Origin of the sequence: Mycolicibacterium baixiangningiae, from assembly GCF_016313185.1 — a bacterium.
Classification (GTDB): Bacteria; Actinomycetota; Actinomycetes; order Mycobacteriales; family Mycobacteriaceae; genus Mycobacterium; species Mycobacterium baixiangningiae.
On sequence record NZ_CP066218.1, the window covers coordinates 2,583,504 to 2,814,189 of the forward strand.

At 68.4% G+C, this 230,686-nt stretch carries 196 protein-coding genes, 3 tRNA genes, 3 rRNA genes and 2 pseudogenes (2 of these 204 only partly in view); 144 read left to right on the forward strand and 60 right to left on the reverse strand.

All coding sequences use genetic code 11. The features are described from left to right. Positions 1-290 carry the 5' portion of an MTB12 family secreted protein gene (locus I7X18_RS12110; protein ID WP_193047439.1) on the reverse strand. 199 nt of this gene lie to the left of the window's left edge, so 290 of the gene's 489 nt are visible here — the first part of the coding sequence; its start codon is at positions 288-290; the stop codon falls past the left edge of the window. A 146-nt stretch (positions 291-436) separates the two neighbouring features. Here I7X18_RS12110 and arc point away from each other — a divergent pair, with 146 nt between their 5' ends. Further along, on the forward strand, positions 437-2,284 hold the full coding sequence (gene arc, locus I7X18_RS12115; protein ID WP_193047440.1) for a proteasome ATPase: 1,848 nt from the start codon (positions 437-439) through the stop codon (positions 2,282-2,284). A 125-nt stretch (positions 2,285-2,409) separates the two neighbouring features. On the opposite strand, the gene I7X18_RS12120 is transcribed toward arc, so the two are convergent. Continuing rightward, positions 2,410-3,633 carry a threonine/serine exporter family protein gene (locus I7X18_RS12120; RefSeq protein ID WP_193047441.1) on the reverse strand — a complete coding sequence of 408 codons (1,224 nt, stop codon included), beginning with the start codon at positions 3,631-3,633 and terminating at the stop codon, positions 2,410-2,412. Between the two features lie 81 nt (positions 3,634-3,714). Here I7X18_RS12120 and dop point away from each other — a divergent pair, with 81 nt between their 5' ends. From dop to prcA, 4 genes are all read left to right on the forward strand, one after another. Further along, on the forward strand, positions 3,715-5,214 hold the full coding sequence (gene dop, locus I7X18_RS12125) for a depupylase/deamidase Dop (protein WP_193047442.1): 1,500 nt from the start codon (positions 3,715-3,717) through the stop codon (positions 5,212-5,214). A 110-nt stretch (positions 5,215-5,324) separates the two neighbouring features. After that, the gene (locus tag I7X18_RS12130; protein WP_193047443.1) at positions 5,325-5,519 is read left to right on the forward strand and encodes a ubiquitin-like protein Pup; all 195 of its coding nucleotides are present in this window, start codon (positions 5,325-5,327) and stop codon (positions 5,517-5,519) included. Then, complete coding sequence (gene prcB / locus I7X18_RS12135) at positions 5,516-6,433, forward strand: proteasome subunit beta (RefSeq protein ID WP_193047444.1); 918 nt, start codon at positions 5,516-5,518, stop codon at positions 6,431-6,433. Before I7X18_RS12130 ends, prcB begins: the two co-directional genes overlap by 4 nt. Then, on the forward strand, positions 6,430-7,182 hold the full coding sequence (gene prcA / locus I7X18_RS12140; RefSeq protein ID WP_193047445.1) for a proteasome subunit alpha: 753 nt from the start codon (positions 6,430-6,432) through the stop codon (positions 7,180-7,182). Before prcB ends, prcA begins: the two co-directional genes overlap by 4 nt. 3 nt (positions 7,183-7,185) lie before the next feature. On the opposite strand, the gene I7X18_RS12145 is transcribed toward prcA, so the two are convergent. Then, on the reverse strand, positions 7,186-8,043 hold the full coding sequence (locus I7X18_RS12145) for an Rv1486c family protein (RefSeq protein WP_193047446.1): 858 nt from the start codon (positions 8,041-8,043) through the stop codon (positions 7,186-7,188). A 59-nt stretch (positions 8,044-8,102) separates the two neighbouring features. Between I7X18_RS12145 and I7X18_RS12150 the strand changes: the two genes are divergently transcribed. From I7X18_RS12150 to I7X18_RS12160, 3 genes are read left to right on the forward strand one after another with little or no spacing between them, the layout of a single operon-like run. After that, entirely contained in the window at positions 8,103-8,537 is a 435-nt protein-coding gene (locus I7X18_RS12150) for an NfeD family protein (RefSeq protein ID WP_193047447.1), read from the forward strand. An 18-nt stretch (positions 8,538-8,555) separates the two neighbouring features. Further along, positions 8,556-9,734, forward strand: coding sequence for an SPFH domain-containing protein (locus I7X18_RS12155; protein ID WP_193047448.1), 1,179 nt, complete (start codon positions 8,556-8,558; stop codon positions 9,732-9,734). Further along, entirely contained in the window at positions 9,731-10,132 is a 402-nt protein-coding gene (locus tag I7X18_RS12160; protein WP_193047449.1) for a DoxX family protein, read from the forward strand. Before I7X18_RS12155 ends, I7X18_RS12160 begins: the two co-directional genes overlap by 4 nt. Here I7X18_RS12160 and I7X18_RS12165 read toward each other — a convergent pair. Continuing rightward, on the reverse strand, positions 10,096-10,809 hold the full coding sequence (locus I7X18_RS12165) for a TVP38/TMEM64 family protein (protein ID WP_232375462.1): 714 nt from the start codon (positions 10,807-10,809) through the stop codon (positions 10,096-10,098). The two genes, I7X18_RS12160 and I7X18_RS12165, sit on opposite strands and share 37 nt — an antisense overlap. A 131-nt stretch (positions 10,810-10,940) precedes the next feature. Here I7X18_RS12165 and mutA point away from each other — a divergent pair, with 131 nt between their 5' ends. From mutA to I7X18_RS12205, 8 genes are all read left to right on the forward strand, one after another. After that, positions 10,941-12,803, forward strand: coding sequence for a methylmalonyl-CoA mutase small subunit (gene mutA, locus I7X18_RS12170; RefSeq protein WP_193047451.1), 1,863 nt, complete (start codon positions 10,941-10,943; stop codon positions 12,801-12,803). Position 12,804: 1 nt separating this feature from the next. After that, positions 12,805-15,066, forward strand: a complete 2,262-nt coding sequence (gene scpA / locus I7X18_RS12175) for a methylmalonyl-CoA mutase (protein WP_193047452.1) — start codon at positions 12,805-12,807, stop codon at positions 15,064-15,066. A 6-nt stretch (positions 15,067-15,072) separates the two neighbouring features. Next, positions 15,073-16,050: a methylmalonyl Co-A mutase-associated GTPase MeaB gene (gene meaB / locus I7X18_RS12180; protein ID WP_193047453.1), complete on the forward strand. Its 978-nt coding sequence runs from the start codon at positions 15,073-15,075 to the stop codon at positions 16,048-16,050. Positions 16,051-16,126: 76 nt separating this feature from the next. Beyond that, positions 16,127-17,392 (forward strand): esterase/beta-lactamase LipL, encoded by a 1,266-nt coding sequence (gene lipL / locus I7X18_RS12185; protein ID WP_193047454.1) that lies wholly within the window; start codon positions 16,127-16,129, stop codon positions 17,390-17,392. A gap of 788 nt (positions 17,393-18,180) precedes the next feature. Next, positions 18,181-24,453 carry a sulfolipid-1 biosynthesis phthioceranic/hydroxyphthioceranic acid synthase gene (gene pks2, locus I7X18_RS12190; RefSeq protein ID WP_193047455.1) on the forward strand — a complete coding sequence of 2,091 codons (6,273 nt, stop codon included), beginning with the start codon at positions 18,181-18,183 and terminating at the stop codon, positions 24,451-24,453. A 61-nt stretch (positions 24,454-24,514) separates the two neighbouring features. Next, positions 24,515-25,981 (forward strand): condensation domain-containing protein, encoded by a 1,467-nt coding sequence (locus I7X18_RS12195; RefSeq protein ID WP_193047456.1) that lies wholly within the window; start codon positions 24,515-24,517, stop codon positions 25,979-25,981. Beyond that, complete coding sequence (locus tag I7X18_RS12200) at positions 25,981-27,387, forward strand: hypothetical protein (RefSeq protein WP_193047457.1); 1,407 nt, start codon at positions 25,981-25,983, stop codon at positions 27,385-27,387. Before I7X18_RS12195 ends, I7X18_RS12200 begins: the two co-directional genes overlap by 1 nt. Before the next feature lie 7 nt (positions 27,388-27,394). Next, positions 27,395-28,783 carry a hypothetical protein gene (locus I7X18_RS12205; protein WP_193047458.1) on the forward strand — a complete coding sequence of 463 codons (1,389 nt, stop codon included), beginning with the start codon at positions 27,395-27,397 and terminating at the stop codon, positions 28,781-28,783. On the opposite strand, the gene I7X18_RS12210 is transcribed toward I7X18_RS12205, so the two are convergent. Next, positions 28,780-30,030 (reverse strand): glycosyltransferase, encoded by a 1,251-nt coding sequence (locus I7X18_RS12210; RefSeq protein WP_193047459.1) that lies wholly within the window; start codon positions 30,028-30,030, stop codon positions 28,780-28,782. The genes I7X18_RS12205 and I7X18_RS12210 overlap by 4 nt on opposite strands. 161 nt (positions 30,031-30,191) lie before the next feature. Here I7X18_RS12210 and I7X18_RS12215 point away from each other — a divergent pair, with 161 nt between their 5' ends. From I7X18_RS12215 to I7X18_RS12235, 5 genes are all read left to right on the forward strand, one after another. Then, on the forward strand, positions 30,192-33,368 hold the full coding sequence (locus I7X18_RS12215; protein ID WP_193047460.1) for an MMPL/RND family transporter: 3,177 nt from the start codon (positions 30,192-30,194) through the stop codon (positions 33,366-33,368). Positions 33,369-33,503: 135 nt separating this feature from the next. Further along, on the forward strand, positions 33,504-34,508 hold the full coding sequence (locus tag I7X18_RS12220) for a nitroreductase family protein (RefSeq protein WP_193047461.1): 1,005 nt from the start codon (positions 33,504-33,506) through the stop codon (positions 34,506-34,508). Beyond that, the gene (locus I7X18_RS12225) at positions 34,505-35,635 is read left to right on the forward strand and encodes a polysaccharide pyruvyl transferase family protein (RefSeq protein WP_193047462.1); all 1,131 of its coding nucleotides are present in this window, start codon (positions 34,505-34,507) and stop codon (positions 35,633-35,635) included. The genes I7X18_RS12220 and I7X18_RS12225 overlap by 4 nt, the downstream gene beginning before the upstream one ends. Beyond that, the gene (locus I7X18_RS12230; RefSeq protein ID WP_193047463.1) at positions 35,632-36,978 is read left to right on the forward strand and encodes a UDP-glucose dehydrogenase family protein; all 1,347 of its coding nucleotides are present in this window, start codon (positions 35,632-35,634) and stop codon (positions 36,976-36,978) included. Before I7X18_RS12225 ends, I7X18_RS12230 begins: the two co-directional genes overlap by 4 nt. 10 nt (positions 36,979-36,988) lie before the next feature. Then, complete coding sequence (locus I7X18_RS12235; RefSeq protein WP_193047464.1) at positions 36,989-37,888, forward strand: glycosyltransferase family 2 protein; 900 nt, start codon at positions 36,989-36,991, stop codon at positions 37,886-37,888. A 19-nt stretch (positions 37,889-37,907) separates the two neighbouring features. Here I7X18_RS12235 and I7X18_RS12240 read toward each other — a convergent pair whose 3' ends face one another. From I7X18_RS12240 to I7X18_RS12250, 3 genes are read right to left on the reverse strand one after another with little or no spacing between them, the layout of a single operon-like run. Further along, positions 37,908-38,684 carry an ABC transporter permease gene (locus I7X18_RS12240; protein WP_193047465.1) on the reverse strand — a complete coding sequence of 259 codons (777 nt, stop codon included), beginning with the start codon at positions 38,682-38,684 and terminating at the stop codon, positions 37,908-37,910. Then, positions 38,681-39,424 carry an ABC transporter permease gene (locus tag I7X18_RS12245; RefSeq protein WP_193047466.1) on the reverse strand — a complete coding sequence of 248 codons (744 nt, stop codon included), beginning with the start codon at positions 39,422-39,424 and terminating at the stop codon, positions 38,681-38,683. The genes I7X18_RS12240 and I7X18_RS12245 overlap by 4 nt, the downstream gene beginning before the upstream one ends. Continuing rightward, the gene (locus tag I7X18_RS12250) at positions 39,421-40,353 is read right to left on the reverse strand and encodes an efflux ABC transporter ATPase subunit, DrrA-related (RefSeq protein ID WP_193047467.1); all 933 of its coding nucleotides are present in this window, start codon (positions 40,351-40,353) and stop codon (positions 39,421-39,423) included. The genes I7X18_RS12245 and I7X18_RS12250 overlap by 4 nt, the downstream gene beginning before the upstream one ends. Positions 40,354-40,651: 298 nt before the next feature. Here I7X18_RS12250 and I7X18_RS12255 point away from each other — a divergent pair, with 298 nt between their 5' ends. Further along, on the forward strand, positions 40,652-41,488 hold the full coding sequence (locus I7X18_RS12255; protein ID WP_232375463.1) for a glycosyltransferase family 2 protein: 837 nt from the start codon (positions 40,652-40,654) through the stop codon (positions 41,486-41,488). A gap of 19 nt (positions 41,489-41,507) precedes the next feature. Here I7X18_RS12255 and I7X18_RS12260 read toward each other — a convergent pair whose 3' ends face one another. The 3 genes from I7X18_RS12260 to I7X18_RS12270 form a co-directional block, all read right to left on the reverse strand. After that, a complete protein-coding gene (locus I7X18_RS12260; RefSeq protein ID WP_193047468.1) occupies positions 41,508-43,247 on the reverse strand; it encodes an AMP-binding protein in 1,740 nt (579 codons plus the stop codon). A 177-nt stretch (positions 43,248-43,424) separates the two neighbouring features. Further along, entirely contained in the window at positions 43,425-44,159 is a 735-nt protein-coding gene (locus tag I7X18_RS12265; protein ID WP_193047469.1) for a hypothetical protein, read from the reverse strand. Positions 44,160-44,204: 45 nt separating this feature from the next. Then, a complete protein-coding gene (locus I7X18_RS12270) occupies positions 44,205-44,564 on the reverse strand; it encodes a helix-turn-helix domain-containing protein (protein WP_193047470.1) in 360 nt (119 codons plus the stop codon). 136 nt (positions 44,565-44,700) lie between these two features. On the opposite strand from I7X18_RS12270, the gene I7X18_RS12275 reads away from it, so the two are divergent. Together I7X18_RS12275 and ileS are read left to right on the forward strand one after the other, a co-directional pair. Beyond that, positions 44,701-45,351: a hypothetical protein gene (locus tag I7X18_RS12275; protein ID WP_193047471.1), complete on the forward strand. Its 651-nt coding sequence runs from the start codon at positions 44,701-44,703 to the stop codon at positions 45,349-45,351. A gap of 228 nt (positions 45,352-45,579) precedes the next feature. Next, entirely contained in the window at positions 45,580-48,726 is a 3,147-nt protein-coding gene (ileS, locus tag I7X18_RS12280) for an isoleucine--tRNA ligase (protein WP_193047472.1), read from the forward strand. A 7-nt stretch (positions 48,727-48,733) separates the two neighbouring features. Here the strand turns inward: ileS and I7X18_RS12285 are convergent, their stop codons facing one another. After that, positions 48,734-48,952 (reverse strand): RNA-binding S4 domain-containing protein, encoded by a 219-nt coding sequence (locus I7X18_RS12285; protein ID WP_193047473.1) that lies wholly within the window; start codon positions 48,950-48,952, stop codon positions 48,734-48,736. 62 nt (positions 48,953-49,014) lie between these two features. On the opposite strand from I7X18_RS12285, the gene I7X18_RS12290 reads away from it, so the two are divergent. Next, the gene (locus I7X18_RS12290; RefSeq protein ID WP_408632905.1) at positions 49,015-50,346 is read left to right on the forward strand and encodes a DNA polymerase IV; all 1,332 of its coding nucleotides are present in this window, start codon (positions 49,015-49,017) and stop codon (positions 50,344-50,346) included. A gap of 3 nt (positions 50,347-50,349) precedes the next feature. Here I7X18_RS12290 and I7X18_RS12295 read toward each other — a convergent pair whose 3' ends face one another. Further along, a complete protein-coding gene (locus tag I7X18_RS12295) occupies positions 50,350-51,282 on the reverse strand; it encodes an asparaginase (protein ID WP_193047475.1) in 933 nt (310 codons plus the stop codon). Between the two features lie 42 nt (positions 51,283-51,324). Here I7X18_RS12295 and lspA point away from each other — a divergent pair, with 42 nt between their 5' ends. From lspA to I7X18_RS12325, 6 genes are all read left to right on the forward strand, one after another. Then, positions 51,325-51,945: a signal peptidase II gene (gene lspA / locus I7X18_RS12300; protein WP_404822838.1), complete on the forward strand. Its 621-nt coding sequence runs from the start codon at positions 51,325-51,327 to the stop codon at positions 51,943-51,945. A 14-nt stretch (positions 51,946-51,959) separates the two neighbouring features. Further along, complete coding sequence (locus I7X18_RS12305; RefSeq protein WP_193047477.1) at positions 51,960-52,874, forward strand: RluA family pseudouridine synthase; 915 nt, start codon at positions 51,960-51,962, stop codon at positions 52,872-52,874. Next, the gene (gene rarD, locus I7X18_RS12310) at positions 52,871-53,830 is read left to right on the forward strand and encodes an EamA family transporter RarD (RefSeq protein ID WP_193047478.1); all 960 of its coding nucleotides are present in this window, start codon (positions 52,871-52,873) and stop codon (positions 53,828-53,830) included. Before I7X18_RS12305 ends, rarD begins: the two co-directional genes overlap by 4 nt. 132 nt (positions 53,831-53,962) lie before the next feature. Next, the gene (locus I7X18_RS12315) at positions 53,963-54,688 is read left to right on the forward strand and encodes a TetR/AcrR family transcriptional regulator (protein ID WP_193047479.1); all 726 of its coding nucleotides are present in this window, start codon (positions 53,963-53,965) and stop codon (positions 54,686-54,688) included. A gap of 12 nt (positions 54,689-54,700) precedes the next feature. After that, complete coding sequence (dnaE, locus tag I7X18_RS12320) at positions 54,701-58,252, forward strand: DNA polymerase III subunit alpha (RefSeq protein WP_193047480.1); 3,552 nt, start codon at positions 54,701-54,703, stop codon at positions 58,250-58,252. A gap of 10 nt (positions 58,253-58,262) precedes the next feature. Next, on the forward strand, positions 58,263-58,673 hold the full coding sequence (locus tag I7X18_RS12325) for an SRPBCC family protein (RefSeq protein ID WP_193047481.1): 411 nt from the start codon (positions 58,263-58,265) through the stop codon (positions 58,671-58,673). On the opposite strand, the gene I7X18_RS12330 is transcribed toward I7X18_RS12325, so the two are convergent. Beyond that, complete coding sequence (locus tag I7X18_RS12330) at positions 58,670-58,900, reverse strand: hypothetical protein (RefSeq protein ID WP_193047482.1); 231 nt, start codon at positions 58,898-58,900, stop codon at positions 58,670-58,672. The genes I7X18_RS12325 and I7X18_RS12330 overlap by 4 nt on opposite strands. An 87-nt stretch (positions 58,901-58,987) precedes the next feature. On the opposite strand from I7X18_RS12330, the gene I7X18_RS12335 reads away from it, so the two are divergent. Beyond that, positions 58,988-59,425, forward strand: a complete 438-nt coding sequence (locus tag I7X18_RS12335) for a nitroreductase family deazaflavin-dependent oxidoreductase (RefSeq protein WP_193047483.1) — start codon at positions 58,988-58,990, stop codon at positions 59,423-59,425. A gap of 43 nt (positions 59,426-59,468) precedes the next feature. Beyond that, positions 59,469-60,749 (forward strand): threonine ammonia-lyase IlvA, encoded by a 1,281-nt coding sequence (gene ilvA / locus I7X18_RS12340; RefSeq protein ID WP_193047484.1) that lies wholly within the window; start codon positions 59,469-59,471, stop codon positions 60,747-60,749. Positions 60,750-60,837: 88 nt separating this feature from the next. Here the strand turns inward: ilvA and treZ are convergent, their stop codons facing one another. The 4 genes from treZ to I7X18_RS12360 are packed head-to-tail and all read right to left on the reverse strand — an operon-like array spanning position 60,838 to position 69,128. Continuing rightward, positions 60,838-62,562, reverse strand: coding sequence for a malto-oligosyltrehalose trehalohydrolase (treZ, locus tag I7X18_RS12345; protein WP_193047609.1), 1,725 nt, complete (start codon positions 62,560-62,562; stop codon positions 60,838-60,840). Next, positions 62,555-64,846, reverse strand: coding sequence for a malto-oligosyltrehalose synthase (gene treY / locus I7X18_RS12350; RefSeq protein ID WP_193047485.1), 2,292 nt, complete (start codon positions 64,844-64,846; stop codon positions 62,555-62,557). Before treY ends, treZ begins: the two co-directional genes overlap by 8 nt. Next, positions 64,846-66,978: a glycogen debranching protein GlgX gene (gene glgX, locus I7X18_RS12355; RefSeq protein ID WP_232375465.1), complete on the reverse strand. Its 2,133-nt coding sequence runs from the start codon at positions 66,976-66,978 to the stop codon at positions 64,846-64,848. The genes treY and glgX overlap by 1 nt, the downstream gene beginning before the upstream one ends. A gap of 2 nt (positions 66,979-66,980) precedes the next feature. Continuing rightward, entirely contained in the window at positions 66,981-69,128 is a 2,148-nt protein-coding gene (locus I7X18_RS12360; protein ID WP_193047487.1) for an acetyltransferase SucT, read from the reverse strand. 92 nt (positions 69,129-69,220) lie between these two features. Between I7X18_RS12360 and I7X18_RS12365 the strand changes: the two genes are divergently transcribed. From I7X18_RS12365 to I7X18_RS12380, 4 genes are read left to right on the forward strand one after another with little or no spacing between them, the layout of a single operon-like run. After that, positions 69,221-70,528, forward strand: coding sequence for an adenosylmethionine--8-amino-7-oxononanoate transaminase (locus tag I7X18_RS12365; protein WP_193047488.1), 1,308 nt, complete (start codon positions 69,221-69,223; stop codon positions 70,526-70,528). A 55-nt stretch (positions 70,529-70,583) separates the two neighbouring features. Further along, the gene (locus I7X18_RS12370; protein WP_193047489.1) at positions 70,584-71,732 is read left to right on the forward strand and encodes an 8-amino-7-oxononanoate synthase; all 1,149 of its coding nucleotides are present in this window, start codon (positions 70,584-70,586) and stop codon (positions 71,730-71,732) included. Beyond that, the gene (gene bioD, locus I7X18_RS12375) at positions 71,729-72,418 is read left to right on the forward strand and encodes a dethiobiotin synthase (RefSeq protein ID WP_193047490.1); all 690 of its coding nucleotides are present in this window, start codon (positions 71,729-71,731) and stop codon (positions 72,416-72,418) included. The genes I7X18_RS12370 and bioD overlap by 4 nt, the downstream gene beginning before the upstream one ends. Next, on the forward strand, positions 72,419-72,940 hold the full coding sequence (locus I7X18_RS12380; RefSeq protein WP_193047491.1) for a 2'-5' RNA ligase family protein: 522 nt from the start codon (positions 72,419-72,421) through the stop codon (positions 72,938-72,940). Here I7X18_RS12380 and I7X18_RS12385 read toward each other — a convergent pair. Continuing rightward, a complete protein-coding gene (locus I7X18_RS12385) occupies positions 72,933-73,511 on the reverse strand; it encodes a TetR family transcriptional regulator (protein WP_193047492.1) in 579 nt (192 codons plus the stop codon). The two genes, I7X18_RS12380 and I7X18_RS12385, sit on opposite strands and share 8 nt — an antisense overlap. A 72-nt stretch (positions 73,512-73,583) precedes the next feature. On the opposite strand from I7X18_RS12385, the gene bioB reads away from it, so the two are divergent. Genes bioB through I7X18_RS12400 form a run of 3 tightly spaced genes read left to right on the forward strand, consistent with a single transcriptional unit; the run spans position 73,584 to position 75,456 of the window. After that, positions 73,584-74,579 (forward strand): biotin synthase BioB, encoded by a 996-nt coding sequence (gene bioB / locus I7X18_RS12390; RefSeq protein WP_193047493.1) that lies wholly within the window; start codon positions 73,584-73,586, stop codon positions 74,577-74,579. A 2-nt stretch (positions 74,580-74,581) separates the two neighbouring features. Further along, positions 74,582-74,809, forward strand: coding sequence for a biotin synthase auxiliary protein BsaP (bsaP, locus tag I7X18_RS12395; protein ID WP_193047494.1), 228 nt, complete (start codon positions 74,582-74,584; stop codon positions 74,807-74,809). After that, complete coding sequence (locus I7X18_RS12400) at positions 74,806-75,456, forward strand: DUF2567 domain-containing protein (RefSeq protein ID WP_193047495.1); 651 nt, start codon at positions 74,806-74,808, stop codon at positions 75,454-75,456. The genes bsaP and I7X18_RS12400 overlap by 4 nt, the downstream gene beginning before the upstream one ends. Here the strand turns inward: I7X18_RS12400 and I7X18_RS12405 are convergent. Together I7X18_RS12405 and I7X18_RS12410 are read right to left on the reverse strand one after the other, a co-directional pair. After that, complete coding sequence (locus I7X18_RS12405; RefSeq protein WP_193047496.1) at positions 75,392-76,744, reverse strand: lipase family protein; 1,353 nt, start codon at positions 76,742-76,744, stop codon at positions 75,392-75,394. The genes I7X18_RS12400 and I7X18_RS12405 overlap by 65 nt on opposite strands. 42 nt (positions 76,745-76,786) lie before the next feature. Then, the gene (locus tag I7X18_RS12410; protein WP_226864085.1) at positions 76,787-77,488 is read right to left on the reverse strand and encodes an NUDIX hydrolase; all 702 of its coding nucleotides are present in this window, start codon (positions 77,486-77,488) and stop codon (positions 76,787-76,789) included. 47 nt (positions 77,489-77,535) lie between these two features. Here I7X18_RS12410 and nadA point away from each other — a divergent pair, with 47 nt between their 5' ends. From nadA to nadC, 3 genes are read left to right on the forward strand one after another with little or no spacing between them, the layout of a single operon-like run. After that, positions 77,536-78,570 carry a quinolinate synthase NadA gene (nadA, locus tag I7X18_RS12415; RefSeq protein WP_193047497.1) on the forward strand — a complete coding sequence of 345 codons (1,035 nt, stop codon included), beginning with the start codon at positions 77,536-77,538 and terminating at the stop codon, positions 78,568-78,570. Next, complete coding sequence (locus tag I7X18_RS12420; protein WP_193047498.1) at positions 78,567-80,201, forward strand: L-aspartate oxidase; 1,635 nt, start codon at positions 78,567-78,569, stop codon at positions 80,199-80,201. Before nadA ends, I7X18_RS12420 begins: the two co-directional genes overlap by 4 nt. Then, the gene (gene nadC / locus I7X18_RS12425) at positions 80,192-81,058 is read left to right on the forward strand and encodes a carboxylating nicotinate-nucleotide diphosphorylase (RefSeq protein ID WP_193047499.1); all 867 of its coding nucleotides are present in this window, start codon (positions 80,192-80,194) and stop codon (positions 81,056-81,058) included. Before I7X18_RS12420 ends, nadC begins: the two co-directional genes overlap by 10 nt. On the opposite strand, the gene I7X18_RS12430 is transcribed toward nadC, so the two are convergent. Continuing rightward, positions 81,055-81,693 carry a LysE family transporter gene (locus tag I7X18_RS12430; RefSeq protein WP_193047500.1) on the reverse strand — a complete coding sequence of 213 codons (639 nt, stop codon included), beginning with the start codon at positions 81,691-81,693 and terminating at the stop codon, positions 81,055-81,057. The genes nadC and I7X18_RS12430 overlap by 4 nt on opposite strands. Before the next feature lie 13 nt (positions 81,694-81,706). Next, on the reverse strand, positions 81,707-82,090 hold the full coding sequence (locus I7X18_RS12435; protein ID WP_193047501.1) for a nitroreductase family deazaflavin-dependent oxidoreductase: 384 nt from the start codon (positions 82,088-82,090) through the stop codon (positions 81,707-81,709). A gap of 35 nt (positions 82,091-82,125) precedes the next feature. Here I7X18_RS12435 and hisD point away from each other — a divergent pair, with 35 nt between their 5' ends. From hisD to hisI, 8 genes are read left to right on the forward strand one after another with little or no spacing between them, the layout of a single operon-like run. Next, a complete protein-coding gene (gene hisD / locus I7X18_RS12440) occupies positions 82,126-83,499 on the forward strand; it encodes a histidinol dehydrogenase (protein ID WP_193047502.1) in 1,374 nt (457 codons plus the stop codon). Further along, positions 83,496-84,638 carry a histidinol-phosphate transaminase gene (locus I7X18_RS12445; protein ID WP_193047503.1) on the forward strand — a complete coding sequence of 381 codons (1,143 nt, stop codon included), beginning with the start codon at positions 83,496-83,498 and terminating at the stop codon, positions 84,636-84,638. Before hisD ends, I7X18_RS12445 begins: the two co-directional genes overlap by 4 nt. Then, entirely contained in the window at positions 84,635-85,261 is a 627-nt protein-coding gene (hisB, locus tag I7X18_RS12450) for an imidazoleglycerol-phosphate dehydratase HisB (protein ID WP_193047504.1), read from the forward strand. Before I7X18_RS12445 ends, hisB begins: the two co-directional genes overlap by 4 nt. After that, positions 85,258-85,875, forward strand: a complete 618-nt coding sequence (gene hisH, locus I7X18_RS12455) for an imidazole glycerol phosphate synthase subunit HisH (protein ID WP_193047505.1) — start codon at positions 85,258-85,260, stop codon at positions 85,873-85,875. The genes hisB and hisH overlap by 4 nt, the downstream gene beginning before the upstream one ends. Positions 85,876-85,921: 46 nt before the next feature. Then, on the forward strand, positions 85,922-86,668 hold the full coding sequence (gene priA / locus I7X18_RS12460; protein ID WP_193047611.1) for a bifunctional 1-(5-phosphoribosyl)-5-((5-phosphoribosylamino)methylideneamino)imidazole-4-carboxamide isomerase/phosphoribosylanthranilate isomerase PriA: 747 nt from the start codon (positions 85,922-85,924) through the stop codon (positions 86,666-86,668). Between the two features lie 6 nt (positions 86,669-86,674). After that, complete coding sequence (locus I7X18_RS12465; protein WP_193047506.1) at positions 86,675-87,490, forward strand: inositol monophosphatase family protein; 816 nt, start codon at positions 86,675-86,677, stop codon at positions 87,488-87,490. Then, positions 87,491-88,276 (forward strand): imidazole glycerol phosphate synthase subunit HisF, encoded by a 786-nt coding sequence (hisF, locus tag I7X18_RS12470; RefSeq protein WP_193047507.1) that lies wholly within the window; start codon positions 87,491-87,493, stop codon positions 88,274-88,276. It begins immediately after the preceding gene. Between the two features lie 60 nt (positions 88,277-88,336). Beyond that, positions 88,337-88,684 (forward strand): phosphoribosyl-AMP cyclohydrolase, encoded by a 348-nt coding sequence (gene hisI / locus I7X18_RS12475; protein WP_193047508.1) that lies wholly within the window; start codon positions 88,337-88,339, stop codon positions 88,682-88,684. Here the strand turns inward: hisI and I7X18_RS12480 are convergent. After that, the gene (locus I7X18_RS12480; protein ID WP_193047509.1) at positions 88,681-89,145 is read right to left on the reverse strand and encodes a peroxiredoxin; all 465 of its coding nucleotides are present in this window, start codon (positions 89,143-89,145) and stop codon (positions 88,681-88,683) included. The two genes, hisI and I7X18_RS12480, sit on opposite strands and share 4 nt — an antisense overlap. A 62-nt stretch (positions 89,146-89,207) precedes the next feature. Between I7X18_RS12480 and I7X18_RS12485 the strand changes: the two genes are divergently transcribed. The 12 genes from I7X18_RS12485 to I7X18_RS12540 all read left to right on the forward strand — a co-directional run bounded on the left by I7X18_RS12485 (position 89,208) and on the right by I7X18_RS12540 (position 106,467). After that, on the forward strand, positions 89,208-90,767 hold the full coding sequence (locus I7X18_RS12485) for an anthranilate synthase component I (RefSeq protein ID WP_193047510.1): 1,560 nt from the start codon (positions 89,208-89,210) through the stop codon (positions 90,765-90,767). Then, entirely contained in the window at positions 90,764-91,360 is a 597-nt protein-coding gene (locus I7X18_RS12490; protein WP_193047511.1) for a TIGR02234 family membrane protein, read from the forward strand. Before I7X18_RS12485 ends, I7X18_RS12490 begins: the two co-directional genes overlap by 4 nt. A gap of 73 nt (positions 91,361-91,433) precedes the next feature. Beyond that, positions 91,434-92,252, forward strand: a complete 819-nt coding sequence (gene trpC, locus I7X18_RS12495; protein WP_193047512.1) for an indole-3-glycerol phosphate synthase TrpC — start codon at positions 91,434-91,436, stop codon at positions 92,250-92,252. Between the two features lies 1 nt (position 92,253). After that, complete coding sequence (trpB, locus tag I7X18_RS12500; RefSeq protein WP_193047513.1) at positions 92,254-93,516, forward strand: tryptophan synthase subunit beta; 1,263 nt, start codon at positions 92,254-92,256, stop codon at positions 93,514-93,516. Beyond that, positions 93,513-94,301, forward strand: coding sequence for a tryptophan synthase subunit alpha (gene trpA / locus I7X18_RS12505; protein ID WP_193047514.1), 789 nt, complete (start codon positions 93,513-93,515; stop codon positions 94,299-94,301). Before trpB ends, trpA begins: the two co-directional genes overlap by 4 nt. Continuing rightward, a complete protein-coding gene (gene lgt / locus I7X18_RS12510; RefSeq protein WP_198730544.1) occupies positions 94,298-97,123 on the forward strand; it encodes a prolipoprotein diacylglyceryl transferase in 2,826 nt (941 codons plus the stop codon). The genes trpA and lgt overlap by 4 nt, the downstream gene beginning before the upstream one ends. A 73-nt stretch (positions 97,124-97,196) precedes the next feature. After that, complete coding sequence (locus I7X18_RS12515; RefSeq protein WP_193047516.1) at positions 97,197-97,592, forward strand: NINE protein; 396 nt, start codon at positions 97,197-97,199, stop codon at positions 97,590-97,592. After that, positions 97,582-97,995 (forward strand): DUF2752 domain-containing protein, encoded by a 414-nt coding sequence (locus I7X18_RS12520; protein WP_193047517.1) that lies wholly within the window; start codon positions 97,582-97,584, stop codon positions 97,993-97,995. Before I7X18_RS12515 ends, I7X18_RS12520 begins: the two co-directional genes overlap by 11 nt. Positions 97,996-98,078: 83 nt before the next feature. Beyond that, positions 98,079-102,638, forward strand: coding sequence for a glutamate synthase large subunit (gene gltB / locus I7X18_RS12525; RefSeq protein ID WP_193047518.1), 4,560 nt, complete (start codon positions 98,079-98,081; stop codon positions 102,636-102,638). Continuing rightward, positions 102,631-104,139 carry a glutamate synthase subunit beta gene (locus I7X18_RS12530; RefSeq protein WP_193047519.1) on the forward strand — a complete coding sequence of 503 codons (1,509 nt, stop codon included), beginning with the start codon at positions 102,631-102,633 and terminating at the stop codon, positions 104,137-104,139. The genes gltB and I7X18_RS12530 overlap by 8 nt, the downstream gene beginning before the upstream one ends. Positions 104,140-104,166: 27 nt before the next feature. After that, on the forward strand, positions 104,167-105,585 hold the full coding sequence (gene pyk, locus I7X18_RS12535) for a pyruvate kinase (protein WP_193047520.1): 1,419 nt from the start codon (positions 104,167-104,169) through the stop codon (positions 105,583-105,585). Between the two features lie 18 nt (positions 105,586-105,603). Beyond that, positions 105,604-106,467 (forward strand): acyl-CoA thioesterase II, encoded by an 864-nt coding sequence (locus I7X18_RS12540; protein ID WP_193047521.1) that lies wholly within the window; start codon positions 105,604-105,606, stop codon positions 106,465-106,467. Here I7X18_RS12540 and I7X18_RS12545 read toward each other — a convergent pair. The 6 genes from I7X18_RS12545 to I7X18_RS12570 all read right to left on the reverse strand — a co-directional run bounded on the left by I7X18_RS12545 (position 106,464) and on the right by I7X18_RS12570 (position 113,332). Next, a complete protein-coding gene (locus I7X18_RS12545; protein ID WP_193047522.1) occupies positions 106,464-107,024 on the reverse strand; it encodes a DUF4190 domain-containing protein in 561 nt (186 codons plus the stop codon). The two genes, I7X18_RS12540 and I7X18_RS12545, sit on opposite strands and share 4 nt — an antisense overlap. A 10-nt stretch (positions 107,025-107,034) precedes the next feature. Continuing rightward, on the reverse strand, positions 107,035-108,555 hold the full coding sequence (locus I7X18_RS12550) for an ATP-binding cassette domain-containing protein (RefSeq protein WP_193047523.1): 1,521 nt from the start codon (positions 108,553-108,555) through the stop codon (positions 107,035-107,037). Then, complete coding sequence (cydD, locus tag I7X18_RS12555; RefSeq protein WP_193047613.1) at positions 108,542-110,104, reverse strand: thiol reductant ABC exporter subunit CydD; 1,563 nt, start codon at positions 110,102-110,104, stop codon at positions 108,542-108,544. Before cydD ends, I7X18_RS12550 begins: the two co-directional genes overlap by 14 nt. A gap of 23 nt (positions 110,105-110,127) precedes the next feature. Continuing rightward, entirely contained in the window at positions 110,128-111,171 is a 1,044-nt protein-coding gene (gene cydB, locus I7X18_RS12560) for a cytochrome d ubiquinol oxidase subunit II (RefSeq protein WP_193047612.1), read from the reverse strand. A gap of 15 nt (positions 111,172-111,186) precedes the next feature. Next, positions 111,187-112,650, reverse strand: coding sequence for a cytochrome ubiquinol oxidase subunit I (locus I7X18_RS12565; RefSeq protein WP_193047524.1), 1,464 nt, complete (start codon positions 112,648-112,650; stop codon positions 111,187-111,189). Between the two features lie 97 nt (positions 112,651-112,747). Next, entirely contained in the window at positions 112,748-113,332 is a 585-nt protein-coding gene (locus tag I7X18_RS12570; RefSeq protein WP_193047525.1) for an HdeD family acid-resistance protein, read from the reverse strand. A gap of 187 nt (positions 113,333-113,519) precedes the next feature. On the opposite strand from I7X18_RS12570, the gene I7X18_RS12575 reads away from it, so the two are divergent. The 9 genes from I7X18_RS12575 to I7X18_RS12615 are packed head-to-tail and all read left to right on the forward strand — an operon-like array spanning position 113,520 to position 122,342. Continuing rightward, positions 113,520-114,401 (forward strand): ABC transporter substrate-binding protein, encoded by an 882-nt coding sequence (locus I7X18_RS12575; RefSeq protein ID WP_193047526.1) that lies wholly within the window; start codon positions 113,520-113,522, stop codon positions 114,399-114,401. A gap of 4 nt (positions 114,402-114,405) precedes the next feature. Then, positions 114,406-115,338, forward strand: a complete 933-nt coding sequence (locus tag I7X18_RS12580) for an amino acid ABC transporter permease (protein ID WP_193047527.1) — start codon at positions 114,406-114,408, stop codon at positions 115,336-115,338. A gap of 5 nt (positions 115,339-115,343) precedes the next feature. Next, complete coding sequence (locus tag I7X18_RS12585; RefSeq protein WP_193047614.1) at positions 115,344-116,096, forward strand: amino acid ABC transporter ATP-binding protein; 753 nt, start codon at positions 115,344-115,346, stop codon at positions 116,094-116,096. Next, complete coding sequence (macS, locus tag I7X18_RS12590; protein WP_193047528.1) at positions 116,097-117,245, forward strand: MacS family sensor histidine kinase; 1,149 nt, start codon at positions 116,097-116,099, stop codon at positions 117,243-117,245. After that, positions 117,229-117,894, forward strand: a complete 666-nt coding sequence (locus tag I7X18_RS12595) for a response regulator (protein WP_193047529.1) — start codon at positions 117,229-117,231, stop codon at positions 117,892-117,894. Before macS ends, I7X18_RS12595 begins: the two co-directional genes overlap by 17 nt. A gap of 57 nt (positions 117,895-117,951) precedes the next feature. Then, the gene (locus tag I7X18_RS12600; protein WP_193047530.1) at positions 117,952-119,754 is read left to right on the forward strand and encodes a DUF2339 domain-containing protein; all 1,803 of its coding nucleotides are present in this window, start codon (positions 117,952-117,954) and stop codon (positions 119,752-119,754) included. Between the two features lie 38 nt (positions 119,755-119,792). Next, entirely contained in the window at positions 119,793-120,281 is a 489-nt protein-coding gene (locus I7X18_RS12605; protein ID WP_193047531.1) for a Dps family protein, read from the forward strand. A gap of 29 nt (positions 120,282-120,310) precedes the next feature. Beyond that, a complete protein-coding gene (locus tag I7X18_RS12610) occupies positions 120,311-120,763 on the forward strand; it encodes an SRPBCC family protein (protein WP_193047532.1) in 453 nt (150 codons plus the stop codon). Between the two features lie 55 nt (positions 120,764-120,818). After that, on the forward strand, positions 120,819-122,342 hold the full coding sequence (locus tag I7X18_RS12615; RefSeq protein WP_232375497.1) for a phytoene desaturase family protein: 1,524 nt from the start codon (positions 120,819-120,821) through the stop codon (positions 122,340-122,342). On the opposite strand, the gene I7X18_RS12620 is transcribed toward I7X18_RS12615, so the two are convergent. After that, entirely contained in the window at positions 122,308-123,627 is a 1,320-nt protein-coding gene (locus I7X18_RS12620; RefSeq protein WP_269751313.1) for an adenylate/guanylate cyclase domain-containing protein, read from the reverse strand. The genes I7X18_RS12615 and I7X18_RS12620 overlap by 35 nt on opposite strands. Positions 123,628-123,653: 26 nt before the next feature. After that, entirely contained in the window at positions 123,654-125,162 is a 1,509-nt protein-coding gene (locus I7X18_RS12625) for a helix-turn-helix domain-containing protein (protein WP_193047533.1), read from the reverse strand. Positions 125,163-125,244: 82 nt separating this feature from the next. Here I7X18_RS12625 and speB point away from each other — a divergent pair, with 82 nt between their 5' ends. From speB to I7X18_RS12640, 3 genes are read left to right on the forward strand one after another with little or no spacing between them, the layout of a single operon-like run. Further along, positions 125,245-126,186, forward strand: coding sequence for an agmatinase (gene speB / locus I7X18_RS12630; RefSeq protein ID WP_193047534.1), 942 nt, complete (start codon positions 125,245-125,247; stop codon positions 126,184-126,186). Then, positions 126,183-127,757 (forward strand): thiamine pyrophosphate-dependent enzyme, encoded by a 1,575-nt coding sequence (locus I7X18_RS12635; RefSeq protein ID WP_198730545.1) that lies wholly within the window; start codon positions 126,183-126,185, stop codon positions 127,755-127,757. Before speB ends, I7X18_RS12635 begins: the two co-directional genes overlap by 4 nt. Before the next feature lie 9 nt (positions 127,758-127,766). After that, the gene (locus I7X18_RS12640; RefSeq protein WP_193047535.1) at positions 127,767-129,209 is read left to right on the forward strand and encodes a sodium:solute symporter family protein; all 1,443 of its coding nucleotides are present in this window, start codon (positions 127,767-127,769) and stop codon (positions 129,207-129,209) included. 31 nt (positions 129,210-129,240) lie between these two features. Here the strand turns inward: I7X18_RS12640 and I7X18_RS12645 are convergent, their stop codons facing one another. After that, positions 129,241-130,527, reverse strand: coding sequence for an HNH endonuclease (locus I7X18_RS12645; RefSeq protein WP_193047536.1), 1,287 nt, complete (start codon positions 130,525-130,527; stop codon positions 129,241-129,243). A gap of 182 nt (positions 130,528-130,709) precedes the next feature. Here I7X18_RS12645 and I7X18_RS12650 point away from each other — a divergent pair, with 182 nt between their 5' ends. Then, the gene (locus I7X18_RS12650) at positions 130,710-132,056 is read left to right on the forward strand and encodes a lipase family protein (protein WP_193047618.1); all 1,347 of its coding nucleotides are present in this window, start codon (positions 130,710-130,712) and stop codon (positions 132,054-132,056) included. A gap of 13 nt (positions 132,057-132,069) precedes the next feature. Here I7X18_RS12650 and I7X18_RS12655 read toward each other — a convergent pair. After that, positions 132,070-132,143 (reverse strand) — tRNA-Leu (locus I7X18_RS12655). 80 nt (positions 132,144-132,223) lie between these two features. On the opposite strand from I7X18_RS12655, the gene I7X18_RS12660 reads away from it, so the two are divergent. From I7X18_RS12660 to I7X18_RS12690, 7 genes are all read left to right on the forward strand, one after another. Further along, a complete protein-coding gene (locus I7X18_RS12660) occupies positions 132,224-132,847 on the forward strand; it encodes a two-component system response regulator PdtaR (protein WP_193047537.1) in 624 nt (207 codons plus the stop codon). 190 nt (positions 132,848-133,037) lie between these two features. Next, positions 133,038-134,249, forward strand: a complete 1,212-nt coding sequence (locus I7X18_RS12665; protein WP_193047538.1) for a branched-chain amino acid ABC transporter substrate-binding protein — start codon at positions 133,038-133,040, stop codon at positions 134,247-134,249. An 81-nt stretch (positions 134,250-134,330) separates the two neighbouring features. Next, positions 134,331-135,368, forward strand: a complete 1,038-nt coding sequence (locus I7X18_RS12670; RefSeq protein WP_193047539.1) for a branched-chain amino acid ABC transporter permease — start codon at positions 134,331-134,333, stop codon at positions 135,366-135,368. After that, positions 135,365-136,570 (forward strand): branched-chain amino acid ABC transporter permease, encoded by a 1,206-nt coding sequence (locus I7X18_RS12675; RefSeq protein WP_193047540.1) that lies wholly within the window; start codon positions 135,365-135,367, stop codon positions 136,568-136,570. Before I7X18_RS12670 ends, I7X18_RS12675 begins: the two co-directional genes overlap by 4 nt. Next, the gene (locus tag I7X18_RS12680; protein WP_193047541.1) at positions 136,567-137,394 is read left to right on the forward strand and encodes an ABC transporter ATP-binding protein; all 828 of its coding nucleotides are present in this window, start codon (positions 136,567-136,569) and stop codon (positions 137,392-137,394) included. Before I7X18_RS12675 ends, I7X18_RS12680 begins: the two co-directional genes overlap by 4 nt. Beyond that, complete coding sequence (locus I7X18_RS12685; RefSeq protein WP_193047542.1) at positions 137,378-138,121, forward strand: ABC transporter ATP-binding protein; 744 nt, start codon at positions 137,378-137,380, stop codon at positions 138,119-138,121. Before I7X18_RS12680 ends, I7X18_RS12685 begins: the two co-directional genes overlap by 17 nt. 72 nt (positions 138,122-138,193) lie before the next feature. Continuing rightward, entirely contained in the window at positions 138,194-138,724 is a 531-nt protein-coding gene (locus tag I7X18_RS12690) for a hypothetical protein (protein ID WP_193047543.1), read from the forward strand. A gap of 11 nt (positions 138,725-138,735) precedes the next feature. On the opposite strand, the gene I7X18_RS12695 is transcribed toward I7X18_RS12690, so the two are convergent. The 5 genes from I7X18_RS12695 to I7X18_RS12715 all read right to left on the reverse strand — a co-directional run bounded on the left by I7X18_RS12695 (position 138,736) and on the right by I7X18_RS12715 (position 142,626). Continuing rightward, complete coding sequence (locus I7X18_RS12695; protein ID WP_232375466.1) at positions 138,736-139,275, reverse strand: sigma-70 family RNA polymerase sigma factor; 540 nt, start codon at positions 139,273-139,275, stop codon at positions 138,736-138,738. 350 nt (positions 139,276-139,625) lie between these two features. Next, positions 139,626-140,054, reverse strand: a complete 429-nt coding sequence (locus I7X18_RS12700) for an acyl-CoA dehydrogenase family protein (protein ID WP_193047545.1) — start codon at positions 140,052-140,054, stop codon at positions 139,626-139,628. A 182-nt stretch (positions 140,055-140,236) separates the two neighbouring features. Next, positions 140,237-141,469 carry a lipid-transfer protein gene (locus I7X18_RS12705; RefSeq protein WP_193047546.1) on the reverse strand — a complete coding sequence of 411 codons (1,233 nt, stop codon included), beginning with the start codon at positions 141,467-141,469 and terminating at the stop codon, positions 140,237-140,239. Next, positions 141,462-141,905, reverse strand: a complete 444-nt coding sequence (locus I7X18_RS12710; RefSeq protein ID WP_193047547.1) for a Zn-ribbon domain-containing OB-fold protein — start codon at positions 141,903-141,905, stop codon at positions 141,462-141,464. The genes I7X18_RS12705 and I7X18_RS12710 overlap by 8 nt, the downstream gene beginning before the upstream one ends. 46 nt (positions 141,906-141,951) lie before the next feature. Next, the gene (locus I7X18_RS12715; protein WP_193047548.1) at positions 141,952-142,626 is read right to left on the reverse strand and encodes an alpha/beta fold hydrolase; all 675 of its coding nucleotides are present in this window, start codon (positions 142,624-142,626) and stop codon (positions 141,952-141,954) included. 71 nt (positions 142,627-142,697) lie between these two features. Between I7X18_RS12715 and I7X18_RS12720 the strand changes: the two genes are divergently transcribed. The 3 genes from I7X18_RS12720 to I7X18_RS12730 are packed head-to-tail and all read left to right on the forward strand — an operon-like array spanning position 142,698 to position 147,169. Next, the gene (locus I7X18_RS12720; protein WP_193047549.1) at positions 142,698-143,588 is read left to right on the forward strand and encodes a LysR family transcriptional regulator; all 891 of its coding nucleotides are present in this window, start codon (positions 142,698-142,700) and stop codon (positions 143,586-143,588) included. A 10-nt stretch (positions 143,589-143,598) separates the two neighbouring features. After that, on the forward strand, positions 143,599-146,358 hold the full coding sequence (gene polA, locus I7X18_RS12725; protein WP_404822840.1) for a DNA polymerase I: 2,760 nt from the start codon (positions 143,599-143,601) through the stop codon (positions 146,356-146,358). Position 146,359: 1 nt separating this feature from the next. Further along, positions 146,360-147,169 (forward strand): acyl-CoA thioesterase, encoded by an 810-nt coding sequence (locus tag I7X18_RS12730; RefSeq protein ID WP_193047551.1) that lies wholly within the window; start codon positions 146,360-146,362, stop codon positions 147,167-147,169. Here I7X18_RS12730 and I7X18_RS12735 read toward each other — a convergent pair. After that, a complete protein-coding gene (locus I7X18_RS12735) occupies positions 147,159-148,340 on the reverse strand; it encodes a PrsW family intramembrane metalloprotease (RefSeq protein ID WP_193047552.1) in 1,182 nt (393 codons plus the stop codon). The two genes, I7X18_RS12730 and I7X18_RS12735, sit on opposite strands and share 11 nt — an antisense overlap. An 89-nt stretch (positions 148,341-148,429) precedes the next feature. On the opposite strand from I7X18_RS12735, the gene I7X18_RS12740 reads away from it, so the two are divergent. The 5 genes from I7X18_RS12740 (at position 148,430) to coaE (ending at position 153,117) form a co-directional block, all read left to right on the forward strand. Further along, on the forward strand, positions 148,430-148,894 hold the full coding sequence (locus tag I7X18_RS12740; protein ID WP_193047553.1) for a nuclear transport factor 2 family protein: 465 nt from the start codon (positions 148,430-148,432) through the stop codon (positions 148,892-148,894). Then, positions 148,891-149,733, forward strand: a complete 843-nt coding sequence (locus tag I7X18_RS12745; RefSeq protein ID WP_193047554.1) for an NmrA family NAD(P)-binding protein — start codon at positions 148,891-148,893, stop codon at positions 149,731-149,733. The genes I7X18_RS12740 and I7X18_RS12745 overlap by 4 nt, the downstream gene beginning before the upstream one ends. After that, on the forward strand, positions 149,730-150,350 hold the full coding sequence (locus tag I7X18_RS12750; RefSeq protein WP_193047555.1) for a TetR/AcrR family transcriptional regulator: 621 nt from the start codon (positions 149,730-149,732) through the stop codon (positions 150,348-150,350). The genes I7X18_RS12745 and I7X18_RS12750 overlap by 4 nt, the downstream gene beginning before the upstream one ends. Positions 150,351-150,436: 86 nt before the next feature. Next, entirely contained in the window at positions 150,437-151,879 is a 1,443-nt protein-coding gene (rpsA, locus tag I7X18_RS12755) for a 30S ribosomal protein S1 (protein ID WP_193047556.1), read from the forward strand. Positions 151,880-151,956: 77 nt separating this feature from the next. Continuing rightward, positions 151,957-153,117, forward strand: a complete 1,161-nt coding sequence (gene coaE / locus I7X18_RS12760; RefSeq protein ID WP_193047557.1) for a dephospho-CoA kinase — start codon at positions 151,957-151,959, stop codon at positions 153,115-153,117. A gap of 4 nt (positions 153,118-153,121) precedes the next feature. On the opposite strand, the gene I7X18_RS12765 is transcribed toward coaE, so the two are convergent. Both I7X18_RS12765 and I7X18_RS12770 read right to left on the reverse strand, forming a co-directional pair. Beyond that, a complete protein-coding gene (locus I7X18_RS12765) occupies positions 153,122-153,652 on the reverse strand; it encodes a hypothetical protein (RefSeq protein ID WP_193047558.1) in 531 nt (176 codons plus the stop codon). A 10-nt stretch (positions 153,653-153,662) separates the two neighbouring features. Then, positions 153,663-154,169 carry a ribonuclease FAU-1 family protein gene (locus I7X18_RS12770; RefSeq protein WP_193047619.1) on the reverse strand — a complete coding sequence of 169 codons (507 nt, stop codon included), beginning with the start codon at positions 154,167-154,169 and terminating at the stop codon, positions 153,663-153,665. Between the two features lie 70 nt (positions 154,170-154,239). On the opposite strand from I7X18_RS12770, the gene uvrB reads away from it, so the two are divergent. Then, positions 154,240-156,399: an excinuclease ABC subunit UvrB gene (gene uvrB / locus I7X18_RS12775; protein ID WP_193047559.1), complete on the forward strand. Its 2,160-nt coding sequence runs from the start codon at positions 154,240-154,242 to the stop codon at positions 156,397-156,399. Between the two features lie 44 nt (positions 156,400-156,443). Continuing rightward, the gene (locus I7X18_RS12780; RefSeq protein ID WP_193047560.1) at positions 156,444-157,844 is read left to right on the forward strand and encodes an MFS transporter; all 1,401 of its coding nucleotides are present in this window, start codon (positions 156,444-156,446) and stop codon (positions 157,842-157,844) included. Positions 157,845-157,862: 18 nt separating this feature from the next. Here I7X18_RS12780 and I7X18_RS12785 read toward each other — a convergent pair whose 3' ends face one another. After that, positions 157,863-158,600 carry an MgtC/SapB family protein gene (locus I7X18_RS12785; RefSeq protein WP_193047561.1) on the reverse strand — a complete coding sequence of 246 codons (738 nt, stop codon included), beginning with the start codon at positions 158,598-158,600 and terminating at the stop codon, positions 157,863-157,865. Positions 158,601-158,717: 117 nt separating this feature from the next. On the opposite strand from I7X18_RS12785, the gene I7X18_RS12790 reads away from it, so the two are divergent. Further along, a tRNA-Cys gene (locus tag I7X18_RS12790) sits at positions 158,718-158,791 on the forward strand. Between the two features lie 698 nt (positions 158,792-159,489). Here the strand turns inward: I7X18_RS12790 and I7X18_RS29590 are convergent. Beyond that, complete coding sequence (locus I7X18_RS29590) at positions 159,490-159,744, reverse strand: hypothetical protein (protein WP_226864087.1); 255 nt, start codon at positions 159,742-159,744, stop codon at positions 159,490-159,492. Positions 159,745-159,953: 209 nt separating this feature from the next. On the opposite strand from I7X18_RS29590, the gene I7X18_RS29595 reads away from it, so the two are divergent. The 3 genes from I7X18_RS29595 (at position 159,954) to I7X18_RS29605 (ending at position 162,163) form a co-directional block, all read left to right on the forward strand. Then, positions 159,954-160,328, forward strand: a complete 375-nt coding sequence (locus I7X18_RS29595; RefSeq protein ID WP_226864089.1) for a hypothetical protein — start codon at positions 159,954-159,956, stop codon at positions 160,326-160,328. A 663-nt stretch (positions 160,329-160,991) separates the two neighbouring features. Beyond that, positions 160,992-161,468, forward strand: coding sequence for a hypothetical protein (locus I7X18_RS29600; protein ID WP_232375467.1), 477 nt, complete (start codon positions 160,992-160,994; stop codon positions 161,466-161,468). A 281-nt stretch (positions 161,469-161,749) separates the two neighbouring features. Then, positions 161,750-162,163, forward strand: coding sequence for a hypothetical protein (locus I7X18_RS29605; protein ID WP_226864093.1), 414 nt, complete (start codon positions 161,750-161,752; stop codon positions 162,161-162,163). A 59-nt stretch (positions 162,164-162,222) separates the two neighbouring features. Here the strand turns inward: I7X18_RS29605 and I7X18_RS12800 are convergent, their stop codons facing one another. After that, the gene (locus I7X18_RS12800) at positions 162,223-163,554 is read right to left on the reverse strand and encodes a sensor histidine kinase (RefSeq protein ID WP_193047562.1); all 1,332 of its coding nucleotides are present in this window, start codon (positions 163,552-163,554) and stop codon (positions 162,223-162,225) included. Positions 163,555-163,699: 145 nt separating this feature from the next. Between I7X18_RS12800 and I7X18_RS12805 the strand changes: the two genes are divergently transcribed. Beyond that, the gene (locus I7X18_RS12805) at positions 163,700-164,557 is read left to right on the forward strand and encodes an acyl-CoA thioesterase (protein WP_232375468.1); all 858 of its coding nucleotides are present in this window, start codon (positions 163,700-163,702) and stop codon (positions 164,555-164,557) included. A gap of 127 nt (positions 164,558-164,684) precedes the next feature. On the opposite strand, the pseudogene I7X18_RS29960 reads toward I7X18_RS12805, so the two are convergent. Further along, positions 164,685-164,789: pseudogene (locus I7X18_RS29960) on the reverse strand (uracil-DNA glycosylase family protein); the annotation flags it as partial. 378 nt (positions 164,790-165,167) lie between these two features. Between I7X18_RS29960 and I7X18_RS12810 the strand changes: the two are divergent. Next, on the forward strand, positions 165,168-165,614 hold the full coding sequence (locus I7X18_RS12810; protein WP_193047563.1) for a universal stress protein: 447 nt from the start codon (positions 165,168-165,170) through the stop codon (positions 165,612-165,614). A gap of 80 nt (positions 165,615-165,694) precedes the next feature. Continuing rightward, positions 165,695-166,996 carry a cytochrome P450 gene (locus I7X18_RS12815; protein ID WP_193047564.1) on the forward strand — a complete coding sequence of 434 codons (1,302 nt, stop codon included), beginning with the start codon at positions 165,695-165,697 and terminating at the stop codon, positions 166,994-166,996. Positions 166,997-166,999: 3 nt separating this feature from the next. On the opposite strand, the gene I7X18_RS12820 is transcribed toward I7X18_RS12815, so the two are convergent. Next, positions 167,000-167,677, reverse strand: a complete 678-nt coding sequence (locus tag I7X18_RS12820) for an MBL fold metallo-hydrolase (RefSeq protein WP_193047565.1) — start codon at positions 167,675-167,677, stop codon at positions 167,000-167,002. An 86-nt stretch (positions 167,678-167,763) separates the two neighbouring features. On the opposite strand from I7X18_RS12820, the gene uvrA reads away from it, so the two are divergent. Then, a complete protein-coding gene (gene uvrA, locus I7X18_RS12825) occupies positions 167,764-170,658 on the forward strand; it encodes an excinuclease ABC subunit UvrA (protein WP_193047566.1) in 2,895 nt (964 codons plus the stop codon). Here uvrA and I7X18_RS12830 read toward each other — a convergent pair. The 6 genes from I7X18_RS12830 to I7X18_RS12855 are packed head-to-tail and all read right to left on the reverse strand — an operon-like array spanning position 170,648 to position 178,769. After that, positions 170,648-172,120: a flavin-containing monooxygenase gene (locus I7X18_RS12830; RefSeq protein WP_193047567.1), complete on the reverse strand. Its 1,473-nt coding sequence runs from the start codon at positions 172,118-172,120 to the stop codon at positions 170,648-170,650. The genes uvrA and I7X18_RS12830 overlap by 11 nt on opposite strands. Positions 172,121-172,171: 51 nt before the next feature. Further along, the gene (locus tag I7X18_RS12835; protein WP_193047622.1) at positions 172,172-173,338 is read right to left on the reverse strand and encodes a winged helix DNA-binding domain-containing protein; all 1,167 of its coding nucleotides are present in this window, start codon (positions 173,336-173,338) and stop codon (positions 172,172-172,174) included. Positions 173,339-173,341: 3 nt separating this feature from the next. Further along, positions 173,342-173,629, reverse strand: a complete 288-nt coding sequence (locus I7X18_RS12840) for a hypothetical protein (RefSeq protein WP_193047568.1) — start codon at positions 173,627-173,629, stop codon at positions 173,342-173,344. Between the two features lie 31 nt (positions 173,630-173,660). Next, a complete protein-coding gene (locus tag I7X18_RS12845; protein ID WP_193047569.1) occupies positions 173,661-175,022 on the reverse strand; it encodes an alpha/beta hydrolase in 1,362 nt (453 codons plus the stop codon). 39 nt (positions 175,023-175,061) lie between these two features. Continuing rightward, complete coding sequence (gene lysX / locus I7X18_RS12850) at positions 175,062-178,364, reverse strand: bifunctional lysylphosphatidylglycerol synthetase/lysine--tRNA ligase LysX (protein ID WP_193047570.1); 3,303 nt, start codon at positions 178,362-178,364, stop codon at positions 175,062-175,064. A gap of 45 nt (positions 178,365-178,409) precedes the next feature. Continuing rightward, positions 178,410-178,769: a DUF1844 domain-containing protein gene (locus I7X18_RS12855; protein ID WP_193047571.1), complete on the reverse strand. Its 360-nt coding sequence runs from the start codon at positions 178,767-178,769 to the stop codon at positions 178,410-178,412. Positions 178,770-179,021: 252 nt separating this feature from the next. Between I7X18_RS12855 and infC the strand changes: the two genes are divergently transcribed. The 4 genes from infC to I7X18_RS12875 all read left to right on the forward strand — a co-directional run bounded on the left by infC (position 179,022) and on the right by I7X18_RS12875 (position 181,081). Next, complete coding sequence (infC, locus tag I7X18_RS12860; RefSeq protein ID WP_232375498.1) at positions 179,022-179,606, forward strand: translation initiation factor IF-3; 585 nt, start codon at positions 179,022-179,024, stop codon at positions 179,604-179,606. A gap of 35 nt (positions 179,607-179,641) precedes the next feature. Continuing rightward, positions 179,642-179,836 carry a 50S ribosomal protein L35 gene (gene rpmI, locus I7X18_RS12865; protein ID WP_193047572.1) on the forward strand — a complete coding sequence of 65 codons (195 nt, stop codon included), beginning with the start codon at positions 179,642-179,644 and terminating at the stop codon, positions 179,834-179,836. Between the two features lie 46 nt (positions 179,837-179,882). Next, positions 179,883-180,272, forward strand: coding sequence for a 50S ribosomal protein L20 (gene rplT, locus I7X18_RS12870; protein WP_193047573.1), 390 nt, complete (start codon positions 179,883-179,885; stop codon positions 180,270-180,272). Positions 180,273-180,334: 62 nt separating this feature from the next. After that, a complete protein-coding gene (locus tag I7X18_RS12875) occupies positions 180,335-181,081 on the forward strand; it encodes a TrmH family RNA methyltransferase (RefSeq protein ID WP_193047624.1) in 747 nt (248 codons plus the stop codon). Positions 181,082-181,167: 86 nt separating this feature from the next. On the opposite strand, the gene I7X18_RS12880 is transcribed toward I7X18_RS12875, so the two are convergent. Both I7X18_RS12880 and I7X18_RS12885 read right to left on the reverse strand, forming a co-directional pair. Beyond that, a complete protein-coding gene (locus I7X18_RS12880) occupies positions 181,168-182,409 on the reverse strand; it encodes an acyl-CoA dehydrogenase family protein (protein ID WP_193047574.1) in 1,242 nt (413 codons plus the stop codon). A gap of 4 nt (positions 182,410-182,413) precedes the next feature. After that, positions 182,414-183,466 carry an oxygenase MpaB family protein gene (locus I7X18_RS12885; RefSeq protein WP_193047575.1) on the reverse strand — a complete coding sequence of 351 codons (1,053 nt, stop codon included), beginning with the start codon at positions 183,464-183,466 and terminating at the stop codon, positions 182,414-182,416. A 199-nt stretch (positions 183,467-183,665) separates the two neighbouring features. Here I7X18_RS12885 and I7X18_RS12890 point away from each other — a divergent pair, with 199 nt between their 5' ends. The 3 genes from I7X18_RS12890 (at position 183,666) to pheT (ending at position 188,140) form a co-directional block, all read left to right on the forward strand. After that, complete coding sequence (locus tag I7X18_RS12890) at positions 183,666-184,553, forward strand: adenylate/guanylate cyclase domain-containing protein (RefSeq protein ID WP_193047576.1); 888 nt, start codon at positions 183,666-183,668, stop codon at positions 184,551-184,553. A 66-nt stretch (positions 184,554-184,619) separates the two neighbouring features. Beyond that, entirely contained in the window at positions 184,620-185,654 is a 1,035-nt protein-coding gene (gene pheS / locus I7X18_RS12895) for a phenylalanine--tRNA ligase subunit alpha (protein WP_372443073.1), read from the forward strand. After that, complete coding sequence (gene pheT, locus I7X18_RS12900) at positions 185,654-188,140, forward strand: phenylalanine--tRNA ligase subunit beta (RefSeq protein WP_193047578.1); 2,487 nt, start codon at positions 185,654-185,656, stop codon at positions 188,138-188,140. Before pheS ends, pheT begins: the two co-directional genes overlap by 1 nt. On the opposite strand, the gene I7X18_RS12905 is transcribed toward pheT, so the two are convergent. Continuing rightward, the gene (locus tag I7X18_RS12905; RefSeq protein ID WP_198730546.1) at positions 188,128-188,745 is read right to left on the reverse strand and encodes a DUF6512 family protein; all 618 of its coding nucleotides are present in this window, start codon (positions 188,743-188,745) and stop codon (positions 188,128-188,130) included. The genes pheT and I7X18_RS12905 overlap by 13 nt on opposite strands. Between I7X18_RS12905 and argC the strand changes: the two genes are divergently transcribed. Genes argC through argH form a run of 8 tightly spaced genes read left to right on the forward strand, consistent with a single transcriptional unit; the run spans position 188,744 to position 197,141 of the window. Then, the gene (gene argC / locus I7X18_RS12910; RefSeq protein ID WP_404822841.1) at positions 188,744-189,793 is read left to right on the forward strand and encodes an N-acetyl-gamma-glutamyl-phosphate reductase; all 1,050 of its coding nucleotides are present in this window, start codon (positions 188,744-188,746) and stop codon (positions 189,791-189,793) included. The genes I7X18_RS12905 and argC overlap by 2 nt on opposite strands. After that, entirely contained in the window at positions 189,790-190,989 is a 1,200-nt protein-coding gene (gene argJ, locus I7X18_RS12915) for a bifunctional glutamate N-acetyltransferase/amino-acid acetyltransferase ArgJ (RefSeq protein ID WP_193047581.1), read from the forward strand. The genes argC and argJ overlap by 4 nt, the downstream gene beginning before the upstream one ends. Further along, positions 190,986-191,858 carry an acetylglutamate kinase gene (gene argB, locus I7X18_RS12920; protein WP_193047582.1) on the forward strand — a complete coding sequence of 291 codons (873 nt, stop codon included), beginning with the start codon at positions 190,986-190,988 and terminating at the stop codon, positions 191,856-191,858. The genes argJ and argB overlap by 4 nt, the downstream gene beginning before the upstream one ends. Further along, entirely contained in the window at positions 191,855-193,075 is a 1,221-nt protein-coding gene (locus tag I7X18_RS12925) for an acetylornithine transaminase (protein WP_193047583.1), read from the forward strand. Before argB ends, I7X18_RS12925 begins: the two co-directional genes overlap by 4 nt. Next, positions 193,072-193,995 carry an ornithine carbamoyltransferase gene (gene argF / locus I7X18_RS12930; protein WP_193047584.1) on the forward strand — a complete coding sequence of 308 codons (924 nt, stop codon included), beginning with the start codon at positions 193,072-193,074 and terminating at the stop codon, positions 193,993-193,995. The genes I7X18_RS12925 and argF overlap by 4 nt, the downstream gene beginning before the upstream one ends. 7 nt (positions 193,996-194,002) lie before the next feature. Further along, a complete protein-coding gene (locus tag I7X18_RS12935; RefSeq protein WP_193047585.1) occupies positions 194,003-194,482 on the forward strand; it encodes an arginine repressor in 480 nt (159 codons plus the stop codon). A gap of 13 nt (positions 194,483-194,495) precedes the next feature. Continuing rightward, positions 194,496-195,698, forward strand: coding sequence for an argininosuccinate synthase (locus I7X18_RS12940; RefSeq protein ID WP_193047586.1), 1,203 nt, complete (start codon positions 194,496-194,498; stop codon positions 195,696-195,698). Positions 195,699-195,728: 30 nt separating this feature from the next. Then, positions 195,729-197,141: an argininosuccinate lyase gene (gene argH, locus I7X18_RS12945; protein ID WP_193047587.1), complete on the forward strand. Its 1,413-nt coding sequence runs from the start codon at positions 195,729-195,731 to the stop codon at positions 197,139-197,141. A gap of 10 nt (positions 197,142-197,151) precedes the next feature. On the opposite strand, the gene I7X18_RS12950 is transcribed toward argH, so the two are convergent. Together I7X18_RS12950 and I7X18_RS12955 are read right to left on the reverse strand one after the other, a co-directional pair. After that, positions 197,152-197,619 (reverse strand): hypothetical protein, encoded by a 468-nt coding sequence (locus I7X18_RS12950; RefSeq protein ID WP_193047588.1) that lies wholly within the window; start codon positions 197,617-197,619, stop codon positions 197,152-197,154. 22 nt (positions 197,620-197,641) lie between these two features. Then, entirely contained in the window at positions 197,642-199,399 is a 1,758-nt protein-coding gene (locus tag I7X18_RS12955; protein ID WP_193047589.1) for an ABC-F family ATP-binding cassette domain-containing protein, read from the reverse strand. Between the two features lie 103 nt (positions 199,400-199,502). On the opposite strand from I7X18_RS12955, the gene I7X18_RS12960 reads away from it, so the two are divergent. The 27 genes from I7X18_RS12960 (at position 199,503) to I7X18_RS13090 (ending at position 229,670) form a co-directional block, all read left to right on the forward strand. Next, on the forward strand, positions 199,503-202,520 hold the full coding sequence (locus tag I7X18_RS12960; protein ID WP_193047625.1) for an acyl-CoA synthetase: 3,018 nt from the start codon (positions 199,503-199,505) through the stop codon (positions 202,518-202,520). A 63-nt stretch (positions 202,521-202,583) separates the two neighbouring features. After that, positions 202,584-203,030, forward strand: coding sequence for a hypothetical protein (locus tag I7X18_RS12965; RefSeq protein WP_193047590.1), 447 nt, complete (start codon positions 202,584-202,586; stop codon positions 203,028-203,030). 10 nt (positions 203,031-203,040) lie between these two features. Then, positions 203,041-203,247, forward strand: coding sequence for a Trm112 family protein (locus I7X18_RS12970; RefSeq protein ID WP_193047591.1), 207 nt, complete (start codon positions 203,041-203,043; stop codon positions 203,245-203,247). Positions 203,248-203,274: 27 nt separating this feature from the next. Further along, entirely contained in the window at positions 203,275-203,886 is a 612-nt protein-coding gene (locus I7X18_RS12975; protein WP_193047592.1) for a DNA-3-methyladenine glycosylase, read from the forward strand. 27 nt (positions 203,887-203,913) lie between these two features. Beyond that, the gene (gene tyrS, locus I7X18_RS12980; protein ID WP_193047593.1) at positions 203,914-205,185 is read left to right on the forward strand and encodes a tyrosine--tRNA ligase; all 1,272 of its coding nucleotides are present in this window, start codon (positions 203,914-203,916) and stop codon (positions 205,183-205,185) included. Positions 205,186-205,576: 391 nt separating this feature from the next. Continuing rightward, positions 205,577-207,097 (forward strand): 16S ribosomal RNA (locus I7X18_RS12985). A gap of 466 nt (positions 207,098-207,563) precedes the next feature. Continuing rightward, positions 207,564-210,687: ribosomal RNA gene (locus I7X18_RS12990) — 23S ribosomal RNA — on the forward strand. Positions 210,688-210,818: 131 nt separating this feature from the next. After that, positions 210,819-210,933 (forward strand): 5S ribosomal RNA (gene rrf, locus I7X18_RS12995). The 16S, 23S and 5S rRNA genes sit together here, the layout of an rRNA operon. 101 nt (positions 210,934-211,034) lie before the next feature. Then, positions 211,035-211,889: a tetratricopeptide repeat protein gene (locus I7X18_RS13000; protein WP_404822852.1), complete on the forward strand. Its 855-nt coding sequence runs from the start codon at positions 211,035-211,037 to the stop codon at positions 211,887-211,889. A 1-nt stretch (position 211,890) separates the two neighbouring features. After that, complete coding sequence (locus I7X18_RS13005) at positions 211,891-212,907, forward strand: HAD-IIA family hydrolase (RefSeq protein ID WP_193048527.1); 1,017 nt, start codon at positions 211,891-211,893, stop codon at positions 212,905-212,907. 13 nt (positions 212,908-212,920) lie between these two features. Then, on the forward strand, positions 212,921-213,094 hold the full coding sequence (locus tag I7X18_RS13010) for a hypothetical protein (protein ID WP_193048528.1): 174 nt from the start codon (positions 212,921-212,923) through the stop codon (positions 213,092-213,094). 6 nt (positions 213,095-213,100) lie between these two features. Continuing rightward, the gene (locus I7X18_RS13015; protein ID WP_193048529.1) at positions 213,101-213,910 is read left to right on the forward strand and encodes a TlyA family RNA methyltransferase; all 810 of its coding nucleotides are present in this window, start codon (positions 213,101-213,103) and stop codon (positions 213,908-213,910) included. Continuing rightward, on the forward strand, positions 213,907-214,830 hold the full coding sequence (locus I7X18_RS13020) for an NAD kinase (RefSeq protein ID WP_193048530.1): 924 nt from the start codon (positions 213,907-213,909) through the stop codon (positions 214,828-214,830). Before I7X18_RS13015 ends, I7X18_RS13020 begins: the two co-directional genes overlap by 4 nt. A gap of 6 nt (positions 214,831-214,836) precedes the next feature. After that, positions 214,837-216,600, forward strand: a complete 1,764-nt coding sequence (gene recN, locus I7X18_RS13025) for a DNA repair protein RecN (RefSeq protein ID WP_193048531.1) — start codon at positions 214,837-214,839, stop codon at positions 216,598-216,600. 92 nt (positions 216,601-216,692) lie between these two features. Then, a complete protein-coding gene (steA, locus tag I7X18_RS13030) occupies positions 216,693-217,877 on the forward strand; it encodes a putative cytokinetic ring protein SteA (RefSeq protein WP_193048532.1) in 1,185 nt (394 codons plus the stop codon). A gap of 9 nt (positions 217,878-217,886) precedes the next feature. Continuing rightward, positions 217,887-218,828, forward strand: a complete 942-nt coding sequence (locus tag I7X18_RS13035) for a copper transporter (RefSeq protein ID WP_193048533.1) — start codon at positions 217,887-217,889, stop codon at positions 218,826-218,828. A 125-nt stretch (positions 218,829-218,953) separates the two neighbouring features. Beyond that, the gene (locus I7X18_RS13040; RefSeq protein ID WP_193048534.1) at positions 218,954-220,723 is read left to right on the forward strand and encodes a CTP synthase; all 1,770 of its coding nucleotides are present in this window, start codon (positions 218,954-218,956) and stop codon (positions 220,721-220,723) included. Continuing rightward, positions 220,716-221,336 carry an NUDIX domain-containing protein gene (locus tag I7X18_RS13045; RefSeq protein WP_193048535.1) on the forward strand — a complete coding sequence of 207 codons (621 nt, stop codon included), beginning with the start codon at positions 220,716-220,718 and terminating at the stop codon, positions 221,334-221,336. Before I7X18_RS13040 ends, I7X18_RS13045 begins: the two co-directional genes overlap by 8 nt. Further along, the gene (xerD, locus tag I7X18_RS13050; protein ID WP_193048536.1) at positions 221,336-222,292 is read left to right on the forward strand and encodes a site-specific tyrosine recombinase XerD; all 957 of its coding nucleotides are present in this window, start codon (positions 221,336-221,338) and stop codon (positions 222,290-222,292) included. The genes I7X18_RS13045 and xerD overlap by 1 nt, the downstream gene beginning before the upstream one ends. A gap of 173 nt (positions 222,293-222,465) precedes the next feature. Then, the gene (locus I7X18_RS13055; protein WP_193048537.1) at positions 222,466-223,338 is read left to right on the forward strand and encodes a ParA family protein; all 873 of its coding nucleotides are present in this window, start codon (positions 222,466-222,468) and stop codon (positions 223,336-223,338) included. After that, complete coding sequence (locus I7X18_RS13060; protein WP_193048538.1) at positions 223,335-224,162, forward strand: segregation/condensation protein A; 828 nt, start codon at positions 223,335-223,337, stop codon at positions 224,160-224,162. The genes I7X18_RS13055 and I7X18_RS13060 overlap by 4 nt, the downstream gene beginning before the upstream one ends. Further along, positions 224,159-224,854, forward strand: a complete 696-nt coding sequence (gene scpB, locus I7X18_RS13065; protein ID WP_193048539.1) for an SMC-Scp complex subunit ScpB — start codon at positions 224,159-224,161, stop codon at positions 224,852-224,854. The genes I7X18_RS13060 and scpB overlap by 4 nt, the downstream gene beginning before the upstream one ends. Further along, entirely contained in the window at positions 224,851-225,594 is a 744-nt protein-coding gene (locus tag I7X18_RS13070; protein ID WP_193048540.1) for a pseudouridine synthase, read from the forward strand. Before scpB ends, I7X18_RS13070 begins: the two co-directional genes overlap by 4 nt. Beyond that, positions 225,591-226,277: a (d)CMP kinase gene (gene cmk / locus I7X18_RS13075; protein WP_193048541.1), complete on the forward strand. Its 687-nt coding sequence runs from the start codon at positions 225,591-225,593 to the stop codon at positions 226,275-226,277. Before I7X18_RS13070 ends, cmk begins: the two co-directional genes overlap by 4 nt. Further along, on the forward strand, positions 226,274-227,707 hold the full coding sequence (gene der, locus I7X18_RS13080) for a ribosome biogenesis GTPase Der (RefSeq protein WP_193048542.1): 1,434 nt from the start codon (positions 226,274-226,276) through the stop codon (positions 227,705-227,707). Before cmk ends, der begins: the two co-directional genes overlap by 4 nt. A gap of 207 nt (positions 227,708-227,914) precedes the next feature. Beyond that, the gene (locus I7X18_RS13085) at positions 227,915-228,853 is read left to right on the forward strand and encodes a sulfite exporter TauE/SafE family protein (RefSeq protein ID WP_193048543.1); all 939 of its coding nucleotides are present in this window, start codon (positions 227,915-227,917) and stop codon (positions 228,851-228,853) included. A gap of 49 nt (positions 228,854-228,902) precedes the next feature. Further along, a complete protein-coding gene (locus tag I7X18_RS13090) occupies positions 228,903-229,670 on the forward strand; it encodes a sulfite exporter TauE/SafE family protein (RefSeq protein WP_193048594.1) in 768 nt (255 codons plus the stop codon). Here I7X18_RS13090 and I7X18_RS13095 read toward each other — a convergent pair. After that, positions 229,667-230,002 (reverse strand): annotated as a pseudogene (locus I7X18_RS13095) (cryptochrome/photolyase family protein); the annotation flags it as partial. The gene I7X18_RS13090 and the pseudogene I7X18_RS13095 overlap by 4 nt on opposite strands. 343 nt (positions 230,003-230,345) lie before the next feature. Here I7X18_RS13095 and I7X18_RS13100 point away from each other — a divergent pair. Further along, positions 230,346-230,419 (forward strand) — tRNA-Pro (locus tag I7X18_RS13100). 84 nt (positions 230,420-230,503) lie between these two features. Here I7X18_RS13100 and I7X18_RS13105 read toward each other — a convergent pair. Beyond that, a protein-coding gene (locus I7X18_RS13105; protein ID WP_193048544.1) for a site-specific integrase crosses the window boundary here: on the reverse strand, positions 230,504-230,686 show its 3' portion. Its footprint extends 111 nt past the window's final position; 183 of the gene's 294 nt are visible here — the last part of the coding sequence; its start codon lies off the right edge, out of view — the gene reads right to left on this strand; it ends in the stop codon at positions 230,504-230,506.

The following is a 230,686-nucleotide window of genomic DNA, read 5'->3' on the forward strand; positions in this document are numbered from 1 at the left end:
GCCGCATTCTGGTACGCCCGATCGGCGCCGACCGCTTCGATTCTGCCGATGCCGCCCTGGATGAAGGGCGACTTGCCGCGGAACGACCCGGGGCCGGCGAGGGCCTGCAGAGTCTGGGTCAGCGGACCCGCCAGATCAGGTGCGGGGACCTGCGGCATCGGTACGCCGAACACGACCGGCGACACGGCGGGCGCTGCCACCGAATTCGATGCAATGTTGGTCACACCTGCCGCGCCACCTGCTACTACAGCGGCTGCTGCAACGCCGGTTACGAGGGTTTTCAGGGTCACGGCTGTCCTTTCGATCTTTCTGGCTCGGGTTCGAGGTTAACAGTGCTGCGGGTGTGTCGAATCCCTACGCCGCACACAAAGTCTGAATCGCCGGTAGCGTTGAAGTTGTTACTGCACCACTATTCGGTGCAGGAGAGGGGCGCAACATGAGTGAGTCACAGCGTCACGAAGCCAGAGAAGACGGTTTCACGACACCCCATGAGATCGGCCTGTCCGGTGAGGACGCCGCGGAGCTCGAGGAGTTGCGCCGCGAGGCGGCGGCCCTGCGAGAGCAGCTGGAGAACGCCGTAGGACCGCAGAGCGGTCTGCGCAGCGCCCGTGACGTCCACCAACTGGAAGCTCGGATCGACTCGCTCGCCGCGCGCAACGCCAAGCTGATGGACACCCTCAAGGAGGCGCGCCAGCAACTGCTCGCGCTGCGCGAAGAGGTCGACCGGCTGGGGCAGCCCCCGAGCGGCTACGGCGTCCTGCTCGCCGCCCACGAGGACGACACCGTCGACGTCTTCACCTCCGGGCGCAAGATGCGGCTGACCTGCTCGCCCAACATCGATGTCAAGTCACTCAAGCAGGGTCAGACCGTCCGCCTCAACGAGGCGCTGACCGTCGTCGAGGCCGGCCACTTCGAGGCCGTCGGCGAAATCAGCACCCTGCGCGAGATCCTCTCCGACGGGCACCGCGCGCTGGTGGTCGGCCACGCCGACGAGGAGCGCATCGTCTGGCTGGCCGAGCCGCTGGTGTCGGTGGAGCACCTGCCCGACGCCGACGTCGCCGGGCCCGAACTCGACGACGACCGCCCGCGCAGGCTTCGGCCGGGCGATTCGCTGCTCGTCGACACCAAGGCCGGGTACGCCTTCGAGCGCATCCCCAAGGCCGAGGTCGAGGACCTGGTCCTCGAAGAGGTGCCCGACGTCAGCTACAGCGACATCGGCGGCCTCGGCCGTCAGATCGAGCAGATCCGCGACGCCGTCGAGCTGCCCTTCCTGCACAAGGAGCTCTACCGGGAGTACTCGCTGCGGCCGCCCAAGGGTGTGCTGCTCTACGGTCCGCCCGGCTGCGGAAAGACGCTGATCGCCAAGGCGGTTGCGAACTCGCTGGCCAAGAAGATGGCGGAGGTGCGCGGCGACGACGCCCGCGAGGCGAAGTCCTACTTCCTCAACATCAAGGGCCCCGAGCTGCTCAACAAGTTCGTCGGCGAGACCGAGCGTCACATCCGGCTGATCTTCCAGCGCGCCAGGGAGAAGGCCTCCGAGGGCACCCCGGTGATCGTGTTCTTCGACGAGATGGACTCGATCTTCCGCACCCGCGGCACCGGCGTGAGCTCGGACGTGGAGACGACGGTCGTACCCCAGTTGCTCTCGGAGATCGACGGTGTCGAGGGCCTGGAGAACGTCATCGTGATCGGCGCCTCCAACCGTGAGGACATGATCGACCCGGCGATCCTGCGGCCCGGCCGCCTGGACGTCAAGATCAAGATCGAGCGGCCGGATGCCGAAGCGGCACAAGACATCTTCAGCAAGTACCTCACCGAGGACCTGCCGGTCAACGACGACGACCTCAGCGAGTTCTCCGGGGACCGGTCCCTGACCATCAAGGCGATGATCGAGAAGGTCGTCGACCGGATGTACGCCGAGATCGACGACAACCGCTTCCTCGAGGTCACCTACGCCAACGGCGACAAAGAGGTCATGTACTTCAAGGACTTCAACTCCGGAGCGATGATCCAGAACGTCGTCGACCGCGCGAAGAAGTACGCGATCAAGTCGGTGCTCGAGAGCGGACAGAGGGGTCTGCGCATCCAGCACCTGCTCGACTCGATCGTCGACGAATTCGCCGAGAACGAGGACCTGCCCAACACCACGAATCCCGATGACTGGGCACGGATCTCGGGTAAGAAGGGCGAGCGGATCGTCTACATCCGCACGCTGGTCACCGGCAAGAGCAGCAGCGCGAACCGGGCGATCGACACCGAGTCGAATCTCGGCCAGTACCTGTAGGTTCCCGGCTCCCTAGATCTGCGCGCCTGCGGCACCGCAGTGACTGGAAGGCGCTCGAGGCCGACCGCGGCGGGCACGCCCGTGCGGTGGAACCTGATCGCGGTTCCGGCTCGAGGTGATCGGGCTCAACTGTCGGGGGCGGTGGAGCCGACCTGTTCCACCAGGCGCCACACCAACAAGCCGGACTGCACGCCGAGTGCGATCGAGATCATCGAGATCAGCGTCGCGGTGAACAACGCCGTGCTGTCGCTTTCCATCATCTCGGTGACGCCCATCAGGCCCAGCGAGCCCGGGACCAACAGCCAGAATCCCGGAAGGATCAGCGACACCGCCGCCGGCGTACCGGGCCGCTTGGAGATGGCGAACGCGGCCAGCGTCAACGCCAGCCCGCCGACGAAGCCACTCGCGTAACCGCCCAGCACCGCGTTGCCGACGAGTTGGCCGGCGTAGGCGGTGACCAGCATCAGCAGCATCCACGGCAGGAACCGCGACGGCGGTCCGAAGAACAGCAGCGCGCCGAGCGCGTACACCAGCAGTCCGACCCAGGGCGCCCATGGTCCGATGCGATTGACCGAGGTCGTGATCAGGTGGTCGTCGGACAGGCCGGCCACCTGGGCGGCGATCAGGACGCCGAACGCCAGCTGGGCTATTCGCATGAACCCCGCGACGAGGCGGCTCGCGCCCGACACCATCTGGCGGGTGGACAGTTCGATCACCGCCAGGGTGATCGCGGCACCGGGCAGGAACGCCGCCAGCGGCGGCGCGAGCGCTCGCAGGCTCGCGTCCCCGAGGTGCAGATGCTCGACGGCGGTGAACGCCGCCAGCGAGACGACGAACGCGCAGACCGTCGGAAGCAGTTGGGACAGCGCATCGCTGTGGCGGGCGACTTCGCACAGCACACCGACCACTGCACCGAAGATCACCGCGAGGAGCAACGTCAGCGGAGCCGGCTGCAGAACCAGCGAGAGGCCGGCGGACTGCAGCGCATACCCGATGACCCCGATCCACGCCGGGTAGCGCATCGGGGTGCGCCAGATCCGCTCGAGTTCGGCGATGCCCTCTCGTGGTGTGATCTCGGCACGCTGCGCTGCGGTGATCAAGGTGGCCAGCGCGAAGGTCTGGTCGAAGCGCAGGTCGCGGTCGGGGTGGGCGATGGAGAGTTGACCGCTCTCGGAGTTGCCGACCTGGACGTAATTGGGCAGGGCCAGGAACTGGTTGTCCAGTCCGTAGGCGCGCGACGCGGTGATCATCGTCTGGCGCACCAGCGTCACCGGATAGTTGGCCGACGCCATCGCCGCGCCGAGACCGGCGACGAACTGCAGGGCAGCGGAGTCACGGGCGTCGGCCATCGCCGAACAGTTCATCAACAGCTGTCCGCCGCCGCAAGCGTCGGCCGCCGCCGTCGGGACCGCGTCACCTACTCTGAGGTCATGCAGCGGATCATCGGAACCGAGGTCGAATACGGAATCTCCTCACCGTCCGATCCGACCGCCAACCCGATCTTGACATCCACGCAGGCGGTGCTGGCCTACGCCGCGGCGGCCGGCATCCAGCGGGCCAAGCGCACCCGGTGGGACTACGAGGTGGAGTCGCCCCTTCGCGACGCCCGCGGCTTCGACCTGAGCCGCGCTTCGGGGCCGCCGCCGGTCGTCGACGCCGACGAGGTCGGTGCGGCCAACATGATCCTCACCAACGGCGCACGGCTCTACGTCGACCACGCCCACCCCGAGTACTCCGCCCCCGAGTGCACCGACCCCCTCGACGCGGTGATCTGGGACAAGGCCGGCGAACGGGTGATGGAGGCCGCCGCGCGGCACGTAGCGAGCGTGCCGGGCGCCGCCAGACTGCAGCTGTACAAGAACAACGTCGACGGCAAGGGCGCGTCCTACGGGTCGCACGAGAACTACCTGATGAGCCGGCAGACGCCGTTCTCCGCGGTGATCGCCGGACTCACCCCGCACCTGGTGTCCCGCCAGGTGGTCACCGGATCCGGCCGGGTGGGCATCGGCCCCTCGGGTGACGAACCCGGCTTTCAGTTGTCCCAGCGCTCCGACTACATCGAGGTCGAGGTCGGGCTGGAGACCACGCTCAAGCGCGGCATCATCAACACCCGCGACGAACCCCACGCCGACGCCGACAAATACCGGCGGCTGCACGTCATCATCGGCGACGCCAACCTGGCCGAGACGTCGACCTACCTCAAAGTGGGTGCCACCTCCCTGGTCCTCGACCTGATCGAGGAGGGGATGGACCTGTCGGACCTGGCGCTGGCCCGGCCGGTGCACGCCGTGCACGTCGTCAGCCGCGATCCGTCCCTGCGGGCGACGGTCGCACTCGCCGACGGCCGCGAACTGACCGCGCTGGCGTTGCAGCGCATCTACCTCGACCGGGTGGCCAAGCTGGTGGACTCGCGGGACCCCGATCCGCGGGCCTCCCACGTCGTCGAGACCTGGGCCAATGTGCTGGACCTGCTCGAGCGCGATCCGATGGAATGCGCCGAGATCCTCGACTGGCCGGCCAAACTGCGGCTGCTCGAGGGTTTCCGGCACCGGGAGAACCTCGGGTGGTCGGCGCCGCGGCTGCACCTGGTGGACCTGCAGTACTCCGACGTCCGGCTGGACAAGGGTCTGTACAACCGGCTGGTGGCCCGCGGGTCGATGAAGCGGCTGGTCACCGAGCAGCAGGTGCTCGACGCCGTCGACAGCCCGCCCACCGATACCCGCGCCTACTTCCGGGGCGAGTGCCTGCGCCGGTTCGGCGCCGATATCGCGGCGGCCAGCTGGGACTCGGTGATCTTCGACCTCGGCGGCGATTCGCTGGTGCGCATCCCGACGCTCGAACCGCTGCGCGGCAGCAAGGCGCATGTCGGGGCGCTGCTCGACTCGGTGGACAGCGCGGTCCAACTCGTCGAACAGCTCACCGCCACCTAGCCACCTGTCCCAAAGCCCCGGCTATCCCCGGCAATCCGGGCGTCGACCGGTAGTGTGGAGGAACCGGTGGGTGGCTGTGGGCCCGCCGATGACAAGTGCAGGAGGCGGCGATGGCGCAGGAGCAGACCAAGCGTGGTGGTGGCGGCGGCGAGGACGACGACCTCTCCGGTGGCGCCGGCGCCGGGCAGGAGCGTCGCGAGAAGCTCACCGAGGAGACCGACGACCTGCTCGACGAGATCGACGACGTCCTCGAGGAGAACGCCGAGGACTTCGTGCGCGCATACGTCCAAAAGGGCGGACAGTGACCTGGCCGCATCTCCAGCAGCTGGCCCTTCCTGATCTTTCCCGCGTCGACCCGTCCCGCCCTACGACCCGAGGGGTCCCTTCCGTCTCCATGGATTTGTCGTCCTTCTCCGACATGCTGCGCCGCCAGGCGCCCCACCTGTTGCCGTTCGCCGGTGACGTGGCGGTGACACCCACCGACGCGGTGCCGCACGGCACCACCATCGTCGCGCTGAAGTTCCCCGGCGGCGTGGTGATGGCCGGTGACCGCCGCGCCACCCAGGGCAACATGATCGCCAGCCGCGACGTGCAGAAGGTGTACATCACCGACGATTACACTGCGACCGGCATCGCCGGCACCGCCGCCATCGCGGTGGAGTTCGCCCGCCTCTACGCCGTCGAGCTCGAACACTACGAGAAGCTCGAAGGTGTGGCGCTGACGTTCGCAGGCAAGGTCAACCGGCTCGCCACCATGGTGCGCGGCAATCTCGGTGCGGCACTGCAGGGTTTCGTGGCGTTGCCACTGCTGGCCGGGTTCGATCTCGACGATCCCGACCCGCAGGCCGCGGGCCGCATCGTGTCGTTCGACGCCGCCGGTGGGCACAACCTCGAAGAAGAGGGCTACCAGTCGGTGGGGTCGGGCTCGATCTTCGCCAAGTCCTCGATGAAGAAGCTCTACCACCAGGTGACCGACGCCGATTCGGCGCTGCGCGTGGCGGTCGAGTCGCTCTACGACGCGGCCGACGACGACTCCGCCACCGGCGGGCCCGATCTGGTGCGCGGCATCTTCCCGACCGCCGTGCTGATCACCGCCGACGGCGCCGAAGAGGTCAGCCAGGAGCGGATCGCCGGGCTGGCCCGCGAAGTCATCCAGAACCGTTCCCGCGCCGATACTTTCGGCCCTGACGCGCATGCGCCGCGAGGTACAGATTCGTGAGCTTTCCGTATTTCATCTCGCCGGAGCAGGCGATGCGCGAGCGTTCGGAGCTCGCACGCAAGGGCATCAGCCGCGGCCGCAGCGTGGTGGCCCTGGCATACGCCGACGGTGTGTTGTTCGTCGCGGAGAACCCGTCGCGCTCGCTGCAGAAGGTCAGCGAACTCTACGACCGCGTCGGCTTCGCCGCCGTCGGGCGCTTCAACGAGTTCAACAACCTGCGCAGCGGCGGCATCCGGTTCGCCGACACGCAGGGCTACGCCTACTCGCGCCGCGACGTGACCGGCAGACAGCTGGCCAACGTCTACGCGCAGACCCTCGGCACCATCTTCACCGAACAGGCCAAGCCCTACGAAGTGGAATTGTGCGTGGCCGAGGTGGCCCACTTCGGTGAGTCGAAAGCGCCGGAGCTGTACCGGATCACCTACGACGGATCCATCGCCGACGAACCGCATTTCGTGGTGATGGGCGGGACCACCGAGCCGATCATCGCCAAGCTCAACGACTCCTACACCGAGAACGCCGAACTCGCCGACGCGGTCCGCATCGCCGTCGACGCGCTCGAGTCCAGCGGTAACGGGTCCGAGCCGCGCACGCTCGGCCCATCGACCCTCGAAGTGGCGATCCTCGACGTGAACCGGCCCCGCCGGGCGTTCCGTCGCATCACCGGGCCCGCGCTGGAATCGCTTCTGCCGCAGCGTGCTTCCGAGGAGTCCGCGGATGCGGATGCTACGGAGAAGCCCGCCGAATAGGGCTCAGCGCTGCCAGGCGCTGTACAGAATGGCGGTGAGTGCGGCGATCCGCGCCGCCCGCACCACACCCACCAGTGGGCGCAGCGCATCGCTGGCGATCTGCACCTCCGACGAACTCTGCAGGCCGATCGGCATGAGCCCGGAGCTCACCGTGATGATCGCGTCGACGTGCGCGGCGTTCTCGAGGACCCGGGCCGCCCGGTTCGGTGCATGGTCGGGCAGTCGGTGCCCACGCCCCGATTCCAGCACCTGTTCGACCAGACCCCGCGGATCGTCGACGTCGGCGCCGGCCATACCGGCGCGCAGTGCGCCGAGGGCTTCCGCGGCCGCGCGCACCGCCGAACGCAGTTCGTACTCCGCCTCACCGAGATCGATGTGCGGACCGGGCGGCGTGGTGGGTGCCGAGTAGACCGTCCACGACAGCGCCGACACTTCCGGGTCGAACTCGGGATCCTCGCTGCTGTCGTCGAACTCGAAGTCGGGGACCAGGCCGACGGCTGTGGACGGGACGTGCGGGTCGGTGACGATGAGGGCCTCACCGACAGCGATCGCGTCGCGCTGGAACTGTGTGCCCGGAGGCAGCCCGCGCACGTCACCGGGTACCGGGAGCACGACGGAGACCATGGGACCAGACGGTGCGGGGCCGGCAGCGGTGCGCAGCGTCTGCAGCAGCGACACCGCGCCGGTGCCGTTGAGATCGGGCCACGGCAGACCGGTCCGGCTCGCCGCCGCGGAGTCATATGCGGTCACCAAATGCCTTGGCGCCCAAGCGGAGAGCGAGTCGAGCACGTCATCGGGCGCGGCGGCTCCCGCGAGCCAGGAATTGGCCCACACCGCCAGCGTTGCACTGGGACACCACATGATGCCCGCAGTGTAGTTGTTCGCCGCTGCACAGGCCGGTTACCCGTTAGGCTGGCCTCATGCCTGTTTGGCTGATCTGGCTGATCCTCGCGATTGTGCTGGCCGGGGCAGAGGCGCTCACCGGCGACATGTTCCTGCTGATGCTCAGCGGCGGTGCGCTGGCCGCCACCGGCACCAGTTGGCTGTTCGACTGGCCGATCTGGGCCGACGGCGCGGTGTTCCTGCTGGTGTCGGTGCTGCTGCTGGGGGTGGTCCGGCCGGTGCTGCGGAAGCGCTTCTACTCCGGTGCCGGACTGCCCGAACCGGCCAAGGCGCTGGAGGGCAAGAAGGCGCTGGTGCTCGACCGTGTGGCGCAGCACACGGGGCAGGTCAAGCTCGAGGGCGAGGTCTGGACGGCCCGGCCGCTGGACGACAACGATGTGTACGAACCGGGCGACCAGGTGACCGTCATGCGGATCGACGGCGCCACGGCGGTGGTCTGGAAGAACCCCTGACCCGAAGGGAAGTCCGTCATGGATGGAGCCGTCGCCGGCCTGGTCCTGCTGGCCGTGCTGGTCGTATTCGCTGTCATCGTGGTGGCCAAGTCGGTCGCGCTGATCCCGCAGGCCGAAGCCGCGGTGATCGAACGGCTCGGTCGGTACAGCCGCACCGTCAGTGGTCAGCTCACGCTGCTGATCCCGTTCATCGACAAGATCCGGGCCCGGGTCGATCTGCGTGAGCGGGTGGTGTCCTTCCCGCCTCAGCCGGTGATCACCGAGGACAACCTGACGGTGGCGATCGACACCGTGGTCTACTTCCAGGTCACCGAGCCCCAGGCCGCGGTCTACCAGATCAACAACTACATCGTCGGCGTCGAACAGCTCACCACCACCACGCTGCGCAACCTGGTCGGCGGGATGACGCTGGAGCAGACGCTGACCTCGCGCGACCAGATCAACACCGCGCTGCGCGGCGTGCTCGACGAAGCCACCAACCGGTGGGGCCTGCGGGTCGCCCGCGTTGAACTGCGCGCGATCGACCCGCCGCCGTCCATCCAGGACTCGATGGAAAAGCAGATGCGCGCCGACCGTGAGAAGCGCGCGATGATCCTGACCGCGGAGGGCAGCCGGGAGGCGGCCATCAAACAAGCCGAAGGCCAGAAGCAAGCGCAGATCCTGTCCGCCGAGGGCGCCAAGCAGGCCGCGATCCTGGCCGCCGAGGCGGAACGACAGTCGCGCATGCTCCGCGCTCAGGGCGAGCGCGCCGCCGCCTATCTGCAGGCCCAGGGGCAGGCCAAGGCGATCGAGAAGACCTTCGCCGCCATCAAGGCGGCCCGGCCGACCCCCGAACTGCTGGCCTACCAGTACCTGCAGACGTTGCCGGAGATGGCCAGGGGCGAGGCCAACAAGGTCTGGGTGGTGCCCAGCGATTTCGCCGGCGCGCTGGGCGGTTTCACCAAGCTGCTGGGTGCCCCCGGTGAGGACGGCGTCATCCGGTACACCCCGTCGCCCGACGATGACCGCCCGCCGGCCGAGGACGACTCCGCCGAGGTCGCCGACTGGTTCTCCACCGAGACCGACCCGGAGATCGCCCGGGCGGTCGCCGCGGCCGAGGCCGAGGCGCGCACCTCGGTGCAGGGGCCCGGCCTGCTGTCGTCCACCGAGCCGCCCAACCAGCTGAGTGCACCCCGCCACGGAGACCCTGACCAATGAGCGCGCTGAGCTCGAAGCGGACCTACGCGGTCCTCGCCGCGGTACAGGCCGCCGATGCGGCGGCGTGCGTCAAACCGATCGCGCCGATCAAGAAGGCGCTCGACGATGTCGGACTCGCCGAGGAACTGCGGCCGCTCATCCCGTTCGTCAAGGCGGCCAGCGCCGTCGGGCTCCTGTCGGTGTTCCGCTGGCCCGCGCTCGCCCGGTTGACCACGGTGATGCTGACGGTCTACTTCCTGCTCGCCGCCGGTTCGCACGTCAGGGCCAGGGACTGGAGCCCGGGGCTGGTCGCGTCGTCGTCGCTGCTCGCGTTGTTCGGCGCGATGGCGGTCAAGGGGCCCCCCGGTCAGGACGCCCCCGGTCAGGACGCCGTGACCGGCGTCTTGGCGCGCCGCTGAACGCGGTTGTCGTACAGCAGCACCAGGACGCCGATGCTCGCGGTAGCAGCGGAGATCAGCACCAGCAGCGGGTTGACGTGGCCGGTGAGCGCGTCGCCGAGGATCACCACCGCCGCGGTGCCCGGCAGCAGACCGACGACCGTCGCCAGCGAGTAGGGGAGCAGGCGGACCGCCGAGGCGCCTGCGGCGTAGTTCAGGACGGCGAACGGCACCGCCGGGATCAGGCGAAGCGCGATCACCGACGGCCAGCCGCGGCGGCGCAACCGCGCATCGATCCGGTCGACGGCGGGGTGGCTGACCAGATTGTTCAGCTGCCAGCCCAGCGCGCGGATCAACAGCACCGCCAGCAGCGCGCTGACCGTGCTGGCCACCACCGCGATCGTGACGCCGAGCAGCGGGCCGAACAGCAGGCCGGCGGCGAGGGTGAACGCCGTGCGGGGGAACGGGAACGTCGTCACCACGATGTGAGCGGCCAGGAATACCAGCGGGAACCAGGCGCCGACCGACGTGGCCCAGTCCCGCAGCTCGAGCGCATTGGGCAGGGGCACCCACCAGGCGAGTGCGACGAGAGTCACAATCGCGACGGCGAGCGCCACCAGGCGCCGACGGGGAACCTGCAGGGCCACCGCGGCCACTGTGGCACGCGCGACCCGCAGGGCCCTGACGACGGCATTCACGTCTGCCAAGCCTACGGGCCTCAGCCGATCCGCGGTGTCCGGCACGTCGGCTGCCCGGCGGTCACCAGGGTGACCGCCATCATTTAGCCTGATGGACGGATACGTCAGTCACACGCTGCGACAACAGGAGAATGCCGGTGTCTGTGCAGGGGGCCAGTGCTGTCGAGTCCGGTCTGGAGCAGTGGCGCTCCGCGGTGGCCGGGGTGTTGGCGAAAAGCACCCGCACGGACCCCGCCGAGTTGCCTGCCGAACCAGACCGGCTGCTCGATTCGCCGACATACGAGGGTTTTTCGATCCGCCCCCTCTACACCAGTCTCGACGAGTTGCCCGAGCCGCCGCTGCCCGGGCAGTGGCCGTACGTGCGCGGCGGCGACGCCCTGCGTGACGTCAAGTCGGGGTGGAAGGTCGCCGAGGCGTTCCCGGCGGCGGCCAGCACCCCCGCCGAGGCCAACGGTGCGGTACTGCTGGGCCTGACCGAAGGCGTCAGCGCGCTGGTGCTGCGCATCGGCGCCGACGGCGTGGCCGCCTCAGACCTCGACCGGCTGCTCGACTCCGTCTTCCTCGACCTCGTTCCCGTGCAGCTCGACGCCGGCACCGAATACGCGGCCGCCGCCGATGCGGTGCTGGCCCTGCTGACCGACCTGGACACCGAACAGCGCGAACGACTCTCGGTGGACCTGGGCGCCGACCCGCTGACCGCCCCGTTCAGCGACCGCGCGGCACCCGATGTGGCGGAGATCGTGTCGGCCGCGGCCAAGGTCACCGGATACGGCGGCAAGGTGCGGGCGATCACCGTCGACGGACCCGCGCTGCACAACCGCGGCGCCAGCGCCTCGTGGGAGCTGGCGGGCGCCGTCGCTGCCGGTGTGTCGTATCTGCGCCTGCTCGAGCAGGGCGGTCTCACGGTCGCCGACGCGGTACGCCAGATCAGCTTCCGGCTCGCCGCCGACGACGACCAGTTCATGACCATCGCGAAACTGCGTGCCGCCCGGCTGCTCTGGGCCCGGGTGTGCGAGGTGGTCGGCGCCGCCGACGCGGGTGCGGCCACCATCCACGCGGCGTCGTCGCTGCCGATGATGACCCAGCGCGACCCGTGGGTGAACATGCTGCGCACCACGCTCGCGGCGTTCGCCGCCGGGGTCGGTGGAGCGGACACCGTGCTGGTGCACCCGTTCGACGTGGCGATCCCCGACGGGTTCCCCGGCACCTCGCGCACGTTCGCCCGGCGCATCGCCCGCAACACCCAGCTGCTGCTGCTCGAGGAGTCCCACATCGGCCGGGTGCTCGACCCGGCGGGCGGTTCCTGGTTCGTCGAGGACCTGACCGCGCAGCTGGCCGAGCAGGCGTGGAAACACTTCCAGGACATCGAATCCCGCGGTGGATTCGTGGCGGCACACGACCACCTGGCCGTGCAGATCGCCGAGGTCGCCACCCGGCGCACCGACGACATCGCGCACCGGCGCACCGCGCTGACCGGTGTCAACGAGTACCCGAACCTGGACGAGCCTGTGCAGCCCTCGGGCGAGGCGTTCACCGCCGTCGCCCGCTACGCGGCCGGGTTCGAAGCGCTGCGCGACCGGTCCGACGCGTTCCTCGCGCAGACCGGGGCCCGACCGCGGGTGCTGCTGCTGCCGCTGGGACCGCTGGCCGAACACAACATCCGCGCGACGTTCGCCACCAACCTGCTCGCGTCCGGCGGGATCGAAACCGTCAACCCGGGCACCGTGGCCGCCGCCGAAGTGGGGCAGGCGGTGTCGGCGGCCGGCAACCCCTCGGTCACCGTGATCTGCGGCACCGACAGCCGCTACGCCACGGATGCCGCCGCAGTGGTGGCGTCCGCCCGCGAGGCCGGTGTCACCCGGGTCTACCTCGCCGGCCCGGAAAAGGCCCTCGGTGAGCAGGCCGAGGCGGACCCGAAACCCGACGACTACCTGACCGCGAAGATCGACGCGGTCGCGGCCCTGTCGAACCTCCTCACCCGATTGGGGGCCTGACATGACTACTTCGACCGGCATCGGCAGCTTCGCCGACGTACCGCTGCACAGTGACCGCGGCGAGCAACCGTCGACCGAGGCGGCGGTGGCCGAGCACATCGCCGCAGCGGCCGCCGCCCACGGCTACACCCCCGAGCAACTCGACTGGGTGACCCCGGAGGGCATCGACGTCAAGCCGGTCTACGTCGCCGCCGACCGCGCCGCCGCCGCGGCGGCCGGCTACCCCCTGGATTCGTTCCCGGGTGCGCCGCCCTACCTGCGCGGGCCGTACCCGACGATGTACGTCAACCAGCCGTGGACAATCCGGCAGTACGCCGGCTTCTCCACCGCCGCCGAATCCAACGCGTTCTACCGGCGCAACCTGGCCGCGGGCCAGAAGGGGCTCTCGGTGGCGTTCGACCTGGCCACCCACCGCGGGTACGACTCCGACCATCCGCGCGTGCAGGGTGACGTCGGCATGGCCGGCGTCGCGATCGACTCCATCCTCGACATGCGGCAACTGTTCGACGGCATCGACCTGTCGACGGTGTCGGTGTCGATGACGATGAACGGTGCGGTGCTGCCGATCCTGGCGCTCTACGTCGTGGCGGCCGAGGAGCAGGGTGTGCCGCCGGAGAAGCTGGCCGGGACCATCCAGAACGACATCCTCAAAGAGTTCATGGTCCGCAACACCTACATCTATCCGCCCACGTCCTCGATGCGGATCATCTCCGACATCTTCGGCTACACCAGCACGAAGATGCCGAAGTTCAACTCGATCTCGATCTCGGGTTACCACATCCAGGAGGCGGGGGCGACGGCCGATCTCGAGCTGGCCTACACGCTGGCCGACGGGGTCGAGTACATCAAGGCCGGACTGGCCGCGGGCCTGTCGATCGACAAGTTCGCACCGCGGTTGAGCTTCTTCTGGGGCATCGGCATGAACTTCTTCATGGAGGTGGCCAAGCTCCGCGCGGGCCGGCTGCTGTGGAGTGAGCTGGTCGCCGAATTCGCCCCGCAGAACGAGAAGTCGCTGTCGCTGCGCACGCACTCGCAGACCTCCGGCTGGTCGCTGACCGCACAGGACGCGTTCAACAACGTCGCCCGCACCTGTATCGAGGCGATGGCCGCGACGCAGGGCCACACCCAGTCGCTGCACACCAACGCACTCGACGAGGCGCTGGCACTGCCCACCGACTTCTCGGCCCGCATCGCCCGTAACACCCAGCTGCTGCTGCAGCAGGAGTCCGGCACCACCCGCCCGATCGACCCGTGGGCGGGGTCGTACTACGTCGAGTGGCTGACCCACCAGCTGGCCACCGCCGCGCGGATGCACATCGGCGAGGTCGTGGCCCACGGCGGGATGGCGCAGGCGATCAGCGAGGGCATCCCGAAACTGCGCATCGAGGAGGCTGCGGCGCGCACCCAGGCGCGCATCGACTCCGGTGCGCAGACCGTGATCGGCGTCAACAAATACCAGGTTCCCGAGGACCACGAGATCGAGGTGCTCAAGGTCGAGAACAGCCGGGTGCGCACCGAACAGCTCGCGAAGCTGGAGCAGCTGCGTGCCGAGCGTGACGAGGACGCCACCCGCGCTGCGCTCGACGAACTGACTCGGGCGGCCGGGGCGCAGGGGCTCGCGGGGGAGGACGGGTTAGGCAACAACCTATTGGCGCTGGCGATCAACGCCGCACGCGCCAAGGCGACCGTGGGGGAAATCTCCGACGCGCTGGAGAAAGTCTACGGCCGCCACGTCGCCGAGATCCGCACGATCTCCGGCGTCTACCGCGACGAAGCCGGGACTGGTGACAACATCTCGCGAATGAGCACCGCCACCGAACTCGTGGAGAAGTTCGCCGAGGCCGACGGCCGCCGGCCCCGCATCCTGGTCGCCAAGATGGGCCAGGACGGCCACGACCGCGGTCAGAAGGTCATTGCGACGGCGTTCGCCGACATCGGTTTCGACGTCGACGTGGGTTCGTTGTTCTCGACGCCCGACGAGGTCGCTCAGCAGGCCGCCGACAACGACGTGCACGTCGTCGGTGTCTCGTCGCTGGCAGCCGGCCACCTGACGCTGGTGCCCGCACTGCGCGACGCGCTGGCCGCGGTGGGCAGGCCCGACATCATGGTGGTGGTCGGCGGGGTCATTCCGCCCGGCGACTTCGACGAGCTCTACGCCGCAGGCGCCGCCGCCATCTTCCCGCCGGGCACCGTCATCGCCGACGCCGCGACCGGCCTGCTGAACACGCTCGCCGAGCGGCTCGGCTACGACCTGAGCCAGTGACCTGACGTGCCCGTTCCGACCGTCGCCGAGCTCTCGGCCGCCATTCGCAGCGGGGACCGGTCGGCGCTCGCGAAGGCCATCACCCTGGTCGAGTCCACCCGGGCCGACCATCGGGACCGGGCGCAGGAGTTGCTGCTCGAGCTGATGCCCACGGCCGGTTCGGCCATGCACGTCGGGATCACCGGCGTCCCCGGCGTCGGGAAGTCCACGACGATCGAGGCGCTCGGCATGCACCTGATCGAGCAGGGTCACCGGGTGGCGGTGCTGGCGGTCGATCCGTCGTCGACCCGCACGGGCGGATCGATTCTCGGCGACAAGACCCGGATGGCCAGGCTCGCCGTGCACCCCGACGCCTACATCCGCCCGTCGCCCACCTCGGGCACGCTCGGCGGTGTCGCCAGGGCCACCCGCGAGACGATTGTCCTGCTCGAGGCCGCCGGCTACGACGTGATCCTGGTCGAGACCGTCGGGGTGGGGCAGTCCGAGGTCACGGTCGCCAACATGGTCGACACCTTCGTGTTCCTCACCCTGGCCCGCACGGGCGACCAGCTGCAGGGCATCAAGAAGGGGGTGCTCGAACTCGCCGACATCGTGGTGGTCAACAAGGCCGACGGCGAGCACGCCATCGAAGCGAAGTCGGCGGCGCGGGAGCTGTCGGCCGCCCTGCGTCTGATCTATCCGCGCGAAACACTGTGGCGCCCACCGGTTCTGACGATGAGTGCGCTGCAGGGCGACGGCCTGCGCGAGTTGTGGGACACGGTGCTCGAACACCGCGACGTGCTGCGCGAGGCCGGGCAGTTCGAGACCCGCCGGCGTGCGCAGCAGGTCGAGTGGACATGGGCGATGGTGCGTGATGCGGTCCTCGACCGGGTGCTGTCGCATCCCGAGGTGCGCCGGATTCGGGCCGATGTGGAACGGCAGGTTCGCGACGGTGAGCTCACTCCTGCGCTCGCCGCCCGCCAGATTCTCGACGCCGCGCGCTGATGCGGCGCTGACCTGGTATTTAACGAGTCGATAACGCTCTGTCTAACAGCCCGCTCGAACGGCTAGATTGTTAGCTGTGACCAATCTCTCAACGCGGAGCCGCGGCGCAGCGCTCCCGCACGGTGTCCAGGGCGCGGCGGATGCCAACTTCGCGTGCACCGTCCAGGGCTTCTCACAGCTGTTTCCCGGGCGCCGGTTCGGAGGCGGGGCGCTGTGCATCTACCTGCACGGGGAGCCCGTGGTCGACGTCTGGACCGGGTACTCGGACCGCCGCGGCACGCAGTACTGGACCGCCGACACCGGTGCGATGGTCTTCTCGGCGACCAAGGGGATGGCCTCGACGGTCATCCATCGGCTTGTCGACCGTGGTCTGTTGGAGTACGACGCGCCCGTCGCGCAGTACTGGCCCGAATTCGCCGCCAACGGCAAGGCGACCATCACCGTCCGGGACCTGATGCACCACCGCGCCGGGCTGTCGCAGCTCAACGGTGTCCGCAAGGAGGATCTGCTCGACCACGTGGGGATGGAGCAGCGGCTCGCGGCCGCACCGGTCAACCGGCTGCTCCACGGCCATCCGGCGTATCACGCGCTGACCTACGGGTGGCTGGTGTCGGGCCTGGCACGTGCGGTGACCGGGCAGGGGATGGGCGATCTCATCCGCACCGAGCTGGCCGGACCGCTCAACACCGACGGGCTGCACCTGGGCCGTCCGCCGGCGCAGGCCCCCACCCGGTGCGCACAGATCCTCGTTCCGCAGGGCACGTTGGCCAACCCCGTGTTCAACTTCGTCGCCCCGAAGGTCGCCGCGCTGAAGTTCTCCGGCATGTTCGGCTCCCTGTACTTCCCGGGTATGAAGTCGGTCGTTCAGGGCGACGCCCCGTTCCTGGACGCCGAGATCCCGTCCGCCAACGGGGTGGCCACCGCCCGTGGGTTGGCCCGCATGTACGGCGCAATCGCCAACGGCGGCTCCATCGGCGGCGAGCGGTTCCTGTCCGCCCAGGTTGCCGCGGGTCTGACCGGTAAGCCGAATCTGCGGCCCGACCGCAACCTGGGCATTCCACTGGCGTTCCACCTCGGTTATCACAGCCTGCCGTTCGGGCTGATGCGCGGCTTCGGCCACGTCGGACTGGGCGGCTCCGTCGGCTGGGCCGACCCGTCGACGGGTCTGGCGATCGGGTTCGTCCACAACCGGTTGTTGACCCCGCTGGTGCTGGACATGGGTTCGTTCGCCGGTCTCAACGTGCTGATCCGGCGGGATGTGGCCCGTGCCCGCAGGCGCGGATACCAGGTGATGCCCGATCACGGCGCTCCCCGCCCGGTGTCCAAGCCGGTTGCCGGGTAGCGTTCCCGACCCCTTCCCAGACCCCCTCTGAGGTCCCTTTCGGCGCTTTTTCACCACCTTTCCTGACAACAGTCGTTGTCCCTGTAAATAGTTGTCCAGCAGGTACTTTCGCCTTTGCCAGGATCGTCGGACTCTGCCTGTGACACTGCTGTGCCACCCTCTGGAGCCTTTGCTGATCGGCGGGGAGGCGACAACATCGTTATCGGTGTTTCTGTTGCCACGCCTCAGGGGTCCCGACTTTCGCACATAACAGCACACTGCAATCGCGGATCGGACACACGTCTGACCGGAGTGATGTTGAGCACGCAAAAACGCTGTGCGCTGCCGAAACAAGATCACAGGGTCGTAGCAGGCCGTCCCCAATGGTGTGCAAACGATGCCTGAAATCCATTTACAGCAACGGTCAATAGCCACTCATAAAGTTTGCTAGATAGTTGCGCAGCGAAAAACCTGAGAGGAACCCAAGAAAGCGCCAAGATTGACATTAGAGTCAAAAAACGAAATAACTGCAGGTCAAAGGCCTGCAAGTGTATGAAACTGCGATCTTGTCCTTGCTCGTGTAACGTTTCGGCCGCGGACGTTGATCTAGAAACAGCCGAGCGTGATTTGCTCGGTACTTGCACCAGAGTCGGTGTGAGCGATTACGCTCCGACTCGGCGCAGACAAAGGCCGATGAGATACAGAGGGGAGCGGACGGGGCACGCGGACGCGTGCTGAATTTCCGAAACCATCGAATTTCCATCCGTCCCGAAAATTTCCGTATCGCGTTTCAGAAGAGGTTTGCACACGTGGTCGATGCACCGGTCACTCCCATCGCCGTCATCGGAATGGCCTGTCGGCTGCCCGGGGGCATCGACTCTCCCGAGCGGCTCTGGGAGGCACTCCTACGCGGCGACGATTTCGTCACCGAGGTGCCGCTGGAGCGCTGGGATGCCGAAGAATACTACGACCCCGAACCCGGCGTTCCGGGGCGGTCGGTGTCGAAGTGGGGCGCCTTCCTCGACGATGTCGCCGGCTTCGACGCTGAGTTCTTCGGTATCAGCGAGCGTGAAGCCACGGCCATCGACCCTCAGCACCGGCTGCTGCTCGAGACCGCCTGGGAGGCCGTCGAGCACGCCGGCGTCGACCCCGGCGCCCTGCACGATTCGCTCACCGGTGTCTTCATCGGCATGACGCACGGTGACTACCAGTTGCTCGCCGCCGACGCCCACGCCATCGAAGGGCCCTACGGGTTCACCGGCAACAACTACAGCCTCGCGTCCGGGCGCATCGCGTACGCGATGGGCCTGCACGGCCCCGCGTACACGGTCGACTCGGCCTGCTCGTCGAGCCTGCTGGCGGTCCACATGGCCTGCCGCAGCCTGCACGACGGCGAGAGCGACATGGCGCTCGCCGGCGGCGTGTCGATCATGCTCGAACCGCGCAAGATGTCCTCGGGCTCCGCACAGGGCATGCTGTCGCCCACCGGCCACTGCCACGCGTTCGATGTCGAGGCGGACGGGTTCGTCTCCGGCGAGGCGTCGGTGGTCCTGATGTTCAAGCGCCTCACGGACGCCCAGCGCGACGGCGACCGCATCCTGGCCCTGGTCAAGGGCACGGCCGCCAACCAGGACGGCCACACCGTCAACATCGCCACCCCGTCCCGTGACGCCCAGGTCTCGGTCTACCGGTCGGCGCTCGCCGCCGCCGGGATGGACCCCGCGACCGTCGGCATGGTCGAGGCGCACGGCACCGGTACACCGGTCGGCGACCCGATCGAGTACGCGGGCCTGGCCCAGGTGTACGGCACCGATGCGCCCTGCGCGCTCGGAGCGGTCAAGACCAACTTCGGCCACGGCCAGTCCGCCTCCGGTGCCCTCGGCATGATGAAGGCGATCCTGTCCCTGCAGCACGCGACGGTGCCGCAGAACCTGCACTACACGCGCATGCCCGACGAGATGGCGCGGATCAGCACCAATCTGTTCGTACCGCAGGAGATCACCCCCTGGCCGCTGGGCGACCAGGAGCCACGGCGCGCCGCGGTGTCCTCCTACGGACTGTCCGGCACCAACGTCCACGCAGTTCTCGAGCAGGCCCCCGACGCTGCTGTGCGGGTGGCCGAGCCCACCTCGGGTGCGATGATCTTCCCGCTGTCGTCCACCTCGGCCGAGGAGTTGCGGCGCACCGCCGCCCGCCTGGCCGACTGGGCGGACGACCACTCCGACGGCGATCTGCGCGACCTGGCCTACACGCTGGCACGCCGGCGCGGACACCGGCCGGTGCGTACCAGCGTCTGCGCCAGCACCCGCGAAGAGCTGATCAAAGCGCTCCGCGAGATCGCCGACGGCGAGACGCCGTACGAGCCCGCGGTCGCCAAGGGCGAGCACGGTCCGGTCTGGGTGTTCTCCGGTCAGGGTTCGCAGTGGGCCGGCATGGGCAAGGGTCTGCTCGCCACCGAACCGGTGTTCGCCGCCGCGGTGGCCGAACTCGAACCATTGATCGCCCGCGAATCGGGTTTCTCGGTCACCGAGGCGATGTCCGCACCGGAGAAGGTCACCGGAATCGACCGCGTGCAACCCACGGTGTTCGCCGTGCAGGTCGCGCTCGCGGCCGCGATGAAGTCCTACGGGGTCACCCCCGGTGCGGTGATCGGCCACTCGATGGGCGAGTCGGCGGCCGCAGTCGTCGCCGGCGGCCTGTCGCTGGAAGACGGCGCGAAGGTCATCTGCCGCCGGTCCAAGCTGATGGCACGGATCGCCGGTTCCGGCGCGATGGCCTCGGTCGAACTGCCTGCCCAGCAGGTGCTCTCCGAGCTGGCCGCCCGCGGTATCAGCGACGTGGTGCTCTCGGTCGTCGCCTCGCCGCAGTCGACGGTGGTCGGCGGCGCCAAGGAGGCCGTCCGCGAACTGGTCGCCGAATGGGAGGGCCGCGGCGTGATGGCCCGCGAGGTCGCCGTCGACGTGGCGTCCCACTCGCCGCAGGTCGACCCGATCCTCGACGAGCTCACCGAGGTGCTCGACGACATCGAACCGATGGAGCCCCACCTCCCGTACTACTCCGCCACGCTCTACGACCCGCGTGATCCGGCCGAGTTCGACGCCTACTACTGGGTGGACAACCTGCGGCACGCCGTGCGGTTCTCCGCGGCCGTGCAGGCCGCGCTCGAGGACGGGTTCCGCGTGTTCGGCGAACTCGCCCCGCACCCGCTGCTCACCCACCCCGTCGACCAAACCGGCCGCAGCCTCGACATGAGCCTGTCCGCCCTTGCCGCGATGCGTCGTGAGCAGGAGCTGCCCGACGGGCTGCTCGGCTTCGTCGCCGATGTCCACAATGCCGGTGGCAGCGTGGACTTCTCGGTGATCTACCCCGACGGGCGTCTCGTCGACGCGCCGTTGCCCACCTGGAGCCACACCCACCTGCTGCTGACCCGCGACGGTCAGGAGCAGGCGCAGGGTGGGTCGACGGTGGCCGTGCATCCGCTGCTCGGCGCGCATGTGCGCCTGCCCGAGGAGCCGGAGCGCCACGTGTGGCAGGTCGACGTGGGCACCGCAACCCAGCCATGGCTGGGCGACCACCAGGTGCACAATGTCGCGGCGCTGCCCGGTGCGGCGTACTGCGAGATGGCGCTGGCCGCCTCACGCGCCGTCTTCGGGGAGCTGGCCGAGGTCCGCGACATCACCTTCGAACAGATGCTGCTGCTGGAGGACCAGACACCGGTCTCCTCGGTCGCCACCGTGAAACGGCCCGGCGTGGCCGACTTCGTCGTCGAGACCTACGACGAGGGCACCGAGGTGCGGCGCGCTGCCGCGGTGCTGCACGGCGAATCCTCCACCGAGGCCCCCGGCGCCTACGACGTCGAAGAACTGCTCACCGCCCATCCGGAGCGCCGCGAAGGCGACGACCTGCACAGCTGGTTCGCCGAGCGCGGCATCTCCTACGGGCAGGCGTTCTCCGGTCTTGTCGCCGCCCACACCCGCGACGACGGCGGCAACACCGTCCTCGCCGAGGTGGCGTTACCCGGTTCGATCCGCTCCCAGCAGGGCGCCTACGGCATCCACCCCGCGTTGCTCGACGCCTGCTTCCAGGCGGTCGGCGCCCATTCCGCGCTGCAGGCGGACGTGACCGGAACACTGATGCTGCCGCTCGGTGTGCGCAGGCTCAGCGCACACGCCTCCATGCGCAACGCGCACTACTGCTACGTCACGGTCACCAGTGTGAGCGCGGCCGCCATCGAGGCCGACATCGAGGTGCTCGACGAGGACGGCGCGGTGTTGCTCACCGTGGAGGGTCTGCGTCTGGGCAGCGGCGCGACCGCGGGCGGGCAGCGCGAGAGGCTGCTCAACGAGCGCCTGCTGACCATCGACTGGCGCAAGCATGACCGTCCCGAGGCCGACCATGTCGACGCGGGACGTTGGCTGCTGATCGCGACGTCGGACGATGCACAGTCCGAGGCCGCCCGACTGGCCGGGGAACTCACCCGCGCCGACGCCAAGGTGTCCACGACGGTGTGGACCGCCGACGGCGAGCATGCCGTTGTCGCCGAACAGATTCGGGGTCAGTTGACCGCCGACCACCACAGCGGTGTGGTTGTGCTCAACGCTGCCGGTGGATCCAGTGACGATGCACCGGTGCGGGGCGCCGAATACGTCCGGCATCTGGTCCGCATCGCGCGGGAACTGCCCGAGGTCCCCGGCGAGCCGCCGCGGCTGTTCGTGCTGACGCGCAACGCGCAGACGGTGCTGGCCGACGATGTCGCCAACCTCGAGCAGGCGGGTCTTCGCGGTCTGATGCGGGTGCTCGTCATGGAACATCCGGCGCTGCGCCCCACCCAGATCGACCTCGACGACGCCGCGGAGCCCGGGCACGTCGCCGCGCAGCTGCTGTCCGGGTCCGAGGAAGACGAAACCGCTTGGCGCGGAGGTGAATTCCACGTCGCGCGGCTGTCCGTCAGCCCGCTGCGTCCCGAAGAGCGCCGCACCACCGTCGTCGATCACGAGACCGGCGGCATGCGGCTGCAGATCCACACCCCCGGGGACCTGGAGTCCCTCGAGTTGGCCGCGTTCGACCGGGTCCCTCCGGGACCGGGGGAGATCGAGGTCTCGGTGACGGCATCGAACCTCAACTTCGCCGACGTGCTCGTCGCCTACGGTCGTTACCCGAGCTTCGAGGGTCGGCTGCCCAAGCTGGGCGCCGACTTCGCCGGCGTGGTCACCGGTGTCGGTCCGGGTGTCACCGAACATCAGGTGGGGGACCGGGTCGCGGGGATCTCGGCCAACGGCGCATGGGCGACTTTCGTCACCTGCGACGCCAACCTCGCGGTCACACTCCCGGCGGGCGTGCCCGAGGACCGGGCGGCCGCGGTGCCCAGCGCCCATGCCACCGCCTGGTACTCACTGCACGACCTGGCCCGGATCGGTGCGCGTGACAAGGTGCTGATCCACTCCGCGACAGGCGGTGTCGGACAGGCCGCGGTAGCGATCGCCAAGGCCGCGGGTGCGGAGATCTTCGCCACCGCGGGCAGCCCCGAGCGGCGACAGATCCTGCGGGACATGGGGATTGCGCACGTCTACGATTCCCGCAGCACCGCCTTCGCCGACGAGATCCGCCGCGACACCGACGGCTACGGCGTCGACATCGTGCTGAACTCGCTGCCGGGCGCCGCGCAGCGCGCCGGTCTGGAACTGCTGTCGTTCGGCGGCCGCTTCGTCGAGATCGGCAAGCGCGACATCTACGGCGACAGCAAGATGGGCCTCTTCCCGTTCCGGCGCAACCTGGCGTTCTACGCCGTGGATCTCGCGCTGCTGACGCTGACCAATCCGGACGTCATGCGTCGCCTACTGGAGACGGTCTACCAGCAGATCGCCGACGGGGTGCTGCCGCTTCCGGAGACCACGCACTACCCGCTGGCCGACGGCGCCACCGCGATCCGGGTGATGGGCGCGGCCGGCCACACCGGCAAGCTCGTACTCGACGTTCCGCACACCGGGCAGAGCACCGCCGTGGTGCCACCGGAGAACGCCGAGGTCTTCCGAGGCGACGGCGCCTACGTGGTCACCGGCGGGATGGGCGGGCTCGGCCTGTTCCTCGCCGAGAAGATGGCTGCGGCCGGCTGTGGCCGGATCGTTCTCAACGGCCGCTCCGCGCCGACCGCCGAGGCGGCCAAGGTGATCGACCGCATCCGGTCGTCGGGCACCGAGGTCGAGGTGGCGTTGGGTGACATCGCCGACCCCGCGACCGCGGAACGCGCGATCGCCGCGGCGACCTCGACCGGGTTGCCGGTCCGCGGTGTGCTGCACGCCGCGGCCGTCGTCGAGGACGCCACACTGCCCAACATCACCGACGAGCTCATCGACCGCGACTGGGCGCCCAAGGTCTACGGCGCATGGAACCTGCACGCCGCCCTTGAGGATTCGGGGCAGGGTGGCGATCTGGACTGGTTCTGCTCCTTCTCGTCGGCCGCCGCCATGGTCGGCTCGCCGGGGCAGGGCGCGTACGCGGCAGCCAACAGCTGGCTCGACGCGTTCACCCGGTGGCGGCGGGCCCAAGGGCTGCCTGCCGGTGCGATCGCCTGGGGTGCGTGGGCGGAGATCGGCAAGGGCCAGGGAATGGCCGAGGACACCGCGATGGCAATCCTGCCCGACGACGGTGCCGATGCTTTCGACGCGCTGCTGCGCCACGACCGCGGCTACAGCGGCTATGCGCCGGTCGCCGGTGCGCCGTGGCTGACCGCGTTCGCGCAGACTAGTAAGTTCGCCGAGGCCTTCCAGTCGATCGGCCAGAACAACGCGGGCACAAGCGCATTCCTCACGGAGCTGTTCGAGCTGCCCCGCGAGGAATGGCCGGGCCGGTTGCGCAAGCTGGTGGCCGACCAGATCGGCCTGATCCTGCGCCGTTCGGTGGATTCCGACCGGCCGCTGTCCGAGTACGGCCTGGATTCGCTCGGCACGCTCGAGGTGCGCACCCGGATCGAGAACGAGACGGGTATCCGCATCGGCTCCACCGACATCACCACGGTGCGGGCGCTGGCACAGCGCCTGGCCGACACCCTCGCCGGTGATGCGGCCACAACGGGTCCGTCGTGAGGACGGGCGACAAGGCGTCGACGAAGTCGCCCGGGAACAACCACGAAGCACGGGAGGTCTGATGGTTGCCATCAAAGCGATCCATGACTGGATCGGCGCCCCGGGTACGCTCGTCTCCTGGGATCCGGCGGCGACGTCGTTGGCCAAGATGGCCGAGGCGCCGGTCAGTTCGGTGCCGGTGAGTTACCAGCAGGAGCAGCACATCCGGGGCTACCGGAAGCACGTGTCGCAGGATACCGACATGGCCCGGCTGAACATCCCGGCCTGGGATATGCCCGGCCAGTGCGACATCCGGGCGATGACCCACGTCATCAACGCCTACATCCGCAGGCACGACACGTACCACAGCCGGTTCGAGATCACCGAGTCCGATGAGGTCATCCGGCGCACGGTCCGCAATCCGCGCGACATCAAGTTCGTGCCGCACCAGCACGGCGAGGTGACCGCGGACCAGTGGCGCCGGCATGTGCTGGACACCCCGGATCCGTTGCAGTGGAACTGCTTCAACTTCGGCATCATCCAGCGCGACGACCACTTCACGTTCTACATCAGCGTCGACCACGTGCACACCGACGCCATGTTCATGGGTCTGGTGCTCATCGAGATCCACATGATGTACGCGACCCTGGTCGGTGGCGGGGCGCCGCTGAAGCTCCCGGACGCGGGCAGCTACGACGACTACTGCATCCGTCAGCGGGAGTACACCGACGCGCTGACACTGGACTCGCCCGAGGTGCAGGACTGGGTGCGATTCGCCCAGAACAACGACGGCACCCTGCCGCACTTTCCGCTGCCGCTGGGGGATCCGTCGGAGCCCTGCGGCGGAGAACTGCTCACCGTGCGCCTGCTCGACAGGCAGCAGGGCGAACGGTTCGAAGCGGCCTGCAATGCCGCCGACGCGCGATTCATCGGTGGTGTCTTCGCCTGCGCGGCGCTGACCGACAATGAATTCACCGGTGCCAGTGACTATTACGTCATCACGCCCACCACGACCCGGCGCACTCCGGCCGAGTTCATGACCACGGGCTGGTTCACCGGGCTGGTGCCGGTCACCGTGTCGGTGGACCGGGCCAGCTTCGGGGACACCGCCCGATCGGCACAGAAGTCCTTCGACTCCGGGCTCGATCTCGCCCACGTTCCGTTCGAGAGAGTGCTGGAACTCGCCGGATCGGTGGGTGTGCGCCCGTCGGACCCCGGTGTGCCGATGGTGTCCTACCTCGATGCCGGACTTCCTCCGCTGTCACCGAGTGTGATCGCACAGTGGGAGGGGATGAACGGCAAGGTCTACAGTGACGCCCGCGCAGCCTTCCAGGTCGGCATGTGGGTCAACCGCACCGAGCGCGAAACCACTGTGACCATGGCGTTTCCGGACAATCCCACTGCCAGGGAGTCGGTCGACCGGTACCTGCAGGTGATGATGTCGTGGTACCTGCGCGTGGCGGACGGCGGCGCGGCGGGTCTGCCGGCCGGCCGGCACCGTGCGTCGGTGCGGCGTCGCGACGAATTGGTTCCCGTAGTCGGAGGTTGATGTTGTCGACGCAGATCAGGCCGGAACGATCTCGAACACTGCGGCCTTTGCGCGGGTTCGTGACCACACTCGAGGAGCAACCCGACGAGCGGCTCTCGTATCTGGATCAGGCGCTGTTCCTCGGCCTGCGCGCGACGGGACAAGCCGCCGTCATGCAGTGCGTGTGGGTCTACGAGCACGCCATGGACTTCGACGGTCTGCGGCGGTTCCACCGCAACTTCGGGTACGGACTGGCGGGCCGGCGGATCGAACCGTCGCCGCTGCCGTTCGGCCGCCACCGCTGGGTCTCCTCGCTGGGGCCGCCGTCGAGCATCGACGTCGCGCAGACCCCGCGTCCCCGTGCGGAATTGAGCGACTGGATCGACGAACGCGCCCAGCTGCCGGTCGATCCCGAGTGGGGGCCGGCCTGGCACATGGGTGTGCTGCCCATGACCGACGGCTCCACTGCCGTCAGCCTGGTGGGTTCACACTGCATCGGTGACGGAGGCGGGGCACTGCTGACCGTCTTCAACGCCGTCACCGGGAACACCCCCGACTTCGGGTATCCGATGCCGGGTGTGCGCACCCGGATGCGTGGCATCGCCGCTGACGCCCGCCAGACGCTGCGTGATGCTCCGGAGATCGGGCGCACGCTGGTCGCCGCGGCCAAGGTCGCCTACCGGCGGCGCAAGGACTTCGCCCGCTCCGACAAGACGCAGACCCCGGCCGGCGACGATCACGTGGTGGTGCCCTCGGTGACGTTGTTCGTCGACGGGGACGAGTGGGATGCGCGGGCAGCGGCGCTGGGCGGCAACAGCTACTCGCTGCTGGCCGGTTTCGCCGCCGTGCTCTCCGAACGGATCGGGCGCCATCAGCCCGGCGACGGTCTGGTGCCGTTCATCATTCCCATCAACGACCGCACCCTGGAGGACACCCGCGCGAACGCGGTGATGCTCGCCAACGCCAGGATCGACCCGCGCGGTGTGACCACCGATCTCACCGCCGCCAGGGCCGCGATCAAACAGGCGCTCAAGACGATGCGCGAGGAGCCCGACGAAACCCTCGCGCTCCTCCCGCTGACGCCGTTCATTCCGAAGCGGGCTGTGAAGTCCACCGCCGACGTGGCTTTCGGTTTCTCCGACCTCCCGGTGTCGTGCTCGAACCTCGGTGACCTCCCGTCTGAGATCGGCCGCATCGACGGCACGGACGCCGAGTACGTGATGTTGCGCGGGGTGGACCGCTACATCCCGCGCTCGGTCCTCGAACAGCGACGCGGCCTGCTCACGGTGATCGGCGCCAGGGTCGGCGACAAGATGTCGATCGCGGTCATCGGATATCAGCCCGGCGCAACGAATTCCAAACCCCGGCTGCGGGAGTTGACCACGGCGGCACTGGCCGACTTCGGTCTGACGGCCGCGGTCATCTGAGTAACCGATGGCAATCCAGATGCGCCCCAGGCTGACCGCCGGCGGACTTCGCGCACCGGGCGAATCCGCGGGGTTCGACGACCGGCTCGCCCATATCGACCAGGCGGCGTTGCTGCAGCAGCGGGCAACCGGTATCGCCAAGCTGGCGCAGGCGGTCTGGGTGTACGAGCACCCCGTCGACCTCGATGCGCTGCGGCGGTTCCACGCCAACCTCGACCACAGCCTGCTCGGGCGGCGTATCGAACCGTCGGTGCTGCCGTTCGGGCGGCACCGGTGGGTGTCCGCGCAGGCCGAAGCGATGGAGGTGGCCCAACCGCGGCCGCGGGCCGGGCTCAGCGATTGGATCGACGAACGTTCGGCCGTGCCCATCGATCCGGAGTTCGGGCCGAGTTGGCATCTGGCGATGCTGCCCATGGGCGACGGATCGACCGCGCTCAGCCTGGCCGCCTCACACTGTGTCACCGACGGGATCGGGCTGTTGCGCTCGGTGGCAGATGCGGCCGACGGCCGTACCCGCCTGCTCGGATACGCCCCTGCCCGTGCACGATCCGGTCGTGCGGCAGTCCGTGCCGACGCCCGCCAGACGGTGCGCGATCTGCCGGAATTCGGCCGGACGCTGGCGGCCGCGGCCAAGTTGGCTTACCGGCGACGCAATGAGTTCACGCAGGCGGGTGCGACCCGTCCCCAGGCGACGATCGTCGATGGCGATGCGCCGGTGATCATGCCGGCGATCAACGCGTTCATCGACGCCTCGCACTGGGACGCGTGCGCGGAAAAGCTCAACGGCACGACGTATTCGCTGCTCGCCGGTTTCGCGGCGCGGCTGGCCGAACGTACCGGGCGGCACCGCGAGGACGACGGTGCGGTCTCGCTGCTGATCGCGATCAGCGAACGCACTCCCGACGACACCCGGGCGAACGCGGTGTCGGTGACCACCGTGAGCGTCGACCCGGCACGGGCCACCTCCGACCTGACCGACAGCCGGACGGCAATCCGCCAAGCGCTCAGAACGATTCGGGAGGTGCCCGACGAGACGTTCGCGCTGCTGCCGTTGACGCCGTTCGTGCCCAAGCGGGCTGTCAGACGTGCCACCGGCGTCATGTTTGGTGACCTTCCGGTGTCGTGTTCGAATCTCGGTGAGATCGACCCCGCTGTGGGCCGTCCCGACGGTTCAGACGCCGAGTACTTCATGCTGCGCGGTGTCGACCAGAGCATCACCCGCGAGCAGATCGAGACGGCCGGCGGTCAATTGGTCGTGGTCAGTGTGCGGCTGGGAGACATGATCTCCCTCGGCGTCGTGTCCTACCAACCGGGTACGGCCAACACCAAACAGCAGCTGCGTGACCTGACCGCACTGACGCTGGCCGAATTCGACCTCTTCGGCGAGATCGTCTAACTGTGCCGGCGCCCCGCACGCGCCGCATCTTCGAGAAGGTCGGCCGCAGTTCCCACACTCGTCGCCGGTTTCGTCATCGCCGCCGCGATCTCGCGGGCGCGGTCGACATAGCGCGGGTCGAGTACCTTGCGCAGGGCCTGCCGCAGCGATTTACGCGTCGTGGCCGAGAACCGTTGGTAATCGCCGACGCCGAGGTGTTTGACCCGCGAACCCCAGATCGGCTGTTCGGCACCGACCCACAGCACCAACGTCGGAACCCCGGCACGGACGCCGGCGGCCGTCGTCCCGGCACCCCCGTGATGAACCACGGCGCGGCACAACGGGAAAACCGCCGCGTGGTTCACGCTGCGCACCATCTTCACGTGCGGCGCCTGCGGCAACTCGTCGAGGTCCCACACACCCGAGCAGATCAGCGCCCGCTCGCCCAGATCGGCGCACGCCGCCTCGATCATCGCCACGGCGTCGGCGGGCGACTTCACCGGCATACTGCCGAAGCCGAAGTAGATCGGCGGTGTTCCGGCGGCGATCCACGACACCACGTCGTCGTCGGCGGCGGTGTTCTTCTCGAGGGTGATTCCGCCCACCAGGGGACGCCGCGGACCCCACTCCTGCGCCAGGCCGGGAAAGAAGATCTCGTCGTAGGCCTGGATCTCCAGTGCGCCGTCGTCGAGCATGCGGCGCACCGCGCGAGTATTCGCCTGCGGCAGGCCCAGTTCCCGACGTTGATCGTCCTCGGCGCCCTTGAGCACCCGCCAGTGCGCCCACTCGCCGAACGCCCACACCGGGCCGACGACCGCCGACGGCAGCGGCACCGGCAGCACCCTGGTGCTCGGACGCACCGGGAAGTAGTGCAGCGCCGCCAACGGAATGTCATGCGCCTTGGCGACATTCGCGGCGAGCTCCTGATACGTCGTCCCTGTCAGGATCAGGTCGGTGCCGTCGGCCAACGCGCTCAGCGAGCGGCTCATCTCCGCCCAGCCTTCGACGACGTACTCGCGCGCTTCCCGCAGCACCGTCATCGGGTTCCGCAGTTTGTACCACTCGCGGAAGATGTCCGCGTCGAGCTGCTGCTGCGAATCCACCCCGTAGGAGACCGGGACCCCGAGCCCGCACTCCTCGACGAACGAAATGAGGTTGGGCGGCACCGCAGTCCGCACCTCGTGTCCGCGCCGGGCGAGTTCGAGCCCGACGGCGGCGCACGGCTCGATATCGCCACGGGTGCCGTGGACGGCGACGACGAATCTCACCGGCGAACTCCGATGGCAGGGACGGCTTGTAACGGCAACGACAGCACACCCGATTACAACATGAATCGGTTTGTCGGGTGCTCGGCGATGGGTCCGGTGCTGTGCTCTGACCTCAACTGCGTCAGGGGTTTTGATCTTGTGAGCCGTGTAGCGTGAAAATCATGTTCAACCGCACCAAACTCCGTGGTGCGTTTGTCGACGGGGGGCTCCCGCTCCTCGGCCGGTTCATCGTCCGCCATCCCGTGTGGATCATCGTCGCCTGGGTCGCGGCCGCCGCTGTGCTGTTCCTGTTGATCCCGCCGCTTGCCGTGGTGTCGCAGAAGAACCCGCCGGAGTTCCTGCCCAAGGACGCGCCGGTCATGGTCGACAGCAAGAAGATGAGCGACGCGTTCAAGGGGGCGGAGGAGACCAACGCCGGCAACCTCAACGTCGTCATCCTCAGCAACGACAACGGGCTGTCGCCCGACGACGAGCAGACGTACAAGACGCTCGTCGAACGCTTGAAGGCCGACGAAGAGCACGTCATCTCCACCCAGGACTTCGTGACGACTCCCCAGCTCCGGGAGGTGATGACCAGCAAGGACGGCAAGGCCTGGAACCTTCCGGTGAGCCTCGTCAGCAACATGGGAACCCCGAAGGGACAGGCGGCGTACCGCGCAGCGAGCAAGATCGTCAAGGAGACGACCGCCGACACCTCGTTGCAGGCCAACGTGGTCGGCGCGGCGGCGACCCTCGAGGACATCAACGCGATCGGTGCGAAGGATCAGCGCCTGATCGAGATCGCCACGGTCGGAACTATCTTGACCATCCTGCTGATCGTCTATCGAAGCATCATCGGGATGCTCATCCCGCTGCTCACCATCGGTCTGGCGCTCGGGGTGGCCAACCAGACGGTGGCCGGACTCGGCGAACTCGGACTCGGTCTCGGCCCGCAGACCATCGTGCTGATGACCGGCATGCTGATGGGAGCGGGTACCGACTTCTCGATCTTCTTCTTCAGCCGATACCACGAACTCGTACGCGAGGGTATGGAGTCAGACGACGCCATGGTGGGCGCACTGGTGACGATCGGCAAGGTGGTCGCCGGGTCCGCGGCGACCACGGCCATCGCCTTCCTCGGTCTGGCCTTCACCACCCTCGGCGTCTTCGCCACCGTGGGGCCCGCCCTGTCGGTGACCATCGCGATCGGTTTCTTCGCCTCGATCACGCTGCTGCCGTCGCTCATCGTGCTCGCGGGGCGGAGGGGCTGGGTCAAGCCTCGGAAGGACCTGACCGGGCGGTTCTGGCGCCGCTCCGGGATCCAGATCGTGCGGAAACCGGTCGCCCACCTGGCCGGCAGCCTCGCCGTGCTGATCGTCTTGGCGGCCTGTGCGAGCTTTATCAAGTTCAACTACGACGATCGCAAGGCGCTGCCCGCCGATTCCGAGAGCAACCGCGCCTACCAGGCGATGGACGACCACTTCCCGATCAGCACGACGATGCAGCAGTTCGTGGTGATCCACGCGCCCGATCAGGATCTGCGTTCTCCGCGGTCGCTGGCCGACATGGAGCAGATGGCGCAGCGGATCGCCGCGCTCCCCGACATCGACATGGTCCGCGGCATCACCCGGCCGACGGGGGAGATGCTCGAACAGGCCAAGGCGACATACCAGGCCGGCGAGGTCGGCGGCAAGCTCGACGATGCGTCGACCCTCATCCAGGACAACGACACCAACCTCAGCCGGCTCAGTGGCGGCGCGCACCAGCTGGCCGACGCCCTCGATGAGGTGCGTGACGGGGTCGTCGGTGCGGTGGGGAGCGTGCGCGGCCTGGCCGGCGCTCTCGACGACATGTCGAACAAATACGGCGGCGCGAAGACGCTCGACGAGATCGACCGGACCGCCACGCTGGTCACCAACATGCGCGATCTCGGTAACGCGATCGGTGTCGACGTCAACCGCATGACCGACGTCTACGCCTGGGCGCAGCCGGTGCTGCGGTCCCTGGACAACAGCCCGAGCTGCGACGCCGACCCCGAGTGCGTCACCTCGCGCGAGGACATGCGCCGCATCGTCAACACCCGGGAAAGCCCCTATCTCAACGCCATCTCCGACCTCGGCAGTCAGCTGCAGGACACCGAGGGGTACCAGACCCTCGACGAGACCATCCAGGGACTCAGCAAGAGCCTCAAGACCGCCACGTCCGCGGCGCGTGAACTCGGCCTCGACGAACGCAACGGTGTGCAGAAAAGGATCCGCGAGGTCACCCTGGGCGCCAACACGCTGGCTGATTCGAGTCGCCAGCTCGCCGAGGGCGTCCAGCTTCTCGTCGATCAGACCCGCAACATCGGGGGCGGTCTGGACCAGGCGTCGGATTTCCTGTTGGCGATGAAACGCGATGCCTCCGAACCCTCCCAGGCCGGTTTCTACATCCCGCCGCAGATTCTCACCCAGACGGAATTCAAGAAGGCGGCCAACCTGTTCGTCTCCAAGGACGGGCACACCGCGCGCTACCTCGTGCAGACCGCGCTCGATCCGTTCGGCACCGACGCGATGGACCAGGTCGACGACATCATCGACGCCGCCGAGGGCGCCCGGCCCAACACCACGCTGGCCGAGGCCGACGTCTCGATGGTGGGCTTCTCGCCGGTGCAGAGCGACCTACGGGAGTACTACAACGGCGACATCCGGTTCATCATCATCTTCACACTTCTGGTCGTGTTCCTGATCCTCGTCGTTCTCCTGCGCGCGGTCGTCGCGCCGATCTACCTGGTCGCCTCCGTCGTGCTGTCCTACGTGTCCGCCATCGGGATCGGCGTGGTGTTCTTCCAATTCATCCTCGGACAGGAATTGGCCTGGACGGTGCCGGGTATGGCGTTTCTGGTGCTGGTGGCGGTCGGCGCCGACTACAACCTGTTGCTGATCGCGCGAATACGCGAGGAGTCCCGTGACGGGATCCGCACCGGCATCATCCGGACCGTGGGCGCCACCGGCGGCGTGATCACCTCTGCCGGTTTGATTTTCGCGGCGTCAATGCTGTCGTTGACGGTCAGCAGCATCGGCACGGTCATCCAGCTCGGCTTCGTGATCGGCGTGGGCCTGCTGCTCGACACGTTCATCGTCCGCACGATCACGGTGCCTGCCGCCGCGGTGCTGATCGGTGACGCGAACTGGTGGCCGTCCAAACCGAAATACGACGAGCGGGTGGCGCGCAGCGAAGTCGCCGGCGATGACGTGGACACCGGGCCGCTGAAGGCCCCGCTGCGCGGTCGAGCCCGCGTGCGGCAGCGCCTGATCGAGGCCACCGCCTCGCACCGCAGTTCCGGGGGTAGCAGTCGACTGCTGCGTGGCGGAGAATAGGGCCCGGCATAGCCATGGGGGAGGGGGAAGCCTGTGACCATCAGTGACGACTCGGTGCGAAACGACGTTCTGCCAAGAGGCGGCGACGATCTCGGGGACGGGCCCGAGGGAACGGCCCCGGCGGCGGAGAGCACCATGACTGCCGCTGAGCTCAAGAGGTTGGCGGCAGCGGAGATCCGGCGCTGGTGGCACAAACTCTCCGGCACCGCGCTGGGGCGCGAGCGCCGCTATGTGCAGCGGGGAATCCGCGAATACAAGCGGAGCACGGATGCCGGGACCGCGCTACACCTGCTCAGGCGCAACGTGCACCGGGTCGAGAAGGGACTGACGATGCGTCCGGCGCGCAGCCAGTTCGCCACCGATTACATCGGCGAAACGGTTTCGGCTTTCCGGGCAGGCCTCGATTCGGGCGCGTTGCAGCCCCACGTTCCGGAGTTCACCTGGATGTACTCGGTGCTGGCACGCTACTTCGACGTCACGGCCACCTCAACGCACCGGTCGATCACGCGGGCACGCACGGTGTTTCACGACGCGATTGCGAGGATCGATCCCGTCACTCCGTCGAATGGTCCGCATCTGGCGATTCCGTTGGTACCGACGGTGAAGATCGACGATCTGGAGGCGCTGGCCGCAGGCCGCCGGTCCGTGCGGTGGTTCACCCCTCAACCGGTGTCACGGGATCTGGTCGACCGTGCCGTCGCGATCGCGGCCGAGTCACCCACGGCGTGTAACCGGCAGCCGTATCGGTTCGAGATCTTCGATGACCCGATCAGCACCGCGAAGGTCGCCGCCATTCCGATGGGCACCGACGGCTACGAGCATCAGATCCCCGGTCTGATCGTGATCGTCGGCAACCTCGGCGCGTTCTTCGATCAGCGTGACCGTCACCTCATCTACATCGACGGCTGCCTGGCGGCGATGGGATTGATCTACGGACTCGAAGCCCAGGGCGTCAACAGCTGCTGCATCAATTGGCCCGACATTCCGGAGCGCGAAGCGCAGATCCGCAAACTCCTCGACCTCGCACCGTACGAGCGCGTCGTGATGCTGATCGCCTACGGATACGCCGATCCTGATGCGCTGGTGCCGTATTCGGCGAAGCGTCCGGTCGGCGACGTCCGGAGGTACCGCAGCCTATGATCGTCGAGATCCGGGGGACGAACACCGTCAACAAGGGTGCTCAGCTGATGTTGCAGGCGATCTGCGCCCGTCTCGGTGGGCGCTATCCGCTCAGCGTGCCACCGCTGATGACCGACTACACGGTGCGCTCTCACCTCGGACTGCGCCAGACGCTGGCCGACCCCATGGTGCCGCGCATGACGGCGGTCCTCGGCAATGCCGTACCGAGGCCGGTCAAGAAGGGGCTCGGGCTGACGAGCGACCGTGAGATCGGCGGGGTCCTCGACGCCTCCGGTTTCCACTACTCCGACCAGTTTCCGGTGGCCTTCCCGCGCAGGAGCGCCATGGCCGGACGAGCGTGGGCTCGGCGCGGTATCCCGAAAGTGATTCTGCCGCAGGCTTTCGGACCGTTCGAGAAGTCTGCGACGCGGCGCTGGACCCGTGAGGCGCTCGGACAGGCGGCGCTGATCTTCGTCCGCGACGGCGTCAGCCAGAACCATGTCCGCGGACTCGGGCTGGGGGTGAGGACCCTGCGCAGCCCCGACTTCACCATCGGTCTGCGGCCCGCGGACGTGGCGCCGATATCTGAGCAGCCGTTCCTCGCGATCGTCCCCAACACCAAGATGTTCACCAGCGGCAGCCTCGACCGCGCCGGGTACGTCGACGCGCTCGCCGGGTTCCACAGCGCCGCGTCGGCCAACGGACTGGCGTCCGTGATCGTCGTACATGAGGCCACCGACCACGACGTCGCCGGCGAGCTGGCGCGCAGGACCGGTGCGCAGCTCTTCACCAGTGGCGATCCGTTGGTGTTGAAAGCCGTTCTGGGACAAGCATCCGCCGCTGTCGCCAGCCGTTTCCACGCGGTGGTCGGCTGCGTGTCGCAGTCGGTACCGACCCTGGCTTTCGGTTGGTCGCACAAGTACCGCGAACTCCTCGACGATTTCGAGGTGTCCGACCGACTGGTGACGCCGGACAGCGACCCCTTCGCGGCGATCAACCGATTACTGGCCGATGCCTCCGGCGATTCCAGGCAGAAGGATCGTCTCCCGGCGCTCGTCGAGCAGGTCGAGCAGATGTGGGACCAGACGATCGAGGTGCTCGACGCCGGGGCGGCACCGCCGCCGGCAACGGAAAGGACCGCGTCGTGAGAATCAGTGTCTTCGGGACCGGCTATCTGGGCGCGGTTCACGCCGCCTGCATGGCGCGGTTGGGCCACGACGTCGTCGCGTTCGATACCGACGCGGCCAAAATCGCCGTGCTGGCACGCGGTGAGTCTCCGTTCTACGAACCAGGACTGGACGACCTCCTGACCGAGGTGCTCGCCACCGGCCGACTCCGGTTCACCGACTCGGCCGCCGAGGCGGCCTCCGAGGCGGCCGTGCACTTCGTCTGTGTGGGCACCCCACAGCTCCCGGACTCGGACGCCGCGGATATTCGGTACGTCGACAGCGCCGTCAAGATGATCGCGACGCACGCCGACTGTGACGGAGTGATCGTCGGCAAGTCCACGGTGCCGGTGGGTACCGCCCACCGCCTGAGCGCAGAAGTCGCCGCGCTCTCGACGCCGCACCGTTTGGAGGTCGCGTGGAACCCGGAGTTCCTTCGCGAGGGTAAGGCGATCGAAGACACACTCCGCCCGGACCGCCTGGTCTTCGGCGTCACCTCGGAGTACGCGGAGAAGACGTTGCGGGAGGTCTACGGCGCCCTGCTCAGCGAGGGCACGCCGCACCTCACCATGGATCTCGCGACCGCAGAGATGGTCAAGGTTGCTGCCAATTCCTTTCTGGCGACCAAGATTTCGTTCATCAATGCGATGGCCGAGATCTGTGAGGCGGTCAACGCCGACGTGGTCGCGCTCAGCGACGCGCTCGGTTACGACGACCGCATCGGCCGGCGATTCCTGAACGCGGGCCTGGGGTTCGGCGGTGGATGTCTGCCGAAGGACATCAGGGCGTTCAGCGCCAGGGCGGGTGAACTCGGGGCGTCGGCGGCGCTCACCTTCCTCCACGAGGTGGACAAGATCAACTTCCGCCGCCGCGACAAGGCCGTCTCCGTGGCAGGCGCCCTCGTGGGCGGCGAATTCCTCGGCCGCAACATCGCCGTTCTGGGTGCGGCGTTCAAACCCGACAGCGACGACGTCCGCGACTCACCCGCGCTCAACGTGGCAGCCGCGATGCACCTCAAGGGCGCCAACGTGCGGGTTCACGACCCCAAGGCGATCGCCAACGCCCGGGCCCGATTCCCCACGCTGACGTACTGCGAGGACCTCGAGGACGCCTGCCGCAACGTCGATCTCATCGTGTTGGCCACCGAGTGGGACGAGTATCGTGCCATCGATCCGGTGGCATTCCGATCGCTGGTGCGGTCCCCTCGTCTGCTCGACACCCGCAACGCCATGGACTACGACTACTGGTCTGAGGCGGGCTGGCAGGTCTACGCGCTGGGACGCGGTGGGCTCAACATCGATGAGCGCTCGCGCGGCATTCGTTAGGAGATTGATCATGGCGGGGAACTCGATCGAGATCATCATCCCGGTCCGCAACATGGCGTCGCATCTGACGAAGCTGCTGCCTCCATTGATGGAGCAAGTGACCGGCGACGACGTCGTCACGGTGATCAACGATGCGTCGACCGACGACACCGAGAAACTGGCGCGGTCGCACGGGGCCGACGTGGTGACCCTCACCGGGAGCCGCGGTCCGTACTACGCCCGCCAGATCGTCGCGTCGCGATCCACCGCCGACATCCTGCTGTTCGTCGACGGACGCTGCCGCCCACTGCCCGGCCTCCTCGATGCCCACCGGCGACTGCAGGCGCAGCCCGGTGTGGCGTTGTCGTGCACCGACGTCCTGACACTGTCGGGCCCGACGCTTGCGGCACGAATCGCGGCGCTGGTACAGCCTTTTCGCGTCCCCACCCGCGGTGCGGTGCCCGGGAAACCGCCGTACTACCCGACCGCGAACCTCGGCGTCGACAAGGCCGCCTTCGATGCGGTCGGCGGCTTCCGCGCGATGCGCAGCGGCGGTGACTCCGACATCTGCTGGCGCATCCAAGAAGAAGGCCTCGGCACGATGGCGGTGGACTCGCGGGTGCTGATGCACTGGGAGCCGCGACAATCCTTGAGCGAGTTGGCGAGCCAGTGGAAGCGGTACGGTCGCGGCACCGCCTATCTGAGGTGGGCCTACCGCATGGAGGACGGGCCCGCCCCGTCGCTGCGGCAACGTGCGGTCTCGTCGGTCACGCCCGATCTCGCGGATCTGCGGGCTCAGCTTCGCAAGTCGCCGGCGCAGATCATCGCCGGCGCCGCGGTCAACGTGATGTTCCAGTACGGGTATCACGCCGAGAAGCGCAAGACCCCGGAGTTCGCCATGCCGGTCACCTACGACCTGACCGCGGGATGACGACGTTCGGCGTCTGCCGTCAGGTCTCGCTGCCTGCCGCGCGCCGGTAGCCGCGCACCGCGAGCGGTCCGAACACACCCGCGAAGACAACGAACCAGGCCAGGGCCAGCAGAAGCGACGAGGTCGCGGGTTCGCCCATGGCCAGCGCCCTCATCGATTCGATGGTGGGTGTCAACGGCTGGTATTCGATGACCGGCCGAACGAACGGGGGGACAACCTCGGCCGGGGCGACACCCGCGAACACCAGCCCGATCGAACCGGTACTGAGCCAGGTCAGCATGGCGCGACTCTCCGCCCGCACGGCGATGGTGATGACGATCAGCGCGTAGACCATCACCACCAGCACGGGGATGAGGACGAAGACCGCGAGCTGGAGCCAACCGCCGGCGAATTCGAATCCGAGTGCGAAACCCACCGCGACGATCAGGGCGGTGCCCGCCAGTGTCCGCAGCGCCTCGGCGAGAAGCGTTCCGCTCAGCGGGCTGACGCGATGCACCGGCATCACATAGAAGCGACTGAGCAATCCGTTGTCGCGTTCGTACGGAACCGTGAACGCAGATCCGAGCGCGCCCGACATGGCCCCCGCCACCGCACACAGGGCGACCAGCGCATCCATGCTGTCTGTGCCGGTCACCCGGGTCATCGACTTGCTGACCAACAGGCTGTAGATGATCAGCAGCACGGTCGGGAACAGCAACGCCTGGATCGGCACGATCGGATATCGCCGCCAGTGCGTGAACAGGCGGCCGGCGAATACGAAACTCTCCGCGCCGAACGAGGCGGGCCGGGCGTTCATCGCGTCCGCCTCTGCATCCGCACCGCGATCGCCCCGAACACGACCAGCAGTCCCAGACACCATGCCAGCGTGGCCGCGAGGTTGGCCCCGTCGACCTGCCCGCTGGTGAAGTCGCGCATCGTCTCGGTCACCTGCGAGATCGGCTGGTAGCGCACGAACGGCTGCAACCACCCCGGGAACGACTCCACCGGTGCCATCCCGGTGGACAGCAGGACCAGGAGAAGTTGCGGCACCAGCAGCAACTGGCTGGCCACCTCGGTGCGTTTGGCGTGCGTCCCGGTGGCGTCGGCGCCAAGGGACAACGCCAGGGTCAGCACCAGGGCGATGACGACGAAGCCGACGCCGTAGAGGAATCCGCCGGTCATCCTGAAGCCGAGGACGTAGGCCGTCGCCACCGCCGCGGCCACCGCACATGCGCCGCGGAGGAGGCAGTAGATCATGCGCGCGGTCAGCGGCGCGAGGGCCGAAATGGGCAGGGTGCGCAATCTGGCGCCCAGCCCGGTGCTCTGCTCAACGGCGGCTCGGTCGGTGGTGGTCAGGGCCCCGAAGAGCATCGCCTGCACCACCACGGCGGGCAGGACGTACTGCGTGTAAGTCATCCCGCCGGTGTCGATCACGTTCTGCAGCGCCAACGTGAATCCGATGAGGGTGGCGATCGGCGCGACGATGGCGAAGAGCAGGTCGAGATCTCGGGTGGCGCGGAAGACGACGCGCTCCGTCAGGGCGACGAGTGCGGTCATGTCTTGACGGTCGGGACGGTCAGATGCATGAAGACCTCGTCGAGCGACGGTTTGCGCAGCGATATGTCCGTCAGCTCGATGCCGAGTTGGTCGACGCGGCGGAAGACCTCGGCGAATGTGGTGACGTGCTCGGGAGCGGGAACCGACACCGTGTTGGTGTCGGGGTCGACCTCGACGCCGTCCATATCGGCCAGTGCGGCGGCCGTTCGATTCAGATCGGCGGGGTTCTCCGGAGTGACCTGGCAGTAGCTGAACCCGATACGCCGCTTGAGGTCCTCGGCGGTCCCGCTGGCGACCACCCGGCCGGCGTTGAGGATGACGACCGAATCGCTCAACACGTCGGCTTCCTCGAGGTACTGGGTGGTGAGCAGGACAGTGACGTCCTGAGAAGCCAAGGAGGACACCAGGTTCCACACATCGCGGCGGCTGCGCGGGTCCAATCCGGTGGTCGGCTCGTCGAGGAAGAGCACCTTCGGTGCGACGACGAGTGCGACGGCGATGTCGATGCGGCGCCGCATGCCTCCCGAGTAGGTCTGCACCCGCCGGTCGCCGGCGTGCTGCATCTCGAACTGCTCGATCAGCTCGTCGGCCCGGCGGCGCGCTTCGCGGCGGCGCAGTCCTCGCAGCCGGCCGAACAGAACCAGGTTCTCCCATCCGGTGAGTCGCTGATCGAGAGCGGCGTCCTGGCCGGTGACCCCGATGCTCGCGCGGACTTTCGCCGCGTCGCGGACGACGTCGAACCCCCCGACGATCGCCTGGCCACTGCTCGGCTGGATCAGCGTCGAAAGGATGTTGACCGTTGTCGTCTTTCCGGCGCCATTGTGGCCGAGTAGAGCGCAGATCGAACCGGTGGGAACGGAGAAGCTCACATCCTGCAATGCGGGAACCTGACCCGCGAACGTTTTCGCAAGATTGTTTACTTCGATCACGAATTAGCACGATACCGTGGCGAACTGCGATCCATGACCCCGCGGGCCGCCACCGCTGCGCGGGAAATCGGGTCGTGATCCGGTGCGTCCCAACCGAACCGGACCGTCGCGCGTTGCTGTGTCAGGCCTTCTGCGCTATCGGTGCAGTTGGTCACGAGCAATGTCGGCCGTTCGGAGTCGCTGGGATTCGCCGATACCTCCCGCGAATTCGATCACAACCCGACCGGAGCCCGCCGCGCCGTTCGGCACAGCTGCACCAATATAGGCTGATCGCTACGACCGATCGATCGAGGATTGCGTGACCAACATTCGAGAACGACTGCCGATTGTCGCGGCGATCCCCAACTACAACATGGGTGGTCACCTGCGCCGTCTGTTGCCGCAGGTGCTGGCGCAGGGCTATGACCGCGTATTCGTGCTCGACGATGCCTCGACCGATGACAGCGTCGAGGTGGTGGGCGGATTCGGCGACGCGGTCACCATGGTGCGAAGCGCCACCAATCAGGGCGCCGGGGCGAACCGCAACCAGATCATCGGCCAGGTCGACGACGCCACCGTCATCCATTTCATCGACGCGGATATGGACATCGCCACACCGCAGTCCGCCACGGTGGCCCGGGAACTGTTCGCCCGCTACGCCGGCGACGGCGTCGGTGCGATCGGCGGCCTGGTGCGCCGGGCCGACGGCAGCCAGGAACCGTTCAACTACGGTCCGGTGTTCTCGCTGCGGACGAACGTCACCTCGTTCCCCTGGATGGTCGACCGGATCCGGCACCGCCCACGCCTGGTCGAGGTCTTCCGGCGCACCGGTATGCCCGGCACCGGGCAGTGGCCCAACATCCTGGACTCCCCGCAGCCGGTCGAGACCTACTGGCTGCACGAAGGGAACATGCTCATCCACGCCGGCGCGTTCCGCGCGGTCGGCGGTTACGACCCGAAGTTCCGGTCCCACGAAGCCCAGGACCTGGCCATCCGGTTGGACAGAATCGGGGTAAAGCGCCGCTTCGATCCCAGCATCGAGGTCGTGCACCACTACATCGACGTCCGGGGCAAGAACCGCAGCCGGTACGAACGGGAGGCCGTCCGGTACATGATCCGCAAGCACGGGTTGGTGCGGTTCCTCACCGACCACTGATCGGCTGGCGGCCTCCGGCTCAGGCGTCGAGGCGGGTGAACGCCCCTTCGCGGTAGAGCTCCGCGCAGGAGGCGCGGCGCACCTTGCCGCTGGTGGTGATCGGCAGCGAGCCGCGGGGCACAAGCACCAGATCGGCCGCGCTGATGCCGTGTGCCGTCGAGATCGCGCTGGTCACCCGGTTCTTCAGGTCCGCGAAGTAGGCGGCGACGTCCTCGTCGGTGTCGCCGCGCTTCCTGACCTCCACGATGGCGACGAGCTGTTCGGTCCGGTCCTGTTCGACAGAGATGGCCGCCACCCGCCCACCGGAGATCTCCTGGATGGTGCCCTCGATGTCGTCCGGGTAGTGGTTGCGGCCGCGCACGATCAGTAGATCCTTGAGGCGGCCCATGATGAACAGGTCGCCGTCGGAGATGAAGCCCAGATCACCGGTGCGCAGCCACGGGCCCGCGTCGGTACCCGTCGACGGCGAGTCGAGGTAGGCGTTGAAGACGTCCTCGGTCTGTTCGAGCTTGCGCCAGTACCCCAGACACACGTTCTCACCGCGCACCCAGATCTCGCCGATCGCGCCGGCGGACAGTTCGGTCCTGGTCTGCGGGTCGACGATCCGCACCGCGGGAGAATCCGGGCTGCCGTAGCTCACCAGCGCGGTACCCGCTGCGCTCGCGCAGCGCTTGGCGTGACCGGCCGAGAGCTTCTCCGGTTCGAAATCGACGATCGTCGGTGGCTTGCCGGGGGAGTCCGTCGCGACGTAGAGCGTCGCCTCGGCCAGCCCGTACGCGGGGCGCAGCACCTCTTCGGGCAGGTTGAACTTGCGGAACCGCTGCGCGAAACGCTTGAGGGTGGCGTCGTGGACGCGCTCGCTGCCGCTGATGATGATGCAGACGTTGCCGAGGTCGTAGCCGGCCATGTCCTCGTCGGAGGTCTTGCCGGCGGCAAGTTCGAACGCGAAGTTCGGGCCTGCGGTGATGGCGTGCGGGCTGCTCGCCACCATCTGCATCCACCGCGCCGGTCGGGCGAGGAAGGACAGCGGGGTGGTGAACACCGTCTCCCAGCCGCCGAGGATGGGGGCGAACACCCCGAGTAGCAGCCCCATGTCGTGGTAGAAGGGCAGCCACGTCACCGCGGTGGTGCCGGGCGGCGCGATACCGCCGTAGTGCGCCAGGAACGAGGCCATGATCTGTTCGAAATTGGCCGACACGTTGCGGTAGGACACCATCACACCCGCCGGGGTGCGCGTCGATCCCGACGTGTACTGCAGGTAGGCGGTCTCGGGACGCTCGATGCGACGGGACGCCGACTTGCGCCGGCTCTCCAGGTCGAGGAGGTCGACCTCGATCAGCGTCGCCGCCGTCTCAGCGTCCTCCGGTGCCGCGTACTCGGCGACCATGGCGCCGATCGACGACGTCGTGAGCACCACCGTGGGGGCGGCGTCGCGCATCACCGCGCTGACCCGTTCGTCGTGCACACCCGGCGTCGGCGTGGACAGCGGCACCGCGATGAGCCCGGCCTGCAGCGAGCCCAGGAACGCGACCAGGTAGTCCAGCCCCTGCGGGGCGACGATGACGGCCCGGTCACCCGGCTGGGCGAACTCGCTCAGCTCGTGGGCGAGGTTGACGGTGCGGCGATACAGCTGGGCCCACGTGAGCGTCTCGCGGACGCCGTCGGTGTCCTTCTCGTAGTCGATGAACGTGAACGCCGTGTCGTTGGGCTGCAGACTGGCGCGTTCCCGCAGCACGGTGGGAAGTGTTGACGCAGTCATCGCGAGCCCTTCGTCCTTGCCATAGCGAACAATGGTTTCGAGCATAAGGCACCCTGTGCAGAAACGGCGCATTCGCCCGCGAGGGTGAAAAGCGGTGCGGGCGTGGTGGATGTACTGCCCGGGCTTGGCCCGCCTACCTTTCGAAATGCCCGTATTCGATTGCTGTCGTCACGTCTGTCAGGGACGTGCGCCGGTGAACCACTTCGTCTTGATCCGCCACGAGTGTGCGGACGCAAGAGCAAAGCCGGCCCCGCAGAAACACGCGAACACCCAGACCAGCGTCCCGCCCTCGATGTCCTGCAGCCACGGCACGAACGCGGTGGCGATGCGGATCGCGCAGGCGATGATGCCACTCGCCGATGCGGCGAGGTAGATGTTCGCGATCCGGCGGGACCGCGGGTCCTTGCGCAGGACCAGCAGCGCCCGGGCGCCATACCCCAGCAGGTAGATCAGCATTCCGCAGAGCATCAGCCAGTAGGCGCTGAGCCAGAAGTCGGTGGGCGTCTTGAAGAAGTCCGCCCGGTAGATGCTGACACCGTGGCCGGCGGAGAACGCGGCCAGCAGCAGGGGGATGCACAACGTCGCGGGGAGTTCGACATACCGCTTGAACGAGGTGTGCATGGCGTGGTCGTCCTGCAGGCGGCCCAGCGTGTTGTAGACGACCGCGGAGGCGGCCACGATGTAGAGGTCGTGGGCGATGTAGTCCTCGAGATTCCACTTGCCGGTGAGGCTGTGGAGCAGGTGTCCGAGGGTTTCGGAGGCGAAGGGGGACATCAACACCACGGCGCCCAGCTGCAGGGCGATGTTGAGGGTCGCGGCTACCTCCCAGCGACAACTCCACGTCACCCTGCGGATCCACAGACTCCACGCCATGCAGCCGATCGTGATGGCAATGAGTACCGCGAGTGTCATCCGGAGTCGCTCTCGTGCTGAAAGGCTTTCAGCAAATTGTACGACCTACAGCGGCGGAGCGTCGGGCCGCGGCGCCAATTCCGATAGTTTCGGCCTGCGACGGGTGACCGGCGGGGCCTGGGCAACCGTGGCAACGGTGAACGGCGCCGACTCGACGTAGTGCCACACTTCCTGCCGGCTCATGAGACCGAACCGGATCTGCAGGTCCGGATAGCTCAGTTCGAACCGGTCCGCGACACGTCGCAGCTCTTCAGCGTCGGGATAGTTGTGCTCTTTGATGCGGCGGTAATACGTGCTGCTGGAGATTCCGAGCGCGTCGTAGATCGCCTTGGCCTCCACATCGCCGTCGAGCAGGTAGTCGAGCAACGCTTTGAGCTGTCTGCCGTTCTCGTCAGTCCGTGGCATCAGTCCACGATAGACGCTGTTCCCATCAATGGGCAGTGGCAACCACTTTTCGGATATTCCTGCCGTTATTGACATGGCCGTCACAGTTTTGGCACTGGTCTCCCATTTCTGGGACACACCGCGTAGCGTGACCGTCATGGTCGCTCCCCACCTGGCTACACCGCACGACTTCGCGGCGGACGTCGCCGGATCCCCTCTGCGCCTGCGTGTCACCGACCGCGACGCCCCGCGGGGCGCCCTGCGCGACAGCCCGGTCCGGCTCTCGGCGCCGCTCGACACGGTGCTCACCCTCGAACTCGACGGCGCCGCGTTCGCGCTCGGACTGGCCGCCGACGAGCTGCTGCTCGCGGCGTTGGGGCGCACCGTCGCCCGCACGATGGGTGAGGGCGTCGTCGCCGTCGACGTCGTCCGGGACGGCCGTTCGGCGCCGGCAGTGGTCGACCTGAGCTGCGTCGGAGAGCGCCACCTCGACGCCACCGGGATGGTGCTCATGGCGCACCTCGCGCTGACCGAACCGTCCACCCACCGCCTCGGCAGCTTCTTCGGCGACAGCGCGGCGGGCGCGGAGGTCTTCTTCAACTACGCCGGCACCACGCCGGCGCGCTCGGTCACCCCGCCCCTGCTCGGGCACGCCCTTGAGATTCGCGCCTACCGGGACCGCGGGGTCATGCAGGTGGACTGGTGGTTCGACGGCCAGCGGTTCGACCTCGCCACCGTGCAGGAGCTCGCCGAGCAGTTCCCGTTCGCCCTGATCGAGCTGACCTCGGAAGCGATGCCGTCGACGTAGCGGTTAGAATTCCTGTCCAGCGGCACTGATCCGGCCATCACCGGGGAGCCTCCGGAAGAACGGTCGCGCGATTCTCGCGCGGCCCAGTAGAACCGGACGGGTGGGCCCGTCACAGCCTCAAACAAGCGGCGCACCTGCTGGTGCGCAAGCGGGGTGGTACCGCGGCGCTCGCGCATCGGCGTGACGTCGTCCCCGTGCCGGATCGTTCAGGCACAGGAGACAACCAGAGTGACCGCCTACCCCAAACCGGCCAGTGGAGCGCCGAACTTCCCTGAGCTGGAAGCCGACGTCCTGGGTTACTGGGACAGCGACGACACCTTCCGTGCCAGCATCGCCCGTCGCGACAGCGCCCCCGAGTACGTGTTCTACGACGGGCCGCCGTTCGCCAACGGGCTCCCGCACTACGGGCATTTGCTGACCGGATACGTCAAGGACATCGTTCCCCGCTACCGCACCATGCGCGGCTACAAGGTGGACCGCCGGTTCGGCTGGGACACCCACGGACTGCCCGCCGAACTCGAAGTGCAGCGCCAGCTCGGCATCACCGACAAGGCGCAGATCGAGAGCATGGGCATCGAGAAGTTCAACGACGCCTGCCGCGACTCGGTGCTGCGGTACACCGACGAGTGGCGTAGCTATGTCACCCGCCAGGCGCGCTGGGTCGACTTCGACAACGACTACAAGACCCTCGACCTCGGGTTCATGGAGTCGGTGATCTGGGCGTTCAAACAGCTGTGGGACAAGGGCCTCGCCTATCAGGGCGTGCGGGTGCTGCCGTACTGCTGGAACGACGAGACGCCGCTGTCCAGCCACGAACTGCGGATGGACGACGACGTCTACCAGAGCAGGCAGGACCCCGCGATCACCGTCGGGTTCCCGGTGGTCGACGGCCCGCTGGCCGGTTCGCATCTGCTGGTGTGGACGACGACGCCGTGGACACTGCCGTCGAACCAGGCGGTGGCGGTCCACCCCGACGTCGCCTACGTGCAGGTCGCCGTCCCGGGTGAGGTGGACGGCGCGCGCTACGTGCTGGCCGAAGCCCGGCTGGCCGCCTACGCCCGCGAACTCGGCGAGGAGCCCGAGGTGCTGGCCACGGTGACCGGAAGCGAACTGCTCGGCACCCGGTACCTGCCCCCTTTCCCGTACTTCACCGACCGCGACGAGGCGCGCAACGCGTTCCAGGTGCTGCGCGGCGACTTCGTGACCACCGACGACGGCACCGGCATCGTGCACATGGCGCCTGCCTACGGCGAGGACGACAAGGCGACCACCGACACGGTCGGCATCACCCCGGTCACCCCGGTCGACTCGAAGGGCCGGTTCGACGCGACCGTGCCGGATTACCAGGGCCAGCACGTCTTCGACGCCAACCCGCAGATCATCCGCGACCTCAAGAACGGCACCGGTTCGGCGGGTGTCAACGGCGCGGTCCTCGTGCGCCACGAGACCTACGAACACTCCTATCCGCACTGCTGGCGGTGCCGCAACCCGCTGATCTACCGTGCGGTGTCCTCGTGGTTCATCAAGGTCACCGAGTTCCGCGACCGCATGGTCGAGCTCAACCAGGAGATCACCTGGTATCCCGAGCACGTCAAGGACGGCCAGTTCGGCAAGTGGCTGCAGGGTGCCCGCGACTGGTCGATCTCGCGAAATCGCTACTGGGGCACCCCGATTCCGGTGTGGATGTCCGACGATCCGCAGTATCCGCGGATCGACGTCTACGGCAGCCTCGACGAACTCGAGCGGGACTTCGGTGTGCGGCCGACCAATCTGCACCGGCCTTACATCGACGAGCTGACCCGGCCCAACCCCGACGACCCGACCGGCCGCTCGACGATGCGGCGCATCGAGGACGTACTCGACGTGTGGTTCGACTCCGGGTCGATGCCCTACGCACAGGTGCACTATCCGTTCGAGAACCACGACTGGTTCGCGGGTGGGGGCAACGAGGACGCGCACTTCCCCGGCGATTTCATCGTCGAGTACATCGGCCAGACCCGCGGCTGGTTCTACACGCTGCACGTGCTGGCCACCGCGCTCTTCGACCGGCCCGCGTTCAAAACCTGTGTGGCGCACGGCATCGTGTTGGGCAACGACGGTGCGAAGATGAGCAAGTCGCTGCGCAACTACCCCGATGTCACCGAGGTGTTCGACCGCGACGGTTCCGATGCGATGCGCTGGTTTCTGATGGCCTCGCCGATCCTGCGCGGCGGCAACCTGGTCGTCACCGAACAGGGCATCCGCGAGGGTGTGCGCCAGGTGCTGCTGCCACTGTGGAACGCCTACACGTTCCTGGCGCTCTACGCGCCGAAGAAGGGCACCTGGCGGACCGACTCCGCCCACGTCCTCGACCGGTACATCCTCGCCAAACTCGCGCAACTACGGGACGACCTGACCGAGTCGCTCGACGTCTGTGACATCTCCGGGGCGTGTGACGAACTGCGGCAGTTCACCGAGGCGCTCACGAACTGGTATGTGCGACGGTCACGTTCGCGGTTCTGGGAGGAGGACCCCGACGCGATCGACACCCTGCACACCGTGCTGGAGGTGACCGGCCGGTTGGCGGCGCCGCTGTTGCCGTTGATGACCGAGGTGATCTGGCGCGGGGTGACGGGGGAGCGCTCGGTGCACCTGACCGACTGGCCGTCGGCCGACGAATTGCCGAAGGATCCGGCGCTGGTGGCCGCGATGGACCAGGTCCGCTCGGTGTGTTCGACCGCATCGTCGCTGCGCAAGGCCAAGAAGCTACGGGTGCGGCTGCCCCTGCCGAAAATCACTGTCGCCGTTGAGGATTCTGCTCAGCTCGAACCGTTCGCCGACCTCATCGCCGACGAGTTGAACGTCAAGGCGGTCGAGCTGACCGACGACATCGACACCTACGGCAGGTTCGAGCTGACGGTGAACGCCCGCGTCGCAGGCCCCCGCCTGGGTAAGGACGTGCAGGCGGCCATCAAGGCGGTCAAGGCCGGGCAGGGCGTCGTCAACCCGGACGGCACGCTGACGGCCGGGCCCGCGGTGCTGCTGCCCGCCGAGTACACGTCCCGGTTGGTGGCGGCCGATGAAGAGTTCACCGCCGCGCTGCCCGACGGCGCGGGTCTGGTGGTGCTCGACGGCACGGTGACACCGGAACTCGAGGCCGAGGGCTGGGCCAAGGACCGTATCCGCGAACTGCAGGAGTTGCGCAAGTCCAGCGGTCTGGACGTCTCCGACCGGATCACCGTGGTGATGTCGGTGCCGCAGGCGCACCAAGAGTGGGCGCACACCCACCGCGACCTGATCGCCGGCGAGATCCTGGCCACCGCGTTCGAATTCGGTGAGCTCACCGGTGGCGCGGAGATCGGCGACGGGGTGCGGGTGGCGATCGCGAAGGCGTGAGGCCCGGTCAGCCCCGGGTCACGCGCGCGGACGCGTCGCCGAAGGTCACGGTGTCGCCCGGCCGCAGTTGGCGGCCGCGGCGCACCTCCACCTCACCGTTGACGGTGACCAGCCCGTCGGCGATCGCCGACTTGGCGTCCGATCCGGTGTCGAGCAGGGAGGCCAGCTTGAGGAACTGGCCGAGGCGGATCGTGTCGTCGCCTATCGGAACGTCGTGCGCCGCCATGACCGTCAGGCTAACGCCCTAGCATCGGCAGGGTGGACGTGCGCTGGGTCCTGCACCTGGACATGGACGCGTTCTTCGCGTCGGTCGAGCAGTTGACCCGGCCCACCCTGCGGGGACGGCCGGTGCTCGTCGGCGGTCTGGGCGGGCGCGGTGTGGTGGCCGGCGCCAGCTATGAGGCCAGGGTGCACGGTGCGCGCTCGGCGATGCCGATGCACCAGGCGCGCAGGCTGGTCGGGGCGCCGGCGGTGGTGCTGCCGCCGCGCGGGGTGGTCTACGGCCTGGCGAGCCGCCGCGTGTTCGACACGGTGCGGACCCTGGTTCCGGTGCTCGAACAGCTGTCGTTCGACGAGGCGTTCGGTGAACCGCAGGAGTTGGCCGGCGCATCGGAGGCCGAGGTCGAGGCGTTCTGCGAGCGGTTGCGGGCGCGGGTGCGGGAGGAGACGGGGCTCGTCGCATCGGTGGGGGCCGGATCGGGTAAGCAGGTGGCCAAGATCGCCTCGGGGCTGGCCAAGCCGGACGGCATCCGGGTGGTGCGGCGCGACGACGAACGCAACCTTCTCGACGGGCTGCCGGTGCGCAAGCTGTGGGGGATCGGGCCGGTCGCCGAGGAGAGGCTGCATCGGCTCGGCATCGGAACCATCGGTCAGCTCGCGGCGCTCTCGGAGGCCGAGGTCGCCGATGTGCTCGGCGTGGCAGTGGGTCTGGCGCTGCACCGGCTCGCCAAGGGCGTCGACGACCGGCCGGTCGCCGAACGGGCCGAAGCCAAACAGATCAGCGCCGAATCCACCTTCGCGGCCGACCTCATCACACTCGACCAGGTGCGCGAGGCGATCGGGCCGATCGCCGAACATGCGCACCGGCGGCTGGCGAAGGACGGGCGCGGTGCGCGCACCGTCACGGTGAAGCTGAAGAAGTCCGATATGAGCACGCTGACGAGGTCTGCCACGCTGCCGTCGGCCACCACCGACGCGGCGACGCTGAGCGCCACCGCCCGCCGGCTCCTGATCGATCCTGTCGAGATCGGGCCGATCCGCCTTGTGGGCGTTGGCTTTTCGGGCCTATCGGTGGTGCGCCAGGAGTCGCTGTTCCCCGACCTGGAGCTGATGGAGGAGGATCCGGCCGACCGTCCGGTGCTCCCACCCTCGGTCAGTGAGGCGGCCGCCGTGGCGCCGGCGTGGCGGGTCGGTGACGACGTGGCGCATCCTGAGCTGGGGCACGGCTGGATCCAGGGCGCCGGCCACGGCGTCATGACCATCCGGTTCGAGACGCGCAGCACCGGGCCGGGCCCGACGCGCACGTTCCCGCACGACCTGCCCGATATCGTCCGGGCCAACCCGGTCGACAGCCTCGACTGGCCGGAGTATGTGAACGCGCTGGCCGACGAGGCGCCGTAGCCGTCAGCCCCAGCGGGCGAGCACCTCGGCGGGCGCCGCGCCGGCGGCCAGTGCGGCCATCAACAGGACCCGCGCCTGCGCGGGACGCAGCGTCGGGACGACGAGCGCGCCCGCCTCGACGAGGTCATGGCCGGGCCCGTAGGCGGGGCGGACCCGCCCACCCGGCACCCGGGTCGACACCGCGACCGTCACCCCGTCCGCGCACAACCGGCGGACACCGTCGATCACCGGTTGGGCGGCGTTACCCGCGCCGAGCGCCTCGAGTACGACCGCCCGGGCGCCTGCGGCCGCGCAGGCGTGCAATGCCACGGCGTCACCGCCCGGGTAGGTGGCGACGATGTCGACACGTGGCGCGTGGGCGGCCGACAGGTCGCCGAGATACGGGCGTTGCTTGGTCCCGGTGACGGTGAACCCGCCGTCGGCGACCCGGCCCACCACGGGGCCGTCGAACCCGTCGAGGCGGTCGGTCGCGACCTTGCGCACGCCCAGCGGCTGGCGGACCGTACCGGCGAAACTGACGAGCACCCCCAGCTCGCGGGCCTCGCGGGAGGCCGCGACCGTCAGCGCGTCACGCAGGTTGGCCGGGCCGTCGGCGTCGGGGGCGTCGGCCCCGCGCTGGGCGCCGGTCAGCACGACGGGGACGGGGCGAGCGTAGGTGAGCTCGAGCCACAGCGCGGTCTCCTCCATGGAGTCGGTGCCGTGGGTGATCACCACGCCGGTGGCCTCGGCCTCGCGCACTGCGTCGGCGATGCGGTCCCAGTCCGCCGGTGTCAGGCGTGAGCTGTCCTTGCTGAGCAGGTCGACCACTTCGACGTCGCGGCCGGCGGTGCCGAGGCCCGCGGTCAGTTCGGCGCCGCCGCGGCTTGGTCGTAGGACGCCGTCGGTGTCGGTGCTGGTGGCGATCGTGCCGCCGGTGGTGATCACGGTGAGGCTCACGTGCGGAATTGTTCCGTATCGGCGGTTTGGGATGATGGGGTGGTGACTGACGAAACATCGGGCAAGGCCGAGTCCGCGACAGGCGCCGCGGAGCCCGCGGACGGCGGCGCCACCTCGGCACCTCCGCGGCGGCGACGCCTGGGCCTGCTGTTGTCGGTCGCGGCGGTGATCTTGGTGCTCGACATCGCGACGAAGGTGCTCGCGGTGCGGCTGCTGACGCCCGGCCAACCGGTGTCGATCATCGGTGACACGGTCACCTGGACCCTGGTGCGCAACTCCGGTGCGGCGTTCTCGATGGCCACCGGCTACACGTGGGTGCTCACGCTCGTCGCGACCGGTGTGGTGATCGGCATCATCTGGATGGGCCGCCGGCTGGTGTCGCCGTGGTGGGCGATCGGCCTCGGCCTGATCCTCGGCGGCGCGATGGGCAACCTGATCGACCGCTTCTTCCGGTCGCCGGGACCGCTGCGCGGCCATGTCGTCGACTTCCTGTCCATCGGGTGGTGGCCGGTGTTCAACGTCGCCGACCCGTCGGTGGTCGGTGGGGCGATCCTGCTGGTGGTGTTGTCGCTGTTCGGCTTCGACTTCGACACGACGGGACGGCGCAGGCCCGACGACGACGACACCCAGCCGGCCGCCCGCCCGGCAGCAGACCCGTCGTAGTGTCCACGCGGTCGATGCCTGTGCCCGAGGGGCTGGGCGGGATGCGGGTCGACGCCGGGCTGGCGCGACTGCTCGGGCTGTCGCGCACCGCGGCGGCGGCGCTCGCCGAAGACGGCGGGGTGGACCTCGACGGCACCCCGGCCGGCAAGTCCGACCGGCTCACCGCCGGCGCCTGGCTCGAGGTGCGGCTGCCGGAGGCGCCGGCCCCGGTGGAGAACATCCCGGTCGACATCGAGGGGATGACGATCCTGTACTCCGACGACGACATCGTCGCCGTCGACAAACCTCCGGGGGTGGCCGCCCACGCGACCGTCGGATGGCACGGTCCCACGGTGCTCGGCGGTCTGGCGGCCGCCGGGTTCCGGATCAGCACCTCGGGTATCCACGAACGCCAGGGCATCGTGCACCGCCTCGACGTCGGCACCTCGGGGGTCATGGTGGTCGCGCTGTCGGAGCGGGCCTACACGGTGCTCAAACGGGCCTTCAAAGAGCGCACCGTCGAGAAGCAGTACCACGCGCTGGTGCAGGGCCACCCCGATCCGAGCAGCGGCACCATCGACGCGCCGATCGGACGGCACCGGAGCAACGACTGGAAGTTCGCGGTCACCGAGAACGGTCGGCACAGCGTCACCCACTACGACACGCTCGAGGCGTTCCAGGCGGCCAGCCTGCTCGACGTCGAACTCGAGACCGGCCGGACACACCAGATCCGGGTGCATTTCGCCGCGCTGCACCATCCGTGCTGCGGTGACCTCACCTACGGCGCCGACCCGACGCTGGCCCGCCGGCTCGGGTTGGAACGACAATGGCTGCACGCCCGTTCGCTGGCCTTCGCCCACCCGGCCGACGGTCGCCGCGTCGAGATCACCAGCCCCTACCCGGCCGACCTGCAACACGCGCTCGACGTGCTGCGCCGTCACGCCCGGTGACGGACTCGCGCCGCGACGGCCTGCTCTTCGGCACCGGAGCCTACGTCTGGTGGGGGCTGTGTCCGGGCTTCTTCCTGCTGTTGCTTCCGGCCGGGTCGCTGGAGATCCTCGCGCACCGCATCGTGTGGAGCGCGGCGTTCCTGCTGCTGGTGGTCGCCGTCGCCCGGCGTCTCGGCGATCTGCGCCGGTTGCCTTGGCGCACATGGCTGCAACTTCTGGCGGCCTCAGCGCTGGTGTCGACGAACTGGGGTGTCTACATCTACGCGGCCACCCACGGCCACGTGGTCGACGCCGCACTCGGGTACTTCATCAATCCGCTGCTCAGTGTCGCCCTCGGGGTGCTGGTGTTCCGCGAACGCATCAACCGCTGGCAGCAGGCGGCGCTGGCACTGGCCGTCGCCGCGGTCGTGCTGCTCACCGTGGAGTTGGGTGCACCGCCCTACATCGCGTTCTCGCTGGCGCTGTCGTTCGCGCTCTACGGCGTCGTCAAGAAAGTGGTGAAAGCCGACCCGCGGGTCAGCGTTGCGGTGGAAACGCTGATCGCGTTGCCGATCGCGGGCGGGTACCTGCTGGTGCTGGAACTCACCCACCGTGGGCACTTCCTCACCGAAGGCGCGGGGCACGCGGGTCTGCTGCTGCTCGCGGGTCCCGTCACCGCCGTCCCGTTGCTGTTCTTCGCCGCGGCCGCCCAGCGGCTTCCGCTGGTGACGCTCGGCCTGCTGTTCTACATCAATCCGGGCCTGCAGATGGCCTGGGGTGTGCTGATCGGCCACGAACCCATGCCGGTTGCGAGATGGATCGGCTTCGCGCTGATCTGGCTGGCGCTCGCGCTGCTCGCCGCGGATGCGGTGCGCCGCAGGGGCCCACGGGAAAAACCGGTCGATCGCAGCGTTCCCGGGCCGCCCACCCGCGCGGCAGACGCGAGGTCGCCCGCACCGGAGGCAAACTCCGGCTGAAGGTCCGCACTGATCTTCACCAGCAACCCTGGAGTTGACATCGAGGTGTGGCAACGTCAATTACGAGTCCACTGGTCTTGTTTGCGGGACAGCCGGTTGCCTGGCGTTGAGCGATGTCCTAGCGTTTGCTACGTGCAGCGCAAGGGCCGGGAGAAAACGGCACCGCGCGCCCGAGGGCGCCCGGTCGGAGCTGATTCAGCCCTGACCCGCCGGCAGATCGTCCGGGCCGGCCGCATGGTCGTCATCGAGCGCGGCTATTCCGGAATGACGTTCCAGGCCATTGCCGAACGGACCGGGCTGAGCCGCCCGACGCTGCACTACTACTTCGCCACCCGCGAAGAGGTCTACGAAGGCGTCCTCATGGAGGTGCGCGAAGTCGTCATCGACTGCGTGACGCAGTCGATGAAGTACGAAGGGTTGCTCGACAGGTTGTCGGGTTTCGTGGCCGCTGTGCGCAGAGTGGACGGCCGGGACCCCTCGATCGTGCCGTTCCTGATCAGCGCCCGCCTCGAACCGCAGCGCAGCCCCGAACTGTGGGCGTTGAGCGATTCGCCGATCCGCGCGTTTCTGCTGCGACTGGTGAGCGATGCGATCCGCCGCGGTGAACTGGTCGAGGACACCGACGTCGAAGGCGTCGCCGACATGCTGCACGTCATCCTCTACGGGATGGCCTTCTACTCCGGATTCACCGACGGCCCTGCCGACCTGGGGTCGATCGCCAAGCAGCTGATCGAACTGTTCGCGCACGGCCTGGTGCCCGCCCCGCCGGGGCTCGATCCCGCCGGCGGGGGCACGCAGGACGGCACGACGAAAGACACGCATCGCGACACGCCGAAGGGTGTCGGAGGGCAGTCCTAGACTGGCGACCCTATGAGCGGTTCAGACGGGCGGTCCTCGGGGTCCTTTGTTCACCTGCATAACCACACCGAGTATTCGATGCTGGACGGTGCGGCGAAGGTCAAGCCGATGCTCGCCGAGGCGCAGCGCCTCGAGATGCCCGCGATCGGCATGACCGACCACGGAAACATGTTCGGGGCCAGCGAGTTCTACAACGCGGCCACCGACGTCGGCATCACGCCGATCATCGGTATCGAGGCCTACATCGCCCCGGCGTCGCGCTTCGACACCAAACGCGTCCTGTGGGGCGATCCGAGCCAGAAATCGGACGACGTCTCCGGCAGCGGGTCCTACACCCACATGACGATGGTCGCCGAGAACGCGACCGGTTTGCGCAACCTGTTCAGGCTGTCCTCACTGGCCTCGTTCGAGGGCCAACTCGGCAAGTGGTCGCGGATGGACGCCGAGATCATCGCCGAACACGCCGAGGGCATCATCGCCACCACCGGGTGCCCGTCCGGCGAGGTGCAGACGCGGCTGCGGCTGGGTCACCGGCGTGAGGCGTTGGAAGCGGCCGCCAAGTGGCGCGAGATCTTCGGGCCGCAGAACTTCTTCCTCGAGATCATGGACCACGGCCTCGACATCGAACGCCGGGTGCGGGAAGGCCTGCTCGAGCTCGGCCAGAAGCTCGGCATCCCGCCGCTGGCGACCAACGACTGCCACTACGTCACCCGCGAGGCGGCCCAGAACCACGAAGCGCTGCTGTGCATCCAGACCGGTAAGACGCTGTCGGATCCCACCCGCTTCAAATTCGACGGCGACGGTTACTACCTGAAGTCGGCGGCCGAGATGCGCGCGCTGTGGGACAAGGAGGTGCCCGGCGCGTGTGATTCGACGCTGCTGATCGCCGAGCGCGTACAGCCCTACACCGAGGTGTGGCAACCGCGCGACCGGATGCCGGTGTTCCCGGTGCCCGAGGGACACGATCAGGGTTCGTGGCTGCATCACGAGGTGATGGCAGGGCTGCAGCGCCGTTTTCCGGGGGCGGTCGGCCAGAATTACCTCGAGCGCGCCGAATTCGAGATCAAGGTCATCTGCGACAAGGGCTTCCCGGCCTACTTCCTGATCGTCGCCGACCTCATCAACTACGCGAAGTCGGTCGACATCCGGGTCGGTCCGGGCCGCGGCTCGGCGGCCGGGTCGCTGGTGGCCTACGCGCTGGGTATCACCAACATCGACCCGATCCCGCACGGCCTGCTGTTCGAGCGATTCCTCAACCCGGAGCGCCCGTCGGCGCCCGATATCGACATCGACTTCGACGACCGGCGCCGCGGCGAGATGCTGCGGTATGCGGCCAACAAGTGGGGTAGCGACCGCGTCGCGCAGGTCATCACCTTCGGCACCATCAAAACCAAGGCCGCACTGAAGGATTCGGCCCGCGTGCACTACGGACAGCCGGGCTTCGCGATCGCCGACCGGATCACCAAGGCGCTGCCGCCGCCGATCATGGCCAAGGACATCCCGGTGTCGGGCATCACCGACCCCACCCACGAGCGGTACAAGGAAGCCGCCGAGGTCCGCGCGCTGATCGACACCGACCCCGACGTGCGGACCATCTACGAGACCGCCCGTGGCCTCGAAGGGCTGGTGCGCAACGCGGGGGTGCACGCCTGCGCGGTGATCATGAGCTCCGAGCCGCTGATCGACGCCATCCCGCTGTGGCGCCGCCCGCAGGACGGCGCGGTGATCAGCGGCTGGGACTATCCCTCGTGTGAGGCCATCGGCCTGCTGAAGATGGATTTCCTCGGGCTGCGGAACCTTACGATCATCGGCGACTGCATCGAGAACATCAAGGCCAACCGCGGCGTCGAGGTGGATCTCGAGTCGCTGGCGCTCGACGACCCCAAGGCCTACGAACTGCTCGGCCGCGGTGACACGCTCGGCGTGTTCCAGCTCGACGGCGGGCCGATGCGCGATCTGCTGCGGCGCATGCAGCCCACCGAGTTCAACGACATCGTCGCGGTGCTGGCGCTGTACCGGCCCGGACCCATGGGCATGAACGCCCACAACGACTACGCCGACCGCAAGAACGGCCGCCAGGCCATCAAGCCGATTCACCCCGAACTCGAGGAACCGCTCAAGGAGATCCTCTCCGAGACCCACGGCCTGATCGTCTACCAAGAGCAGATCATGTTCATCGCCCAGAAGGTCGCCTCGTACACGATGGGCAAGGCCGACGCGCTGCGAAAAGCCATGGGCAAGAAGAAGCTCGAGGTGCTCGAGGCCGAGTACAAGGGCTTCCAGGAGGGGATGACAGCCAACGGGTTCTCGCCGGCGGCGGTGAAGGCGTTGTGGGACACCATCCTCCCGTTCGCCGGGTACGCGTTCAACAAGTCGCACGCCGCCGGCTACGGCCTGGTGTCGTACTGGACGGCGTATCTGAAGGCCAACTACCCGGCCGAGTACATGGCGGGCCTGCTCACCTCGGTCGGCGACGACAAGGACAAGGCCGCGGTGTACCTGGCCGACTGCCGCCGGCTGGGGATCACGGTGCTTCCGCCCGACGTCAACGAGTCGGTGCAGAACTTCGCCTCGGTGGGTAACGACATCCGGTTCGGTCTAGGTGCCGTGCGCAACGTCGGCGCCAACGTCGTTGCCTCGCTGGTCAATACGCGCACCGAAAAAGGCAAGTACACCGACTTCTCGGACTACCTGAACAAGATCGACATCGCCGCCTGCAACAAGAAGGTGACGGAGTCGCTGATCAAGGCGGGCGCGTTCGATTCGCTCGGCCATCCCCGCAAAGGCCTGTTCCTGGTCCACACCGACGCCGTCGATTCGGTGCTGGGCACCAAGAAGGCCGAGGCGATGGGGCAGTTCGACCTGTTCGGGGGCGCCGACACCGCCTCCGATTCCGTGTTCACCATCAAGGTGCCCGAGGATGAGTGGGAAGACAAGCACAAGCTGGCCCTCGAGCGGGAGATGCTCGGGCTCTACGTGTCCGGTCACCCGCTCAACGGTGTGGCGCACCTGCTCGCCAACCAGGTCGATACCCAGATTCCGGCGATCCTCGACGGCGACGTGGCCAACGAGGCGCAGGTGCTCGTCGGGGGAATCCTGGCCTCGGTCAACCGCCGGGTGAACAAGAACGGATTGCCCTGGGCCTCGGCGCAATTGGAGGATCTCACCGGCGGTATCGAGGTGCTGTTCTTCCCGCAGACCTACTCGGTGTTCGGCGCGGAGATCGCCGATGACGTGGTGGTGCTGGTCAAGGCGAAGGTGGCCGCCCGCGACGATCGCATCGCGCTCATCGCCCATGAACTCGTGGTCCCGGACTTCTCGAGTGCCCAGGCCGATCGGCCGCTGGCGGTCAGCCTGCCGACCCGCCAGTGCACGGTCGACAAGGTCACCGCGCTCAAACAGGTGCTGGCCCGCCACCCCGGCACGTCGCAGGTTCACCTGCGGTTGATCAGCGGAGAGCGGATCACCACCCTGGAGCTGGATCAGTCGCTGCGGGTGACGCCGTCGTCGGCGTTGATGGGGGATCTCAAGGCGCTGCTGGGTCCGGGATGCCTGGGCGGATGAGGCCGACGGGATGACCCACCCGGAATCGCGGCAGATCACCGTCTGGATCGCTGCCCCGCCGGACGTCGTGTACGACCTCGCTGCCGACCCGCAGACCTGGCCCAGATGGGCGGCCGGGCTGGCGCAGGGCGGGCTGCGGCAGTCCGAGCGGGGGTGGGTCGCCGACTCGCCGATGGGCGAGGTGGTCGTCGAGTTCTCACCGGCCAACGCGTTCGGCGTGCTCGACCACGTGGTGCGGATGCCGTCGGGCGAAGCCGTCTACAACCCGCTGCGGGTGGTGCCCGCCGGGCCGGGGGAGTCGCGGTGCGAGGTGGTGTTCAGCCTGCGCAGGCGTGCCGAGATGACCGACGAGGAGTTCGAACAGGACGCGGCCGCGGTGGCCGCCGATCTCGAGACGCTCCGGGGACTCGTCGAGGACTAGCGGCGGCTGGAGCAGAAGACGCTGAAGCCCAGCCAGCTGACGGTGGCAGCGCCGGCCGCAGACAGCACGGCGGGGGCGGCGCTCATCGTCAACGCGCCCACGACCATGAAGGCGGCAATGCCGACGATCAGGGCGATCACCTTGTAGGCCGGCCACGGAACACCGGCGACACTCACGTCGCACGCCGCGCGAGCGACGGTCGAGCGAAAGTTTCCGGCCGTGGTCATGACGTCAACGATACCTCTCAACAAAGGTTTCGGCCAACCGAAACTCCAGATCAGGACGACTCTCTGGTACCCGCCTAAGCTGGTTTCATGCCACTCACCGGAGAATATGAACCCAGCACCTCGGATTGGGCCCGCGAACAGGCCGAGAAGTTCGTGGAATCGGGCGGAACCGAGGCCACCGAACTCAACGGTATGCCGATCATCCTGCTGACCACCGTCGGCGCCAAGAGCGGCAAGGTGCGCAAGACCCCGCTGATGCGCGTCGAGCACCAGGGCGAATACGCCGTCGTCGCATCGCTCGGCGGCGCCCCCAAGCACCCGGTCTGGTATTTCAACATCAAGAAGAACCCGCGGGTCGAACTGCAGGACCAGACCGTCACCAAGGAGTACGACGCGCGCGAGGTGTTCGGCGAGGAAAAGGCCGAATGGTGGGAGCGGGCGGTCGAGGCCTACCCCGATTACGCCGACTACCAGAAGAAGACCGAGCGGGAGATACCGGTCTTCGTGCTCACTCCGGTCGAGTGAAACCCGCTGTACCGGCGAAACGCGCCAGTGGCACCATTGAGCGGTGTCCGCTGAACTGAGCCAGCCCGCCCGTACGTCGCCGATCACCGCGGCCGACATCGACGAGGCGGCTCAGCGCATTGTGGACGTCGTCGTCCGCACCCCGCTGCAGTACTCCGAGCGGTTGTCGGAGGTCACCGGCGCGCAGGTCTACCTCAAACGCGAAGACCTGCAGGCCGTGCGCTCCTACAAGCTCCGGGGCGCGTTCAACCTGCTCTCGCAGCTCACCGAGGCGGAGATTGCCGCAGGGGTGGTCTGCTCGTCGGCCGGCAACCACGGTCAGGGCTTCGCGATGGCGTGCCGGACGATGGGCATCAAAGGACGGGTCTACGTCCCGGCGAAGACGCCGAAGCAGAAGCGGGATCGCATCCGCTATCACGGCCGCGAGTTCATCGAGTTGATCGCCGTCGGGGCGACTTACGATCTGGCCGCCGCGGCGGCGATCGACGACGTCGCGCGCACCGGTGCCACGCTGGTCCCGCCGTATGACGACGTGCGGACCATGGCGGGGCAGGGCACGATCGCCCCCGAGATCCTCGACGAACTCGACGCCGAACCGGATCTGGTGGTCGTCCCGGTGGGTGGCGGCGGCTGCATCGCCGGCATCACCACCTATCTGGCCGAGCGCACGTCGAACACCGCGGTGCTGGGCGTGGAGCCGGCGGGCGCGGCGTCGATGATCGCGGCGCTGACCGCCGGTGAGCCGGTGACCCTCGATCACGCCGACCAGTTCGTCGACGGGGCAGCGGTCAACCGGGCGGGGCGCCTCCCGTTCGCGGCGTTGCGCGCCGCGGGGGACATGGTGTCGATGACCGCCGTCGACGAGGGCGCGGTCTGCACCGCGATGCTCGACCTCTACCAGAACGAGGGCATCATCGCCGAGCCCGCCGGCGCGCTGTCGGTCGCTGGGCTGCTCGAGTCGACGGTCGAACCGGGCTCCACGGTCGTCTGCCTGATCTCCGGTGGCAACAACGACGTGTCGCGCTACGGCGAGATCCTGGAGCGCTCGCTGGTGCACCTCGGGCTCAAGCACTACTTCCTGGTCGACTTTCCGCAGGAGCCCGGCGCGCTGCGGCGGTTCCTCGACGACGTGCTCGGGCCGAACGACGACATCACCCTGTTCGAGTACGTCAAGCGCAACAACCGGGAGACGGGGGAGGCGCTGGTCGGCATCGAGCTGGGATCCGCCGCCGACTTCGACGGTCTGCTGGCGCGCATGCGTGCCTCCGACATGCACGTCGAAGCGCTGGAGCCGGGTTCGCCGGCCTACCGCTACCTTCTCTAGCGACTTTCCTGCGCGAGCAGACACAGAATCGCCCTCTCCCGCGCGGGAAGGGGCGATTCTGTGTCTGCTCGCGGTGGGCGGGAGTGCCTCAGCCGGTCCGCACGATCGCGAACGAGTGCCCGTCGATGCGGGTGCCGTCGCCGTCGGCCGCCGGTTCACCCCACGCCAGCACCACGTCACCGGCCACGGGCACCGTCACCGCTTCGGTGCCGAGGTTGCAGGCGATCGACAGGCCGCCGCGGTGCAACACGATCCAGCGCTGGGCCTCGTCGAAGTCGACCTGCATGTGGTCCAGCCACGGGTCGGCCAGGTCGGGTTCGTTGTGCCGCAACGCGATCAGGTCCCGGTAGAGCCCACGCAACCGGCCGTGGTCGCCCTCGTCGATCTCGTCCCACTTGAGCTTCGACCGCAGGAAGGTCTGCGGATCCTGCGGGTCCGGAATCTCGTCGGCGTCCCACCCGTGTTCGGCGAACTCCTTCTTGCGCCCCTCCGCGGTCGCCCGGGCCAGCTCCGGCTCCGGATGGCTGCTGAAGAATTGGAACGGTGACGACGAGCCCCACTCCTCACCCATGAAGAGCATTGCCGTATAGGGCGATCCGAGTGCGAGGGCGGCCTTCACCGCGAGCTGGCCGGTGTCGAGGTTCTGCGACGGCCGGTCGCCGATGGCCCGGTTGCCCACCTGATCGTGAGTGAGCGTGTAGGCGAGCAGGCGCGTGGCCGGGATGGTGGCGGTGTCCAGCGGGCGGCCGTGGCGACGGTGCCGGAACGTCGAGTACGTCCCGGCGTGGAAGTAGCCGTTGCGCAGGGTCTGCGCCAGCGCCTCGACGCTGCCCCAGTCGCCGTAGTAGCCCTGGGTCTCGCCCGATACCGCGGCGTGGATCGCGTGGTGGATGTCGTCGTCCCACTGTGCGGTCATACCGAGGCCGCCCTGATCACGCGGGGTGATCAGTCGCGGGTCGTTCATGTCGCTCTCCGCGACCAGCGACAGGGGACGGCCGAGTTCGCTTGCCAGCGCATCGGTTTCGGCGGACAGCTCCTCGAGGATGTGGATCGCGGTGGTGTCGACCAGGGCGTGCACCGCGTCAAGGCGCAGCCCGTCGGCGTGGAAGTCACGCATCCACCGCAGCGCGCAGTCGAGGATGTAGCGGCGGACCTCGTCGGCGCCGGCGTCGGTGATGTTGATCGACTCACCCCACGGGTTGCTGCCCGACGACAGGTACGGCCCGAACTTCGGCAGATAGTTGCCCGACGGCCCGAGGTGGTTGAACACCGCATCGATGAGCACGCCGAGCCCGCGGCTGTGGCAGGCGTCGATCAGCCGGATCAGTGCGTCGGGGCCGCCGTACGGTTCGTGCACGGCATACCAGAGCACGCCGTCGTACCCCCAGCCGTGCGTACCGCCGAACGCGTTCACCGGCATGAGTTCGACGAAGTCGACGCCGAGGTCCACGAGGTAGTCGAGCTTGTCGATCGCGGCGTCGAACGTGCCCTCGGGTGTGAAAGTGCCGGTGTGCAGTTCGTAAATGACTGCGCCCTCGATCGAGCGTCCCGCCCACGCATCGTCGGTCCACGCGTCGGGCGCAGGCCGCCACAGCTGTGAGCGTTCGTGCACGCCGTCGGGTTGGCGCGCCGAGCGGGGATCGGGCAGCACCTTCGGATCGTCGTCGAGCACGAAGCCGTACCGGGTGTCCGGTGCGGCGTCCACCTCGGCGCGCCACCACCCGTCATCGCCGCGCATCATCGGGTGCAGTGTCCCGTCGACGTCGAGCTGGACGCGCTCGGGAAGCGGCGCCCACACCGCGAATTCAGGCATGGTCACGCTCCAATAGCACGGTGGGGAGTTCGGCGAACAGATCGGCCGCGGTCACGGTGCCGGTGTACCGCCTGCCGGTGATGCGGTCGGTCCAGCTGCCGTCGGGAAGGGTCAGTTCGGTGTCACCCCAACCTCTTTCGTGCAGCTGCACCGTGTGGCGGCTGACGGCGGTGAGCACGTCGTCACCGCGCAGGAAGGCCACCACGTGGTCGGCGGCCGCACCGCGGGCGAGCACCGGGGTGTAACCGCCCTCGAGGAAGCTCGCCGGCCGGTCGCGGCGCACGCGCAGCGCGGCGTGCACCACCCGCATCTTCGGATGCCGCAAACCCGAAAGTTCGGCCCGGCGTGCCGCGTAGTCGACCGGTCGGCGGTTGTCCGGGTCCACCAGGCTGTCCTCCCACAGTTCGGTGCCCTGGTAGACGTCGGGCACCCCGGGTCCGGTCAGCGCCAGCAGCTTCTGTCCGAGGCTGTCGTTGCGGGCGTGCGGGTCGAGTTGCTCGACCAGGCCGGTGAGTTCGACCGCGACCGGACCGTCGATGACGCTGTCCAGCCACGCGTGCACACCGGATTCGAATTCGGTGTCCGGGTCATTCCAGGTGGTGTGGGTGGCCGCTTCGCGAATCGCTTTCTCGGCGTAGGCGTGCAACCGCATCCGCAGCTCATCGGTCACCACCCCGTCGACCGGCCAGACGCCGAACACGTTCTGCAGCAGGAACAGTCCGGTCGCGGAGTCGGGCGGCGGGGTGCGCTGTGCCCATGCCTCGACGTACTGCGCCCACAGCGACGGCACCTGGGACAGCACGCCGATGCGGGCCCGCACGTCCTCACCGCGTTTGGTGTCGTGGGTCGACAGCGTGGTCATCGCATGCGGCCACATCGCGGCCCTGGTGGCGGCGCGCTGGTGGAACTCCGCCGCGGAGACGCCGAACCACTCGGGTTCGCCGCCGACCTCGTTGAGCGACACCAGGCGGGCGTCCCGGTAGAACAGGCAGTCCTCCATGGCCTTCGCGGTGGCCGCACCGCACAGCTGCTGGAACCGCGCCGCGGTCTCCCGGCTGGCCGACAGCGCCGACGAGACGATCTGCAGTGCCGGGGCGAAATGCGGCTGCTCCGATAGTGTTTCGGCGATCGCTACCGGTAGCACCGTGGACAGCGCCGGATAGTCGGACCGGTACACCCCCAGATGGCTGATCACCGCGGCGACCGCGGCGGGCAGCTCGGGATGGTCCTGGCCGGTGGCGGCGACGATCGTGCGACACAGCCGGGCCAGCTCGCTGCCCAGCGTGGTGGTCACCGCCTCGACTTTCAGCGCCCGCGCGGTCCGCGGCGTCGCGGCGTAGTCGACGCCGGTGGACTCGTAGAGCGTGCTGAGCGCTTGCGCGCCGGCGGGATCGATGAGCACACCGCCGACCTCGCGCAGCGCGTCGTAACCGGTGGTGCCGGCGACCGGAAGCGTGGGGTCCAACGGTTCGTCGACGGCGAGGATCTTCTCGATGACGATCCACGCCTGCGGGCCGACGAGTTCGCGCAGCCAGACCAGATAGCCGGCCGGATCGGACAATCCGTCCGGATGGTCGATGCGGATGCCGTCGACGAGGTCGTCGGTGAACCACCGCTTGACCTCGGTGTGCGTCGCCTCGAACACCGCGGGGTCCTCCTGGCGCAGCCCGGCCAGGGAGGTGATCGAGAAGAACCGGCGGTATCCGCAGATGCCGCGCTTCCACCCGATCAGCCGGTAGTGCTGGCGGTCGTGCACCTCCGCACCTGTTCCGTCACCGGTGCCCGGGGCGATCGGGAACACCAGATCGCCCAACCGCAGCGTGTCGCCCTCCACGGTGAGATCCGCCACGTCCCCGTCGGATCCGAGCACGGGCAACACGATTCGGCCGTCCGGGTCGAGGGTCCAATCGACGTCGAAATAGTCGGCGTTTGCGGAGCCGCGGCCATGGGTGAGCAGATCCCACCACCACCGATTCTGGGTCGGCACGTCCACACCGACGTGGTTGGGCACGATGTCCACGACCAGCCCCAGCCCGCGGGCCTTGGCCGCCGCCGACAGCGACGCGAGCGCCTCGGCGCCACCGAGCGCCGCCGACACGGTCGTGGGATCGGTGACGTCGTAACCGTGGGTGGAACCCTCGACCGCGGTCAGGATCGGCGAGAGATACAGGTGCGAGACGCCCAGGTCGTCGAGATAGTCCACCAGCGCTTCGGCGTCGGCGAGGGTGAACGCGTCACCGCGCATCTGCAGTCGGTAAGTCGACAGCACGGGTCGGGCGGCCATCAGGCGGTTTTCCTCAGCACGAGTAGGGATCTGGGCTGCAACGAGATCTTCTCTCCGGCCGGGACGACGATGTCGGTGTGCCCGGTGGGGTCGGCGGTGTCCAGATCGGCGGTCCACATCCCGGCGTAGTCGCCGTCGGGAGTGACGAAGTCTTGGACGTGGTCGTGGGCGTTGAAGCACAGCAGGAAGGAGTCGTCGACCACCCGTTCACCGCGGGCGTTCGGGGTGGGGATGGCCTCCCCGTTGAGGAACACCGCGACGCACGTGCCCAGTCCCGTACCCCAGTCCGCGGGCGTCATCTCCGTGCCGGCGGGTGTCAGCCACGCGATGTCACGGACCTGACCGGCGCTGCGGATCGGCTTGCCCTCGAAGAACCGTCGGCGCCGGAACACCGGATGGCTCTTACGGAATGCGACGACCTTGCGGGTGAACGCCAGCAGATCGGCGTTGGTCTCGCACAGTGACCAGTCCATCCAGGACAGTTCGGAGTCCTGGCAGTAGACGTTGTTGTTGCCCCGCTGGGTGCGGCCGATCTCGTCACCGTGGGCGATCATCGGCGTGCCCTGGCTGCACATCAGCGTGGCCATCATGTTGCGGATCTGTTTGCCGCGCAGCCCCAGGATCTCCGGGTCATCGGTGGGGCCTTCCACGCCGCAGTTCCAGGACCGGTTGTGGCTCTCGCCGTCTCGGTTGTCCTCGCCGTTGGCTTCGTTGTGTTTCTCGTTGTAGGACACCAGATCATGCATCGTGAAGCCGTCGTGGCAGGTCACGAAGTTGATCGAGGCGCTGGGGCGCCGTCCGGTGGCCTCGTAGAGGTCTGATGATCCCGTTAGTCGGGAGGCGAATTCGCCGAGGGTTGCGGGTTCTCCCCGCCAATAGTCACGCACAGTGTCGCGATATTGCCCGTTCCACTCGGTCCACAAACCTGGGAAATTCCCGACCTGGTAACCGCCTTCGCCGACGTCCCACGGTTCGGCGATCAGCTTCACCTGGCTGACCACCGGATCCTGCTGGACGAGGTCGAAGAACGCCGAGAGCCGGTCCACATCGTAGAACTCGCGCGCCAGCGTGGAGGCCAGGTCGAAGCGGAACCCGTCGACGTGCATCTCCAGCACCCAGTACCGCAGCGAGTCCATGATCAACTGCAGCGTGTGCGGATGGCGGGCGTTGAGGCTGTTGCCGGTCCCGGTGAAGTCCTTGTAGAGCCGCAGGTCGCCGTCGAGGAGCCGGTAGTACGCGGCGTTGTCGATACCGCGGAAGTTGACCGTGGGGCCGAGGTGGTTGCCCTCTGCGGTGTGGTTGTAGACGACGTCGAGGATGACCTCGATACCCGCGGCGTGGAACGACCGCACCATCGCCTTGAATTCGGCGACCGCACCGCCGGCGTGCTGGTTGGCGGCGTACTCGTAGTGCGGCGCGAAGAAGCCGAAGGTGTTGTAGCCCCAGTAGTTTCGGAGCCCGAGGTCGATCAGTCGATGGTCGTGCATGAACTGGTGCACCGGCATGAGTTCGATGGCGGTGACGTTCAGCGACTTGAGGTGCTCGATGATCGCGGGGTGGCACAGCCCGGCGTAGGTGCCGCGCAGTTCGGCGGGGATCGCCGGATGCCGCTGGGTCATGCCCTTGACGTGTGCCTCGTAGATGACGGTGTCGTGGTACGGCGTGCGCGGTGCCCGGTCGGAGCCCCACTGGAAGAACGGGTTGATGACGACGCTGGTCATCGTGTGCCCCAGTGAGTCGACCCGCGGGGGTGTGCCGCCCGACGCGAGGTCGTCGGCATCGAGGTCGTAGGAGTACAGCGCCTGGGTGAACTCGAAGTCGCCGTAGAACGACTTGCCGTACGGATCGAGCAGCAGCTTGCTCGGGTCGCACCGATGCCCCGCCGCCGGATCCCACGGCCCGTGCACCCGGAACCCGTACCGCTGGCCCGGGGTCACTGTCGGCAGATACGCGTGCCAGACGTAACCGTCGACCTCGTCGAGGTTGATCCGCTCCTCGCTGCCGTCCTTGGCGATCAGGCACAGTTCGACGCGGTCGGCGACTTCGGAGAACAGCGAGAAGTTGGTGCCTGCGCCGTCGTAGGTGGCGCCCAGCGGGTAGGCCTCACCGGGCCAGACGGTGTGCGATGTCACCGTCACCACCAGCCGGTGGCGGCGGCGATCTGACGTCCCAGTTCGGCGGTCATGGTGCGCATGTAGGTCGTGGAGATGTGGTGCGCGTCGTGATACAGCAACACATTTCCCTCCACCACGCGGCAGTAGTCCTCGCGACACACCGCATTGCTCATGTCCAGTGGCTTGAGCATCGGGAACCGAGCGACGTAGGCCAGTGTCGGATTGTCGTCGGAGAGTACCTTGGAGCGCTCGACGCCGCACGAGATGGCGTCGCCGCCGTCGGCCAGGCAGTCCGCTGGGATGTAGGGCTCGCCGTCGCGCACCAGCCACGGGGTGTCGCGCATGGCGAGTATCGGAATCCGGTTGCGGGACAAGGTGTCCCAGATACCGAGGTAGGTCTTCGGCATCACGTCGCCGTCCTTGATGTTCCACGGCCGCGTCGAGGTGGTGAACACGTAGTCCGGCTTGTCGGCGAGCAGTTTGGGCATCACCCGGGAGTTCCACTGGTGGCACTTCGGGTACGGCCGGTTGTCGCCCATCACCAGCGGCATCTCCTCCGTGGTCAGCGGGCAGCCCATCTTCAGATAGGTGACGACCTTGAAGTGGTGCGTCCTGCCGAGCAGGTCGAGCGCGGTGATCCAGTGTTCGGCGTGCGACCCGCCGGCCAGCGCGATCGTGCGCGGCGCCGTCTTGTCGCCGTAGGTGCAGTTGATCACCCCGACGTTGTCGAAATCGCTGATGCACCCGTCGATGGTGCTGGCGGGCAGATCCTTCTTCGCCTCGAGCACCGAGGGACGCATCGGCAGCTTGGGCACCTTCGCCTTGTTGATCAGCGCGGTGGCGCCCGGATAGTCCTGCAGCGGCAGCCCCGCCAGTTCCGCGCCGCTGGCCCGCTGCACGGTCACGTGCTCACGCCAGGTGAACGACGTCGCGGTGAGCGCGACGCCCAGTATCGCCACCACGGACCCCAACACCATCGTGGGCCTGCGCAGGCGGGTGCGCAGCGGGGTGGTCACCGCGGCCGCCGCCGGACCGCGGTAGCGCAGCGGTTCCTCGATGTAGCGCATCGTCAGCCACGCCAACACCCCTGAGAGCGCGAGCACCGCGGCGCCCTGCCAGAAGTCGACCCGCGAATGGCCGCTGTAGGAGAGCCAGAAGATCAGCAGCGGCCAGTGCCACAGGTACAGCGAGTACGCCATCGACCCGAGCGTCACGAACGGTTTCGTGGCGAGCAGTCGGTTGGGGCCGGGCAGTCGACTGCCGCCGCGGTTGGCTGCCGACAGGATGAGGGCGATGGTGGCGCCGACCGGGACCAGGGCCCACGGGCCGGGGAACTCCTTGACACCGTCGATGAACCACCCGCACGCCAGGATTGCCGCCAGCGCGACGGTGGCGACGATGCTGCGCACCCACATCGGCCACCGGATGTATCCGACCAGCGCACCGGCCAGCGCGCCCAGCAGCAGCTCCCAGGCCCGGGCGAAGCTGTTGTAGTACGCGGTGGCCTGGTCGTCGTTGTGGGCGATGATCGCGTAGACGAACGAGGCGATGGTCAGCGCTGTCAGCAGCACCACCAGGGCGGCTCGCAGGTGGCGCCGCAGCACCCGCCGGACCAGCACCGCGAAGCCGAAGATCAGCACCAGGAACGCGAGGTAGAACTGGCCCTGCACCGACATCGACCAGATGTGCTGCAGCGGGCTGACCGTCTCCCCGGCGCGCAGGTAGTCCGACGCGGTGATCGCCAGTTCCCAGTTCTGGTAGTACCCGAGACTGGCCAGGCTCTGGTCGGCGAACGTCTCCCACCGGGTCTCCGGCTGGATCAGGATCGTCAGCACCGCGGAGGCCGCCAGCACCACCACCAGCGCGGGCAGCAGCCGCCGGACCAGCCGCGTGACCTCCGACACGGGGCGCAACGAGGCGCCCTGGGTCAGCGCCGCGCGCAGCAACCGGCCGCCGAAGAAGAATCCCGACAGGGCGAGGAAGACGTCCACGCCGCCGGAGACCCTGCCGAACCACACGTGAAAGACCGCGACCAGCGCGATCGCGATACCCCGCAGGCCGTCGAGGTCGTGCCGGTAGAAGCCCGAAGCCCGGATTCCCGTCGCGGTGGGCCGGACGGTACCCGGGTCGGTGGCTGCCGCCGGCCGGTGGGGGGCGAGGGTCATCATGGTCGGCGGCTAATTTACCGAACATCGGCCGGCAACTCATGCCACGCATCGTTCGCCCGCCGCGGCGTGCCGAGGCGTTAGTGTCGATTCCCGTGCCCGCGTTGACGCCCGCCCAGATCAGCGCCCTGGATGCCGCGCACGTCTGGCATCCCTACAGCACCATCGGTACCGACGCCGTGCCGCCGGTGGTGGCGCTCGCGGCCAAGGGTGTGTGGATCACCGTCACCGACCCAGCCGACCCCGCGGGGGGTGCACCGGTCGACGTCATCGACGCGATGAGCTCGTGGTGGACGGCGATCCACGGGCACGGGCACCCGGTCCTCGACGCGGCGATCACCGCGCAACTGGCGACGATGAACCACGTCATGTTCGGCGGTCTGACCCACGAACCCGCCGCCCGGCTGGCCCAGCTGTTGGTGCAGATCACCCCACCCGGTCTGGACACGGTGTTCTTCTCCGACTCCGGATCGGTGTCGGTCGAGGTGGCGGTGAAGATGGCGCTGCAGTACTGGCGGGCCGCAGGACGGCCGGCCAAGACCCGCCTGATGACGTGGCGCGGGGGTTACCACGGCGACACCTTCACCCCGATGAGCGTGTGCGACCCGGACGGCGGCATGCACGAACTGTGGACCGACATCCTGACCCGCCAGGTGTTCGCCCCGCCGGTCCCGCGCGCCTACGAGCCCGACTACGTGGCGGCGTTCGAGCGGCAACTCGCCGAGCACGCCGACGAACTGGCCGCGGTGATCGTCGAACCGGTGGTGCAGGGCGCCGGCGGGATGCGATTCCACGATCCGCGGTACCTCACCGACCTGCGCGCCCTCTGTGACCGCCATGGCGTCCTGCTCGTCTTCGACGAGATCGCCACCGGATTCGGCCGCACCGGCGAGTTGTTCGCCGCCGACCACGTCGGGGTCAGCCCGGACATCATGTGTGTCGGTAAGGGCCTCACCGGCGGCTACCTCACGCTGGCCGCGACGTTGTGTTCCGCCGAGATCGCCCACACCATCAGCACCGGGGAGGCCGGCGCGTTGATGCACGGCCCCACGTTCATGGCCAACGCCCTGGCGTGTGCGGTCGGGGTCGCCGCCGTCGAACTGCTGCTGGCCGGCGACTGGCGCGCCACGATCGCGGCCATCGAACGCGGTCTCGTCGAGGGGCTGGCGCCGGCGCGGGAGGTGCCCGGGGTCGCCGACGTCCGGGTGCTCGGCGCCATCGGGGTGGTCGAGCTGGACCGTCCGGTGGACATGGTGACCGCGACCGCCGCCGCACTGCGCCACCGGGTGTGGCTGCGCCCGTTCCGCAACCTCGTCTACGTCATGCCGCCCTATATCTGCACTGCCGAGGACATCGCCCAAATCACCTCTGCGGTGGTGGGTGTGGTCCGTGCACTAGCCTGAACGGTGTTCAATTGTCGGTTCCGCCGACGGTGTTCAATTCGATCGGAGGGCGCCTGTGACTCGCGCTGGTCTGTCGCCACTGGCCTGGCTCGACGAGGTCGCCGATCAACGCCGCGCCGCCGGTCTGCGCAGATCGCTGCGCGCCAGGCCGCCCGGCGGCGCCGTCGTCGACCTGGCCTCCAACGACTATCTCGGGCTGTCCGCGCATCCGCAGGTCGTCGAGGGTGCGGTACGGGCGCTGCGCGAATGGGGAGCCGGGTCGACGGGCTCACGGCTGGTGACCGGCAACACCGAACTGCACGAAGGTTTTGAGCGGGCCCTCGCCGCGTTCACCGGCGCCGAGTCCGCGCTGGTGTTCTCCTCGGGGTACACCGCCAACCTCGGCGCGGTGGTGGCGCTGTCCGGCCCGGGCTCACTGCTGGTGTCCGAGGCCCTGACCCACGCCTCCCTGGTGGACGCCAGCCGCCTGTCCCGGGCCCGCGTCGTGGTCACCCCGCACCGCGACGTCGCCGCGATCGACGCCGCGCTGAGCGCCCGCGACGAGCAGCGGGCTGTGGTGGTGACCGATTCGGTGTTCTCGGCGGACGGCGTGTTGGCGCCATTGCGGGAGATGCACGACGTGTGCCGCAGACACGGTGCGCTGCTCATCGTCGACGAGGCACACGGCCTCGGGGTGCGTGGCAGCGGCGGCCGCGGCCTGCTCGACGAGGTGGGCCTGGCCGGTGCGCCCGACGTGGTCATGACGACGACGCTGTCCAAGGCGTTGGGCAGTCAGGGTGGTGTGGTCCTCGGGCCGGCCGCCGTGCGCGATCACCTCATCGACGCCGCGCGCCCGTTCATCTTCGACACGGGCCTGGCACCCGCCGCGGTCGGCGCGGCATGGGCCGCGCTGCAGGTGCTGACCGCCGAACCATGGCGTGCCCGGGCGGTCCTCGACAACGCCGCCGCGCTCGCGCAGGCCTGTGACGTTCCCGCCCGCCCGGAGTCGGCCGTCGTCTCGGTGATCCTCGGGGAGCCCGAGGTGGCGCTGGCCGCGGCGACCGCGTGCCTGGACCGCGGACTGCGGGTCGGATGTTTCCGCCCTCCCACGGTGCCCGCGGGCACCTCCCGGCTCCGGCTGACCGCGAGGGCTTCGCTGACACCCGACGACCTGGACACCGCCCGTCAGGTGCTGGCCGATGTGCTGACGGCGGCCCGCCGGTGAGCGTGCTCGTGGTCACCGGCACCGACACCGGGGTGGGCAAGACCGTGGCCACCGCGGCGCTGGCCTGTGCCGCCCGCCTGTCCGGGATCGACGTAGCCGTGTGCAAACCCGTCCAGACCGGCACCGGGCCGGACGGCGGAACCGGGGACGACGACCTCGTCGAGATCGCGCGGCTGGCCGGTGTCGACGCGCTGCACCCGGGTTGGCGCTACCCGGATCCGCTGGCGCCGGTGGCCGCCGCCCAGCGTGCGGGAGCCGCCCTCCCGACCGGGCCCGAGCTGGTCGACATGGTGCGCCGCGCCGACGCGCCGGGACGGCTGACGCTGGTGGAGGGCGCGGGCGGCCTGCTCGTCGAACTCGGCCAGGACGGTGTCACGCTGCGCGAGGTCGCCACCGAGCTCGCGGCGCCGGTGCTGGTGGTCGTCGCACCTGGGCTCGGCACCCTCAACCACACCGCCCTGACCTTGGAATCACTTGCAGCACAAGGCATTCCATGCGCGGGTCTGGTGATCGGCGCGTGGCCCGCCCAGCCGGGCCCCGCCGAGATCGACAACCGCGACGCGCTGGCGCGGCTGGCCCCGGTACGCGCGGCGCTGCCCGCCGGCGCCGGGTCCGTCGGCGCCATCGACTTCCGGCGGATCAGTGCCACCGCATTCGACCCGGACTGGCTCACAGGCCTGCTGTAGATGGTCCACTCGGTGGAACTGCTCTTCGACCCCGACACCGACGCGGTTGTTCGCCGGATCTGGGACGACTTGAGGGCGGCCGGAGTGCGCAGTCAGGCCGCCAACCGGTCACCCTCCAACCGCCCCCATGTGACGCTCACGGTGGCCGAGCACATGACCGACGGCGTGAACGAGGCGCTGCGGCCACTGGTACCGATGCTGCCGTTCGTCGGGTTGATCGGGGCGCCGATGCTGTTCGGTGGCCGCACGCTGGTCCTGGTGCGCCTGCTGGTCCCGTCGACGGCTCTGCTGCAGCTGCACCACGAGGTCGACCGGGTGTGCCGGCCCTTCATCGACGGCGCGCCGCTGCCGCATACGGCGCCTGGTCAGTGGACCCCGCACGTCACGCTGGCGCGCCGCGTGCCGCCCGAGCAACTGCCCGCCGCGGTGGCGGTGCACGGTTCGGGCGGCGACATCCGCTGCAGGATCGTGGGGCTGCGCCACTGGGACGGCAACAACCGCGTCGAGTATCCGATCAGCTGACCGGGGAGATGACCCCGAGACCGTCGATCAGCAGGCGCAGCCCGAAGCCGAAGCGGCGATCGTGGTCGATGGTCGCCACCGACTGCTCGGCGTCGAGCACGCCCGCGGAGTCCCACTGCAGCCTCGACTGCTCGTCGACGGTGAAACCCAGCACGTAGTAGATGACGGTGCGGGCGGCCAGTTCGGCCTCGGCGCCGGGCACTCCGGCGTCGGTGGCGGCGCCGGAGAGTGCGGCGAGGATCTCGCCCGCGGCGTCCGACTGTCCGGCGGCGAAGCTGGCCGACACCAGTTCGGCGCCGTCGGTGTGCGACAGCAGCGCGTCGCGCAAGGCCGTGCACACCGCCACGATCCGGTCTCGCCAGTTGCCGGCGGCGGACACGTCACGCGCGGGTTGCAGGATGCGGTCCGCGATCGCGCCCAGGAGCTGTTGCTTGTTGGCGAAGTGCCAGTAGAGGGCGCCGGGGGAGACGTTGAGTTCGCGGGCGAGCCTGCGCATCGTCAGGTCGGCGATCCCGTACGAGTCCAGGATCGCCGTCGCCGCATCGACCACGTCGCGTTTGTGCAGTTGCACGCCGCTACCCTAACCTGAACGGTGTTCAAGTGTCGGCACGCCCGACGCGTTCACGAAGCGAAGGGAGCCCGGGTGAGCGACATCCTGGCGGTGGCACGCGAACAGGTGCTGGAGCGCGGCGAAGGTCTGACCCAGGACCAGACGCTGCAGGTCCTCCAACTCCCCGACGACCGCCTCGACGACCTCCTCGCCCTGGCCCACGAGGTGCGGATGGCCTGGTGCGGTCCCGACGTCGAGGTCGAGGGCATCATCAGCCTCAAGACCGGCGGCTGCCCCGAGGACTGCCACTTCTGTTCGCAGTCCGGGCTGTTCGCCTCACCCGTGCGCAGCGCGTGGCTCGACGTGCCGAGCCTGGTGGAGGCCGCCAAGCAGACCGCCAAGACCGGCGCGACGGAGTTCTGCATCGTCGCCGCCGTGCGCGGTCCCGACGAACGGCTGCTCGCCCAGGTCGCCGCCGGTATCGAGGCGATCCGCAACGAGGTGGACATCCAGATCGCCTGCTCGCTGGGCATGCTGACCGCCGAACAGGTCGAGCGACTCGCCGGCATGGGCGTGCACCGCTACAACCACAACCTGGAGACGGCGCGGTCGTTCTTCACCAACGTGGTCACCACCCACACCTGGGAAGAGCGCTGGGACACCCTGCGGATGGTCCGCGAAGCCGGTATGGAGGTCTGCTGCGGTGGCATCCTCGGCATGGGCGAAACTCTCGAGCAGCGCGCCGAGTTCGCCGCGAACCTCGCCGAACTCGACCCCCACGAGGTCCCGCTGAACTTCCTCAACCCCCGTCCGGGTACCCCGTTCGGCGACCTCGACGTGCTGCCGGCCGCCGAGGCGCTCAAGGCGGTCGCCGCGTTCCGGCTCGCGCTGCCCCGCACGATGCTGCGCTTTGCGGGCGGGCGCGAGATCACCCTCGGCGACCTGGGCGCCAAGAAGGGAATGCTCGGCGGCATCAACGCGGTCATCGTCGGCAACTACCTGACCACCCTCGGGCGTCCGGCGGAGGCCGATCTCGAATTGCTCGACGATCTGCAGATGCCGATCAAGGCGCTCAACGCCACGCTGTAGTGATGACGTCGGACATGCCTGCGCCCGTGGGCGCGGGCCATTACAACGTCTACACCGGTGAAGCCGCGGGCAGTGCCGTGCCGACCGCCGCACAGCTCGGATTGGAGCCGCCGCGGTTCTGCGCCGAGTGCGGGCGCAGGATGGTCGTGCAGGTCCGCCCGGACGGGTGGTGGGCGAAGTGCTCCCGGCACGGCGTGGTGGATTCGAAGGATCTGGAGACCCAACGGTGAATGATGTTGTAGCGCCGCAGACTTCGCGACGGCGAGCAGCGTTGACGACCGTTGCCTGCTTGGCGCTGGCCGGTGCGGTCACCGGTGCGTTGTGGTCGGTGCTCGCGCCGCCGGTGCACGGTGTCGTCGCCCTGACGCGGGCCGGTGAACGGATCCGGGCGTACCTGGGCGGGGACGCCGACCACTTCTTCACCGCGGCGTTCCTGTTCGTCGGGATGCTCACGGCCGTCGCCGTCGTGGGGGCGGTCTGGCTGTGGCAGTGGCGCGCGCACCGCGGCCCCGTCCTCGTCACCGCTCTCGCGGTCGGCGGTGCGGTCGCCGGTGTGGCGGCGGCGGGCGTCGGCGCCGCGCTGATGCGACTGCGGTACGGAATGGTGGATGTGGCCGCCGCCCCGGTCACCCCGGAGCACCGGTTCCACTACGTCGTCGAGGCGCCCGCGGTGTTCTTCGGGCACGCGCCGCTGCAGGTCGCGTGTTCGATCATCTTTCCCGCCGCCATTGGCGCCCTCGTCTACGCGATGTGCGCGGTGGCGACCTCACGGGACGACCTCGGTGCCTGGCCGCCGGAGGACTACCGGCCGGTCAGCGGTCCAAATGGGACAGCGGACGGCGTTCTACCCGTCGGCCCGCAATCACCTTCGCGCTGATCGCCGCGAGCCGGAGCATGCCGCGGTAGGTCGACGGGTTGAGCAGCGTCGGCCACTTGGTCCGGACCAGGTTGTCGCTCAGCGGCCGGCCGGCGAACCGGTCCCGCAGCCAGCGCAGCGTCATCGGCGCGGACATCGGGTGGAGCAGCATGTGCTCGCTGAACATGTCGCGGTGGTAGGTGACGTGGGCGCCGCCGTTGCTGTAGGTGTCGATCAGGGCGTCGATGTCGTCGACCGCGACTATGCGGTCGTGGACGGCCTGCACGATCAGCACCGGCGGGGTCGGGGTCGTGCCGCCCAGCTTGATGCTGTGGAAGACGTGCTGCACCTCGGGGGTCTGCAGGAGCTCCTCCAGCGGCTGGTCGACCAGCTTGCCCATGTCCATGCGGATCCACCGCAGCACCGCGTGCGCCGTGGTCATCTTCTCGATGCGCAGCAGCCTGGCCTTACCGGTCTCGGTGGCGTGTTCCTGGATCACGCGGTCCAGTTCGGGATAGGTGTGCGTCAGGGCCGCCACGACCATCGCGGGCAGACCCGAGAAGAAGCTGCCGTTGAGCCGGCGGAACGCATTGCCGAGATCGGCCACCGGTGAGCCGAGGACCGCGCCAACGACGTTGAGTTCGGGAGCGTAGGTCGCGCAGGTCTCCGCGGCCCACGCGGTGGCCAGTCCGCCCCCTGAGTACCCCCACAGGCCCACCGGCGCCTCTGCGGACAGCGCGAGGCGCTCGCAGTTCTGCGCCGCGCGGATCCCGTCGAGGACGTGGTAGCCGGGTTCGTGGGGCGCACCCCAGATGCCGCGCGGACCTTCGTGGTCGGGCACCGAGACGGCCCAACCCTCGGCCAGGGCGGCGGCGATCAGCAGGAACTCGACCTGCGCCAATGCGCCGATGGCCCTGGCGCCCCGGCGCAGCGCGTACGACGGGAAACAGCGTCCGGCGATGGCGTCGATGGCGCACTGGTAGGACACGATCGGGCACGGTCGGTTCGGATCCCGCTCCGTCGGCACGACGACGGTCGTGACGGTGGCCTGGGCCTCGCCTTTGAAGTCGGTGGTCCGGTAGAGCAGCTGCGTCGCGGTGAACTTCTGCGGCACCAGCCCCATGAACGCCAGCTCGACGTTGCGGGAGCGCAGGACGGTGCCGGGGCTGGCGTGTTCGAAACCCGCAGGCGGTTCGTAGAAGGCGTCTTTGGCCGGCACCGCCGGGCGGGACCCGCGGGCAACGTCCTCGTGGTGCGGCTGGCCGATCCACTCGGCGCCGGTTTCCCGCGCCACGCTGCCCAAGTCCATCCGCCCAAGGTTACTTAAGGGGTCTATGAGATACCACTCGCCTCACCCGGGAGGTCGAAGGGCAGCGAACTCGTCGGTCACCCGGTAGCGCGCCTCGGTGAAGCGGTACAGGGCCGGTGGCCGGCCACCGGCGCGTCCCGAGCGGGCGGTGGAACCCGTGCGGGTGATGACGTTGCGGCGTTCGAGCACTCGCTGCAGGTTGGTGGCGTCCACCTGGTAACCCAGCGCCGCACCATAGATGTCGCGCAGTGTCGAGAGCGCGAATTCCGTTGGAGTCAAGGCGAATCCGATGTTGGTGTAGGACATCTTGGCCGCCAGTCGGGTGTGGGCGTGTTCGACCATCGGCCGGTGGTCGAACGCCATCTCGGGCAGTTCGGACACCGGGTGCCAGCAGGTGTCGGCCGGCAGGGCCGGGCTGGCGGGGGAGGGGACGAGGCCCAGGAACGTCGACGCGATCGTGCGCGTACCGGGAACACGGGCCGGGTCGGAGAACACCGCGAGTTGTTCGAGGTGAGCCACTTCACGCAAATCCACCTTCTCCGCCAGTTGGCGTCGCACCGAGGTGGTGAGGTCCTCGTCGTGACCGAGCCGGCCGCCGGGAAGGGACCAGCGGTCCCGTTCCGGTTCGAGCGCGCGCTGCCACAGCAGTACGTGCAGGGCGGGGTGACCCCGGTCACCGGGGCTCACGCCGCGAACCTGGAACACAACGGCGAGCACTTCGTGCGCGGTGCTAGTATGAGCCATGTTTTCGATTGTAAGTCGAAAACCGGATCGACACCGAGGGAGCCCCCGTGACGCTGGTTGACGACACGTTCCAGGCGCAATTCGGCGATGCCCCGCGCGGCGACACCGGCGACGTCGCGCCCACCGAGGAGTGGGCCGCCGAAGTTCGCCGGCTGGCCCGTCAGCGCGGGGCGACCGTGCTCGCGCACAACTACCAGCTGCCCGCGATCCAGGACGTGGCCGACCACGTGGGTGACTCGCTGGCGCTGTCGCGCATCGCGGCCGAGGCGCCGGAGGACACCATCGTGTTCTGCGGCGTGCACTTCATGGCCGAGACGGCCAAGATCCTCTCGCCGGCCAAGACCGTGCTCATTCCCGATGCCCGCGCCGGGTGCTCGCTGGCCGATTCGATCACCGCTGACCAGCTGAGGGAGTGGAAGGCCGAATACCCCGGTGCGGTCGTCGTCTCGTACGTGAACACCACTGCCGCGGTGAAGGCCGAGACCGACATCTGCTGCACGTCGTCGAACGCCGTCGACGTGGTGGCCTCGATCCCTGCCGACCGCGAGGTGCTGTTCTGCCCGGATCAGTTCCTCGGCGCCCACGTCCGCCGCGTCACCGGCCGCACGAACATGCACATCTGGGCGGGTGAGTGCCACGTGCACGCCGGCATCAACGGCGACGAGCTCGCCGAGCAGGCCCGCGCCCATCCGGGCGCCGAGCTGTTCGTCCATCCTGAATGCGGATGCGCCACCTCCGCGCTGTACCTCGCGGGTGAGGGCGCCTTCCCCGAGGACCGGGTGAAGATCCTGTCGACCGGCGGCATGCTCGACGCGGCCCGCGAGAGCCGAGCAACCCAGGTGCTGGTCGCCACGGAGGTCGGGATGCTGCACCAGCTGCGTCGCGCGGCACCGGACATCGACTTCAAGGCGGTCAACGACCGCGCGTCCTGCCGGTACATGAAGATGATCACCCCGGCGGCGCTGCTGCGCTGCCTGACCGACGGCACCGACGAAGTCGACGTCGACCCCCAGACCGCGCGGTTGGCCCGGCGCAGCGTGCAGCGGATGATCGAGATCGGACAGCCCGGCGGCGACGAATGACCGTCCCCGGGGGCAGGAGCGCAGCGACCGGGAGGAAGGCGGCCCGGCCTGGTTGCGGCGGCGCCACGCACTGGCAGCAGCGCGCCGACGTGGTGGTGATCGGCACCGGCGTGGCGGGTCTGGTCGCGGGGCTGGCGGCGCATCGCCGCGGCAGCAAGGTCATCGTGCTGAACAAGGTGCCGGAGCAGACCGGATCGACGGCCACCGGATACGCCCAGGGCGGGATCGCGGTGGTGCTGCCCGGCACTGACGATTCGGTGGACGCCCACGTCGCCGACACCATCGCGGCCGGCGGCGGGCTGTGCGACGCCGAGGCGGTGCAGTCCATCGTGGCCGACGGCTACCGCGCCGTGCGCGACCTCGTCCGCGACGGCGCCCGGTTCGACGAGGCGGTCCCGGGCCGGTGGGCGATGACCCGCGAAGGTGGACACTCGCGCAGGCGGATCATCCACTCCGGTGGGGACGCCACCGGAGCCGAGGTGCAGCGGGCGCTCGACCAGGCGGCGCGGGTCCTCGACATCCGGGCCGACCACGTGGCGGTCCGGGTGCTGCGGGACGACGTCGCCGTGACGGGCGTGCTGGTGCTCAACGCAGACGGTCCGGGGATCGTGCACGCGCCGTCGGTGATCCTCGCGACCGGCGGACTCGGCCACCTGTACGCGGCCACTACGAATCCGGAGGCGTCCACAGGTGACGGCATCGCGCTGGCGCTGTGGGCCGGCGTGCCGGTCAGCGACATCGAGTTCGTCCAGTTCCACCCGACCATGCTGTTCGACGGGCACACCGCGGGCAGGCGTCCGCTGATCACCGAGGCGCTCCGCGGTGAAGGCGCGAGGCTGGTCGATTCCCAGGGCGATCCGGTGACGCTGGGCGTACACCCGATGGGGGACCTGGCGCCCCGCGACGTGGTCGCCGCCGCCATCGACGCGCGGCTGAAGGCCACCGGCGACCCGTGTGTCTATCTGGACGCCCGGCACCTCACCGGGGTCGCCGACCGTTTCCCCACCGTCACCGCCGCGTGCCTGCAGGCCGGCGTCGACCCTGCGCGCGAACCCATCCCGGTGGTGCCGGGGGCGCACTACAGCTGCGGCGGCGTCGTCACCGACGTGGACGGCCGGACCGCGCTGCCGGGCCTCTTCGCTGCCGGCGAAGTGGCACGAACCGGTATGCACGGCGGCAACCGCCTGGCGTCCAACAGCCTGCTCGAGGGCCTGGTCGTCGGCGGACGGGCCGGCCGCGGCGCCGCCGACCATGCGGCCGCGGCGGGTCCGAGCCGCGCAGCCGCCCCTGAGCGCCTCACGGTCGAGGCGCTCGCACGGCGGGAGTTGCAGACGGCGATGAGCCGCGACGCCTCGGTGGTGCGCGACGCCGAGGGGTTGACCCACCTGCGCGACGTGCTCGCGTCGGCAACCACCCGGCCGCTGCGCACCCGCAGCGACTTCGAGGACGCCGCGCTCACCCTGACCGCGCGGGCGGTGGCCGTCGCCGCGCTGCAGCGTGCGGAGTCGCGGGGCTGCCATCACCGCGGTGACCACCCCGACACCGACCCCGCGCAGGCGGTCAGCGGTGCGGTCGACCTGGACGAGAACGGACACGTGGGACTGAAGGTGAGGGCCGGCGCGTGCTGCTGAGTCAACTGTCGGAGGCGGAGATCGCCGAGGCGCGCGCGGTCGTCTCGCGCGGACTCGAGGAGGATCTGCGGTACGGGCCGGACGTGACCACGCAGGCGACCGTGCCGGCCGACGCGACCACGACCGCATCGGTGCGCACCCGTGAGCCGGGCGTGGCCGCGGGCGTCGACCTGGCTCTGCTCGTACTCGACGAGGTGCTCGGTCCCGACGGCTATCGCGTCACCGACCGCGTCGACGACGGCACCCGGCTGCAACCCGGCGGGGTGCTGCTCACGCTGGAGGCCCCGACCCGCGGTCTGCTGACCGCCGAGCGCACGATGCTCAACCTCGTCTCGCACCTGTCGGGGATCGCGACGGCGACCGCGACGTGGGTGGACGCCGTGGCGAGTACGAACGCCAAGATCCGCGACACCCGCAAGACGCTGCCCGGCCTGCGGGCACTGCAGAAGTACGCGGTCCGCGTCGGTGGCGGCGAGAACCATCGCATGGGTCTGGGCGACGCGGCGCTGATCAAGGACAACCACGTCGCGGCGGCAGGTTCCGTGGTCGCGGCGCTTCGGGCCGTTCGGGCCGCCGCGCCCGGATTGACCTGTGAGGTGGAGGTCGACTCACTCGAGCAGTTCGACGAGGTGCTCGCCGAGGACGTCGAGCTGGTGCTGCTCGACAACTTCCCGGTGTGGCAGACCCAGATCGCCGTGCAGCGCCGCGACTCCCGCTCACCGGGGACGAAACTGGAATCCTCGGGCGGACTGTCGGTGGAGACCGCCGCCGAGTATGCGGGCACCGGCGTCGACTACCTGGCCGTCGGAGCGCTCACCCACTCGGTGCGCGTGCTCGACATCGGACTGGACGTCTAAGCCGCCGCGGGCCCGCGCCGCACCAGCGACAGCACGACGGCCGCGGCGGCGAACAGTCCGGAGAACACCCGGTTGAGGATCGTCTGCTGGCGCGGTGTGTGCAGCCAGCGCACGAGCCGCACCGACATCGCGGTGTAGAGACCCATGACCACCAGGTCCACCGCAATCATCGTCACGCCGATCGCGAGGTACTGCGGCAAGAGGGGCGCGGTCGGCACCACGAAATGTGGCAGCACCGCCAGGAAGAACACCAGACCCTTCGGGTTGGTCGCGTTGACGAGGAAACCACGCACCAGCAGCGCGGCCCGCCCGCCTTCGACCGCCCGACCGACCTGTGTGCGCAGGTCCACCGCAGCGGCGCGCCACTGCCGCACCGCCAGGTAGACCAGGTACGCCACGCCGACCCACTTGATGATGTGGAACGCCACGATGGAGTTCGTGACGACGGCGCCGAGCCCGACCGCGACCAGCGCGAGCTGCAGCATCAGCCCGATCTCCAGGCCCACGATGCTCCAGTAGCCGCGCACCACGCCGTGGGTCAGACCCGTGGCCATCGACTGCACCGCGCCGGCACCCGGCGACACGCTGATCAGGATGGCCGCACCGAGAAAGGTCAGCCACAACTCCCACGCCATGAAGACGAGTGTGTCAGCCGACGTCGGCGACGAAGACCGCGATGTTGCGCGCCTGACGGCGTGCGAAGCTGGGCAGCGCCGCGACATCGCGCCCGTTCGGCACGATTCTGGGATTGCTGATGTGCAGTTCGTCACGGAAGAGCTTGATGTCGGCGCCGCCTGCGGCTTGTACGTTCCTGGCCCAGTCGGTCATCCCATGGCCCAGCACGATCGCGACCTCACTGCCTTTGCGGTAGGCCGTCACCGGCGTCTCGTAACGCCGTCCGGAGCGTCTACCTGTGTGTTTGATGAGTGCCACGCCGGGTACGCGGCCCGCCAACGGCTTGATGACCGGGTTGAAGTACTTGATCTGAAGGCGATCCAGCCATTCCGGGAACATCTTCGGCAGTTCCGACACGACGGCTCCAATACGATTTGGCCTGCTCTGGGACAATGGACAGCGTGAATGTATCGCCGGTGACGATGGCCCGCATCGACTTGCGCGGCAGGACGTTGTCGGCCGCGCAACTGCGGTCGACGCTGCCCCGCGGCGGTGTCGACGTGGACGCTGTCCTGCCGAAGGTCCGCCCGATCGTCGACGCCGTCGCCGAACGTGGTGCGGAGGCCGCCCTCGAATACGGCGAGGCGTTCGACGGCATCCGCCCCCATGCCGTGCGCGTGCCGGCCGAGCGGTTGACCGCAGCCCTGGCCGAACTCGATCCCGGCGTCCGCACGGCGCTGCAGGTCGCGATCGACCGCGCCCGCGCCGTCCATGCCGATCAGCGTCGCACCGACACCACGACCACGCTGGCGCCCGGGGCGACGGTCACCGAGCGCTGGGTGCCCGTCGAACGCGTCGGCCTCTACGTGCCTGGCGGCAACGCGGTCTACCCCTCGAGTGTCGTGATGAACGTGGTGCCCGCCCAAACCGCGGGGGTCGACTCGCTGGTGATCACCAGCCCGCCGCAGGCCGCCTTTGACGGCCTGCCGCACCCGACCATCCTGGCGGCCGCCGAACTTCTCGGTGTCGACGAGGTGTGGGCGGTCGGCGGCGCCCAGGCCGTCGCGCTGCTGGCCTACGGCGGCACCGACACCGACGGCACTGGGGCAAGCGGAGCGCCGGGAAATGGCACCGAGCTCGCGCCGGTGGACATGATCACCGGACCGGGCAACATCTACGTCACCGCCGCCAAGCGGATCTGCCGTTCGCAGGTGGGCATCGACGCCGAGGCCGGCCCGACCGAGATCGCCGTGCTCGCCGACCACACCGCTGATCCGGTGCACGTCGCGGCCGACCTGATCAGCCAGGCCGAACACGACGAGATGGCCGCCAGCGTGCTGGTGACCACCAGCCCCGAGCTGGCCGATGCCACCGACCTGGAACTGCGGCGACAGCTGGAGACGACGGTGCACCGCGACCGGGTCAGCGCGGCGTTGACCGGTCAGCAGTCCGCGATCGTGCTCGTCGACGATCTCGACGCGGGGGTGCGGGTCGCCAACGCCTATGCCGCAGAACATCTCGAGATCCAGACCGTCGACGCCGCCGCGGTGGCGGGCCGGATCAGGTCCGCTGGTGCGATTTTCGTCGGCCCGTACGCTCCGGTCAGCCTCGGAGACTACTGCGCCGGGTCCAACCATGTGCTGCCGACGGCCGGCTGCGCGCGCCACTCGAGCGGGCTGTCGGTGCAGACGTTCCTGCGTGGCATCCACGTCGTCGACTACACCGAGGCGGCGCTCAAAGACGTGTCGGGTCACGTCATCACCCTGGCGAACGCCGAGAATCTGCCGGCCCACGGCGAAGCTGTGCGACGGAGGTTCGAAAGGTGACGGTCGGAGGCAAGATCACTCTCGCCGATCTGCCGCTGCGGGACGACCTGCGGGGCAAATCGCCCTACGGCGCCCCGCAACTGGAGGTGCCGGTGCGGTTGAATACCAACGAGAATCCGCACCCACCCAGCCGAGCGCTCGTCGACGACGTGACCCGCTCGGTCGGGGAGGTGGCGGCAGAATTGCACCGCTATCCCGACCGGGACGCGGTGGCGCTGCGCACAGACCTCGCCGAGTACCTGAACCTCCGTACCGGTGTCGAGCTGAGCGTGGAAAACCTGTGGGCGGCAAACGGTTCCAACGAAGTGCTGCAGCAGCTGCTGCAGGCCTTCGGCGGTCCAGGGCGCAGCGCGATCGGCTTCGTGCCGTCCTACTCGATGCACCCGATCATCGCCGGCGCGACCCGCACGGAATGGCTGCAGGCGGTGCGCGCGGACGACTTCACCCTCGACGTCGACACCGCGGTCCGTGAGATCACCACGCGCCGTCCCGATCTGGTGTTCGTCACCAGCCCGAACAACCCCACGGGGCAGAGCGTCTCGTTCGACGATCTGCGGCGGCTTCTCGACGCCCTGTCTTCCGCGAGCAACGGACTCCTCGTCCTCGACGAGGCCTACGCCGAATTCTCGTCGCAGCCCAGCGGTGTGGCGCTCATCGACGAGTATCCGACCACGCTGGTGGTCAGCCGCACCATGAGCAAGGCGTTCGCCTTCGCGGGCGGGCGGCTCGGCTACCTGGCCGCGGCGCCCGCCGTCATCGACGCGATGCTGCTGGTGCGCCTGCCCTACCACCTGTCGTCGCTGACCCAGGCCGCCGCCCGTGCCGCGCTGCGACACGCCGACGACACGTTGGCCAGCGTGGCCGCCCTGATCGCCGAACGCGACCGCGTGTCGAACGGGTTGAGCCAACTGGGTTTCCGGGTGATCCCCAGCGATGCGAACTTCGTCCTGTTCGGGGAGTTCGCCGACGCGCCCGCCACCTGGCAGCGCTATCTGGATCAGGGCGTCCTGATCCGCGATGTGGGCATCCCCGGGTACCTGCGGGCCACCACCGGGCTGGCCGAAGAAAACGATGCGCTGCTGGCCGCCTCCGCCCGCCTCGCCGAGACTGAACTCGCCGCAACTCTAGGAGCCTCATGACCGACATGCTGACCGGCACGCGCCGCGCCCGCGTCGAACGCAAGACCAAGGAATCCGACATCGTCGTCGACCTCGACCTCGATGGCACCGGCATCGTCGACATCAGCACCGGCGTACCGTTTTTCGATCACATGCTCACCTCGCTGGGCAGCCACGCCAGCTTCGACCTCACGGTGCACGCCAAGGGTGACGTCGAGATCGAGGGTCACCACACGGTCGAGGACACCGCCATCGTGCTCGGGCAGGCGCTCGGACAGGCGCTGGGGGACAAGAAGGGTATCCGCCGCTTCGGGGACGCGTTCATCCCGATGGACGAATGCCTGGCGCACGCCGCCGTCGATGTCTCCGGCCGGCCGTACTGCGTACACACCGGCGAGCCGGAATCGATGGTCGAGTTCACCATCGCCGGGTCCACCGTGCCTTACCACACGGTGATCAACCGGCACGTCTTCGAATCACTGGCGTTCAACGCCCGTATCGCGCTGCACGTTCGCACGCTCTACGGCCGCGATCCGCACCACATCACCGAGGCGCAGTACAAGGCCGTCGCCCGAGCGTTGCGTCAGGCCGTCGAGTTCGACCCGCGCGTCACCGGTGTGCCGTCCACGAAGGGCTCACTGTGACAAGGAAAGTCGTCGTCCTCGACTACGGTTCGGGCAACCTGCGCTCGGCGCAGCGGGCGGTCGAGCGGACGGGTGCCGACGTCGAGGTCACCGCGGACGCCGACGCCGCGCTGAACGCCGACGGCCTCGTGGTGCCGGGCGTCGGCGCGTTCGAGGCGTGCATGGCCGGACTGCGGGAGATCGGCGGAGAGAAGATCATCGCCGAGCGGATCGCGGCCGGCCGACCGGTTCTCGGCGTGTGCGTGGGGATGCAGATCCTGTTCTCGCGCGGCGTCGAATTCGGTGTCGAGACCGCCGGATGCGGGCAGTGGCCTGGGTCGGTGGTGCGCCTCGACGCCCCGGTGATCCCGCACATGGGCTGGAACGTCGTCGACGCCCCCGCCGGGACCACGCTGTTCCGCGGGCTCGACCCCGACACCAGGTTCTACTTCGTGCACTCCTACGCCGCGCAGCAGTGGGAGGGCGACCCGGACGCCCGGCTAACCTGGGCCACCCACCACGTCCCGTTCCTCGCCGCGGTCGAGAGCGGTCCGTTGTCGGCCACCCAGTTCCACCCGGAGAAGAGCGGTGACGCCGGTGCGACGCTGCTCCGCAACTGGGTCGAGGGGCTCTGAACTAAGGTTGTCCGCCGTGCCTGAGAAGTCCGTGCCCGAGAATCCCGTGTCCGCGAACAAGCCGTTGATCCTCCTTCCCGCCGTCGACGTGGTCAAGGGCCGTGCCGTGCGCCTGGTCCAGGGCAAGGCCGGCAGTGAAACCGAGTACGGGTCGGCGCTCGACGCCGCGCTCGGGTGGCAGCGTGACGGGGCGGAGTGGATCCATCTCGTGGACCTCGACGCCGCGTTCGGCCGCGGCTCGAACCGCGAACTGCTCGCCGACGTCGTCGGCCGGCTCGACGTGGCGGTCGAACTGTCCGGCGGCATCCGCGACGACGACTCACTCGAGGCCGCGCTGGCCACCGGGTGCGCCCGGGTCAACATCGGCACCGCCGCGCTGGAGAACCCGCAGTGGTGCGCGAAGGTCGTCGCCGAGTACGGCGACAGGGTGGCCGTCGGTCTCGATGTGTTGATCGTCGACGCTGAGCACCGCCTGCGCGGCCGCGGTTGGGAGACCGACGGCGGTGACCTGTGGGAGGTGCTCGACCGTCTCGACTCGGAAGGGTGCTCGCGCTACGTCGTCACCGACGTGACCAAGGACGGCACCCTCGAGGGGCCGAACCTCGACCTGCTCGGCCGCGTCGCCGATCGCACGGCCGCGCCGGTGATCGCCTCCGGTGGGGTGTCCAGCGTCGACGACCTGCGCGCGATCGGCACGCTGACCGGCCGCGGCGTCGAGGGCGCCATCGTCGGGAAAGCGTTGTATGCCGGGCGTTTCACCCTGCCCGAGGCGCTGACAGCGGTAAGGCAGTAGGGGTCGATGGCACTGGACGAGACCGACCTGCAGGGTCTGGTCGATGTGGCCGCGGCGATTCTCGACACCGCGTCCGAACCCTTCATCAGTGGGCACCGCGCCGACTCCGCGGTGCAGAAGAAGGGCAACGACTTCGCCACCGAAGTCGACCTGAAGATCGAACGCCAGGTCGTCGAGGCGCTGACCTCGGCCACCGGCATCGAGGTGCACGGCGAGGAGTACGGCGGGGCGGACATCGACTCGCCGCTGGTGTGGGTGCTCGATCCCATCGACGGCACGTTCAACTACGCCGCCGGACTGCCGACCGCCGCGATCCTGCTCGGCCTTCTGCGGGAGGGTGAACCCGTCGCCGGGCTGACGTGGCTGCCCTTCATGTCCCAGCGTTATACCGCTGTGGTCGGAAAGCCGTTGTACGTCAACGGAATCGAGCAGCCGTCGCTGAAGTCGAGCGCACTGTCGGACTGCGTGGTGGGTACCGGCACCTTCAACATCGACTCGCGCGGGCGCTTCCCCGGCCGGTGGCGGGTGGCGCTGCTGGAGAACCTCAGCAGGCAGTGCAACAGGATGCGGATGCACGGCGCCACCGGACTCGACCTGGCGTACACCGCCGCCGGAGTCCTCGGCGCGGCAATCAGTTTCGGCCACCACATCTGGGATCACGCCGCCGGCGTCGCACTGGTGCGGTCCGCCGGTGGGGTCGTCACGGACCTGGCCGGGGCGGACTGGACCCCGGAATCGACATCGGTGCTGGCCGGCTCACCGCAGGTGCACGGCGAGATCCTCGACATCGTCGCAGCGCTCGGCGCCCCGGAGGATTTCTGAGTGGCTGCCGACAGAGGACTCGCAGTCCGCGTGATCCCGTGCCTCGACGTCGATGCGGGTCGGGTGGTCAAGGGTGTCAACTTCGAGAACCTGCGGGACGCAGGTGATCCGGTCGAACTCGCCGCCGTGTACGACGCGGAGGGCGCCGACGAACTGACATTCCTCGACGTGACCGCATCGTCGTCGGGTCGCTCCACGATGCTCGACGTGGTGCGCCGCACCGCCGAACAGGTCTTCATCCCACTGACCGTCGGCGGTGGGGTGCGGGCGATCGCCGACGTGGATGCGTTGTTGCGGGCGGGCGCCGACAAGGTCTCGGTGAACACCGCCGCGATCGCGCGTCCGGAGCTGCTGGCCGAACTGGCCCGCCGGTTCGGGTCGCAATGCATCGTGCTGTCGGTCGACGCCAGGACGGTGCCGGAAGGTGAGCCCCCCACTCCGTCCGGGTGGGAGGTCACCACCCACGGCGGCCGTCGCGGCACCGGGATCGACGCCGTCGAGTGGGCTGCGCGCGGAGCGGAACTCGGCGTCGGAGAGATCCTGCTGAACTCCATGGACTTCGACGGCACCAAAGCCGGTTTCGATCTGCCCATGTTGCGTGCGGTGCGGGGTGCGGTGACCGTGCCGGTGATCGCCAGCGGCGGTGCCGGCGCGATCGAACACTTCGCCCCCGCGGTGCACGCGGGCGCCGACGCCGTGTTGGCCGCCAGCGTCTTCCACTTCAAGGAGTTGACGATCGGTCAGGTGAAGGCGGCGATGGCGGCAGAAGGGATCACCGTCCGATGAGCGCAGCGAAGAGGACGAATCGGAGCACCGTCCGATGAGCGCAGCGAAGAGGACGGTGCGGTGAGTCTCGATCCAGAGCTCGCGTCGCGGCTCAAGCGCGACGCCGACGGTTTGTTCGCCGCGGTGGCACAGGAGCGGGGCACCGGGCAGGTGCTGATGGTGGCATGGATGGACGACATCGCGCTCGACCGGACCCTGCGCACCCGGCGGGCGACCTACTGGTCCCGGTCCCGCGGCGAGCACTGGGTCAAGGGCGAGACGTCTGGCCACACGCAGTATGTGCACTCGGTGCGGTTGGACTGCGACGGTGACACGGTGCTGCTCGAGGTGGATCAGACCGGCGCGGCCTGCCACACCGGTGAGCACACCTGCTTCGACGCCGACCAGCTGCTCGGCCCGGAGAGCTAGGCGGACTGGCGCTGGCGCAGCACTGCCAGCGCCTTGTCCGCATGTGCGTCCATGTTCAGCTCGCTGGAGAACACATCGAGCACCGTGCGGTCGGTGTCGATGACGAACGTGGTGCGCTTGACCGGCATCAACTTGCCCAACATGCCCCGCTTGACGCCGAAGCGCTGGGCGATCGCTCCGTCGGCGTCGGACAACAGCGGGTAGTCGAAACGCTGAGTGTCGGCGAAGCGGGCCTGTTTCTCGACCGCATCGGTGCTGATCCCCACGCGTGAGGCGCCGACGGCGGCGAACTCGGCAGCGAGGTCCCGGAAGTGGCAGGCCTCCTTGGTGCAGCCGGGCGTCATCGCCGCCGGATAGAAGAACAGCACCACCGGCCCGTCGGCCAGCAGACCCGTGAGGCTGCGCATCGCGCCTGTCTGGTCGGGCAGTTCGAAATCGTCGACCCGGTCACCACGTTTCATGTGCCGTCACGCTACGCCGCCTGACTGCGTCACCGCCCACACCGGTCTGGGAGAATTGCCATGTGCAAACGACCGCCCAGCCCGCCTCCGGTTCCGCGCGTGAGCGCTCGTCGCTGGCGAACACCACCTCCCGCGAGGACTTCCGGGCGCTGGCCGCCGAACACCGGGTGGTGCCGGTGGTCCGCAAGGTGCTCGCCGACAGCGAGACGCCGCTGTCGGCGTACCGCAAGCTCGCCGCCAACCGGCCCGGCACGTTTCTTCTCGAGTCCGCCGAGAACGGCCGGTCGTGGTCGCGATGGTCGTTCATCGGGGCGGGGGCGCCGTCGGCGTTGACCGTGCGCGACGGCGAGGCGGTGTGGCTGGGCGTCACGCCGAAGGACGCGCCCAGCGGCGGCGATCCACTGCGCGCGTTGCGGGAGACGCTGGCCCTGCTGGAGACCGCGGCGCTGCCGGGTCTGCCGCCCCTGTCGAGCGGGCTGGTGGGGTTTTTCGCCTACGACATGGTGCGCCGGCTGGAGCGGCTGCCGTCGCTGGCCGTCGACGACCTCGGGTTGCCCGACATGTTGCTGCTGCTGGCCACCGACATCGCCGCGGTCGACCACCACGAGGGCACCATCACGCTGATCGCGAACGCGGTGAACTGGAACGGCACCGACGAACGGGTGGACGGGGCGTACGACGACGCGGTCGCCCGCCTCGACGTGATGACCAAGGCGCTGGGGCAGTCGTTGCCGTCGGCGGTGGCCACCTTCGAACGGCCCGCACCGACCCACCGGGCGCAGCGCACCGTCGAGGAGTACACCGCGATCGTGGAGAAGCTCGTCGGTGACATCGAGGCCGGTGAGGCGTTCCAGGTGGTGCCGTCCCAGCGTTTCGAGATGGACACCGCCGCCGACCCGCTCGATGTGTACCGGATGCTGCGGGTCACCAATCCCAGCCCGTACATGTACCTGCTGAACGTCCCCGACGAGGATGGGGGACTGGACTTCTCGGTGGTCGGGTCGAGTCCGGAGGCGCTGGTGACGGTCGTGGACGGCAAGGCGACCACGCACCCCATCGCCGGAACCCGCTGGCGCGGTGACACCGAGGAAGAGGATCTGCTGCTCGAAAAGGAGTTGCTGGCCGACGAGAAGGAACGCGCCGAGCACCTCATGCTGGTGGATCTGGGCCGCAACGACCTGGGCCGGGTGTGTGAGCCGGGCACCGTCCGGGTGGAGGACTACAGCCACATCGAGCGGTACAGCCATGTCATGCACCTGGTGTCGACGGTCACCGGCCGTCTGTCAGAAGGCAGGACTGCGCTCGATGCCGTGACCGCATGCTTCCCGGCCGGGACGCTCTCGGGCGCTCCCAAGGTGCGTGCGATGGAGCTCATCGAGGAGGTCGAGAAGACCCGCCGCGGGCTCTACGGCGGTGTGCTGGGGTATCTCGACTTCGCCGGCAACGCCGACTTCGCGATCGCCATCCGCACCGCGTTGATGCGCAACGGCACCGCCTACGTGCAGGCCGGCGGGGGTGTGGTCGCCGACTCGAACGGCCCCTACGAGTACACCGAGGCGGCCAACAAGGCGCGCGCGGTGCTCAACGCGATCGCCGCCGCGGAAACGCTGCGCGAACCGTGACCCGCATCGCCCAGCTCCTCCTGGTCCTCGGCGCCGCCGTGCTGTGGGTGGCCTCGCGGCTGACGTGGGTGGACGTGGAATCCTTCGACGGGCTCGGCCAGCCGAAGACGTCGACGCTGACGGGCGCCCAATGGTCGACGGCGCTGATCCCGCTCGCGCTGTTGGTCCTGGCGGCCGCGGTCGCAGTGCTGGCGGTGCGGGGCTGGTTGCTGCGGATGCTGGCGGTGCTGATGGCGGCGGCCAGCGCGGCGATGGCCTATCTGGCGATCACGCTGTGGGTGGTCGTCGACGTCGCGCCGCGGTCGGCCGATCTAGCCGAGGTGCGGGTCGCCGACCTGACCGGGACGCAACGCCACTTCACCGGCGCGATCCTCACGCTGGTGGCGGCCGGTCTGGTGCTCGTCGGGGCGGTTCTGCTGATGCGGGCAGCGGTGAAGGGAGCCGGCCCGGCGGGCAGGTACGCCGCGCCGTCGGCTCGACGTGCGACAGCGGTGAGGAAGGACGAACAGGGGGAGCCGATGTCGGAGCGAATGCTCTGGGATGCCCTCGACGAGGGGCACGATCCCACCGATCGCGACACGAAGGGGCGGTGACACCCGATGTCGTGGCGGCGACTACCCTTCGAGAGGAACCATCCGGCACGTACCAGAGGGGGATCGACGGGCTATGAGTTCGGCGACCGTGCTCGACTCCATCATCGAGGGAGTCCGCGCCGACGTCGCCGCTCGTGAGGCCGTCGTCAGCCTCGCCGAGGTCAAGGAGCGGGCAAAGAACGCCAAGGCTCCGCTGGACGTGATGGCGGCGTTCCGCGAACCCGGCATCGGCGTGATCGCCGAGGTCAAACGAGCGAGCCCGTCGCGTGGTGAGCTGGCATCAATCGGTGATCCCGCCGAGTTGGCCCGCTGCTATCAGGACGGCGGCGCCCGCGTGATCAGCGTGCTGACCGAGCAGCGCCGATTCCACGGATCGCTCGACGATCTCGACTCCGTCCGGGCTGCGGTGTCCATACCCGTTCTGCGTAAGGACTTCATCGTCCGGCCCTACCAGATCCACGAAGCCCGTGCCCACGGTGCCGACATGCTGCTGCTGATCGTTGCTGCGCTCGAGCAGCCGGCGTTGGAGTCGCTGCTGGAGCGGACAGAATCGCTCGGCATGACGGCGTTGGTGGAGGTCCACACCGAAGAGGAAGCCGACCGCGCGCTGCAGGCCGGAGCCCGGGTGATCGGCGTCAACGCCCGGAACCTCAAGACGCTCGAAGTCGACCGCAACTGTTTCGCGCGCATCGCCCCGGGGCTGCCGTCGAACGTCATCCGCGTCGCGGAGTCCGGCGTGCGGGGCCCCGCCGATCTGCTGGCCTACGCCGGAGCCGGCGCCGACGCCGTGCTGGTCGGCGAAGGCCTGGTCACCAGCCGCGACCCCCGCTCTGCGGTGGCCGACCTGGTGACCGCCGGTACGCATCCGTCCTGCCCGAAGCCGTCCCGGTAGCGTGGCCGAACTCCTCGATTCGGATCTGCCGCGCTCCAGCGCGGCCGTCGCCGAACCCACCAGCCACGACCCGGATGCCCGCGGCCACTTCGGGGCCTACGGTGGTCGCCTCGTTCCCGAGGCACTGATGGCGGTCATCGAAGAGGTCACCGCCGCCTACGAGAAGGCTCGCGGCGACCAGACCTTCCTCGACGAACTCGACCGCTTGCAGCGTCACTACAGCGGCCGCCCGTCACCGCTTTACGAGGCCACCCGCCTCAGCGAACATGCCGGCGGCGCCCGCATGTTCCTCAAACGAGAAGACCTCAACCACACCGGTTCCCACAAAATCAACAACGTGCTCGGGCAGGCGTTGCTGGCCCGGCAGATGGGCAAGACCCGGGTGATCGCCGAGACCGGCGCCGGCCAGCACGGTGTCGCGACGGCCACCGCATGCGCGCTGCTCGGCCTGGACTGCGTGATCTACATGGGTGCGGTCGACACGGCTCGCCAGGCGCTGAACGTGGCGCGCATGCGCCTGCTCGGCGCCGAGGTGGTCTCCGTCGAGGCGGGTTCGAAGACCCTCAAAGACGCCATCAACGAGGCGTTCCGCGACTGGGTGACCAACGCCGACGAGACGTACTACTGCTTCGGCACCGCGGCGGGACCGCATCCGTTCCCGCTGATGGTGCGCGACTTCCAGCGCATCATCGGGCTCGAAGCGCGGATGCAGATCCAGGCGCAGGCCGGCCGGCTTCCGGACGCGGTGACGGCGTGCGTCGGCGGCGGCTCGAATGCGATCGGTGTCTTCCACGCCTTCATCGACGATCCCGGCGTCCGGCTGATCGGCTACGAGGCGGCCGGTGACGGCGTCGAAACCGGTAGGCACGCAGCCACATTCACGGGCGGCTCGCCCGGCGCGTTCCAGGGCTCGTTCTCCTATCTGCTGCAGGACGAGGACGGCCAGACCATCGAATCCCATTCGATCTCGGCCGGTCTCGACTATCCCGGGGTGGGACCCGAGCACGCGTTGCTCAAGGACATCGGGCGCGCCGAATACCTGCCGATCACCGACACCGAGGCCATGAACGCGTTCTCGCTGCTGTGCCGCACCGAGGGCATCATTCCGGCCATCGAGTCCGCGCACGCAGTGGCGGGTGCGCTCAAACTCGGCCAGGAATTGGGGTCGGGTGCGGTGATCCTGGTCAACCTGTCCGGGCGCGGCGACAAAGACGTCGAGACCGCTGCCACGTGGTTCGGTCTGCTGGACAAAGGCGGTTCATGAGTCGGTTGGGTGGCTTGTTCGACGCTTGCCGCGCAGAGCAGCGTGCGGCCCTCATCGGATACCTGCCAACCGGGTTCCCCGACGTGCCGGCATCGATCTCGGCGATGACGGCGCTGGTCGAATCCGGTTGCGACATCATCGAAGTCGGCATTCCGTATTCCGACCCGGGGATGGACGGTCCGGTGATCGCCGCGGCCGCCGAGGCGGCGCTGCAGGGTGGCGTCCGAGTGCGGGACACCCTGGCGGCGGTCGAGGCCATCAGCAACGCCGGTGGTCGCGCGGTGGTGATGACCTATTGGAATCCGGTACTGCGCTGGGGGATCGACGCATTCGCGAGGGACCTGGCCGCCGCGGGCGGGTTGGGTCTGATCACCCCTGACCTCATCCCCGAAGAGGCCGACGAGTGGATGGCAGCATCGGAATCCCATGATCTCGACCGCATCTTCCTGGTGGCGCCTGCGTCGACGCCGGAGCGGCTGGCCAAGACCGTCGAGGCCTCCCGTGGTTTCGTCTACGCCGCGTCGACGATGGGTGTCACCGGCGCGCGAGACGTCGTCTCGAGCGCCGCGCCAGAACTCGTGGCGCGGGTCAAAGAGGTCTCCGACATCCCGGTCGGCGTCGGTCTGGGCGTGCGGTCACGTGCACAGGCGGCGGAGATCGGCGCGTACGCAGACGGAGTGATCGTCGGCTCGGCGCTCGTGTCGGCGCTCACGGACGGCCTGCCCGCGGTGCGAGCGCTGACCGAAGAATTAGCCGAGGGAGTGCGCCAGAGGGTGCCCGCGTGACGTCGACGACGCTGGCCTACATTCCCAGTCCGTCGCAGGGCGTCTGGGAGCTCGGGCCGTTCCCGTTGCGGGCGTACGCCCTGTGCATCATCGTCGGCATCATCGTGGCGCTGGTCCTGGGTGACCGCCGCTGGGAGGCGCGTGGCGGCGAGGCCGGCGTCGTCTACGACATCGCTCTGTGGGCGGTCCCGTTCGGTCTGATCGGCGGCCGGCTCTACCACGTCATCACGGATTGGCAGACCTACTTCGGTCCGGACGGCGCCGGCCTGCTCGCCGCATTCCGCATCTGGGAGGGCGGTCTGGGCATTTGGGGCGCGGTCGCCCTGGGTGGTGTGGGTGCGTGGATTGCGTGCCGCCGCCGGGGAATCCCGCTGCCGGCGTTCGGCGATGCCGTCGCGCCGGGCATCATCCTGGCGCAGGCGATCGGCCGGCTCGGCAACTACTTCAATCAGGAACTGTACGGACGCCCGACCACGCTGCCGTGGGGACTGGAGATCTACGAGCGGGTCGATGCCAGTGGTGCGCGCAATGACCTGATCGGGGTGTCGACGGGTCGTGTGGTCGAGGTCGTCCACCCGACGTTCTTGTACGAACTGCTGTGGAATCTGCTGGTTTTCGCGGTGCTCATCTGGGCTGATCGACGGTTCAAGCTGGGGCACGGCAGGCTGTTCGCGCTCTACGTCGCGGGGTATTGCCTCGGCCGGTTCTGGATTGAGTTGTTGCGCAGTGACATGGCCACACACCTCGCGGGCATCCGGGTCAATTCGTTCACGTCGATGTTCGTGTTCATCGGCGCAGTGGTGTACCTGATGGCGGCTCCGAGGGGTCGCGAGGATCCGGCGACGCTGCGGGAAGAGCCGACGGAGGACGTGGACGCCGAGGACCGGGTCACCGAGGACGGGGAGCCCGAAGACGTCAAGCCCGAGGGTGATGAACCCCGGGACAGTGCGACCGAGGAATTGCTCAAGCACCTCGTGGCCGGTGTTGCGGTCACCTCGGGACTCGGGATGGCCGCAAATGTCGCCGGGGCCGCGGACGAGAAAGACGACTCCGAGGCTGGTGAGGCCGCTGATCGTGAGCCGTTGACGACGGTTGGTGCTGTCGAAGGTGAGGACGCGGTCGCGGCTGAGGAGTCTGCGGAAGAAGCTCATGAGGCGGCGGTCGAGGGTGCTGAGGAAGCAGCGGCCGTCGCGGACGAGGTCGCTGCTGACGTCGATGAACCCGTCGGCGCCGATGGGCCGTTGACGACGGTTGGCGCGGTTGAGGGTGAGGACGCGGTCGCGGCTGAGGAGTCGGCCGAAGAAGCTCATGAGGCGGCGGTCGAGGGTGCTGAGGAAGCAGCGGCGGTCGCGGACGAGGCGGCTGCTGACGTGGATGAACCCGTCGAGGCCGTCGAGCCGTTGACGACGGTTGGCGTGGTTGAGGGTGAGGACGCGGTCGCCGCTGAGGAGTCGGCTGAAGAAGCTCATGAGGCGGCGGTTGAGGCGCGCGAGGAGGCCGAGGCTGTCGCGGAAGAGGCCGCTGTTGACGAGACCGGTGATGAGGGCAAGCTCGAGGCGTTGGCTGAGGATGTGGAGTCTGCGCCGTCGGAGGACATTGGTGGGGCGGCTGATCGTGGGCCGTTGACGACGGCGGGTGCTGTTCAGGGTGAGGATGCGGTCGCGGTTAGGGAGGCTGCGGAAGAGGCTCATGAGGCGGCGGTTGAGCGTGCTGAGGAAGCCGAGGCCGTCGCTGCGGAGGTGTCCGATGACGTGGATGAACCCGCCGGTGCCGTTGAGCCGTTGACGACGGTGGGTGCTGTTGAGGGTGAGGATGCGGTCGCGGTTGAGGAGGCTGCGGAAGAGGCTCATGAGGCGGCGGTTGAGCGTGCTGAGGAAGCCGAGGCCGTCGCTGCGGAGGTGTCCGATGACGTGGATGAACCCGCCGGTGCCGTTGAGCCGTTGACGACGGTGGGTGCTGTTGAGGGTGAGGATGCGGTCGCGGTTGAGGAGGCTGCGGAAGAGGCTCATGAGGCGGCGGTTGAGGCGCGCGAGGAGGCCGAGGCTGTCGCGGAAGAGGCCGCTGCTGACGAGACGGCTGATGAGGGCAAGCCCGAGCCGGTGGCTGAGGCCGAAGCGCTGGCTGAGGATGTGGAGTCTGCGCCGTCGGAGGACATTGGTGAGGCGGCTGATCGTGAGCCGTTGACGACGGTGGGCGCGGTTGAGGGTGAGGATGCGGTCGCGGTTGAGGACGCTGCTGAAGAGGCTCATGAGGCGGCGGTTGAGGCGCGCGAGGAGGCCGAGGCTGTCGCGGAAGAGGCGGCTGCTGACGTGGATGAACCCGCCGAAGCCGTCGAAGCCGTCGAGCCGTTGACGACGGCGGGTGCTCTTGAGGGTGAGGATGCGGTCGCGGCTGAGGAGGCTGCGGAAGAGGCTCATGAGGCGGCGGTCGAGCGTGCTGAGGAGGCCGAGGCCGTCGCGGAGGACGCCGCTGACGCCGTCACCAATGACGCCGAGACCACTGATTACGGCGACCTCGAGGCTGCAGTGGAGCGCGCCGAAGAGGCCGAGGCCGTCGCCGAGGACATCGCCGCCGCGGACGCCGCCGGCGAGTTCACCGACGAGGCGCCTGGCGAAGCCGTCGTAGACACCGACACCGCGGCGACGCCGTCTACCAAGGCCGGTGCCGTGGAGGGCGACGAAGCCGCGGAGGCGGTCGAGTCCGCGAAGGAGACGCGCCAATCGGCCGTCACGCGCGCCGAGCAGGCGCAGGCGGTCGCACGACAGGTCGCCTCGACGGCCGCCGCCACGCTGCGGCGTCGCTTGCGGGGGCGCCGCAAGTAGCTCGGCTGCCCCACGCGCTTTTTCGGGTTTCCCACCCTTATGAGCGGCATGGCGTTCTGGCATGCTGAAGTCCATGACCGACCCCTCGCAGTTCGGTAACACCCCCGAAGGCACCCCGCCGCCTCCGCCCGGCGCCGGCTATCCGCCGCCGTACCCGCCGGCTCCCGGCAACTACCCGCCCCCGTACTACGACCCCTCCGCGCCCTACGGCAGGCATCCCATGACCGGAGAGCCGTACTCAGACAAGTCGAAGGTCGTCGCGGGTCTCCTCCAATTGGTGGGGCTGCTCGGCATCGTCGGCATCGGACGCATGTACCTCGGCCAGGTCGGGCTGGGCGTCGCACAACTGGTGGTCGGACTCGTGACCTGCGGCATCGGCGCCGTCATCTGGGGCATCATCGATGCGATCCTCATCTTCACCGACAAGGTCCGCGATCCGAACGGTCTCCCGTTGCGTGATGGAACCTGACACTCCCACCCCCAGTCGTACGCCGCTCTACATCACCCTCGGGACCGGCGCCGTGTTCGTGGCCGCGCTGGCCTACATCGGTCTCGCCGACCCTCACCGGCCCGGTTTCCTGGCACCGCTGTGCCCGTTCAAACACGTGACCGGGTGGGACTGTCCGGCGTGCGGGGGACTGCGCATGACGCACGATCTCCTGCACGGCGACATTGCCGCGGCCGTCGCCGACAATGTGTTCCTCCTCGTCGGCTTGCCTCTGCTGGCGGCATGGGTGGTCATCCGACGGCGTCGGCACGAAGCCGTGCTGCCGGCGACCGCGATCGTCGTCATCGCCGTGGCCACCATCAGCTGGACTGTGGTCCGCAATCTGCCCGGATTTCCGCTGGTCCCGACTTTGCTCGACGGGTAGTGGCCCACCTGCGCTGATACACTTGCCGCTCGGGCCGCCGCAGTCCCGGCAAAGGTTTTCCGGAACTGCGGAGGTGCATGTCAATGCTTTATTCGGCTATCCCGCATGCGCAGGGACTCTACGACCCCGAGCACGAGAAGGATTCGTGCGGCGTCGCCATGATCGCCGACATCCAGGGCAGACGGTCGCACTCCATTGTCGCTGAGGGTCTGGTCGCCCTCGAGCACCTCGATCACCGCGGCGCAGCAGGGGCCGAAACGAACAGCGGAGACGGTGCGGGAATCCTGCTGCAGCTGCCGGTCGAGCTCTTCGCCGATGTCGTCGACTTCGAGCTCCCACAGCCGACCGCCCAGGGCTGCAACACCTTTGTTGCCGGCACGTGCTTCCTCCCGCAGGATCCGGTGGCGCGCGCAGAGGCCTGCCAACGCGTCGAGGCTCTGGCGGCCGAAGAGAATCTCGAGGTGCTGGGCTGGCGCACCGTTCCCGTCGACCCCGACAGCGCCGACGTCGGAGTCACCGCGCGGGACTGCATGCCGTACATGGCCCAATTGTTCGTCGCCGCACCAGAAGTCGACGGCGTCCGCCCCGGTGGCGTCGAACTCGACCGGCGGGTGTACCCGCTGCGCAAACGCGCGGAGAAGTCCGCCGAGGTCTACTTCCCGTCCCTGTCCAGCCGCACCATCGCCTACAAGGGCATGCTCACCACCGTGCAGTTGCCGCTGTACTTCAGCGATCTGCGTGACGCGCGGTGCACCAGCGCCATCGCGATCGTCCACAGCCGTTTCTCCACCAACACGTTTCCGTCGTGGCCGCTCGCGCACCCGTTCCGGTTCGTCGCCCACAACGGCGAGATCAACACCGTGCGTGGCAACCGCAACCGCATGCACGCCCGTGAAGCCATGCTGGCCAGCGCCAACATTCCCGGCGATCTGAGCCGTCTGTCCCCGGTGTGCACCGCGGACGCCTCGGACTCGGCGAGTTTCGACGAGGTTCTCGAACTGCTCCACCTCGGCGGCCGCAGCCTGCCCCACGCGGTGCTGATGATGATCCCCGAGGCATGGGAGAACAACGCCTCGATGGACGCCGACGAGCGGGCGTTCTGGCAATTCCACGCCTCGCTGATGGAACCGTGGGACGGTCCGGCGTGCGTCACGTTCACCGACGGCACCCTGGTCGGAGCGGTGCTGGACCGCAACGGGTTACGCCCCGGCCGTTGGTGGCGCACCGCCGACGACCGGATCATCCTCGCCAGCGAGAGCGGGGTGCTCGACGTCCCGTCCGCGCAGATCGTCGCCAAGGGCCGATTGCAGCCGGGCAAGATGCTGCTGGTCGACACGGCAGCGGGCCGCATCGTCAGCGATGACGAGATCAAGCTCGGATTGTCCGAGGGCGAGGCCTACGGCGAATGGCTGCATGCCGGCCTGCTCGAACTCGGGTCGTTGCCGGAACGGGTTCGGGTACAGCCCAATCACGAATCGGTGGTCCGCCGCCAGATCTCCTTCGGCTACACCGAGGAGGAGTTGCGGATCCTGATCACCCCGATGGCCGCCTCCGGCGCCGAACCCCTGGGGTCGATGGGCACCGACACGCCGACCGCGGTGCTCTCCGAACGGTCGCGGCCGCTCTACGACTACTTCGTCGAACTCTTCGCCCAGGTGACCAATCCTCCGCTGGACGCCATCCGCGAGGAAGTGGTCACCAGCATGTCCCGCGTCATGGGCCCCGAGCAGAACCTGCTCGAGCCGACGGCGGCGTCGTGCCGGCAGATCATTCTGAAGTGGCCGGTGCTCGACAACGACGAACTCAACAAGATCGTCCACATCAACGACGACGGTGAGCATCCGGGCCTGCGGGCGGTGGTCCTCAAAGCCCTCTACGACGTAGAACGCGGTGGCGAGGGACTGGCCGAAGCTCTCGACGAACTGCGCAGCCGGGCCGGTGACGCCATCACCGAAGGCGCACGCACACTGGTCATCTCGGATCGCGACTCCGACCACACCCGCGCACCCATCCCGTCGCTGCTGGCCGTGTCCGCGGTCCACCACCACCTCGTGCGCACCAAGCAGCGCACCGAGGTGGCGCTGGTGGTGGAGTCCGGTGATGCCCGCGAAGTGCACCACATCGCGATGCTCATCGGCTTCGGCGCCGCAGCCGTCAACCCCTACCTCGCCTTCGAGACCATCGAGGACCTCATCCGCGAAGGTGAACTCACCGGCATCGAAACCGCCGCAGCGGTACGCAATTACCTCAAAGCTCTCGGCAAGGGGGTGACGAAGGTGATGAGCAAGATGGGCATCTCCACGGTCGCCTCCTACACCGCCGCGCAGGCCTTCGAGGCGGTCGGTATCGACCGCGACGTCATCGACGAGTACTTCACCGGGACGCCGAGCCAGATCGGCGGTATCGGACTCGACGTCATCGCCGAGGAGGTCAAACTCCGGCATCGCCGCGCGTACCCGGAGAATCCGACCGAGCGGGTGCACCGCCGCCTCGAGGTCGGCGGCGAGTACGCATTCCGGCGCGAGGGGGAGCTGCATCTGTTCAGCCCGGAAGTGGTGTTCCTCCTTCAGCATTCGACACGCACGGGCCGCCAGGACGTGTTCCGGCAGTACTCCGAGGAGGTCGACCGGCTGTCCCGCGACGGCGGCACCCTGCGCGGGCTGTTCGAGTTCAAGAAGGGACTTCGGCCGCCGGTGCCCCTCGACGAGGTGGAGTCGGCCGACGAGATCGTCACGCGCTTCAACACCGGCGCGATGAGTTACGGCTCCATCAGTGCCGAGGCCCACGAGACGATGGCGATCGCGATGAACAACCTGGGCGGGCGCTCCAACTCCGGGGAGGGCGGGGAGGACGTCGACCGGCTCTACGATCCCCAGCGCCGCAGCGCGGTCAAGCAGGTCGCCAGCGGCCGGTTCGGCGTGACCAGTGACTACCTCGTCAACGCCACCGACATCCAGATCAAGATGGCCCAAGGCGCCAAACCCGGTGAGGGCGGCCAGCTTCCGGGCTACAAGGTGTACCCGAACATCGCCAAGACGCGGCACTCCACCCCCGGTGTCGGGCTCATCTCACCGCCGCCGCACCACGACATCTACTCGATCGAGGACCTCGCGCAGCTCATCCACGACCTGAAGAATGCCAACGACCAGGCGCGGATCCACGTGAAGCTGGTCAGCAGCGTCGGTGTCGGGACGGTCGCCGCCGGAGTGTCCAAGGCGCATGCGGACGTGGTACTCATCTCGGGTTACGACGGCGGCACGGGTGCCGCGCCGTTGACGAGCCTCAAGCATGCCGGTGCGCCGTGGGAGATCGGGCTCGCCGATGCACAGCAGACCCTGGTGCTCAACGGTCTCCGTGACCGCATCACCGTGCAATGCGACGGCGGGATGCGCACCGCCCGCGACGTGATGGTCGCAATGCTGCTGGGCGCCGAGGAGTTCGGATTCGCGACGGCACCGCTGGTGGTGGCCGGATGCATCATGATGCGGGTCTGCCACCTCGACACGTGCCCGGTCGGCGTCGCCACCCAGAACCCGGAGCTGCGGGCCCGGTTCAACGGCAAGCCCGAATTCGTGGAGAACTTCTTCCGGTTCATCGCCGAGGACATCCGCCGCCACCTCGCCGAGCTCGGCTTCCGCAGCATCGACGAAGCCGTCGGCCACGCCGAACTGCTCGACACCGCAACCGGAGTGGAGCACTGGAAGAGCAAGGGTCTCGACCTCACGCCGATTTTCGCCACGCCCACCAACGCGCACGACGACCAAGCGACCCAGCGGCGCAAGCTCAAGGACCAGTACCACGCCCTGGACCAGGCGCTCGACCAGACGCTCATCCAGCTCTCCGAGGGCGCCCTCGAAGACGCCCACCCGGTGACCCTCGAACTGCCCGTCCGCAACGTCAACCGCACCGTGGGCACTCTGCTCGGCGCCGAGGTGACCCGCCGATACGGCGCGGCCGGGCTCCCGGACGACACGATCCGGATCACGCTCACCGGGTCGGCGGGTCAGTCGATCGGCGCGTTCCTTCCGCCCGGCGTCACAATGGAGTTGATCGGTGACGCCAATGACTATGTGGGCAAGGGACTCTCGGGTGGCCGGATCGTCGTCAAGCCCGCCGACGACGTGCTGTTCCTGCCCGAGGACAACGTCATCGCCGGCAACACCCTGCTCTACGGCGCGACCTCAGGGGAGGTGTTCCTGCGCGGCAAGGTCGGAGAACGGTTCTGCGCCCGCAACTCCGGCGCACTGGCCGTGGTCGAGGGTGTCGGCGACCATGCCTGCGAGTACATGACCGGCGGACGGGTGGTGGTCCTGGGCCGGACGGGTCGCAACATGGCCGCCGGGATGTCGGGCGGTATCGCCTACGTTCTGGGGTTGAATCCGGCCAAGGTCAACCCCGCCATGGTGGAGTTGCAGCGGCTCGAACCGGAGGATCTGGTCTGGCTGCACGACGTCGTGGCACGGCACGCCAGACACACCGGCAGCACCGTGGCCACCTCGGTGCTGTCCGACTGGCCCCGGCGCAGTGCCCAGTTCACCAAAGTCATGCCCAGCGACTATCAGCGCGTCCTGCAGGCCACCCGGATGGCCAAGGCCGAGGGGCGCGACGTCGACGCCGCGATCATGGAGGCCAGCCGTGGCTGATCCCACCGGATTCCTGAAGGTGCCCAAAGTGGAGGCCGCCAAGCGGCCCGTCGACGAGCGGGTCGGCGACTGGCACGAGGTGTACGAACGGCAGAGCCTGCCCGAGCGCGCCGAAGAGGTCTCCCAGCAGGCGCGTCGCTGCATGGACTGCGGAATCCCGTTCTGCCACTCCGGATCCGCGGGTTGTCCGCTGGGCAACCTCATCCCCGAGTGGAACGACCTGGTGCGCCGTGGCCGCTGGGATGCCGCCAGCGAACGGCTACACGCCACGAACAACTTCCCGGAGTTCACCGGGCGGCTGTGTCCGGCACCGTGCGAAGCCGCATGCGTGCTGTCGATCAGCGAGGGCCACACCGGCGGCAGCGTCACGATCAAACGCATCGAGAACACCATCGCCGACCAGGCCTGGGCGCTGGGTCTGGTCGACCCGCAGCCGGCGTCCATCCGGACCGGTAAGAGTGTCGCGGTGGTGGGTTCCGGTCCGGCCGGTCTGGCCGCCGCCCAACAGCTCACCCGCGCCGGTCACGACGTGACGGTCTTCGAACGCGACGACCGCATCGGCGGACTGATGCGTTACGGCATCCCCGAGTACAAGCTGGAGAAGAAGACACTCGACCAGCGCTTGGCGCAGATGCGGGCCGAAGGCACCCGGTTCGTCACCGACTGCGAGGTCGGGGTCGACCTGACGGCGGAGCAGCTCCGCGAACGGTATGACGCGGTGGTGCTGGCCATCGGGGCGCTGCGCGCCCGCGACAACGACGTGGAGGGCCGCGACCTCGAGGGTGTGCACCTGGCGATGGAACACCTGGTGCCCGCCAACAAGGAGTGCGAGGGGGACGGCGCATCGTCGCTGTCCGCCCGGGACAAGCACGTGGTGATCATCGGCGGCGGCGACACCGGGGCCGACTGCCTCGGCACCGCGCACCGCCAGGGCGCGACATCGGTCACTCAACTCGACTACAACCCGGAGCCGCCCGAGACCCGCGACGACACCCGCAGCCCGTGGCCGACGTGGCCGCTGGTGCTGCGCACCCGGCTGTCCCCGGCCCACGCCGAGGGCGGCAACCGCCGCTACGAGGTGGCCGTGCAGCGGTTCCTCGGCGATGAGCACGGGCGGGTGCGGGCGATGGAGATCGCCGAGGTGAAGGTGGAACGCGACGCCGAGGGGCGCCGCCGGATCGTCCCGGTCGGCGACACACTCGAGATTCCCTGCGACATGGCGTTGCTGGCCATCGGTTTCGACGGGGTCGAGCACATGCCGCTGCTCGCCGGTCTCGGCCTGGACCTCAACAACCGCGGTGCGCTGCCGTGCGGCAGCGACTGGCAGACCGATGCGCCGGGTGTGTTCGTCTGCGGTGACGCCCACCGGGGCGCGTCGCTGATCGTGTGGGCGATCGCCGAGGGCCGCAGCGCGGCCAACGGTGTCGACGCGTATCTGATGGGCGAGTCCGACCTACCGGCCCCCGTGCGCCCCGGCGCGCTGCCTCTGGCCGTCCTCTGAATCGATCAACGACTACGATGAGTCAACGTGAATAGACGCGGCAAGATCGTCTGTACCCTCGGCCCCGCCACGCCCACCGATGAGGCCGTGCGCGCGCTCGTCGAGGCCGGTATGGACGTCGCACGACTCAACTTCAGCCATGGTGATTACCCCGATCACGAGGCCAACTACAAGCGGGTCCGCGCGGCCTCCGATCGCACCGGACGCGCCGTCGGCATCCTCGCCGACCTGCAGGGGCCGAAGATCCGGCTGGGCCGGTTCGCCGACGGCCCCACCGTCTGGGCCGACGGCGAGACCATCCGGATCACCGTCGAGGACGTCGACGGCACCCACGACCGGGTTTCGACGACCTACAAGCGGCTCGCCGAGGACGCCACCCCCGGGGACCGCGTGCTGGTCGACGACGGCAACGTCGCACTCGTGGTCACCGGGATCGAGGGCACCGACGTCATCTGCGAGGTCACCGAGGGCGGCAAGGTCAGCAACAACAAGGGCATGTCGCTGCCCGGGATGAACGTCTCCGCCCCGGCGATGTCGGAGAAGGACATCGAAGACCTCGAGTTCGCGGTGCGCCTCGGCGTCGACCTGGTCGCGCTGTCGTTCGTGCGCTCCCCGGCCGACATCGAACTCGTGCACGAGGTGATGGACCGCGTGGGCCGACGGGTTCCGGTCATCGCCAAACTCGAGAAGCCCGAGGCGATCGACAACCTCGAGGCCATCGTGCTGGCGTTCGACGCGATCATGGTCGCCCGCGGCGATCTGGGCGTCGAACTGCCGCTCGAGGAAGTTCCGCTGGTGCAGAAGCGCGCCATCCAGATGGCAAGGGAGAACGCGAAGCCCGTCATCGTCGCCACGCAGATGCTGGAGTCGATGATCGAGAACTCCCGCCCGACCCGCGCGGAGGCATCCGACGTCGCCAACGCGGTGCTCGACGGCGCCGACGCGGTCATGCTCTCGGGGGAGACCTCGGTCGGCAAGTATCCGCTCGAGGCGGTCCGGACGATGGCGCGCATCATCAAGGCCGTCGAGGAGAACTCGGTCGTCGTGCCGCCGTTGACCCATGTGCCGCGGACCAAGCGTGGCGTCATCTCGTATGCCGCACGCGACATCGGGGAGCGGTTGGACGCCAAGGCTCTGGTCGCGTTCACCCAGTCCGGTGACACCGTGCGGCGGCTCGCGCGGCTGCACACGCCGCTGCCGGTGCTGGCGTTCACCGCGCTGCCCGAAGTGCGCAGCCAGCTGGCGCTGACCTGGGGTACCGAGACGTTCATCGTGCCGCACATCCAGACCACCGACGGCATGATCCGCCAGGTCGACAAGTCGCTGCTGGAGCTGGGCCGCTACAAGCGGGGAGATCTGGTGGTCATCGTCGCGGGTGCGCCGCCGGGCACAGTAGGCTCCACCAATCTGATCCACGTGCACCGGATCGGGGAGGACGACGTCTAAGACCGCCTAGGAGGCCCAGTGTCAAGCTCCGACCTCGCGGAGCTGCTGGCCGTCCTGGACCTCCGGCGGGTGGACGACGACACGTTCGTGGGCTCGCACCCCAGCAAGAACCCGGTCCGCACCTTCGGCGGGCAGATGATGGCGCAGGCATTCGTCGCGGCCAGCCGCACGGTCGACGATCGCATCGCGCCCAGCGCACTGTCCGCGCATTTCATCGCCGGCGGCGACCCGTCCAGGGACCTCGAGTTCCGGGTGTCACGCTTACGCGACGAACGACGGTTCGCCAACCGCCGCGTCGACGTGTGCCAGGGCGATGACCTGTTGACCAGCGCGATGGTGTCGTACATGAACGGTGGTCGTGGCCTCGAGCACAGCATCGCCGCCCCCGAGGTCGCTGGACCGGACGAGCTGCCGATGATCGGTGAGCTGTTGCGCGGCTACGAGGACACCGTCCCGCACTTCGTCAACGCGATGCGGCCGATCGAGTGGCGCTACACCAACGACCCGGCCTGGGTGATGCGCGACAAGGGGGAGCGTCTCGACCACAACCGGGTGTGGCTGAAGGCCGACGGCGAGATGCCGGCCGATCCGGTGCTGCACGCCGCGGCGCTGGTCTACTCGTCGGACACCACCGTCCTCGACTCGATCATCACCACCCATGGGCTGTCGTGGGGCTTCGACCGCATCTTCGCGGTGACGATGAACCACTCGGTGTGGTTCCACCGGCCCGTGCGGTTCGACGAGTGGGTGCTGTACTCGACGTCCTCCCCGGTGGCCGCCGAATCGCGCGGTCTGGGCACCGGCCACTTCTTCGACCGCACCGGCACGTTGCTGGCGACGGTCGTGCAGGAGGGGATCGTCAAGTACTTCCCGGGCCGCTAACGCGAGGGCGTCACGGTGACGCTCAACTGGTCCTCGATCTGGCGCTGGAACTGGTCCTGGCACTGCTGCTGCGCTTCGGTGTCGTTACCGGCCTGCTGGAGGCAGTCGAACAGATCGCCGGCCCCGACTTCCCGGGCGAACACGACCGTCAATGCGATCGCGACGATCGACACCACGATGGCCAGGAATCCGAGCACGATGCCGGCCAGCGCCACACCACCGTTGGTCGCTTCGCCGCGCTTGGCGCGGCCCCGGCCGATGAAGCCGAGGATCACCGCCACGATGCCCAGCACGATGCCGCCGAAGACCGTGAGCAGACCGATGATCGCCACGATCAGCGAGGCGATGCCGAGCCCGTTCTTGGGTGCGGTCTGGGCCGGATAGCCATATCCCTGCGGCGGTGGGGGATAGCTGCCGGGGTAGGCGCCGTACTGGTACGGCGGCTGCGGCGGGTAGGGCTGCTGCTGCGGATACGGCTGCTGCTGCGCCGGATTGGGCGGTGGCGGAGGCGGCGGCGGTGCCGACGGGGACTGTTCGGGCTTGTCCGACTCGGTCATATGGCTGACGTTACCTGCTGGCGGCCAGATTGAGGCGCAGACAGGCACGGGCACCGTCGGGCAGGTGGTGGGTGGCCACCACGACAGTGCGGTCCGCCGGGAAAAACGCACCGGGAGTGAGCAGTTCGGTCAACAGTCGTGCGGCGTCGTCGGCGTCGAGGTGTTCGGTCGGTTCGTCGAGCAGGACGACGGGGAACGTCGAGATGAGCGCACGGGCGAGCAGTACCCGTCGGCGCTGACCGGCTGACACCGCAGCGGCGCCGCCGACCAGAACGGTCGACAGGCCGTCGGGCAGGTCGTGGAGCCACGTGCGCAGGCCGACTCTGTCGAGGGCGGAACGCAGTTCGTCATCGGTGGCGTCACCGCGGGCGACCAGCAGATTGTCTCGGACGGTGGTGGCGAAGAGGTGGGCATCCTCGGCGAAGAACGCGCGGGCACCGGTCGTGTGGTCGGTGCGCTCGGCCATCGCCATGAGCAGAGTGGTCTTGCCCGAACCGCTCGGTCCGGTGACGGCCACCCGATCACCGACGCTCAAGGGTATCGGCGGTACGACGGGGCGGGGCCGGTGATTCGGCGCAGGACGGGTCAGGTCGCGCAACCGCCGGGCGGCGATGCGCGACCGGGTCAGCTGTACCGCCGCGGCGGGCAGCGCCGTAGTCGCCTCGAATGCGGACAGCGGCAGCAGCATGAGGATCGCCACGGTCATCGGTGCCACCGATCCGGCCAGGGTGATGCCGGCGATCGCGGCGCCCAGCACTGCGGCGCCCATCGCCGCGCCGGGAACGGCGGCGGCCAGGGCCGCAGGGGCCGCGGCACGGTCGGCCGCATCACCCCAATCACGCTGACGGCGTTGGGTTTCGGCGACCACATCCTCCAGCCGACCGCTCACCCGCAGTTCCGGCGCGTGCTCGAGGGCGAGCATCGCGGCGACATCGCGATCGGCGCGGTGGCCCGCGGCGGTGGTTTCGGCTGCGGTGACGGCGCGCGCGGCCAGTGCGGGTGCGACGACACCGGCGATCAGCAGACAGCAGGCCAGCAGCGCCGCGGACACCGGGGAGATGACCACGAGCACCCCGACCGCGGCCACCGACAGCACGGCGGCCACCACGATCGGCAGTACCGCGCGCACGATGACGTCGGCGAGATCGTCGACCGACGCCCCGATGCGGGACACCAGTTCGCCGCCGGGCAGCCGCATCGACACCTCCGGGGGCGCCTCGGCGAGTTCGCGGTACAGCCCCGTCCTGGCGTGACCCGCCGCGCGCAATGCGGTGTCGTGGGCGGCGAGTCGCTGGCAGTAGCCCAGTACGCCGCGGGAGATGCCCAGTGCGCGCACCGCGACGGCGGCAACGGTCAGGTCGAGCACCGGTGGCATCTGCCAGGCCCGGGTGATCAACCACGCGGCGACGGCAGCCAGTGCCAGTGCGCTGCCCAGCGACAACACGCCCAGCAGGGCGGCGAGCAGCAGTCGTCCCAACCGCGGCCGCAGCAGGTCCACGGTCAGCCGCAGCAGCGGGTCAGTGTTCGGCAAGGGTCTCGACCCCCATCCGGACGACCTCGTCACCGACGGACAGCACCGAATCCCGGTGCCCGACGACGAGAACGGTGGCGCCGGCTCGGGCGCGTGCCGCGATCGCGGCCAGGACGCGTGACTCCAGCGCCGCGTCGAGATGGGCGGTCGGTTCGTCGAGGAGCAATACGGCGGCGGGAGAACCGAAGATCCGGGCCAGCCCCAGGCGCTGACGCTGACCGAGTGACAAGCCGATGCCGTCGCGACCGAGTGCGGTGTCCAGGCCGTCGGGCAGGCTCGCCAGCACGTCGTCGAAGCCGCTTTGCCGGCATGCGGTTTCGAGGTCGGACAGGGGTCCGAACAGCTCGAGGTTCGCGCGGACCGTGCCCGGGATGAGCACCGGTCGGTGGGGCAGCCACGCGATCTGTTCCCACCAGTGCTCAGGGTCCAGTTCGGCCACGTCGACGCCGCCGACGGTCACCCTCCCGCCGAGGTCGGTCAGTCCCAGGATCGTCTGCAGGATCGTGCTCTTACCGCACCCGTTGCGGCCGGTCAGCACCGTCACCCGGCCGGGCTGGACGTCGGCGTCCAGCGCTTGCAGGTGAATGGGCGCCCCTGCGGCGGGCACCGTGCGGGTGCCGCGCGGTGCCGCGGGGCCAGCCTGCAGCAGCGCGAACGCCCGGTCCGCGGCGGTCTTTCCGTCCTGCGCCGCGTGGAACTCCGCCCCGACGCGGCGCAATGGCCAGAACACCTCCGGAGCGAGCAAGAGCGCCGCCAGTGCGGCGAACAGCGTGGTCTCCCCGAACACGAGCCGGAGCCCGACGCTGACCGCGACGAGTGCGACACCGAGGGTCGCCAGCAGTTCGAGGACGAGGGCCGACATGAAGGTGATCCGCAACGTCGACATCGTCGAACGGCGATGTGCGGCAGACAGTTCCCCGATCCGCCCAGTAGAGCCCGCGGCCCTGTCGAGTGCCCGAAGGGTGGGCAGGCCGGCGATGAGGTCTAGCAGGCGGGACTGCAGCGTGGTCATCGCTGCCAGCGCCGCGGTGGAGCGGTCCTTGGTGACCAGCCCGATCAGGATCATGAAGATCGGGATCAGGGGAAGCACGATCACGACGATGAGCGCGGAACGCCAGTCGACGGCCGCGATCGCCACCACCGCCGCGGGGGTGAGGATTCCGGCGAGCAGCACCGCGGGCAGGTAGTTGACGAAGTAGGGCCGCAGTCCATCGAGTCCACGGCTGACCACCACCGCCGCGGCGTCTCGTTCGGCCGCAAGGTGGCGCGGTGGCAGCGCCGTCACCGTTCGAAGCACCTGCGCCGCAAGGTCGGCGATCACCGCTGTCGCGCCTCGCTGCGAGAGTCGGCCCTGGGCCCACTGGGCGATCGCCCGAACGGTCCACAGACCCGCCAGCGCGGCGAGGGCGGGCAACCAGTGCTCGAGCGTGCGCGAGGTGGGGTCGGTGATCACTCCCGAGACGACGTATGCCAGCAGGATCGCCGACGCGATGGTGACCGCGCTGACGACCACCCCGCACACCACCGAGGCCGCCAGGAAGCGCCGCATCGGGGCGGATGCGCGGGGAAGGTTCACAGCGCCTGCTTGCTCAGCCCGATCGACTCCGGAATGCGGTCGGCCGAGATGCGTTGCCGGAACACCCAATACGTCCAGCCCTGGTAGATGACCACCAGCGGGAGCAGCGTCAGGGAGGCCCACGACATGATCGTCAGCGTGTACGGCGTCGACGAGCCGTTGTAGATCGACACACTCCAGTCCGGGTTGAGCGTCGAGTGCAGCAGGTTCGGGTACAGCGAGCCGAAGATGAGTGCGGCGACCGCGGCGACCACCACGACCGTGGCCGCGAACGCCCAGCCCTCCCGGTCGTTGGTCCACATCAACGCGACGGCGGCCAGCAGGGCGACCACGGCGACGGCCAGGGCCAGCCACGTCCACGTCTTGCCGTAGGACACCTGCGTCCACAAACCGAAGCCGCCGGCGAAAACGATGACCGGCAGCGACAGGACCCGCGCGAACCGGAAGGCGTCGCGGCGCACCGCCCCCGAGGTCTTCAACGCCAGGAACGTCGCACCGTAGAAGAGGAACAGCGCGCACGTGGCGAGTCCGCCCAGCACCGTGTAGGCGTTGAGCACGTCGCCGATCGACAGGCTCTCGATGCGTTGCTCGGCGTTCACCGGCAGACCGCGAACCAAGATGGCGAAGGCCACGCCCCACAGCACCGCCGGCAGCCATGAACCGAGGGCGATCCCGAGGTCGGCGCGTCTGCGCCACCGGGGATCGTCCATCTTGCCGCGCCATTCGATGCCGACGATGCGCAAGATCATGCCGAAGAGGATCGCCAGCAGCGGCAGGTAGAGCGCCGAGAACACCGTGGCGTACCAGACCGGGAACGCCGCGAACATCGAGGCGCCCGCGGTGATCAACCACACTTCGTTCGCGTCCCAGACGGGACCGATCGTGTTGAGCACCGCCCGCCGGCGCATCTCCGGGGTGCCTTCGCCCACCATCCCGATCGGCGCCATGAGCATGCCGACCCCGAAGTCGAATCCCTCCAGCACGAGGAAGCCGAGAAACAGGGCGGCGATGAGGAAGAACCACAACTCTTGGAGTCCCACGGCAGACACGTCCTCTCAGTACGCGAACGACAGGGGAGCGAGTTCCTGGTCGTCCGGTTTGGACGGCGGCGCCGGTTCGGAGTCGTGCTCCTGCGGGCCCTTCAGCACGTAGCGGCGCATCAGCCCGAACCAGACCACGGCCAACGCACCGTAGACGAGGGTGAACGTCACCAGGGAGAACGCCACCATCGCCGTCGAATGGTTGGAGACACCGTCCTGGACCGTCATCCGCACGAGCTGATCCCCCGTCGGATTGGGCACCACCACCCAGGGCTGGCGGCCCATCTCGGTGAACACCCACCCCGCGCTGTTGGCCAGGAACGGCGTCGGGATGGTCAGCACGCCGAACCATCCGTACCAGCGCTGGTCTGGGACGCGGCCGCGGCGCGTCAACCACAGGGTGGCGAGCGCGAAGGCGACGGGCACGAGCAGCAGCCCGATCATGGCGCGGAAGGACCAGTAGGTGACGAAGAGGTTCGGCCGGTAATCGCCGGGCCCGAACTGCTGCTCGTACTGCGCCTGAAGATCGTTGACACCGGCCAGCGTGACGTCGCTGAACTGCCCTTTGGCGAGGAAGGGCAACACGTACGGCACTTCCAGCACGTGGGTCACGCTGTCGCAGTTGTTGTGCGTGCCCACCGTGAGGATGGAGAAGTCGGGGTCGGTTTCGGTGTCGCACAATGACTCCGCCGAGGCCATCTTCATCGGTTGCTGATCGAACATCAGCTTGCCCTGTATGTCACCGGTGAAGAACAGTCCGACCGCGGCCACCAGCGCCAGCATGCTCGCGCCGATGGCGGCCGGCCGGTACATCGTGCGTGCCTCCACGGTGGGCTCGGTGGTGTTCCGCTGCGCCCGGACCATCAGGAAGGCCGCCACACCGGCGACGAAGGCGGCGGCGGTCAGAAACGATCCGGTGACCGCATGCTGGAACGCCCACACGGTGGTGTTGTTGGTGAGCAGTGCACCGAAGTCGGTCAGCTCGGCACGGCCGGATTCGGGGTTGTAGCGCGCGCCGACCGGATGCTGCATGAAGGAGTTCGCCGCGATGATGAAGTAGGCGGACGCGTTGACGGCGATGGCGACGATCCAGATGCACGCCAGGTGGACCAGGCGGGGCAGCCGATCCCAGCCGAAGATCCACAGGCCGATGAACGTCGACTCGAAGAAGAATGCGACCAGACCCTCGAAGGCCAGCGGGGCTCCGAAGATGTCACCGACGAAGCGAGAGTACTCGCTCCAGTTCATCCCGAACTGGAACTCCTGCACGATCCCGGTGGCAACGCCGATGGCGAAGTTGATCAGGAACAGCTTGCCGAAGAACCGGGTCAACCGGTACCACGCGGGGTTGTCGGTGACCAGCCACGCGGTCTGCATGGCGGCCAGGATGGGCGCCAGGCCGATGGTCAGCGGGACGAAGATGAAGTGGTAGACGGTGGTGATCCCGAACTGCCACCGTGACACGTCCAAAGCGTCCATTTGACCAACTCCCCGAAGGCTCTACACCGGTCTACGACGAAGTGTAGTAGCAATTTCAGGCTGGTGAACAGCGTTTTCGGCCACTTCTCTGCCAGCCTTACGTCACGGTGTCGCGCACCCGGGCCGCGGGCCCGAACGAGGATTCACGCCGGATCCGGATGCCGGCGATGACCTCGACCACACCGATCACCACGAGGATGATGCCGGTGACCTGGGTGAGCGCGACGAGGCCTTCCAGCGGCGCAACGAACAGGATGATGCCGGCGATCACGCTGAGGATGCCGACGATGATCTCCCAGATGCGGCCGGGCAGCGACTTGTCGCTGAACGCCGACATCGCGGTGGCGACGCCGCGGAAGATGAAGCCGACCCCGATCCAGATCGCCAGCAGATCGACCGAGTTCGACAGGTTGATGAAGCACAGTACGGCGAGCACCAGGGCGGCGGCACCGCTGATGAACAGCAGCGCCCGGCCGCCGAACGAGGACCGCACACTGAAGGCGAGGACCACCTGCGCGATGCCCGTCACGAGCAGGTAGGCGCCGAAGAAGATGGCCGTCACGATGATGGCCGCGCCCGGACGGATGAAGATCAGGACGCCGAACAGCACCGCGAGGACCCCCGAGACCACGGTGTAGATCCACAGATACCGCAACATGCTTGGGGCAGCGGTACTTTGCATAAACGCAGTGTGTCACGGCGTTCGGTGACGGGTTGTCGATTTGGTGGTACGGCTGTGGTGCCCGTGCCGGGTCGTTAATGTTCCGTTACCCGAAGTGCGTGCTGCGACCGCGATCGTTAACGTCGTCGGTTCGGACGCCGGGGACGGCCCGAGCCAAGAGAAAGAGGCAACTGTGTCAGGTGGGAAGATGTGGCGCATCGCAGCGATGTTTGCTGTGAGCGGCGCGATGGTGTTGTCGGGATGTGCGAGCGGTACCGATTCGGGAGGCTCGGGCAGCGAGACGTCGGCGGCCAGCGCGAAGGTCGACGAGATCGCCAACACGGTGCCCGAGGAGATCAAGTCGTCGGGCGAGCTGATCGTCGGCGTCAACATCCCTTATGCGCCCAACGAGTTCAAGGACGCGAGCGGCAAGATCGTCGGGTTCGACGTCGATCTGATGAACGCGGTCGCCGGCACGCTGGGTCTCACGCCGGAATACCGAGAGGCCGACTTCGCCAAGATCATCCCGTCGGTCCAGGGTGGCACCTTCAACGTCGGCATGTCCTCGTTCACCGACACCAAGGAGCGGGAGCAATCGGTCGACTTCGTCACCTATTTCTCCGCCGGCACCCAGTGGGCGCAGCGGCCCGACAATCCGGTCGACCCCAACAACGCCTGCGGCAAGAAGGTGGCCGTCCAGGCGACCACCTACCAGGAGACCGACGAACTGCCGGCCAAGAGCAAGGCCTGCGTCGACGCCGGTAACCCGGCCATCCAGATCACGCCGTTCGACGGTCAGGACGCCGCGACCAATGCCGTGGTGCTGGGCCAGGTCGACGCGATGTCGGCGGACTCACCAGTGACCGCCTACGCCATCAAGCAGAGCAACGGCAAACTGGAAGCCGCCGGGGAACTCTTCGACGCCGCCCCGTACGGCTGGCCGGTGGCCAAGGGTTCGCCGCTCGCGCAGTCGCTGCAGCAGGCGCTCCAGCACCTCATCGACGAAGGCACCTATGAGGAGATCACGAAGACCTGGGGCGTCGAAGCGGGAATGATCGACAAGCCGGTCATCAACGGAGCGATCAGCTGACGCGATGACAGCTGTCGAATCGCCGTCACCCACCGCCAGCCCCGCTGCCATAGACGCGGTTCCACTCCGGCATCCCTGGCGGTGGGTGACGGCGGTCGTCATCGTCATCCTGGTCGGTCTGTTCCTCTACGGCGCCGCCACCAACGACGCTTACCGCTGGTCGACCTACTGGGAGTACCTGTTCAACGAACGGGTACTGACCGTCGGTGTCGTCAACACCCTGCAGCTGACCATCTACTCGATGGTGCTGGCCCTCGTGCTCGGCGTGCTGCTCGCGGTCATGCGGCTGTCACCCAACCCGGTTTTCCGGGCGGTGTCGTGGGCGTACCTCTGGGTCTTCCGCGGCACCCCGGTGTACGTGCAGCTGGTGTTCTGGGGGCTGCTGCCCACGATCTACCAGAACATCCAGCTCGGGGTGCCGTTCGGGCCGTCGCTGCTGCACATCGACCTGCAGTCGCTGTCGTTTCCGTTCGTGCTGGCCATCCTCGGCCTGGCGCTCAACGAATCGGCCTACATGGCCGAGATCATCCGAGCCGGCATCAGCTCGGTACCCGAGGGCCAGATGGAAGCGTCGACGGCGTTGGGTATGTCGTGGAGTCTGGCCATGCGGCGCACAGTGCTGCCGCAGGCAATGCGGGTCATCATCCCGCCGACCGGCAACGAGGTGATCAGCATGCTGAAGACCACCTCGCTGGTCACCGGCGTGCCCTTTGCGCTGGATCTCTACGGCATCACCTCCCGCGAGATCGCCTCGCGCATCTTCGAACCGGTGCCGTTGCTGATGGTCGCCGCCACGTGGTACCTGATCATCACCAGCGTGCTGATGGTCGGGCAGTACTACCTCGAGCGCTACTTCGCCCGCGGCGTGTCACGCAAGCTCACGTCTCGGCAGCTCGAAGCGCTCGCCAAGGCACAGTTGGGAGAGCCGCACCCATGACCCCGATGGTCAAGGCCGAACAGGTGTGCAAGAGCTTCGGCGCACTGCACGTCCTCAAAGGCGTGACGCTCGAAGTCGGCAGAGGCGAGGTGCTCTGCATCGTCGGGCCGTCCGGATCCGGGAAGTCCACGTTCCTGCGGTGCATCAACCACCTCGAGCAGGTCAACGCCGGCCGCCTGTACGTCGACGGTGAGCTGGTGGGGTACCGCGAACGCGGTGACAAGTTGCTCGAGCTGTCGCCACGCGACGCGGCCAAGCAGCGCCGCGACGTGGGCATGGTGTTCCAGCACTTCAACCTGTTCCCGCACCGCACTGCGCTCGGCAACATCGTCGAGGCGCCGGTGCACGTCAAGCGCGTCAAGAAGGACGACGCCCTGGCGCGGGCCAACGATCTGCTCGACCTGGTCGGGCTGGCGGACAAGGCGACCGCCTATCCCGCCCAGCTCTCGGGCGGTCAGCAGCAGCGGGTGGCGATCGCACGGGCGCTGGCGATGAACCCGAAACTGATGCTGTTCGACGAGCCGACTTCGGCGCTGGACCCCGAACTGGTGGGTGAGGTGCTGGCCGTGATGAAGAAGCTGGCGTCGGAGGGGATGACGATGCTGGTGGTCACCCATGAGATGGGCTTCGCGCGCGAGGTCGCCGACAAGCTGGTGTTCATGGACGGCGGCGTGATCGTCGAGACCGGAAACCCGCGCGAGATGATGGCCAACCCGCAGCACGAACGCACGAAAGCCTTCCTGTCCAAGGTGATGTAGGTGCCGCAGCGGGTGGACCCCGCCGCACCGCTGTGGCGGGCGGCGCAGGTCTTTCGGCTCCTGAGCTGTCTGTACGCGCTCGGTTTCCAGATCGCGGTCAACGACGACCTCGACCGGCGGGCGGTTGCGTGGGCACTGTTCGCGGTGCTGATGGCGTGGAGCGCTGCGTGTGCGGTCGCCTATCTGCAGGGGTTCGGCCGCAGGGCCGGCTGGGTGACGGCAGAGGTCGCCGTCGTGGTGGTTCTGATGTTGTCGACCGGACTGGTCGCCGACGATCAGTGGGTGGCCGACAACCAGTCCTGGCCGACCACGCTGTGGGCGACCAACGCCGTGATCTCCGCGGCGATCCTGCGCGGACCGGTGGCGGGCATGGTGACCGGCCTGGTGGTGATGGCGGCCTCAACCGTCCTGAAGGGCTACGTCAGCATCAACGTGTTCCGCAACGCCACCATCGTCATCGAGCTGGCGGTGGGGCTGGTGGTCGGAATGGCCGCCCAGACCGCACGCCGCGCCCACGCCGAACTCGAGCGTGCCACCCGGCTGGCCGCCGCGCTCGAGGAACGTGAGCGACTCTCCCGTCACGTCCACGACGGCGCCATCCAGGTCTTGGCGCTCGTCGCGCGACGCGGCAGGGAGATCGGCGGGGCGACAGCACAATTGGCCGAGCTCGCCGGCGAGCAGGAACGTGCGCTGCGCCGCCTGGTCAGCGACGTCGACACCCCTGGTGCCGCCGGAACCCACGCCGATGTCGGCGCCATGTTGCGCCGCCGCGCGTCCGACCGGGTGTCGGTCAGCCTGCCGCCCGAACCGGTGCTCCTCGACTCCGAGGTGGCCGCCGAACTCTGCGCTGCCGCGGTCAACGCGCTCGACAACGTGGCCGCCCACGCCGGCCCGGAGGCCAAGGCATACGTGCTGGTGGAGGACCTCGGTGACGCGGTGACGGTCAGTGTGCGCGACGACGGCCCCGGCATTCCCGCCGGACGGCTGGCACAGGCTGCCGCGGAAGGCAGGATGGGAGTGGCGAAATCGATTGTGGGACGCATTGATTCGCTGGGCGGTGTTGCCGAGTTGCACACCGGACCGGACAGCGGCACGGAGTGGGAGCTGACGGTGCCGCGGCGACGACGGCAGGATGGTGGCCGTGGCTGACGACGGGCCGACCACCGTGATGGTGGTCGATGACCACCCCATCTGGAGGGATGCGGTGGCCCGCGATCTCGCCGACGACGGCTTCGCGGTGGTCGCGACCGCCGACGGGGTCGCGACGGCCCGGCGCAGGGCGGGGGTCGTCAAGCCGGCGGTGGTGGTGATGGACATGCGGCTGACCGACGGTGACGGCGCCCAAGCCACCGCCGAGGTGCTGGCCGTCTCCCCGGTGTCGCGAGTGCTGGTGCTGTCGGCGTCCGATGAGCGGGAGGACGTCCTCGAGGCGGTGAAGGCCGGTGCGACCGGCTATCTGGTCAAGAGCGCGTCCAAGGCCGAACTGAGCGCAGCGGTCCGGGCCACCGCCGAGGGCCGCGCGGTGTTCACCCCGGGGCTCGCCGGGCTGGTCCTGGGGGAGTACCGCCGCATCGCGCAGCGGCCGGACGCCGACGCCTCGGTGCCCACGCTGACCGAACGCGAGACCGAGGTGTTGCGTTACGTGGCGAAAGGGCTTACGGCCAGACAGATCGCCGCACGGCTGTCGCTGAGCCACCGCACCGTCGAGAACCACGTGCAGGCGACCTTCCGGAAGCTGCAGGTGGCCAATCGGGTCGAGTTGGCGCGCTATGCGATCGAGCACGGCCTCGACGAATAGCGAAGTCGGGTAGTCCTACTCATCCGCTCCGGCGCCCGCGCGCCCACGATTGAGTTCATGACCGAATCGCACCATGCCGTCCTCGCGCGACTGTCGACCGACTTCGCGGCGATCTCCCGGCAGCTCGCCCGGGTGTCGTCGGACCTGACTGAGCTGGACCGGCTGCTGGCCGCCGGGTCACCCCGGCCGCAGCCCGCGCCGGTGCCCGCGCCCCCACCGGTGTGGCCGCAGTACGCGCCGCCCCCAACGCCACCGCCGGTCGTGCTGCCGCCACCGCCGCGTGTTCCCCGTGTGCCCCGTGTTCCGCGGGAGCGCTCGGAAGGCTGGATCGGCAAGGCGCTGGCGGTGGCCGGCGTCGCGGTGACGCTGATCGGTGTGGTGCTGCTGCTGGTGCTGGCGGCGCAGGCCGGCATCCTGCGCCCGGAGATTCGCGTCGGAGCCGGCGCTCTGCTCGCCGCGGGGCTCGTCGCCGCCGGGTGCCGGGTCAATCGCAGCGACGGTGGCCGGGTGGGCGGTATCGCGTTGACAGCCACCGGGATCGCAGCGGCGTACTTCGACGTCATCGCCGTCACCACCATTTACGAATGGGTCGCCGCACCCGTCGGTCTGGTGGTGGCCGCGGTCGTCAGCGGGGGAGGCCTCGCGTTGGCCCGCCGATGGGACAGCGAACACCTCGGCCTGTTGGTCCTGGTGCCGCTGATCACGCTCGCCCCGGTACTCACCGAGGGGGTGACGCTGTTGCTGGTGGCGTTCATGCTCGCGTTGTCCGCCGCGACGTTGCCGGTGCAACTCGGCAGGGACTGGACCTGGCTGCACGCGGCGCGGACCGCGGCGGCCACGCTGCCGCTCCTGGTGGCGCTCGCCGCAGCGGCGGTCGACGGCGATCACGATCTCCTGCTGGCCGCGGCTTGCGGCATCGCGGCGCTGCTCGCACTGGCCGGTGCCCTGCTGGTGCTGCCGCACACCGCCCGGCGTGCGGTGCTGGCGCTGCTCACCGCGGCGGGCGTCGCGCCGGTGCTGTGCGTATCGCTGACCGCCGACCGCGTGGTGGCCGCGCTGATGATCGCCGCACTGGCTGTCGCGCTGCTGGCGATCGTGCTGAGTGCGCAATGGCTTCCGGCGGTCTCGGGCGTGGTCGGGCAGATCTGGTCGGCACTGTCGGCGGTGAGTGCGCTGATCGCGGTCACCGTCGCATTCGACGGTGAAGTCGCCGCGCCGCTGCTGTTGGCGATGGCGGTCGTGGTCGCCGTGGCCGGTCGGCATGACGCCGTCGCGCGCTGGTCAGCGCTCGGCTTCGCGGTGATCGGCGGCGCGCTGTATGTCGCCTACGTGCCGCCGTCGGCGTTGGTCCGCGCGGTGACGCTCAGCGCCCCGGATGCGGTGTCGATTCTCGTCTCCAGCGTGCTGCTGATCGCCGCGGCCGGAGCGATCGCCGTCGGATGGCTGGGCCGCGTTACCGGAGACACCGTCCGCGCGCTGTGTGTCGCGACGGCCACGGTGGCCGGATATGCCGTGACGGCGTTCATGGTGACTGCGGGCGTTCTCGTCGGCGGGACCGGCGGTGGCTTCTTCGCCGGGCATGTGGCGGCCACGATCTGCTGGATCGGCGGCGCCGCGGCCTTGTTCGGCTATGCCGCGCGCCGTCCCAGAGCGGATCGCCCGCTGGCCATCGGCGCCGGCTTGGCGCTGGTGTCGGCGGCGATGGCCAAACTCTTCCTGTTCGACCTGGGCACCCTCGACGGGATCTTCCGGGTGACGGTGTTCCTGGTGGTCGGGATGATCCTGCTCGGCATGGGCGCCGGCTACGCCCGGATACTCGCCGGGAAAGACCAGCGGGATGTGACGACGATCACCCAGTAAATTGGATTCGTTCCAGATTAGGAGGTGTTGTAACAGACATGAACACGACACGTCGCACTGAAGCTGAAGTCCAGGGTTTCACGGCCTCGCCGGAGTTCGCCGCCAACCTGCAGCGGGTTCTGGTCGACCTGATCGAGCTGCACCTGCAGGGCAAGCAGGCGCACTGGAACGTCGTCGGCACCAACTTCCGCGATCTGCACCTGCAGCTCGACGCGCTGGTCGACTTCGCCCGCGAGGGCAGCGACACGATCGCCGAGCGGATGCGGGCTCTCGACACGGTTCCCGACGGCCGCTCCGACACCGTCGCGGCAACGACCAGCCTGCCCGAATTCCCGGCCTACGAGCGCAGCACCGGTGAGGTGGTCGATCTGATCACCGTGCGGATCCACGCCGCCGTCGACACCATGCGCACTGTCCACGACGCGATCGACGCGGAGGACCCGAGCACCGCCGACGTCCTGCATCAGCTGATCGACGGCCTCGAAAAGCTCGCCTGGTTGATCAAATCCGAGAACCGGAAGGTCTAAATCCGCGCACGACGGGTACTAGTCCCGTTGTGACTGTGACCCGAGATATCGCTGCCTCGCGCCAACGCGTCTGGGATGTGATCGCCGACGGCTGGACGTATTCGCAGTGGGTGGTGGGCAACAGCCGGATGCGGGCCGTGGACCCTCGGTGGCCCGCGCCCGGCTCCACCATCCACCACTCGATCGGTGTCTGGCCGGCACTGCTCGACGACGAAACCGTCGTGGAAGAGGCCACCCCGCCGGAACGGCTCGTGATGCACGCTAAAGGGCGGCCGATCGGGAGTGCCCGAATCATCTTGGAGCTCAGCGAGATTCCCACAGGGTGTCGCATCTCGATGCAGGAGTTCCCGATCAGCGGCATCGGCAAGCTGATGCCGGAGCGGCTCGCCGATGCAGCCGTGTGGCCCCGCAACAACGAAACGCTGCGGCGGCTCGCCTTCCTCGCCGAGCGTCGTGACGACAGTGACGTCGACGGTAACTAGCGCCGACGCCGTCGTCGTCGGCGCCGGGCACAACGGTCTGGTCGCTGCCGCGCTGATGGCCGACGCAGGCTGGGACGTCGTAGTGCTCGAGGCGCAGCCCGAACCCGGCGGCGCCGTCCGCAGCGCCGAACGCATCCCCGGCTACACCAGCGATCTGTACAGCGCGTTCTATCCGCTGTCCGTCGCGTCGCCGGTGCTGTCGGGTCTGCACCTCGAGGACCACGGCCTGCAGTGGACGCATGCGCCCGCGGTGGTGGGGCACCCGCGCTCGGCCTCCGACGAGGACGCGCCGGTGATCTACCGCGACATCTCCCGCACCGCCGAGGAACTCGCGCGGCACCATCCCGCCGACGGCGACAACTGGCTGCGGCTGTTCGACCTCTGGCAGCAGGTCAAGGACCCTCTGCTGACCAGTCTCTTCTCACCCTTTCCTCCGGTGCGCGGCGCGGTCGGGCTGCTGCGCACACTGGGGACCGCCGACGCGCTGCGACTAGTCCACCGCCTGGTGCTGCCGGCCGGCGAGATGGCCAGACAACTCTTCGACGGTGATGCGGCGCGGCTGCTGCTGCTCGGCAATGCGCTGCACGCCGATGTCCCGGTCGACGCCCCGGGCAGCGGCGTCATGGGTTTCATGCTGATCATGATGGCGCAGGACGGGGGATGGCCCGTTCCGGTCGGCGGGGCGGGACAACTCACCGCGGCCCTGGTCAACCGGGCCCGCGCCGCGGGTGCGCAGATCGTGTGCGACCAACCGGCCAGCGAGATACAGGTGCGCGGCGGCCGGGCCGTCGGCGTGCGCACTGCCGACGGCCGGTCGATTTCCGCGCGACGCGCCGTGGTGGCCGACGTGTCGGCGCCCGCGCTGTACCGGGACCTGCTGCCCGCCTCGGCCGTACCTCCCCGGGTGCTCGAGGATCTCGAGCACTTCACCTGGGACACCCCGGTGCTGAAGATCAACTACGCGCTGGACGCGCCGATACCGTGGCGTTCGAAGAACCTCAACGAGGTGGGGACGGTGCACCTCGGCGCGGACGTGGACGGACTGGTCCGCTGGATGGCCGACCTCAACACCCGTACCGTGCCGGACAATCCGTTCATGCTGTTCGGTCAGATGACGACCGCCGATCCGACGCGCTCCCCAGAGGGCACCGAAAGTGCCTGGGCCTACACGCATCTGCCTCGGGACGTCACCGACGACGAATCGGCTGACCGATTGTCCGAGGCGGTCGACCGGGTGCTGGAGGAGCATGCGCCGGGCTTCACCGATCAGGTCGTCGGCAAGTTCATCCAGCGTCCCTCCGAGCTGACCGCATCGGATGCGAACCTCGTCGGGGGTGCGGTCAACGGCGGCACCGCCCAGCTGCAGCAGCAACTCATCTTCCGGCCGACGCCGGGATTCGGCCGCGCGGAGACGCCGATCGAAGGGCTGTTCCTGGGCAGCGCGGGTGCTCACCCGGGCGGGGGCGTGCACGGAGTCTGCGGGAGCAACGCGGCGCGGGCCGCTCTGGCGAGCGACGGGGTGACCGGTTGGCCGCGCAGGCGGATCAACCAGCTGGTGATGTCACTGTTCGTCCGGTAACGGGGAGTTCGACCGCCTCGCGAACCGCGTCGTCGTCGCGCCGGCCGACCAGGTACCAGGTGTGCATCACGCCCTTGCCCTTGACGTCGACGTCACCGCGCTCCTCGAGGACGAACGAGTGCCTGATGCGCTCATACACGTTGTGCGGCACCTGAATTCGCCCCTCGATATCGGTGGTTTCCATGCGGGAGGCCACGTTGACGGCGTCCCCCCACACGTCGTAGAAGAACTTGCGCGCACCCACCACACCCGCGACCACCGGTCCGGACGCCAGGCCGATGCGCAGCGGCACCGCGCGTCCGAGCGGATCCTCGAGGTCTGCGACCGCCTCTGCCATGTCGAGGGCCAGGCACGCCAGGGCTTCGGCATGGTCCGACCGCGGCCTGGGCACTCCGCTGACCACCATGTAGCTGTCCCCGCTGGTCTTGACCTTCTCGAGGCCGTGGCGGTCGACGAGCCCGTCGAGGTCGGTGTAGAGCCGGTCGAGGAATCGGACCAGATCGGTGGGGGAGATGTCGCTGGCCCGCTTCGTGTAACCGGCGATGTCGGCGAACAGAATCGACGCGTCGTCGTATCGGTCCGCGATGATCGTGTGCGTCGGGTCCTTGAGGCGCTCGGCGACCGACGCGGGCAGGATGTTGGCCAGCAGCTTCTCCGATCGCTGGTACTCCGCCTCCATCGCTCGTTCGGCGCGGTCGGTCTCGCGCACCGCGTACCAGACCGTGGCGAAGACCATGATCGTCGCGGATACGGCGGACAGGACGAAGCCGACCGTCAGCATCCACGACGGTCGCAGTCCGCGGTCCTCGGGTACCGCCAATTCTATGGCGATACAGGCGCCCAGGCCCAGTGTGACGATCACCGCGGACATCACGATGCGTTCGATGCCCAGCACGAGCACCACCAGCGATGCGGCCACGAGGTAGTAGAACTGCAGACCGGAGTTGGTGCCGACGGAATAGCAGATGAACGTCACCGACAGATAGGCGAGCACGAAGAACGTCAGCGGCGCGACCAACTCACCGAAGCGGTAGAGCAGCGGTATGCCCAGGAAGAGGGCCGCGAAGACGAGGTTCAGCACCCCGATCCACCAGCCGGGACCACCCATGACCAGCTGGAGGGTCCCGAAGACGGCGGAGACGGTCGCCGCGATCCAGATCGCGATCGTCAGCACACGCAGCCTGCGCAGGACGGCCTCGGCGTAGTGCCGGGTGCGCGCGGGCATGCGGTTCTGCAGCGCCACCTCCGGCATGCACACTGTGCGACGGCCTTGGCCTTCAGCCATCGTGGCAGCGTATCGCCGTCGGGGGCCTACTCGGCAGACATTCGCGCGGCCTCCCGGGCGCGCAGGGCGAGCCAGAGTTCGAACCGGTCCTGCGCGTCGTCGAGCCGCCGGCCGGTGAGCCGTTCCACGGTGTCGATGCGGTGACGCACGGTGTGGCGGTGAACGCGCAGCGCGCCGGCTGTCGCAGCCCACTGTCCGTTGTGCTCGAGGAAGCCGCTCAGCGCGCGCGTCAACTCCGTGGCCCGGTCAGCGGCGTCGAGCGGAGCGAGGACGGCGTCGGCGAAGACGCGGAGGTCGTGGCCGCCGACACTGTCGAGCAGCACCCGGCTGCTCGCGACGGCGTCGGCGTGGACGTGCCTGCCCTGGGTCCGGCTGACGGGAAGTGCCGACTTCGCCTGGCGCAGGGACACCGTCAGAGCGCCGGGGCGCACCGCGATGCCGATGCCGGCGGCCCGCCCGGCGGCCAGCCTGCCCAGCGCCGCATCCAGATCGGTGTCGAGCGGCACCGCCACCTCGACCACGTCGCCGGTGACGCGCACTATGGCGTCCGGCAACGTGGTGAGAAGGTCGGCCGCGAAATCCTCGGCGTCGGTTGGCGCGTCGACGACGGCGCAGCGCAGGTCTGCATCGGAGAGTCCCACCCCCGCCAGCAAACGTGCCGCGACGGCGTCGTCGACGGTGCCGCGGGCCAACCGGTCGAGCACCTGGGCGCGGGCACGTCGATGCGCGGTGTTGGTGCCGAGCCGACGTTCCAGTTCGAGCGACAGCAGCGATACCAGGTCACCCGAAACTTGTTGCGCAGAATGCGATTCCAGTTGATCTACGGGGCCGTCGACCAGTAGCCACCCGCGGAGTCGTCGGGCGCCGAGGGCGTGCAGTTCGCGACGCCGGCCGTCGCGGATGTCGACCGCCGCGGCCGTCAGGCCGAGATCGCGCACCGAGGCCAACAGGTCTTCCCACCGGGCCGGCAGCGGTTCGGCGTCCGGGCCCGCCGCGGCCAACACCCGTCCCAGGAGGTCGACCACCACACCGGTGCGGCCGGTGGCGTCGCGGTGCGCGCCGAGGATGCCGGACAGCCCACCCGGCGACACCGCCGCCGCGGTCAACGCCCGCTGCGTCCGCAGCGCCCACTCGACCTCCCGGCGTTCGGCGCGGGCCCGGGCGGCGAACACCGCCTTGGTGACGGCGATGAACGGCACCGGATCGGGGACGGTCAGCAGCGGCATCCCGATCTCCTCGGCGACGGTGACGAGTGTCGCCGGTGCACCCTGGTGCGGCAGGTCGGCGCCCAGCCCGATCCCGACCGCGCGGACCCCCGCGGCCGCCAGTTCGGTCAGATAGCTCCGGCATCCCTGCGCGGTGTCGGGCAGCAACAACCCGATGGTGAGCAGCAGCTCACCGCCCTGCAGCCACGGTCCGGGCCGGCGCAGTTCCGAGACCGCGGCGGCCTCGATGTCCCGGTCGGCATGGCGCGCGCCGGCCACCAGCACCAGTCCCAGATGGGGGTCGGCGACCAGTTCGCGCACCGTCGGCATCGACATAGTGTCCAACAGCCACGCACACAATTCGACCGATTGTCGCTTCCACTGAGACGTACGTCTCAGCAACGCTGGACGTATGGACACGCCGATCGGACCCGTCGACGCCACCAAAGTGCCCCGCTACGCCGGACCGGCCACCTTCGCCCGGCTGCCGCGCCTCGACGAGGTGACCCGCGCCGACGTCGCCGTGGTCGGGGTCCCGTTCGACTCCGGGGTGTCCTACCGCCCCGGCGCGCGGTTCGGCCCCGGGCACATCCGCGCATCCTCCAAACTGCTCCGCCCGTACCACCCGGCGCTCGACGTCGAACCGTTCGCCATCCAGCAGGTGGCCGATGCCGGAGACATCGCGGTCAACCCCTTCGACATCGCCGAGGCCATCACCACGATCGAGCGAAACTCCGACGAATTGCGCGATGGCGGAACCAAACTCGTCACCCTCGGGGGCGACCACACGATCGCGCTGCCGCTCCTGCGTTCGCTGCACCGCGACCACGGCCCGATCGCGGTGTTGCACTTCGATGCCCACCTCGACACGTGGGACACCTACTTCGGCGCACCGTTCACCCACGGCACACCTTTCCGGCGCGCCAGCGAGGAGGGACTGCTCGATCCCGGGCACTGTCTGCACGTCGGGATCCGCGGACCCCTGTACGCGCCCACCGACCTGTCCGACGACCGGGTGCTGGGCTTCCAGGTGGTCGGGTCCGACGACTTCCAACTCGAGGGGCTGGCCGCGGTCATCGAGCGGATGCGCGCCCGCATCGGCGAGGCCCCCGTCTACGTCTCGGTCGACATCGACGTGCTCGACCCCGCGCATGCGCCTGGCACCGGCACGCCCGAGGCCGGCGGTATGACCAGCCGCGAACTGCTGCACTGCCTGCGCAGCCTGGTCGGGGCCAACGTGGTGGGCGCCGACATCGTCGAGGTGGCACCGGCCTACGACCACGCCGAGATCACCGGCATCGCGGCCGCGCACGTCGCCTACGAGTTGATCTCCGTCCTGGGATCGAATCGGTGAACCACCGCAACGGCGGCGCCGCCGTGGTCGACACCCTGGCCGTCCACGGTGTCGACACGGTGTTCGGCATCCCCGGCACCCACAATCTGGAGATCTACCGACACCTGCAGGCGCAGCACCTGCGGGTGGTCACTCCCCGTCACGAGCAGGGTGCCGGCTATGCCGCGGAGGCGTACGCCCGGGTCAGCGGGCGGCCGGGGGTGGTGGTGACCACCAGCGGGCCCGGCCTGACGAACGTGATGACGGCCGCGGCCACCGCCTACGCCGAATCCCAACCGTTGCTGGTGCTTTCGCCCGGGATGCCGACCGGCACCGAGGGGCGAGATCTCGGTCAGCTGCACGAGGCCAAGAACACCTCGGCGGCGATGGGGGAGCTGGTCGCGTGGAGCCGCCGGGTGCGCAGCGCCGAGGAGGCGGCCGATGCGGTGACCGCCGCGTTCGCCGGCTTCACCGGCCGGCGGCCCCGCCCTGTGCACGTCGAGATCCCGGTCGACGTGTTCACGCAGAGTTGGTCCGGGCAGGCGCGGGTCGCGCCGTCGGTGCGCGCGGTGGCCGCCGACCAGGGCGCCGTGCTGCGGGCGGCCGAGGTGCTCGCCGCGGCGCAGCGGCCGCTGATCATCGCCGGCGGCGGGGGTGTCGACGCCCAGGCGGAGATCACCGCGCTGGCCGAAGCGCTGGGCGCGCCGGTCGCGACGACCGTCAACGGCAAAGGTGTTGTCGCCGAGAGTCATCCGCTGTCGGTGGGGGCGTCGGTCCGGCTGCGGGCACTGCAGAAGGCGGCGGCGGACAGTGACGCCCTGCTGGTGGTCGGGAGCGAACTGGGCGACTCCGATCTGTGGGAGGGCGAGATCCGTGGACGCACGGTGATCCGCTGCGACATCGACTCGGCCCAGCTCGACAAGAACTGTCCCGCCGACCACGCGCTGCTCGGCGACGCAGCCGCCACGGTGGCCGCCCTCGCGGCCGGGATGGGCCCGGGCAGCGGTGGCGGTGCCGAACGCGCGGCGGCGCTGCGGGCCGCCTGCCGGGACGAAGCGGCCGGAGACGCGGGGCCGAACGCCGAGATCAACGCCGCCGTGCGGGCCGCGCTACCACCCGAGGGGGTGCTGACCGGGGACAGCTCACAGGTCACCTACTTCGGCTCGGTGCACTTCTTCGACATGGCCCGCCCGCGCCGGTTCTGCTACTCGCCGGGTTTCGCGACGCTGGGATACGGGCTGCCCGCAGCGGTCGGCGCCGCCGCTGCGCGGCCCGGCCAGCCGGTCGCGGTGCTGCTCGGTGACGGCGCCCTGATGTTCTCGGTGCAGGAGTTGATGACGCTCACCGAACTGCGGTTGCCAGTGCCGATCGTCGTCGTCGACAACGGCGGCTATCGAGAGATCCGCGATCAGGAGACCGCCCGCGGCATCGCCCCGATCGGCGTCGACCTGCAGACCCCGGATTTCGCGGCGCTCGCTGTGGCGATGGGCGCGCACGGCGCACGGACCACCTCGAGCGCGGACCTCACCGACCTCGTGTCCCGCGCGTTCGACGCCGACCGCCCGACCGTCATCCACTTCGACCTCCGCTAGGAGCCACCCATGGACATCGCGATCGTCGTGATCTACCTCGTCGGCATGATCGCCTTCGGCTTCTGGGGAAAGCGCCGCGCCACAACACAATCGGACTTCCTCGTCGCGGGCCGCCGGTTGGGGCCGCTGCTCTACTCGGGCACCATGGCGGCCATCGTGCTCGGCGGCGCGTCGACGATCGGCGGGGTCGGGCTGGGCTACCAGTACGGCATCTCCGGCATGTGGCTGGTGGTCGCCATCGGCGTCGGCATCCTCGCGCTGAGCCTGCTGTTCGCCGGGCGCATCCAGCGGCTGCGCGTCTACACCGTCAGCCAGATGCTCGAATTGCGTTACGGACCAGGGTCTTCGGTGTTGTCCGGTGTCGTGATGTGGGGCTACACGCTGATGCTGTCAGTGACGTCGACCATCGCGTACTCGACGATCTTCGGGGCGCTGTTCGACATCGGCAAGGTGCCCGCCATCATCCTCGGCGGCAGCGTGGTGATCATCTACTCGACGCTCGGTGGGATGTGGTCGATCACGCTGACCGACTTCGTGCAGTTCGTGATCAAGACGATCGGCATCTTCTTCATTCTGCTGCCGGTGGCGCTGGCCAGGACCGGCGGATGGGACGGCCTGGCCGACAAGCTGCCGGCCGACGCCACGTCGCTGACCGCCATCGGCGGCGACACCATTCTCACGTACTTCGTCATCTACACCTTCGGTCTGCTGATCGGACAGGACATCTGGCAGCGCGTCTTCACCGCCCGGAGCCCGGGCGTGGCCCGATGGGCGGGGGCGGGTGCCGGCGTGTACTGCCTGCTGTACGCGGTCGCCGGCGCGGTGATCGGCATGGCGGCCAAGGTGTTGCTGCCGGAACTGGAATCCCGCGACGACGCGTTCGCACAGTTCGTCGAGATGCAGTTGCCGCCTGGGCTGGCGGGTCTGGTGCTGGCCGCGGCGCTGGCGGCGGTGATGTCCACATCGAGTGGCGCTCTGATCGCCACCGCGACCGTTTTCAGTCAGGACATCGTGGCGCGCCTGCTGCACCGCGATATCGAGGCGGGCAGCGAAGACGACCACATCCGCAACAACAGGCTCTACGTCGCCGGTTTCGGTGTGCTGATGGTGGTCATCGCCTGTGTGCTCCAGGACGTCGTCGCGGCGTTGACCGTCGCCTACGACATCCTGGTCGGCGGACTGCTGGTGCCGATCCTGGGTGGACTGGTGTGGCGCCGCGGCACCAACATCGGTGCGGTCGCGGCGATGGCGGTCGGGACGGTCGCGACACTGGTGACCATGGCCGTCGTCGGCGACATCTTCGCCAACGAGCCGATCTACGTGGGGCTGGGATCTGGTCTGCTGGTGTACCTCGCCGGCAGCCTGCTGTCCAGGCCGACCGATCCCGCGGTCCTCGCGGAGTGGGACCGGCGCAGTCGGGCCGAGCCGAAGGAGCCCGCCCAGACCGCATGAGCGTCGTTGCGGCACATAGCGTCTCCGCGGGCTAGGCGGCGTGGCAGCGCATGGCGTCGACGTCGACCTTGACGCGGACGGCGATGCTGGCCACGGTGATGGCGGGTGTGCCGGGTAACGGAGGTGCGGTGGATCGGTACCGCGTCCCGGTGGGTGTGACGAACTCCGCCGAGCGCGCACCGCCCCCGTCGGCCCCCGAGACCTGCCAGCCAGGGGCCTCTTTGTCGTAGTTGCAGCGTTCACACTTGCCCTGGCCGTTGATCGCGTTGGTGGGTCCACCGTCGCGGCGGGGGTGGGCGTGGTCGATGTGGCGGATCGGGGCGTCGCAGTACGGCGTGCGGCAGGTCTGGTCGCGGAGGGTGATGAAGGTGGCCAACCCTTTCGGGAACCGCCGCGCCCGCGATTCCATCGCGACCAGCGCCCCGCCGCGGCGGTAGAGCCGGCGCAGCGTGGCCGCCGAGCGGGGGTCGGTGACCGCGGCCGCCGTCATCTGGCGGGCGACCGCGGCGGGGATGGGTCCGTAGCCGGTGAGCACGGCCGGCTCCGGATCGCCGGCGACCAGGCTGCGGTCGGTCATCACCAGGTTCACCGCCACCGGCGCGGCCACCTCGGCGGGCGTTCCGGTCACCCGTTCGACGAGCGTGTCGGCCATGACCTGACCGCGGGAGCGGTCGTCGAAGGTGGTGTCGGCGCTTCGCTTCAGGGCGGCGTAGACGCTGACGCCTTGACCGACGGGCAGCAGGGCGGTCACATAGACCATGGTGTCGGGGGCGGGGCGGCAGGTGACGGTGCGTTCGGAAGGAGCTCTGGTGGCCCGGTCGACCACAGCCTGCGGGTCGAGCCGGTAGGCGATCGTCTTGGCCGCCGCTTCGATGCCTTTGTCGCCCTTGCCTTCGAGGCGCGAAACGTCGGCGCACATTTCGGCGTCGAGCTGCCGGCGGTGTTCGACGCTCAGGCAGGCTGACTCTTTCACGATCAGCGTTGCCCGCCACTCCGAGAGCACTCCACGCTCCAACGCCCTCAAGGTGTGGGGCATCTCGAACACCAATGCCTTGGCGAAGCCCAGGTGTCTGCCTCCGCGGGCCGGCGAATCGCGGCGGGCGAGGGCGACTTCGCTGGCTAGCCCGCGGCCACGCTTGGCTGCGGGCACCCCGGCGGCGGCTTCCCGGGCCCGTCGCGCGGTGTCGAGTGCGGCCGCGGCGCGGGCCTGCCCGGCCGCGGCGGCGGCTTTGACGTGCTCGAGGTGGCTGATGCGGGCGACCAGCGCAGCCTCATCGGCCAGCGGATCCGCCGCCGCCAACACCTCGAGTTCGAACATGTGTACGAGTATACCGGCGACACCGACACGCCTCCCCGCTGATGCGGCACATCCGGGTCCCCCGACAACCCCGAGCCCACCAGCGCGCGGCGGCGGCCTTCCGGTGCCCGCGCCGGCCCCCGGCAAACCGTGGCCGTCGGCACATAGCGTGTATGCCGGTCTGGGCGGGGTAACAGATGACCATGGACGTGATCAGCGAGCCTGTCGATGGCCGTGGCGAATGGTGCGACGCGGCCCCGCACGAGCCCGTGGGTGCCGGCGTCCGCCCGCTTCTGCCGGGTGACGACCCCTTCTATCGACCGCCGGCAGGGTACGAACGCGCGGAACCCGGGACGGTGCTGCGCTCACGTGATGTGCAGTTGGCGTTCCTCGGCCTGATCCCGCAACGGTTCACCGCGACACAGTTGCTCTACCGGACGACCGACATGGCGAACAATGCGCAGACCACGGTCACGACCGTCCTCGCACCGGCTGAGCGCACCGAACCCTGTCCGATCGTGTCGTATCAATGTGCCATCGACGCGGTGGCGGGCCGCTGCTTTCCCTCGTACGCCCTGCGTCGCCGGGCCAAGGCGGCGGGCGCTCTCGCGCAGATCGAACTGCTGCTCATCGCCGCGGTACTCGCCGAGGGCTGGGCCGTGTCGGTGCCCGACCACGGCGGACCCCACGGCGTGTTCGGGGCGCCGTTCGAACCGGGACACTATGTGCTCGACGGTCTTCGCGCCGCACTGAACTTCGAGCCCCTGCAACTGTCGTCGACAGCGCCGATCGGCCTGTGGGGCTACTCCGGCGGCGGTCTGGCCACCGCATGGGCCGCCGAGATGTACGACGGCTACGCGCCCGAACTCAACGTCGTCGCCGCCGTGTTGGGATCACCGGTCGGCGACCTCGGCAACACCTATCACCGTCTCAACGGCAAGTTCTTCGCCGGGCTGCCGGTGATGGTGGTCGTCGCGCTGACGCACACCTACCCGGAATTCCGTGCGGTCATCGAGCAACACCTCACCGCCGAAGGGAAGGCGACGTTCGAAAAACTACCCAGGATGACGACCGCGCACGCGGTGGTTCGACTCGCCAAGACGGACATGGCGACGATGCTGACAAGACCGCTCGACGAGGTCCTCGACCTGCCGGAGGTCCGGCACGTCTTCGACAACATCCGACTCGGCACCGCCGCTCCCAAGATGCCTGTGCTCATCGTCCAGGCCGTCCACGACCGCATCATCTCGGTCAGCGATATCGACCAACTGGCACAGACCTACGCCCTCGGAGGTACCGACGTCACCTACCACCGGGACCGGTTCTGCGAACACATTCTGCTGCATCCTCTTTCGGCGCCGATGTCGCTGCGGTGGCTCCGCGACCGGTTCCAGGGCCGTCCGCTCGACGAGCGTCGCGCCCGGACCACCTGGCCCACACTGTTGAACCCGTCGACCTACCGGGGAATGGCTCGGCTCGCTGTGGTCAGCGGCAAGGTCATCGCCGGTCGCGGGGTGGAGCGCCGGCCGCTGTCTCAGTTGGATGAGTAGCCGCGGTCTTGAGTGCCCCTGGTGAGATTCGAACTCACACTGTACGGGTTTTGAATCCGTTTCCTCTGCCAGTTGGGATACAGGGGCGGTCGCCGGCGTGCGGTCTCCCACCATAGAGGATGGCCCCGCGGTCGCTGATCGCCCGGGTTACCGCCACAATGACATCCATGACCGGCTCACCGACCGACGCGCCGACGCCGCGCCGCGTGCTCATCGCCGAAGACGAGGCGCTCATCCGGATGGATCTGGCCGAAATGCTGCGCGAGGAGGGTTACGAAGTCGTCGGTGAGGCCGGCGACGGGCAAGAGGCCGTCGAACTCGCCGAAGCGCTCAAACCCGACCTCGTCATCATGGACGTCAAGATGCCGCGCCGCGACGGGATCGACGCCGCATCGGAGATCGCGGGCAAGCGGATCGCCCCGATCGTCATCCTGACCGCGTTCAGCCAACGCGAACTCGTGGAGAAGGCCCGCGACGCCGGAGCGATGGCGTATCTGGTCAAACCGTTCAACGTCAACGACCTGATCCCGGCGATCGAGGTGGCGGTCAGCCGCTTCAGCGAGATCCACGCCCTCGAGGAGGAGGTCGCGACGCTTTCGGAGCGGCTCGAGACCCGCAAGCTCGTCGAGCGTGCGAAGGGTTTGCTGCAGGCCAACCAGGGGATGACCGAGCCGGAAGCCTTCAAGTGGATCCAGCGCGCCGCGATGGACCGGAGGACCACGATGAAGCGGGTGGCCGAAGTGGTGCTGGAGACGTTGGACAGCCCGAAGAGCGAGCCGTCGGCCGGCTAGCTAGAAATGCGCCTGTGGGTAAACATCGGGTTTCGGCAGTCGCGATTCACCGCCGCGGACGCGCCACGCCTTTTCCAACATCGCGCACCATGGCCGGGTGTTGGCTATGTTCTACCGGAAGCGTCAGCGCCCAGGCCGGTCCGGCTACGGGAGTCGATGCCGACGACATACATCGACCAGGAGGTGAAACGTGCGCGGTCGCGTGGCACGGAACGCATTTGCTCTCGGTAGCGCGGGGCTGTTGGCGCTCGCCCTTGGCGGCTGCAGTCAGTCGACACCCGAAGAGGAAGCGGCGCAGACGAATCTGAAGATCGTCGAGCAAGTCCAAATCGACGAGAATGGCACGGAGGTCACGGCCGCCTCGGGCGCCGCCCCGGCCGATCCGGCCGGTGACGGCAAGGCGACCTGCCCGCCGCTGTCGATCGCGATGGCCGGCGCGCTCAACGGCCCGGACGCGGCTCTGGGCATCAACATCAAGAACGGCGTGCAGCTGGCCGTCGACAAGCACAACGCGGCCAACCCCGGCTGCCAGGTCCAGCTCAAGACGTTCGACACCGAGGGCGACCCGCAGAAGGCCAGCGCCATCGCCCCCCAGATCGTCGACGATCAGTACACGATTGGCCTTGTCGGGCCCGCGTTCTCCGGCGAGACCAACGCCACCGGTGACGTCTTCAACCAGGCCGGCCTGGTCGCGGCCACCGCCTCGGCCACTAACGTCACGCTGTCGGAGAAGGGGTGGCGGACGTTCTTCCGTGGCCTGGCCAACGACGGCGTGCAGGGACCGTCGGTCGCCAACTACCTGAAGAACACGCTCAGCCACCAGAAGGTCTGCGTCGTCGATGACAGCACCGACTACGGTCTAGGCCTCGCGCAGGCGGTCCGGGAGACCCTCGGGCCGGTCGCCGACCCGGCGTGCAACATCTCGGTGAAGAAGGGCGACAAGGACTTCTCGGCCGCCGTCACGCAGGTGAACGGAGCGAGCCCGCAGTCGGTCTTCTTCAGCGGGTACTACGCCGAAGCCGCCCCGTTCGTCCAGCAGCTCAAGGACGGCGGATTCGAGGGCGTCTTCGTCAGCGCCGACGGCACCAAGGATCCCGAGTTCGTCAAGCAGGCCGGCGAGTCGTCGAAGGATGCCCTGCTGGCCTGCCCGTGCGGCCCGGCCACCGGCGGCTTCGCCGAGGAGTACACCCAGAAGTTCGGCCAGGAGCCGGGGACCTACAGCACCGAGGGCTACGACCTTGGCACCATCCTGGTCAAGGGCATCGACTCCGGTGCGATCACCCGCCAGGCGCTGCTCGACTACGTGCGCAACTACAACGGTCAGGGCGTGGGACGTAACTACCAGTGGACGCCTCAGGGTGAGCTCACCACCACGCTGATCTGGATGTACAAGGTTCAGTAACCGAATCGACGAGACGCGTCCGAGACCATCCGGCTCGGACGCGTTTCGTTGGAAGCCCGCGCCGAGGAGCCCGTCATACCGATGATCGCCGAGTGCGTCGACCAGTACGCCTGTCTGGCGGCCAATATCAACTTCAACCTGGAAGGTCTGCGAGACGGATTCTGGCAGTTGACGATCGACGGCTTGTCCTGGGGCGCGATCTACGCTCTGGTGGCGGTCGGCTACACCCTGGTGTTCGGTGTCCTGCGGCTGATCAACTTCGCGCACTCCGAGATCTTCATGCTCGGGATGTTCGGCGCCTACTTCTGCCTGGACTTCATTCTCGGTTTCACACCGTCGGGCAACGCCTACAACAAAGGCATCGCGCTAACGGTGCTCTACCTGGCGATCGCGATGCTGTTCGCGATGCTCGTATCCGGATCGGCGGCCGTCGGTCTGGAGGCGGTGGCCTACCGGCCGCTGCGACGACGCGGAGCGCGACCGTTGACCTTCCTCATCACGGCGATCGGCATGTCGTTCGTGCTGCAGGAATTCGTCCACTTCATCCTGCCGAAGATCATCGACGGCTACGGCGGCAGCAACGCCCAGCAGCCGATCACGCTGGTGCAACCGAAGACTCAGTTCGAGATCTTCGGGGCTTCGGTCTCCAACGTCACGCTGGTGATCATTGGGGCGGCCCTGTTCTTCGCGCTGCTCACCGACATCGCCATCAACCGGACCAAGTTCGGGCGCGGTATCCGCGCGGTGGCCCAAGACCCCAACACCGCGACGCTGATGGGGGTGTCACGCGAACGAGTGATCATGCTGACCTTCATGATCGGCGGTCTGCTGGCCGGTGCGGCGGCGCTGCTGTACACACTCAAAGTGCCTCAGGGCATCATCTATTCGGGCGGTTTCCTGCTCGGCATCAAGGCGTTCTCGGCGGCGGTGCTCGGTGGTATCGGAAACCTGCGCGGTGCGCTGCTCGGCGGTCTCATCCTGGGTGTCATGGAGAACTGGGGCCAGGCAGTGTTCGGCACCCAGTGGCGTGACGTGGTGGCTTTCGTCCTGCTGGTGCTGGTGCTGCTGATCCGTCCCACCGGGATACTCGGTGAGAGCCTCGGAAAGGCCAGGGCATGAGCGACAACAAAGGAGAAGTGAGCACCTCGGGCGCGAGCAGGTTGCTCGCTCCCGGAGACGGGCTGCGGGCCTGGTGGTCGGAATTGAGCCGGCCGGGCAAGTGGCTGTTCGGGGTGCTGCTGTTCGGGCTGCTGGCCCTGCTGCCGATCTTCACCCCCTCGTTCCTGGACACACCCGGTATCAGCTTCGGCGGCACCATGGCCCAGTTCGCGATGGTGGCGATAATCGCGATAGGCCTCAATGTCGTTGTGGGACAGGCCGGCCTGCTCGACCTCGGCTACGTCGGGTTCTACGCGGTCGGTGCGTACACCGTCGCGTTGCTGACCAGTCCGAGCAGCCCGTGGAACCAGTCGGGTCCCGACGGTTGGTTCGCCACGGACTGGGCGTGGCTGGCCTGTGTGCCGTTGGCCATGGCGGTGACAGCCCTGGCGGGCCTCATCCTCGGCACGCCGACACTGCGACTGCGCGGTGACTATCTGGCGATCGTCACCCTCGGATTCGGAGAGATCATCAGGTTGCTCGCCGACAATCTCTCCGATGTCACCAACGGGCCCCGCGGGCTCAACGAGGTCGAGTACCCGCGCGTGGCGGAGAGCGAGCGGCTACCCGAAGGCGTGTTCTCCAGCGCGAACTCGTCGGGTGACGCCAATTACGGCACCTGGTGGTTCTGGCTCGGGCTGGTGCTGATCGTCGGCATCCTGCTGCTGGTGGGCAACCTCGAACGCAGCCGGGTCGGCCGGGCGTGGGTGGCGGTCCGCGAAGACGAGGACGCCGCCGAAGTGATGGGCGTCAACACCTTCCGCTTCAAGCTGTGGGCGTTCGTCATCGGCGCTGCGATCGGCGGGCTCTCCGGAGCCCTGTACGCCGGCCAGGTGCAGTACGTGGCGCCGCCGACCTTCAACATCATCAACTCGATGCTGTTCCTGTGCGCAGTGGTCCTCGGCGGGCAGGGCAACAAGCTCGGAGTGGTCTTCGGTGCGTTCATCATCGTCTACCTGCCGAACCGCCTACTGGGCGTGCACTTCCTGGGCATCAACCTCGGCGACCTGAAATACCTGTTCTTCGGTATGGCGCTGGTGGTCCTGATGATCTTCCGCCCCCAGGGGCTGTTCCCGGTGCGCCAGCAACTGCTCACCTACGGCAGGGCGGCGCGCGACCTGTTGCACAGGCCCCCCGGTGAGAACGAAGGAGCGGTGCGATGACCATCGAGGACCTCTCGGGCGTCCATCGGGAGATCAACGCCGCCGAGGGCGAGTCGCTGCTGGAGACACACGATCTGACGGTCAAGTTCGGCGGGCTGACCGCGCTGGACGCGGTGTCCTTCGACATCCGCCGCGGCGAGATCCTCGGCCTGATCGGTCCGAACGGCGCCGGCAAGACCACGTGCTTCAACGCGATCACCGGTGTGTACCGGCCCAGTTCGGGCTCCGTCACGTTCGACGGCAAACCGCTGGGACGGATTAAACGTCACCAGATCACCCGTCGCGGCATCGCGCGTACCTTCCAGAACATCCGGCTGTTCGGTGAGATGACGGCGCTGGAGAACGTCATGGTGGGTACCGATGCGCGGCATCTGACCTCCGTGCCTGGTGCGCTGGTCCGCACGCCGCGGCACCGGCGGGAAGAGAAGTCGGCGATCGAACGGTCGGCCGCACTGCTCCACTTCGTCGGCATCGCGCACCGCGGTGAGGAGAAGGCGAAGAACCTGCCCTACGGCGACCAGCGGCGACTCGAGATCGCCCGCGCACTGGCGACCGAACCCAAACTGCTGTGCCTCGACGAACCGGCAGCGGGGTTCAACCCCGCGGAGAAGGCCGCGCTGATCGAGCTGATCCGCAAGATCCGCGACGACGGCTACACCGTGCTGCTGATCGAACACGACATGCGATTGGTGATGGGCGTGACCGACCGGATCGTGGTGCTGGAGTTCGGGCGCAAGATCGCCGACGGGCTGCCGGCCGCGATCCGCGAGGACCCGAAAGTCATCGCCGCCTACCTTGGAGTGCCTGATGACGAAATCGGTTGAGCCACGCAAGGTGCTGCTCGAGGTACGCGACATCGTCGTGCACTACGGCCGGATCCGTGCGCTGCACGGGGTGTCGCTCAAGGTCCACGAAGGCGAACTGGTCACGCTGCTGGGGTCCAACGGCGCGGGTAAGACCACGATGATGCGGGCGATCTCCGGATTGCGACCGCTCACCTCGGGTTCGGTGTGGTTCGACGGGCGTGACGTCTCGCGGGTGAAGGCGCACCGCCGGGTGGCCGACGGTTTGATCCAGGCGCCGGAGGGTCGGGGCGTGTTCCCCGGCATGACCGTGACAGAGAACCTCGAGATGGGTTGCTATGCGCGGAAATTCGCGACGAAGGCGGAGCACCGTGAGCGGCTCGACTGGGTCTTCGAGACTTTCCCGCGGCTGGCCGAACGGCGTGCCCAGGTGGGCGGCACGCTGTCCGGCGGCGAACAGCAGATGCTGGCGATCGGTCGCTCGCTGATGGCGCGGCCCAAGGTGCTGCTCCTCGACGAGCCGTCGATGGGTCTCGCGCCCATGGTGATCTCGCAGATCTTCAAGATCATCGCCGACATCAATGCCCAGGGCACCACGGTGCTGCTCGTGGAGCAGAACGCTCAGCAGGCGCTGTCGCGCTCCGACCGGGCCTACATCCTCGAGACCGGTGAGGTCACCCGGACGGGCAACGCCCGGGAACTGCTGCACGACGACAGCATTCGCGCTGCCTATCTCGGCGTGGCCTGACCCAGGGGAATCGCATCGGCGCTGCGCGTCGTTCATCACTTTGACGGTGCAAAGAGTCGAAATGGTGGCGCGATGTCGAACGGCAGTCCCTACGGTGGTCTCGGTCTCGCGCAGGAATCCGCGCGCGAATGGCAGAAGCTGCAGGTCGGCGTCCTCGGATTCGTCGGTCTCTGCGGGGTTTTCAGCGGAGGTGCCGACGGTGGGAATCGTCCGCCGTGGCTGCAGGACCTCGGTGCGATCGCCGCGCTCTGCGGTCTGGTGCTCGCCCTGGTCGGGGTCATGCTGGTCGCGACTGTCGCACATCCGGTGGCCCGGCGCCCGGTATCTCAGACAGCGGAGACGCGCAGGCTCGTCGTCGGAATCGTCGTCACGTTCATCGCGGTGGGTTCGACGGCGATCGCGGCGCTGACCTGGTGGTGGCCGAACACCCGTACCGACACGGCGGTGACGGCGCCAGAGGTCGCGGTGACCACGTCGACGGGATTCGCCTGCGGCACCCTCCAGCAGATCCGGGGCGGCGCACTGAGTGTCGACGTTCGTGGCGAGCTCGTAAGGGTCCCTTTGCGGCTCGTCGAATCTATGGACGTGGTCGAATCATGCTGATTGACATCCGCTCACACCGGTTGGCCCTGGGGGGCCATGGTCGTTGCCTCCTCGAGCGCGGCCAGGGGAGGGTAAGCCCCGAGGAGGCGGCGCAGGTGCAGCCGACTCCGGTACATCCTGGACATCACCGTCCCCTTCGGGACACTCATCACCGCGGCCACCTCATGGCACGAGAGACCTACCACCGCAACGTAATACACGGTGAGGCGCAGCGATTCCGGCAATGCCACCAGTGCGTCGACGAGTTGCGGATCCGGCATGTCCCGCAGGACGAGGTGTTCGGCTGAGTGCGTATCGGAATTGAGCGCTTTACTGTCGACGTGGCCGTCGTGTAGATCTCCCACGAGCGTCTCGGCCGGGCGCCGCATACTCGCCCGGTATCTGCTGATCCAGGCGTTGCGCATGATGGACAGTAGCCACGCCTTGAGTCGGTACTCGCCGCTCAGGGAGTCGAACGCCCGGAAGGCTCGCAGCAGCGTCTCCTGAACCAGGTCTTCGGCGTCGGCGACGTTGCGGGTGTAGGAGTACGCGGACCGATGCAGGTCCTTCATCAGCGGCCTCACCTCGTGTTCGAACCTGCATATGCGGCCACCGCGCGCATGTCTGTCTTCGCGATTGGTTGGATCCGGCATCGGTTTCCCTATCAGTTGTCTGTGTGAAAGGCGCGATTCCTTCGGCGCGGGAGTGGCGCCGGTCAGGGCTTCGCGCCTCGTTACGTGCGTCGGCCGGCCCCGAGCCCGATCGGCCGTCACGACGGCCACCCCCCGAACTGCCCATGACTTCGCTGAACCAGTGGCACAGCCTGTGAAATGCAATATATCACCTTGATATTCCCTGGTGGGGTCAGTTGAGTTCGCAACGAAGTGCGATGACGCGGACCCTCGCCATGGCTCCGCCGTCGTCAGAAGAGGGGGACGCCGGGATCGCGTCCGAGGCGCACCCGGCCGGCGGCTCGCATGAAGCCCCGGGAATGGTTGGTGTGCTGCAGTACCGCCATGCCGTCGCGAAATCCCCGTTCTACCGGGTTGTCCCGGTACAGGGCAGACGAGCCCGCCACCTCGTACATGGCGACCAGTGCCTCGCGGCTCACTTCCGCGGCGTGGGTCATCGCCGCCCGAAGCCCAGCCCGCTGCTGCAGGGTCACCACGGCGTGACGTTCGGCAGCGAGTTGTAACGTTTCAATTCTGCGGAACATCAGCGCGCGCGACGCAGCGATTGCGGTGTCCGCCTTCGCGATCGTGTACTGGGCGTGTGCTTCGTCGGCCAGGTAAGAGCCGGTCGCCGACGCCTTGCGGGTGGCCAGTGCGACGGTCGCGTCGACCGCCGGCACGTCTCGCCCGCACTCACCCTCGGCCCGTGTGGACTCGATGGTCGGACGCAGCAGCTCTGGAAGGAGTGCGGGGTCGACCGGCGGTGAAATCGTCGCGTTGGTTGAGTAGGAGTCGGTCACACTATGCAAGACGCGCGAATCGCTCGGCTGATTCACGCGCCGGCGCAATATCAGCAACCGATTCAGCGCGCGACGATCACCGACGAGCCGTGGCCGAACAAGCCCTGATTGGCGGTCACGCCGACCGTGGCGTTCTCCACCTGGCGCCCAGTGGCCTGTCCTTTGAGCTGCCAGGTCAATTCGCAGACCTGAGCGATCGCCTGGGCGGGGATGGCCTCGCCGAAGCACGCCAGCCCGCCCGACGGGTTGACCGGGATCCGGCCGCCGATCGTGGTGGCACCGCTGCGTAGGAGTTCCTCGGCCTCACCCTTGGCGCACAGCCCGAGGTGCTCATACCAGTCGAGTTCGAGGGCGGTGGACAGGTCGTAGACCTCGGCGAGGCTGAGGTCCTCGGGTCCGACACCCGCCTCGGCGTACGCAGCGTCGAGGATTTGATCCTTGAACACACGGTCGGGTGCGGGCACGACCGCGGTGGAATCGGTGGCGATGTCAGGCAATTCGGGGAGGTGCTGAGGGTATTGCGGTGTCTGAAGGCTCACTGCTCGCACCGACGGCACCCCCTCGACTGATCCGAGGTGCTTCTCGGCGAACGACTTACTGGCGACGATCAATGCGGCCGCACCGTCGGACGTCGCGCAGATGTCCAGCAGGCGAAGCGGATCGGAGACGACAGGGCTGGCCAGCACGTCCTCGACCGAGGTCTCCTTGCGGAACCGCGCGTTCGGATTCTCCAGGCCGTGGCGGGCGTTCTTCACCTTCACCGCGGCGAAATCCTCGAGCGTCGCGCCGTAGAGGTCCATCCGCCGGCGCGCCAGCATCGCGAAGTACACGGGGTTGGTGGCGCCGATCAGATGAAAACGCTGCCAGTCCGGATCGTTGCGGCGTTCACCGCCGACGGGCGCGAAGAAGCCTTTCGGCGTGGTGTCCGCACCGATCACCAGCGCGACATCGCAGAAGCCGGCGAGGATCTGCGCACGTGCGCTCTGCAGGGCCTGCGACCCGCTCGCGCACGCGGCGTAACTCGAGGTGACCGGTACGCCGTTCCATCCCAGCTTCTGGGCGAAGGTCGCACCGGCGACGAATCCGGGGTAGCCGTTGCGAATGGTGTCGGCGCCGGCGACCAATTGGATCTGGCGCCAGTCCATACCGGCCTCGGCCAGCGCGGCGCGCGCGGCGACCACGCCGTACTCGGTGAAGTCGTTGCCCCACTTGCCCCATGGGTGCATGCCTGCGCCGAGGATGTAGACAGGTTCCGGCGGGCAGGAGCGAAGCGACTCGGGGGATGACTCAGGCATCAGCGATCCTCCATGCGTGCACGATGCGTTCGACACCGTCGTCGTCGGTGAACAGCGGCATGGTGGTCAACTCCATCTCCATACCCACCTTCAGATCGGCGGCCAACGTCCCCTCGACCACCTTGCCGAGCACGATCAGGCCTTCCTCGGCCAGCTCGACGGCGGCAACGGCGAAGGGCGCGAACGGATCTGGCGACGGGTAGGGCGGCGGGGGTGCGTAGCGGTTCTCGGTGTAGCTCCACAGCTTCCCGCGTCGGGACAGCGGAACCTGCGCGAGCTCATCGCCGTCACATCCGGGGTTCGGGCAGTTGTTGGCCCGCGGCGGGAAGACGTAGGTCCCGCACTGATGGCATTTGCCGCCGATCAGACGGGCCCCGCCGGACCCTTCGGTGGCGAACCAGCCGTCGATCGCCGGTTGCGTGGAAGCTGCTGACACGCGGTCAGCGTACCCAGACGCGGGGCAAAACTGAAACGTGTTCCAGTCAGCGGGCGGCCGCGTCGAGCAGGATGCGCAGCAGATCGTCGGGGTTGTCGCGCATGAGGTTGTGCTTGCCGTCGAGTTCGTGCACCGTCCACGCCGGGTCGTCGCGCACGCGCTCAAAGGATTGCCGCAGGGGCGATTCGCCCGGCCAGTCCAGTGCGTAGACGTAGTCGCGCCGGCGGACGCCGTTGCCGTCGCCGGTGAGGCTGATCCGTTGCAACAGCGAAGCCAGCGGATGCGCGGAGGCCCGGTCGTCGAAGAACGGCAGCGCCGGAACGCCGTAGCCGGTGTCGTCGACGCCGAGATACCACTGCCTTTCCTCGTCGTTGACCAGATCCCAGCAGGATTCGCCGTCGCGCGGGACGAGGGCGTCGAGGTACACGAGGGCGTCGATCCGGCCGGGCATCCGGTCGGCGACGGCGGTGATGACCATGCCGCCGTAGCTGTGCCCGACGAGTACCAATTCGTCGTCGTCGGGGATGGCCGCCACGGCGGCGCACATATCCGCGATGTGAGTGTTGAGGTTGACTCCGGCATGAGCGAGGTGGGCCCGCTCGGCGATGCCGGTGAGCGTGTAAGCCAGCGCGCGGTGTCCGTGCCCGCGCAGCGCGTCGACGAGGTCGTCGAAACACCACGCGCCGTGGCAGGCGCCGGGGACGAGGACGAAGGTGGTCATGGAGTCCACGCTGCGTGAGTGTCTTGCATAAGTCCAATACCGATTCGCGCCGAAAACTATTGTGATTGGTTATGGAATTGCGTCAGCTGGAGTACTTCCTCGCCGTCGCGGAGGAGGCCAATTTCACCCGGGCCGCCGAGCGGGTGCATGTGGCGCAGCCCGCGGTGAGCGCGCAGATCGCCCGGCTGGAGCGCGAACTGGGACAGCCGCTGCTCGACCGTGCGCGGCGTCGAGTGCGCCTCACCGCCGCGGGTGCCGCCCTGTTGCCGCACGCCCGGGCCGCGCTGACCGCCGTCGCCAGTGCGCGCCTCGCGGTCGAGGAGCTCGCCGGGCTGGTCCGCGGGTCGGTGGTGATCGGCACGGTCACCGCGCACAACCTCGACATGCCGGCTCTGCTGGCCGACTTCCACACCGCTCATCCCGGGGTGGAGATCACGTTGAGCACCGCGGAGTCCGATCGGCTGGTCGCGGGTGTGCGATCTGGACACTTCGATCTCGTGATCGCGTCGGTGGGGACCGACGAGGTGCCCGACGGCCTCGCGGTCGACGTCACCACCGACGAGGCGATCTACGCCGCGGTGGGCCGTGACGACCCGTGGCGGGACGTCCCGTCGGTGCCGGTGACGGCGCTCGCGGACCGGTCTCTGATCGCGCTGCCGCAGGGCACCGGCCTGCGCCACCGGCTCGACGAGGCCTTCGCCGCCGCGGGTCTGACAGCGCGGATCGCGTTCGAGGCCAGCACTCCGCAGGAACTGGCCGACCTCGCGGCACACGGGCTCGGCGTCGCGATCGTGCCGCAATCGGTGTCGTGCAACCGGGCCGACCTGCATCCCGTCGCGATCACTCCGGAGCTGCGGGGACGCCTCGTGCTGGCGTGGCGCGCGAGTGGACCGGTCAGTCCCGCGGCGCGGGCGCTCATCGGCATGGCCCGGGAGCGTCTGCGTGTCGGCGGGGTTGCCTAGAGTTGAGGCCGTGAGCCCAGCCAGTACCGCGACCAACAAGACGGCGACCAACAAGACGGCCACCAACAAGAAGACGGCCGCCGCACCCGCGGACGACAAGCCGACACTGATGCTGCTGGACGGCAACTCACTGGCGTACCGCGCCTTCTACGCGCTACCCGCGGAGAACTTCAAGACCCAGGGCGGGCTGACCACCAACGCGGTCTACGGATTCACCGCGATGCTGATCAACCTGCTCCGCGACGAGAAGCCCACCCATGTGGCCGCCGCCTTCGACGTGTCCCGCAAGACGTTCCGCGTCGACAAGTACCCCGAGTACAAAGCCGGCCGGTCCTCGACGCCGGATGAGTTCCGCGGCCAGATCGACATCACCAAAGAGGTGCTCGTCGCGCTGGGCATCGCCGTGCTCGCCGAGCCCGGCTTCGAGGCCGACGACATCATCGCCACGCTCGCCACCCAGGCCGAAACCGAGGGATTCCGGGTGCTCGTCGTCACCGGGGATCGCGACGCACTACAACTCGTCAGCGATGACGTGACGGTGCTCTACCCCCGCAAGGGGGTCAGCGAACTGACCCGGTTCACCCCGGAGGCGGTGGTCGAGAAGTACGGGCTCACTCCGCTGCAGTATCCGGATTTCGCGGCGCTGCGGGGCGATCCGAGCGACAACCTGCCGGGCATCCCAGGTGTGGGGGAGAAGACCGCGACCAAGTGGATCGCCGAATACGGGTCATTGCAGGCCCTCGTGGACAACGTCGATCAGGTCAAGGGCAAGGTCGGTGACGCGCTCCGGGCGAATCTGTCGCATGTCGTGCTCAACCGGGAGCTCACCGACCTCGTCAAGGACGTTCCGCTGCCCCATACGCCCGACACCCTGCGGGTGCAGCCGTGGAACCGCGACCAGATCCACCGCCTGTTCGACGACCTCGAATTCCGGGTCCTGCGGGACCGGCTGTTCGAGACGCTGGTGGCGGTCGAACCCGAGGTGGAACACGGGTTCGACGTGCGTGGCAAGGCACTGGAACGCGGTGAGCTCGCGGCCTGGTTGTCCGAACACAGCCTCGGCAACCGGTTCGGACTAGCGGTCGTCGGTACGCACTTGGCCTACGACGCCGACGCCACCGCGCTGGCCATCGTGGCCGCCGACGGCGACGGCCGCTACATCGACACCACCTCTCTCGACCCGGACGACGAGGCGGCGCTCGCGTCGTGGCTCGCCGACCCGGGGCCGCCCAAGGCGCTGCACGAGGCGAAGCTGGCCATCCACGATCTGGCGGGCCGCGGATGGAAGCTCGCCGGAGTCACCTCCGACACCGCGCTCGCCGCCTACATCGTGCGGCCCGGGCAGCGCAGCTTCAGCCTGGACGACCTGTCACTGCGCTACCTGCGCCGTGAACTCCGCGCGGACAACCCTGCACAACAACAGCTTTCGCTACTCGACGACAGTGACGGCGGCGACGACCAGGCCGTGCAGACGTTAATCCTGCGCGCGGTCGCGGTGCTCGACCTCGCCGACGCCCTCGACGAGGAACTCGCGCGTATCGACTCGTCCTCACTGCTCGGGCGCATGGAGCTGCCGGTGCAGCGCGTGCTCGCCGAGCTGGAGCACAACGGCATCGCCGTCGACATCGATCAGCTGCGTCAACTCCAGAGTGAGTTCGGCGACCTGATCCGCGACGCTGCGGAGGCGGCTTACGCGGTGATCGGCAAACAGATCAACCTCGGGTCGCCCAAACAGCTGCAGGCAGTGCTGTTCGACGAACTCGAGATGCCCAAGACCAAGAAGACCAAGACCGGATACACCACCGACGCGGACGCCCTGCAGTCACTGTTCGACAAGACGGGCCACCCGTTCCTGCAGCACATGTTGGCGCATCGCGACGCCACCCGGCTCAAGGTCACCGTCGACGGGCTGTTGAACTCGGTGGCCTCCGACGGCCGGATCCACACGACGTTCAACCAGACGATCGCCGCGACCGGCCGGTTGTCGTCGACAGAGCCGAATCTGCAGAACATCCCGATCCGCACCGAGGCGGGCCGGCGCATCCGCGACGCATTCGTGGTGGGTGACGGATACACCGAACTCATGACGGCCGACTACAGCCAGATCGAGATGCGCATCATGGCGCACCTGTCCCAGGATGCCGGTCTCATCGAGGCGTTCAACACCGGGGAGGACCTGCACTCGTTCGTCGCGTCGCGGGCGTTCGACGTCCCGATCGACGAGGTGACGCCGGATCTGCGTCGCCGCGTCAAGGCGATGTCCTACGGCTTGGCCTACGGGTTGAGCGCCTACGGGCTGGCCGCGCAGCTCAAGATCTCCACCGAAGAGGCCAAGGTCCAGATGGACCAGTACTTCGCGCGCTTCGGCGGCATCCGCGACTACCTCCGCGACGTCGTCGACCAGGCCCGCAAGGACGGCTACACCTCGACGGTGTTCGGTCGTCGGCGGTACCTGCCCGAACTCGACAGCAGCAACCGCAATGTCCGCGAGGCTGCGGAGCGGGCCGCGCTCAACGCCCCGATCCAGGGCAGCGCCGCCGACATCATCAAGGTCGCGATGATCAACGTCGATCAGGCGATCAAGGACGCCGGGCTCAAGTCCCGCATGCTGCTGCAGGTGCACGACGAGCTGTTGTTCGAGGTCGCCGACGGGGAGCGCGACACACTCGACGAGTTGGTCCGCGACAAGATGGGCAGCGCCTACCCGCTCGACGTTCCGCTCGAGGTCAGCGTCGGATACGGCCGCAGCTGGGACGCTGCGGCGCACTGACGTGACGGTGCACCCGTTCGACGAGGCGATCGAGCTCGAACCCGTAGGCGAGAGCGGTGTGTTGCGCGGCCGTACCCGGCCGGACTGGGCCAACATGGTCGGTCCTTTCGGCGGGATGACCGCCGCCGTGATGTTGCGTGCCGTCGAGGTGCAGCCGGAGCGGATCGGCGAACCGGTCTCGCTGACCGTCAACTTCGCAGCACCCGTCGCGGACGGACCCTTCGACATCGCGGTGAAAACCGTCCGGACGAACCGGACCAACCAGCACTGGCTCGTCGAGCTCTGGCAGGACGGGGTGCTCACGACCAACGCCACCGCGGTCTTCGGGCTCCGCCGCGACACCTGGTCGGACACCGAGCACGCGGTACCGACGGTGCCGGCACCCGACGCCATCGACGAGACCGGACTGCCCGACATGATCGTGTGGGCGCGCAACTACGAGATGCGCTACGTCGAGGGTGCGGCACCGGGGGTCGGCGCCGAGCCGGAGCCGTCGTCGGTCACCACGCTCTGGGCGCGGGATCGCCGCGGGCGGGCATTGGATTTCCCGTCCCTCGCGGCGATGAGCGACATCTTCTATCCCCGGGTGTTCCTGCGGCGCGGTGCGATGTCGCCGGCGGGGACGATTTCGCTGACGACATATTTCCACGCCGACTCCCGGGCCCTGGGCGTGGTGGGCGGGGACTTCGTGCTGGCTCGCGCGAGAGCCAACCGGTTCACCCGCGGCTACTTCGACCAGTCGGCCGAACTGTGGAGCAGCACAGGCGAATTGCTGGTCACCACGCACCAACTGGCGTACTTCAAGGCCTGAGGGGCCACCCGGCCCGGTAGGCGGCCATCTGGTGCAGCGCGGGAGATGCCGCCCTCGCCGCGTACAGCGCGTAGGTCTCCTCGTTGAGCAGTCCGACGACGCGTGGGTTGCCGAATCCTCGGTCGATGCGGTCGCGTACGAACGCCAACTCGACTACTTGGTGGGCGAACTTCTTGACCGACGCCGCGGCCTGCTTGCCGCCGAACCGGTTCGCTTCGGCGATCGCCTGCTTGCGGGTGCCCAGCGATCCGAGCCACATCGCCTCGCCGGGAGTCACCACGCCGGCGGACACCATGCCGGGGAGCTTGGCCGCGACGATCTGCTGCTCTCGCCTTCGGCTCTTTACCGCCAACAGGATCGCCAGCCCGAAGATCGGCATCATCCAGAACACGTACAGGCCGAAATAGGCGCCGACACCGAGAAGCGACGAACCGTTCCACATGGCGTGCAGCAGCACCGCCCCGGCGTAGCCGAGCAGGATGAAGCCGGCCCGCGCGACGGCCTCGCGGCGATGCAGGGCGAACCACACCCCGAGCGCGAACACCGTGGTGAACAGGGAGTGGGCGAACGGCGCCATGATCAGCCGCAGCGCGGCGGTGAGCAGCGAATCGGCCAGAGATTCGCCGTTGGCGATGTAGAGGATGTCCTCGAGCCACGCGAAGCCCGCGCCCACCAGTCCCGCGTACACCAGGCAGTCGGTCAGCGAGTTCATCTCGTTGCGACGTGCGCCGGTCATCATGATCAGCAGGAACAGGCCCTTGGCGGCCTCCTCGGTCAGCGGGGCTCCCAGCACGAGCGTGACCGGGCTGATGCCCACACCAGTGCCGTCTGCGGGGTTCAGCCACGCCTCGAGGAAGAGTTGCAGGACCGCGGAGATGACGACGGCCGCCGAGGTCCCCCAGAGGAAGGCGAACACCAGCAGCCGTGGCGGTTCGGGTTCCCATCGATCCAGCCACAGGTACGCCAGCACGACCACGGCCATCGCGATGCTCGACAGCACGAACCCGATCGCCGTCCCCGTCGGGTTGATCGCCGTCAACAGGATGACGAGCAGGCCGGCAAGGGTGCCGAGGGCGATCAGCACACCGAGCGGGGCGCCGACTGTGCGGACGCGACGGACCCACGGCGACGCGATCAGGTGCGGTGGGGGTGGGGTGCCGAGGGGGGACACCTCAGCAGGCTAGCCGGAATACCGGGGCGCCTCAGCGAGTTGACTCAATTACGAGACGGTAGTGTCTCGTAATTGAAGAGGAGGAATCGATGAGCGAACTCGACGACGGCGCCCGACGGCGACGCACCCACCAGACGATCGACCGACTGCAGGAAACGCTGCTCGCCCACGACATGTCGGCTTTCGCCGACCAGTGGGCGCCAGACGGCACCCTGAGCTTTCCGTTCGCACCGCCCGGGTGGCCGGAACTGCGCGGACGTGAAGAGGTGCGCGGCTACCTCGCGGACTACACCGACAACGTCGACGTCCGCGCGATCACCCGGATGACGCGCCATGACAGCACCGACCCCGACACGGTCATCCTCGAATGGGCTGTCACCGGCGTCGCCGTCAAGACCGGCAAGCCCTACGAGATCGCCTATGTCGCCGTCATCACCGTCGGACCCGACGGCATCCTCACCTACCGCGACTACTGGAACCCGCTGGTCGCCGGCGCTGCGCTTGGCGGCATCGACGAACTTTTCGCCGCCTTCGACGCCGGAGCGCAGCGGTGAGCGGCACGGCTCTGGTGTTGGGCGCCACCGGCACGACCGGCAGCGCGGTCGTCGACGCATTTCGCCGCTTTCCGGACCTCTCGGTCCGCACGGCGACGCGACAACCGACACCGCCCACCACCCACGACCACCGCCGGTTCGACTGGGCCGATCCGGCGACATGGCGTGACGCCCTGCACGGCGCCGACCGGATGTACCTGGTCGCACCCATCGGCAGCGCCGAACCGATGGCCATGGTCGCCCCGTTCCTCGAACAGGCCGCGGCCGCGGGCGTACGTCGCGTCGTCGCGCTCAGCTCGTCGGCCGTCGCCTTCGGTGACCCCGGCCTGGGCGAAGTGGCTGCAGCGGTGCGGGAGACGTTCGCGGAGTGGGAGGTTTTGCGCCCGTCGTGGTTCATGCAGAACTTCACCGGCGCCCATCCGGTTGCCGAGAGTGTCCGTGCGACGGGCGAATTCATTACGGCCACCGGAGCCGGCCGGCTGGCGTTCATCGACGGCCGCGACATCGGCCGCGTGGCGGCCCACGTGCTGGCGGCGCCAGGGGCGCAGTGCGGTGAGCATCTGTTGACCGGCCCCGAGGCGCTCACCTACGACGAAGCTGCGGCGATCATGGCGGAGGTGACCGGCCGCACCGTGCGCCATCGGCCCGTCGATCCCGAACGGTTCGCCGACTTCCTCGTCGCCTCCGGGTACGACGCCGAGTTCGCGGCGGTGCTCGCCGCTCTCGACGCGCTGGTCCGCGACGGTGCCCAGGCCGCCGTCACCGACACCGTCGAGCGGCTCACCGGAACCCCCCCGCGCAGCTTCGCCACATATCTGCGCGCTCTGCCGCCCGCATGACCGCCGGGCGGCCCCGCGACGCCAGGGTCACCGAGGCGATCCTCGACGCGGTGCTGGCCGAACTCGGCGACAAGGGGTTCGGCGGGCTCACGATGGACGCCGTCGCCCGCCGCGCCCGGGTCGGCAAGAGCGCGCTCTACCGGCGGTGGCCGTCGAAGGTCGAGATGACGGCCGATCTGATGCGCGCGCTGAGCGTCAGCACCGATCCGGCTCCCGACACCGGATCGTTCGCGGGGGACATCCGGGTTCTCCTCGACGAGGTCCTCACGTGGCTGACCGACGACCGGGTCCGTCGCGTGTACCCGGATCTGCTCGCCGAGGCGCAGCGCACCCCGGCTCTCGGCGAGGCCCTGATGACATATGTCGGGCGGCCCCGGCGAGCGCGCGCCACAGCGGTGCTCGAGCGCGCGGCCGAACGCGGCGAATTGGACGTCAATGCTGATCAGGAGGTCATCATGGACGCACTGGCGGCACTCGTCTTCTGGCGGCTCATCGCGCTGGGAAAGCCGGTGACCGCGCAGCATCTGGACCGGGTGGCCGCGGCCGTCTGCACGATGGCCCGCGGCGCCGGCCCCTTGGGGGAACCGGGTTTGTCCTGCGTGGACCGAGTCGAGTAGCCTGAGCGTGTACCTGTGTGCGCGATCTCAGGTTATGAACCAATCTCCTGTACCTACTATTGAACCTTTCCGGAGCAACCCACCACATGCCAAGTCCCTCCGTCACCTCGCCGCAAGTAGCCGTCAACGACATCGGCTCGGCTGAGGACTTTCTCGCCGCCATCGACAAGACCATCAAGTACTTCAACGATGGCGACATCGTCGAAGGGACGATCGTCAAGGTCGATCGCGACGAAGTCCTCCTAGACATCGGCTACAAGACCGAAGGTGTCATCCCTTCCCGCGAGCTCTCCATCAAGCACGACGTCGACCCCAATGAGGTTGTGTCCGTCGGCGACGAGGTGGAAGCCCTGGTCCTCACCAAAGAGGACAAGGAAGGCCGCCTGATCCTGTCCAAGAAGCGCGCACAGTACGAGCGCGCCTGGGGCACCATCGAAGAGCTCAAGGAAAAGGACGAGGCCGTCAAGGGCACCGTCATCGAGGTCGTCAAGGGCGGCCTGATCCTCGACATCGGCCTGCGCGGCTTCCTGCCCGCCTCCCTGGTCGAGATGCGACGAGTCCGCGATCTGCAGCCGTACATCGGCAAGGAGATCGAGGCCAAGATCATCGAGCTCGACAAGAACCGCAACAACGTGGTGCTCTCGCGTCGCGCCTGGCTGGAGCAGACGCAGTCCGAGGTCCGCAGCGAGTTCCTCAACCAGCTGCAGAAGGGCGCCATCCGCAAGGGTGTCGTCTCCTCGATCGTCAACTTCGGCGCGTTCGTCGATCTCGGCGGCGTCGACGGCCTGGTGCACGTCTCCGAGCTGTCCTGGAAGCACATCGACCACCCGTCCGAGGTCGTCACGGTGGGCGACGAGGTCACCGTCGAGGTGCTCGACGTCGACATGGATCGCGAGCGGGTTTCGCTGTCGCTCAAGGCGACTCAGGAAGATCCGTGGCGCCACTTCGCCCGTACCCACGCAATCGGGCAGATCGTCCCGGGCAAGGTCACCAAGCTGGTGCCGTTCGGTGCGTTCGTCCGCGTCGAGGAGGGCATCGAGGGCCTGGTGCACATCTCGGAGCTGTCCGAGCGCCACGTGGAGGTCCCGGACCAGGTGGTCCAGGTCGGCGACGACGCGATGGTCAAGGTCATCGACATCGACCTCGAGCGGCGCCGCATCTCGCTGTCGCTCAAGCAGGCCAACGAGGACTACACCGAGGAGTTCGACCCCTCGAAGTACGGTATGGCCGACAGCTACGACGACCAGGGCAACTACATCTTCCCCGAGGGCTTCGACTCCGAGACCAACGAATGGCTCGAAGGTTTCGACAAGCAGCGTGAGGAGTGGGAGTCCCGCTACGCCGAGGCGGAGCGCCGGCACAAGATGCACACCGCGCAGATGGAGAAGTTCGCCGCCGCCGAGGCCGAAGAGGCTGCTCGACCGGCGTCGAACGGCTCGTCGCGCTCGGAGGAGTCCTCGACCGGCGGAACGCTCGCCAGCGACGCCCAGCTCGCCGCTCTGCGGGAGAAGCTGGCCGGCAACGCCTAGCAGAACATCTCGACGAACGCCCCGGCTCACCGCGAGCCGGGGCGTTCGCCGTATCTGAGCCCTGACACACTGGTGGCGTGCTGAGAATTGGATTGACCGGCGGCATCGGCGCAGGCAAGTCGACCGTCTCCGCGACGTTCGCCGACTGCGGCGGCGTCATCGTCGACGGTGACGTCATCTCCCGTGAGGTCGTCGAACCGGGCACCGAGGGGCTCGCCGCACTGGTCGACGCGTTCGGTGAAGACATCCTGCTGCCCGACGGCGCGCTCAATCGGCCGGCGCTGGCCGCCAAGGCATTTCAGAGCGACGAACAGCGCGCCACGCTGAACGGGATCGTGCATCCGCTGGTGGGGAAGCGGCGGCAGGAGATCATCGACTCGGTGCCCGAGGGCACCGTCGTCGTCGAGGACATCCCGCTGCTCGTGGAAACCGGTATGGCACCGTTCTTCCCGCTCGTCGTGGTGGTGTGGGCCGATCAGGAGACGCGGGTCGAGCGGCTCATCAAACGCGGACTGCCCGAACACGACGCCCGTGCCCGGATGAAGGCGCAGGCGTCCGACGAGCAGCGGCGCGCGATCGCCGATGTGCTGCTGGACAATTCGGGTACTCAGGACGACTTGGTCGAGCAGGCGCGCCGGCTGTGGTACGAGCGTGTGTTGCCCCTGGCCGAGAACATCCGCACCGGTTCGGTGGTGCAGACCGGTCCCCGACTCGTCGCGCACAACCTGGGCTGGGCCGCCGACGCGCAACGAATCATCAACCGCATCAACACTGCGGCAGGCGCGAGAGTACTGCGGGCAGACCACGTCGGTTCCACCTCGGTCGCCGGACTCGACGCGAAGGACGTCATCGACATCCAGGTGACGGTCGCGTCGCTCGAGGACGCGGACCAGATCGCCGGTGCGCTTGCGGCAGTAGGGTATCCGCGGCGCCCACACATGGACTCCGACGTGCCGCACGACGACGACACCGCTCGGTGGGGTAAACGCCTGCACGGCGCAGCTGACCCCGGGCGCCCCGCCAACATCCACGTGCGGGTCGACGGCTGGCCGAATCAGCGCTTCGCACTGCTGTTCCCGGCCTGGCTGGCGGCCAACCCGGATGTGCGTGAGGAGTACGTCGAGGTCAAGCGCGCGGCGTTGACCGCGCCGGATTACGCCGAGGCCAAGGAGCCGTGGTTCGCCGAGGCCTATCCGAAGGCGTCGGCGTGGGCCGAGGCGACCGGCTGGCGTCCCTGAGCGGTCAGACGGCCGGCGGCGCGGGTACCGCGGGATCGGCCGGCGGCACCGCCTCGGCGGGTGTGGGAGCCGCCACCGCGGCGACCGGGGCCTCGCACGTCAGGGTGGCGTAGTCGGGGTCCTGCGGCAGGAAGCGTGGGGCGACGAAGTCGTCGGCCTGTGCGGCCAGTTGATCGTCGATGAGGATCTCGCAGTGCAGGTTGGCCGAGTACGGCCAATCCACCGACAGCTTCATCGTGGCCACGCCGGCATCGGGCAGGACGGTGTTCACCTCGAACACGCGGCCCGGCAGCATCGTCGGGTTCGCGGTCTGCGTCTGGTCGCCTTCGGCGCTGTAGGTGATGGTGGCACCGCGGGAGACGCCGTCGATGCGGGCCCGGTAGACGATGTTGTGGAGTACCTGCGGGCTCTCCTGCGCGGCCGGCTGCGGCTGGCCCTCCGGGTCGGCGAGCGCGACGGCGGAACTTAACTGAGAGCCACCGATGACGGCTGTCGCCGCAACGCCCGCGGTCAATCCGCGCCTGACGGAGTTCATGTAGATGACCTTACAATGTCCGCCACGTGAGAACCATGCCGTTTCCGGCCAGCCATCGGCAGAGGTCATAGTCGTGGCGCGCGAGTCCGTCCATGGTGCTCACGGCGGTGTGGATCGCACGTTCGCCGACCTCCGGGGTGAGCAGGTTGTGGCGGACCGCCGTGAGCAGTTCGTCGACGTCGCACAACTCCGCCCCCATTCCGGTCCGCACCACCACGTCGAGGTAGTGGTCTTCGGCCGTCCACCGCTGCGGGCCCGGGACGTAGCTGCCGACGTCGAGGTAGAAGTCCTGATCCCGCTCGAACCCCGCGTTGAAGTGGAACACCGTCGCTCGCAGGTTCAGTTCCGGTAGCAGCCACGACTCGATGTAGTGGAATTGCGCCCGCCCGGGGGTCGGGCGGGCCATGTAGAGCCCCCAGGGCTCCACCGAGTAGACGTCGACGGCCCGCACGATGCCCTTGGGGTCGGTGTTCGTGCAGGCCAGCAGGTCGAACGTCTCGTGCTTGGGTGGGTGGATACCTCAGCATAGGAGAGCAGCGGGACCCGGGGAACAAGAATCTGTCGGTGGCTGGTTCTACCCTGGTGAAATGGCTTTCGCAACCGAACACCCAGTGCTCGCGCATTCGGAGTACCGCCCTGTCGAGGCGATGGTGCGCGCCGGAAACCGGTTCGAGGTGGTCAGCCCCTACGAGCCCGCCGGTGACCAGCCCGCAGCCATCGAAGAACTGGAACGGCGGATCCGGGCGGGGGAGCGTGACGTCGTCCTGCTGGGCGCCACCGGCACCGGTAAGTCGGCGACCACCGCGTGGCTGATCGAACGGCTCCAGCGGCCGACGCTGGTGATGGCGCCGAACAAGACGCTGGCCGCCCAGCTCGCCAACGAGCTGCGAGAGATGTTGCCGCACAACTCCGTCGAGTACTTCGTCTCGTACTACGACTACTACCAGCCTGAGGCGTACATCGCGCAGACCGACACTTACATCGAGAAGGACAGCTCGATCAACGACGACGTCGAGCGGTTACGCCACTCGGCCACGTCGAGCCTGCTGTCGCGCCGCGACGTGGTCGTGGTGGCGTCGGTGTCCTGCATCTACGGCCTCGGCACGCCGCAGTCCTACATGGACCGGTCGGTGGAGCTCACGGTCGGCCAGGAGGTGCCCCGCGACGCGCTGCTGCGCCTGCTCGTCGACGTGCAGTACTCCCGCAACGACATGGCGTTCACCCGCGGCACGTTCCGGGTTCGCGGCGACACCGTCGAGATCATCCCGTCGTACGAGGAACTCGCGGTGCGCATCGAGTACTTCGGCGACGAGATCGAGGCGCTGTATTACATGCACCCGCTGACCGGTGACGTCGTCCGCAGGGTCGACTCGCTGCGGGTCTTCCCCGCGACGCATTACGTGGCAGGCCCCGAGCGGATGGCGCAGGCGATCTCCAGCATCGAGAAGGAACTCGAGGACCGGCTGGCCGAGCTGGAAGGCCAAGGCAAGCTGCTGGAGGCGCAGCGGCTGCGCATGCGCACCAACTACGACATCGAGATGATGCGGCAGGTCGGGTTCTGCTCGGGTATCGAGAACTACTCGCGCCACATCGACGGACGCGGTCCCGGCACCGCGCCGGCGACACTGATCGACTACTTCCCGGAAGACTTCCTGCTGGTCATCGACGAGTCCCACGTGACCGTGCCGCAGATCGGTGGCATGTACGAAGGGGACATGTCGCGTAAGCGCAACCTGGTGGACTTCGGCTTTCGGTTGCCTTCGGCGATCGACAACCGGCCGCTGACGTGGGAGGAGTTCGCGTCGCGGATCGGGCAGACGGTGTACCTGTCGGCGACGCCGGGTCCGTACGAGATGAGCCAGTCCGGCGGTGAGTTCGTCGAACAGGTGATCCGGCCGACCGGGTTGGTCGACCCGCAGGTGGTCGTCAAACCCACCAAGGGCCAGATCGACGACCTCATCGGGGAGATCCGCAAGCGCACCGAACGCGACGAGCGGGTGCTGGTCACCACGCTCACCAAGAAGATGGCCGAGGACCTCACCGACTATCTGCTCGAGCTGGGCATCCGGGTGCGGTACTTGCACTCGGAGGTCGACACGTTGCGCCGCGTCGAGTTGCTGCGCCAGCTGCGGCTCGGCGAGTACGACGTGCTGGTCGGGATCAACCTGCTGCGAGAAGGCCTGGACCTGCCCGAGGTGTCGCTGGTGGCGATTCTCGACGCCGACAAGGAAGGGTTCCTGCGGTCCACGCGCAGCCTCATCCAGACCATCGGCCGGGCCGCCCGCAACGTGTCGGGTGAGGTGCACATGTACGCGGACAAGATCACCGACTCGATGCGTGAGGCAATCGACGAGACCGAACGTCGCCGCGCGAAGCAGGTGGCCTACAACGAAGCCCGCGGCATCGACCCCAAGCCGCTGCGCAAGAAGATCGCCGACATCCTCGACCAGGTGTACCGCGAGGCCGACGACAGCGAGACCGTCGAGGTGGGCGGTTCAGGCCGCAATTCGTCGCGGGGCCGGCGGGCCCAGGGGGAGCCCGGGCGCGCTGTGAGTGCCGGCATCGTCGAGGGCCGCGACACCTCCACCATGCCGCGCGCCGAACTGGCCGATCTCATCAAAGATCTGACCGAGCAGATGATGACCGCCGCCCGCGACCTGCAGTTCGAATTGGCCGCCCGCATCCGCGACGAGATCCACGACCTCAAGAAGGAACTGCGCGGCATGGACGCTGCGGGCCTGAAGTGACACGGGGTTGACCTCAATCGCAGTTGAGCTCTTAGCGTGGCGGCGTGGCTGACACCTCCCGTGTCTCGGTGGGCACCTGGCGCGACCTGCTGGGTGCGCCGCACCTGGGTGCGTCGACGGTGCTGGCGGGTGGCGTCCTGCTGTACGCCACCAACGAGTTCCTCACGATCAGCCTGATGCCGAGCGCCGTCGCCGATATCGGCGGGCAACGGTTCTACGCCTGGGTGACGACGGTGTATCTGGTCGCCTCGGTGATCGCCGCGACGACGGTGCACCCACTGCTCATGCGGCTGGGTCCGCGATGGGCGTACCTGTCGGGCCTCAGTGTGTTCGCGGCGGGCAGCCTGGGCTGTGCCTTCGCCCCGACCATGGAGCTGCTGCTCGTCGGCCGCACGGTGCAGGGCGCTGCCGGAGGACTGCTCGCCGGCCTCGGATACGCGGTGATCAACACCGCTCTGCCCAGTCGGTTGTGGACACGCGCGTCGGCGCTGGTCTCCGCAATGTGGGGTGTCGGGACGGTCGTGGGCCCCTCGGCCGGCGGGCTTTTCGCGCAGTTCGGCAGCTGGCGCTGGGCGTTCGGGGTGCTGGTCCTGCTCACCGCCGCGATGGCGGTGCTGGTGCCGTTCGCGCTACCGGGACGCAATGCAAGCGCGGATGCGGATCCGCCGCGCCTGCGAATTCCGTTGGCGTCGCTTCTGCTGCTGGGCGCCGCCGCGCTGGCGGTCAGCATGGCCGGGATTCCGCACGACGTCCGCGCGACGGCAGCGCTGCTCGCTGCCGGGGTCGCCATCGTGGTGGTGTTCGTGGCCGTCGACCGTCGCGCCGCTGTAGCGGTGCTGCCGCCCAGCGCTTTCGGGCCCGGCCCGTTGAAGTGGATCTATGCGACATTGGGTCTGCTGATGGCGGCCACCATGGTCGACATGTACGTGCCGCTGTTCGGACAGCGGCTCGCCGGTATGGCTCCGGTCGTCGCGGGGTTCTTCGGGGCGGTGCTCTCCGTCGGATGGACGGGTGGCGAGATCACCAGCGCCTCGTTGCACCGCACGCAGACGATCACGCGCACCGTCGCAGTGGCCCCGCTTGTCATGGCCGCCGGCCTGGCGATCGGCATGTTCTCCCTGCAAGAGGACATGTCGCTCGGGTGGGCTGCGCTGTGGGCCGTCGGCCTGCTGATCACCGGGACCGGTATCGGGATCGCATGGCCACATCTGTCGGCGTGGGCGATGAGTCGGGTCGACGATCCGGCCGAGGGGCCCGTGGCGGCCGCCGCCATCAACACCGTGCAGCTCATCTGCGGAGCCTTCGGTGCGGGGCTGGCCGGCGTCGTCGTCAACCTCACCGACGCGGGGAACGCGGCTGCCGCGCGCCTGTTGTTCGCAGTCTTCGCGGCGTTGGTCGCCACCGGCGTGATCGCGTCCACGCGGAGCTGCCGCCGCCCACACTGAGCGGTGTCGCATCCGGGGTCAGTCCGGATCGTCGTCGATCTGCCTGATGGCCGTTACGCCGTCGATGGTGGCCAGCACCGACGGCGCGGTGAGGATCCGGTTGCCCGACAACGTGAGCATCACTCCGGTCTGGCCGGGCCCCGCACCCAGCGGCTCACCGGGCGCGTCGGCGGCGAGTTCGGTCAGCTGCCACTGCCGTCGCGAACAGGCCTGGAGTAACCGGGTGAGCACGCCGTGCCCCTCGTGATAGGTGACGTGGATGCGGACAGATCCGCTCAGCCGCGCGTTGAGGCGCCTCGCGACCGGTATGAAGCCCACGACAATGACGAAGTGCATCGCCGTCACGAGGCAGGCCAGCAGGAGAAGCCCAGCGCCCGCGGCCATTCCGATCGCCGCGGACTCCCACACCGCCGCGGCCGTGGTCAGACCGTGCACCGAACCGCGCCTGAAGATGATGATGCCCGCCCCGAGAAAGCCGATGCCCGTGACGATCTGCGCGGCGACACGCGAGGGATCGACTTCGACCGTTCCAGGCGACAGCACATCCTGGAAGCCGTACTTGCTCACCAGCAGGATGAGCGCCGACGCGGTGCCGACGATCGTCTGCGTACGCAGGCCCGCACTCTTGCCCTGGATTTCGCGTTCTAGGCCAATGAGCGCCGTCAGCCCGAACGCGACCAGCAACTCGACAATCTGACGGGTGCCCTGCCCAGGTCCGCCGAAGAACGGCGGATCCGCGGCCAGCGTGAGGTCCATAGCCGACCGTAACGGGCAGGGGCGGTGGATGACTCATCGGCGCGCTGTGACCGGTCTGAATCACGGTGAGTGAAATGCTGGGCAGAGCGACACGCCTGCGGCATCGTCAGTGTCGACGCGGGTGTGGCTGAGTGGCTAGGCACCGGCCTGCAAAGCCGTTTACACGGGTTCGAATCCCGTCATCCGCTCCAACGTCCGGCCCGAGAGTGGGGATCCAGTCCACCTAAGCGCTGCGATCCCGTGACTGCCGACCCACCCCCCGCAAGCGTTCGTTGGGGCGTAGCGCCACGCCCCGACGACCGTGAGCCCAGACCTCCGGCGCAATCGTGAACGCGTAGACGGCGCCTCGATTCCGGCCGTGACCTGGGGACGCTTGAGAAACACCGCCCGGGTCACCCCGACTGCCAGTGCACCCGGGAACCGCGACCAGAACTCAGACTCGTAGACGGCGAACCGCCCGCGCATCGGACACGGGCCTTTTTGCTCGGTGTCAAGAGACCCAGTGGTACGGATACACGTTCGGCGCCGGCCCGTTCGTTGCTTGTGCGAACTAAAAAACCCGCTTACCTGCGCCAACATCGTCGTGTAACCGAAGCACTTCTCATTCGCAACAGTTCTATAAACCCCAGAATTGTCGCGGCGGCCAATTCGCCGACCCGGCATACGTTCCCCTCAACGCACAGCGTTACAGGAAGCGCACAGAGAACTGAGGGAACATGTCGCGGACCACGAATCGATTGGGCTTCACCGCCCTGGCCACCGCAGGGGCCTGCTGGATGGTTCAGCTGTTCAACCCCGCGACGGCGATCGCTGACCCGGGGACAGTGAGCCCCGGCGTTCCGTGCGTCAACATCATGCAGCAGCTGCTCACGGTGCCCGGGCGGCTGCCTCAGACGTTGCCGGCGGCCAACTCTGCCCTGACGAACACCACGCCCCCCGCCGGTGCCATCCCGCCCGCGGGGGCCACCAACGGCATCGCCAGCGCGACACCGCCGTCGGTGGGCATTCCGCCGGCCGGGTCGTTGAATGGCACCGCCACGGCGACGCCGCCGTCGGTGGGCATTCCGCCGGCCGGGTCGTTGAATGGCACCGCCTCCGCGACGCCGCCGCGCCCGCCCGTCCCGCCGTCGGCGCGGGTCGACACGGCCAGCGGTGCGACGCCGCCGGTGCCCGGTGCGCCGGGTGTACCGACGGCGACGACGGCCAGCGGTGCGACGCCGCCGGTTCCGGGTGCGCCGGCTGCACCGACGGCGACCTCAGGCGGCGGAGCGCTTCCTCCGGCGCCGGGCGCGCCGGGCGCTCCGATCGCGACCTCAGGTGGGGCCGCTATCCCGTCCGCGCCGGGTGCGCCGGGTGGTCCTGTTGGTGGTGCGGGTGGGGCGGGTGCGCCTGCGGCTCCGCCGGCTGTGCCTGCTGGTGTGGTTGAGCCGGCTTCGGGTGTTGCGCCGCCGGCGCCGGGTGCGCCGGGTGGTCCTGTTGGTGGTGCGGGTGGGGCGGGTGCGCCTGCGGCTCCGCCGGCTGTGCCTGCTGGTGTGGTTGAGCCGGCTTCGGGTGTTGCGCCGCCGGCGCCGGGTGCGCCGGGTGGTCCTGTTGGTGGTGCGGGTGGGGCGGGTGCGCCTGCGGCTCCGCCGGCTGTGCCTGCTGGTGTGGTTGAGCCCGCTTCGGGTGTTGCGCCTCCGGCTCCTCCTGCTCCGCCTGCTGGTGTTGTTGAGCCTGCTTCGGGTGTGACTCCTCCTGCGCCGTCAGCTCCGGGCGGTCCGGCTGGTGGTTCGGGTGGCGCCGTGACGCCTCCCGCTCCGCCGGCTCCCGGCGGTCCGAGTATCTCGTCGGTGGAGAACGTGACGCCGCCGTCTCCGCCGGCTCCTCCTGCGGCCATTGTGGATTCCGCAAGCGGAGTGGCCCCGCCGGCTCCGCCCGCGCCGGGCGGTCCGGCTGTCAGTTCGGTGGAGAACGTGACACCTCCCGCGCCTCCGGCTCCGGGTGGTCCGAGTATCTCGTCGGTGGAGAACGTGGCGCCGCCGTCTCCGCCGGCTCCTCCTGCGGCCATTGTGGATTCCGCAAGCGGAGTGGCCCCGCCGGCTCCGCCCGCGCCGGGCGGTCCGGCTGTCAGTTCGGTGGAGAACGTGACCCCGCCGGCTCCGCCCGCGCCGGGTGGTGGGTCGTCGAGCACGGTTGAGCGGTTCTCGCCGCCAGCCTCGCCCGCCTCGGCAGTTCCCGCTGCTAACTCGGTGGAGAATGTCACGCCGCCGGTGCCTTCGGCTCCGGGTGGTGGGTCGTCGAGCACGGTCGAGCGGTTTTCGCCTCCGGCCCCACCCGCTCCTGCAACGCCTGCGGCCAGCTCGGTGGAAAACGTCGTGCCCGCGGCTCCTGCGGGTCCGCCTGCTGGTGTGGTTGAGCCTGCTGGTGGGGTTGCGCCTCCGGTTCCTGCGGGTCCGCCTGCTGGTGTGGTTGAGCCTGCTGCGGGTGTTGCGCCTCCGGTTCCTGCGGGTCCGCCTGCTGGTGTGGTTGAGCCTGCTGGTGGTGTTGCGCCTCCGGTTCCTGCGGGTCCGCCTGCTGGGGTGGTTGAGCCTGCTGCGGGTGTTGCGCCTCCGGTTCCTGCTGCGCCGCCTGCTGGTGTGGTTGAGCCTGCTGCGGGTGTTGCGCCTCCGGCTCCTGCTGCGCCGCCTGCTGGTGTGGTTGAGCCTGCTGCGGGTGTTGCGCCTCCGGCTCCTGCTGCGCCGCCTGCTGGTGTGGTTGAGCCTGCTGCGGGTGTTGCGCCTCCGGCTCCTGCTGCGCCGCCTGCTGGTGTGGTTGAGCCCGCTGCGGGTGTGGCGCCTCCGGCAGCCGGAGCGCCCGGCGTTCCCGGTGGGGGCTCCGGTGGAGCGGTAACGCCTCCGGCTCCTGCTGCGCCGCCTGCTGGGGTGGTTCAGCCTGCTGGTGGGGTTGTGCCTCCGGCTCCGCCCGCGCCGCCTGCTGGGGTGGTTCAGCCTGCTGCCGCGGTTGCGCCTCCGGCTCCGCCCGCGCCACCCGCCGCTGTGGTGCACCCCAATGCAGCTGTCGCACCGCCCGCGCCTCCGGCTCCGGCGGTACCCGTGGCCAGCTCGGTGCCCGTCGTCACTCCGCCTGCACCGCCTGCACCCCCGGCCGGTGGTTCCGGTGCCGTGAACGTCGTGGCACCGCCTGCCCTTCCGGCTCCGCCGGCCGGCGGCTCGACGGCGGTCAACATCTCGACGCCTCCGTACCCTTCGGCGCCCGGCGCGTCCGTGAGCGGTTCCGGCGCGACGCCGCCCGGGGTGTTCCCGCCGCTCGAGGGTGCAGCCGCGGTGTTCGACCGGCTGCTGCCTGGAGCGCCCACGCCCGGTGCGCCGGGTGCGGCCGCCAATGGCCCGTGGGATTTCATCCCGACGATCACCGTCCCGCAAATCCCGGGGCTGCCCGTTCCGTTGCCCACTGAGATCGGACCGCCCAGCGACGGCATCTGCGCGGGAACCGGTGGTCTGTGGTCGGCTAGCGCCACTCCCGGCGCCACTCCGGCTCAGGCGCCCGTCGCCAGCCCGGTCTCAGACCGTCGCGACGACTGGTGAGCTGACCTCGAGCACCCAATGCGATCGGGCCCGGCGTCTCAACGCCGGGCCCGACGCGCTCACCGGGTGGCGGGTAGCCGCAGCAGCAGACGCGCGCCGCCCATCGGACTGGTCTCCAAAGAGGCGGTGCCGCCGTGCAATTCAGCCTGCTGGGCAACAAGTGCCAGGCCGAGACCCGAACCGGATCGAGACGCCGTCGACCCGCGGGAGAAGCGCTCGAAGACCAGCGTTCGCTCCTGCTCGGGCACACCGCTGCCGTTGTCGTCGACCGCGATCTCCACATCGTCGCCAGATCGGATGGCGCTCAACCGGATCTGCGTGGCGTCGCCGTGCTTGACCGCATTGGCGATCGCGTTGTCGATCACCAGGCGTAGCCCGGCGGGCAGACCGAGTATCCGCACCGGCGCCGACGGCACCAGCGATACGTCGAGATTCGGGTAGCTGCGCACCGCATCGTGCGCCGCACGGTCCAGCAGTTCGGTGATGTCGACGGGCACGTGATCGTCGGCGGTCATCAACTCGCCTTGGGCCAACCGTTCGAGCGCGGTCAGCGTCGCCTCGATCCTGGTCTGTGTTCGCACCACGTCGTTGAGCACTTCTTTGCGCTGCTCGTCGGTCATGTCGAGCGTCGAGAGCACTTCGAGGTTGGTGCGCATGGCCGTCAGCGGCGTCCGCAACTCGTGCGATGCCACCGCGGCGAAGTCGCGCGCGGATTCCAGCGCCGCCTTCGTCCGTTGCTGTTCCTCGCCGATTCGCGCCAGCATGCCTTCGACCGCCTCGGCGATCTCCGCCGCCTCCCACACGCCGCCGACCTGTACCTCTTCTGGCTTGGACTGCGCGTTGATCGCGCGGGCCTGCTGCGCCAACAGACGGAACGGGTTGATCATGATCAGCCACATCACCCAGCCCACGACCACCGTGCCGGCGATGACCCCGCCGCAGATCAGCACCACCCGCAGATGCAGCTGGTCGATGCGGCGCTGCGTCTCGGCCAGCGGGGACCCCAGCGCGATGGTGGCGGGCCCGGCGGCGAACGTGCGCACCCGGTACTCGACGCCGTCGATCGTGGTGTCGGCGTAACCGATATCGAGCTTCGGAAGCACGATGTCCTTGGGGACCGAAACCGTCACACCGCCGATCCGTGCGGTCCGCACCAGCGTGCTGTCGGGGGCCGGATTGGCCGCGGAGTCGCTGGGGTTCGCCGGGTTCAGCAGGGTACTGAAATCGCCGAGACTGGTCACGGAGTCGAGCTCCCGATCCAGTTGGCTGTACTGGTCGTTCGTCACGCCGATCCACACCCAGGTGCCCAGGGTCAGAACCAGCACGACGACCGACAGCGCGGCCACGATCACGATGGTGCGCAACGACACGATCGGCATCGGCACCGGCATGAATCGCCTCAGCCGCTCCTCGGCGCGCACTATCGGGCTGACTGCGCGACGCCCGGCGGGCGTAGAGGTATCGCAGCGCTGTCCACAACGCTCATCTTGCCTGACCGGTTCGTCCGAACGTCCTGGCGTCCGGCATGATGCCCCGGTGCTGAGGCCGACGCTCGCGGACATCCTGAGGACCCTCGACGTCGAACAGATCGGTGACGACGAGTTCTCCGCGGCGCAGATGGACAATCCGGCGCACCACATCGTCGGCGGGCACGTCGCGGCGCAGGCGCTCATGTCGGCGAGCCGCACGGTGGCGTCCGACCGCAGCCCGCACAGCATGCACGTCTATCTCCTGCGCGCAGGCGACGCGCGGCGGCCGGTGCAGTTCGAGGTCACCCGGCTGCGCGACGGTGGTGTGCTCTCGTCGCGGCGGGTGCTGGCCCGCCAGGACGACCAGGTGCTCCTCGAAGCGCTCGCGTCGTTCACCGCACCGCTCGACAGCTTCGAACACCAGCAGCAGATGCCCGACGTGCCGTCGCCGGAGTCACTGTCGTCGGTGCAGGAGCAGTTGAGCGCCTACGCGGACGACCACCGTGGGCACTGGGTGCGACCGCAACCGCTCGACCTGCGCTACGTCGACCCGCCGCCGCGTCTGGCTCTCGATCAGCCGGAAGCGTCGCCGCGAATCCGCTTGTGGTGGCGTCCCGCCGAACCGGTTCCCGCTGACCCGATTCTCAACAGTTGCCTCCTGACATACGTGTCGGGCACCACGCTGCTCGAGACGGCGATGGTGGTGCGGCGGACCACCCCGCTGAACGCGTTCTCGGCGCTGATCGACCACGCCGTGTGGTTTCACCGACCAGCCGACCTGACCGATTGGGTGCTCTCCGACGCGGTCTCTCCCAGCGGCGTACATGGTCGCGGACTGGCCACCGCCACGATGTACAACCGGACCGGCGCGCTCGTCTGCACCGCCACCCAGGAGATCTACTTCGGCCGCGACCGCCAGGAATGACCGCGGGGGATATGCCGTCACCGACCTCACATACTCAGCACCTCGCCCCGGTGTGCGGTCAAGCGGAAATCGTTACCCGACAGAGTTTTTTGCATAACGTGAAGTGCTTCACGGCGACCGGGACCTACACCCTGTCCCGGTCGATTCCCGCTGCCGCGAGTGCCTTGTCGAGCAACCTGCCCGCGGGGCCGACGAACGGTGCTCCGCCTTTGTCCTCCTGATCGCCGGGCTGCACGCATGTGCCGCGTCGGCGAGGACCGACAGGTCGCGAGTGTCGGGGGAGAACCCGTCGGCACCGGGCATCGTCGTCGGCAGGTTGTGCACTACCCGTCGGAGCGAGTCGCCACCCGGTTGAACGCGGAAGTCGCTGGGCCCGGGTTGATCTGGATCACCCCGCGGACGCGATGCGACGACGCCCGGCGGCGGTGCCGTAGGACGACTCGGTCACTGTGGCGCCCGCAGACCAGTTGCCGGAGGCTAACATCAGTGCCGGTAAAAGACCGATGGCCACACTGGTCTGGCTCGCCGGGTGTCGCCAATAGCACCCGGGTTCGTAGAGCGACGCGTTACTGTCTCGGGTGGCTTTGCAAATGACACTGGGAGGGTACGGATGAGCGCCTATCGCACCGTGGTGGTCGGCACAGACGGATCGGATTCGTCGCTGCGGGCAGTCGACCGCGCGGGCCAGATCGCTGCGGGGTCGGGCGCCAAGCTGATCGTCACGACCGCCTACTTCCCGCAGAGCGAGGATCAGCGCGCCGCCGACGTCCTCAAGGACGAGGGCTACAAGATGTCGGGGAACGCCCCGATCTACGCCATCCTGCGTGAGGCCCGCGACCGCGCCAAGGCCGCAGGCGCCGAGAACATCGAAGAGAAGGCCATCGTCGGGGCACCCGTCGACGCACTCGTCGACCTGGCCGCAGAGGTCAAGGCCGATCTGCTCGTGGTCGGCAACGTCGGGCTGAGCACCATCGCCGGACGGCTGCTCGGTTCGGTGCCCGCCAACGTCGCGCGGCGCTCCAAGACCGACGTCCTCATCGTGCACACCACGCCCTAGATCTCTTTGTCTGACCTCGTTCATTCCTGACCCCCGCGGTCGGTCCGAGTGCCACACTCGGGCTGACTGGGAGGTCGGGCATGACGACGACACTGCATCTCACCGGTATCGGCCCTCGCGAGAACGGCGCGCCGCCGCCGCACATACCGCTCGGGGACATCGACCTCGGCACCCTGGACTTCTGGGAGTGGGACGACGACCGCCGCGACGGGGCGTTCGCCACGCTGCGCAGAGAAGCCCCGATATCGTGGTTCGAGGTCCCGGAGTACGCCGGGTTCGCCGCGGGGCGCGGACATTGGGCGCTGACGAGATTCGACGACGTCCACCACGCCAGCAGGCACCCGGAGGTCTTCAGCTCGATCCCGACCAGCACCGCGCTCAACGACGTCACCGCCGAGATCGCCGAATACGTGGGATCGATGATTTCGCTGGACGATCCGCGTCATCTGCGGCTGCGCTCGATCGTCAACCGCGCCTTCACTCCGAAGATGCTGACGCGGATCGAGCAGAGCGTGCGCGACCGGGCCCGCCGCCTGGTCACCGACCTCGTCGAACACCACCCCGACGGATGCGCCGACTTCGTCTCGTCCGTGGCCGGCCCGTTCCCGCTGCAGATCATCTGCGACATGATGGGAATCCCCGAAGAAGACGAGGAGAAGGTCTTCCACTGGACCTCGATCATCCTGGGCGGCGCCGACGAGGAGGTCGCACCCGACCACGACACCATCGTCGGCGCCGTGCTCGGACTCGGGGAATACGGAGTGGCGCTCGCGGAGGACCGGCGGGCCCGTCCCACTGACGATTTGACCACCAACCTGGTGCGCGCCGAGGTCGACGGGGAACGGCTCACGTCGGCCGAGATCGGCTCGTTCTTCATCCTGCTGTCGGCCGCGGGCAACGAGACCACCCGCAACGCGATCAGCCACGGACTCGTCGCGCTGACCCGCTATCCCGAACAGCGCAGCAGGTGGTGGGATGATTTCGACGCCGTCGCGCCGACCGCCGTAGAGGAGATCGTCCGCTGGGGGTCACCGATCATCTTCATGCGCCGCAACCTCACCGAGGACGTCGAGTTGAGCGGCGTACAGATGAGGGCGGGCGACAAGGTGTCCATGTGGTACAACTCCGCCAACCGTGACGAACGAAAGTTCGCCAATCCGTGGATGTTCGACGTCACCCGCGACCCCAATCCGCAGATCGGGTTCGGCGCCGGCGGTGCGCATTTCTGTCTCGGCGCGAACCTCGCCCGCCGCGAGATCCGGGTGCTCTACTCCGAACTGCGCCGCCAGGTGCCCGACATCGTCGCTACGGCGGAGCCGGCCATTCTGCGGTCGGCGTTCGTGCACGGCATCAAACGGCTGCCGGTCGCCTGGACGGTGTGAGCCTCACCACCCGCGTTCGCGCCACTCGGCGAGGTGTGGCCGCTCGGCACCCAGCGTGGTGTCGTCCCCGTGCCCGGGATAGACGACCGTGGAGTCGGGGTAGACGTCGAACACCCTGCTGCTGACGTCGTCTAGCAACTGTTCGAAATCACCGGGCTGCCATGTCTTTCCGACGCCGCCCGGGAACAGGCAGTCACCGGTGAAGAGGTGGACGGCGTCACCGGCGGCCGGGCCGTGCAGGGCCAGTGCGACCGAGCCGGGGGTGTGGCCGCGCAGGTGGATGACGTCGAATGTGAGATCGCCGACGCGCAGGGTGTCCCCACCGGCGAGGTAGCGGTCCGGGGTGACCGGCAGCGGTTCGGCGTCGAGTTCGTGCGCGGCGGTGGGGGCGCCCGTCGCCTCGGCCAGCGCAGACAGCGCCTGCCAGTGGTCGAAGTGCTGGTGGCTGGTCAGGATCAGTGTGACGGCCGGGGCGAGCTGCCCGACCAGCTCGAGCAGCACGTCAGCGTCGTTGGCGGCATCAATGAGTAGCGTCTCGCCGGTCCGGGAACACGTCACCAGGTACGCGTTGTTGTCCATGGGACCCACCGAGACCTTGACGATCGTCGCGCCGGGAAGAGTGCGCCTGGCTGCGGTCCGGGTCTCGACATGGCCCGTGTAGTTGTCGTCGACGACTGTCATGGGAGCCACGGTAACGGGCTTGTCGGTAGGGACACCTAGCATGGACCGAAGTGTGTTGACCATGTCTGAGCCACGGAAGGACCGAGTTGGCTGACCGCCTGATCGTCAAGGGTGCGCGCGAGCACAACCTGCGAAGCGTCGACCTTGACCTACCGCGCGACGCCCTGATCGTGTTCACCGGCCTATCGGGGTCGGGCAAGTCATCCCTGGCGTTCGACACGATCTTCGCCGAGGGACAGCGCCGCTACGTCGAGTCGTTGTCGGCGTATGCCCGGCAGTTCCTCGGGCAGATGGACAAACCCGACGTCGACTTCATCGAAGGCCTTTCGCCGGCGGTGTCCATCGACCAGAAGTCGACCAACCGCAACCCGCGGTCCACCGTCGGCACCATCACCGAGGTCTACGACTATCTGCGGCTGCTCTACGCACGGGCAGGTTCGCCGCACTGCCCAGTGTGCGGCGAGAAGATCGCGCGGCAGACCCCGCAGCAGATCGTCGACCAGGTCCTCGCCATGGACGAGGGACTGCGTTTCCAGGTGCTCGCCCCGGTCGTCCGCACCCGCAAGGGGGAGTTCGTCGACCTGTTCGAGAAGCTCAACACGCAGGGGTACAGCCGTGTCCGTGTCGACGGGGTCGTCTATCCCCTGACCGAACCACCCAAGCTCAAAAAGCAGGAGAAGCACGACATCGAGGTCGTCGTCGACCGGCTCACCGTGAAGTCCACCGCCAAGCAGCGGCTGACCGACTCGGTGGAGACGGCGCTGACCCTGGCCGACGGCATCGTGGTGCTCGAGTTCGTCGACCGCGAAGACGACCATCCGCATCGCGAGCAGCGGTTCTCCGAGAAGCTGGCCTGCCCGAACGGCCACCCGCTCGCCGTCGACGACCTGGAGCCGCGGTCGTTCTCGTTCAACTCTCCGTACGGCGCCTGCCCGGAGTGCGCCGGCCTCGGCGTCCGCAAGGAGGTCGACCCCGAACTCGTCATCCCGGATCCGGATCTGACGCTGGCTGAGGGTGCCATCGCCCCGTGGTCGATGGGCCAGACCGCCGAGTACTTCACCCGGATGCTGACGGGTCTGGGGGAGTCGCTGGGCTTCGACGTCGACACCCCGTGGAAGAAGCTGCCCGCCAAGGTGCGCCGCGCCATCCTCGAGGGCTGCGACGAGCAGGTGCACGTCAAGTACCGCAACCGCTACGGCCGCACCCGCTCCTACTACGCCGACTTCGAAGGCGTCATGGCGTTCCTGCAGCGCCGAATGGAGCAGACCGACTCCGAGCAGATGAAGGAGCGCTACGAGGGCTTCATGCGCGACGTGCCCTGTCCGGAGTGCGACGGCACACGCCTCAAGCCCGAGATCCTCGCCGTCACACTGGCCGCGGGAGATCACGGTGCGAAGTCGATCGCCGAGGTGGCGGAGCTGTCCATCGCCGACTGCGCCGGCTTCCTCAACGCGCTGACACTCGGCCCGCGTGAGCAGGCCATCGCCGGTCAGGTGCTCAAGGAGATCCAGTCGCGGCTGGGCTTCCTGCTCGACGTCGGCCTCGACTACCTGTCGCTGTCGCGCGCCGCGGCCACACTGTCCGGCGGTGAGGCGCAACGCATCCGCCTCGCCACGCAGATCGGGTCGGGGCTGGTCGGTGTGCTCTACGTCCTCGACGAGCCGTCGATCGGGCTGCACCAGCGCGACAACCGCCGGCTCATCGACACCCTGACGCGGCTGCGCGAGCTCGGCAACACGCTGATCGTCGTCGAGCACGACCTCGACACCATCGCGCACGCCGACTGGGTCGTCGACATCGGTCCGGCGGCCGGTGAACACGGTGGACGCATCGTGCACAGCGGCACCTACAAGGACCTGCTGCGCAACAAGGAATCATTGACCGGTGCCTATTTGTCGGGCCGGGAGAGCATCGAGGTGCCGGCGATCCGTCGTCCCATCGACCGCAAACGGCAACTCACCGTGATCGGCGCGCGGGAGCACAACCTCAAGGACGTCGACGTCGCGTTCCCGCTCGGGGTGCTGACGTCGGTGACCGGGGTGTCGGGCTCGGGTAAGTCGACGCTGGTCAACGACATCCTCGCGTCGGTGCTGGCCAACAAGCTCAACGGGGCCCGTCAGGTCCCGGGTCGACACACCCGGATCAACGGCCTCGACCAGCTCGACAAGCTGGTGCGGGTGGACCAGTCGCCGATCGGGCGGACCCCGCGGTCGAACCCCGCCACCTACACCGGCGTGTTCGACAAGATCCGTTCGCTGTTCGCGGCCACCACCGAGGCCAAGGTCCGCGGGTATCAGCCGGGCCGGTTCTCGTTCAACGTCAAGGGTGGCCGCTGCGAAGCGTGTTCGGGTGACGGCACGATCAAGATCGAGATGAACTTCCTGCCCGACGTCTACGTGCCCTGCGAGGTGTGCCACGGCGCCCGGTACAACCGGGAAACGCTCGAGGTGCACTACAAGGGCAAGACCATCGCCGAGGTGCTCGACATGTCGATCGAGGACGCGGCCGCGTTCTTCGAGCCGATCAGCTCGATCCACCGCTACCTCAAGACGCTGGTGGACGTCGGTCTGGGCTATGTGCGGCTTGGGCAGCCCGCGCCGACGCTGTCCGGTGGTGAGGCCCAGCGGGTGAAGCTCGCCGCCGAACTGCAGAAGCGCTCGACCGGGCGCACGGTGTACATCCTCGACGAGCCTACGACGGGGCTGCACTTCGAGGACATCCGCAAACTGCTCAAGGTGATCAACGGCCTGGTCGACAAGGGCAACAGCGTGATCGTCATCGAGCACAACCTCGACGTGATCAAGACTTCGGACTGGATCATCGACATGGGGCCCGAGGGTGGCGCCGGCGGCGGCACCGTGGTGGCGGAGGGCACGCCAGAAGACGTCGCGGCCAGCACCAACAGCTATACCGGGCACTTCCTGGCCGAGATGCTCGAGGTGCCTGCGCCGACCCGCAAACGGCGCAAGGTCAGCGCGTGAGCGACGGTTCAGCCGCCCGCGTCACCTGGTAGGCGTCCAGGTCGAAGCGGCGGGTCTGGTTGCGGAACCGGAACGTGAAGTCCGGCCACAGCGTGGTGTTGTTGCCGTGCGCGTCGAGATACCAGCTGGCGCACTTGCCGGTCATCCACACCGAACCGTGCAGCGCCCGCTGCAGCCGTTCGTTGTAGGTGTCGAGCGCGTCCTGCCTGACCTCCACGGTGCGCAGCCCTTCCTTCTCCATGGTGCTGACGGCGTCAACGACATAGTTGAGCTGCGACTCGATCATGTAGACCATCGAGCTGTGCCCCAGGCCGGTGTTGGGGCCGACGAGAATGAACATGTTCGGGTAGCCGGCGATGGTGGTGCCTTTGTAGGCCCGCATGCCCTTGTCGGCGAATCTCTGGGTCAGGCTGGCACCGTCGGCGCCGCAGACGGTCTCGAACATCGGCGAATCGGTGACGTGGAAGCCGGTGGCCACCACGATGGCGTCGACCTCCCGAGCGGTGCCGTCCGTCGCGATGATGCGGCGGCCGTCGATGGCCTGAATCCCGTCGGTGACCAGGTCGACGTTCTCGCGGTCCAGGGCCGGATACCACTCGTTGGAGATCAGCATCCGCTTGCAACCGATCCGGAAGTTCGGGGTGACCTTGCGCCGAAGCGCGGGGTCCTTGATCTCGGACCGGATCTTCGCCCGGGAGAGCAACTCGAAACCCTTCATGAGGTTCGGGTTCTTCGCCAGGCCGACCACCTGGACTTCCCGGCCGGTGTAGATGCCGGCGCGCGCGAGCCGCAGGAAGCCCGGGATGTTGCGAAACGCCCACTGTTCGGCGCGGGTGAAGGGCCGGTCGAAGCGCGGCAGCAGCCACGGTGCGGTGCGCTGGTAGACGTCGAGGTGGGCGACCTGGTCGGCGATGGCGGGGACGATCTGAATGGCCGATGCGCCGGTGCCGATGACCGCGACGCGTTTACCCGCCAGGTCTGCGTCGTGGTTCCACCGTGCGGAATGGAACATCTCGCCGTCAAACGACTCGATCCCCGGGATGGCGGGTAGCGATGGTTCGGCCAGGGATCCGAATGCCGTGATCAGGACGTCGGCGGTGACCGGTCCTGAGTCGGTCGACAACTCCCAGCGCGACTCGGTCGGGTTCCACGCGGCGCGGCTGACGTTGCACCCGAACCGGTGCCGGTCGAGCACCCCGTAACCCTGCGCCACCCCGCGCAGATACGTCTCGATCTCGGGCTGGGTGGAGAAGGATCGGGTCCAATTCGGGTTGAGCGCAAAGGAATACGAGTAGAGGTGCGACGGCACGTCACATGCCGCGCCCGGATACGTGTTGTCCCGCCACGTCCCGCCGACATCGGGGCCCCGCTCGAAGACGACGAAGTCGCGGTGGCCCGCCTCCTGCAGTCGGATCGCGGCGCCGAGGCCCGAGAACCCGCTGCCGATGATCGCGATCTTCACTGCAACCCCTTCCGTCGGTGGGTGAAGGTTAGCCAACCCGATGCGTTCCGATCACGCTTTCATCACCGGCGACGGGAATCGCGGGCTCACCCGCGCACCGTTCAACCATGCGCTCAGTTCGTCGGCACGTCGCGTGAGCGCCGTCGCGCCGTCGCGACCCACGTCTTCCAGCAGGCGCACCACCACCCTGCCGTCTCCGTCCTGGCCCCAACCGCCCACGATGCGGCCGTTCCACCACGCAGTCGGGCCGCCGTTGCCGTTGCGGTCGAAGACCTCCGCGCGGTGCTCACCGAGGTACCAGTCACGGTCGAACCAGCCCATCGTCGTCACGTCGAGTCCCGGCAGCAGCGCCGCCCACGGTTCGGGTTCGGGTTCGGAGTCCAGATCGTCGGGGAGGACGTAGCCGATGCCGCCGTGCAGGTCCACCTCGACGGCGCCGAGCCCCCGCAGCGTCTGTCGCGCCCAGGTGAGGGTGTGGCCGAACCACCACTTGACGTCAGTCGCGGTGGCCGGACCGAACGTCCGCAGCCAGCGGCCGACGATGTCGAGCGCGCCCTGGTCGGCCGGCACGTGCGCGTCACCGCCGTCGAGCCAGTGCTCCCGCAGGGTCCACCGCGGACGACTGACCGCCCACCCGCCGTCGTTCGGGCCGCGGACGATGTCGCCGCGCACACCCAGCACCGTCAGCACCCGCGGGGCCAGCGGCGTCGTGCCGCCCCAGTTCTTTCCTGGGGCCGGGTCGTGACTGCCCGCCAGTTCGGGCAGCGCCGCGCGCAACTCCCGCGCACTGGTGGGCCCGTGCCGGCGCAGATGTTCCAGCACGGCCGCGCATGCGGTGTCGAGCCAGACCGCCCCGTCGGGGGCCACGGCCGACTTCTCGGCGTCGGCGATCAGGCGCCTGCGTTCGTCGGCTGCGACGCGATCGCTGGACACCGTTTGGATCGTCGGCAGGTCGCAGCTGCGCACCATCCACAGCGTCCGTCGCATCGCGAGGTGTTTCACCACGCTTCTGCTGTCATACAGGGCGGTGTGGAGGTGATCGCGACCGAACCCCGGTACCCGCGCCCACAGCGTCAGGTACGGGGTGGCCGGATCGGTGGCATGCAACCCGACCATCTTCGTGACCACCTCGTCGATATCCGCGGCGCGGGACTCAGCGGTGAGGAAATGTCGACGGCCCAGCCTGGCCCTGCGTTCGACGGGCGTGAAAGAACGCAGCGCTCAGTCCTTTTCGCCGTGATCGCCGTGCATCTGGGCACGGATCTGTTCCAGCCGTTCGGCGGCGGCCCGCTGCCGCTCCTCGTACTGTTCGTCGGCGGAGCGGCCCTCCGGGGTCTCGGCGGCCAGTTCGGCGGCGCCCACCGCGGACCCGTAGCGGCCCTCGATCTTCTCGCGCACCGACTCGAACGTCGGCACACCACCGGGGGTGTACCCGGTGTCGAGAGCTTCGGCGGGCGGAGGCGGCGGCACGGGAGTGGGTTCCGGCGCAGGCTGCGGTTCGTCGGCCATGTCGTCACCGTACTCGCGGTGGGTGACGGTATCAGTGGACGTGCGCGGCGGCCTGCACGACCGGCGCCGTGACCGGCGACTCGGGCAGCGGTGTCGGCGCCACCCCGGGGGTGCCGAGTCGCCCGGCCAGCCACGGCAGCGCCGCCGCGAACGCGTGGTCGGCGAACGGCCAGTCGTGCATACCGGGCTGCACCGCGACGGTGCAGGTGATCCCGTTGGCGGCGCCGAGCGCGCACAGAGTGGAGGCGGCCGCCGTCTGCTCGGGACCCGCCGTGTTGGTGTCGAACCAGCCGGCGACATCGGTGTAGTGCCCGTGCCGGGTCATCACGGTCGTCGGGTCGTAGGCGGCCCAGGCCGCCGCGTTGCCGCCGTAGAGTCGGGCGATCGTCTGCGCCTTCGTGCCCGCGTTGGGTGACAGGTCGCCGGCGATGTCCTCGAAGGCGCTGAACAGCTCGGGATGCATCACGCTGAGGTCGACGGCGCACGTCCCACCCATCGACCACCCGACGACACCCCAGTCCGAACGGTCTGCGCTCACCCCGAAGTGCGAGATCACATACGGCCGAACATCTTCGGTGAGGTGATCGGCGCTATTCCCACGGCTGCCGTCGACGCATTCGGTGTCGTTGTTGAACGCGCCGCCTGCGTCTGCGAACACCAGCACCGGCGCGTAACCGTGGTGTGCGGCGGCGAATGCGTCCGCGGTCGCCACGGCGTTGCCCGCGCGCACCCAGTCGGCGGGGGTGTTGAACTCACCGCCGATCATCAGCACCGCCGGCAGTCGCGGCGGGGGATTGCTGGCGTACCAGGCCGGCGGGAGGTAGACGAGCTCACCCCGGTGCCGGAAACCGGATGCGGTATCGGCGATCTCGATCGGAACGACGGTGCCGTCCGCTGGAACGACGTGCCGTTCCAGCATGGCGGCGACGGTCGCCTCGTCGGTCTGGTCGGGCAGCGGTCCCGCGGTCAGCTGGTTCCACGCGATCGGCACCGTGGGGAAGTAACCGGTCCACGCGTTCACCGAGAATGCCACGGCTACAAGGCATATCGGCACGGCAGCCAGTGACACGCCGCGGCGCCACCATGCCGCCCGGCGCCACCCGGCGCACAGGACCGCGAGCGCGGTTCCCGACAGGCCGATCCACAGCCAGAGGGCTCTCGGGGCGGGATCACCGGCGAGGCCCTGGGAGATGACGTACCAGTACGCGATGACGGCGGATATCGCCCCGACGAACACCGCCCACGGCACCCAGAGCAACCACCAGCGCCGGGTCCGCCGGGCGATGGCCACGGCCAGCATGAGGGCAGCGGCGATCTGCGCGGTGGCCGGTATCCAACCGTGCATGAGGGACAGATGATGGCGCAGCAATTCGGCCAGGCTCACGCCTGACATGGTGGTCGCCGCACCTTGGGGAGCGCTGTGCGTTGCCTGCTAACGCGGTTTGGCCAGCGGGAACGGCAGCGTCTCCCGGATGCTGCGGCCCGTGATGAGCATGACGACCCGGTCGACACCCATGCCCAGCCCGCCGGTGGGCGGCATGGCGTATTCCATTGCCTGCAGGAAGTCCTCGTCGAGTTCCATCGCCTCCGGATCGCCGCCAGCGGCGAGCAACGATTGCTGCTGGAGTCGCCGGCGTTGCTCCACCGGATCGGTGAGTTCGCTGTAGGCGGTGCCCAATTCGACCCCCCATGCGACGAGATCCCACCGCTCGGCCACGCCGGGAATGCTGCGGTGCGGTCGGGTGAGTGGGGACACCGAGGTCGGGAAGTCCTTGTAGAACGTCGGCTTCTCGGTGCGGTCCTCGACCAGGTGCTCGTACATCTCGAGCACGACGGCCCCTTCGTCCCAATGGGTGAGGTAGGGGATGCCTGCCGCATCGGCGAGCTTGCGCAGCGTCGGCAGGTCGGTGCCGGCGTCGATGTGTTCGCCGAGCGCCTCGGACACCGCGTCGTGGACGGTCTTGACGGTCCACTGTCCTGAGATGTCCACGGGTTCGAGCGCCCCGTCGTCGCGCGGGCGCTGGAACACGTGTTCGCCGTTGGCGGCCATGGCGGCGTTCTGGATCAGCTCGCGGCAGCCGTCGATCCACACGTTGTAGTCGGCATGCGCCTGATACGCCTCCAGCAGCGTGAATTCGGGGTTGTGCGAGAAGTCGACGCCCTCGTTGCGGAAGGCGCGGCCCAGTTCGAAGACCCGCTCGACGCCACCCACGCAGAGGCGCTTGAGATACAGCTCGGGTGCGATCCGCAGGTACAGGTCGAGGTCGTAGGCGTTGATGTGGGTCAGGAACGGGCGCGCGTTGGCCCCGCCGTGGATCTGCTGCAGGATCGGTGTCTCGACCTCGAGGAAGCCCTTGTGGTAGAGCGTGTCCCGGATCGCGTGCAACACACCGCTGCGGGCCCGGATCAAGTCGCGTGCGTCGGTGTTCACCGCGAGGTCGACGTAGCGGGCGCGGACGCGGGCCTCCTGGTCGGTCAGGCCCTTCCACTTGTCCGGCAGCGGGCGCAGGCACTTTCCGGTGAGCCGCCAGTGCCGCACCAACAGCGAGCGGGTGCCGTTCTTGCTGTATCCCATGGTCCCGGTCGCCTCGATGAGGTCGCCGAGGTCGATGGCTGCGGTGAAATCGGCAGTGGCGCCCTGTTCGAGCACCGAATTGTCGAGCAGCAGTTGGACTTCCCCTGACCAGTCGCGCAACTGCGCGAACAGTACGCCGCCGTAGTCGCGGATGCGCAGCACCCGGCCGGCGACGCTCAGCTCCACGTCGTCGGGGGAGTCGAGTGCGGCCGCGGCGGTGTGGCTCGGCGCCTGACCCACCGGGTAGGCGTCGATTCCGCTGGCCTGCAGGGACTTCAGCTTCGCCATCCGGACCCGTACCTGCTCGGGCAAGCGGGTGGGCTCGTCGTCAGCCGCGTCGGTACGCAGACCGGACATGTCGGGCGCGCTGCCGTCCTGATGCAGCAGACCGCTCGCGACGAGGTCCTGCGGTGCGGAGGTGTGGTGGCCGGTGTGCTGTTTGTTGCGCCGGGAGAACGGCAGCACCAGGAAGCCCTCGGCGATCACCGAAGCCACCCCGACGCGGGGGATGAGTCGCGCATCCTCGTAGCAGGCGTACCGCGGTACCCACTCGGGCTGGTATTTCATGTTCGACCGGTACAGCGTCTCGAGCTGCCACCACCGCGAGAAGAAGACCAGCAGCCAGCGCCACAGCCGAGCGACCGGGCCCGCCCCGAGCTGAGCGCCCTGCTCGAACGCGGACCGGAACATCGCGAAGTTGAGCGAGATGCGGGTGACGCCGATGCCCTCGGCCTGCAGGCACAGTTCACTGACCATCAACTCGATCGTGCCGTTGGGCGACTGCGGTGAGCGCCGCATCAGGTCGAGTGAAGCGCCGTTGCTGCCCCAGGGGACGAGTGAGAGCATCGCAACGACCTGGTCCCCCTGCACGGCCTCCACCAACAGGCAGTCGCCGTCGGCCGGGTCGCCCAGGCGGCCCAGCGCCATCGAGAAGCCGCGTTCGGTCTCGGTGTCGCGCCAGGCGTCGGCATGGGCGAGCACCTCGGCCATCTGGTCTTCCGAGAGTTCCCGGTGTCTGCGGATGCGGACGGTCACGCCGGCGCGGCGGGCCCGCGTGACGGCCTGGCGCACCGCACGCATGTCGGGGCCCGAGAGCCGGAAGCTGTCCGGATGCAGGATCGCCTCGTCGCCGAGCTGGATCGCGCTGAGACCGGCCGCGCGGTACGCCTCCGCCCCGCTCACGCTGGCGCCCATCACGCCGGGCGCCCACCCGTATGTCTCACACAGCGCCAGCCATGCGCCGATCGCCTGCGGCCAGGCCTTCGGATCGCCCACCGGGTCCCCGCTGGCCAGACACACCCCGACCTCGACGCGGTAGGTGATCGCCGCACGTCCGCTGGGCGCGAAGACCACGGACTTGTCCCGGCGGGTGGCGAAATAACCCAGCGAGTCGTTCTTGCCGTACAGCTCGAGCAGGCCGCGAATGGCCGACTCGTCTTCGCCGGTGAGCGCGTTCTCCGATCGCTGCGACTGGAACAGCACGATCGCCGCGACCATCAGCGCCAGCGCACCGAAGAGGCCGAGCAGCGCGTTGATGATCACGTGCGGATGCTGACCGTCGAACGCGTCCGGATCGACGCCGGCGAAGGCGAAGACGCGGTTGGCGGCGTACGCCAGCCGGTAGTCACGTTCGAGGGTGCCGGGGAACAGTTCGAGCAGTCCCCAGCCGACGAGGACACCGACGGCCATGCCGGCGGCGAGCGCTCCGGCCGCTTTGAACAGCGCCCCGCGGCGCACCCGGGCCCAGAACAACGGACGCGCCAGCAGCAGGAACGCGATCGCGGCGACGTGGAAGGCGAGTCCGATGACCTCGCCGCTCTCTTCCACCACGGATTCGTCGCCGGCCAGCAGGTCGACGATGTTCCAGCCGGCCGCGGCCACCATGTACAGCAGCAGGATCCACCAGGCGATTCGTTTGCGGGCCGCGAGCGCACCCGCCAGCAAGGCCAGCACGAACGCCCACGCGAAGCTGGTGTCGGGGAAGTTGAAGATGTAGTCGTTGACGAACTCGCGGGGCACCCGGATGACCCACCGCACCAGCGGCGAGACGCTGGCGATCAGCGACAAGGTGGCGATGACGCCGACGGTCCACCCGGCGGCCGCGGGGACCCAGGAGTAGCGGGAGGCGGCGCGCGCCCTCGGTGGGCTGGTGAGGGTCATAGGCGGGGAGAATATTCGCTCAGGGCGCCGAATGTGGGGACGTGATCACCAGACCGGCCCGGTGTACTTCTCGCCGGGACCCTTACCGGGTTCATCGGGGGCGACGCTGGCTTCGCGGAACGCCAGCTGCAGCGTCTTGAGACCGTCACGCACGGGTCCGGCGTGCGGGCCCAGGTACTCCACGGAGGCCGTCACCAGTCCGGCCAGCGCGGTGATCAGCCGGCGGGCTTCATCCAGGTCCCGGCGCGGGCTGTCGTCGGGATCCTCGTCCGAGAGCCCCAGCTTCTCGGCCGCCGCACTCATCAGCATCACCGCGGAGCGGGTGATCACCTCGACGGCGGGAATGTCTCCCAGCTCGCGGACGTCGGTGGCGTCGATCTCGCCTGTGCTTGGATCATCGGTCATGCCTGCTAGACTGGCATGCGCGACCGTCCTGGCTGACGCCAGGACAGTAAGTGGAGTCCCACTCCCACCGCTGGCCTCACAGGTACAGCGGTCCGGTCACCGGCATCGAGTATGCCGGTTCTGTGCGCGAGCGCAGGCGGCGAATGCCGTGATCGGTCGGCAACGGGCCCTGCAGTGCAGGGCCTTCCTGCTCTCACGGGCAGTTGCGGATGGGCCAGTGGACTCCCAGGAGAACACAACATAGGAGGCCCCATCAGCACTGAGACCCGTGTCAACGAGCGCATTCGCGTACCTGAAGTTCGCCTTATCGGACCGGGCGGTGAGCAGGTAGGCATAGTGCGCATCGAAGATGCACTCCGCGTCGCCGCGGATGCCGATCTCGACCTTGTCGAAGTTGCACCGGACGCCAAGCCGCCGGTTTGCAAGATCATGGACTACGGCAAGTTCAAATACGAGACGGCACAGAAGGCGCGCGAGTCTCGCAAGAACCAGCAGCAGACCGTCGTCAAGGAGCAGAAGCTCCGTCCCAAGATCGACCCGCACGATTACGAGACCAAGAAGGGTCACGTCATCCGCTTCCTCGAGGCGGGGTCGAAGGTCAAGGTGACGATCATGTTCCGCGGACGTGAGCAGTCGAGGCCCGAACTGGGTTTCCGGCTCCTGCAACGCCTGGGCGCCGACGTCGCCGAGTACGGCTTCGTCGAGACGTCCGCGAAGCAAGACGGTCGCAACATGACGATGGTGCTGGCCCCGCATCGCGGTGCGAAGACTCGTGCAAAAGCGGCGGAGCAAGCCGAACGTCCCCGTGAGTCGGCCCCTGGCCCGGACGTCACGTAGTACTGCCCGAACCGAACAGAATCAAGAGGACACCCATGCCCAAGGCCAAGACCCACAGCGGCGCGTCCAAGCGCTTCCGGCGCACCGGCACCGGAAAGATCGTGCGCCAGAAGGCAAATCGGCGCCACCTGATGGAGCACAAGCCCACGAAGCGCACCCGTCGCCTCGCGGGCCGCACGGAGGTGTCGGCCAACGACGCCCCGCGCATCAAAAAGATGCTCAACGGCTAGAGCGACGAACCCGACCTTTCCAGTCCGCACGAGTTAGGAACCACCCATGGCACGCGTCAAACGCGCAGTCAATGCCCAGAAGAAGCGCCGCACGATTCTCAAGGCCTCCAAGGGCTACCGCGGTCAGCGGTCTCGCCTGTACCGCAAGGCCAAAGAGCAGCAGCTGCATTCACTCACCTACGCCTACCGCGACCGGCGGGCACGCAAGGGTGACTTCCGCAAGCTGTGGATCTCGCGGATCAACGCCGCGGCACGCGCCAACGGCATCACCTACAACCGGCTGATCCAGGGCCTCAAGGCCGCCGGCATCGAGGTCGACCGCAAGAACCTCGCGGAGATCGCCGTCAGCGACGCCGCCGCGTTCACCGCATTGGCGGAGGCCGCCAAGGCCGCGCTGCCCGAGGACGTCAACGCGCCCTCCGGAGAGGCCGCCTGAGTCCGGAGGGCAGGAGCGAAGCGACCCGGGAGATGTCGCTGTTCAACGAGCGCTCCACCCGGGTGGCGGCAGCGGTCAAACTTCACCGACACGTCGGTCGCGTCCGCGCCGCACGTTTCCTCGCCGAGGGGCCGAACCTCATCGAGGCCGCGTTGCGGCGCGGAGTCGTCTCCGAGGTCTTCGCCACGGAGAACGCGGCGCAGCGCTTCGCGGCGTTACTCGGTGACACAGACGTCCACCTGGTCACCGAACGCGCGGCGAAAGCATTGTCGGACACCGTGACCCCCGTCGGCCTCGTGGCGGTGTGCGAGATGCCCGAGGTGTCGCTACCTGAGGTGCTGGCCAAGACGCCCCGGCTGGTGGCGGTCGCGGTTGAGACGTCGGAGCCCGGCAATGCGGGCACGCTGATCCGGCTCGCCGATGCGATGGGCGCCGACGCGGTGATCCTGGCCGGCAACAGCGTCGACCCCTACAACGGGAAGTGTCTTCGCGCGTCGGCGGGCAGCATCTTCGGCATTCCGGTCATCCAGGCCCCGGATACCGCCGCGTTGATCGCGGCGTTGCGCGACGCCGGGTTGACGGTGTTGGCCACCACCCTGGACGGGGAGGTAAGCCTGGACGACGCGGCCCTGGACGCGCCGACGGCGTGGTTGTTCGGCGCCGAAGCTCACGGACTCGCGCCCGAGGTCGCCGCGCTGGCCGACGCCCGCGTGACCATTCCGATGGCGGGCAGCGCCGAGAGTCTCAACGTCGCTGCCGCCGCGGCGATCTGCCTCTACCAGAGCGCCCGCGCGCTGCGCTCACGCTGACCGCGGGTCCCCGCTGTGCAATTTCATCCGCGAAACGCCGTCGAGGGCGGATCGATCCGCACACTCGGCGCGGGTGGACGGGTCTACTACCCGCGCAGCAGACCCTTGGCCACGTGGGTGATCTGCACCTCGTTGCTCCCGGCGTAGATCATCAGCGACTTGGCGTCGCGGGCCAACTGCTCCACCCGGTACTCGGTCATGTAGCCGTTGCCGCCGAACAACTGGACCGCTTCCATGGCGACGTCCGTCGCGGCCTGCGAGCAGTACCACTTGATCGCCGACGCCTCCGCGAGCGAGATCGCCGTGCCGGTCTGCGATGCCTCGATCACACGGAACAGCATGTTGCGCACGTTCATCCGCGCCACCTCCATCGAGGCGAGCTTGAGCTGGATGAGCTGGAACTGGCCGATCTCCTTACCCCACAGTGTGCGATTGCGCGCGTAGTCGACAGACAGGCGCAGACACTCCTCGATCACCCCGAGCGCCATGGCGGCGACGCCGATGCGCTCCGCGGAGAAACTCGACCGTGCGCTCTCGCGGCCGTCGCCGGCCTCGTTGTCCTCGGTCTCACCGAGTAGCCGGTCGCGGCCCAAACGCACGTTGTTGAAGAACAGTTCGCCGGTGCGGGAGGAGTGAATTCCCATCTTGCGGAACGGCTTCGACTGCACGAAACCTTCCATGCCGCGGTCGAGGACGAACGTGAGCACCTTTCGGTCACGCTTGTCGACGCCAACCCCCTCGTCGAGCTTGGCGTAGACCACCACCACGTCGGCGTCCGGGCCGTTGGTGATGAAGGTCTTCTGGCCGTTGAGGATGTAGTCGTCGCCATCCCGGACGACGTAGGACTTCATACCGCCGAACGCATCGGAACCCGAATCCGGTTCGGTGATCGCCCAGGCGCCCACCTTCTCGTAGGTCACCAGACCGGGTAGCCAGCGCTCCTGCTGAGCGAGCGTTCCGCGGCCCATGATCGTCGGAACGGTGAGTCCGAGGCTGACTCCCATGCCGGTGACGACGCCCATGCACACCCGGCACAGCTCGCTGACGACCACGAAACCCATGCCCGCGCTACCGCCGTCACCGCCGAACATTCCGCCGGAGCTGTGGCCGCCAGACGATGAGCCACCCTCCCTAAGCCGCGCCAACCGCTTTTCCAGCGACTCCTTGGCCATCGCATCGATTCCGAAGGTGCTGAACAGCTTCCGGATGATGGGGTAGGGCTCCATCTCGCCGCTCTCCAGAGCGTCGACATGCGGACGTATTTCCTTGTCGACGAACTCCCGGACGGCATCGCGCACGGCAATATCGACATCAGACCACTCGAGCATGCCCCTAGGCTGCCTTACCGCGTCCGCGGGCCGGACGCAGCCCCGCCAAAGAGAACGTCGTGTGGACCAACGACCCGGCCTTGTCCAGCAGCGACTTGTGGCGTGGGACGTAGTGCATCGGCAGGCCGCGGCGGTCGGCCGGCGGGCCCATGAACGCGGGCGCTTCCACCAGGGGTGCATCGGCGGGCAGTTTGCCCTCGGCGCGCCGATAGGCGGCCAGCGCGCGCGGATGCAGGCGGATCTCGTCGGGTACGGCGACGAAGGCCAACTCGACGAGCTTGCCGAACAGCCGCAGCAGGACCTCGTCTCCCGGCGTCCACCGCAGCCCGGCGCGTTCGCGTACGGCGGGGTCGAACAGGCCCGCGGCGATCCACCGCTGCGCGCCCAACATCGGTTTGAACATTTGGTCCCACACCGGGGTCGGCATCAACACGAACCACGGTTTGGGGATGCGGATCGCGAAGATGTCCAGCGTCGCCTGGTTCATCTCGAGTTCCTCGCGGCACTTGCGATCCCAGTACTCGCAGAACTCCTCCCACGACTTCGGCACGGGCCGCATGCTCATCCCGTACATGCGGTACCACTGCACGTGTTCGTCGAACAGTTGGCGCTTGTCGGCCTCGGTGAGCCCGCCGCAGAAGTACTCCGCCGTCTTGATGATCAGCATGAAGAAGGTGGCGTGCGCCCAGTAGAACGTCTCGGGGTTCAGCGCGTGATAGCGCCGCCCGGCGTGGTCGGTGCCCTTTATCGTCGTGTGATAGCTCTTGATCTGCTCACCGGTCTGCGCGGCGCGGTCACCGTCGTAGACGACGCCCATGATCGGATAGACCGAGCGCGCCACGCGCTGCAGCGGTTCGCGCTTGAGAATCGAGTGGCCTTCGACACCGGCGCCCAGTTCGGGATACATGTTCTGGATCGCGCCGATCCACACGCCCAGCATGCCGGTGCGCAGGTCTCCGAAGTACTTCCACGTCAGCGAATCCGGGCCCAGCGGATCGGTGGGTGCCTCGCACGAGTGCAGGGTCTTGGGCTTTGCGGTCGTCGTCCTCGCGCTCATCGGTTCCTCGCTGAGTCGATGCTCACTGTGATCCTCACCATAGTGCTGACAACAGGTGTTGTCTATGAAGCGCGAACGCGCCCACACAGGTGTTATGCCCAAGAGATACGACCGCATGCGCACCGTGACCGGCCGGAAGTGACCAACGTCGTACCGCCGCTCGTTGCCCGCGTTTCGCGCCGACCCCTACGCTGAGCCCGTGGAGGTCGAGTCGTTCGGCGAACGATCCGGCGGTGCCGAGGACGCAGAACAGGCGCCGTCGCGCGGGTCGGCAGGACCCCTCGGTTGGCTCTACAGCGCCAACCACAGTCCCGGGGTGGTGGAGTTCTTGCGCCGGGCCCGGCGCGCGTTGCCCGGCGACCCGGATTTCGGTGACCCGCTGTCGGCCGACGGCGTGGGTGGGCCTCGTGCGGCCGCGCGGGTGGCCGACCGGTTGCTCGACCGCGAGGCGGTCTCACGGGAGGTCAGCCTCGGTGCCCTGCAGGTGTGGCAGGCGCTGACCGAACGGGTGTCGGGCAAACCGGCCAACCCTGAGGTCACTCTGGTCTTCAGTGACCTGGTCGGATTCTCGTCGTGGTCGCTGAGCGCCGGTGACGACGCGACCCTGCGGTTGCTGCGCCGGGTGGCGCAGGTGTTCGAGCCACCGTTGTTGGAGGCCGGCGGCCGCATCGTCAAACGGATGGGCGACGGGTCCATGGTGGTGTTCACAGACGCGACGACGGCGGTGCGCGCCGTGCTCACCGCGATGAACGCGGTCCGGGCGATCGAGGTCGACGGATACAACCCGCGCATGCGGGTCGGCGTGCACACCGGCCGGCCCCAGCGGATCGGATCGGACTGGCTCGGGGTGGACGTCAACATCGCCGCGCGGGTGATGGAGCGGGCGACGCGCGGTGGGCTGGTCGTCTCGCAGACGACGCTCGACCGCGTTGCCGCCGAAGATCTGGAGGCGCTCGACGTCACCGTCAAGCGTCAGCGCCGGCAGGTGTTCAGCCTCAAACCCGACGGCGTGCCCCCGGATCTGTCCATGTACCGCTTGCGCAGGCGCAGGCCGCTGGACGCCGACTCCGCCGACGACGGCTCGTAGCGGGAAACGGCCGCGAGGGCCGGTGATGCGATCACCTATGATCGCCGGGTGGCTGAGCAGCCCGGAGTGGCCGGAAACCTGTCCGAAGAGGCGTTGACCGACGCGGTCGACGCGGCCCGCCATGCGTTCGATCAGGCCGGTGATCTCGATGCGCTGGCCCGCGCCAAGACCGAACATCTCGGTGACCGGTCGCCGATCGCGCTGGCGCGCCAGTCGCTGGGCAGCCTGCCGAAGTCGGAGCGCGCGGATGCGGGTAAGCGCGTCAACGTCGCGCGGTCGGACGCGCAGCGCAGCTACGACGAGCGCCTCGGCGCGCTGCGGGCCGAACGTGACGCGGCGGTGCTGGTCGCCGAACGCATCGACGTCACACTGCCGTCGACGCGCCAGCCCGTCGGCGCCCGCCATCCGATCACGATCCTGGCCGAGAACGTCGCCGACACCTTCGTCGCGATGGGCTGGGAGCTCGCCGAGGGACCCGAGGTCGAGACCGAACAGTTCAACTTCGACGCGCTGAACTTCCCGCCGGACCACCCTGCCCGCAGCGAGCAGGACACGTTCTACGTCGCACCGGACGGCTCGCGTCAGGTGCTGCGCACCCACACCTCACCGGTGCAGATCCGCGCGCTGCTGGAGCGCGATCTGCCCGTGTACATCATCTCGATCGGCCGGACCTTTCGCACCGACGAGCTCGACGCGACCCACACCCCGGTGTTCCATCAGGTCGAGGGGCTCGCCGTCGACAAGGGGCTGACGATGGCACATCTGCGGGGCACCCTGGACGCGTTCGCGCGGGCACAGTTCGGTCCGCAGGGCGGCACCCGGTTCCGGCCGCACTTCTTCCCGTTCACCGAACCGTCGGCGGAGGTCGACGTGTGGTTCCCGAACAAGAAGGGTGGGCCCGGCTGGGTGGAATGGGGTGGCTGCGGAATGGTCAACCCGAATGTGCTGCGCGCCTGCGGGATCGACCCCGACGAGTATTCCGGCTTCGCATTCGGCATGGGTTTGGAGCGAACATTGCAGTTCCGCAACGGGATTCCCGATATGCGCGACATGGTCGAGGGTGACGTGCGGTTCTCGCTGCCGTTCGGGGTGGGCGCCTGATGCGGTTGCCGTACAACTGGCTGCGCGAGGTCGTGGCGGCCGGCGCGCCCGGCTGGGACGTGTCGGCCGCCGAGCTCGAGAAAGCCCTGATCCGCATCGGCCACGAGGTCGAGGAGGTGCTGCCCGTCGGTCCGGTGAGCGGGCCACTGACCATCGGCCGGGTCGCCGAGATCGAGGAGCTCACCGAGTTCAAGAAACCCATCCGCGCCGTCAAGGTCGATGTCGGTGAAGCCGAGCTCCGCGACATCGTCTGCGGGGCAACGAATTTCGCTGTCAATGATCTGGTGGTGGTGGCTCTCCCCGGTACTGTGCTCCCCGGCGACTTCACGATCGCGAAGCGCAAGACCTATGGCCGCACCTCGGACGGCATGATCTGCTCGACCGCCGAACTCAACCTCGGCGCCGACCACTCCGGGATCCTCGTCCTGCCGCCCGGAACCGTGGCCCCCGGAACGCCGGCCGCCGACGTGCTCGGGCTCGACGACGTCGTGTTCAACCTCGCGATCACGCCGGACCGCGGCTACTGCCTGTCGGTGCGCGGTATGGCCCGTGAGATCGCCTGCGCCTACGGCCTGGACTACGTGGACCCGGCGGACGTGCCCGCGTTGCCCGCGGAGGGGGACGCGCTGCCCGTCACCATCGAACCGGGCACCGGCGTGCTGCGGTTCGGGTTGCGGCCCGTCACCGGCATCGACCCCGCCGCGGTGTCGCCGTGGTGGCTGCAGCGCCGCCTCCTGCTGTCCGGGATCCGGGCGATCTCCCCGGCGGTCGACGTCACCAACTACGTGATGCTCGAGCTCGGCCACCCCATGCACGCCCACGACCGCAGCCTGATCACCGGTGGATTCCGAGTGCGCTTCGCCGAACCCGGCGAGACGGTCGTGACGCTCGACGACGTCGAGCGCCGGCTGGATCCGGCCGACGTGCTCATCGTCGACGACGCGGCGACCGCCGCGATCGGCGGCGTGATGGGCGCGGGCACCACCGAGGTCCGTGAGACGACCTCCGACGTGTTGCTCGAAGCGGCGGTATGGGACCCGGCGGCGGTGTCCCGCACGCAGCGACGGCTGCACCTGGCCAGTGAGGCCGGCCGCCGCTACGAGCGCACGGTCGACCCGGCCGTCTCGGTCGCGGCGCTCGACCGGTGCGCCGCGCTGCTCGCCGAGATCGCCGGTGGCACCGTCGAACCCCGGCTGACCGACTGGCGTGGCGACCCGCCTCGTGAGGACTGGTCGCCCGCGCCGGTCTCGATGGCACTCGACCGGCCCGACCGCACGGCCGGTGTGGAGTACGCACCGGGCACCACCGAGAAACGGCTCACCCAGATCGGCGCGACCGTCACCGTTGAGGGGGACCGGTTGACCGCCGTTCCTCCGAGCTGGCGCCCCGACATCAAACAGCCCGCCGATCTGGTCGAGGAGGTGCTGCGGCTCGAAGGCCTCGAGCAGATCCCTTCGGTGCTGCCCGCCGCCCCCGCCGGCCGCGGCCTGACCGCCACCCAGAAGCGTCGCCGGGCGATCGGGAAGTCCCTGGCGCTCAGCGGGTACGTCGAGATCCTGCCCAGCCCGTTCCTGCCCGACGGCGTCTTCGACGTGTGGGGCCTCGCCGCCGACGATCCGCGCCGGGCCACGACGCGGGTGCTCAACCCGCTGGAGGCCGACCGGCCGAACCTGGCCACGACGCTGCTGCCCGGCCTGCTCGAGGCGTTGGGCCGCAACGTGTCCCGCGGTGCGGTCGATACCGCGCTGTTCGCCATCGCGCAGGTGGTCGAACCCACCGAGCAGACCCGCGCTGTGGAGCGCATTCCCAACGACCGCAGGCCGACCGACGCGGAGATCGCGACCCTGGACGCCTCTCTGCCACGCCAGCCGCAACACGTCGGTGCGGTGCTGACCGGTCTGCGGGAACCTGCCGGACCGTGGGGGAAGGGCAGGCCGGTCGAGGCCGCCGACGCCTTCGAGATGGTGCGCATCGTCGGACGGGCGGCGGGGGTGGAGTTCACCCTGCGCGCCGCCCAGCACCTGCCCTGGCATCCGGGACGCGGTGCCGAGGTGCTGATCGGCGACGCCGTCGTCGGACATGCCGGACAGCTGCATCCGGCGGTCGTCGAGCGCGCGGGCCTGCCCAAGGGCACGTGTGCGGTCGAACTCGACCTCGACGCGGTCCCGATGACCGAACTCCTCCCGGCGCCGCGAGTCTCGCCGTTCCCCGCCGTCTTCCAGGACGTCAGCCTCATCGTGTCCGACGACGTCGCGGCGCAGAGCGTGGTCGACGCGGTGCGATCCGGCGCCGGTGAACTGCTCGAGGATGTGCGTCTGTTCGACGTCTACACCGGTCCGCAGATCGGCGACGGCCGCAAATCGCTCGCGCTCGCGCTGCGGTTCCGGGCCGCCGACCGGACGTTGACCGAAGACGAGGCGAGCGCCGCCCGCGACGCCGCGGTGCAGGCCGCAGCCGAGCAGGTCGGTGCAGTTCAGCGTCGCTGACCGCGATCCGTCGGTGTGCCATAACCACCGGTGATCTGGTCCTCGAACAAGGGGGTGTGCGGAGGAGCGAACGTCGTCACCGCGAACACCGCGGCCGGAAGCGCCAGCAGTGCCGCGCCGATCCGGTCGGGTACCAAACCGAGTTGACCCAGAAGCACCTCGCAGGCGAGTAGCCCGAGGATCACCGAAACGACGAAAATCATCCCGTCGCGGAGCAGTTGGCCGCGCAGCCCGGGGCGCGGCAGGGTCGCGGTGAGTGCGGCGGACAAGGTCAGCATCGACACCGCCGTGACGACGAAGCCCGCCGCTCGCGCCGCGAGCAGGCCTGACGGCGGGCCGGCGGCGACAACGAGTTCGAAGACCGTGTACGCCACCAGCGGCCAGTACGCCATTTTCAGGTGTTCCCACAGGCTTTCGTTGACGGGCGCGAACACCGCGACGACACGGTTGCGGCCAGACCGTGCATAAGTGAAATGCAGCAGCACGCCGCAGGCGACCACCACCGGTAGGGCCGCTACAGTCCAGGGCCACACATGCGAGGCCACAGCGCCGAATATACTGACAGTGCAGCCCGGTAATTGATTTGCATTTGAGTGCATAAACATGCAAACTTCACACATGACTTCTGTCGCTGTCGCCGGGGCCAGCGGATACGCCGGCGGGGAGATCCTTCGCCTGCTGCTCGGGCACCCCGCCTACGCCGACGGCCGGCTGACCATCGGCGCGTTGACCGCAGCGGGCAGCGCCGGTACCGCGCTGGCCGAGCACCATCCGCACCTGCTGCCGCTGGCAGATCGAGTGCTCGACGCCACCGACGTCGAGACGCTGTCCGGCCATGACGTCGTCTTCCTCGGCCTCCCGCACGGGCACTCCGCCGCGCTGGCAGAGCAACTCGGCGACGACACCCTGATCATCGACTGCGGCGCCGACTTCCGGCTCACCGACGCCGCTGCCTGGGAGCGGTTCTACGGCTCGTCGCACGCCGGTAGCTGGCCGTACGGTCTGCCCGAACTGCCCGGAGCCCGTGACCGGCTCGCCAACGCCAAGCGGATCGCCGTGCCCGGGTGCTATCCCACCGCGGCGCTCCTCGCACTCCTGCCCGCCGTCGCCGAGGATCTCGTCGAACCGGCCGTGACCATTGTCGCCGTCAGCGGCACGTCGGGTGCCGGCCGCGCCGCCAAGACCGATCTGCTCGGCGCCGAGGTCATCGGCTCGGCCCGGGCCTACAACGTCGGCGGCAAGCACCGGCACACCCCCGAAATCGCCCAGGGCCTGCGGGCCGTCACGGACAAGGACGTCACGGTGTCCTTCACCCCGGTGCTGATCCCCACCTCGCGGGGGATCCTCGCCACTTGCACCGCCCGTACCTCCGCGTCGCTGTCGCAGCTGCGCGCGGCCTATGAGAAGGCATACGACACTGAACCTTTCGTCCACCTTCTGCCCGAAGGTCAGCTCCCCAAGACCGGTTCGGTGATCGGGAGCAACGCCGCACAACTCGCGGTGGCCCTCGACGAGGACGCGCAGACGTTCATTGCGATCGCGGCGATCGACAACCTGACAAAGGGCACCGGCGGCGCCGCCGTGCAGTCGATGAACCTGGCGCTGGGCTGGCCGGAAACCGAGGGCCTCTCGGTCGTCGGAGTCGCACCGTGACCGCGAAGCTCATCCGCACCCAGGGCGTCACCGCACCCGCCGGCTTCCGGGCCGCCGGAACCGCGGCCGGTATCAAGGCATCCGGTGCGCTCGACCTCGCCCTGGTCCTCAACGAGGGCCCTGACCACGCCGCCGCTGGCGTCTTCACCCGCAATCAGGTGCAGGCCGCGCCGGTGCTGTGGAGCCGTCAGGTGCTCACCACCGGACGGCTACGCGCTGTGGTCCTCAACTCCGGTGGCGCGAACGCCTGCACCGGCCCGCTCGGATTCCAGGACGCCCACGCCACCGCGGAGGCGGTCGCTGCCGCGCTGTCCGACTGGGGTTCGGAGACCGGGGCCATCGAAGTCGCCGTCTGCTCGACCGGTCTGATCGGCGACCGGCTGCCGATGGACCGGGTGCTGGCCGGGGTCACCGAGGTCGTGCACGAGATGGCCGGTGGCCTCTCCGGCGGCGAGGAAGCCGCCCGCGCCATCATGACCACCGACACCGTGCCGAAACAGGTTGCGCTGCACCACCCGAACAACTGGACCGTCGGCGGGATGGCCAAGGGCGCGGGCATGATGGCCCCGTCACTGGCGACCATGCTGTGCGTGCTGACCACCGACGCCGTCGCCGATGCAGCGGCCCTCGACACCGCGCTGCGCCGTGCCGCCAAGCGCACGTTCGACCGGCTCGACATCGACGGCAGCTGCTCCACCAACGACACCGTGCTGCTGCTCGCCTCGGGGGCCAGCGAGATCACCCCGACGCAGGAGGAGCTCGACGACGCGGTGCTGCGGGTCTGCGACGACCTGTGCGCCCAGCTGCAGGCCGACGCCGAAGGCGTCACCAAGCGGGTCGCGATCACGGTCAGCGGTGCGCCGACCGAGGACGACGCGCTGGGCGCCGCCCGGCTGCTCGCCCGCGACAGCCTGGTCAAGACAGCGCTGTTCGGATCCGACGCCAACTGGGGCCGCGTGCTGGCCGCCGTCGGCATGGTGCCCTTCACCATCGACCCGAACCGGATCACGGTGTCCTTCAACGGGTCTCCGACTTTCGTCAACGGCGCGGGTGCGCCCGGCGCCCGCGACGTCGACCTGACCGGCACGGACATCGACGTCACCGTCGATCTCGGCCTGGGGGCGGGGGAGGCGACGGTGCGCACCACCGATCTGTCGCACGCCTACGTCGAAGAAAACTCGGCCTACAGCTCATGAGCACTGGAACCGAGACCAAGGCGCAGGTGCTCGCCGGCGCGCTGCCGTGGCTCAAACAACTCCACGGCAAGATCGTCGTCGTCAAGTACGGCGGTAACGCCATGACCGACGACACCCTCAAGGCAGCGTTCGCCGCCGACATGGTGTTCCTGCGCAACTGCGGCGTGCACCCCGTCGTCGTCCACGGTGGTGGCCCGCAGATCAGCGCGATGCTCAAGCGCCTCGGGATCCCCGGCGATTTCCGGGGCGGGTTCCGGGTGACCACGCCCGAGGTGCTCGACGTCGCGCGCATGGTGCTGTTCGGTCAGGTCGGCCGCGAACTCGTCGGGCTGATCAACGCGCACGGGCCCTACGCGGTCGGCATCACCGGTGAGGACGCGCACCTGTTCACCGCGGTGCGCAGAAGCGTCACAGTCGACGGTGTGGCCACCGACATCGGTCTGGTCGGCGACGTCGAACACGTCAACACCGAGGCCGTTCGGGACCTGATCGCCGCCGGCCGCATCCCGGTCGTGTCGACCATCGCGCCCGACGTCCACGGCGTGGTGCACAACATCAACGCCGACACCGCGGCGGCCGCGCTGGCCTCGGCGCTGCACGCCGAGAAGCTGGTGATGCTGACCGACGTCGAAGGGCTCTACACCGACTGGCCCGACCGCACCTCCCTGGTGAGCCAGATCGACACCGCCACACTGGCGGAGCTCTTGCCGAAGCTGGAGGCCGGTATGGTCCCGAAGATCGAGGCATGCCTACGCGCCGTCACCGACGGTGTGCCCAGTGCGCACGTCATCGACGGTCGCGTCGAACACTGCGTGCTGGTCGAACTGTTCACCGACGAAGGGACCGGCACCAAGGTGGTGAGCTCATGAACGGCGGGCAGGAGCGCAGCGACACGGGAAATCAGCACAGCCTGCAAGACCGGTGGCAGGCCGTGATGATGAACAACTACGGCACCCCGCAGTTGTCCCTCGTGAGCGGTGACGGCGCCGTGGTCACCGACATCGACGGCACGTCCTACGTCGACCTCTTCGCCGGTCTGGCCGTCAACGTGCTCGGCCACCGCCACCCCGCCGTCATCGACGCCGTGACACACCAGCTCAACACGCTCGGCCACACCTCGAACCTGTACGCCACCGAACCGGGCATCGCGCTGGCCGAAGCGCTGGTCGGGCATCTCGGCGCGGACGCGCGGGTGTTCTTCTGCAACTCCGGCGCCGAGGCCAACGAGGTCGCCTTCAAGATCACCCGGCTGACCGGCCGGACCCGGATCGTGGCTGCGCAGAACGCCTTCCACGGCCGCACGATGGGGTCGCTGGCACTCACCGGGCAGCCGGCCAAGCAGGCGCCGTTCGAACCGCTGCCCGGCCACGTCGTGCACGTCCCGTTCGGTGACGCCGACGCGCTGGCCGCCGCGGTCGACGACCAGACGGCAGCGGTGTTCCTCGAACCGATCATGGGGGAGAGCGGTGTCGTCGTGCCGCCGGCCGGCTATCTGGCCGCGGCGCGCGAGATCACCACCCGCCACGGGGCGCTGCTGGCCGTCGACGAGGTGCAGACCGGGGTCGGCCGCACCGGCGTCTTCTACGCCCACCAGCACGACGGCATCACCCCCGACATCGTGACGCTCGCCAAGGGTCTTGCCGGCGGCCTGCCGATCGGCGCCTGCCTCGCCGTCGGCGCCGCGGGCGATCTGCTGACACCGGGGCTGCACGGCAGCACGTTCGGCGGCAACCCGGTGTGCACCGCCGCGGCGCTGGCCGTGCTGAAGACGCTGGCCGACGAGGACCTCATCACCCGTGCCGGGGTGCTCGGCAAGACGCTGCACCACGGTGTCGAAGAGCTGAACCACCCGCTGGTCGACCACGTCCGCGGCCGGGGCCTGCTGGTCGGGATCGTGCTGCGTGCCGCCGCCGCGAAGTCCGCGGAGGCCGCGGCACGCGCGGCCGGCTTCCTGGTCAACGCGGCCGCACCCGATGTGATCCGGCTGGCGCCCCCGTTGGTGGTCACCGAGGCCCAGATCGAGAGTTTCCTCGGCGCGCTGCCCGGCGTCCTCGACACAGCTGCCGCGGAGGTGGCGGACCAATGAGGCATTTCCTGCGCGACGACGACCTGACCCCCGACGAGCAGGCCGAGGTGCTGGCGCTGGCCGCCGAGCTCAAGAAGGATCCGCTGCTGCACCGCCCGCTGGCCGGGCCGCGCGGCGTCGCGGTGATCTTCGACAAGAACTCCACCCGCACCCGGTTCTCGTTCGAGGTGGGCATCGCCCAACTCGGCGGACACGCTGTGGTGGTCGACGGGCGCAGCACCCAGCTCGGCCGCGAGGAGACCCTCGAGGACACCGGAAAGGTGTTGTCCCGCTACGTCGATGCGATCGTCTGGCGGACGTTCGCCCAGGAGCGGCTCACGGCGATGGCCGCCGGGGCGACCGTGCCGGTGGTCAATGCGCTGTCCGACGAGTTCCACCCCTGTCAGGTGCTCGCCGATCTGCAGACCCTCATCGAGCGCCGCGGCGCCCTGCCCGGACTGCGGATGACCTACTTCGGCGACGGCGCCAACAACATGGCGCACTCGCTGATGCTGGGCGGCGCCACCGCGGGGATGCACGTGACGATCGCGGCGCCCCACGGCTTCGAACCGCATCCGATGTTCGTCGCCGCGGCGGTGGAACGCGCGAAGCAGACCGGGGCCACGGTCACCGTCACCGCCGACCCCCGCCAGGCCGCCGACGGCGCCGACGTGCTGGTGACCGACACCTGGACGTCGATGGGTCAGGAGAACGACGGCCTCGACCGGGTGCGGCCGTTCCGGCCGTTCCAGGTCAACTCCGACCTACTCGGCCGCGCTGACGCCGCTGCCGTTGTGCTGCACTGCCTTCCGGCGCACCGCGGCCATGAGATCACCGACGACGTCATCGACGGGCCACACAGTGCGGTGTGGGACGAGGCCGAGAACCGGCTGCACGCGCAGAAGGCGCTGCTGGTGTGGCTGCTGGAGCGGTCAGGATGACGTTCCCATGACCTCGGCGGCGACCAGGGCGGGACGGCAGGCCCGCATCGTGGCGATCCTGTCCTCGCACTCGGTGCGCAGCCAGGGTGAGTTGGCCGCGAAACTGGCCGACGAAGGTATCGACGTCACCCAGGCCACGCTGTCGCGTGACCTCGAGGAGCTCGGCGCGGTCAAACTGCGCGGCGCCGACGGCGGCGTCGGTGTCTACGTCGTCCCCGAGGACGGCAGCCCGGTGCGCGGGGTGTCCGGCGGCACCGAACGGGTGACCCGCCTGCTCGGTGACCTCCTGGTGTCCACGGACGCCAGCGGCAACCTCGCCGTACTGCGCACGCCGCCCGGTGCGGCACACTATCTCGCCAGCGCGCTCGATCGGGCCGCGCTGCCGTACGTCGTCGGCACCATCGCCGGCGACGACACCATCATGGTGGTGGCTCGCGAGCCCATGACGGGTGCCGAGCTGGCCACCACCCTTGAGAACCTGAAGTAAGAGGAGATTGGTCATGTCCGAACGCGTCATCCTGGCGTACTCCGGCGGTCTGGACACTTCGGTGGCGATCAGCTGGATCGGCAAGGAGACCGGGCGCGAGGTGGTGGCGGTGGCCATCGACCTCGGTCAGGGCGGCGAGGACATGGAGGTCGTGCGCCAACGTGCCCTCGACTGCGGTGCCGTCGAAGCCGTCGTCGTGGACGCCCGCGACGAATTCGCCGAGCAGTACTGTCTGCCCGCCATCCAGTCGAATGCGCTCTACATGGATCGGTATCCGCTGGTGTCGGCCCTGAGCCGGCCGCTGATCGTCAAACACCTCGTGGACGCGGCGCGTGAGCACGCCGGCGGCATCGTGGCGCACGGCTGCACCGGCAAGGGTAACGACCAAGTCCGATTCGAGGTCGGATTCGCCTCCCTGGCACCGGATCTCGAGGTGCTCGCCCCGGTCCGCGACTACGCGTGGACCCGCGAGAAGGCCATCGCGTTCGCCGAGGAGAACGCGATCCCCATCAACGTGAGCAAGCGGTCCCCGTTCTCGATCGACCAGAACGTGTGGGGCCGCGCGGTGGAGACCGGATTCCTGGAGCACCTGTGGAACGCGCCGACCAAGGACGTCTACGACTACACCGAGGACCCGACGCTGAACTGGAGCACCCCCGACGAGGTCATCGTCGGCTTCGACAAGGGTGTGCCGGTGTCCATCGACGGGCGTGACGTCACGGTGCTGCAGGCCATCGAGGAACTCAACCGCCGCGCCGGCGCCCAGGGTGTCGGCCGCCTCGACGTCGTCGAGGATCGGCTCGTCGGCATCAAGAGCCGCGAGATCTACGAGGCGCCGGGCGCGATGGTGCTCATCACCGCGCACACCGAACTCGAACACGTCACGCTCGAGCGTGAACTCGGCCGGTTCAAGCGCAACACCGACCAGAAGTGGGGCGAGCTGGTCTACGACGGTCTGTGGTTCTCGCCGCTCAAGACCGCGCTCGAGTCGTTCGTGGCCAAGACGCAGGAGCACGTGAGCGGGGAGATCCGGTTGGTGCTGCACGGCGGACACATCGCGGTCAACGGCCGCCGCAGCGCGGAGTCGCTGTATGACTTCAACCTCGCGACCTACGACGAGGGCGACACCTTCGACCAGTCGTCGGCGAAGGGCTTCGTGCACGTGCACGGTCTGTCGTCGAGCATCGCCGCTCGCCGGGACCTGGGCATCAAGTGATCGTCCCTCCGCTCGGCCAGAGGGGGTGACATGAGCACCAACGAGGGTTCGCTCTGGGGTGGCCGCTTCGCCGACGGACCCGCCGACGCGCTGGCGGCGCTGAGCAAGTCGACACACTTCGACTGGGTGCTAGCGCCCTACGACATCGCCGCATCGAAAGCCCATGCGCGGGTGCTGTTCTCAGCCGGTCTGCTGACCGAGGAGCAGCGCGACGGCCTGCTGGCCGGGCTGGACAGCCTGGCCTCTGACGTCGCCGACGGCAGCTTCGGCCCGCTGGTCACCGACGAGGACGTGCACGGTGCGCTCGAACGCGGTCTGATCGACCGGGTCGGATCCGAACTGGGCGGCCGGTTGCGCGCCGGGCGCTCCCGTAACGACCAGGTGGCGACCCTTTTCCGGGCGTGGCTGCGTGACGCGATCCGCCGGGTCGCCGACGGGGTGCTCGACGTGGTGGGAGCGCTGGCGACCCAGGCCGCCGCACATCCGACCGCGATCATGCCGGGCAAGACGCACCTGCAGTCGGCGCAGCCCGTGCTGCTCGCACATCATCTGCTCGCCCACGCCCACCCGTTGCTGCGTGACGTCGAGCGGCTCGCCGACTTCGACAAGCGGGCCGCGGTGTCGCCGTACGGGTCGGGGGCGCTGGCCGGATCGTCGCTGGGGCTCGACCCCGACGCGATCGCGGCCGAACTCGGCTTCGACTCCGCGGCCGACAACTCGATCGACGCGACGGCCTCGCGGGACTTCGCCGCCGAGGCCTCGTTCGTGCTGGCGATGATCGGCGTCGACCTGTCCCGGTTGGCTGAAGACGTGATTCTCTGGAGCACAACGGAATTCGGTTACGTCACGCTGCACGACGCATGGTCGACGGGCAGCTCGATCATGCCGCAGAAGAAGAACCCGGACATCGCCGAGCTGGCGCGCGGAAAATCCGGCCGGTTGATCGGCAACCTGACCGGGCTGCTCGCCACACTCAAAGCGCAGCCGCTGGCCTACAACCGTGATCTGCAGGAGGACAAGGAGCCGGTCTTCGACTCGGTGACGCAGCTCGAGATGCTGCTGCCTGCCGTGGCCGGTCTGGTGTCCACGCTGCGCTTCGACGTCGACCGGATGGCCGAGCTGGCGCCGCTGGGCTACACGCTCGCCACCGATGTCGCCGAGTGGCTGGTGCGTCGCGGGGTGCCGTTCCGGGTGGCCCACGAGGCCGCCGGCGCGGCGGTGCGCGCGGCCGAGGCCCGCGGTGTCGGGTTGGAGGACCTCGGGGATGCGGAACTGTCCGCCATCCACCCGGAGCTGACCGGGGAGGTGCGCGACGTGCTCACCATCGAGGGTTCGGTCAACTCCCGCGACGCCCGCGGCGGCACCGCACCCGTGCAGGTGGCCAAACAGCTCAACGTCGTCCGCGACACCGCCGACCGGATGCGGCTGCGGTTGCGCCGCTGATCCTCGGCGGTCAGCCGTTGTCGTTGCAGACCTTGACCTCGAGCCGGTCTCGGTCGACATCGATTTCGAGGTCGAGGTTCTCAGCGCCCCGTCGGAAGTCGATCTCCACCTCGGCGGGCTCTTGGTCGGCGACCTCGTGGGTCCAGCCCTCTGCCGGCGTGACCGGGCCGACGGTCAGCCGCCCGTCGGCGTACGTGACCTGCGCCGAGCCGGCGTCGAACACCTGGTAGCGCCCGTCGGGTGCGGGTTCAAGCCGCACGCACTGGCCGACCGCGGGTCGCGCGGGTGCGGTGCCCGGTGGGGTGGTGCCCGGTGGGGTGGTGCCCGGTGGGGCGGTGCCCGGTGGGGTGGTGTCCTGCGAGGCGGCGGGCGGAGCCGATACCGTCTCGGTGACTGTTTCCGGCGACGACCCGCCACCTGATCCGCATCCGGACAATACAAGGGCGGCGACGGCGGCGCCCAATACCATGTGCTTCATGTGCCCACACTACGGGCGCGTTTCACTCCTCGGCGGCGGACAGCCAGGCCTCTTCCAGTTCGTCCTTGCGCGACTCGAGTTCGCTCAGCTCGCGGTTGAGCTCACCAGCCTTGACGTGGTCGGCCGCGGCATCGGCCATCTTCTCGTGCAGCTTCGCGATCTGACCGTCGAGTTTGGTGATCTGGTTCTCGATACGGGTCATCTCCTTTGCGGTGCGCCGCTCCCGCGCGGCGCCCGTTTCGCCTTTCGCCGCAGCAGGTTTCGGCGTCGACTCCGATCCGCCGGACGCCCGCCCTTCGAGGTACTGCTCGATCCCACCGGGCAGCAGGTCGCAGCGTCCGTTGCCGGTCAGCGCGTAGGTGACATCGCTGACCCGCTCGAGGAAGTACCGGTCGTGGGTGACGACGATCAGCGTGCCCGGCCACCCGTCGAGGTAGTCCTCGAGCACGTTGAGGGTGTCGATGTCGAGGTCGTTGGTCGGCTCGTCGAGGAGCAGCACGTTGGGCTCGTCGAGCAGCATCCGCAGGAACTGCAGCCGGCGCCGTTCTCCGCCGGACAGGTCGGCCAGCCGGGTGGTCAGCTTGTCGCCGGTGAACCCGAAGTCCTCGAGCAGTGTCGAGGCGCTGATCTCGCGGCCGCCCGCCAGCTCGGTGATGCGGCGCCGGTCCTCGACCGCATCGAGGACGCGTGCGTTGCCGTCGAGTTCGGCGAGCGCCTGGCTGAGGTATCCGATCCGCAGCGTGGCGCCCCGTTTGATCGTCCCGGCGGCCGGCGCCAACTCCCCGGCCAGCAGCCGCAGCACCGACGTCTTGCCGGTGCCGTTGACCCCGACCAGCCCGATGCGGGCCCCCGGGCCGATCGACCAGTCGATCTGGTCCAGGAGCACCCGCGGCGGGTCACCGACCTCCAGCCGCAGCCGGTGCAGGTCGAACACGTCCTTACCGAGCCGCGTCGTCGCAAAACTCTGCAGGGACAGTGAATCCCGCGGCGGCGGCTCGTTGGCGATCAGCTCGTTGGCCGCCTGGATACGGAACTTCGGCTTCGACGTCCGTGCCGGCGGGCCGCGCCGCAGCCACGCCAGTTCCTTGCGCATGAGGTTGCGCCGGCGGGACTCGGTGCCCGCCGCCACCCGCGAGCGCTCGGCACGGGCCAGGACGTACGCGGCGTATCCGCCCTCGTAGGCGTCGACCGCACCGCCGTGCACCTCCCAGGTGCGGGTGCAGACCGCGTCGAGGAACCAGCGGTCGTGGCTGACGACCACCAGCGCCCTGGGCCTGTTGGCGACCAGGTGCGCGGCCAGCCAGCCGATCACCTCGACGTCGAGGTGGTTGGTGGGCTCGTCGAGCACCAGCACGTCGTGGCCGGCGATCAGCACCTCGGCCAGCGCCACCCGGCGCCGCTCACCTCCGGACAGGTCGCCGACGGCGGTGTCCAGGCCGACGTCGGCGAGCAGGTGGTTCACCACCGCCCGGGTGTCGGGTTCGGCCGCCCAGATGTGGTCGGCCCGGCCACCGACGATCACCTCGCGCACACTGGCGCCGGCGGGGAAGTCGTCGCCCTGCCGCAGATACCCCACGGACAGGCCGGAGGTGTGGGTGACGCGCCCGGAGTCCGGTGGGCGCGTGCCGGTCAGGATCTGCAGCAGCGTCGTCTTACCGTCGCCGTTGCGGCCGACCACGCCGATCGCGTCGCCGTCGTCGACACCCAGGCTCACGGCATCGAGCAGCGTGCGGGTGCCGAACCCCACGCTCACTTTTTCGAGGTTGATCAGGTTTGCCATCAGGCGCCGATGATAGGTGGCCCGCTGTGCCATGATGACGAGGCATTACGGCAGGCAGGCGGGGGACCGGGCCGCGACGTCGATGTGAAGGGGGCAGGCGGTGGTGGACCTCTCGGCGATCACCGGGCCGGTCGGACGGCTTGTGGCGACCGCGCAGAACGGTCTGGAGGTCCTCCGCTACGGCGGGCTGGAGACCGGCGCTGTGCCGTCCCCGTTCCAGATCGTGCAGAGCGTGCCCATGTACCGGCTGCGCCGATACTTTCCGCCGGACGCCCGTCCGGGCGCCCGCCCATCGGGTCCGCCGGTGCTGATGGTGCACCCGATGATGATGTCGGCCGACATGTGGGACGTGACCCGCGACGAGGGCGCCGTCGGCATCCTGTACCGCGCCGGTCTCGACCCCTGGGTGATCGACTTCGGATCGCCCGACAAGGTCGAGGGCGGTATGCAGCGCAATCTCGCCGACCACGTGGTGGCCCTCTCCGAAGCGATCGACACCGTCAAGCAGGCGGCCGGGCACGATGTGCACCTCGCCGGCTACTCGCAGGGCGGCATGTTCTGCTACCAGACCGCCGCATACCGCCAGTCGCGCGACCTGGCCAGCATCATCGCGTTCGGCGCCCCGGTCGACACCCTCGCCGCGTTGCCGCTGAACCTGCCCGCGGGCCTGGCGGTGGGCGCCGCCGACTTCATGGCCGACCACGTCTTCAGCCGCATCGACATCCCGGGGTGGTTGGCTCGCACCGGCTTTCAGATGCTCGACCCGATCAAGACCGCCCAGGCGCGTGTCGAATTCTTGATGCAGCTACACGACCGCGAGGCGCTGCTGCCGCGCGAACAGCAGCGGCGATTCCTGGCCTCCGACGGGTGGATAGCCTGGTCGGGCCCGGCGATCTCCGAATTGCTCAAACAGTTCATCGCCCACAACCGCATGATGACCGGCGGTTTCGCCATCCACGGTCAACTGGTCACGCTGTCGGACATCACCTGCCCCGTCTTCGCGGTCGTGGGTGAGGTCGACGACATCGGTCAGCCGCCGTCGGTACGCGGGATCAAACGGGCGGCGCCACAGGCCGACGTCTACGAATACCTCATCCGGGCAGGTCATTTCGGGCTGGTCGTGGGGTCCAAGGCGTCGGAGCAGACATGGCCGACCGTCGCCGGCTGGGTCAAATGGCTCGAAGGCCACGGCGATATGCCCGACGGCGTCGAACCGATGGCACTGCAGCCACAGGAGCACGTCGAAGGCGGTGTTTCGCTGACGTCGCGTGTCGCACACGGTGCCACCGCCGCCACCGAGATGGCATTCGGGGTCGCCCGCTCGGCGGCCGGTGCGGTGGTCTCGGCGAACAAGTCGGCGCGCTCGCTCGCGGTCGAGACGGTCCGCACCCTGCCCCGGCTGGCCCGGCTGGGTCAGATCAACGACCACACCCGGATCTCGCTCGGACGGATCATGTCCGAGCAGGCCCGCGGCGCGCCGGACGGCGAATTCCTGCTCTACGACGGCCGGGTGCACACCTACGAAGCCGTCGACCGCCGGATCAACAACGTGGTGCGGGGGCTCATCGAGGTCGGGGTGCGACAGGGCACCCGGGTCGGGGTGCTGATGGAGACCCGCCCCAGTGCCCTGGTGGCGATAGCCGCGCTCTCGCGGTTGGGCGCGGTCGCGGTGCTGATGCCGCCGGATGTCGATCTGGCCGCGGCCGCACGGCTGGGCGCGGTGTCGGAGATCATTGCCGACCCCAGCCACCTCGAGGCGGCCCGCAGCCTGCCGATGCGGGTGCTGGTGCTCGGCGGCGGCGACACCCGCGACCTCCACGCCCCTGAAGACGCCGACGTGGTCGACATGGAGAAGATCGACCCCGACGAGGTGGCGCTGCCCGGCTGGTACCGGCCCAACCCCGGGTTCGCCCGCGACCTGGCGTTCATCGCGTTCAGCTCGATCGGTGGCGACCTGGTCGCCCGGCAGATCACCAACCACCGGTGGGCGCTGTCGGCGTTCGGTACGGCGTCGGCGGCCAACCTCGGCCGCACCGACACCGTCTACTGCCTGACCCCCTTGCACCACCAGTCGGGTCTGCTGGTCAGCCTGGGCGGTGCGGTCGTCGGCGGAACGCGGATCGCGCTGTCGCGCGAATTGCAGCCCGACCGGTTCGTCCAGGAGATCCGCCAGTACGGGGTCTCGGTGATCTCCTACACCTGGGCGATGCTGCGGCAGATCATCGACGATCCGTCGTTCCAGTTGTCCGGCGGACACCCGGTGCGGCTCTTCATCGGATCGGGGATGCCGACCGGGTTGTGGAAGCGGGTCGTCGAGATCTTCGCCCCGGCCCACGTCGTCGAGTTCTTCGCGACCACCGATGGCCAGGCCGTGCTCGCCAACGTCTCCGGCGCCAAGATCGGTAGCAAGGGCCGCGCCGTGCCTGGCGGCGGTCAGGTGGCGTTGGCCGCATACGACGTCGACGACGATCGCATCCTCGAGGACACCCGCGGTTTCGTGCGTCGGGCGGGCGCCGACGAGGTGGGAGTCCTGCTGGCGCGTCCGCGCGGACCGGTCGATCCGACGGCGTCGGTGAAGCGGGGCGTTTTCGCACCCGCCGACACCTGGGTGTCGTCCGAATACCTCTTCCGCCGCGACGAGGACGGCGACTACTGGCTGGTGGACAACCGCGGTTCGGTGATCCACACCGCCCGCGGACCCGTGTACGCGATGCCGATCGGCGACGCCGTGGGGCGCATCGGTGCCGTCGACGTCGCTGTCACCTACGGGATCGAGGCGGGCGGGCAGCAGTTGGCGGTCACCGCCTTGGCGCTGTGTCCGGGCGGCAGCATCACGACGGCGGAACTGTCCGAGGCGTTGAGGAATCTCCCGGTCGGCAATCCGCCCGACATCGTCCACGTCGTGCCCGACATCGAACTGAGCGCGTCGTACCGCCCGTTGACGGGCCCGTTGCGTGCTTCCGGCATACCTCGGCCGTCACGGCGTAACTCTTGGTACCTCGACACCGATACCAATGGTTACAAGCGGCTGACCGTGGCCGTGCGTGCTGAACTCACCGGAGGGCAGGACCGTGACCTCGCGCAGAACAACTCACAGATGGCGCCTCGTGCCCAGCAGTGATCCCGCGCCGGGCCGCGGTTGCACTGATAGGCTCCCGCTGGCGTCGCTTCGACTGGAGGATTGATGATTTCGCAAAGCCGGAACAACCGCTCGGGCTGGCGTCGCGCCCTCACCGGCACGCTGGCCAGCGGTGCGCTTGCCGCCGCGATGCTGGTGACCGCGCCCGCGTCTCAGGCCGACGTCCTCGATCAGATCGGCGCCCGGTACATGCAGGGCTCCGGCGGCGGTCAGGTCTCGATCTTCGTCGAACGGTCGCTGAGCCTGCGCGCGCAGGGGTACCGCCCGTCGCAGGAGAACCTCGCCGCGTTGCAGGAGGGTTGGGACTTCCTGCCCAACCAGACCCGACTGCTCGACGCGCTCAAGACAACCGTGGGTTACCAGCGAAAGCTGCAGATGCAGTCGGCGCTGTCCGGCGGTGGTGGCCCCGCGGTCAAGGCTCCCGCATGGGTTCCCCCGGGTGACGAAAACCCTTGGGTCGGACCCGAATACGACATCAACCCCTACGACTAGTCGGCACGCCGTGCTCGACGAGAAGTTGCGGGCGATACTCGTCTGTCCCCAGGATCGCGGTCCGTTGCTGTTGATCGGCGACGAGATGTTGTACAACCCGCGGCTCCGGCAGGGGTATCGCATCGACGACGGCATTCCGGTGTTGCTGGTCGACGAGGCGGTCGCCGTCACCGACGACGCCGAACATCAGCGACTGCTCGACCGCGCTGAATCCTGACGCACGCACCCGGGCGGAATCGCTGCGGTGAGTGCCGAGTTGCTGGAGGTCGATCCGCTCACGGCGGCCCGGCGGTTGCTCGGAGCGGTGCTGACGTGCCGCGGGGTCAGCGCGACGATCGTCGAGGTGGAGGCCTACGGCGGTCCGCCCGACGGACCGTGGCCCGACGCCGCGGCGCATTCCTATCGCGGTCGCGGTGTGCGCAACCAGGTGATGTTCGGGCCCCCTGGACGGCTCTACACCTACCGCAGCCATGGAATTCATGTCTGCGCGAACGTGGTGTGCGGCGACGACGGAGTGGCCGCCGCCGTGTTGTTGCGCGCCGCGGTGGTCGAGTCGGGTCATGACCTCGTCCAGCGTCGTCGCGGCGAGTCCGTGCGGCAGGTGGCGCTGGCCCGGGGACCGGGGAACTTGTGCTCGGCACTCGGAATCACCATGGCCGACAACGGAATCGACGTGTTCGCCGACGACAGCCCCGTCCACGTTCGGCTGGGTGGTGAACAGGACCATGTCGCCGGTCCCCGGGTCGGGGTGAGCAAGGCCGCCGACCGGCCGTGGCGGCTGTGGTTGGCCGACCGCCCCGAGGTGTCGGCCTACCGGCGCAGCCCGAGGGCTCCGGCGCCGGGCGACAGCGACTGACCGCGGCGCGTACGGAAAGATCGAGGCATGAGCAGCATCCTCGACGAGCTGGACTGGCGCGGGCTGATGGCGCAATCGACCGACCGGGAGGCGCTGGCTGCCGACCTGGCCCGCGGTCCGATGACGCTGTACTCCGGGTTCGACCCAACCGCACCCAGCCTGCACGCCGGCCATCTCGTGCCGCTACTGACCTTGCGCCGCTTCCAGCAGGCCGGACACCGGCCGATCGTGCTCGCCGGCGGGGCGACCGGGATGATCGGTGACCCCCGCGATACGGGGGAGCGCACCATGCAGACCGTCGACACGGTCGCGGACTGGGCCGATCGCATCCGCGGTCAGCTGGAACGGTTCGTGGAGTTCGACCCGTCGCCGACCGGTGCGATCGTCGAGAACAACCTGTCCTGGACCGGTCCCTTGTCGGCCATCGAGTTCCTGCGTGACGTCGGAAAATACTTCTCCGTCAACGTGATGCTCGACCGCGACACCGTGCGGCGACGTCTCGAAGGGGAGGGGATCTCCTACACCGAGTTCAGCTACATGCTGCTGCAGGCGAACGACTATGTGCAGCTACGCGAACGGTATGGCTGCGCCTTGCAGATCGGCGGTTCAGACCAATGGGGCAACATCGTCGCCGGGGTGCGGTTGGTGCGCCAGAAGCTCGGCGACACCGTGCACGCCATGACGACACCGCTGGTCACCGACTCAGAAGGCAAGAAGTTCGGCAAGTCCACGGGCGGCGGGAACCTCTGGCTGGACCCGGCGATGACGACTCCGTATGCCTGGTACCAGTACTTCGTCAACACCGCTGACGCCGACGTCGTCAACTATCTGCGGTGGTTCACGTTCCTGGACGCCGGCGAACTGGGGGAGTTGGAGGAGGCGACGCAAGAGCGTCCGCACCAACGCACCGCCCAGCGGCGACTCGCCAGGGAGCTGACCACGCTGGTGCACGGCGAAGGCGCGACCCGATCGGTGGAACACGCCAGCCAGGCACTTTTCGGCCGGGGCGAGCTCGCCGATCTCGACGAGCCGACGCTGGCAGCCGCACTACGCGAGGCGTCGGTGGCCGAACTCACAACGGGCGGACCGGATCTGATCACCGATCTGCTCGTCGCCACCGGCCTGTCGGCGAGTAAGGGGGCCGCGCGGCGGACCATCGCCGAGGGCGGGGTCTCGGTGAACAACGTCAAGATCGACAACGACGAGTGGTCGCCGCAGCCCTCGGACTTCCTGCACGGCCGGTGGCTGGTCCTGCGCCGCGGCAAGCGGAATGTCGCCGGGGTGCAGCGGGTTGGGTGATCTGGGACGTGCGTACGACTGTGCGGTTCGCGGAAGTCGCACAAAAATCGGTCTTGACCTGGGGATTTGACTCCGTGTTTCCACTGACGTAACTTATTCCAGGTCGCCGCGACACGGCCTCCGGGCCGGAGAGCGCGAACGACTCCCAGAGGGACACTCACTTCGGTGAGTTCCTGACCGTCCGCACTACGTGACGCGGCTTAAATTGCCGCGGGATCGCTGCGCGGGTCGGGTGGGTGTGTTGTTTGAGAACTCAATAGTGTGTTTGGTGGTTTTTGTTTGTTGTTTTTGTTTTGCCGCACTTCTTTTTTCCCGTTTAGGGGTGTGGTTGTTTTTTGACCAGTTTTGTTTCTGGTTGTGATCGGATTTTCCTGATTGCCTTTTTAGGTTTTGTTTGGAGAGTTTGATTCTGGCTCAGGACGAACGCTGGCGGCGTGCTTAACACATGCAAGTCGAACGGAAAGGCCCTTCGGGGTACTCGAGTGGCGAACGGGTGAGTAACACGTGGGTGATCTGCCCTGCACTTTGGGATAAGCCTGGGAAACTGGGTCTAATACCGAATACACCTCTCTGGCTGCATGGTTGGGGGGGGAAAGCTTTTGCGGTGTGGGATGGGCCCGCGGCCTATCAGCTTGTTGGTGAGGTTACGGCTCACCAAGGCGACGACGGGTAGCCGGCCTGAGAGGGTGTCCGGCCACACTGGGACTGAGATACGGCCCAGACTCCTACGGGAGGCAGCAGTGGGGAATATTGCACAATGGGCGCAAGCCTGATGCAGCGACGCCGCGTGGGGGATGACGGCCTTCGGGTTGTAAACCTCTTTCAGTAGGGACGAAGCGCAAGTGACGGTACCTACAGAAGAAGCACCGGCCAACTACGTGCCAGCAGCCGCGGTAATACGTAGGGTGCGAGCGTTGTCCGGAATTACTGGGCGTAAAGAGCTCGTAGGTGGTTTGTCGCGTTGTTCGTGAAAACCTAAGGCTTAACCTTGGGCGTGCGGGCGATACGGGCAGACTAGAGTACTGCAGGGGAGACTGGAATTCCTGGTGTAGCGGTGGAATGCGCAGATATCAGGAGGAACACCGGTGGCGAAGGCGGGTCTCTGGGCAGTAACTGACGCTGAGGAGCGAAAGCGTGGGGAGCGAACAGGATTAGATACCCTGGTAGTCCACGCCGTAAACGGTGGGTACTAGGTGTGGGTTTCCTTCCTTGGGATCCGTGCCGTAGCTAACGCATTAAGTACCCCGCCTGGGGAGTACGGCCGCAAGGCTAAAACTCAAAGAAATTGACGGGGGCCCGCACAAGCGGCGGAGCATGTGGATTAATTCGATGCAACGCGAAGAACCTTACCTGGGTTTGACATGCACAGGACGTGCCTAGAGATAGGTATTCCCTTGTGGCCTGTGTGCAGGTGGTGCATGGCTGTCGTCAGCTCGTGTCGTGAGATGTTGGGTTAAGTCCCGCAACGAGCGCAACCCCTATCTTATGTTGCCAGCGCGTTATGGCGGGGACTCGTAAGAGACTGCCGGGGTCAACTCGGAGGAAGGTGGGGATGACGTCAAGTCATCATGCCCCTTATGTCCAGGGCTTCACACATGCTACAATGGCCGGTACAAAGGGCTGCGAATCCGTGAGGTGGAGCGAATCCCTTGAAAGCCGGTCTCAGTTCGGATCGGGGTCTGCAACTCGACCCCGTGAAGTCGGAGTCGCTAGTAATCGCAGATCAGCAACGCTGCGGTGAATACGTTCCCGGGCCTTGTACACACCGCCCGTCACGTCATGAAAGTCGGTAACACCCGAAGCCGGTGGCCTAACCCCTTGTGGGAGGGAGCCGTCGAAGGTGGGATCGGCGATTGGGACGAAGTCGTAACAAGGTAGCCGTACCGGAAGGTGCGGCTGGATCACCTCCTTTCTAAGGAGCACCACGAGACTGCGGCCCGCCCACATTGTGTGGGGGTTCGGTGTTCGCAGCGATTCGTGAGATGGGCTCTCGCCTGTAGTGGGTGGGGTTCGGGTGCACAACAAACATGTTCGGTCCGACGGGAAATCGGGTCGGCGATGAGATTGCCAGACACACTGTTGGGTCCTGAGGCAACAGGCCCGCGGGTCTCTCCCGGAATGGGGAGGGGTGCCGGCTCTCGGAGTTTTCTTCGGGGGTTCTGGTTGCTGCCCTGCTTTGGTGGTGGGGTGTGGTGTTTGATTTGTGGATAGTGGTTGCGAGCATCTGAATGACGGCTTGCGCGGACGTGTCTCGCCTTCCTTTTGTGGGGGGTGGGGGTGTTGGTGTGGGTTGTTGTTTGGTTGTAATGCAAATTTTTCTGATACTTGCGTGCCCTCTTTGTGGGGTGTGTGAGTTGAACTCATTTTTTGGTTTTGTGTTGTAAGTGTTTAAGGGCGCATGGTGGATGCCTTGGCACTGGGAGCCGATGAAGGACGTGGGAGGCTGCGTTATGCCTCGGGGAGCTGCCAACCGAGCGTTGATCCGAGGATGTCCGAATGGGGAAACCCGGCACGAGTGATGTCGTGTCACCCGGCACTGAATACATAGGTGTCGGGGGGGAACGCGGGGAAGTGAAACATCTCAGTACCCGTAGGAAGAGAAAACAAAAGTGATTCCGTGAGTAGTGGCGAGCGAAAGCGGAGGATGGCTAAACCATGGACATGTGATACCCGGCAGGGGTTGTGTGTGTGGTGTTGTGGGGTTCGTCGTTTCCAGGTCTGCCGGTCTGGACTGCAGTGAGAAAAGCTCGTGTTAATCGAACTGGTTTGGGATGGCCGACCGTAGAGGGTGAGAGTCCCGTAGGTGAAAACATGTGCTCTGTAGTGGCGTGTCCCCGAGTAGCAGCGGGCCCGTGGAATCTGCTGTGAATCTGCCGGGACCACCCGGTAAGCCTGAATACTTCCCAGTGACCGATAGCGGATTAGTACCGTGAGGGAATGGTGAAAAGTACCCCGGGAGGGGAGTGAAATAGTACCTGAAACCGTGTGCCTACAATCCGTCAGAGCCTTCGTTTTTGACGTGGGGTGATGGCGTGCCTTTTGAAGAATGAGCCTGCGAGTCAGGGACATGTCGCGAGGTTAACCCGTGTGGGGTAGCCGTAGCGAAAGCGAGTCTGAATAGGGCGTATCCACACAAGAGTGTGTGGTGTAGTGGTGTGTTCTGGACCCGAAGCGGAGTGATCTACCCATGGCCAGGGTGAAGCGACGGTAAGACGTCGTGGAGGCCCGAACCCACTTAGGTTGAAGACTGAGGGGATGAGCTGTGGGTAGGGGTGAAAGGCCAATCAAACTCCGTGATAGCTGGTTCTCCCCGAAATGCATTTAGGTGCAGCGTTGCGTGTTTCTTGCCGGAGGTAGAGCTACTGGATGGCCGATGGGCCTCACAAGGTTACTGACGTCAGCCAAACTCCGAATGCCGGTAAGTGTAAGCGTGGCAGTGAGACGGCGGGGGATAAGCTCCGTGCGTCGAGAGGGAAACAGCCCAGATCGCCGGCTAAGGCCCCTAAGCGTGTGCTAAGTGGAAAAGGATGTGCAGTCGCGAAGACAACCAGGAGGTTGGCTTAGAAGCAGCCACCCTTGAAAGAGTGCGTAATAGCTCACTGGTCAAGTGATTGTGCGCCGATAATGTAGCGGGGCTCAAGCACACCGCCGAAGCCGCGGCAATCAGATGTATGTCTGGTTGGGTAGGGGAGCGTCCTGCATCCGGTGAAGCAGCCTAGTGATGGAGCTGTGGAGGGTGTGGGAGTGAGAATGCAGGCATGAGTAGCGATAAGGCAAGTGAGAACCTTGCCCGCCGAAAGACCAAGGGTTCCTGGGCCAGGCCAGTCCGCCCAGGGTGAGTCGGGACCTAAGGCGAGGCCGACAGGCGTAGTCGATGGACAACGGGTTGATATTCCCGTACCCGTGTGTGAGCGTCCCTGATGAATCAGCGGTACTAACCGCCCAAACCATGGATCACCGATCCCTTCGGGGTGAGGGGTTCATGCGCTGCGCGGGACCTTCGTTGGTAGTAGTCAAGCGATGGGGTGACGCAGGAAGGTAGCCGTACCAGTCAGTGGTTGTACTGGGGTAAGCCTGTAGGGAGAAACCTAGGCAAATCCGGGTTTCACATATCCTGAGAGGTGATGCATAGCCGATTGAGGCGAATTCGGTGATCCTATGCTGCCAAGAAAAGCCTCTAGCGAGTGCACACACGGCCCGTACCCCAAACCGACACAGGTGGTCAGGTAGAGAATACCAAGGCGTACGAGTGAACTATGGTTAAGGAACTCGGCAAAATGCCCCCGTAACTTCGGGAGAAGGGGGACCCACATGATGTGTAAGCCTTTACGGCCCAAGCATGAGTGGGTGGCACAAACCAGTGAGAAGCGACTGTTTACTAAAAACACAGGTCCGTGCGAAGTCGCAAGACGATGTATACGGACTGACGCCTGCCCGGTGCTGGAAGGTTAAGAGGACCGGTTAACCCTTCGGGGTGAAGCTGAGAATTTAAGCCCCAGTAAACGGCGGTGGTAACTATAACCATCCTAAGGTAGCGAAATTCCTTGTCGGGTAAGTTCCGACCTGCACGAATGGCGTAACGACTTCTCAACTGTCTCAACCATAGACTCGGCGAAATTGCATTACGAGTAAAGATGCTCGTTACGCGCGGCAGGACGAAAAGACCCCGGGACCTTCACTACAACTTGGTATTGGAGTTCGGTTCGGTTTGTGTAGGATAGGTGGGAGACTGTGAAGCGGCCACGCCAGTGGTTGTGGAGTCGTTGTTGAAATACCACTCTGATCGTATTGGGCTTCTAACTTCGAACCGTATATCCGGTTCAGGGACAGTGCCTGGCGGGTAGTTTAACTGGGGCGGTTGCCTCCTAAAATGTAACGGAGGCGCCCAAAGGTTCCCTCAACCTGGACGGCAATCAGGTGTTGAGTGTAAGTGCACAAGGGAGCTTGACTGCGAGACGTACATGTCGAGCAGGGACGAAAGTCGGGACTAGTGATCCGGCACCTCTGAGTGGAAGGGGTGTCGCTCAACGGATAAAAGGTACCCCGGGGATAACAGGCTGATCTTCCCCAAGAGTCCATATCGACGGGATGGTTTGGCACCTCGATGTCGGCTCGTCGCATCCTGGGGCTGGAGCAGGTCCCAAGGGTTGGGCTGTTCGCCCATTAAAGCGGCACGCGAGCTGGGTTTAGAACGTCGTGAGACAGTTCGGTCTCTATCCGCCGCGCGCGTCAGAAGCTTGAGGAAATCTGTCCCTAGTACGAGAGGACCGGGACGGACGAACCTCTGGTACACCAGTTGTCCCACCAGGGGCACCGCTGGATAGCCACGTTCGGACAGGATAACCGCTGAAAGCATCTAAGCGGGAAACCCCCTCCAAGACCAGGCTTCTCACCCATTAAGTGGGATAAGGCCCCCCGCAGACCACGGGATCGATAGACCAGACCTAGAAGCACAGCAATGTGTGAAGGGAACTGGCACTAACCGGCCGAAAACTTACACACACAAAAAATGTGTGCAAAACATGCCTCGCAACCACACCAACCAAGAATCAACCACTGATTCACACCCCACCACCAAAAAACACTTCCCCCAACCCAGTTGGGGGCACTCAGAAACGAGTGAATAATAAAGTTACGGCGGTCCATAGCGGCAGGGAAACGCCCGGTCCCATCCCGAACCCGGAAGCTAAGCCTGCCAGCGCCGATGATACTACCCAACCCGGGTGGAAAAGTAGGACACCGCCGAACACCCTTTCAAGCCCTCGGCCCTCCGACCACAATCGGAGGGCCGAGGCATTTCCCATTTCAGGGCGAATTGTCGGCAAATGGCGCCGGCACGTAAACTTGCGATGGCGGGGCGACAGCGAGAGGCGGACGTGGGCGAGGACAGGCAGGCTGGTGGGCGCGACGACCGTCGCCCGCGTCGGACGTCGAACTCGAGCGGACCACGCCGCCCCGGCGATCAGCGTGGCGCTCCCCGCGGCTCTGGCCCCAATCGTGCGCGCCCGACGCAGCCGAGAACCACCCCCGAGAATCCTCGCTTCGAGGGACCGCCCATTCCGCCGGAGATCGAAGCCAAACAGCTTGCTCCCGAAATCCGCGGCGAACTCACAACTTTGGACCGTTACACCGCGGACGCCGTGGCGCGCCACCTCGTCGCGGCAGGCGAACTGCTCGAGGAGGATCCGGAAGCGGCGCTCGCGCATGCCCGCGCCGCTCGCGCCCGCTCAGGCCGCATCGCCGCCGTCCGCGAGGCGGTCGGGATCGCGGCGTACCACTGCGGCGACTGGGCCCAGGCGCTCGCAGAACTACGCGCCGCCCGGCGGATGGGCAGCAAGTCTCCGCTGCTGCCACTCATCGCCGATTGCGAACGCGGCGTTGGCCGCCCCGAGCGGGCGATCGAACTGGCTCGTGGCCCCGAAGCCGAACAGCTCACCGGGGACGACGCCGACGAACTGAAGATCGTCGTCGCCGGCGCCCGGGCCGATCTCGGGCAACTCGAGCAGGCCCTCGCTGTGCTGTCATCGCCTCAGCTGGATCCGTCGCGGCGCGGACAGACGGCCGCGCGGTTGTTCTACGTCTACGCGGAAACGCTGCTCGGCCTGGGCCGTAGACAGGAGGCGCTGCAGTGGTTCCTCAATGCGGCGGCCGCCGATGTCGAGGGTGTCACCGACGCCGAGGACCGGATCACGGAACTCAGCTGACGTGACAAGCCTTGTGCAGCAACATGACTGTCTGCTCCTGGATCTCGATGGCACCGTGTTCCGCGGCCATGAACCGACCACGGGTGCCGTCGAGAGCCTCGCCGCACTGACGGTGCGCGTTCTCTTCGTCACCAACAATGCCTCGCGCAGCCCCGACGACGTCGCACGCCACCTCGTCGAGTTGGGTTTCGAGGCGGGTTCCGACGATGTGGTCACCAGCGCACAGAGCGCGGCTCATCTACTCGCCGACCAACTTCCGGCCGGGGCGCGGGTCCTGGTCGTGGGGACCGAGGCGTTGGCTGCCGAGGTCGCCCTGGTGGGCCTGCATCCCGTTCGGCAGTTCGCCGACGAGCCCGTTGCCGTCGTACAGGGTCATTCCCCGCAGACCGCGTGGGCGGATCTGGCTGAAGCGGCGCTTGCCGTTCGCGCCGGCGCCCTGTGGGTCGCGGCCAACGTCGACCTGACCCTGCCCTCTGAACGCGGTCTGCTCCCCGGCAACGGGTCGATGGTCGCCGCCCTGCGGGCCGCGACGGCGTGTGAACCCCAGGTTGCCGGTAAGCCGCAGCCCACGCTGATGAGAGATGCGTTGAGCCGCGGCGAGTTCCACTCCCCGCTGGTCGTCGGGGACCGGCTCGACACCGACATCGCCGGCGCCGCCGCCGCGGCGCTGCCGAGCCTGCTCGTGCTCAGCGGTGTCAGCACTGCCGACGACACACTGAGGGCGGTGCCCACGGAACGGCCTGACTACATCGCGGAGGATCTGCGCTCGCTCGACGCGCCCGCCGACGCGCTGCGGGTCGGACCGCATCCTGGGTGGCGCGTCGAACTCGACGACGCCGAGGTGACGGTGCACGCGGCCGACGTCGAGCGCGGAGACGACCTCTCGGTGCTGCGGGCGACCGCACATGCGGTCTGGCAGTCGGATTTGGCGGGCCGTCCGTTCGCGGTGTGCGCGGGTGACGACACCGCGGCCGACGCACTGCGGCGCTGGGCGCTGCTCAGCTCCACGATCGGCTAGCGTGGCTGTCGACATGAGTACCGACCCCGATCAGCTTCGCACCCAGGTCTCGGCTCTGCTCGCTGACCTGCCCGAGCCGGACACCGCCGGTGAACTCGCCGATAGCGATATCGACACCGTCGCCGCGCGCTTGGAGGAGGCTCACGATCTGCTCGTGCAGGCGCTGGCGGCGGTCGAGAAGGGCTGAGCGCTCGTGACGCGGCGCGCACGGGTCGACGCCGAACTGGTGCGACGGGGCCTGGCCCGTTCGCGTCAACAGGCCGCAGAACTCATCGGTGCCGGCCGCGTCACCGTCGACGGCATGCCCGCGGTGAAACCGGCGACCGCGGTGGCCGTCACCGCGAACATCGCCGTCGACACCGCCGACGAACGCACCTGGGTGTCACGAGGTGCTCACAAACTCATCGGCGCCCTCGAGGCGTTCGGGCTCGACGTCTCGGGCCGCCGCGGACTGGACGCCGGAGCGTCGACGGGAGGATTCACCGAGGTCCTTCTCGACCGCGGCGCCCGCGAGGTCGTCGCCGTCGACGTCGGATACGGCCAGCTGGCGTGGTCGTTGCGTTCCGATCCTCGAGTGGTCGTGGTCGAACGCACCAACGTGCGGGAACTCAGCCCCGACAGGATCGGCGGGGCAGTCGACCTCGTCGTGGCGGACCTGTCGTTCATCTCCCTGGCGACGGTTCTGCCCGCGCTGACCGCATGCGCGTCGCCCGACGCCGATATCGTTCCCATGGTGAAGCCGCAGTTCGAGGTCGGCCGGGACCGGGTGGGCGCCGGGGGTGTGGTGTCCGATCCACAGCTGCGCGTCGAATCCGTGCTCTCGGTGTCGGCCAGGGCGGCCGCGCTCGGCTGGCATACGGTCGGTGCGACGGCAAGCCCCCTGCCGGGGCCGTCAGGCAACGTCGAATACTTCTTGTGGCTGCGCAACCGCACCGACAGTGGGCTGCGCAGCGACGACCTCGAGCAGGCGGTGCGCCACGCCGTGACGGAAGGACCGCAATGACGGCTGAACGCACGATCCTGCTGGTGGTTCACACGGGCCGCGCGGAGGCCACCGAGGTCGCCCGGCGGGTCCAGAAGGTGCTCGGCGACAACGGCATCCGGCTGCGGGTGCTGGCCGCCGAGGCGGTCGACCGGGGGCCCGTACACCTGTCGCCCGACGATATCCGCTCGATCGGCGTCGACATCAACGTCGTCGATGCCGAAGAACGGGCCGCCGAAGGGTGCGAGCTCGTGCTGGTCCTCGGCGGCGACGGCACGTTCCTGCGCGCGGCCGAGCTCGCCCGCAACGTCGAGATCCCGGTGCTGGGCGTGAACCTCGGCCGCATCGGCTTCCTCGCCGAGGCCGAAGCCGAAGCCATCGACAGCGTGCTGGATCACGTCGTCCGGCGCGACTACCGCGTCGAGGAGCGGATGACCCTCGACGTGGCGGTGCGCGCGGGGGGACGGCTGCTCACCCGGGGGTGGGCGCTCAACGAGGCGAGCCTGGAGAAGGGCCCGCGGCTCGGGGTCCTCGGTGTAGTCCTGGAGATCGACGGTCGCCCCGTGTCGGCTTTCGGCTGCGACGGCGTGCTGGTGTCGACCCCGACCGGGTCGACCGCCTACGCGTTCTCCGCGGGTGGCCCGGTGCTGTGGCCGGACCTTGAGGCGATCCTCGTGGTGCCGAACAACGCCCACGCCCTGTTCGCCAGGCCGATGGTGACCAGCCCGGACGCCGCGATCGCCATCGAGATCGAAGCCGGCGGCCATGACGCCCTGGTGTTCTGCGACGGCCGCCGCGAGATGGCGGTGCCGGCCGGCGCGCGGCTCGAGGTGACCCGCTGTGGCACACCCCTCAAGTGGGTGCGGCTCGACAGTGCGCCGTTCACCGACCGGCTGGTGCGCAAGTTCCGGCTCCCCGTCACCGGATGGCGGGGGCAGTAGCACACCGTGCTCTCCGAAATTCGCATCGAGTCCCTGGGCGCGATCAGCACCGCGACCGCCGAATTCGACCGTGGTCTCACGGTGCTGACCGGTGAGACCGGTGCGGGCAAGACCATGGTCGTCACCGGGCTGCATCTGCTCGGCGGGGCGCGTGCTGATCCCACCCGGGTCCGTTCGGGCGCCGACCGTGCCGTCGTCGAGGGCCGTTTCGCCACCACCGACCTCGGTGACGGCGTCGCGCGCCGGGTGGACGACCTGCTGGAATCCTCGGGAGCCGAACGCGACGACGACGGCAGCGTCATCGCCGCCCGCTCGGTCAGCAGGGACGGGCCGTCGCGGGCTTATCTCGGCGGGCGCAGCGTGCCGGCGAAATCGCTGAGCGGTTTCACCACCGAACTCCTCACGCTGCACGGCCAGAACGACCAGCTGCGGCTCATGCGGCCCGACGAACAGCGCGGGGCGCTCGACCGGTTCGCCGCCGTCGACAAGCCGCTGCGCCGCTACCGGGCCGCGCGCGACGAATGGCTCGCCGCCCGCCGTGACCTGACCGACCGCCGGGCGCGGGAACGGGAACTGGTCCAGGAGGCGGACCGGCTCAAGTTCGGCCTCGACGAGATCGACGCCGTCGATCCGTCACCGGGGGAGGACGACGCGCTCGTCGGCGACATTCACCGGTTGTCGGAACTCGATGCGCTGCGGGAGGCGTCTCAGAGCGCGCGCTCGGCGCTGACGGGCTCCGACGACGACCCCGGCACCGAGGCCTCGTCGGCGGCCGACCTTGCCGCCCAGGCGAAGTCGGCACTCGAGGGAACCGACGATGCCACCCTGCGGTCGTTGGCCGCGCAACTGGCCGACGCGCTCGCGGTCATCAGCGACGTGGCCGGGGAGCTCGGCGACTACCTCGGTTCGCTGCCCACCGACGCGAGCACGCTGGAGACCAAGCTCGCGCGCCAGGCCGAACTGCGCACACTCACCCGCAAGTACGCCGCCGACATCGACGGTGTGCTGGCGTGGGCGCGGGAGTCCCGCGACCGCCTCGAACAACTCGACGTGTCCGAGGAAGCGCTGGCGGGCCTGGAGCGGCGCGTAGGGGAGTTGGAGTCACAGGTCGTCGCTGCCGCGGCCGAGCTGACCAAGGCGCGGATCCGGGCGGCCAAGGGGTTGGCCAAGGCGGTGACCGCCGAGCTGGCCGGTCTCGCGATGGCCGGGGCGGAGTTCACCGTCAGCGTCGCGCCGCTCGCCGTGCGCACCGACGACACGGCGCCGCTGACGCTGGCGGACGGCACCGCCGTCCATGCCGGCCACGACGGTGTCGACGCCGTCGACTTCGGGTTCGCCGCGCATCGCGGGACCGATGTGCTCCCGCTGTCCAAAAGCGCGTCGGGGGGCGAGTTGTCGCGGGTGATGCTCGCCATCGAGGTGGTGCTGGCAGCGTCGGCCGAGGGCACCACGATGGTCTTCGACGAAGTCGACGCCGGCGTGGGCGGTCGCGCCGCCGTCCAGATCGGCAGGCGGCTGGCCCGTCTCGCCCGCACGCACCAGGTCATCGTGGTCACCCACCTGCCCCAGGTCGCCGCCTACGCCGACGTGCATCTGGTGGTCGACAGCAGCGGCCGCGGTAAGGCCAGCGGTGTCCGCCGCATCGACGACGACGACCGGGTGGCCGAACTGGCCCGCATGTTGGCGGGCCTCGGCGAGTCCGACAGCGGCCGGGCCCACGCGAGAGAACTGCTCGAGACGGCGCGTAAGCAGTGCGCAGACGACTCCTAGCGTGTGGCTGATGTGACAGAAGAGAACTTCTGAGGCAGGTGTTACGGCGCGCCTCCACCTCTACTTGAGGGTTCGCCGCCAGAATCGCCGACATGAAGATGTCAGCGCTGCTCACCCGTAATGCCAGTTCACGGCCGGGGATCACCGGCATTGCCCGCGTGGACCGCGACATCGACCGGCTGCTGCGGCGCATCGGGCCCGGCGACATCGTGGTGATCGATGCGCTCGATCTCGACCGGATCACCGCCGACGCTCTTGTCGAGGCCAGGGTCGCGGGTGTGGTCAACGCGTCCCCGTCGATCTCAGGGCGCTACCCCAATCTCGGGCCGGAGGTGTTGGTGGCCAACGGGATCGCGCTGATCGACGAGACGGGCCCCGAGGTCTTCAAGAAGGTCAAGGACGGCCACCGGGTGCGGCTGCACAACGGCGGTGTCTACTCGGGCGACCGGCGCCTGATCGCGGGCACCGAACGCACCGATCAAGAGATCCACGAGTTGATGCACGAGGCCAAGAGCGGGCTGGTCGCGCACCTCGAGGCGTTCGCGGGCAACACGATCGAGTTCATCCGCAGCGAGAGCCCGCTGCTGATCGACGGCATCGGCATCCCGGACATCGACGTCGATCTCAACCGCCGCCACGTGGTGATCGTCGCCGAGGAACCCCATGCCGCCGACGATCTCAAGGCGCTCAAACCCTTCATCAAGGAGTACCAGCCCGTCCTCGTCGGTGTCGGCACCGGCGCCGACATCCTGCGCAAGGCGGGGTACCGACCTGCCCTCATCGTCGGGGACCCGGACCGGATGAGCGCCGAGGTGCTGCGCAGCGGCGCCCAGGTGGTGCTGCCCGCCGACGCCGACGGACACGCCGCGGGTCTGGAGCGGATCCAGGATCTCGGCGTGGGGGCGATGACGTTCCCGGCCGCGGGTTCGGCCGCCGACCTCGCACTGCTGCTGTGCGACCACCACGGGGCGTCGCTGATCGTCACGGTCGGCCACACGGCCAGCATCGAGGAGTTCTTCGACCGCAACCGGCAGCGGAGCAACCCCTCGACGTTCCTGACCCGCCTCAAGGTCGGGGAGAAGCTGGTCGACGCGAAAGCCGTTGCCACGCTGTACCGCAGCCGCGTATCCGGTGGTGCGATCGCGCTGCTGATCCTGGCGATGCTGGTCGCGGTGATCGCCGCGCTGTGGGTCTCGCGCGCTGACGCGGCAGTCATCGAGTGGGTCCAGCAGTACTGGAACCAGCTCGTGCTGTGGGCCCAGGGTCTGGTCAGTTAGGCGGCCACGGTGATATCGCTGCGTAGTCATGCCATCTCGCTGGCCGCGGTGTTCCTGGCGTTGGCGATCGGCGTGGCCCTGGGTTCGGGACTGCTGTCGAATACGGTGCTCTCCGGACTTCAAGACGACAAGCAGGATCTGCAGAACCAGATCAACGTGCTCACCGACGAGAAGAACGGCCTCAATCAAAGACTCAGCGCGGCAGGTGAATTCGATGCCCAGATCGCTCCGCGTGTGCTGCGCGATGCGCTCGGTGGCAAATCCGTGGTGCTGTTCCGCACCCCCGATGCCTCCGACGACGACGTCGACGCGCTGACCCGATCGGTCGGGCAGGCGGGCGGCACGGTCAGCGGCACGGTGGCGCTCACCCAGGAGTTCGTCGACGCCAACTCCGCGGAGAAGTTGCTGTCAGTGGTGAACTCGCCGATCGTGCCCGCCGGGAAACAGTTGAACACCACGTCGGTGGATCAAGGCTCGCAAGCCGGTGATCTGCTCGGCCTCGCGTTGCTGCTCAACAAGGATCCAGCCGCGCCCGTGGTCAGCGACGCCGAGCGCGAGACGGTGCTGACCGCCCTGCGCGACACCGGCTTCCTGACCTTCGGCAATGACCCCGTCGGCGCCGCGAACACGGCGCTGATCGTCACCGGCGGCGCCCTCGGCGACGACGCGGGCAACCGCGGCGCCACGGTCGCGCGCTTCGCAGCCGGACTCGCCACACACGGATCCGGCACCGTCCTGGTGGGCCGGGACGGGTCCGCCTCGGGAAGCGGCGCCGTCGCGGTGACCCGGTCGGATGCGGCGCTGGCGAGCGCGGTCAGCACCGTCGACGACGTGGACACCGAATCGGGACGCATCACCGCGGTGCTCGCGCTGGCGGATCTGATCGGCGGCGCCCGGCCGGGCCAGTACGGAGTCGGTCAGGGGGCAGGCGCGGTCACTGTCGCCCAGTGAGGCCCGGCGCGCCACCGACGACCTGTCGGAGTCGGTGTTAAGGTGGGGTTCCGTGGGTCGGCAGGCCCCAAAGCTAGGACCAAGCCTAGAAAAGTAAGCCCTGCCCGTCGTCACGGAGGTTGTACTTGCCCGCGCTACGCAAGCATCCGCAAACGGCCACCAAGCACCTCTTCGTCACGGGCGGCGTCGTCTCCTCCCTGGGCAAGGGTCTGACGGGCTCGAGTCTCGGACAGTTGTTGACTGCCCGGGGTCTCCAGGTGACGATGCAGAAGCTCGACCCGTATCTGAACGTCGACCCCGGCACCATGAATCCGTTCCAGCACGGTGAGGTGTTCGTCACCGAGGACGGCGCCGAGACCGACCTCGACGTCGGCCACTACGAACGCTTCCTCGACCGCAACCTGTCGGGTTCGGCCAATGTCACCACCGGCCAGATCTATTCGTCGGTGATCGCCAAGGAGCGCCGCGGTGAATACCTCGGCGACACCGTGCAGGTGATCCCGCACATCACCGATGAGATCAAGAGCCGCATCCTCGCGATGGCGGCTCCCGATGAACGGGGTCGACGGCCCGACATCGTGATCACCGAAGTCGGTGGGACGGTGGGCGACATCGAGTCCCTTCCGTTCCTGGAGGCCGCGCGTCAGGTGCGCCACGAGGTCGGCCGCGAGAACTGCTTCTTCCTGCACTGCTCACTGGTGCCCTACATGGCCCCCTCCGGTGAGCTCAAGACCAAACCGACGCAGCATTCGGTGGCCGCGCTGCGCAGTATCGGTATCCAGCCCGACGCGCTGATCCTGCGGTGTGACCGTGACGTGCCCGAGGCGCTGAAGAACAAGATCGCGCTGATGTGCGACGTCGACATCGACGGGGTGATCTCGACGCCCGACGCGCCGTCGATCTACGACATCCCCAAGGTGCTGCACCGTGAGGAGCTCGACGCCTACGTGGTGCGGCGGCTGCAGCTGCCGTTCCGCGACGTGGACTGGACGCAGTGGAACGATCTGCTCAAGCGGGTGCATGAACCGCACGAGACGGTCCGGATCGCACTGGTGGGCAAGTACATCGACCTGTCGGACGCGTATCTGTCGGTGACCGAGGCGTTGCGCGCGGGTGGGTTCAAACACCAGGCCAAGGTCGAGATGCGCTGGGTGGCCTCCGACGACTGCGAACTCGACAGCGGAGCGGCCTCGGCGCTGGCCGACGTCGACGGCGTGCTGATCCCCGGCGGGTTCGGTATCCGCGGTATCGAGGGCAAGATCGGCGCCATCACCTACGCCCGCAAGCGCGGCCTTCCGGTGCTCGGACTGTGCCTGGGACTGCAGTGCATCGTGATCGAGGCGGCCCGTTCGGTCGGCATCACAGGAGCCAACTCCGCCGAATTCGACCCGGCCACGCCCGATCCGGTGATCTCGACGATGGCCGATCAGCGCGACGCCGTCGCCGGTGAGGCCGACCTCGGCGGCACCATGCGGTTGGGGGCGTATCCGGCCGTGCTGGAGGAGGGTTCGATCGTCGCCCGGGCGTATCAGTCGACTGAGGTGTCCGAACGCCACAGGCACCGATACGAGGTCAACAACGCCTACCGCGACCGTATCGCTGAAAGCGGTCTGCGATTCTCGGGCACCTCGCCCGACGGTCATCTGGTCGAATTCGTCGAGTACGACGCCGAGTCGCATCCGTTCCTGGTCGGCACCCAGGCGCATCCGGAACTCAAGAGCAGGCCGACCCGCCCGCACCCGTTGTTCGCGGCGTTCATCGGAGCGGCACTGGACTACAAGGCCGCCGAACGGTTGCCCGTGGAGATCCCCGAGCAGCGGTCCAACGGCGCGGAACCCGAGAACTCAGACAGGTTGGCAGGGCAGCTTCTGCAAGAACCCGCCTCCCGTGGCTGAGCACGACTTCGAGACCGTCGACAGCGACACCGTCTACGTCGGCAACATCCTGGCGTTGCGTGCTGACGAGGTGCGGATGCCGGGCGGAGCCACCGCCCGCCGGGAGGTCGTCGAGCACTACGGGGCGGTCGCGATCGCCGCGCTCGACGATGACGGCAACATCGCGCTGGTCTACCAGTACCGGCACCCGCTCGGTCGCCGACTGTGGGAACTGCCGGCAGGGCTGCTCGACATGGGCGGTGAGCCGCCGCATCTGACGGCGGCGCGTGAACTGCAGGAGGAGGCGGGGCTGTCCGCGGCGCAGTGGCGGGTGCTCGTCGACGTGGTCTCCTCGCCGGGGTTCAGTGACGAGAGCGTGCGGGTCTTCCTCGCGACGGGGATCACTGAGATCGACCGTCCGGAGGCGCATGACGAAGAGGCCGACCTGATCGTCAAGAGGGTTCCGCTGTCCGAAGCGGTCCGAATGGTGCTGACCGGTGAGATCGTCAATTCGATTGCGGTGGCCGGGATCCTGGCGGCGCACGCCCTCGGCGACGACGTGAAATCTGTGCGCCCCGTCGACGCGGAGTGGACGGACCGGCCTCGCGCCTTCGCCCGCCGAAAAGGTCACTGATGACGACCTCGGCTGTTCAACGGTCGGCGCTCGACGATCAGCTGCAGGGTTACCTCGACCATCTGACCATCGAACGCGGCGTCGCCGCGAACACGCTCAGCTCCTACCGGCGCGATCTGCGCCGCTACGCCGAACACCTCATCGCCCGCGGGGTGGAGGACCTCGCCGCGGTCACCGAAGCCGACGTCAGCGACTTCCTGGTGGCGCTGCGGCGCGGCGATCCCGAGACCGGTGTTCGCGCGCTCTCCGCGGTGTCGGCGGCCAGGACGCTGATCGCGGTGCGGGGTCTGCATCGCTTCGCGACCGCCGAGGGGTTGACCGACGTCGACGTCGCCCGCGCGGTCAAACCGCCCACGCCCGGTCGCCGGCTGCCCAAGAGCCTGTCGATCGACGAGGTGCTCGCGCTGCTGGACGGCGCCGGGGGCGGAAGCGAGGCCGACGGGCCCCTCACACTGCGCAACCGGGCGCTGCTCGAACTGCTGTACTCCACCGGCGCCCGCATCTCCGAAGCGGTCGGCCTCGACCTCGACGACGTCGACACCCACGCCCGCTCGGTGCTGCTGCGCGGTAAGGGCGGTAAGCAGCGCCTGGTGCCGATCGGCCGGCCGGCGGTGAGCGCCCTGGACGCCTACCTGGTGCGGGGCCGGCCGGAGCTGGCCCGCCGCGGCCGCGGCACCCCGGCGATCTTCCTCAATGCACGTGGCGGGCGCCTGTCGCGGCAGAGTGCGTGGCAGGTGCTGCAGGACGCCGCCGAGCGGGCGGCGATCACCTCGGCGGTGTCTCCGCACACTCTGCGGCATTCGTTCGCCACCCATCTGCTCGACGGTGGCGCCGACGTGCGCGTGGTGCAGGAACTCCTCGGGCACGCGTCGGTGACGACGACGCAGATCTACACCATGGTGACGGTGCACGCGTTGCGCGAGGTGTGGGCAGGTGCGCACCCGCGGGCGCGCTGACTTCCCGCCGGCATCAGTTAGTTCCTCAGGCACCGCCCGCGCCTCCGGCGTCGAGACTGCACATCCCTGGCGGCACATCCTGCGCGGGTCTCCCCGTGCGGACACCCCCGCGACGTTAAACTCAAGCGGATGTTCGCCCTGCGTGTGGAGTGCCCGGCCTGCGGCGGTCCGGCATGACCAATGACGCCGCGGGTGCCGACGCGCCTGTGGCGACGGGTCTGACCGGGCGGCCGCAGCGACAGATCCCGGAGCCCGCACCCCGCAGCACGCACGGACCGGCCAAGGTCATCGCGATGTGCAACCAGAAGGGTGGGGTCGGCAAGACCACCTCGACCATCAACCTCGGCGCCAGCCTCGCCGAATACGGACGGCGGGTGCTGCTGGTCGACCTCGACCCCCAGGGGGCGCTGTCGGCCGGACTGGGCGTACCGCACTACGAACTCGACCACACCGTGCACAACCTGCTCGTCGAGCCGAGGGTGTCGATCGAGGACGTCGTCATCAACACCCGCGTCAGGAACCTCGATCTGGTGCCGAGCAACATCGACCTGTCGGCCGCGGAGATCCAGCTGGTCAACGAGGTCGGCCGCGAGCAGACGCTGGCCCGCGCCCTGCATCCGGTGCTCGACCGCTACGACTACGTGCTGATCGACTGCCAGCCTTCGCTCGGACTGCTCACGGTCAACGGCCTGGCCTGCAGTGACGGCGTGATCATCCCCACCGAATGCGAGTACTTCTCGCTGCGCGGGCTGGCGCTGCTCACCGACACCGTCGACAAGGTCCGCGACCGGCTCAACCCGAAACTCGACATCAGCGGCATTCTGGTCACCCGCTACGACCCGCGCACGGTCAACGCCCGAGAAGTGATGGCGCGGGTGGTGGAGCGGTTCGGCGATCTGGTCTTCGACACCGTCATCAGCCGCACCGTGCGTTTTCCCGAGACCAGCGTCGCCGGCGAGCCGATCACCACGTGGGCGCCGAAGTCGACCGGCGCGGAGGCCTACCGGTCGTTGGCACGGGAAGTCATCGACCGGTTCGGCGCGTGAGCGGCGAGGACCGGGAGCAGCCAGACAAGAGCGGTTTCCAGGTTCGGCTGACCAATTTCGAGGGGCCGTTCGATCTGCTCCTCCAGCTGATCTTCGCCCACCGGCTCGACGTGACCGAGGTCGCGCTGCACCAGGTGACCGACGACTTCATCGGCTACACCAAGACGATCGGCCGCCAGCTCGGGCTCGACGAGACGACGGCATTCCTGGTGATCGCCGCCACACTGCTCGATCTCAAGGCCGCCCGCCTGCTTCCGGCCGGTGAGGTGCACGACGAAGAAGACCTCGCCCTGCTCGAAGTGCGCGATCTGCTGTTCGCGCGGTTGCTGCAGTACCGGGCGTTCAAACACGTGGCGGTGATGTTCGCCGAGCTGGAGGCCGCCGCGCTGCGCAGCTATCCGCGGGCGGTCTCGCTGGAGCCCCGCTACAGCGAACTGTTACCCGAGGTCATGCTCGGCGTCGACGCGGCGCACTTCGCCGAGATCGCGGCCTCGGCGTTCACCCCGCGGCCGGTCCCCACCGTCGGCACCGAGCACCTGCACGTGTCGGCGGTGTCGGTGCCCGAACAGGCCAAGCGGTTGCTGGCGCTGCTGGAACAGCGCGGGGTCGGCCAGTGGGCCACATTCGCCGATCTGGTCGCCGACTGCGAGGGCGGCATCGAGATCGTCGGCCGGTTCCTGGCGCTGCTCGAGTTGTACCGGGCGCGGGCGGTAGCATTCGACCAGGCAGAACCGCTTGGTGTGCTCCAGGTTTCGTGGACCGGGGATCGGCCGACCAACGACCACCTGGCAACCGTCGACGCGGGGGAACAACGAGAGCAATGACCGACGAGATCTCCGAAGGCAACCTCGGCATCGACGTCGCGACCGCCCCCGAGCTCGACGATTCCGAACTGCGCAACGTACTCGAGGCGCTGCTGCTGGTCGTCGACACCCCGGCCACCGTCGATCAACTGGCCGCCGTGATCGAACAGCCCGGCGACCGGATCGTCACCGCACTGACCGGGATGGCCGCTGAGCTGGCCGGTCGCGACAGCGGCATCGACCTGCGTGAGGCGGGCGGCGGCTGGCGGATGTACACCAGGTCGCGCTACGCCCCCTACGTGGAGCGGTTGCTGCTCGACGGCGCCCGCTCCAAGCTGACCCGCGCCGCGCTGGAGACGCTGGCCGTGGTTGCCTACCGCCAGCCCGTGACCCGTGCGCGGGTCAGTGCTGTCCGAGGGGTCAACGTCGACGCCGTGATCCGCACGCTGCTGGCCCGTGGGCTGATCACCGAGGCCGGCACCGACCCTGACTCCGGTGCGGTGACGTTCGCCACCACAGAGCTGTTCCTGGAGCGGCTCGGGCTATCGTCGCTGGCTGATCTACCCGACATCGCGCCGTTGCTGCCCGATGTCGACATGATCGACGACCTCAGCGAATCGCTCGGGGACGAACCGAGATTCGCCAAACTGGGCGCTGTGCCCGCACCCACCGGACAGCCGATGTCCTTCGACGTGGACAAGGATGACCGATGACCGAACCCGATGGTGTCCGACTACAGAAAGTGTTGTCGCAGGCAGGAATCGCCTCGCGGCGTGTCGCCGAGAAGATGATCCTCGACGGCCGTGTGGAGGTCGACGGCCGCATCGTCACTGAACTGGGCACCCGGGTGGATCCTGCCGGCTCGGAGATCCGCGTCGACGGCACGCGGGTCCAGCTCGACGACACCCTCATGTATCTGGCCATCAACAAGCCGCTCGGTATGCACTCCACGATGTCCGACGACCGGGGACGACCGTGCGTCGGCGACCTCGTCGAGCACCGGGTGCGCGGCAACAAGGGGTTGTTCCACGTCGGGCGGCTCGACGCCGACACCGAGGGCCTGATGCTGCTGACCAACGACGGTGAACTGGCACACCGGTTGATGCACCCGTCCTACGAGGTGCCGAAGACATATATCGCGACCGTGCTCGGCACCGTGCCGCGCGGGTTGGGCAAGAAGTTGCGCGCGGGCGTCGAGCTGGACGACGGTCCGGTTCGGGTCGACGATTTCGCGGTGGTGGACGCTCTACCCGGTCGATCGATGGTCAGGGTCACCCTGCACGAGGGCCGCAAGCGTATCGTTCGTCGACTGTTGGCGGCCGTCGGATTCCCGGTGCAGGAGTTGGTGCGCACCGACATCGGGTCGGTGTCGCTCGGCGAGCAGCGTCCCGGCAGCATCCGGGTGTTGACCCGCAAGGAGATCGGTGAACTGTACAAGGCGGTGGGAATGTGACTGACGGGTTGGTGATCGCCGTCGACGGCCCCGCTGGAACTGGAAAGTCCTCGGTGTCAAAGGGTTTGGCGCGCGCACTGGGTGCAAGGTATCTCGACACCGGCGCGATGTACCGGCTCGTGACGCTGGCGGTGCTGCGCTCGGGCATCGATCCCGCTGATGCGCAAGCGGTGGCCGCGGCGGTGGATGGGGTCGAACTCTCGGTCGGCCATGACCCCGACGAGGACCGCTCTCTGCTTGCCGGAGAAGACGTTTCGGCCGAGATCCGCGGTGACGCCGTCACGCAGGCGGTGTCCGCGGTGTCGGCGGTGCCCGCGGTGCGGGCGCGGCTGGTGGAACTGCAGCGCCGCCTGTCCGACGGACCGGACAGCGTCGTCGTCGAAGGCCGCGACATCGGCACCGTGGTGTTGCCCGACGCGGACGTCAAGATCTTCCTGACCGCCTCGGCCGAGGAACGGGCCCGCCGGCGCAACAACCAGAACGTCGCCGGCGGTCAAGCCGACGACTACACCGCGGTGCTGGCCGACGTCCGGCGCCGCGACCATCTCGACTCGACGCGGACCGTCTCGCCGCTGCGCGCCGCCGACGACGCCCTCGTGGTCGACACCAGCGATATGACGGAAACCGAAGTGGTCGCGCACCTGCAGGATCTGGTGCACCAAAGGGCAGGAGCGCGACGATGACATCACCCGAGGACGGGACATCACCCGAGGACGGCACCTGGGTCGACGAACGGGACTGGGAACTGGGCGCCGAAGAGGTCGCCGAGGCGATCGAGGAGGCCGCCGCGCCACCACCGGTGGTGGCCGTCGTCGGCAGGCCCAACGTCGGGAAGTCGACCCTGGTGAACCGCATCCTGGGCCGGCGTGAAGCGGTGGTACAGGACATCCCCGGTGTCACCCGGGACCGCGTCTCCTACGACGCGACGTGGTCGGGGCGCCGCTTCGTCGTGCAGGACACCGGCGGCTGGGAGCCCGACGCCAAAGGGCTGCAACAGTTGGTGGCCGATCAGGCCACTGTCGCGATGCGGACCGCGGACGCGATCATCCTCGTGGTCGACGCCGTCGTCGGCGCCACCGCCGCCGACGAAGCCGCCGCCCGCATGCTGCGCAAGTCGGGCAAACCGGTGTTCCTGGCGGCCAACAAGGTCGACACCGAACGCGGTGAGGCCGATGCGGCCGCGCTGTGGTCGCTGGGTATGGGCGAGCCGAATGCGGTGAGCGCCATTCATGGCCGCGGCGTCGCCGACCTGCTCGACCGGGTGCTCGAGAAGCTGCCCTCGGTGTCCGAGGTCGGCGGGGGCGGCGGAGGTCCGCGCCGCGTCGCCCTGGTCGGCAAGCCCAACGTGGGGAAGAGTTCGCTGCTCAACCGCCTCGCCGGCGATGAGCGTTCGGTGGTTCACGACGTCGCGGGCACCACCGTCGACCCGGTGGACTCGCTGATCGAGCTCGGCGGCAAGACGTGGCGGTTCGTCGACACGGCTGGTCTGCGCCGCAAGGTCGGGCAGGCCAGCGGACACGAGTTCTACGCCTCGGTGCGCACCCACGGCGCCATCGACGCCGCCGAAGTGGTGCTCGTCCTGATCGACGCCTCCCAACCGCTCACCGAACAGGACCAGCGGGTGCTCTCGATGGTCATCGAGGCGGGGCGCGCGCTGGTGCTCGCGTTCAACAAGTGGGATCTGGTCGACGAGGATCGCCGCTATGTGCTGGACCGCGAGATCGACCGGGAACTGGCGCAGGTGCAGTGGGCGCCGCGGGTCAACATCTCGGCGATGACCGGGCGGGCCGTGCAGAAACTGGTGCCCGCCCTGGAGACCTCGCTGCAGTCGTGGGACGCCCGCATCTCGACGGGCCGGCTGAACACGTTTCTCAAGGAGATCGTGGCGGCCACCCCGCCTCCGGTGCGCGGCGGCAAGCAGCCGCGAATCCTGTTCGCCACCCAGGCCACCGCGCGGCCGCCCACCTTCGTGCTGTTCACCAGCGGCTTCCTCGAGGCCGGCTACCGCCGGTTCCTCGAACGGCGGCTGCGCGAGACCTTCGGGTTCGAGGGCAGCCCGATCCGGATCAACGTACGGGTACGCGAGAAGCGCGGCTCGCAGTCGCGCAAGTAGAGTGAACTGATCCGCAGGAGAGAGGGGACCACGGTGGCTGAACGCGCCTTCCGCGCCGCACCCTCCCATGCCTGCGCTCTGCAGCCCTTCTGGCCGTCGCGCCGGTTGATGGCTTTCGACGAATGGTGTTGCGCGCGTCCCTGATACGCGCCCACTGCTGATTCAGGCTGCCTTTCCCAGGCGCCGCCGAAGTCGAAAGCCGGACCCATGCGTTCGCTCCTCATCATCGCCCTCGTCGGGGTAGGCGCCCAACTCGTCGACGGTGCACTCGGGATGGCGTTCGGCGTCACTGCGTCGACCCTGCTCGTCCTGTCGGGGGTGGCCGCCGCCCAGGCGAGCGCCGCGGTACACCTGGCCGAGGTGGGCACGACGCTGGCGTCGGGAATCTCGCACTGGCGGTTCAAGAACATCGACTGGTCCATCGTCGCCAAACTCGGCGTACCCGGGGCGGTCGGCGCATTCTTGGGCGCCACGCTGCTGTCGGCGCTGTCCACCGACGACGCGGCGCCGCTGATGGCGGCGATCCTGTTGTGCATCGGGGTCTACGTACTGCTGCGCTTCTCGCTGCGCACGCCGCCGACGATCGGCGGCAACGGCACCAAACACGGAGCGAAGTTCCTCACTCCGCTCGGACTGTTCGGCGGATTCATCGACGCCTCCGGCGGCGGTGGGTGGGGTCCGATCACCACCAGCACCCTGCTCTCCAGCGGCAAGACCGCGCCGCGCACGGTGATCGGCTCGGTCAGCGCGTCGGAGTTCCTGGTCGCGGCGTCCGCGTCGCTGGGCTTTCTGGTCGGCCTGCGGAACGAGTTCTTCGACAACCTCGGCGTGGTCCTGGCTCTGGCCGTCGGCGGCGTCATCGCCGCGCCCTTCGCCGCCTGGCTGGTCAGCCGGGTCAGCCCGGCGCTCCTGGGCACGGGCGTAGGTGGCGTCATCGTGCTCACCAACTCCCAGAAGCTGGTGCACTACTTCGGGATCGGATGGCCGTGGTCGACGTTCGTCTATGCGGTGATCGTGGTCGCGTGGGCGGTCTGCCTGATGCTCGCGTGGCGGATCATGCGCGCGCCGGCTTACGTGCCGCGCGAGCTCGAAGCGCAGGTCGCGGTTGTCGAGCGGCCGGCGGAAACCGCCGACGAGGTGCGCTGAGGCCCGTCCCAGCGGAACGCACTAGGGTTTTCGGGTGCCCCTCGTCGACATGTTCCTCATCGCCCTGGCAGGCGTCGGTGCGGGCGCGATCAACGCCATCGTGGGGTCCGGCACGCTGATCACCTTCCCGACACTGGTCGCACTCGGCTATCCGCCGGTCACGTCGACCATGTCGAACGCGGTCGGTCTGGTGGCCGGGGGAGTGTCCGGCACCTGGGGGTATCGCCGTGAACTGCGTGGGCAGTGGCACCGGCTGCGCTGGCAGATCCCGGGCTCTCTAATCGGCGCGCTCGCCGGCGCGTGGCTGCTGCTGCACCTGCCCGAGAGAGTCTTCATCGCGGTCGTTCCGGTTCTGCTGATCGCCGCGCTGATCCTCGTGGTCGTCGGCCCGAGGATCCAGGCATGGGCCAGGCAACGCTCCGAGAAGGCAGGGCGCTCGCTCGACCACATCAGCCGCGGCAGGATGGCCGCGCTGGTGACCGGGACGTTCCTCGTCGGCGTCTACGGCGGCTACTTCACCGCCGCGCAAGGCATTCTGCTGATCGCGGTGATGGGGGCGCTGCTGCCCGAGGACATGCAGCGGATGAACGCCGCGAAGAACCTGCTGTCGCTGGTCGTGAACATCGTGGCGGCCGTCGCGTATACGTTGGTCGCCTTCGACCGGATCAGCTGGGCCGCTGCGGGTCTGATCGCCATCGGCTCCCTGATCGGCGGATTCCTCGGCGCGCACTACGGCCGCCGGCTGTCGCCGGGCGCGTTGCGTGCGGTCATCGTCGTCGTCGGCCTGATCGGGCTGTGGCGGCTGGTGACCGTCTAGAAGGTCGGTCGCGACATCTCCTGGGCGAGCACGTCATCCAGGTCACCGAGCCGGTTTATGCCCTGCACCGCCCGCCGGGTGCGCATGTTGCGGGCGAGCCGGCTCTGGTGGCGATGCACGAACGACCAGTAGCCGGCGGTGAACGGGCACGCGTCCGCGCTGAGGCGCTTCTTCGGGTCGTATGCGCAGTTGCCGCAGTGGTCGCTCACCTTGTTGATGTAGGCGCCCCCGGCGGCGTAGGGCTTCCTGGCGAGTAGCCCGCCGTCGGCGTGTTGACTCATGTCGACGACGTTGGTGGGCATCACCCAGCGGAACCCGTCGACGTAGGCGGAGTGCGGAGGTGGCCTCGATCAGTAGCACCTCGGGGTGGGCGTGCTCCCCGCCGTGAACGGCCGGACCGAGTTGGTCGGCGAAGAGCCACAGCGGGGTGTCGTCGTGTGCGCCCGTCACCGGCCCGAGGCTACGAGCTGTTGGCGGTCCGGTGACGGGGTTGGGTCCGGCGGTCACGAACTGGTTCGAAACGCGCTTGCGCGGTCGGCGCCCCGCCGCGAGTGTGCGGGCTAATACGCAGCGATCGGCGTGTCGCGTATGAAACTGCACAGTGGCGAGCGGTTGGGATTCACGGAGTGCTGTGCGGTAGGCTCACGTGCTGCTGCAGGAGGAATCCGGCGGCAACGGGCTGTGGCGCAGCTTGGTAGCGCACTTGACTGGGGGTCAAGTGGTCGCAGGTTCAAATCCTGTCAGCCCGACGCAGGTCAGAGGCACTTTCCGAAGGTTCGGAAGGTGTCTTTTTCCGTCCCGTACGCCAACGCGTACGCCAACCCGACAGACGTTCACCGCTGTACGCCAACCTCCGCCAACCCGAGGCGGCCCGCCAACGCGTCGACCGCGGCCCGCGCCGTGTCATCCGAGGTGTGGCCGTACACATCGCCGGTGATGGCGATGGACGGGTCGCCAAGCAGATCGGACGCCGCCTTGATATGGACGCTCGACTCCAGCCACGCGAAGGCGGCGCG

Coding starts and splice junctions, on each gene's coding strand:
- I7X18_RS12950 (WP_193047588.1), bottom strand. CDS start 197,619: ATGAAGCACATGGTATTGGGCGCCGCCGTCGCCGCCCTTGTATTGTCC.
- I7X18_RS12595 (WP_193047529.1), top strand. CDS start 117,229: ATGGTGGCCGTGGCTGACGACGGGCCGACCACCGTGATGGTGGTCGAT.
- I7X18_RS13000 (WP_404822852.1), top strand. CDS start 211,035: ATGGCGGGGCGACAGCGAGAGGCGGACGTGGGCGAGGACAGGCAGGCT.
- I7X18_RS12200 (WP_193047457.1), top strand. CDS start 25,981: ATGTTGTCGACGCAGATCAGGCCGGAACGATCTCGAACACTGCGGCCT.
- uvrB (WP_193047559.1), top strand. CDS start 154,240: ATGGCTTTCGCAACCGAACACCCAGTGCTCGCGCATTCGGAGTACCGC.
- I7X18_RS12740 (WP_193047553.1), top strand. CDS start 148,430: ATGAGCGAACTCGACGACGGCGCCCGACGGCGACGCACCCACCAGACG.
- I7X18_RS12205 (WP_193047458.1), top strand. CDS start 27,395: ATGGCAATCCAGATGCGCCCCAGGCTGACCGCCGGCGGACTTCGCGCA.
- I7X18_RS12935 (WP_193047585.1), top strand. CDS start 194,003: ATGACCTCGGCGGCGACCAGGGCGGGACGGCAGGCCCGCATCGTGGCG.
- I7X18_RS12685 (WP_193047542.1), top strand. CDS start 137,378: ATGACGAAATCGGTTGAGCCACGCAAGGTGCTGCTCGAGGTACGCGAC.
- I7X18_RS12705 (WP_193047546.1), bottom strand. CDS start 141,469: ATGCCTGAGTCATCCCCCGAGTCGCTTCGCTCCTGCCCGCCGGAACCT.
- mutA (WP_193047451.1), top strand. CDS start 10,941: ATGCCGGTGTCTGTGCAGGGGGCCAGTGCTGTCGAGTCCGGTCTGGAG.
- I7X18_RS12645 (WP_193047536.1), bottom strand. CDS start 130,527: ATGTTCGAACTCGAGGTGTTGGCGGCGGCGGATCCGCTGGCCGATGAG.
- pheT (WP_193047578.1), top strand. CDS start 185,654: ATGCGGTTGCCGTACAACTGGCTGCGCGAGGTCGTGGCGGCCGGCGCG.
- I7X18_RS12620 (WP_269751313.1), bottom strand. CDS start 123,627: ATGGCTGAAGGCCAAGGCCGTCGCACAGTGTGCATGCCGGAGGTGGCG.
- gltB (WP_193047518.1), top strand. CDS start 98,079: ATGCTTTATTCGGCTATCCCGCATGCGCAGGGACTCTACGACCCCGAG.
- I7X18_RS13055 (WP_193048537.1), top strand. CDS start 222,466: ATGACCAATGACGCCGCGGGTGCCGACGCGCCTGTGGCGACGGGTCTG.
- I7X18_RS12640 (WP_193047535.1), top strand. CDS start 127,767: ATGGACATCGCGATCGTCGTGATCTACCTCGTCGGCATGATCGCCTTC.
- I7X18_RS12225 (WP_193047462.1), top strand. CDS start 34,505: ATGATCGTCGAGATCCGGGGGACGAACACCGTCAACAAGGGTGCTCAG.
- I7X18_RS12720 (WP_193047549.1), top strand. CDS start 142,698: ATGGAATTGCGTCAGCTGGAGTACTTCCTCGCCGTCGCGGAGGAGGCC.
- I7X18_RS12650 (WP_193047618.1), top strand. CDS start 130,710: ATGGACGTGATCAGCGAGCCTGTCGATGGCCGTGGCGAATGGTGCGAC.
- I7X18_RS12660 (WP_193047537.1), top strand. CDS start 132,224: ATGACCGGCTCACCGACCGACGCGCCGACGCCGCGCCGCGTGCTCATC.
- I7X18_RS13090 (WP_193048594.1), top strand. CDS start 228,903: ATGTTCCTCATCGCCCTGGCAGGCGTCGGTGCGGGCGCGATCAACGCC.
- I7X18_RS12305 (WP_193047477.1), top strand. CDS start 51,960: ATGCCTGTGCCCGAGGGGCTGGGCGGGATGCGGGTCGACGCCGGGCTG.
- trpC (WP_193047512.1), top strand. CDS start 91,434: ATGAGTTCGGCGACCGTGCTCGACTCCATCATCGAGGGAGTCCGCGCC.
- I7X18_RS12575 (WP_193047526.1), top strand. CDS start 113,520: ATGTGGCGCATCGCAGCGATGTTTGCTGTGAGCGGCGCGATGGTGTTG.
- I7X18_RS12545 (WP_193047522.1), bottom strand. CDS start 107,024: ATGACCGAGTCGGACAAGCCCGAACAGTCCCCGTCGGCACCGCCGCCG.
- I7X18_RS12885 (WP_193047575.1), bottom strand. CDS start 183,466: ATGAGCGCGAGGACGACGACCGCAAAGCCCAAGACCCTGCACTCGTGC.
- rplT (WP_193047573.1), top strand. CDS start 179,883: ATGGCACGCGTCAAACGCGCAGTCAATGCCCAGAAGAAGCGCCGCACG.
- I7X18_RS13085 (WP_193048543.1), top strand. CDS start 227,915: ATGCGTTCGCTCCTCATCATCGCCCTCGTCGGGGTAGGCGCCCAACTC.
- trpA (WP_193047514.1), top strand. CDS start 93,513: ATGAGTCGGTTGGGTGGCTTGTTCGACGCTTGCCGCGCAGAGCAGCGT.
- I7X18_RS12925 (WP_193047583.1), top strand. CDS start 191,855: ATGAACGGCGGGCAGGAGCGCAGCGACACGGGAAATCAGCACAGCCTG.
- dop (WP_193047442.1), top strand. CDS start 3,715: ATGCAGCGGATCATCGGAACCGAGGTCGAATACGGAATCTCCTCACCG.
- I7X18_RS12765 (WP_193047558.1), bottom strand. CDS start 153,652: ATGAACTCCGTCAGGCGCGGATTGACCGCGGGCGTTGCGGCGACAGCC.
- argC (WP_404822841.1), top strand. CDS start 188,744: ATGCAAACTTCACACATGACTTCTGTCGCTGTCGCCGGGGCCAGCGGA.
- I7X18_RS12565 (WP_193047524.1), bottom strand. CDS start 112,650: ATGGACGCTTTGGACGTGTCACGGTGGCAGTTCGGGATCACCACCGTC.
- I7X18_RS12330 (WP_193047482.1), bottom strand. CDS start 58,900: ATGACCACGGCCGGAAACTTTCGCTCGACCGTCGCTCGCGCGGCGTGC.
- I7X18_RS12405 (WP_193047496.1), bottom strand. CDS start 76,744: ATGGACTTGGGCAGCGTGGCGCGGGAAACCGGCGCCGAGTGGATCGGC.
- I7X18_RS12155 (WP_193047448.1), top strand. CDS start 8,556: ATGGATGGAGCCGTCGCCGGCCTGGTCCTGCTGGCCGTGCTGGTCGTA.
- lysX (WP_193047570.1), bottom strand. CDS start 178,364: ATGACCCTCACCAGCCCACCGAGGGCGCGCGCCGCCTCCCGCTACTCC.
- I7X18_RS12670 (WP_193047539.1), top strand. CDS start 134,331: ATGATCGCCGAGTGCGTCGACCAGTACGCCTGTCTGGCGGCCAATATC.
- I7X18_RS12130 (WP_193047443.1), top strand. CDS start 5,325: ATGGCGCAGGAGCAGACCAAGCGTGGTGGTGGCGGCGGCGAGGACGAC.
- I7X18_RS12840 (WP_193047568.1), bottom strand. CDS start 173,629: ATGGCCGACGAACCGCAGCCTGCGCCGGAACCCACTCCCGTGCCGCCG.
- der (WP_193048542.1), top strand. CDS start 226,274: ATGACATCACCCGAGGACGGGACATCACCCGAGGACGGCACCTGGGTC.
- rpmI (WP_193047572.1), top strand. CDS start 179,642: ATGCCCAAGGCCAAGACCCACAGCGGCGCGTCCAAGCGCTTCCGGCGC.
- I7X18_RS12195 (WP_193047456.1), top strand. CDS start 24,515: ATGGTTGCCATCAAAGCGATCCATGACTGGATCGGCGCCCCGGGTACG.
- I7X18_RS12290 (WP_408632905.1), top strand. CDS start 49,015: ATGGACGCGTTCTTCGCGTCGGTCGAGCAGTTGACCCGGCCCACCCTG.
- I7X18_RS12145 (WP_193047446.1), bottom strand. CDS start 8,043: ATGTGGTGTCCCAGTGCAACGCTGGCGGTGTGGGCCAATTCCTGGCTC.
- I7X18_RS12905 (WP_198730546.1), bottom strand. CDS start 188,745: ATGTTTATGCACTCAAATGCAAATCAATTACCGGGCTGCACTGTCAGT.
- xerD (WP_193048536.1), top strand. CDS start 221,336: ATGACGACCTCGGCTGTTCAACGGTCGGCGCTCGACGATCAGCTGCAG.
- I7X18_RS12845 (WP_193047569.1), bottom strand. CDS start 175,022: ATGTCAGGCGTGAGCCTGGCCGAATTGCTGCGCCATCATCTGTCCCTC.
- I7X18_RS12800 (WP_193047562.1), bottom strand. CDS start 163,554: ATGCCGGTGCCGATGCCGATCGTGTCGTTGCGCACCATCGTGATCGTG.
- I7X18_RS12160 (WP_193047449.1), top strand. CDS start 9,731: ATGAGCGCGCTGAGCTCGAAGCGGACCTACGCGGTCCTCGCCGCGGTA.
- I7X18_RS12235 (WP_193047464.1), top strand. CDS start 36,989: ATGGCGGGGAACTCGATCGAGATCATCATCCCGGTCCGCAACATGGCG.
- I7X18_RS12335 (WP_193047483.1), top strand. CDS start 58,988: ATGCCACTCACCGGAGAATATGAACCCAGCACCTCGGATTGGGCCCGC.
- dnaE (WP_193047480.1), top strand. CDS start 54,701: ATGAGCGGTTCAGACGGGCGGTCCTCGGGGTCCTTTGTTCACCTGCAT.
- I7X18_RS12605 (WP_193047531.1), top strand. CDS start 119,793: ATGAACACGACACGTCGCACTGAAGCTGAAGTCCAGGGTTTCACGGCC.
- I7X18_RS12325 (WP_193047481.1), top strand. CDS start 58,263: ATGACCCACCCGGAATCGCGGCAGATCACCGTCTGGATCGCTGCCCCG.
- I7X18_RS12585 (WP_193047614.1), top strand. CDS start 115,344: ATGGTCAAGGCCGAACAGGTGTGCAAGAGCTTCGGCGCACTGCACGTC.
- I7X18_RS12465 (WP_193047506.1), top strand. CDS start 86,675: ATGGCACTGGACGAGACCGACCTGCAGGGTCTGGTCGATGTGGCCGCG.
- I7X18_RS12520 (WP_193047517.1), top strand. CDS start 97,582: ATGGAACCTGACACTCCCACCCCCAGTCGTACGCCGCTCTACATCACC.
- I7X18_RS12570 (WP_193047525.1), bottom strand. CDS start 113,332: ATGCAAAGTACCGCTGCCCCAAGCATGTTGCGGTATCTGTGGATCTAC.
- I7X18_RS12615 (WP_232375497.1), top strand. CDS start 120,819: ATGGCCGACGCAGGCTGGGACGTCGTAGTGCTCGAGGCGCAGCCCGAA.
- I7X18_RS12580 (WP_193047527.1), top strand. CDS start 114,406: ATGACAGCTGTCGAATCGCCGTCACCCACCGCCAGCCCCGCTGCCATA.
- I7X18_RS12245 (WP_193047466.1), bottom strand. CDS start 39,424: ATGACCGCACTCGTCGCCCTGACGGAGCGCGTCGTCTTCCGCGCCACC.
- I7X18_RS12220 (WP_193047461.1), top strand. CDS start 33,504: ATGACTGCCGCTGAGCTCAAGAGGTTGGCGGCAGCGGAGATCCGGCGC.
- argB (WP_193047582.1), top strand. CDS start 190,986: ATGAGCACTGGAACCGAGACCAAGGCGCAGGTGCTCGCCGGCGCGCTG.
- hisB (WP_193047504.1), top strand. CDS start 84,635: ATGACCGACATGCTGACCGGCACGCGCCGCGCCCGCGTCGAACGCAAG.
- I7X18_RS12675 (WP_193047540.1), top strand. CDS start 135,365: ATGAGCGACAACAAAGGAGAAGTGAGCACCTCGGGCGCGAGCAGGTTG.
- scpA (WP_193047452.1), top strand. CDS start 12,805: ATGACTACTTCGACCGGCATCGGCAGCTTCGCCGACGTACCGCTGCAC.
- I7X18_RS12480 (WP_193047509.1), bottom strand. CDS start 89,145: ATGAAACGTGGTGACCGGGTCGACGATTTCGAACTGCCCGACCAGACA.
- I7X18_RS12260 (WP_193047468.1), bottom strand. CDS start 43,247: ATGACTGCGTCAACACTTCCCACCGTGCTGCGGGAACGCGCCAGTCTG.
- hisD (WP_193047502.1), top strand. CDS start 82,126: ATGGACAGCGTGAATGTATCGCCGGTGACGATGGCCCGCATCGACTTG.
- bsaP (WP_193047494.1), top strand. CDS start 74,582: ATGACGTCGGACATGCCTGCGCCCGTGGGCGCGGGCCATTACAACGTC.
- I7X18_RS12600 (WP_193047530.1), top strand. CDS start 117,952: ATGACCGAATCGCACCATGCCGTCCTCGCGCGACTGTCGACCGACTTC.
- I7X18_RS12880 (WP_193047574.1), bottom strand. CDS start 182,409: ATGCTCGAGTGGTCTGATGTCGATATTGCCGTGCGCGATGCCGTCCGG.
- rpsA (WP_193047556.1), top strand. CDS start 150,437: ATGCCAAGTCCCTCCGTCACCTCGCCGCAAGTAGCCGTCAACGACATC.
- treZ (WP_193047609.1), bottom strand. CDS start 62,562: ATGCCTGAATTCGCGGTGTGGGCGCCGCTTCCCGAGCGCGTCCAGCTC.
- argH (WP_193047587.1), top strand. CDS start 195,729: ATGAGCACCAACGAGGGTTCGCTCTGGGGTGGCCGCTTCGCCGACGGA.
- I7X18_RS12120 (WP_193047441.1), bottom strand. CDS start 3,633: ATGGCCGACGCCCGTGACTCCGCTGCCCTGCAGTTCGTCGCCGGTCTC.
- tyrS (WP_193047593.1), top strand. CDS start 203,914: ATGAGCAGCATCCTCGACGAGCTGGACTGGCGCGGGCTGATGGCGCAA.
- I7X18_RS12625 (WP_193047533.1), bottom strand. CDS start 125,162: ATGCCGACGGTGCGCGAACTGGTCGCCGACCCCCATCTGGGACTGGTG.
- I7X18_RS13070 (WP_193048540.1), top strand. CDS start 224,851: ATGACCGAACCCGATGGTGTCCGACTACAGAAAGTGTTGTCGCAGGCA.
- I7X18_RS12215 (WP_193047460.1), top strand. CDS start 30,192: ATGTTCAACCGCACCAAACTCCGTGGTGCGTTTGTCGACGGGGGGCTC.
- I7X18_RS12715 (WP_193047548.1), bottom strand. CDS start 142,626: ATGACCACCTTCGTCCTCGTCCCCGGCGCCTGCCACGGCGCGTGGTGT.
- I7X18_RS12680 (WP_193047541.1), top strand. CDS start 136,567: ATGACCATCGAGGACCTCTCGGGCGTCCATCGGGAGATCAACGCCGCC.
- argF (WP_193047584.1), top strand. CDS start 193,072: ATGAGGCATTTCCTGCGCGACGACGACCTGACCCCCGACGAGCAGGCC.
- I7X18_RS12785 (WP_193047561.1), bottom strand. CDS start 158,600: ATGGACCTCACGCTGGCCGCGGATCCGCCGTTCTTCGGCGGACCTGGG.
- I7X18_RS12695 (WP_232375466.1), bottom strand. CDS start 139,275: ATGAAGGACCTGCATCGGTCCGCGTACTCCTACACCCGCAACGTCGCC.
- I7X18_RS12820 (WP_193047565.1), bottom strand. CDS start 167,677: ATGACAGTCGTCGACGACAACTACACGGGCCATGTCGAGACCCGGACC.
- I7X18_RS12855 (WP_193047571.1), bottom strand. CDS start 178,769: ATGACCGATGATCCAAGCACAGGCGAGATCGACGCCACCGACGTCCGC.
- I7X18_RS12940 (WP_193047586.1), top strand. CDS start 194,496: ATGTCCGAACGCGTCATCCTGGCGTACTCCGGCGGTCTGGACACTTCG.
- I7X18_RS12240 (WP_193047465.1), bottom strand. CDS start 38,684: ATGAACGCCCGGCCCGCCTCGTTCGGCGCGGAGAGTTTCGTATTCGCC.
- I7X18_RS12810 (WP_193047563.1), top strand. CDS start 165,168: ATGAGCGCCTATCGCACCGTGGTGGTCGGCACAGACGGATCGGATTCG.
- I7X18_RS12965 (WP_193047590.1), top strand. CDS start 202,584: ATGATTTCGCAAAGCCGGAACAACCGCTCGGGCTGGCGTCGCGCCCTC.
- I7X18_RS12150 (WP_193047447.1), top strand. CDS start 8,103: ATGCCTGTTTGGCTGATCTGGCTGATCCTCGCGATTGTGCTGGCCGGG.
- I7X18_RS12420 (WP_193047498.1), top strand. CDS start 78,567: ATGACCGTCCCCGGGGGCAGGAGCGCAGCGACCGGGAGGAAGGCGGCC.
- steA (WP_193048532.1), top strand. CDS start 216,693: ATGAAGATGTCAGCGCTGCTCACCCGTAATGCCAGTTCACGGCCGGGG.
- I7X18_RS12690 (WP_193047543.1), top strand. CDS start 138,194: ATGTCGAACGGCAGTCCCTACGGTGGTCTCGGTCTCGCGCAGGAATCC.
- speB (WP_193047534.1), top strand. CDS start 125,245: ATGGACACGCCGATCGGACCCGTCGACGCCACCAAAGTGCCCCGCTAC.
- I7X18_RS12285 (WP_193047473.1), bottom strand. CDS start 48,952: ATGGCGGCGCACGACGTTCCGATAGGCGACGACACGATCCGCCTCGGC.
- I7X18_RS12270 (WP_193047470.1), bottom strand. CDS start 44,564: ATGCCACGGACTGACGAGAACGGCAGACAGCTCAAAGCGTTGCTCGAC.
- I7X18_RS12265 (WP_193047469.1), bottom strand. CDS start 44,159: ATGACACTCGCGGTACTCATTGCCATCACGATCGGCTGCATGGCGTGG.
- arc (WP_193047440.1), top strand. CDS start 437: ATGAGTGAGTCACAGCGTCACGAAGCCAGAGAAGACGGTTTCACGACA.
- I7X18_RS13010 (WP_193048528.1), top strand. CDS start 212,921: ATGAGTACCGACCCCGATCAGCTTCGCACCCAGGTCTCGGCTCTGCTC.
- I7X18_RS12430 (WP_193047500.1), bottom strand. CDS start 81,693: ATGGCGTGGGAGTTGTGGCTGACCTTTCTCGGTGCGGCCATCCTGATC.
- scpB (WP_193048539.1), top strand. CDS start 224,159: ATGACCGACGAGATCTCCGAAGGCAACCTCGGCATCGACGTCGCGACC.
- I7X18_RS12750 (WP_193047555.1), top strand. CDS start 149,730: ATGACCGCCGGGCGGCCCCGCGACGCCAGGGTCACCGAGGCGATCCTC.
- I7X18_RS12275 (WP_193047471.1), top strand. CDS start 44,701: ATGGTCGCTCCCCACCTGGCTACACCGCACGACTTCGCGGCGGACGTC.
- I7X18_RS12955 (WP_193047589.1), bottom strand. CDS start 199,399: ATGGCAAACCTGATCAACCTCGAAAAAGTGAGCGTGGGGTTCGGCACC.
- I7X18_RS12360 (WP_193047487.1), bottom strand. CDS start 69,128: ATGATGACCCTCGCCCCCCACCGGCCGGCGGCAGCCACCGACCCGGGT.
- I7X18_RS12380 (WP_193047491.1), top strand. CDS start 72,419: ATGGTCCACTCGGTGGAACTGCTCTTCGACCCCGACACCGACGCGGTT.
- I7X18_RS13020 (WP_193048530.1), top strand. CDS start 213,907: ATGACGGCTGAACGCACGATCCTGCTGGTGGTTCACACGGGCCGCGCG.
- I7X18_RS12515 (WP_193047516.1), top strand. CDS start 97,197: ATGACCGACCCCTCGCAGTTCGGTAACACCCCCGAAGGCACCCCGCCG.
- I7X18_RS12410 (WP_226864085.1), bottom strand. CDS start 77,488: ATGGCTCATACTAGCACCGCGCACGAAGTGCTCGCCGTTGTGTTCCAG.
- cydD (WP_193047613.1), bottom strand. CDS start 110,104: ATGCGGCGCTTCCTGGCGGCCTCGGTGGTGTGCGGGGTGGTCGTCAGC.
- treY (WP_193047485.1), bottom strand. CDS start 64,846: ATGGCCGCCCGACCCGTGCTGTCGACTTACCGACTGCAGATGCGCGGT.
- I7X18_RS12815 (WP_193047564.1), top strand. CDS start 165,695: ATGACGACGACACTGCATCTCACCGGTATCGGCCCTCGCGAGAACGGC.